Source organism: uncultured Sphingopyxis sp., from assembly GCF_900078365.1.
Taxonomy (GTDB): domain Bacteria; phylum Pseudomonadota; class Alphaproteobacteria; order Sphingomonadales; family Sphingomonadaceae; genus Sphingopyxis.
The window spans coordinates 2,333,534-2,557,885 of record NZ_LT598653.1 but is presented as its reverse complement, the minus strand read 5'-3'; the positions used below and the strand labels follow the sequence as shown (position 1 = coordinate 2,557,885).

General features: G+C 66.1%; 221 protein-coding genes, 1 tRNA gene and 1 other RNA gene (2 of these 223 only partly in view). 129 read left to right on the top strand and 94 right to left on the bottom strand.

Annotated features, from left to right (window positions below; all coding sequences use genetic code 11):
- Together QZL87_RS11820 and QZL87_RS11815 are read right to left on the bottom strand one after the other, a co-directional pair.
- A protein-coding gene (locus QZL87_RS11820) for an SDR family NAD(P)-dependent oxidoreductase (protein WP_295319584.1) crosses the window boundary here: on the bottom strand, window positions 1–57 show its 5' portion. It extends 831 nt beyond the left edge of the window; the window shows 57 of its 888 coding nt (coding positions 1–57); the start codon lies at window positions 55–57; its stop codon lies beyond the left edge, outside the window.
- Complete coding sequence (locus QZL87_RS11815) at window positions 54–1,349, bottom strand: MFS transporter (protein ID WP_295319582.1); 1,296 nt, start codon at window positions 1,347–1,349, stop codon at window positions 54–56. The genes QZL87_RS11820 and QZL87_RS11815 overlap by 4 nt, the downstream gene beginning before the upstream one ends.
- 107 nt (window positions 1,350–1,456) lie before the next feature.
- Between QZL87_RS11815 and QZL87_RS11810 the strand changes: the two genes are divergently transcribed.
- On the top strand, window positions 1,457–2,224 hold the full coding sequence (locus QZL87_RS11810) for an SDR family oxidoreductase (protein WP_295319580.1): 768 nt from the start codon (window positions 1,457–1,459) through the stop codon (window positions 2,222–2,224).
- Between the two features lie 93 nt (window positions 2,225–2,317).
- Here QZL87_RS11810 and QZL87_RS11805 read toward each other — a convergent pair whose 3' ends face one another.
- From QZL87_RS11805 to QZL87_RS11795, 3 genes are read right to left on the bottom strand one after another with little or no spacing between them, the layout of a single operon-like run.
- Entirely contained in the window at window positions 2,318–3,028 is a 711-nt protein-coding gene (locus tag QZL87_RS11805; RefSeq protein ID WP_295319578.1) for a glutathione S-transferase N-terminal domain-containing protein, read from the bottom strand.
- A complete protein-coding gene (locus QZL87_RS11800) occupies window positions 3,025–3,522 on the bottom strand; it encodes a nuclear transport factor 2 family protein (protein WP_295319576.1) in 498 nt (165 codons plus the stop codon). Before QZL87_RS11800 ends, QZL87_RS11805 begins: the two co-directional genes overlap by 4 nt.
- On the bottom strand, window positions 3,522–5,774 hold the full coding sequence (locus QZL87_RS11795) for a TonB-dependent receptor (protein ID WP_295319574.1): 2,253 nt from the start codon (window positions 5,772–5,774) through the stop codon (window positions 3,522–3,524). Before QZL87_RS11795 ends, QZL87_RS11800 begins: the two co-directional genes overlap by 1 nt.
- 123 nt (window positions 5,775–5,897) lie before the next feature.
- Between QZL87_RS11795 and QZL87_RS11790 the strand changes: the two genes are divergently transcribed.
- Complete coding sequence (locus tag QZL87_RS11790; protein ID WP_295319571.1) at window positions 5,898–6,404, top strand: DUF3237 domain-containing protein; 507 nt, start codon at window positions 5,898–5,900, stop codon at window positions 6,402–6,404.
- 1 nt (window position 6,405) lies between these two features.
- A complete protein-coding gene (locus QZL87_RS11785; RefSeq protein WP_295319569.1) occupies window positions 6,406–7,131 on the top strand; it encodes a glutathione binding-like protein in 726 nt (241 codons plus the stop codon).
- A gap of 217 nt (window positions 7,132–7,348) precedes the next feature.
- On the opposite strand, the gene QZL87_RS11780 is transcribed toward QZL87_RS11785, so the two are convergent.
- Window positions 7,349–8,053, bottom strand: coding sequence for a glutathione S-transferase N-terminal domain-containing protein (locus tag QZL87_RS11780; protein WP_295319566.1), 705 nt, complete (start codon window positions 8,051–8,053; stop codon window positions 7,349–7,351).
- Window positions 8,054–8,057: 4 nt separating this feature from the next.
- Window positions 8,058–9,221, bottom strand: coding sequence for a CoA transferase (locus tag QZL87_RS11775; RefSeq protein ID WP_295319564.1), 1,164 nt, complete (start codon window positions 9,219–9,221; stop codon window positions 8,058–8,060).
- A 121-nt stretch (window positions 9,222–9,342) separates the two neighbouring features.
- On the opposite strand from QZL87_RS11775, the gene QZL87_RS11770 reads away from it, so the two are divergent.
- Window positions 9,343–10,242: a hydroxymethylglutaryl-CoA lyase gene (locus QZL87_RS11770; protein WP_295319561.1), complete on the top strand. Its 900-nt coding sequence runs from the start codon at window positions 9,343–9,345 to the stop codon at window positions 10,240–10,242.
- Between the two features lie 124 nt (window positions 10,243–10,366).
- Here QZL87_RS11770 and QZL87_RS11765 read toward each other — a convergent pair whose 3' ends face one another.
- Window positions 10,367–11,278 carry a DMT family transporter gene (locus QZL87_RS11765; RefSeq protein ID WP_295319558.1) on the bottom strand — a complete coding sequence of 304 codons (912 nt, stop codon included), beginning with the start codon at window positions 11,276–11,278 and terminating at the stop codon, window positions 10,367–10,369.
- Window positions 11,279–11,513: 235 nt separating this feature from the next.
- On the opposite strand from QZL87_RS11765, the gene QZL87_RS11760 reads away from it, so the two are divergent.
- Entirely contained in the window at window positions 11,514–12,536 is a 1,023-nt protein-coding gene (locus QZL87_RS11760; protein ID WP_295319556.1) for an acyl-CoA dehydrogenase family protein, read from the top strand.
- A 39-nt stretch (window positions 12,537–12,575) separates the two neighbouring features.
- Here QZL87_RS11760 and QZL87_RS11755 read toward each other — a convergent pair whose 3' ends face one another.
- Both QZL87_RS11755 and QZL87_RS11750 read right to left on the bottom strand, forming a co-directional pair.
- Complete coding sequence (locus tag QZL87_RS11755; RefSeq protein WP_295319554.1) at window positions 12,576–13,706, bottom strand: acyl-CoA dehydrogenase family protein; 1,131 nt, start codon at window positions 13,704–13,706, stop codon at window positions 12,576–12,578.
- A gap of 49 nt (window positions 13,707–13,755) precedes the next feature.
- A complete protein-coding gene (locus QZL87_RS11750; RefSeq protein ID WP_295319552.1) occupies window positions 13,756–14,505 on the bottom strand; it encodes a helix-turn-helix transcriptional regulator in 750 nt (249 codons plus the stop codon).
- 138 nt (window positions 14,506–14,643) lie between these two features.
- Between QZL87_RS11750 and QZL87_RS11745 the strand changes: the two genes are divergently transcribed.
- Window positions 14,644–17,115 (top strand): TonB-dependent receptor, encoded by a 2,472-nt coding sequence (locus QZL87_RS11745; RefSeq protein WP_295319549.1) that lies wholly within the window; start codon window positions 14,644–14,646, stop codon window positions 17,113–17,115.
- Window positions 17,116–17,189: 74 nt separating this feature from the next.
- Complete coding sequence (locus tag QZL87_RS11740) at window positions 17,190–18,101, top strand: oxygenase MpaB family protein (RefSeq protein ID WP_295319547.1); 912 nt, start codon at window positions 17,190–17,192, stop codon at window positions 18,099–18,101.
- Window positions 18,102–18,186: 85 nt separating this feature from the next.
- Here the strand turns inward: QZL87_RS11740 and QZL87_RS11735 are convergent, their stop codons facing one another.
- Both QZL87_RS11735 and QZL87_RS11730 read right to left on the bottom strand, forming a co-directional pair.
- Entirely contained in the window at window positions 18,187–19,884 is a 1,698-nt protein-coding gene (locus tag QZL87_RS11735) for a D-aminoacylase (RefSeq protein ID WP_295319544.1), read from the bottom strand.
- 22 nt (window positions 19,885–19,906) lie between these two features.
- A complete protein-coding gene (locus tag QZL87_RS11730; RefSeq protein WP_295319543.1) occupies window positions 19,907–20,530 on the bottom strand; it encodes an XRE family transcriptional regulator in 624 nt (207 codons plus the stop codon).
- Between the two features lie 141 nt (window positions 20,531–20,671).
- Between QZL87_RS11730 and QZL87_RS11725 the strand changes: the two genes are divergently transcribed.
- The 8 genes from QZL87_RS11725 to QZL87_RS11690 all read left to right on the top strand — a co-directional run bounded on the left by QZL87_RS11725 (window position 20,672) and on the right by QZL87_RS11690 (window position 32,202).
- Window positions 20,672–22,651 carry a serine hydrolase domain-containing protein gene (locus QZL87_RS11725; protein WP_295319541.1) on the top strand — a complete coding sequence of 660 codons (1,980 nt, stop codon included), beginning with the start codon at window positions 20,672–20,674 and terminating at the stop codon, window positions 22,649–22,651.
- Window positions 22,651–23,658, top strand: coding sequence for a dipeptide epimerase (locus QZL87_RS11720; protein WP_295319540.1), 1,008 nt, complete (start codon window positions 22,651–22,653; stop codon window positions 23,656–23,658). The genes QZL87_RS11725 and QZL87_RS11720 overlap by 1 nt, the downstream gene beginning before the upstream one ends.
- Window positions 23,659–23,802: 144 nt before the next feature.
- Window positions 23,803–24,945 carry a membrane dipeptidase gene (locus tag QZL87_RS11715; protein WP_295319539.1) on the top strand — a complete coding sequence of 381 codons (1,143 nt, stop codon included), beginning with the start codon at window positions 23,803–23,805 and terminating at the stop codon, window positions 24,943–24,945.
- A gap of 4 nt (window positions 24,946–24,949) precedes the next feature.
- Window positions 24,950–27,136 (top strand): TonB-dependent receptor, encoded by a 2,187-nt coding sequence (locus QZL87_RS11710; RefSeq protein ID WP_295319536.1) that lies wholly within the window; start codon window positions 24,950–24,952, stop codon window positions 27,134–27,136.
- A 20-nt stretch (window positions 27,137–27,156) separates the two neighbouring features.
- Window positions 27,157–28,197, top strand: coding sequence for a DUF1611 domain-containing protein (locus tag QZL87_RS11705; RefSeq protein ID WP_295319534.1), 1,041 nt, complete (start codon window positions 27,157–27,159; stop codon window positions 28,195–28,197).
- A 134-nt stretch (window positions 28,198–28,331) separates the two neighbouring features.
- Window positions 28,332–29,456, top strand: coding sequence for a hypothetical protein (locus tag QZL87_RS11700; protein ID WP_295319531.1), 1,125 nt, complete (start codon window positions 28,332–28,334; stop codon window positions 29,454–29,456).
- The gene (locus tag QZL87_RS11695; protein ID WP_295319530.1) at window positions 29,453–31,024 is read left to right on the top strand and encodes a serine hydrolase; all 1,572 of its coding nucleotides are present in this window, start codon (window positions 29,453–29,455) and stop codon (window positions 31,022–31,024) included. Before QZL87_RS11700 ends, QZL87_RS11695 begins: the two co-directional genes overlap by 4 nt.
- Entirely contained in the window at window positions 31,021–32,202 is a 1,182-nt protein-coding gene (locus QZL87_RS11690) for a dipeptidase (RefSeq protein ID WP_295319528.1), read from the top strand. Before QZL87_RS11695 ends, QZL87_RS11690 begins: the two co-directional genes overlap by 4 nt.
- A 113-nt stretch (window positions 32,203–32,315) precedes the next feature.
- On the opposite strand, the gene QZL87_RS11685 is transcribed toward QZL87_RS11690, so the two are convergent.
- Together QZL87_RS11685 and QZL87_RS11680 are read right to left on the bottom strand one after the other, a co-directional pair.
- Window positions 32,316–33,653, bottom strand: coding sequence for a sigma-54 dependent transcriptional regulator (locus QZL87_RS11685; RefSeq protein WP_295319526.1), 1,338 nt, complete (start codon window positions 33,651–33,653; stop codon window positions 32,316–32,318).
- Complete coding sequence (locus QZL87_RS11680) at window positions 33,650–35,446, bottom strand: ATP-binding protein (RefSeq protein WP_295319524.1); 1,797 nt, start codon at window positions 35,444–35,446, stop codon at window positions 33,650–33,652. The genes QZL87_RS11685 and QZL87_RS11680 overlap by 4 nt, the downstream gene beginning before the upstream one ends.
- Window positions 35,447–35,665: 219 nt before the next feature.
- Between QZL87_RS11680 and QZL87_RS11675 the strand changes: the two genes are divergently transcribed.
- The 9 genes from QZL87_RS11675 (at window position 35,666) to QZL87_RS11635 (ending at window position 46,037) form a co-directional block, all read left to right on the top strand.
- Window positions 35,666–37,003: a dicarboxylate/amino acid:cation symporter gene (locus QZL87_RS11675; RefSeq protein WP_295319522.1), complete on the top strand. Its 1,338-nt coding sequence runs from the start codon at window positions 35,666–35,668 to the stop codon at window positions 37,001–37,003.
- A 32-nt stretch (window positions 37,004–37,035) separates the two neighbouring features.
- The gene (locus QZL87_RS11670) at window positions 37,036–40,152 is read left to right on the top strand and encodes a TonB-dependent receptor (protein WP_295319520.1); all 3,117 of its coding nucleotides are present in this window, start codon (window positions 37,036–37,038) and stop codon (window positions 40,150–40,152) included.
- Window positions 40,153–40,208: 56 nt separating this feature from the next.
- Complete coding sequence (locus QZL87_RS11665) at window positions 40,209–41,117, top strand: DUF4886 domain-containing protein (RefSeq protein WP_295319518.1); 909 nt, start codon at window positions 40,209–40,211, stop codon at window positions 41,115–41,117.
- A gap of 387 nt (window positions 41,118–41,504) precedes the next feature.
- Window positions 41,505–42,263 (top strand): SDR family oxidoreductase, encoded by a 759-nt coding sequence (locus QZL87_RS11660; RefSeq protein WP_295319516.1) that lies wholly within the window; start codon window positions 41,505–41,507, stop codon window positions 42,261–42,263.
- A gap of 33 nt (window positions 42,264–42,296) precedes the next feature.
- Window positions 42,297–42,722: a hypothetical protein gene (locus QZL87_RS11655; RefSeq protein ID WP_295319513.1), complete on the top strand. Its 426-nt coding sequence runs from the start codon at window positions 42,297–42,299 to the stop codon at window positions 42,720–42,722.
- Window positions 42,723–42,747: 25 nt separating this feature from the next.
- Window positions 42,748–43,206 (top strand): carboxymuconolactone decarboxylase family protein, encoded by a 459-nt coding sequence (locus QZL87_RS11650; protein WP_295319510.1) that lies wholly within the window; start codon window positions 42,748–42,750, stop codon window positions 43,204–43,206.
- 111 nt (window positions 43,207–43,317) lie between these two features.
- The gene (locus tag QZL87_RS11645; RefSeq protein WP_295319508.1) at window positions 43,318–43,902 is read left to right on the top strand and encodes a glutathione binding-like protein; all 585 of its coding nucleotides are present in this window, start codon (window positions 43,318–43,320) and stop codon (window positions 43,900–43,902) included.
- Window positions 43,903–43,981: 79 nt separating this feature from the next.
- Window positions 43,982–45,196: a bifunctional alpha/beta hydrolase/OsmC family protein gene (locus tag QZL87_RS11640; RefSeq protein WP_295319506.1), complete on the top strand. Its 1,215-nt coding sequence runs from the start codon at window positions 43,982–43,984 to the stop codon at window positions 45,194–45,196.
- A gap of 88 nt (window positions 45,197–45,284) precedes the next feature.
- The gene (locus tag QZL87_RS11635) at window positions 45,285–46,037 is read left to right on the top strand and encodes an NAD(P)H-binding protein (protein ID WP_295319504.1); all 753 of its coding nucleotides are present in this window, start codon (window positions 45,285–45,287) and stop codon (window positions 46,035–46,037) included.
- 6 nt (window positions 46,038–46,043) lie between these two features.
- Here the strand turns inward: QZL87_RS11635 and QZL87_RS11630 are convergent, their stop codons facing one another.
- The 4 genes from QZL87_RS11630 to QZL87_RS11615 form a co-directional block, all read right to left on the bottom strand.
- Window positions 46,044–46,466 (bottom strand): DUF1810 family protein, encoded by a 423-nt coding sequence (locus QZL87_RS11630; RefSeq protein WP_295319501.1) that lies wholly within the window; start codon window positions 46,464–46,466, stop codon window positions 46,044–46,046.
- 13 nt (window positions 46,467–46,479) lie between these two features.
- The gene (locus QZL87_RS11625) at window positions 46,480–46,764 is read right to left on the bottom strand and encodes a GNAT family N-acetyltransferase (RefSeq protein WP_295319499.1); all 285 of its coding nucleotides are present in this window, start codon (window positions 46,762–46,764) and stop codon (window positions 46,480–46,482) included.
- 101 nt (window positions 46,765–46,865) lie between these two features.
- Complete coding sequence (locus QZL87_RS11620) at window positions 46,866–47,528, bottom strand: NAD(P)H-dependent oxidoreductase (protein ID WP_295319497.1); 663 nt, start codon at window positions 47,526–47,528, stop codon at window positions 46,866–46,868.
- 13 nt (window positions 47,529–47,541) lie between these two features.
- Window positions 47,542–48,993, bottom strand: coding sequence for a PLP-dependent aminotransferase family protein (locus QZL87_RS11615; RefSeq protein ID WP_295319495.1), 1,452 nt, complete (start codon window positions 48,991–48,993; stop codon window positions 47,542–47,544).
- A 246-nt stretch (window positions 48,994–49,239) separates the two neighbouring features.
- On the opposite strand from QZL87_RS11615, the gene QZL87_RS11610 reads away from it, so the two are divergent.
- The 4 genes from QZL87_RS11610 (at window position 49,240) to QZL87_RS11595 (ending at window position 53,277) form a co-directional block, all read left to right on the top strand.
- Entirely contained in the window at window positions 49,240–49,893 is a 654-nt protein-coding gene (locus tag QZL87_RS11610; protein WP_295319493.1) for a CDGSH iron-sulfur domain-containing protein, read from the top strand.
- Between the two features lie 77 nt (window positions 49,894–49,970).
- Window positions 49,971–50,618: a response regulator transcription factor gene (locus QZL87_RS11605; protein ID WP_295319491.1), complete on the top strand. Its 648-nt coding sequence runs from the start codon at window positions 49,971–49,973 to the stop codon at window positions 50,616–50,618.
- A gap of 230 nt (window positions 50,619–50,848) precedes the next feature.
- On the top strand, window positions 50,849–51,244 hold the full coding sequence (locus QZL87_RS11600) for a response regulator (RefSeq protein WP_295319489.1): 396 nt from the start codon (window positions 50,849–50,851) through the stop codon (window positions 51,242–51,244).
- Window positions 51,241–53,277 (top strand): PAS domain-containing sensor histidine kinase, encoded by a 2,037-nt coding sequence (locus tag QZL87_RS11595; protein WP_295319487.1) that lies wholly within the window; start codon window positions 51,241–51,243, stop codon window positions 53,275–53,277. The genes QZL87_RS11600 and QZL87_RS11595 overlap by 4 nt, the downstream gene beginning before the upstream one ends.
- A gap of 43 nt (window positions 53,278–53,320) precedes the next feature.
- On the opposite strand, the gene QZL87_RS11590 is transcribed toward QZL87_RS11595, so the two are convergent.
- Window positions 53,321–54,379 carry an alpha/beta hydrolase gene (locus tag QZL87_RS11590; protein ID WP_295319485.1) on the bottom strand — a complete coding sequence of 353 codons (1,059 nt, stop codon included), beginning with the start codon at window positions 54,377–54,379 and terminating at the stop codon, window positions 53,321–53,323.
- A gap of 150 nt (window positions 54,380–54,529) precedes the next feature.
- On the opposite strand from QZL87_RS11590, the gene QZL87_RS11585 reads away from it, so the two are divergent.
- From QZL87_RS11585 to QZL87_RS11570, 4 genes are all read left to right on the top strand, one after another.
- Window positions 54,530–55,312: an alpha/beta hydrolase gene (locus QZL87_RS11585; RefSeq protein WP_295319483.1), complete on the top strand. Its 783-nt coding sequence runs from the start codon at window positions 54,530–54,532 to the stop codon at window positions 55,310–55,312.
- A gap of 85 nt (window positions 55,313–55,397) precedes the next feature.
- Window positions 55,398–55,916: a hypothetical protein gene (locus QZL87_RS11580; protein ID WP_295319481.1), complete on the top strand. Its 519-nt coding sequence runs from the start codon at window positions 55,398–55,400 to the stop codon at window positions 55,914–55,916.
- Window positions 55,916–56,398 (top strand): YetF domain-containing protein, encoded by a 483-nt coding sequence (locus tag QZL87_RS11575; protein WP_295319479.1) that lies wholly within the window; start codon window positions 55,916–55,918, stop codon window positions 56,396–56,398. The genes QZL87_RS11580 and QZL87_RS11575 overlap by 1 nt, the downstream gene beginning before the upstream one ends.
- Window positions 56,399–56,603: 205 nt before the next feature.
- Window positions 56,604–58,667, top strand: coding sequence for a transglycosylase domain-containing protein (locus tag QZL87_RS11570; RefSeq protein WP_295319477.1), 2,064 nt, complete (start codon window positions 56,604–56,606; stop codon window positions 58,665–58,667).
- 152 nt (window positions 58,668–58,819) lie between these two features.
- On the opposite strand, the gene QZL87_RS11565 is transcribed toward QZL87_RS11570, so the two are convergent.
- Genes QZL87_RS11565 through QZL87_RS11550 form a run of 4 tightly spaced genes read right to left on the bottom strand, consistent with a single transcriptional unit; the run spans window position 58,820 to window position 65,643 of the window.
- The gene (locus QZL87_RS11565) at window positions 58,820–59,920 is read right to left on the bottom strand and encodes a DNA alkylation repair protein (RefSeq protein WP_295319475.1); all 1,101 of its coding nucleotides are present in this window, start codon (window positions 59,918–59,920) and stop codon (window positions 58,820–58,822) included.
- 10 nt (window positions 59,921–59,930) lie between these two features.
- A complete protein-coding gene (locus QZL87_RS11560) occupies window positions 59,931–61,331 on the bottom strand; it encodes an efflux transporter outer membrane subunit (RefSeq protein ID WP_295319473.1) in 1,401 nt (466 codons plus the stop codon).
- Window positions 61,324–64,488, bottom strand: a complete 3,165-nt coding sequence (locus tag QZL87_RS11555; protein WP_295319472.1) for an efflux RND transporter permease subunit — start codon at window positions 64,486–64,488, stop codon at window positions 61,324–61,326. The genes QZL87_RS11560 and QZL87_RS11555 overlap by 8 nt, the downstream gene beginning before the upstream one ends.
- A gap of 6 nt (window positions 64,489–64,494) precedes the next feature.
- The gene (locus QZL87_RS11550) at window positions 64,495–65,643 is read right to left on the bottom strand and encodes an efflux RND transporter periplasmic adaptor subunit (RefSeq protein ID WP_295319470.1); all 1,149 of its coding nucleotides are present in this window, start codon (window positions 65,641–65,643) and stop codon (window positions 64,495–64,497) included.
- Window positions 65,644–65,674: 31 nt separating this feature from the next.
- Here QZL87_RS11550 and QZL87_RS11545 point away from each other — a divergent pair, with 31 nt between their 5' ends.
- The 7 genes from QZL87_RS11545 to rplA all read left to right on the top strand — a co-directional run bounded on the left by QZL87_RS11545 (window position 65,675) and on the right by rplA (window position 71,142).
- The gene (locus QZL87_RS11545) at window positions 65,675–66,391 is read left to right on the top strand and encodes a TetR/AcrR family transcriptional regulator (RefSeq protein WP_295319468.1); all 717 of its coding nucleotides are present in this window, start codon (window positions 65,675–65,677) and stop codon (window positions 66,389–66,391) included.
- A gap of 204 nt (window positions 66,392–66,595) precedes the next feature.
- A complete protein-coding gene (locus tag QZL87_RS11540; protein ID WP_362989343.1) occupies window positions 66,596–67,966 on the top strand; it encodes an MFS transporter in 1,371 nt (456 codons plus the stop codon).
- A 157-nt stretch (window positions 67,967–68,123) separates the two neighbouring features.
- Window positions 68,124–68,321: a preprotein translocase subunit SecE gene (gene secE, locus QZL87_RS11535; protein WP_295319466.1), complete on the top strand. Its 198-nt coding sequence runs from the start codon at window positions 68,124–68,126 to the stop codon at window positions 68,319–68,321.
- Window positions 68,322–68,355: 34 nt separating this feature from the next.
- Window positions 68,356–68,892 carry a transcription termination/antitermination protein NusG gene (gene nusG, locus QZL87_RS11530; protein WP_294028642.1) on the top strand — a complete coding sequence of 179 codons (537 nt, stop codon included), beginning with the start codon at window positions 68,356–68,358 and terminating at the stop codon, window positions 68,890–68,892.
- Window positions 68,893–68,925: 33 nt separating this feature from the next.
- Complete coding sequence (locus QZL87_RS11525; RefSeq protein ID WP_295319464.1) at window positions 68,926–69,852, top strand: acyl-CoA thioesterase II; 927 nt, start codon at window positions 68,926–68,928, stop codon at window positions 69,850–69,852.
- Between the two features lie 155 nt (window positions 69,853–70,007).
- Window positions 70,008–70,439: a 50S ribosomal protein L11 gene (rplK, locus tag QZL87_RS11520; protein ID WP_295319463.1), complete on the top strand. Its 432-nt coding sequence runs from the start codon at window positions 70,008–70,010 to the stop codon at window positions 70,437–70,439.
- A gap of 4 nt (window positions 70,440–70,443) precedes the next feature.
- Entirely contained in the window at window positions 70,444–71,142 is a 699-nt protein-coding gene (rplA, locus tag QZL87_RS11515; RefSeq protein ID WP_295319461.1) for a 50S ribosomal protein L1, read from the top strand.
- Between the two features lie 369 nt (window positions 71,143–71,511).
- Here rplA and QZL87_RS11510 read toward each other — a convergent pair whose 3' ends face one another.
- The 3 genes from QZL87_RS11510 to QZL87_RS11500 all read right to left on the bottom strand — a co-directional run bounded on the left by QZL87_RS11510 (window position 71,512) and on the right by QZL87_RS11500 (window position 73,377).
- Window positions 71,512–72,159 carry a heme exporter protein CcmB gene (locus QZL87_RS11510; RefSeq protein ID WP_295319459.1) on the bottom strand — a complete coding sequence of 216 codons (648 nt, stop codon included), beginning with the start codon at window positions 72,157–72,159 and terminating at the stop codon, window positions 71,512–71,514.
- 205 nt (window positions 72,160–72,364) lie between these two features.
- Entirely contained in the window at window positions 72,365–72,946 is a 582-nt protein-coding gene (gene ccmA, locus QZL87_RS11505; RefSeq protein WP_295326858.1) for a heme ABC exporter ATP-binding protein CcmA, read from the bottom strand.
- On the bottom strand, window positions 72,946–73,377 hold the full coding sequence (locus QZL87_RS11500; protein WP_295319457.1) for a metallopeptidase family protein: 432 nt from the start codon (window positions 73,375–73,377) through the stop codon (window positions 72,946–72,948). Before QZL87_RS11500 ends, ccmA begins: the two co-directional genes overlap by 1 nt.
- Window positions 73,378–73,407: 30 nt before the next feature.
- Between QZL87_RS11500 and QZL87_RS11495 the strand changes: the two genes are divergently transcribed.
- The 3 genes from QZL87_RS11495 (at window position 73,408) to QZL87_RS11485 (ending at window position 75,699) form a co-directional block, all read left to right on the top strand.
- The gene (locus QZL87_RS11495) at window positions 73,408–73,716 is read left to right on the top strand and encodes a 4a-hydroxytetrahydrobiopterin dehydratase (protein WP_295319456.1); all 309 of its coding nucleotides are present in this window, start codon (window positions 73,408–73,410) and stop codon (window positions 73,714–73,716) included.
- Window positions 73,717–73,809: 93 nt separating this feature from the next.
- Complete coding sequence (locus QZL87_RS11490) at window positions 73,810–74,154, top strand: GIY-YIG nuclease family protein (protein ID WP_295319455.1); 345 nt, start codon at window positions 73,810–73,812, stop codon at window positions 74,152–74,154.
- 144 nt (window positions 74,155–74,298) lie between these two features.
- On the top strand, window positions 74,299–75,699 hold the full coding sequence (locus QZL87_RS11485; RefSeq protein ID WP_295319452.1) for an amino acid permease: 1,401 nt from the start codon (window positions 74,299–74,301) through the stop codon (window positions 75,697–75,699).
- A 134-nt stretch (window positions 75,700–75,833) separates the two neighbouring features.
- Here QZL87_RS11485 and QZL87_RS11480 read toward each other — a convergent pair whose 3' ends face one another.
- From QZL87_RS11480 to QZL87_RS11470, 3 genes are all read right to left on the bottom strand, one after another.
- Window positions 75,834–76,166: a zf-TFIIB domain-containing protein gene (locus QZL87_RS11480; protein WP_295319450.1), complete on the bottom strand. Its 333-nt coding sequence runs from the start codon at window positions 76,164–76,166 to the stop codon at window positions 75,834–75,836.
- Window positions 76,167–76,272: 106 nt separating this feature from the next.
- A complete protein-coding gene (locus tag QZL87_RS11475) occupies window positions 76,273–76,593 on the bottom strand; it encodes a DUF2218 domain-containing protein (RefSeq protein WP_295319447.1) in 321 nt (106 codons plus the stop codon).
- Entirely contained in the window at window positions 76,593–77,159 is a 567-nt protein-coding gene (locus QZL87_RS11470; RefSeq protein ID WP_295326856.1) for a PadR family transcriptional regulator, read from the bottom strand. Before QZL87_RS11470 ends, QZL87_RS11475 begins: the two co-directional genes overlap by 1 nt.
- A gap of 474 nt (window positions 77,160–77,633) precedes the next feature.
- Between QZL87_RS11470 and rplJ the strand changes: the two genes are divergently transcribed.
- Entirely contained in the window at window positions 77,634–78,149 is a 516-nt protein-coding gene (gene rplJ, locus QZL87_RS11465; protein ID WP_295319444.1) for a 50S ribosomal protein L10, read from the top strand.
- Between the two features lie 56 nt (window positions 78,150–78,205).
- Window positions 78,206–78,583: a 50S ribosomal protein L7/L12 gene (gene rplL, locus QZL87_RS11460; protein ID WP_011541993.1), complete on the top strand. Its 378-nt coding sequence runs from the start codon at window positions 78,206–78,208 to the stop codon at window positions 78,581–78,583.
- Window positions 78,584–78,686: 103 nt separating this feature from the next.
- On the opposite strand, the gene QZL87_RS11455 is transcribed toward rplL, so the two are convergent.
- Complete coding sequence (locus QZL87_RS11455) at window positions 78,687–79,706, bottom strand: hypothetical protein (RefSeq protein ID WP_295319442.1); 1,020 nt, start codon at window positions 79,704–79,706, stop codon at window positions 78,687–78,689.
- Window positions 79,707–79,735: 29 nt separating this feature from the next.
- Window positions 79,736–79,921: a hypothetical protein gene (locus QZL87_RS11450; RefSeq protein ID WP_295319440.1), complete on the bottom strand. Its 186-nt coding sequence runs from the start codon at window positions 79,919–79,921 to the stop codon at window positions 79,736–79,738.
- Window positions 79,922–79,970: 49 nt separating this feature from the next.
- On the opposite strand from QZL87_RS11450, the gene QZL87_RS11445 reads away from it, so the two are divergent.
- Both QZL87_RS11445 and QZL87_RS11440 read left to right on the top strand, forming a co-directional pair.
- Window positions 79,971–80,999 carry a phosphoribosylglycinamide synthetase gene (locus tag QZL87_RS11445; RefSeq protein WP_295319438.1) on the top strand — a complete coding sequence of 343 codons (1,029 nt, stop codon included), beginning with the start codon at window positions 79,971–79,973 and terminating at the stop codon, window positions 80,997–80,999.
- On the top strand, window positions 80,996–81,856 hold the full coding sequence (locus QZL87_RS11440) for an NTP transferase domain-containing protein (RefSeq protein ID WP_295319435.1): 861 nt from the start codon (window positions 80,996–80,998) through the stop codon (window positions 81,854–81,856). Before QZL87_RS11445 ends, QZL87_RS11440 begins: the two co-directional genes overlap by 4 nt.
- On the opposite strand, the gene QZL87_RS11435 is transcribed toward QZL87_RS11440, so the two are convergent.
- Window positions 81,777–83,219, bottom strand: coding sequence for a carotenoid oxygenase family protein (locus tag QZL87_RS11435; RefSeq protein ID WP_295319432.1), 1,443 nt, complete (start codon window positions 83,217–83,219; stop codon window positions 81,777–81,779). The genes QZL87_RS11440 and QZL87_RS11435 overlap by 80 nt on opposite strands.
- Window positions 83,220–83,296: 77 nt before the next feature.
- Between QZL87_RS11435 and QZL87_RS11430 the strand changes: the two genes are divergently transcribed.
- Window positions 83,297–83,908 (top strand): TetR/AcrR family transcriptional regulator, encoded by a 612-nt coding sequence (locus QZL87_RS11430; protein WP_295319430.1) that lies wholly within the window; start codon window positions 83,297–83,299, stop codon window positions 83,906–83,908.
- Window positions 83,909–83,974: 66 nt separating this feature from the next.
- Complete coding sequence (locus QZL87_RS11425) at window positions 83,975–85,762, top strand: sensor domain-containing diguanylate cyclase (protein ID WP_295319428.1); 1,788 nt, start codon at window positions 83,975–83,977, stop codon at window positions 85,760–85,762.
- 200 nt (window positions 85,763–85,962) lie between these two features.
- Here the strand turns inward: QZL87_RS11425 and QZL87_RS11420 are convergent, their stop codons facing one another.
- The 4 genes from QZL87_RS11420 to QZL87_RS11405 all read right to left on the bottom strand — a co-directional run bounded on the left by QZL87_RS11420 (window position 85,963) and on the right by QZL87_RS11405 (window position 88,630).
- Window positions 85,963–86,769: a hypothetical protein gene (locus QZL87_RS11420; RefSeq protein ID WP_295319426.1), complete on the bottom strand. Its 807-nt coding sequence runs from the start codon at window positions 86,767–86,769 to the stop codon at window positions 85,963–85,965.
- Complete coding sequence (locus tag QZL87_RS11415; RefSeq protein WP_295319424.1) at window positions 86,759–86,983, bottom strand: helix-turn-helix transcriptional regulator; 225 nt, start codon at window positions 86,981–86,983, stop codon at window positions 86,759–86,761. Before QZL87_RS11415 ends, QZL87_RS11420 begins: the two co-directional genes overlap by 11 nt.
- Before the next feature lie 10 nt (window positions 86,984–86,993).
- Window positions 86,994–87,497: a DUF2975 domain-containing protein gene (locus QZL87_RS11410; RefSeq protein WP_295319422.1), complete on the bottom strand. Its 504-nt coding sequence runs from the start codon at window positions 87,495–87,497 to the stop codon at window positions 86,994–86,996.
- A gap of 287 nt (window positions 87,498–87,784) precedes the next feature.
- The gene (locus QZL87_RS11405; protein ID WP_295319420.1) at window positions 87,785–88,630 is read right to left on the bottom strand and encodes a hypothetical protein; all 846 of its coding nucleotides are present in this window, start codon (window positions 88,628–88,630) and stop codon (window positions 87,785–87,787) included.
- A gap of 610 nt (window positions 88,631–89,240) precedes the next feature.
- Between QZL87_RS11405 and QZL87_RS11400 the strand changes: the two genes are divergently transcribed.
- Window positions 89,241–89,423 (top strand): CsbD family protein, encoded by a 183-nt coding sequence (locus tag QZL87_RS11400; RefSeq protein WP_295319419.1) that lies wholly within the window; start codon window positions 89,241–89,243, stop codon window positions 89,421–89,423.
- Between the two features lie 95 nt (window positions 89,424–89,518).
- Here the strand turns inward: QZL87_RS11400 and QZL87_RS11395 are convergent, their stop codons facing one another.
- The 3 genes from QZL87_RS11395 to QZL87_RS11385 all read right to left on the bottom strand — a co-directional run bounded on the left by QZL87_RS11395 (window position 89,519) and on the right by QZL87_RS11385 (window position 91,513).
- A complete protein-coding gene (locus QZL87_RS11395) occupies window positions 89,519–90,268 on the bottom strand; it encodes a hypothetical protein (RefSeq protein WP_295319416.1) in 750 nt (249 codons plus the stop codon).
- Between the two features lie 132 nt (window positions 90,269–90,400).
- Window positions 90,401–90,952, bottom strand: coding sequence for a GNAT family N-acetyltransferase (locus QZL87_RS11390; RefSeq protein WP_295319414.1), 552 nt, complete (start codon window positions 90,950–90,952; stop codon window positions 90,401–90,403).
- 162 nt (window positions 90,953–91,114) lie between these two features.
- Window positions 91,115–91,513: a glycine zipper 2TM domain-containing protein gene (locus QZL87_RS11385; RefSeq protein ID WP_295319411.1), complete on the bottom strand. Its 399-nt coding sequence runs from the start codon at window positions 91,511–91,513 to the stop codon at window positions 91,115–91,117.
- Window positions 91,514–91,695: 182 nt separating this feature from the next.
- Here QZL87_RS11385 and QZL87_RS11380 point away from each other — a divergent pair, with 182 nt between their 5' ends.
- Together QZL87_RS11380 and rarD are read left to right on the top strand one after the other, a co-directional pair.
- Window positions 91,696–91,917, top strand: a complete 222-nt coding sequence (locus tag QZL87_RS11380; RefSeq protein WP_295319410.1) for a hypothetical protein — start codon at window positions 91,696–91,698, stop codon at window positions 91,915–91,917.
- A 20-nt stretch (window positions 91,918–91,937) separates the two neighbouring features.
- Entirely contained in the window at window positions 91,938–92,855 is a 918-nt protein-coding gene (rarD, locus tag QZL87_RS11375; protein WP_295319408.1) for an EamA family transporter RarD, read from the top strand.
- A gap of 229 nt (window positions 92,856–93,084) precedes the next feature.
- On the opposite strand, the gene pyrC is transcribed toward rarD, so the two are convergent.
- Window positions 93,085–94,107 carry a dihydroorotase gene (pyrC, locus tag QZL87_RS11370; RefSeq protein WP_295319405.1) on the bottom strand — a complete coding sequence of 341 codons (1,023 nt, stop codon included), beginning with the start codon at window positions 94,105–94,107 and terminating at the stop codon, window positions 93,085–93,087.
- 144 nt (window positions 94,108–94,251) lie between these two features.
- Here pyrC and QZL87_RS11365 point away from each other — a divergent pair, with 144 nt between their 5' ends.
- From QZL87_RS11365 to QZL87_RS11350, 4 genes are all read left to right on the top strand, one after another.
- On the top strand, window positions 94,252–94,977 hold the full coding sequence (locus QZL87_RS11365) for a folate-binding protein (protein ID WP_295319403.1): 726 nt from the start codon (window positions 94,252–94,254) through the stop codon (window positions 94,975–94,977).
- A 64-nt stretch (window positions 94,978–95,041) separates the two neighbouring features.
- Entirely contained in the window at window positions 95,042–95,632 is a 591-nt protein-coding gene (locus QZL87_RS11360) for a hypothetical protein (protein ID WP_295319402.1), read from the top strand.
- A gap of 256 nt (window positions 95,633–95,888) precedes the next feature.
- The gene (locus tag QZL87_RS11355; RefSeq protein ID WP_295319400.1) at window positions 95,889–96,425 is read left to right on the top strand and encodes a retropepsin-like aspartic protease; all 537 of its coding nucleotides are present in this window, start codon (window positions 95,889–95,891) and stop codon (window positions 96,423–96,425) included.
- A 273-nt stretch (window positions 96,426–96,698) separates the two neighbouring features.
- Complete coding sequence (locus QZL87_RS11350; protein WP_295319398.1) at window positions 96,699–97,379, top strand: MBL fold metallo-hydrolase; 681 nt, start codon at window positions 96,699–96,701, stop codon at window positions 97,377–97,379.
- A 146-nt stretch (window positions 97,380–97,525) separates the two neighbouring features.
- On the opposite strand, the gene QZL87_RS11345 is transcribed toward QZL87_RS11350, so the two are convergent.
- Window positions 97,526–97,963 carry an MAPEG family protein gene (locus QZL87_RS11345; protein ID WP_295319396.1) on the bottom strand — a complete coding sequence of 146 codons (438 nt, stop codon included), beginning with the start codon at window positions 97,961–97,963 and terminating at the stop codon, window positions 97,526–97,528.
- 325 nt (window positions 97,964–98,288) lie between these two features.
- Between QZL87_RS11345 and rpmF the strand changes: the two genes are divergently transcribed.
- The 9 genes from rpmF to QZL87_RS11300 all read left to right on the top strand — a co-directional run bounded on the left by rpmF (window position 98,289) and on the right by QZL87_RS11300 (window position 103,328).
- A complete protein-coding gene (gene rpmF, locus QZL87_RS11340) occupies window positions 98,289–98,468 on the top strand; it encodes a 50S ribosomal protein L32 (RefSeq protein WP_011541714.1) in 180 nt (59 codons plus the stop codon).
- 21 nt (window positions 98,469–98,489) lie between these two features.
- Window positions 98,490–99,524, top strand: coding sequence for a phosphate acyltransferase PlsX (gene plsX, locus QZL87_RS11335; protein WP_295319395.1), 1,035 nt, complete (start codon window positions 98,490–98,492; stop codon window positions 99,522–99,524).
- Window positions 99,521–100,486, top strand: a complete 966-nt coding sequence (locus tag QZL87_RS11330) for a beta-ketoacyl-ACP synthase III (protein ID WP_295319393.1) — start codon at window positions 99,521–99,523, stop codon at window positions 100,484–100,486. The genes plsX and QZL87_RS11330 overlap by 4 nt, the downstream gene beginning before the upstream one ends.
- A 264-nt stretch (window positions 100,487–100,750) precedes the next feature.
- Window positions 100,751–101,044, top strand: coding sequence for an integration host factor subunit alpha (locus QZL87_RS11325; protein ID WP_295319391.1), 294 nt, complete (start codon window positions 100,751–100,753; stop codon window positions 101,042–101,044).
- A gap of 29 nt (window positions 101,045–101,073) precedes the next feature.
- Complete coding sequence (locus QZL87_RS11320; RefSeq protein WP_295319389.1) at window positions 101,074–101,454, top strand: MerR family transcriptional regulator; 381 nt, start codon at window positions 101,074–101,076, stop codon at window positions 101,452–101,454.
- Between the two features lie 415 nt (window positions 101,455–101,869).
- The gene (locus tag QZL87_RS11315; protein WP_295319387.1) at window positions 101,870–102,511 is read left to right on the top strand and encodes a hypothetical protein; all 642 of its coding nucleotides are present in this window, start codon (window positions 101,870–101,872) and stop codon (window positions 102,509–102,511) included.
- The gene (locus QZL87_RS11310; protein WP_295319385.1) at window positions 102,501–102,803 is read left to right on the top strand and encodes a hypothetical protein; all 303 of its coding nucleotides are present in this window, start codon (window positions 102,501–102,503) and stop codon (window positions 102,801–102,803) included. The genes QZL87_RS11315 and QZL87_RS11310 overlap by 11 nt, the downstream gene beginning before the upstream one ends.
- Entirely contained in the window at window positions 102,775–103,026 is a 252-nt protein-coding gene (locus tag QZL87_RS11305) for a hypothetical protein (RefSeq protein WP_295319382.1), read from the top strand. The genes QZL87_RS11310 and QZL87_RS11305 overlap by 29 nt, the downstream gene beginning before the upstream one ends.
- Before the next feature lie 32 nt (window positions 103,027–103,058).
- Window positions 103,059–103,328 (top strand): hypothetical protein, encoded by a 270-nt coding sequence (locus tag QZL87_RS11300; RefSeq protein WP_295319380.1) that lies wholly within the window; start codon window positions 103,059–103,061, stop codon window positions 103,326–103,328.
- A 54-nt stretch (window positions 103,329–103,382) separates the two neighbouring features.
- On the opposite strand, the gene QZL87_RS11295 is transcribed toward QZL87_RS11300, so the two are convergent.
- The 3 genes from QZL87_RS11295 to QZL87_RS11285 form a co-directional block, all read right to left on the bottom strand.
- The gene (locus QZL87_RS11295) at window positions 103,383–103,934 is read right to left on the bottom strand and encodes a histidine phosphatase family protein (protein WP_295319379.1); all 552 of its coding nucleotides are present in this window, start codon (window positions 103,932–103,934) and stop codon (window positions 103,383–103,385) included.
- A 56-nt stretch (window positions 103,935–103,990) separates the two neighbouring features.
- On the bottom strand, window positions 103,991–106,741 hold the full coding sequence (locus tag QZL87_RS11290) for an ATP-dependent DNA helicase (RefSeq protein ID WP_295319377.1): 2,751 nt from the start codon (window positions 106,739–106,741) through the stop codon (window positions 103,991–103,993).
- A gap of 141 nt (window positions 106,742–106,882) precedes the next feature.
- Window positions 106,883–107,251 carry a PilZ domain-containing protein gene (locus QZL87_RS11285; protein WP_295319376.1) on the bottom strand — a complete coding sequence of 123 codons (369 nt, stop codon included), beginning with the start codon at window positions 107,249–107,251 and terminating at the stop codon, window positions 106,883–106,885.
- Between the two features lie 185 nt (window positions 107,252–107,436).
- Between QZL87_RS11285 and QZL87_RS11280 the strand changes: the two genes are divergently transcribed.
- Genes QZL87_RS11280 through QZL87_RS11270 form a run of 3 tightly spaced genes read left to right on the top strand, consistent with a single transcriptional unit; the run spans window position 107,437 to window position 110,014 of the window.
- The gene (locus QZL87_RS11280; protein WP_295319373.1) at window positions 107,437–109,038 is read left to right on the top strand and encodes a lysine--tRNA ligase; all 1,602 of its coding nucleotides are present in this window, start codon (window positions 107,437–107,439) and stop codon (window positions 109,036–109,038) included.
- A gap of 11 nt (window positions 109,039–109,049) precedes the next feature.
- Window positions 109,050–109,535 carry a DUF3291 domain-containing protein gene (locus QZL87_RS11275; protein ID WP_295319370.1) on the top strand — a complete coding sequence of 162 codons (486 nt, stop codon included), beginning with the start codon at window positions 109,050–109,052 and terminating at the stop codon, window positions 109,533–109,535.
- Window positions 109,532–110,014 carry an asparaginase domain-containing protein gene (locus QZL87_RS11270; RefSeq protein ID WP_295319367.1) on the top strand — a complete coding sequence of 161 codons (483 nt, stop codon included), beginning with the start codon at window positions 109,532–109,534 and terminating at the stop codon, window positions 110,012–110,014. The genes QZL87_RS11275 and QZL87_RS11270 overlap by 4 nt, the downstream gene beginning before the upstream one ends.
- Before the next feature lie 117 nt (window positions 110,015–110,131).
- Here the strand turns inward: QZL87_RS11270 and QZL87_RS11265 are convergent, their stop codons facing one another.
- Window positions 110,132–111,163 (bottom strand): fatty acid desaturase family protein, encoded by a 1,032-nt coding sequence (locus QZL87_RS11265; RefSeq protein WP_295319364.1) that lies wholly within the window; start codon window positions 111,161–111,163, stop codon window positions 110,132–110,134.
- Between the two features lie 470 nt (window positions 111,164–111,633).
- On the opposite strand from QZL87_RS11265, the gene QZL87_RS11260 reads away from it, so the two are divergent.
- Complete coding sequence (locus QZL87_RS11260; RefSeq protein WP_295319362.1) at window positions 111,634–114,273, top strand: EAL domain-containing protein; 2,640 nt, start codon at window positions 111,634–111,636, stop codon at window positions 114,271–114,273.
- Between the two features lie 22 nt (window positions 114,274–114,295).
- Here QZL87_RS11260 and QZL87_RS11255 read toward each other — a convergent pair whose 3' ends face one another.
- The 5 genes from QZL87_RS11255 to QZL87_RS11235 form a co-directional block, all read right to left on the bottom strand.
- A complete protein-coding gene (locus QZL87_RS11255) occupies window positions 114,296–115,534 on the bottom strand; it encodes a mechanosensitive ion channel domain-containing protein (RefSeq protein WP_295319361.1) in 1,239 nt (412 codons plus the stop codon).
- Between the two features lie 121 nt (window positions 115,535–115,655).
- Entirely contained in the window at window positions 115,656–116,927 is a 1,272-nt protein-coding gene (locus QZL87_RS11250) for an amidohydrolase family protein (protein WP_295319358.1), read from the bottom strand.
- A 399-nt stretch (window positions 116,928–117,326) separates the two neighbouring features.
- On the bottom strand, window positions 117,327–118,253 hold the full coding sequence (locus QZL87_RS11245) for an RcnB family protein (RefSeq protein ID WP_295319354.1): 927 nt from the start codon (window positions 118,251–118,253) through the stop codon (window positions 117,327–117,329).
- Window positions 118,254–118,385: 132 nt separating this feature from the next.
- Window positions 118,386–118,931: a (2Fe-2S)-binding protein gene (locus QZL87_RS11240; protein ID WP_295319352.1), complete on the bottom strand. Its 546-nt coding sequence runs from the start codon at window positions 118,929–118,931 to the stop codon at window positions 118,386–118,388.
- Window positions 118,932–119,078: 147 nt separating this feature from the next.
- Window positions 119,079–119,843 carry a class II aldolase/adducin family protein gene (locus QZL87_RS11235; RefSeq protein WP_295319349.1) on the bottom strand — a complete coding sequence of 255 codons (765 nt, stop codon included), beginning with the start codon at window positions 119,841–119,843 and terminating at the stop codon, window positions 119,079–119,081.
- A gap of 288 nt (window positions 119,844–120,131) precedes the next feature.
- Here QZL87_RS11235 and rpsU point away from each other — a divergent pair, with 288 nt between their 5' ends.
- Complete coding sequence (gene rpsU, locus QZL87_RS11230; protein WP_037510267.1) at window positions 120,132–120,338, top strand: 30S ribosomal protein S21; 207 nt, start codon at window positions 120,132–120,134, stop codon at window positions 120,336–120,338.
- A 454-nt stretch (window positions 120,339–120,792) separates the two neighbouring features.
- On the top strand, window positions 120,793–121,323 hold the full coding sequence (locus tag QZL87_RS11225) for an FKBP-type peptidyl-prolyl cis-trans isomerase (RefSeq protein ID WP_295319348.1): 531 nt from the start codon (window positions 120,793–120,795) through the stop codon (window positions 121,321–121,323).
- Between the two features lie 96 nt (window positions 121,324–121,419).
- On the opposite strand, the gene QZL87_RS11220 is transcribed toward QZL87_RS11225, so the two are convergent.
- From QZL87_RS11220 to pyrE, 5 genes are all read right to left on the bottom strand, one after another.
- Window positions 121,420–122,538, bottom strand: coding sequence for an AI-2E family transporter (locus QZL87_RS11220; RefSeq protein ID WP_295319346.1), 1,119 nt, complete (start codon window positions 122,536–122,538; stop codon window positions 121,420–121,422).
- An 18-nt stretch (window positions 122,539–122,556) separates the two neighbouring features.
- On the bottom strand, window positions 122,557–123,405 hold the full coding sequence (gene lepB, locus QZL87_RS11215) for a signal peptidase I (RefSeq protein ID WP_295319344.1): 849 nt from the start codon (window positions 123,403–123,405) through the stop codon (window positions 122,557–122,559).
- A 7-nt stretch (window positions 123,406–123,412) separates the two neighbouring features.
- Window positions 123,413–123,814: a holo-ACP synthase gene (gene acpS / locus QZL87_RS11210; RefSeq protein ID WP_295319342.1), complete on the bottom strand. Its 402-nt coding sequence runs from the start codon at window positions 123,812–123,814 to the stop codon at window positions 123,413–123,415.
- A 166-nt stretch (window positions 123,815–123,980) separates the two neighbouring features.
- Window positions 123,981–124,724, bottom strand: coding sequence for a pyridoxine 5'-phosphate synthase (locus tag QZL87_RS11205; RefSeq protein ID WP_295319338.1), 744 nt, complete (start codon window positions 124,722–124,724; stop codon window positions 123,981–123,983).
- On the bottom strand, window positions 124,721–125,308 hold the full coding sequence (gene pyrE / locus QZL87_RS11200; protein WP_295319335.1) for an orotate phosphoribosyltransferase: 588 nt from the start codon (window positions 125,306–125,308) through the stop codon (window positions 124,721–124,723). Before pyrE ends, QZL87_RS11205 begins: the two co-directional genes overlap by 4 nt.
- A 231-nt stretch (window positions 125,309–125,539) precedes the next feature.
- Here pyrE and coxB point away from each other — a divergent pair, with 231 nt between their 5' ends.
- The 20 genes from coxB to QZL87_RS11100 all read left to right on the top strand — a co-directional run bounded on the left by coxB (window position 125,540) and on the right by QZL87_RS11100 (window position 149,462).
- Entirely contained in the window at window positions 125,540–126,583 is a 1,044-nt protein-coding gene (coxB, locus tag QZL87_RS11195; RefSeq protein ID WP_295319332.1) for a cytochrome c oxidase subunit II, read from the top strand.
- 15 nt (window positions 126,584–126,598) lie between these two features.
- A complete protein-coding gene (gene ctaD, locus QZL87_RS11190; RefSeq protein ID WP_295319329.1) occupies window positions 126,599–128,272 on the top strand; it encodes a cytochrome c oxidase subunit I in 1,674 nt (557 codons plus the stop codon).
- A 58-nt stretch (window positions 128,273–128,330) separates the two neighbouring features.
- The gene (locus QZL87_RS11185) at window positions 128,331–129,242 is read left to right on the top strand and encodes a heme o synthase (RefSeq protein ID WP_295319327.1); all 912 of its coding nucleotides are present in this window, start codon (window positions 128,331–128,333) and stop codon (window positions 129,240–129,242) included.
- Window positions 129,239–129,388 (top strand): hypothetical protein, encoded by a 150-nt coding sequence (locus QZL87_RS11180; RefSeq protein WP_295319325.1) that lies wholly within the window; start codon window positions 129,239–129,241, stop codon window positions 129,386–129,388. The genes QZL87_RS11185 and QZL87_RS11180 overlap by 4 nt, the downstream gene beginning before the upstream one ends.
- Window positions 129,385–129,945: a cytochrome c oxidase assembly protein gene (locus QZL87_RS11175; RefSeq protein WP_295319323.1), complete on the top strand. Its 561-nt coding sequence runs from the start codon at window positions 129,385–129,387 to the stop codon at window positions 129,943–129,945. The genes QZL87_RS11180 and QZL87_RS11175 overlap by 4 nt, the downstream gene beginning before the upstream one ends.
- An 80-nt stretch (window positions 129,946–130,025) precedes the next feature.
- The gene (locus QZL87_RS11170) at window positions 130,026–130,901 is read left to right on the top strand and encodes a cytochrome c oxidase subunit 3 (protein WP_295319321.1); all 876 of its coding nucleotides are present in this window, start codon (window positions 130,026–130,028) and stop codon (window positions 130,899–130,901) included.
- A gap of 7 nt (window positions 130,902–130,908) precedes the next feature.
- Complete coding sequence (locus QZL87_RS11165) at window positions 130,909–131,298, top strand: DUF983 domain-containing protein (protein WP_295319320.1); 390 nt, start codon at window positions 130,909–130,911, stop codon at window positions 131,296–131,298.
- A complete protein-coding gene (locus tag QZL87_RS11160; RefSeq protein ID WP_295319317.1) occupies window positions 131,291–131,935 on the top strand; it encodes an SURF1 family protein in 645 nt (214 codons plus the stop codon). Before QZL87_RS11165 ends, QZL87_RS11160 begins: the two co-directional genes overlap by 8 nt.
- A gap of 27 nt (window positions 131,936–131,962) precedes the next feature.
- The gene (thrC, locus tag QZL87_RS11155) at window positions 131,963–133,360 is read left to right on the top strand and encodes a threonine synthase (RefSeq protein WP_295319314.1); all 1,398 of its coding nucleotides are present in this window, start codon (window positions 131,963–131,965) and stop codon (window positions 133,358–133,360) included.
- Between the two features lie 4 nt (window positions 133,361–133,364).
- Window positions 133,365–134,243, top strand: a complete 879-nt coding sequence (locus tag QZL87_RS11150) for a class I SAM-dependent methyltransferase (protein ID WP_295326853.1) — start codon at window positions 133,365–133,367, stop codon at window positions 134,241–134,243.
- A 176-nt stretch (window positions 134,244–134,419) separates the two neighbouring features.
- Window positions 134,420–137,446, top strand: a complete 3,027-nt coding sequence (locus QZL87_RS11145; protein WP_295319311.1) for a TonB-dependent receptor — start codon at window positions 134,420–134,422, stop codon at window positions 137,444–137,446.
- A gap of 103 nt (window positions 137,447–137,549) precedes the next feature.
- Window positions 137,550–139,088: a tryptophan halogenase family protein gene (locus QZL87_RS11140; RefSeq protein ID WP_295319308.1), complete on the top strand. Its 1,539-nt coding sequence runs from the start codon at window positions 137,550–137,552 to the stop codon at window positions 139,086–139,088.
- A gap of 12 nt (window positions 139,089–139,100) precedes the next feature.
- Window positions 139,101–139,820 carry a SapC family protein gene (locus QZL87_RS11135; protein WP_295319306.1) on the top strand — a complete coding sequence of 240 codons (720 nt, stop codon included), beginning with the start codon at window positions 139,101–139,103 and terminating at the stop codon, window positions 139,818–139,820.
- 34 nt (window positions 139,821–139,854) lie between these two features.
- Entirely contained in the window at window positions 139,855–140,844 is a 990-nt protein-coding gene (locus tag QZL87_RS11130) for a cupin-like domain-containing protein (protein WP_295326851.1), read from the top strand.
- Window positions 140,841–142,340 (top strand): tryptophan halogenase family protein, encoded by a 1,500-nt coding sequence (locus QZL87_RS11125; RefSeq protein WP_295319304.1) that lies wholly within the window; start codon window positions 140,841–140,843, stop codon window positions 142,338–142,340. The genes QZL87_RS11130 and QZL87_RS11125 overlap by 4 nt, the downstream gene beginning before the upstream one ends.
- On the top strand, window positions 142,337–143,281 hold the full coding sequence (locus tag QZL87_RS11120) for a glycoside hydrolase family 16 protein (protein WP_295319302.1): 945 nt from the start codon (window positions 142,337–142,339) through the stop codon (window positions 143,279–143,281). The genes QZL87_RS11125 and QZL87_RS11120 overlap by 4 nt, the downstream gene beginning before the upstream one ends.
- The gene (locus QZL87_RS11115; protein ID WP_295319300.1) at window positions 143,281–144,342 is read left to right on the top strand and encodes a LacI family DNA-binding transcriptional regulator; all 1,062 of its coding nucleotides are present in this window, start codon (window positions 143,281–143,283) and stop codon (window positions 144,340–144,342) included. Before QZL87_RS11120 ends, QZL87_RS11115 begins: the two co-directional genes overlap by 1 nt.
- Window positions 144,335–145,528 carry an MFS transporter gene (locus tag QZL87_RS11110; RefSeq protein ID WP_295319298.1) on the top strand — a complete coding sequence of 398 codons (1,194 nt, stop codon included), beginning with the start codon at window positions 144,335–144,337 and terminating at the stop codon, window positions 145,526–145,528. The genes QZL87_RS11115 and QZL87_RS11110 overlap by 8 nt, the downstream gene beginning before the upstream one ends.
- A gap of 101 nt (window positions 145,529–145,629) precedes the next feature.
- On the top strand, window positions 145,630–148,110 hold the full coding sequence (locus tag QZL87_RS11105) for a glycoside hydrolase family 3 protein (protein ID WP_295319296.1): 2,481 nt from the start codon (window positions 145,630–145,632) through the stop codon (window positions 148,108–148,110).
- 47 nt (window positions 148,111–148,157) lie between these two features.
- On the top strand, window positions 148,158–149,462 hold the full coding sequence (locus tag QZL87_RS11100) for a sugar MFS transporter (RefSeq protein ID WP_295319294.1): 1,305 nt from the start codon (window positions 148,158–148,160) through the stop codon (window positions 149,460–149,462).
- Between the two features lie 70 nt (window positions 149,463–149,532).
- Here the strand turns inward: QZL87_RS11100 and QZL87_RS11095 are convergent, their stop codons facing one another.
- Complete coding sequence (locus QZL87_RS11095; protein WP_295319292.1) at window positions 149,533–150,669, bottom strand: diguanylate cyclase; 1,137 nt, start codon at window positions 150,667–150,669, stop codon at window positions 149,533–149,535.
- A 135-nt stretch (window positions 150,670–150,804) separates the two neighbouring features.
- Window positions 150,805–152,934, bottom strand: coding sequence for a prolyl oligopeptidase family serine peptidase (locus QZL87_RS11090; protein WP_295319291.1), 2,130 nt, complete (start codon window positions 152,932–152,934; stop codon window positions 150,805–150,807).
- A gap of 294 nt (window positions 152,935–153,228) precedes the next feature.
- On the opposite strand from QZL87_RS11090, the gene QZL87_RS11085 reads away from it, so the two are divergent.
- The gene (locus tag QZL87_RS11085) at window positions 153,229–155,421 is read left to right on the top strand and encodes a TonB-dependent receptor (protein WP_295319289.1); all 2,193 of its coding nucleotides are present in this window, start codon (window positions 153,229–153,231) and stop codon (window positions 155,419–155,421) included.
- Window positions 155,422–155,681: 260 nt separating this feature from the next.
- Here QZL87_RS11085 and QZL87_RS11080 read toward each other — a convergent pair whose 3' ends face one another.
- From QZL87_RS11080 to QZL87_RS11070, 3 genes are read right to left on the bottom strand one after another with little or no spacing between them, the layout of a single operon-like run.
- The gene (locus QZL87_RS11080; protein WP_295319286.1) at window positions 155,682–156,695 is read right to left on the bottom strand and encodes a histone deacetylase family protein; all 1,014 of its coding nucleotides are present in this window, start codon (window positions 156,693–156,695) and stop codon (window positions 155,682–155,684) included.
- A complete protein-coding gene (locus tag QZL87_RS11075; protein WP_295319283.1) occupies window positions 156,692–157,270 on the bottom strand; it encodes an FMN-binding negative transcriptional regulator in 579 nt (192 codons plus the stop codon). Before QZL87_RS11075 ends, QZL87_RS11080 begins: the two co-directional genes overlap by 4 nt.
- Window positions 157,267–158,223 (bottom strand): alpha/beta hydrolase, encoded by a 957-nt coding sequence (locus tag QZL87_RS11070; protein WP_295319280.1) that lies wholly within the window; start codon window positions 158,221–158,223, stop codon window positions 157,267–157,269. Before QZL87_RS11070 ends, QZL87_RS11075 begins: the two co-directional genes overlap by 4 nt.
- A 176-nt stretch (window positions 158,224–158,399) precedes the next feature.
- On the opposite strand from QZL87_RS11070, the gene QZL87_RS11065 reads away from it, so the two are divergent.
- On the top strand, window positions 158,400–159,158 hold the full coding sequence (locus tag QZL87_RS11065; RefSeq protein WP_295319278.1) for a helix-turn-helix transcriptional regulator: 759 nt from the start codon (window positions 158,400–158,402) through the stop codon (window positions 159,156–159,158).
- A gap of 183 nt (window positions 159,159–159,341) precedes the next feature.
- On the opposite strand, the gene QZL87_RS11060 is transcribed toward QZL87_RS11065, so the two are convergent.
- A complete protein-coding gene (locus QZL87_RS11060) occupies window positions 159,342–159,755 on the bottom strand; it encodes a DUF2147 domain-containing protein (protein WP_295319276.1) in 414 nt (137 codons plus the stop codon).
- On the bottom strand, window positions 159,752–160,609 hold the full coding sequence (locus tag QZL87_RS11055; RefSeq protein WP_295319275.1) for a metal-dependent hydrolase: 858 nt from the start codon (window positions 160,607–160,609) through the stop codon (window positions 159,752–159,754). The genes QZL87_RS11060 and QZL87_RS11055 overlap by 4 nt, the downstream gene beginning before the upstream one ends.
- Window positions 160,610–160,769: 160 nt before the next feature.
- On the opposite strand from QZL87_RS11055, the gene QZL87_RS11050 reads away from it, so the two are divergent.
- Window positions 160,770–161,396: a TetR/AcrR family transcriptional regulator gene (locus QZL87_RS11050; protein WP_295319273.1), complete on the top strand. Its 627-nt coding sequence runs from the start codon at window positions 160,770–160,772 to the stop codon at window positions 161,394–161,396.
- Between the two features lie 11 nt (window positions 161,397–161,407).
- On the opposite strand, the gene QZL87_RS11045 is transcribed toward QZL87_RS11050, so the two are convergent.
- Both QZL87_RS11045 and QZL87_RS11040 read right to left on the bottom strand, forming a co-directional pair.
- Complete coding sequence (locus QZL87_RS11045; protein WP_295319272.1) at window positions 161,408–162,403, bottom strand: FecR domain-containing protein; 996 nt, start codon at window positions 162,401–162,403, stop codon at window positions 161,408–161,410.
- Window positions 162,400–162,912 carry an RNA polymerase sigma factor gene (locus tag QZL87_RS11040; RefSeq protein ID WP_295319269.1) on the bottom strand — a complete coding sequence of 171 codons (513 nt, stop codon included), beginning with the start codon at window positions 162,910–162,912 and terminating at the stop codon, window positions 162,400–162,402. The genes QZL87_RS11045 and QZL87_RS11040 overlap by 4 nt, the downstream gene beginning before the upstream one ends.
- Window positions 162,913–163,246: 334 nt before the next feature.
- Here QZL87_RS11040 and QZL87_RS11035 point away from each other — a divergent pair, with 334 nt between their 5' ends.
- Complete coding sequence (locus QZL87_RS11035; protein ID WP_295319267.1) at window positions 163,247–166,486, top strand: TonB-dependent receptor; 3,240 nt, start codon at window positions 163,247–163,249, stop codon at window positions 166,484–166,486.
- A gap of 60 nt (window positions 166,487–166,546) precedes the next feature.
- On the opposite strand, the gene QZL87_RS11030 is transcribed toward QZL87_RS11035, so the two are convergent.
- Entirely contained in the window at window positions 166,547–167,026 is a 480-nt protein-coding gene (locus QZL87_RS11030; RefSeq protein ID WP_295319266.1) for an Lrp/AsnC family transcriptional regulator, read from the bottom strand.
- 187 nt (window positions 167,027–167,213) lie between these two features.
- On the opposite strand from QZL87_RS11030, the gene phhA reads away from it, so the two are divergent.
- The 9 genes from phhA to QZL87_RS10985 all read left to right on the top strand — a co-directional run bounded on the left by phhA (window position 167,214) and on the right by QZL87_RS10985 (window position 175,685).
- A complete protein-coding gene (phhA, locus tag QZL87_RS11025; protein WP_295319264.1) occupies window positions 167,214–168,086 on the top strand; it encodes a phenylalanine 4-monooxygenase in 873 nt (290 codons plus the stop codon).
- Window positions 168,083–168,988 carry a tryptophan 2,3-dioxygenase family protein gene (locus QZL87_RS11020; RefSeq protein ID WP_295319262.1) on the top strand — a complete coding sequence of 302 codons (906 nt, stop codon included), beginning with the start codon at window positions 168,083–168,085 and terminating at the stop codon, window positions 168,986–168,988. Before phhA ends, QZL87_RS11020 begins: the two co-directional genes overlap by 4 nt.
- A complete protein-coding gene (gene kynB, locus QZL87_RS11015) occupies window positions 168,985–169,614 on the top strand; it encodes an arylformamidase (RefSeq protein WP_295319261.1) in 630 nt (209 codons plus the stop codon). The genes QZL87_RS11020 and kynB overlap by 4 nt, the downstream gene beginning before the upstream one ends.
- Complete coding sequence (gene kynU / locus QZL87_RS11010) at window positions 169,611–170,852, top strand: kynureninase (RefSeq protein WP_295319259.1); 1,242 nt, start codon at window positions 169,611–169,613, stop codon at window positions 170,850–170,852. The genes kynB and kynU overlap by 4 nt, the downstream gene beginning before the upstream one ends.
- A complete protein-coding gene (locus QZL87_RS11005; protein ID WP_295319256.1) occupies window positions 170,849–171,859 on the top strand; it encodes a carbon-nitrogen hydrolase family protein in 1,011 nt (336 codons plus the stop codon). Before kynU ends, QZL87_RS11005 begins: the two co-directional genes overlap by 4 nt.
- Window positions 171,859–172,992: a cupin domain-containing protein gene (locus QZL87_RS11000; protein WP_295319254.1), complete on the top strand. Its 1,134-nt coding sequence runs from the start codon at window positions 171,859–171,861 to the stop codon at window positions 172,990–172,992. The genes QZL87_RS11005 and QZL87_RS11000 overlap by 1 nt, the downstream gene beginning before the upstream one ends.
- Window positions 172,993–173,011: 19 nt before the next feature.
- Window positions 173,012–173,920 (top strand): fumarylacetoacetate hydrolase family protein, encoded by a 909-nt coding sequence (locus QZL87_RS10995; protein ID WP_295319252.1) that lies wholly within the window; start codon window positions 173,012–173,014, stop codon window positions 173,918–173,920.
- 110 nt (window positions 173,921–174,030) lie between these two features.
- A complete protein-coding gene (locus tag QZL87_RS10990; protein WP_295319250.1) occupies window positions 174,031–174,783 on the top strand; it encodes an Asp/Glu racemase in 753 nt (250 codons plus the stop codon).
- Window positions 174,784–175,061: 278 nt separating this feature from the next.
- Window positions 175,062–175,685, top strand: a complete 624-nt coding sequence (locus QZL87_RS10985) for a PilZ domain-containing protein (protein ID WP_295319247.1) — start codon at window positions 175,062–175,064, stop codon at window positions 175,683–175,685.
- Between the two features lie 102 nt (window positions 175,686–175,787).
- Here the strand turns inward: QZL87_RS10985 and QZL87_RS10980 are convergent, their stop codons facing one another.
- The 4 genes from QZL87_RS10980 to QZL87_RS10965 form a co-directional block, all read right to left on the bottom strand.
- The gene (locus QZL87_RS10980; RefSeq protein ID WP_295319244.1) at window positions 175,788–176,435 is read right to left on the bottom strand and encodes a heme-binding beta-barrel domain-containing protein; all 648 of its coding nucleotides are present in this window, start codon (window positions 176,433–176,435) and stop codon (window positions 175,788–175,790) included.
- A 20-nt stretch (window positions 176,436–176,455) separates the two neighbouring features.
- Window positions 176,456–177,307: an N-carbamoylputrescine amidase gene (gene aguB, locus QZL87_RS10975; protein ID WP_295319241.1), complete on the bottom strand. Its 852-nt coding sequence runs from the start codon at window positions 177,305–177,307 to the stop codon at window positions 176,456–176,458.
- 149 nt (window positions 177,308–177,456) lie between these two features.
- Window positions 177,457–178,440, bottom strand: a complete 984-nt coding sequence (locus QZL87_RS10970) for an agmatine deiminase family protein (protein WP_295319239.1) — start codon at window positions 178,438–178,440, stop codon at window positions 177,457–177,459.
- A 138-nt stretch (window positions 178,441–178,578) separates the two neighbouring features.
- A complete protein-coding gene (locus QZL87_RS10965) occupies window positions 178,579–180,261 on the bottom strand; it encodes a M28 family metallopeptidase (protein ID WP_295319237.1) in 1,683 nt (560 codons plus the stop codon).
- A gap of 150 nt (window positions 180,262–180,411) precedes the next feature.
- Between QZL87_RS10965 and QZL87_RS10960 the strand changes: the two genes are divergently transcribed.
- Window positions 180,412–182,373, top strand: a complete 1,962-nt coding sequence (locus QZL87_RS10960) for a S9 family peptidase (protein ID WP_295319235.1) — start codon at window positions 180,412–180,414, stop codon at window positions 182,371–182,373.
- Window positions 182,374–182,430: 57 nt separating this feature from the next.
- Here the strand turns inward: QZL87_RS10960 and rpsD are convergent, their stop codons facing one another.
- A complete protein-coding gene (gene rpsD / locus QZL87_RS10955; protein ID WP_037557879.1) occupies window positions 182,431–183,042 on the bottom strand; it encodes a 30S ribosomal protein S4 in 612 nt (203 codons plus the stop codon).
- Window positions 183,043–183,244: 202 nt separating this feature from the next.
- On the opposite strand from rpsD, the gene QZL87_RS10950 reads away from it, so the two are divergent.
- The gene (locus tag QZL87_RS10950) at window positions 183,245–183,574 is read left to right on the top strand and encodes a chorismate mutase (RefSeq protein ID WP_295319232.1); all 330 of its coding nucleotides are present in this window, start codon (window positions 183,245–183,247) and stop codon (window positions 183,572–183,574) included.
- 2 nt (window positions 183,575–183,576) lie between these two features.
- Here the strand turns inward: QZL87_RS10950 and QZL87_RS10945 are convergent, their stop codons facing one another.
- From QZL87_RS10945 to rpiB, 6 genes are all read right to left on the bottom strand, one after another.
- Window positions 183,577–183,801 carry a hypothetical protein gene (locus tag QZL87_RS10945; RefSeq protein WP_295319230.1) on the bottom strand — a complete coding sequence of 75 codons (225 nt, stop codon included), beginning with the start codon at window positions 183,799–183,801 and terminating at the stop codon, window positions 183,577–183,579.
- Between the two features lie 69 nt (window positions 183,802–183,870).
- Window positions 183,871–184,956, bottom strand: a complete 1,086-nt coding sequence (locus QZL87_RS10940; protein ID WP_295319227.1) for a TrmH family RNA methyltransferase — start codon at window positions 184,954–184,956, stop codon at window positions 183,871–183,873.
- An 83-nt stretch (window positions 184,957–185,039) separates the two neighbouring features.
- Window positions 185,040–185,510 carry a transcriptional regulator NrdR gene (gene nrdR, locus QZL87_RS10935; protein WP_295319225.1) on the bottom strand — a complete coding sequence of 157 codons (471 nt, stop codon included), beginning with the start codon at window positions 185,508–185,510 and terminating at the stop codon, window positions 185,040–185,042.
- A 4-nt stretch (window positions 185,511–185,514) separates the two neighbouring features.
- A complete protein-coding gene (locus QZL87_RS10930; protein ID WP_295319223.1) occupies window positions 185,515–185,733 on the bottom strand; it encodes a hypothetical protein in 219 nt (72 codons plus the stop codon).
- A gap of 4 nt (window positions 185,734–185,737) precedes the next feature.
- Window positions 185,738–187,045 carry a serine hydroxymethyltransferase gene (gene glyA / locus QZL87_RS10925; RefSeq protein ID WP_295319222.1) on the bottom strand — a complete coding sequence of 436 codons (1,308 nt, stop codon included), beginning with the start codon at window positions 187,043–187,045 and terminating at the stop codon, window positions 185,738–185,740.
- Window positions 187,042–187,494, bottom strand: a complete 453-nt coding sequence (gene rpiB / locus QZL87_RS10920; RefSeq protein WP_295319220.1) for a ribose 5-phosphate isomerase B — start codon at window positions 187,492–187,494, stop codon at window positions 187,042–187,044. Before rpiB ends, glyA begins: the two co-directional genes overlap by 4 nt.
- A 112-nt stretch (window positions 187,495–187,606) precedes the next feature.
- Between rpiB and QZL87_RS10915 the strand changes: the two genes are divergently transcribed.
- Entirely contained in the window at window positions 187,607–187,771 is a 165-nt protein-coding gene (locus tag QZL87_RS10915) for a hypothetical protein (RefSeq protein WP_295319218.1), read from the top strand.
- 148 nt (window positions 187,772–187,919) lie between these two features.
- Here QZL87_RS10915 and QZL87_RS10910 read toward each other — a convergent pair whose 3' ends face one another.
- Window positions 187,920–188,576 carry an alpha/beta hydrolase gene (locus QZL87_RS10910; RefSeq protein WP_011541103.1) on the bottom strand — a complete coding sequence of 219 codons (657 nt, stop codon included), beginning with the start codon at window positions 188,574–188,576 and terminating at the stop codon, window positions 187,920–187,922.
- Window positions 188,577–188,826: 250 nt separating this feature from the next.
- Here QZL87_RS10910 and QZL87_RS10905 point away from each other — a divergent pair, with 250 nt between their 5' ends.
- From QZL87_RS10905 to QZL87_RS10855, 11 genes are all read left to right on the top strand, one after another.
- Window positions 188,827–189,918 carry an aminotransferase class V-fold PLP-dependent enzyme gene (locus tag QZL87_RS10905; RefSeq protein ID WP_295319217.1) on the top strand — a complete coding sequence of 364 codons (1,092 nt, stop codon included), beginning with the start codon at window positions 188,827–188,829 and terminating at the stop codon, window positions 189,916–189,918.
- Window positions 189,915–190,253 carry a 2Fe-2S iron-sulfur cluster-binding protein gene (locus tag QZL87_RS10900; protein ID WP_295326848.1) on the top strand — a complete coding sequence of 113 codons (339 nt, stop codon included), beginning with the start codon at window positions 189,915–189,917 and terminating at the stop codon, window positions 190,251–190,253. Before QZL87_RS10905 ends, QZL87_RS10900 begins: the two co-directional genes overlap by 4 nt.
- Before the next feature lie 263 nt (window positions 190,254–190,516).
- An RNA gene (ffs, locus tag QZL87_RS10895) (signal recognition particle sRNA small type) lies at window positions 190,517–190,614 on the top strand.
- A gap of 196 nt (window positions 190,615–190,810) precedes the next feature.
- Window positions 190,811–192,475, top strand: coding sequence for a DNA polymerase III subunit gamma/tau (locus QZL87_RS10890; protein WP_295326846.1), 1,665 nt, complete (start codon window positions 190,811–190,813; stop codon window positions 192,473–192,475).
- Window positions 192,472–192,807: a YbaB/EbfC family nucleoid-associated protein gene (locus QZL87_RS10885; protein WP_058803723.1), complete on the top strand. Its 336-nt coding sequence runs from the start codon at window positions 192,472–192,474 to the stop codon at window positions 192,805–192,807. Before QZL87_RS10890 ends, QZL87_RS10885 begins: the two co-directional genes overlap by 4 nt.
- 211 nt (window positions 192,808–193,018) lie before the next feature.
- Complete coding sequence (gene lon, locus QZL87_RS10880; RefSeq protein ID WP_295319213.1) at window positions 193,019–195,415, top strand: endopeptidase La; 2,397 nt, start codon at window positions 193,019–193,021, stop codon at window positions 195,413–195,415.
- A 168-nt stretch (window positions 195,416–195,583) separates the two neighbouring features.
- On the top strand, window positions 195,584–195,856 hold the full coding sequence (locus QZL87_RS10875) for an HU family DNA-binding protein (protein ID WP_037510426.1): 273 nt from the start codon (window positions 195,584–195,586) through the stop codon (window positions 195,854–195,856).
- 183 nt (window positions 195,857–196,039) lie between these two features.
- A tRNA-Val gene (locus QZL87_RS10870) sits at window positions 196,040–196,114 on the top strand.
- Window positions 196,115–196,201: 87 nt separating this feature from the next.
- The gene (locus QZL87_RS10865; protein ID WP_295319210.1) at window positions 196,202–196,510 is read left to right on the top strand and encodes a hypothetical protein; all 309 of its coding nucleotides are present in this window, start codon (window positions 196,202–196,204) and stop codon (window positions 196,508–196,510) included.
- 117 nt (window positions 196,511–196,627) lie between these two features.
- Entirely contained in the window at window positions 196,628–197,293 is a 666-nt protein-coding gene (locus tag QZL87_RS10860; RefSeq protein ID WP_295319209.1) for a response regulator transcription factor, read from the top strand.
- Window positions 197,294–197,510: 217 nt separating this feature from the next.
- On the top strand, window positions 197,511–198,815 hold the full coding sequence (locus QZL87_RS10855; RefSeq protein ID WP_362989336.1) for a HAMP domain-containing sensor histidine kinase: 1,305 nt from the start codon (window positions 197,511–197,513) through the stop codon (window positions 198,813–198,815).
- 168 nt (window positions 198,816–198,983) lie between these two features.
- Here QZL87_RS10855 and QZL87_RS10850 read toward each other — a convergent pair whose 3' ends face one another.
- Together QZL87_RS10850 and QZL87_RS10845 are read right to left on the bottom strand one after the other, a co-directional pair.
- Window positions 198,984–199,679, bottom strand: coding sequence for a glutathione S-transferase N-terminal domain-containing protein (locus tag QZL87_RS10850; protein ID WP_295319203.1), 696 nt, complete (start codon window positions 199,677–199,679; stop codon window positions 198,984–198,986).
- Window positions 199,676–199,963, bottom strand: a complete 288-nt coding sequence (locus QZL87_RS10845) for a chorismate mutase (RefSeq protein WP_179495777.1) — start codon at window positions 199,961–199,963, stop codon at window positions 199,676–199,678. Before QZL87_RS10845 ends, QZL87_RS10850 begins: the two co-directional genes overlap by 4 nt.
- A gap of 104 nt (window positions 199,964–200,067) precedes the next feature.
- On the opposite strand from QZL87_RS10845, the gene QZL87_RS10840 reads away from it, so the two are divergent.
- The 3 genes from QZL87_RS10840 to QZL87_RS10830 all read left to right on the top strand — a co-directional run bounded on the left by QZL87_RS10840 (window position 200,068) and on the right by QZL87_RS10830 (window position 204,009).
- Window positions 200,068–201,081 carry a polyprenyl synthetase family protein gene (locus tag QZL87_RS10840; RefSeq protein ID WP_295319200.1) on the top strand — a complete coding sequence of 338 codons (1,014 nt, stop codon included), beginning with the start codon at window positions 200,068–200,070 and terminating at the stop codon, window positions 201,079–201,081.
- A 4-nt stretch (window positions 201,082–201,085) separates the two neighbouring features.
- Window positions 201,086–203,551, top strand: coding sequence for an ATP-dependent helicase HrpB (gene hrpB / locus QZL87_RS10835; protein WP_295319199.1), 2,466 nt, complete (start codon window positions 201,086–201,088; stop codon window positions 203,549–203,551).
- A gap of 179 nt (window positions 203,552–203,730) precedes the next feature.
- Window positions 203,731–204,009 carry an ETC complex I subunit gene (locus QZL87_RS10830; RefSeq protein WP_295319197.1) on the top strand — a complete coding sequence of 93 codons (279 nt, stop codon included), beginning with the start codon at window positions 203,731–203,733 and terminating at the stop codon, window positions 204,007–204,009.
- A 99-nt stretch (window positions 204,010–204,108) separates the two neighbouring features.
- On the opposite strand, the gene QZL87_RS10825 is transcribed toward QZL87_RS10830, so the two are convergent.
- On the bottom strand, window positions 204,109–204,324 hold the full coding sequence (locus tag QZL87_RS10825) for a DUF4170 domain-containing protein (protein WP_295319195.1): 216 nt from the start codon (window positions 204,322–204,324) through the stop codon (window positions 204,109–204,111).
- Here QZL87_RS10825 and QZL87_RS10820 point away from each other — a divergent pair.
- Entirely contained in the window at window positions 204,323–204,562 is a 240-nt protein-coding gene (locus QZL87_RS10820; protein WP_295319192.1) for a hypothetical protein, read from the top strand. The genes QZL87_RS10825 and QZL87_RS10820 overlap by 2 nt on opposite strands.
- Before the next feature lie 109 nt (window positions 204,563–204,671).
- Here QZL87_RS10820 and QZL87_RS10815 read toward each other — a convergent pair whose 3' ends face one another.
- Genes QZL87_RS10815 through QZL87_RS10800 form a run of 4 tightly spaced genes read right to left on the bottom strand, consistent with a single transcriptional unit; the run spans window position 204,672 to window position 206,405 of the window.
- Window positions 204,672–205,031 carry a hypothetical protein gene (locus QZL87_RS10815; RefSeq protein ID WP_295319190.1) on the bottom strand — a complete coding sequence of 120 codons (360 nt, stop codon included), beginning with the start codon at window positions 205,029–205,031 and terminating at the stop codon, window positions 204,672–204,674.
- The gene (locus QZL87_RS10810) at window positions 205,015–205,404 is read right to left on the bottom strand and encodes a hypothetical protein (protein WP_295319189.1); all 390 of its coding nucleotides are present in this window, start codon (window positions 205,402–205,404) and stop codon (window positions 205,015–205,017) included. Before QZL87_RS10810 ends, QZL87_RS10815 begins: the two co-directional genes overlap by 17 nt.
- On the bottom strand, window positions 205,388–205,852 hold the full coding sequence (locus QZL87_RS10805) for a phage holin family protein (protein ID WP_295319187.1): 465 nt from the start codon (window positions 205,850–205,852) through the stop codon (window positions 205,388–205,390). Before QZL87_RS10805 ends, QZL87_RS10810 begins: the two co-directional genes overlap by 17 nt.
- Before the next feature lie 7 nt (window positions 205,853–205,859).
- Window positions 205,860–206,405 (bottom strand): hypothetical protein, encoded by a 546-nt coding sequence (locus QZL87_RS10800; RefSeq protein WP_295319185.1) that lies wholly within the window; start codon window positions 206,403–206,405, stop codon window positions 205,860–205,862.
- Between the two features lie 203 nt (window positions 206,406–206,608).
- On the opposite strand from QZL87_RS10800, the gene eno reads away from it, so the two are divergent.
- From eno to QZL87_RS10765, 7 genes are all read left to right on the top strand, one after another.
- On the top strand, window positions 206,609–207,883 hold the full coding sequence (gene eno / locus QZL87_RS10795; protein ID WP_295319182.1) for a phosphopyruvate hydratase: 1,275 nt from the start codon (window positions 206,609–206,611) through the stop codon (window positions 207,881–207,883).
- Between the two features lie 69 nt (window positions 207,884–207,952).
- Window positions 207,953–208,279, top strand: coding sequence for a septum formation initiator family protein (locus QZL87_RS10790; protein WP_295319180.1), 327 nt, complete (start codon window positions 207,953–207,955; stop codon window positions 208,277–208,279).
- A gap of 344 nt (window positions 208,280–208,623) precedes the next feature.
- Window positions 208,624–209,616: a pyruvate dehydrogenase (acetyl-transferring) E1 component subunit alpha gene (gene pdhA, locus QZL87_RS10785; RefSeq protein WP_295326844.1), complete on the top strand. Its 993-nt coding sequence runs from the start codon at window positions 208,624–208,626 to the stop codon at window positions 209,614–209,616.
- A gap of 1 nt (window position 209,617) precedes the next feature.
- Window positions 209,618–211,024, top strand: a complete 1,407-nt coding sequence (locus QZL87_RS10780) for a pyruvate dehydrogenase complex E1 component subunit beta (RefSeq protein WP_295319179.1) — start codon at window positions 209,618–209,620, stop codon at window positions 211,022–211,024.
- A gap of 150 nt (window positions 211,025–211,174) precedes the next feature.
- Complete coding sequence (locus QZL87_RS10775) at window positions 211,175–211,804, top strand: hypothetical protein (RefSeq protein ID WP_295319176.1); 630 nt, start codon at window positions 211,175–211,177, stop codon at window positions 211,802–211,804.
- 83 nt (window positions 211,805–211,887) lie between these two features.
- A complete protein-coding gene (gene cysE, locus QZL87_RS10770) occupies window positions 211,888–212,604 on the top strand; it encodes a serine O-acetyltransferase (protein ID WP_295319174.1) in 717 nt (238 codons plus the stop codon).
- The gene (locus tag QZL87_RS10765) at window positions 212,604–212,954 is read left to right on the top strand and encodes a DUF2794 domain-containing protein (protein WP_295319172.1); all 351 of its coding nucleotides are present in this window, start codon (window positions 212,604–212,606) and stop codon (window positions 212,952–212,954) included. Before cysE ends, QZL87_RS10765 begins: the two co-directional genes overlap by 1 nt.
- Before the next feature lie 219 nt (window positions 212,955–213,173).
- Here QZL87_RS10765 and QZL87_RS10760 read toward each other — a convergent pair whose 3' ends face one another.
- The 6 genes from QZL87_RS10760 to QZL87_RS10735 all read right to left on the bottom strand — a co-directional run bounded on the left by QZL87_RS10760 (window position 213,174) and on the right by QZL87_RS10735 (window position 219,993).
- Window positions 213,174–214,688, bottom strand: coding sequence for a SulP family inorganic anion transporter (locus QZL87_RS10760; RefSeq protein WP_295319169.1), 1,515 nt, complete (start codon window positions 214,686–214,688; stop codon window positions 213,174–213,176).
- Between the two features lie 2 nt (window positions 214,689–214,690).
- The gene (locus tag QZL87_RS10755) at window positions 214,691–215,383 is read right to left on the bottom strand and encodes a carbonic anhydrase (RefSeq protein ID WP_295319167.1); all 693 of its coding nucleotides are present in this window, start codon (window positions 215,381–215,383) and stop codon (window positions 214,691–214,693) included.
- A gap of 82 nt (window positions 215,384–215,465) precedes the next feature.
- Window positions 215,466–216,785, bottom strand: coding sequence for an ATP-binding protein (locus tag QZL87_RS10750; RefSeq protein WP_295319165.1), 1,320 nt, complete (start codon window positions 216,783–216,785; stop codon window positions 215,466–215,468).
- Complete coding sequence (locus QZL87_RS10745; protein WP_295319162.1) at window positions 216,782–217,492, bottom strand: response regulator transcription factor; 711 nt, start codon at window positions 217,490–217,492, stop codon at window positions 216,782–216,784. The genes QZL87_RS10750 and QZL87_RS10745 overlap by 4 nt, the downstream gene beginning before the upstream one ends.
- Before the next feature lie 290 nt (window positions 217,493–217,782).
- Complete coding sequence (locus QZL87_RS10740; protein ID WP_295319160.1) at window positions 217,783–218,856, bottom strand: hypothetical protein; 1,074 nt, start codon at window positions 218,854–218,856, stop codon at window positions 217,783–217,785.
- Between the two features lie 234 nt (window positions 218,857–219,090).
- The gene (locus tag QZL87_RS10735; protein WP_295319158.1) at window positions 219,091–219,993 is read right to left on the bottom strand and encodes an SDR family oxidoreductase; all 903 of its coding nucleotides are present in this window, start codon (window positions 219,991–219,993) and stop codon (window positions 219,091–219,093) included.
- Window positions 219,994–220,197: 204 nt separating this feature from the next.
- Here QZL87_RS10735 and QZL87_RS10730 point away from each other — a divergent pair, with 204 nt between their 5' ends.
- Window positions 220,198–221,568, top strand: a complete 1,371-nt coding sequence (locus QZL87_RS10730) for a porin (protein WP_295319155.1) — start codon at window positions 220,198–220,200, stop codon at window positions 221,566–221,568.
- A 176-nt stretch (window positions 221,569–221,744) separates the two neighbouring features.
- Here the strand turns inward: QZL87_RS10730 and phoB are convergent, their stop codons facing one another.
- The 4 genes in view from phoB to pstA are tightly spaced (at most 25 nt apart) and all read right to left on the bottom strand, a layout consistent with a single transcriptional unit that may run on beyond the window.
- Entirely contained in the window at window positions 221,745–222,443 is a 699-nt protein-coding gene (gene phoB / locus QZL87_RS10725) for a phosphate regulon transcriptional regulator PhoB (RefSeq protein WP_295319152.1), read from the bottom strand.
- Window positions 222,443–223,162: a phosphate signaling complex protein PhoU gene (phoU, locus tag QZL87_RS10720; RefSeq protein ID WP_295319149.1), complete on the bottom strand. Its 720-nt coding sequence runs from the start codon at window positions 223,160–223,162 to the stop codon at window positions 222,443–222,445. Before phoU ends, phoB begins: the two co-directional genes overlap by 1 nt.
- Before the next feature lie 25 nt (window positions 223,163–223,187).
- Entirely contained in the window at window positions 223,188–223,970 is a 783-nt protein-coding gene (gene pstB / locus QZL87_RS10715; RefSeq protein WP_295319147.1) for a phosphate ABC transporter ATP-binding protein PstB, read from the bottom strand.
- Between the two features lie 2 nt (window positions 223,971–223,972).
- On the bottom strand, window positions 223,973–224,352 hold the 3' end of the coding sequence (gene pstA, locus QZL87_RS10710; RefSeq protein WP_295319129.1) for a phosphate ABC transporter permease PstA. Its footprint extends 877 nt past the window's final position; 380 of the gene's 1,257 nt are visible here — the last part of the coding sequence; its start codon lies beyond the right edge, outside the window — the gene reads right to left on this strand; the stop codon is at window positions 223,973–223,975.

Genomic DNA, 224,352 nt, shown 5'->3' with positions numbered 1-224,352 from the left:
GCCGAGCCCACTCGCGCCGCCGGTGATGAAGGCGGTCTTGCCCGCGACGTCGGTCATTCGGCGAAATCCTTTTCGAGGTGGCGGGTCATGCGATACTGCGCGATGCCGGCCGCGGCGGCGAACGGCATCAGCGCCATCAGCGCCCAGCGCAGGCTGTCGACGCCGTGCGCGCCCTTGAGCGCATCGCTGACGATCCCGGCGAACAGCGGGCCGAGCCCGAGACCGACAATGTTGAACATCAGCATCAGTACGGCGGCGGCGGTCGCACGGCTGCGCGGCGGGGTCAGGTTCTGCACCAGCGCCAGCGCAGGGGCGACATAGGCGGTGCAGGCCGCCATCGGGATCAGCATAAGCGCGAGCGAGGCCTGCCAGCTATCGACCAGAAGGGCGGCGATGAAGGTCGGAATCAGCACGGCGGTCGCAAGTGCCGGGATCGAGCCATAGGCGCGTGCCGAACGTTTGGCGCGGTGACTGACGAGCCAGCCGCCGCCGAGAATGCCGATACCGAAGGTAATGCCCGCCGCCGGGCCGAACCAGGTCGCCATCGCGTCGAGCGGCATCTTCTGCGTCCGCATCAGAAAGGCGGGGATCCAGTTGAGCATGCCATAGCTCACGAAAGCGGCGAGCCCGCTGCCGATCATCACCATGCGCAGCGACGGACGGCGCCAGAATAGCGCGAGGCTCTGCGCAAGGGGCAGGGCTTCGTCGGCGGGCTTGTGCGTGTCCATCGCGCCGCGTGCGGGTTCGCGGACGAGCCAGATCAAAAGCGGCGCGACGAGGATGCCGACGATCCCGATGACGACGAAGGCGTTTCGCCAGCCGATATGCGCCGCCGCCCACGCGCCGAAGGTCGCGCCGACGAAGACGCCGAACGGGCCGTTGCAGGTGAAGAGGCCGATCGCGAAAGGCCGCTGCGCAGGCGGATAATAATCGGCGAGCACCGAAAGCGACGGCGCCGTCCCGCCCGCTTCGCCCGCACCGACGCCGAAGCGCATCAACGCGAGTTGCCAGAAGTTCGAGACCATCCCGCACGCCGCGGTGAAGCCGCTCCATGCGATGCAGGCGATGCCGATCAGCTTCACCCGGTTCCAGCGGTCGGCGATCATCGCCACCGGCACGCCGGCGGCGGCATAGAAGAGCGCGAAGGCGAAGCCGGTGAGCAGCCCGAACTGCGTGTCGCTGAAATCCATCTCGGCGCGGATTGGCTCGACGAGCACCGACAAGAGCTGGCGGTCGACGAAATTGATCGTGCCGACGACGAACAGCATCGCGAGCGCGACGTTGCGGCGCAGCGCAAGGCCGCTTTCGGGCGCTACGGCGCCTGCATTGAAGGCGGTGGCCTCGGTCATAACTCTCCCCAAAACGCACGAGTCTTCTCGGTCGAAAAATACTTAGGTATTTAAGTTTATCTGTCAACGTGCTTTACGGTATCGACAGGACGGCTGGGAGAGCAGAGATGGATATCAAGGGCAAGACCGCGATCGTCACGGGCTCGGCGGGCGGCATCGGCCGCGCGACCGCGGTAATGCTGGCGGCGCGCGGCGCGGCGGAAATCGCGCTCGTCGACGTGAAGGAAGAAGCACTGGCCGAAACGGCGCGGCTGGTCGAGGCGGAGGGCGCGAAGGCGGCAACGCACAGTCTCGACCTGTCGGACATTCCCACGGTCGAGGCGTGGTTCCGCGCGCACGGCGACGTCGACATATTGCACAACAATGCCGGCGTCGTGTCGGGCCTGCCGCAATTTCCCGACGTCGACGCGGCGCGCATCCGCTGGATCATCGACGTCAACATCACCTCGCTCGTCGCCGCGACGCAGATCGCGGTGCAGAAGATGAAGGCGCGCGGGGGCGGGGTGATTATCAACACCGTCTCGACCGTCGCGCTCGGTACCGGCTTCTACGATGCGATGTATGCGACGACCAAAGCGGCGGTGATGATGTTCACGCGCTGCTGCGCGCCGCTGAAAGAGGAATGCAACGTTCGCGTCGCAGGGATGCTGCCGGGGCTGGTCGACACGCCGATCCTCGACACGACCGGCGCGGGCGGCAAGTCCGACTGGATGAAGACCGTGCTGGCGAACAATGAGGCGTGCGTGCCGGAGGATATTGCCGGGGGTGTGGTTATGCTGATCGAGGACGACGGCTTGGCAGGCGGCGACTGGGTCGCGGTACGGCGGCTGAACGGCAAGGTCGAATATCAGTGGGGGCATGCCGACAGCATCTAGCCACCCTCGTCATTCCCGCGAAAGCGGGAACCCAGCGAGCCGACGTTGCAACTGGGTTCCCGCTTTCGCGGGAATGACGAAATTTGAGAGGAGCTAGCGCGTCGGCGCTTCCAGCATATTCCTGCCGAACAAATTCGACCATTGCTCCTCGGTCAGCACCGGGCGCGCCCTCGACAGGTTGGCGGCGTTCTTGACGTCGGTCCCCGCGACCACCGCGGGGCGCTCGCCGATGCGCGCGAACCAGTCGGCGACCGCGGGATAATCGTCGAGCGTCAGCCCGATCGCGCGGACCGCGCGCGTCCACGGCCAGCAGGCAATGTCGGCGATCGAATATTCCTCGGCCAGATATTCGGCTTCGGTCAGCCGCCCATTGAGCACGTGGAGCAGCCGCAGCGTCTCGTTGCGATAGCGTTCGACCGGATAGGTCTGCCCCTCGGGCGCATAGCGGATGAAATGATGCGCCTGCCCCTGCATCGGGCCGAAGCTCGCCATCTGCCACATCAGCCATTGCTGCGCCTGGCTGCGGCGGCGCGGGTTTTCTGGAAGCAGCTGCCCGCTCTTTTCGGCGAGATAGAGCAGGATCGCGCCGCTTTCAAACACTGGCAGCGGCGCGCCGCCGCCGATCGGATCATGGTCGACGATCGCGGGAAGGCGGCCGTTCGGATTGATCCGCCGATATTCGGGAGTCAGATGGTCGCCCTCGAGCATGTTCATCGCGATGAGCCGATGCGCCAGCCCCACCTCCTCGAGCATGATCGACACCTTGTGGCCGTTGGGCGTGGGCGTGAAATAAACGTCGATCATGCGGGATTTCCTTCGGCGAAAATGGCGCGCGCGGCGGCGAAAGCGGCTTCGAACGCCTCTTTTCCGGCGGGATAAGCGACGACGGTCAAGGTCACGCCTGCGATCTTCCAACCGTCCTGCCGCACCAGCCGGTGCGTGTAGCGGCCGATCAGGTCGCCGAGGAGCGCGCGGTTCTCGACACCGACGACATGGACGGCGTCGACGATGCTCGTCACGGTCGCGCGGTCGCCGTTGATCGTCGCGATGATATTGTGGAGCTGGTGTGCGGTCGCGTCGAAACCTTCGAGCGTCCGGCAGCGGTTCGTCCATTCGTCGGCGGATATGGTTGCGACGAGCGAGCCGATCGCGCCATAGTCGATCGCGATCTCGTCGGTGAAGAGCGCGCGATAGGCACGCCAGTCGCGCGCATCGAGCGCGGTCGCATAGCAGGTCACGACCGCGGCGGCGGCTTCCCTGTCGAGGAAAGCCTGCGCCGCGGCCGATCCCTGGGACATCAGAACTTGATCCCGGCCTCGATCGAAATATTGCGCGTGGGCTCGAGGTAGAGGATCGCGCGCGGAACCGGCGTGATCGGCGCGGGCAGGTTGAACGCGCTGCCGATCGTCTTCTGGTTGGTCAGATTCTTGCCGACCAGCGCGAGATGCCAGCTGTCGTCCTGATCGGCGAGCTGGACACGCAGGTCGAGCTTCACATAGCCGTTCTGGACGCCGAAGATCGGGCTCTGGTTGTCCGAGTTGAAATATTTCGACCGGCCGGCGGCGACGCCCGTGATGTCGAGCTTCATGTCGTCCGACATGTCGAAGCGCGCGTGCGCGGTGACGCTGCCCGTCCATTTCGACGAATAGGCGACCGGGAAACCGGCAAGATTGTTCGTCGCGGGGGTGCAAGTCGCCGGCTGGGACGCGAGGCACGCCGCGCCCGGATAATCGTCATATTTGATATCCGAATAGGCGGCCGACGCGCTGATGTCGAAATTGTCGATCGGGAAGAGGCTGAGCGATCCTTCGATGCCCTTCGACGTCGCCGCGGCGGCGTTGCCGGTCAGGTAACTCGAGGTCGCGGGCTGATAGACCGAAACCTGCAGGTCCTCGAACTTGGTGTGATAGGCCGAGACGTTCGCGATCACCTTGCCGTCGAAGAGGGTCGACTTGACGCCCGCCTCGAAATTCTCCGACCGTTCGGGTTCGAAGGTGAAGGTGCTGTCGACGGTGCCGAGCGTGTTCGAGACGAAACCGCCCGATTTCGACCCGCGACCCCAGGTTGCATAGAGCATGACGCGCGGCGCGACGTCATATTGCACCGTGACCGACGGATCGACATTGCCTTCGCTGATCGAGCCCTCGGCGCTTGAAATCGGGCGTATGGCGAAGGGGCCATAGACCAGTCGCGCCGCGAAATCGCCGTCCTTCTTCGTATGGCTGTAACGCAGGCTGCCGATCACACGCAGGGCATCGGTGGCATTGAACGTGCCCTGTCCGAACACCGACCAGCTTTCGGCATCCTGATTGAAGACGCTGTCGATGCGGCCGAAGTAAGGTCCAACGAACACGCCCGGAATATTGAGGTTCGGGATGTTGAAGCCCTGATATTGCTCCAGCCTGTAATTCGACTTGTCGTAATAGGCGCCCGCGATGAACTCGAAGGTGCGGCCTGTCGGCGACAGGATACGGATTTCCTGCGAAAATTGGTCGAAGCGTTCGGGGAAGGCGTTGTAGACCGAATTGGCCGTGAAGGCGCCGCCGCTGTTCGGGATCGTCTGGTCGAAACCGTTGACGATCTTCGATTTGAACCAGCTGTAGCCGGTGACCGAGGTCAGCGTGAAATCGCCGAGCGCGAGGTTGCCGACGCCCGAGATCATCACCGATTTATTGTCATTGCCCTCGTCGCCGAGCTCCGAGCGTTCGAGATAGCGGTTGGTCTGCGGATCCTGGTCGCTGGTCAGCGGGCTCGACACGGTGATGCCACCGATGACCTCGCGGTTCCCATATTCGACCTTGGCGGTGTAATCGAAATTGGCCGATGGTTCCCACTTCAGCGTCAGGCGCAGCAGTTGCGACTTGATCTCGGGGTCGTCGTGATCCTTCGCACGGTTATAGATATAGCCGTCCTGGTTGACGATCTTGTACGCGAAGCGCGCGCCGAGCGTGTCGGAAATCGGCCCGGACAGATAGCCCGAGAAGTCGGTGCCCTTGTGGTCGAAATTATAGAGGCCGGTGATCGCGCCCTCGAAATCTTTCGTCGGCCCCGCCGACACGACGCTGACCGCGCCCGCCGCGGTGTTCTTGCCGAACAGGGCGCCCTGCGGGCCGCGCAGCACCTCGACGCGTTCGAGGTCGAAGAAGGGAGCCTGCGCCTGGCGGTTGCGGCCGGCATAGACGCCGTCGACATAGAGCGAGACCGACTGGTCGAAGGCGAAGTTCGCCGGCGGCGAGCCGAAGCCGCGGATATAGATGACGTCGTTGCCCGCCGTCGACTGGACGAAGACGTTCGGGGTGTAGTTCATCACCGCCTTGATGTCGCTCGTATTGAATTCGGCGAGCTTGGCGCCGCTGACGACCTCCATCGAGATCGGCACGTCCTGCAGGCTCTGCTCGCGCTTCTGCGCGGTGACGATGATTTCGTTGGCGCTGCTGTCGTCGGCCTCCGCCGGGGCGGCGGGCGCCGTCTGCGCGAACGCCGGAGCGGCAACCGCGAGCATCGCGATTCCCGCGACGCCGGACAGCAGAAACTGGTTACGAGCCTTCATATTCACCCTCCCATTGAGTGTTACGCCGCCGGTCCCGGAAAGCGTTCCGATCCGTCAATCTGATTGACCCTTAGTATACTAATTGTTTTATGCTTGTCCATAGGCAGGAAGAGGATTCGCATCATGAACGCAGAAAATTCGCTTGGGGCCCCGGCCGCGCTGGCGACCCGTCATCTATGCACCGTCGAGTTCGAGGTGGGAGGTGGCATCATCGGAATCGGCGCCTCGCCCTTCGGCGACCAGCGGCTCGGCTATATCAGCGGCGGCCGGTTTTTCGGTCCCCGGATCAACGGGATAGTCTTACCCGGCGGCGGCAACTGGTCGCGGAGCGGGCGCCTCGGCGACGATGCGTCGGTTGGCACCTTCGATGCCCGCGCGGTGTGGCAAACCGACGACGGCGACCTCATCTATCTGAGCTACACCGGGCGCAATATCATTCCCGACGATGTGCGCGCGACCTTCGCCGACCCGGCGGTGCCCGACGCTGATCCGTCGCGCTATTATCTGCGAATCGCGCCGGTGTTCGAAACCGCGAGCGCGAAATATGGCTGGCTCAACGGCGTGCTCGCGGTGGGCGTGGGCGAACGCACCGATTTCGGCGTGCGGCATGTAATTCACGAGGTGCTTTGAGATGATCGACCTGCATTATTCGGCGACCCCCAACGGGCAGAAGATCGCGATCATGCTCGAAGAAATCGGCGAGCCCTACCGTGTCATCCCCTATGACATCTTCAATGGCGACCAGTTGACCGCCGAATTCGGGCGCATCAATCCGAATCACAAGCTTCCCGCCATCGTCGACCGGGATCCGGTGGAAGGCGGCGAGCCCGTGACCATGTTCGAATCGGGCGCGATTCTGCAATATCTTGCCGAGAAGAGCGGGCGCTTTCTGCCCGTATCGGGTGCGGCGCGCGCGGCGACGCTGTCATGGCTGACCTGGCAGGTCGCGGGGCTCGGGCCGATGGGCGGGCAGGCGAGCCATTTTCTGCGCTACGCCCCGGCCGGGCAGGATTATGCCACCCAGCGTTATACGAAAGAGCTGACGCGCCTGCTCACCGTGCTCGAAAGGCGGCTGGAGAAGAGCGCCTATGTCGCGGGTGACGAATATTCCATCGCCGACATGGCGATCTGGCCCGGCCGCGCATCGGCCTTCGTGATGGGCATGGGGCTCGATGAATGGCCGGCGATGCACGCGTGGTTCGAACGCATCCGCGAACGCCCCGCCGTCGCGCGCGCGATGACGCGCGAGGAGCTGAAGGCGCCGGCGAAATATATCGGGCGGCATCAAAAGCTCGATGACAAGGAATGGTCGAACATGTTCGGCGACGCGAACCATGCGGCGGTGAGGGGGGATTGAGGGGGCCGATTTCGGCCGGAAGCGGACATAGCTGAAAAGCAAGCCCCTCCCCTTCAGGGGAGGGGTTGGGGTGGGGGCCATCAGCCTTGCGCTAGGCCGATGGCCCCCACCCGCTGCGACTAAGCCAGCAAGCTGGCAAGTCTCGCTGCCCTCCCCTGAAGGGGAGGGCCTGATTTGGATCAACGCCCGCTCTCCACCCTAAAGCAGGCAATCCGCCTCACCGTTTCATATGCTGCCGGTCGCCCCACAGGATCGCGCGATGTTCGTCGGTGAAGCCCGTGAGGCCGCCCTCGATCGTCTCGGCGCGCGCGACGCCGGCCTTCATCCCCTCGGCGACCGCGGGGCGTGCGAGCATCGCGGCGCCCCAACGGTCGACGTTCGGAAAACGCCCCGCCTTTTCGATCAACTGACGGCGCAGATAGGGCAGGGTCGCCATGTCGGCGATCGTATAGTCATCGCCCGCGAGCCATTCGGCTTCGCCGAGCCGCTTGTCGAGCACCATCATCAGCCGGTCGACCTCGCGGCTGTAGCGCGCGATCGCATATTCGTGCCGATCCTTGGCATAATGGGTGAAATGCGCTTCCTGCCCGAACATCGGGCCGACGCCCGACACCTGGAACATCAGCCATTGCCAGCAGATCGCGCGCTTTACCGGATCGGCGGGCAGGAAACGCCCGGTCTTTTCGGCGAGATAGAGCAGGATCGCGCCGGTTTCCCACAGCACGAAGCGTTCGCCACCCGGCCCTTCGTCGTCGATGATCACCGGCGTCTTGTTGTTCGGATTGAGCGCGAGGAATTCGGGGGTGAGCTGATCGCCCGCGAGGATGTCGATATATTCGAGCCGCCAGTCGAGTCCCATTTCGAGGAGCGCGATCGCGATCTTGCGCGCATTGGGGGTCGGGCCGCCGTAAAGTGTGATCATCGCGTCAAACCTCCCGCCCGAGCCAGCGTTTGAGCACCTCGGCGCGATCCTGCCCAACCGCCAGCGGGGCGGGGCGGCGCACACTGCCGGGGGTCGCCGACAGCTTCGGGAACACGCCCTGCATCGTGACTTCGCCGAACTCCTCGTCGGCGACCGTCACCAGCGCCTCGCGCGCGGCGAAATGCGGATCGGCGAGCATGTCCTCGGCGTCATAAACGCGGCCCGCGGGCACGCCCGCCTCGACCATCTTGGCTTCGAGTTCGTCGATCGTCAGCGTCACGGTCCATTCGCCGATCAGCGCGTCGAGTTCCTCCTGCCGCGCGCCGCGCGCGCGGTGCGTCGCATAGCGGTCGTCGCTCGCCAGTTCGGGGCGCCCCATCGCGGCGGCGAGCCTTGCGAAGACGCCGTCCTGATTGGCGCCGATCAGATATTCGCCGTCCTTGCACGGATAGACGTTCGACGGAGCGATGCCGGGCAGCGTCGATCCGGTGCGGCGGCGCTTGGTGCCGCTCGCCGAATAGTCCGACACGGTCGATTCCATCACCTGCAGCACCGCCTCGTAGAGCGCCGAATCGACGATCTGCCCTTCGCCGGTCTTGCTGCGATGATGCAGAGCGGCGAGCGCGCCCATGCAGCCGTAAGTCGCGGCGAGCGTGTCGCCGATCGACACGCCCATGCGCGCGGGTGGAAGGTCGGGATAGCCGACGATCCCGCGCCAGCCGCCCATCGCCTCGCCGATCCCGCCGAAACCGGCGCGCGCCGAATAGGGTCCGGTCTGGCCGTAGCCCGAGACGCGCACGACGATCAGTCCCGGGTTCGTCTTGCACAGTTCGGCGGGGTCGAGGTTCCATTTCTCGAGCGTGCCGGGACGGAAATTCTCGATCAATATGTCGGCCTTGGCGATCAGCTCGTGTGCGAGCGCCTGCCCCTCTTCGGACCGCAGATCGACCGCGACCGAATATTTGTTGCGCGCGATGACGCGCCACCAGCTCGGCTTTTCGCCCTGGCCCCAGTTGCGCATCTGGTCGCCGGTCACCGGCGGTTCGAGCTTGACGATCTCGGCACCCATGTCGCCAAGGAGCTGCCCGCAGAAGGGACCGGCGATGAGCTGCCCCATCTCGACCACCCTGATGCCTTCCAGCGCGCCCCCGCTGCCCGTCTCGCTCATATCATTCCTTTCGCGGCCGACTCTGGTAAGATGGCCTCTTTCGCCCATGGCCTTTGTATACTTAGAATGCTATGTAATTTTCAACCTGCTAAATGACTCGGGGCAATCGGGGAGCAAGATGTTGAAAAATCATGCCGTCGAACTGGTCGAGGTCGGGCCGCGCGACGGGCTGCAGAATGAGGCGGCGATCGTCGCGACCGCCGACAAGTTCGCGCTGATCCGCCGCGCGATCGATTATGGCGTGCGCCGGATCGAGGTGACGAGCTTCGTCAATCCGAAGAAAGTGCCGCAACTCGCCGACGCCGAGGAACTCGTCGCGATGTTGCCCGAGCGCGACGATGTGACCTGGATCGGCCTCGTCCTCAACCGCCGCGGCGCCGAGCGCGCGCTCGCGACCGGGCGCATCGACGAACTCGGCGCGGTGTGCGTGACGAGCGACAGTTTCGGCATCCGCAATCAGGGGCAAAGCTCGGACGAATCGCTCGCCGCCGCGATGGAAATCGTTGCGCTGGCGAAGGAAGCGGGGCGCAGCGGCCAGATCACCATCGCGACCGCCTTCGGCTGTCCGTTCGAGGGCCGGGTAGCGACCGATCGCGTCGTCGAGATGGCGAAGCGTGCCGCCGACGCGCACCCGCGCGAAATCGCGCTCGCCGACACGATCGGCGTGGGTGTTCCAGCGCAGGTCTCCGAAATGGTCGGCCGCGTGCGCGAGGCGGTCGGCGGCCTGCCGGTGCGCGTCCATTTCCACAACACGCGCGGCACCGGCATTGCCAATGTCTGGGCCGCGGTGGAGGCGGGCGCGGCGACGGTCGATGCGTCGCTCGGCGGGCTCGGCGGCTGTCCCTTCGCGCCCGGCGCGGCGGGCAATGTCGCGACCGAGGATGTCGTCTATATGCTCGAGAAGAGCGGTGTTCGGACGGGTGTGGGGCTACCGCAGGTGGTTGAGGCGGCGGAATGGCTGATGGGCGTGATGGGCCGCCCCTTGCCGGCGATGGTCAGCCGGGCGCCGGCGTTTCTGTAGACGCTGATCGCCCTAGCGGAAATATTTGCATCCTTATCTCGTCATCCCGGCGAAGGCCGGGATCTCGCCCTCTCGGCCTGACGCACCGGCGAGATCCCGGCCTTTGCTAGGATGACGGTTCAGCCTAAAAAGTCGCGAGCAGCGCCATCACCACGCCGCCGACGACGAGCAGCAGTCCGACGATCTCGTGCCAGCGCACCGGCTCGCGCAGATAGAAATGCGCGAAGCCGAGGGTGAAGACGACCTCGACCTGGCCGACGATCCGCACCAGCGCTGCGGGCGCCGCGGCAAAACCGATATACCAGCAGGCCGAACCGAGCGCCGACAGCAGCCCGACCAGGCTGGAATTGCGCCATGTCCGGAACACCGCGCGCAGCGTGTCGCGGTCGCGCAGCGCGACCCACAGCAGGTGCAATCCGGTCTGGATCGCCATCACGACGACGAGCGTGACGAGCGCCGAGCCGATCAGGTCGACGCCATCGAGCTCGGCCGTCGCGAGCTTCACCGCGATCGCCGCGAGCGCGAACATCGACCCCGCGCCGAGCCCGCATAGCGCCGCGGGTTGGCCGAGCGCGCGCCAGATCTCGCGCGCCGAAACCCCGCGTCCGGCGAGCGCGAGCAGCAGCACCCCCGCAACCCCCGCGACGATCCCGATCCATGCAAGCAGCGGCAACCGCTCGCCGAGGAAGAGCGCGGTGACGAGTGCCGCCTGCACCGCTTCGGTCTTGGAAAAAGCCGTTCCGACGACGAAGCCGCGATGCCCGAACGCCATGATGAGCAGGATCGTGCCCGCCATTTGCGTGATCGCCCCGGTGAGGGCGAACCCGGCAAAGGCGGCGCCCAGCGCCGGAACCGCATCGCCGCGTATCGTGAGCCAGATCGCCGCGAAGCCGAGCGCGAAGGGCACGCCATAGAGATAGCGCACCAGCCCCGCGCCGCTGATACTGAGTTCGGCGCGCAGCCGTTGCTGCAGCGCGGTGCGCCACGCCTGAAACAAGCCGCCGAACAGCGACGCGGGAAGCCAGATGGGGTTCATGCGCGTGCTCCGCGCCGCGCCATATTCTCGATTCGCCCCAGCTCCTGCATCGCTTTCCCATGCAATACTTTTATTACTAAGTATATGCGGCAATCACCGGCGAGCGTATCCATTCGGCGCGACCTGCCACACCAATCAGCTAGACCCGCGCCGCTCTGCGCTGCACAACCCGGCGCGGGAGAGCCAATGACACACACCGATCAACCGCCGCGCTGCGCGGCTCCGGCCTTCTGACATGGCCGCCCTCGACCTTCCGCTCGGCGAGGAGCAGCGCATGCTACAGGAAAGCGTCCAGCGTTTCCTCGCCGACCATGCGCGCCCCGGTTGGCGCGACCTGTCGGGCGCGCTTGGCCTTGCCGGGATCGCGCTGCCCGAAAATGCCGGCGGCTTCGGCGGCGGCGCGATCGACATCGCGCTCGTCATGGCCGAGCTTGGCCCGGCGCTCGCGGGCGCCGACTGGCTGTCGCATGTCGCGGCGAGCGCGCTCCTCGCGCGCGTCGCCCCCGAACATCCGGCGCTCGGCGATCTGGCGGCGGGCCGGCGCCGCATCGCGATTATCTGCGCCGCCTCGGCCGCCGCGATGCCGGCCGTCGATGGCGGGCTGGTTCGCGGCAGCGCGGCATTGGTCGCGGGTGCGGCGGAGGCCGACCTGCTGCTGATCGCAAGCGACGCTGCCCTGCTGCTCGTCGCTGCCGACGGCGACAAGGTCGAACAGCGGCACCGCATCATGCACGACGGCAGCGTGTCGGCCGATCTCGCCTTCATGCTCAAGCCGGGCGACGGGGCCCTGCTCGCGGACGGGGAGGAAGCGCGGGCGCTCGCCGACCATGCGAACGACCTGATCCTCGCGGCGCGCTGCGCCGAGGCGGTCGGCCTGATGCAGCGGATGATCGCCGACAGCGTCGATTACCTCGGCCAGCGCAGGCAGTTCGGCACGCCGATCGGCGGCTTCCAGTCATTGCGTCACCGCGCCGCCGACATGCAGCTCGCGGTGATGAAGGCGTCGGCGCTCACCGAGCTTGCGGTCGTCGCGGTCGATCAGGGCCGCCCCGATCGCGCGCAGGCGGTCAGCGCGGCATGTATCGAGGTCGGCGACGCCGTTCGCATCGTCGGCGAAAGCGCGGTGCAGATCCACGGCGCAATGGGGCTGACCGAAGAGCTGAGCCTCGGCGGCCATTTCAAGCGCGCGCTGGCGATCGCGGCGGCTTTTGGCCCGCGCGCGGGTCATCTGGCGCGTTTTGCCGAAACCGCAAATTAGAAAAAAGCTCGTCGCCCCCGCGAAGGCGGGGGCGACGGTTCATCCCAGCAGCGTGCGCGCGATCAGGTCGCGCTGGATCTCGTTCGACCCCGCATAGATGCTCGCCGCGCGGTCGTTGAGATAGCGCGGCACCGCGACCGCCAGCTCGGCGGGCGTCTGCCCGTCGGCGTCGGCCCATGCGGCTTGGCCCGCGGCCTCGCACGCAAGCGTGTCGATGCGCTGCGCGCTCTCGGTCCCCAATATCTTGAGCGCCGAGGCATAAAGCGCCGGACCGCCGCCGACGCCGCGCATCGCCTTCAGTTCGAGCGCCTGCAACGCCTTCAGCGTCACCGCCTCACGGTCGAGCTGCGCACGCAGCACCGGTTCGAGGTCGCGCCGGGCGCGCAGCCGTTCGAGGCGCCCGATCAGCCCCGGCGCATATTTGCCGCCGCGCTCGAAGGTCAGCAGATGCTTCGCGACCGACCAGCCCTCATTCTCGCCGCCGAGCCGGTTCGTCCGCGGCACGCGGACATCGTCGAAAAACACCTGGTTGAGTTCGTGATCGCCCGCGAGCGTGCGGATCGGCTCGACCGTGATGCCCGGCGTTTGCATGTCGAGCAGCAGGAAGCTGATCCCCGCCTGCGGCTTGCCTTCGTTCGAGGTGCGCACGAGGGCGAACATGCGGTTCGCGAAATGCGCGTGGGTGGTCCAGATTTTCGACCCATTGAGGACATAGTCGTCGCCATCGGGGGTTGCGCGGAGCTGGAGTGCGGCAAGGTCCGACCCCGCGCCGGGCTCCGAAAACCCCTGACACCAATAATCCTCGCCCGACAATATGCGCGGCAGATAATGGGCGCGCTGTTCGGCGCTGCCATAGTGCATGATCACCGGCGCGACCATCTTGAGCCCCATCGGCGCGAGGTTTGGCGCCCCCGCCAGCGCGCACTCGGCGGCAAAGATATAGCGTTCGATCTCGCTCCAGCCCGGGCCGCCGAACTCGGCGGGCCAGTCGGGCGCCGCCCAGCCGCGCGCGTGCAGGATGCGCTGCCAGGGCAGCGACACGGCGGGATCGATGAAGACGCTCGTCGCGCGCGCCGCCGCGAGGCGGAGGTTCTCCGGCAGATGCGCGGTCAGGAAGGCGCGAACCTCGTCGCGAAAGGCGATCAGCGCCGGATCGTTCAGCATGTCCATCGCTTCGGCTTAGGCTCTCGGCCGATCCCGGGCCAAGCTGGCATCTGCATCAGGCGGCGCGGGCACCGACGAAGCCGAGTCCCGCCGCGATCTGGATCGACTGCGCGCGCCCGGTCGCGCCGAGCTTCGCCGCGGCGTTGCGCAGATGGAAGCGCACCGTCGAGACCGACAGCGACAGGATGATCCCGATCTCGCCGTCGGTCTTGCCCGCCGCCGCCCAGCGCAGGCACTGCACCTCGCGCCGCGTCAGCGTCTGCGGCACGGCGGCGTTGCGCGGACGTCCGCGCGCTTCATTATGCGTCGCGACGAGCTGAACCGCGAGATTGTGCAAGTGTCCGGCCTGCCCGGCGAAGATCGCCTCGATCCCGACGGGCTCGCGCGAGCACCAGAAGACCGCGCCGACCAGCCCGCGCGGCAGATGCACCGGCGCGATGATCGCTTCGCCGAAATTGGGCGTATTGCGCGCCTGCGAGCAATCCACCGCGTCGAGCAGATGGGTGGGGCGCCAGGTGCCGAGGCGGCCGTCGCTGTAATAGAAGGGTTCGCCGACCAGCCGCGCCGCGGTCAGGAAAGCGATGTGCAGCGCCAGCTTGCGGTCGCGCCAATAGGCATAGTCGGGATCGACCCAGCGAAAGCTCGTTTCGGCATAGGGGCGACCTTCCTCGTCGCTCATCGGCTCGGGGTCGCCAAGGTCGGCCTGCGCCGCGACATAGGGCAGTCCGATCGCGTCGCCCGCCGCTTGCACGGCGGCGATCAGCCCCGGCATTTCGGTCCAGCATTCGGCCCTATCGTCGATCACGCTTTTGTCCCTCCGCTCCCTGACACAGGTGTCAGCTTGTCCCTCTCGCCGCAATTCTATGTTCTGGCACGGTCCGGTTTCGCGCGACGCTCGCACAAAGACGAGCTCGGCGACAAGCTGTTTGAGGGAGGATGAGTGATGAAGGCAATGCGTAATTTCCTGGCCGCGGGTACCGCGATCGGCCTCGTTGTCGCGGCACCGGCCTTTGCGGCCGAGGAAACCGCACCCGACAGCGTTGCCGCCGAGGGCGACATCATCGTCACCGCGCAGCGCCGCGCCGAATCGATGAACGACGTCGGCATGGCGATCCAGGCGGTCGATGCCGAAACGCTCGAGAATCTGCGCGTGACCGACATGCGCGACCTGACCGCGGTAGCGCCGAGCTTCACCGTTTCGCAAAGCTATCAGGGCGTGCCGACCTATACGCTGCGCGGGATCGGCTTCAACACGATCAACCTCTCGGCGACCTCGACCGTCGGCACTTATGTGGACGAGGTCGCCTATGCCTATCCGATCATGAACACCGGCCCCGTCATGGATCTCGAGCGCGTCGAGGTGCTCAAGGGGCCGCAGGGCACGCTCTATGGCCGCAACACCACGGCGGGCCTGATCAACTTCATCACCGCCAAGCCGACCGACAGCTTCGAGGGCGGCATCAAGGCCGATCTCGGCAACTACCAGACATATAATATCGGCGGTCACATCTCGGGCCCGCTCGGCGAAGGCGTCGCCGCGCGCATCGCCTTCCGCAGCGAGAATAGCGACAAGGGCTGGCAGGTCAGCAATTCGCGCCCCGACGAACGGCTCGGCGAGGTCGACAAGCTCGGCATCCGCGGCTCGCTCGCGATCGACCCCGGCCCCGGCACCAGCATCGACCTCTCGGTTACCTGGTGGCGGAACAAGTCGGACACCGTCGCGGGGCAGGGGATCGGCTTCACCCCCGCGACCAACCCGGTCACGGGCACCAGCAATTCGCGCTTCTTCAACGCGCCGGGCCTCGCCGACTATCTCGCCGCCAATTTCCCGACCAGGGCGAGTCAGGCCGACTGGGCGCCCGAAGCCGGCCGGTCGGCCGACATCGGGCGCGGCGCCGGTCTGCCGGGCGGCCTGGCGGAGAATAATCGCTTCTGGGGCCTAAAGGCGCGGCTCGATCAGGACATTGCCGAGACGGTAAAATTCGTCAGCCTGACCAGCTATAATGATTTCCAGCGCAAGGCGCTGTCGGACTGGAGCGGCGCGCCCTATGAAATCCTGCTGCAAAAGGCGGACGGCCGCATCAAGAGCTTTGCCCAGGAAATCCATTTCGAGGGCGAGGCCGGCGCGGTGAACTGGCTCGTCGGCGGTTATTACGGCCACGACAAGATCGTCGACAGCAACCGCACGCTGCTCGGCGGCAACGCCAACTCGCGCTTCATTCGCGCCGCGCCCTATCTCATCGTGCCCGGTATCAGCCTGCTCGACACGCCGTTCAACTCCGACGGCTACACCGACGCCGACATCGCCACGGCGTTCCGCACCTATGAAGACATCGGCACGATGAACACGAAGACGTGGAGCCTCTTCGGCAACGCCGATGCCGAACTGACGGAACAGCTGAAACTGACCGTCGGCCTGCGCTATACCGAGGACAAGCAGGACTATGTCGGCTGCTCGCGCGACTATAAGGGCAGCATGTTGCCCAACGTCAACGTCGTGAACCGCTTCCTCTTCTCGGCGGGCGGCACGCTGCCGATCCCGGCGCCGATCACCGAGGGGCAGTGCAATACCTACGACGACGTCACCAACAGCTTCGGCCCGGTCGTCTCGACGCTCGACGAGAATAATCTCGCCTGGCGCGTCGCGCTCGACTGGTCGCCGAACGACGACACGCTCGTTTATGCGTCGGTGTCGCGCGGCTACAAATCGGGCACGTCGCCGGTCAACGCGGCCAGCAAGGCGCGCCAGAACGCGCCGGTGGTGCAGGAAAAGCTGACCGCTTACGAACTGGGCGTAAAGGCGACGCTCGCCGACCGGCTGCTGCAGGCCAATTTCGCGGCCTTCTATTATGATTATAAAGACAAGCAGATCAGCACTTACTTCGCCGATCCGATCTACACCGCGCTGTCGCGCCTCGACAATGTGCCGAAGTCGAAGGCTTACGGGCTGGAGGGCGAACTGACGCTGCGTCCGGCCCAGGGCGTCACGATCGCGGCCAACGGTCTGTGGCTGAAGACGCGGGTGATCGACTATCTCGGCACCAATGCCGCCGGCCAGCCGGAGAATTTCGACGGCGCCGAATTCATCTACAGCCCGCGTTTCCAGGGCAGCGTCGTCGCCGCCTATGATACACCGGTCAGCGATACGCTCGATTTGAACGGCGCGCTCAGCCTGCGCTATCAGGGCAAGGCGAACACGATCTTCGAAGATGATCCGCTCTACAAGGTCGACGCCTATGCCGTTGTGAACGCCAGCCTGGGTCTGAAGTCGCAGGCCGGCTGGTCGGTGTCGCTCTGGGCGAAGAATCTCTTCGACAAATATTATTGGTCGGCGGTCGCCAGCAACGCCAATGTCGTCGTGCGCTTCGCCAATCAGCCGCGAACCTGGGGGCTCACTGTGGGTTATGACTTCTAAAACGCGATCGTCTCCCTTTTTCGCCGGGATGACGGCTGAATGGGAATGACCGCCTTTCAACGGAGGCATTTAACATGGTGCGTGCGCCGATGCAGACCGACTATCTGGGAACGGCGATCGATTTCGCCGCTCCCCCCGGCGAACCCGCGCTGCTGCCGCCGGACAGCGTCCAGTGGCGCGTCTACAAGAATCCGATCGCGCTCGGCATCGGCGGTATCGCCGCGGTGCTGCTCGAATTCGCCGAGCCGCGCATCCGGTCGGGGGTATGGGATCATTCGACCTACAAGGCCGACCCGATCGGCCGCTCGCGCCGCACCGGCCTCGTCGCGATGCTCGCCTGCTATGGCCCCGCGAGCGCGGCGAAAGAGGTGATCGGCAAGGTCAACCGCATGCATGGCAAGGTGAAGGGCGAAACGCCGGCGGGCGACAAATATCGCGCGATGGACCCGGTGCTGCTCGACTGGGTTGCGGCGACCGCGTCCTATGGTTTTCTCATGGCCTATGACCGGTTCGTCCGCCCCGTCAGCGACGCCGACAAGGATCGCTTCATGGCCGACGGCGATGCGATCGGGCGCGAATTCGGCGCGCGGCGCGCGCCGCCGACGGTGGCCGCCTTCATGGGCATGATGGCCGAGCTCGAACCGCGCTTCGAGCCGCATCCGATCATCTTCGAATTCCTCGATATTATCCAGTCGGGCCGCGCCGCGCCGGGTGTGCCGCGCTTCTTGCATCGCGCGATCGCGCGCGCGTCGGTATCGCTGCTCCCCGATCATATCCGCCGCAAGCTCGAACTCGGACCGCGCTATGATCTGACGCGGCTCGATCGCACCGCGCTGCGCATCGCCGGCCGGCTCGCCGACCGCCATGTCGATCGCGCGGCGCCGCATTGCCAGGCGAGCGTCCGGCTCGGCCTGCCGCATGATTTCCTGTTCAAATCATCCGCCGAACAGCGGCGGCTGCTCGCGGCGGTTCCGCTCGCCGCCTAGATCCAGACTGCTCGGACAAAACGCACGTCTCTCTCCCCCGTCATCCCGGCGAAGGCCGGGATGACGATTCAAGTGGGGTGATGCCCTAAGAGCAGCGGTTGAAACCCGCCCCGCGTACCGCGCGCCCCGGTGTCGCCCCGCTGTGCTCGCCGTTCCGCAGCACCGCGACGCCGTTGACGAACACGTCGCGCACGCCGACTGAATATTGGTGCGGCTTTTCGAAGGTGGCGCGGTCGCCGATCATCGCCGGATCGAAGACGACGACATCGGCATAATAGCCGGGCTTGAGCGCGCCACGATCCTTGATGCCCAAATTAGTCGCGGGCAGGGTGGTGAGCCGGTACACCGCCTGTTCGAGCGGGATCAATTTCTCGTCGCGGACATAGCGGCCGAGCAGCCGCGCGAAATTGCCATAGGTGCGCGGATGCGCGCCCGATTTCAGGAAGACGCCCTCGGGCGCCTGCGACGCCGCATCGGACCCGAAGCTCATCCACGGCAGCTGGATCTGCTTGCGCACATTATCCTCGGACATCAGGAAATAGACGGTGCCGACGCGCGAACCGTCCTCGACGACGAGGTCCATCGCGGTTTCCTCGGGCGACTTGCCGCGCATCGCCGCGACCTCGGCGAGTGTCTTGCCGGTGAGCGGCTTGAGCGCGTCATTCTTGAAGCCCGAGAGGATCATCTTGTCGGCGCCCGCGCCGAAATAGAGATTTTCCCAGTCGCTGCCGGGCTTTTTCATTTCCTCGGCAACGCGCGCGCGGATCGCGGGATCCTCCAGCCGCTCGATCCACTTCTCGAGCCCGCCCGCCTGCACCCAGGTCGGCATCGCGGCGTCGAGCCCGGTCGCCCCGGCGGTATAGGTGTACATGTCGGTCGTGATACGCAGCCCCGCGGCGCGCGCATCCTCGATCTTCTTCACGATCGTATCGAGCTTGCCCCAATTGCTGCGTCCCGCCATCTTGAGATGATAGATTTCGGCGGGCGCGCCCGAGCGGCGCGAAATCTCGATCAGCTCGTCGACCGCCTCCTCGATCCGGTCGCCTTCGGACCGCATATGGCTGATATACATGCCGCCGCATTTCGCGGCCTCGCTCGTCAGCGCGACGAGTTCGTCGGTTTCGGCATAGGAGCCGGGCGCATAGATGATCGAGCTGCCGACCCCCATCGCGCCTTCGTTCATCGCTTGCCGCACCAGCGCGCGCATCCGGCCCAATTGCTCGGGGTTCGGATCGACGTCGCCTTCGCCCAGCTCGTGGACGCGCACCGTCGCCGCGCCGACGAAGCTCGCGATATTGGTCGAAATGCCGCGCTTTTCGAGCCAGCCGAAATAGTCGCCGAGGCTCGTCCACTCGATCGGATATTTGATGTCGCCCTGCCGCTCGGTTTCCAGCCGCTTCATCGTCGCGTTCATCGGCCCCATCGACCAGCCTTCGCCCATCACCTCCAGCGTGACGCCCTGCCGGATGTCGCTCTGGCTTTTGGGGTCGGCGATCAGCGATTCGGTCGCCCAGCTCAGCATGTTGATGAAGCCCGGTGCGACCGCCATGCCCTTCGCCGCGATCTCCTTCGTCGCCGTGCCCTCGACCTTGCCGACCGCGACGATGCGGTCGTCCCTGATCGCGACGTCGCCGACGACGGGCGGCTGGCCTGACCCGTCGTAGAGGGTGCCGCCGCGAATGATCAGGTCATAGGCCGGCGTCTCTGCGGCGAGCGGCGCCGAAACCAGCATCGAGCTGCACAGCAGCAAAAGCGAGGGTGCGAAGCGCCGGGGCGATGCCATTTATCTCTCCATTTCCGGTGGGTTATCCGTGAAGGCTCATCAAGCTGTCCATCAGCCCGTCGTCGGCGCTCGAACAGACGCCCAGCACCAACGCCTCCTCAAAGCCGTCGGCGACGACATAGGCGTGGCCCATCGACGAATCGATATAGATGCCCTGGCCGACGTCGAGCGTGACGGGATCGTAAAATTCGCTGTGAACCTCGATCCGCCCTTCGAGGACGTAGATGAATTCCTCGCCCTGATGGTGGACGAGTTCGCCGAACTCGCGCGCGCTGTGCGCGCGGATGCGCGTCAGGATGGGGATCATTCGTTTCTGCCGCAAATCGGTGCAGAGATAATGATAGTCGTAATTGTCGGTCGTGACGCGCGCGGCGCGATCGATCGCGGCGATGCTGCGGCGTCCGGTAACGCGCGGCGCGGCATCCTCCTCATCCTCGGCGAACAGGTCCGACATGCGAATCTTCAGGCGCTGGCTGAGTTGCTGAAGCTTGTCGTAGCTGAGCGTCAGCCGGTCGTGCTCGACCTTCGACAATGTCGATACGGGAATCCCCGACTTCGCGCTCATTTCCTTGAGCGTCCAGCCGTTGCGCGCGCGAATGCCCTTCATCACCGCGCCGAGCGTCGGCGGGGTTGCGCGGTCCGCCATCAGTTTTTCCATTCCATGTTTGACAATTTTCTAATCAGGATCATTATGTCCCTATCGGGCTAACAGATGTTGGTCCCTTGGTAAGGGGTCGCGCGGCTTGCCGCAAGGTGTGACAGGCGCGCCAGATAAAAGGGGAGAGCGATGCGTTTTATCCGCAAGGCGATGATCGGGCTGGCGGCCTTTGCCGCGCTGCCGCTCGCGGCGCAGGGACCGGTGCCCGCGCCGGCCGTCAAAAAGACCCAAGCCGCGCTGCCGGCCGCCAAAACGGCCGCGGCGCCCGCGCCGCTCGACGCCCGTGACGTTGAGGCCTGGATGGACGGCTACCTGCCCTATGCGCTTGAACGCGGGCGCATTCCGGGCGCGGTCGTCGTCGTGGTGCGCGGCGGCGAGGTCGTGCTCGAAAAGGGCTATGGCTATTCCGACGTCGCCAAGCGCGCGCCCGTCCTTCCCGAGACGACGCTTTTCCGCCCCGGATCGGTATCGAAGCTTTTCACCTGGACCGCGGTGATGCAGCAGGTCGAGGCCGGCAAGATCGACCTCGACAAGGACGTCAACGCCTATCTCGATTTCAAGATTCCGCCCTATGAGGGCAAGCCGGTGACGATGCGCAACATCATGACGCACACTGCGGGCTTCGAGGAATCGGTGCGCCACCTGATCAGCAGCGATCCGAAGGCGGTGATGACGCTGAAGAAGTTGATGCCGCTCGCGCTGCCCGAACGCGTCTTCGCGCCCGACACGACCCCGGCCTATTCCAATTATGCGACCGCGCTCGCGGGCTATATTGTCGAGCGGGTCAGCGGCGAAAATTTCGACAATTATATCGAGAATCATATCTTCAAGCCGCTCGGCATGACGCATTCGTCGTTCCGCCAGCCGCTCCCCGCGCGCCTCGTGCCGCATATGTCGAAGGGGTATCCCGACATCACCGGGAAGGCCCAGCCGTTCGAAATGGTCATCCCCGCGCCCGCGGGCAGCCTGTCGTCGAGCGGCGCCGACATGGCGAAATTCATGATCGCGCATCTTAATGACGGCGCGGGGCTGATGAAGCCCGAAACCGCGAAGATGATGCACGATTTCAAGGCGCCCGGCGTCGGCCCGCTCAACAGCATGGCGCTCGGCTTTTATGAGCAATGGGTCAACGGCCACCGCGCGATCGCGCACGGCGGCGACACCGTCTGGTTCCACTCCTACCTTTGGCTGTTCCCCGATGCCGACACCGGCGTCTTCATCTCGATGAACAGCGCGGGCAAGGACGGCGCGGCGGGGGCGGTGCGCAGCGCGCTCTTCCACAAATTCGCCGATCGCTATCTGCCGGGTCCGGCCGAAAAGCCGGCGCAGGTCGATGCCAAGACCGCGCGCGAACACGCGCAGATGATGGCCGGCAATTACATCAGCAGCCGCGGTTCCTTCACCAATTTCATGAGCCTGTTCGGGCTGCTCGGCCAGGCGACGATCGGGCTGACCGAGGACGGCAAGATCAGCGTTCCGGCGCTCGACGGGCTCGGCGCCGGCGCGCGCGACTGGATCGAGGTCGAGCCCTTCGTGTGGCGCGACACCGGCACCGGCGAACGTCTTGCCGCCGAGGTCAAGGACGGCCGCGTCGTGCGCTGGAGCGTCGACCCGGGGTCGCCCTTCATGGTGTTCGAACCCGCGCCCGCCAGCGTCAACGCCGCCTGGCTCAACCCGGCGCTGGTCTTCGCTTTCGGCATCATCCTGCTCGCGGCGCTCGCCTGGCCGGTGCGCGCGCTGGTGCGCCGCAGCTTCAAGGCCGAGTTCGCGCTTACGGGCAAGTCGCTCCGCGCCTATCGCCTGAGCCGCGTCTTTGCCTGGCTCGCGATCGGTGCGCTCGCCGGGTGGATCGGGCTGATCGCGGCCTTTTCGGCCGACATCGGCAGCATCGGCGGCCCGCTCGACTGGCTCATCCATCTGCTGCGCATCCTGACCCCGCTCGCCGCCTTCGGCCTGCTCGCGACGGCTGGCTGGCACCTGTGGCTCAGCATCCAGGACAAGCGCCGCTGGACGATGAAGCTTGGCGCGGTGCTGCTGATCCTCGCCGCGCTCGTGCTCGTCTGGGTGACGCTTGTCTTCCACCTCTACGGCTTCGGGATGGTCTATTGATGGCGACGCAAAATACGCGGGGATTGACGCTCGACCTTCGGGTCGAGCGCTTTCCCTATCACCAGCCGTTCCGCATTTCGGGCCATGTCTTCTCCGAAACCGCGCTGCTCGTCGCCACCCTGTCGGACGGCACGCATGTCGGGCGCGGCGAGGGGGGCGGGGTCTATTATCTCGGCGACGACATCGACCATATGCTGGCCGAAGCGACGCGGGTACGCGAGGACATAGAGCGCGGCGCGACGCGCGAGGAACTGCAGCAGCTCCTCCCGCCCGGCGGCGCGCGCAACGCGCTCGATTGCGCCTATTGGGATCTCGAGGCGAAGCAGACGGGGCGGCCGGTCTGGGAGCTTGCCGGGCTCGATCGGCCCAAGGCGCTGCGCTCGACGCTGACGCTCGGCGCCGACAGCCCCGAAGCCATGGCAAGGGCGGCGCGGGCGATCGACCCGCAGGCGCCGGTCAAGGTCAAGCTGACCGGCGACCTCGACGAGGATATATTGCGCGTCGCGGCGATCCGGGCCGCGCGGCCCGACGCCTGGATCGGCGTCGATGCCAATCAGGGCTATGATCGTCGGACGCTCGCCGGCCTGCTGCCTATGCTCGTCGAGCATGGCGTCGCGCAGCTCGAACAGCCGCTGAAGCGCGGGTGCGAAGCCGACCTCGACGGACTCAAGCGGCCGCTGCCCTTCGTCGCCGACGAAAGCGCGCTGTCGCTCGCCGACACCGCGTCGCTCGTCGGCCGCTTCGATGTCGTGAACATCAAGCTCGATAAATGCGGCGGGCTGACCGAGGGCCTCGCGATCGCGCGGCAGGCGAAGACGCTCGGGCTCGACGTGATGGTCGGCAACATGATGGGCACCAGCCTGTCGATGGCGCCCTCCTTCCTCGTCGGGCAGCTCTGCGACATCGTCGACCTCGACGGGCCGACCTTCCTCGCGCGCGACCGCTCGCCCGGCGTCGAATATCGGGGCGGGATGATCCATTGCGCGGGAGAGGTCTGGGGCGGGTAGAGACTCGGTCCTCGGTCGTCCTTCCACGTCATCCCGGCCTTCGCCGGATGGCGAATAAACTTGAACGATATGTCCTAAATGGGTTGACAATTTTCTGATTAGGACAATAGTCGGCAAATAAGATTATCAAAGGTGGAGGATGGAATGACCGGGTCGTTCCGCATGACGCGCCGCGCGGCACTCGCGGGCGCGGTGGGGGCCGCTTTGTCGGCGCCGATGGTGGGCCGCGGGGCCTATGCCTTCGCGGCGGCGCCGGCGAAGACCTATTCGCGCCGCGCGGTCGACCTCGTCGCCTCGTCGCTCGTCATCGACATGCTCGCGCCGCTCAAGATCACCATGTCGCCCGACTATGTCGCGCACCGGTTGACCGACGCCGAAGCGGCCGCGTTCCGCGCGTCGGGCATCACCGGCTTTCACAACGCCTATGGCATCGGCGGCCCCGATGCGAAGCAGCAGGCGCTCGAATATCTCGCGGGATGGCAAGGCTTCGCCGGGCGCAACAGCCATGTCTTCACGCTCGTCGACGGCGCCGCCGATCTCGACCGCGCCAAGGCCGACAGGAAATGCGCCGTCATCATGGGCATCCAGAATGCCGAGCAGTTCGAGAGCGTCGAGGATGTCGCGCTGTTCCGCCGCCTCGGCCTTCGCTGCGCGCAGCTCACCTACAATACGCAGAACATGATCGGATCGGGCAGCACCGAACGGGTCGATGGCGGCGTCAGCGACTATGGCGCGGCGATCGTCGCCGAGATGGAAAAGCAGAAGATGCTCGTCGACGTCTCGCATTGCGGCGACAGGACGACTTTGGACGCGATCGAAATCGCCAAGGGGCCGATCGCGATCACCCACAGCAACGCCCGCGCGCTCGTCGATCATCCGCGCGTCAAGACCGACGAGGCGATTCTGGCGCTCGCGGCGAAGGGCGGGGTGATGGGCATCACCGGAGTGCGCATGTTCGTGCGCACGAGCGACCCGACCAACGTCGGGCATATGGCCGACCATATCGATCATGTCGCGAAGCTCGTCGGCATCGACCATGTCGGCATCGGCTCCGACGCCGACCTCAACGGCTATGACGACATGCCGCCGCAAGAATATGCGCTGCTCAAGCAGGGCTACAAGGGCAGCTATGCCTTTCGCGACAAGATCGACATCGACGGTTTCGACCATCCATTGAAGACCTTCGACCTCGTCGAGGAACTCATCCGCCGCAACTATTCGAACGATAACATCCGGGCCGTGCTCGGCGGCAATTTCCGCCGCCTGCTCGGCCAAGTCTGGGGGTAAGACGATGAACAAGGGACTTTTGGTAGCAGCAAGCATGGTCGCGGTCGTCGCCGCGATGCCGGCGTGCGCGCAGGAAGCGGCCGCGATCGAAGCCGCGGGCGAGATCGTCGTGACCGCGCAGAAGCGCGTCCAGAATGTGCAGGACGTGCCGATCTCGATTTCGGTCGTCGGAGCCGAGGAACTGCAGGAACAGGGCTCGGCCTCGCTCGTCGACTATGCGGGCTATGTCCCCGGCATGAACGTCAGCAACGGCGGCACCCCGGGCCAGACGACGATCACGCTGCGCGGCGTCGCGCCGCTCAATGCCAGCCAGACGGTCGGCATCTATCTCGATGACGCACCGGTCGGGTCGAGCGCGCTCTACAACCGCGCCGGGCAATTCACCATCGATCTGATGCCCTATGACCTCGAACGCATCGAGGTGCTCAAGGGGCCGCAGGGTACGCTCTACGGCGCGAGCTCGATCGGCGGCCTCGTCAAATATGTGACCGTCCAGCCCGACACGCGCGAATTCAAGGTGCGCGCGGGCGTCGAAGGCTTCACGATCAAGAATGCCGGCAGCCTCGGCTGGGGCGGGCAGGTATATGCCAACGCGCCGATCGTCACCGACACGCTCGCGATTTCGGGCAGCTTCGCGTGGCGCAAAACGCCGGGATGGGTCGACAGCGTCAACAATGCCGGAATCAAGGACCAGAACGACTATGAACAGCGCGGCGGCCGTGCCGCATTGCTGTGGCAGCCGACGCCCGAACTCAGCATCAAGCTCGCGGGCATCTGGCAGTCGCTCGATTCGGACGGCAACGGCCTCTATGCCGCCGACCTGACCGGCAACCGGCTCGGCAACGGCCATTCATACAACAATTATGTTCCCGAATCCTATGACGTCGATCTCGACTATTATTCGGCGACGATCGACTATGATTTCGGCGCCGCGACGCTGACCTCGGCGACGACCTACAGCGAGACGCAGAGCCGCCAGTTGCAGGATGCGAGCTATGCCTTCGGTGTGCTGTTCCCGTTCATCACCGATCCGCCGATCGCGCCCGGTATCACGCCCTTCCACCTCGATCTCGGGCTCAAGAAATGGACGCAGGAAGTGCGGCTCGCCTCGCCGAGTGGCGGTCGTTTCGAATGGATGATCGGCGGTTTCTTCACCGACGAGGAAACGAGCAATTCCCAACTCGTCCGCTCGTTCGACATGGACGGCAACGTCATCGACGGCCTCGATCCGCTCGCGATCGTCGGCCTGCCCGCGACTTACAAGGAATATGCCATCTTCGGCAACGCGACCTTCAAGCTGAGCGAGCAGTTCGAGGTCACCGGCGGCCTGCGGTGGGCGCGCAACGAACAGACCTTCACCCAGATCAGCGAGGGCGCGATCGTCCCCAGCGCGAACGATCCGGGTGAATCCGCCGAAAGCGTCTGGACCTTCTCGGTCAGCCCGCAATTCCACATCAACGAGGATGCGATGCTCTATGCGCGCGTCGCGACGGGTTATCGCCCCGGCGGCCCCAACGTCATCGTTCCCAATGTCCCGCCGAGCGTCGATGCCGACCGCATGACCAATTATGAGGTGGGACTGAAGGCCGATTTCGCCGACCGCATGGTATCGGTCGACGCCGCCTTCTTCTGGATGGACTGGACCGACATTCAGGTCACGCGCGCCTTTGGCGGCGTGTCGGGCGGCGCGAACGGCGGTAAAGCGACGAGCAAGGGTTTCGAGGGCAGCCTGGCGCTGCGCCCGGCGCCGGGCCTGACGATCAGCGCCACCGGCAGCTATACCGACGCGAGCCTCAGCGAAGATGTGCCGGAGATCAGCGGCGTGAAGGGCGACCGCCTGCCCGCGGTGCCGAAGTTCAGCGGCGCGCTGCGCGCCGATTATGAATTCGAGCTGGGCGGCGGCAACAAGGGCAGCTTCGGCGCCGGCATCCGCCACGCGAGCAACCGGCTGTCGCTGGTCGAGAGCGATCCGCTCGTCGCGCGTGCCAAGGCATACACTTCGGTCGATCTCAATGCGTCGGTGACCTTCGCCGACCACTGGACGCTGCGCGCCTATGCGCGCAACCTCCTCGACAACAAGGGCGAGATGGCGCGATCGACGCTTGCCGACGGACTCAACCAGCCGAGTTTCCTTGCGATCTCGCCGTTGCAGCCGCGCACGATCGGCGTCGCGCTCGACATGGCTTTCTGAGCGAACTGGAGTTGGACAAGATGAACGCGCCCACCGGCAGACTGGCCGAAAGCCTGACCCTGCCGCAACCCTATCTGCTGTTCCTCGGCGACACGACCGAGGCGGGCTATGCGAAGACCGCCTTCGGCCTTGCCGACTGGGCGGCCGACCGCTGCGTCGGCGAATATGGGATCGGCGCCTGCTCGGTCAGCGCCGGCCTCCCGCGGTTGTCGCCCGCCGAGGCGCGCGGCGCGGGGGCGCGGTCGCTGGTGATCGGCGTCGCGAACCAGGGCGGCGTCATCGGCGATGCCTGGGTTGCGGTGCTCATCGAGGCGATGGAGGCGGGGCTCGACATCGTCAGCGGGCTCCACACCCGGCTGACGAGCATCCCCGCGCTCGTCGAGGCGGCGCGGCGCACCGGCCGGCGGCTGATCGACGTCCGCACCCCACCGCCGTCGATCCCGATCGCCACCGGGCGCAAGCGCAGCGGCAAGAGATTGCTGACGGTCGGCACCGATTGCGCGCTCGGCAAGAAATATACCGCGCTCGCGCTGCACCGCGCTTTCGTCGCGCGCGGGATCGACGCCGATTTCCGTGCGACGGGCCAGACGGGGATCATGATCGCGGGCGGCGGCATGCCGATGGACGCGGTGGTTTCGGATTTCGAGGCGGGGGCGGCCGAGGTGCTAAGCCCCGATGCGCCCGCCGATCACTGGGACCTGGTCGAGGGACAGGGATCGATCTTCAACCCCGCCTATGCCGCGGTGTCGCTCGGCTTGCTCCACGGCAGCCAGCCCGACGTCTTCGTCGTCTGTCACGATCCGGCGCGCAAGGTGATCCTCGGCATGGAAAGCTTTGCGCTGCCCAGCATTGAGGAGGTGATCGACCTGACGATCCGCCTCGGCAGCCGCACCAATCCCGCGATCCGCTGCGGCGGGGTCAGCCTCAACACCTCGGCTTACGACGGCGACGCGGCCGAGGCGCTGATGGCGGCCGAGCGGCAGCGCCTCGGCCTGCCGGTGACCGACCCGATCCGCGGGGGCGAGTCGTTCGACGCGCTCGTGGACAACATCCTTTCATGATGGCCCGTTTTTGTGCCCCTGCGAAGGCAGGGGCCCATCTCCAACCTTGGCGAAATCCGGCGAGCGGCTGTTGAGGACGATGGTCCAGATGATGGGCCCCTGCATTCGCAGGGGCACAAGCGAGGAAGTAACCGATGCCGTCCAATTCCAACTGGTTCCAGCGCTTCCTGCTGCCCGGTTTCGCGCTGAAGGCCGTCATCATCGGCGGCGGCTATGCCACGGGGCGCGAACTCGCCGAATATTTCGTGCCGTCGGGCCCATGGGGCGGGCTTGCCGCGATGCTGCTCGCGACGTGCATCTGGAGCGTCGTCGCCGCGCTGACCTTCGCGCTCGCGCGCAAGCTCGGAGCCTATGATTATCGCGCCTTCTTCGAAGGGTTGCTCGGCCCCGCGTGGATCGCGTTCGAGGTCGCCTATCTGATCTTCGTTGTCCTGATCCTCGCGGTGTTCGGCGCCGCTGCCGGGGCCATCGGCGCGGCAACCTTCGGCTGGCCCGAACTCGCGGGATCGGTGCTGCTGGCGCTCAGCATTCTCGGTTTCACCGCCTTCGGTACCGCGCTCGTCGAGACCTTGTTCAAATATGCCTCGATGCTGATCTATGCGGTCTACGCGCTGTTCCTCGTCTTTGCGCTCGCCAGCTTCGGCGAAATGATCGGGAACGGCTTCGCGAATGCGCCGCCGCCTTCGGGGAACTGGGTGGCGGGCGGCGTCACCTATGCGAGCTACAATATCGTCGGGGCCGTGGTCATCCTGCCCGTCCTCCGTCACCTGACGAGCCAGCGCGACGCGGTCGTCGCGGGGCTGATCGCGGGACCGCTGACGATGCTGCCCGCGATCCTCTTTTTTGTCGCGATGATGGCTTTTTATCCCGCGATCGGCGGCGAGACGCTGCCGTCCGATTTCCTGCTTCGCCAGATGGCGGTGCCGGGCTTTCATGTGCTGTTCCAGCTGATGATCTTCGCCGCGCTGCTCGAAAGCGGGGTCGGTGCGATCCATGCGATCAACGAGCGCGTGTCGGGCGTTGTCGTGGCGCGCGGCCGGCCGCCGCTCGGCACCGGCGCGCGCGCGGCGATCGGCGGCGCGGTGCTCGTCGGCTGCATGTTCGTCGCGGCGCGCGTCGGCCTCGTCGACCTGATCGCCAGCGGATACCGCTTCCTTGCCTGGCTGTTCCTCGCGACCTTCCTGCTGCCGCTCGTCACTCTCGGCACCTGGCGCCTGCTGCGCCCATCCACCGCTCCCCATATGGAGGCTTTGCCATGAAACGCTTGCTCGCTTTATTGCTGATGCTGTCGGTCGCCATGCCGGCATGGGCCGAACCGCCCGCCGACATCGGCGAAAGCGTCGAGGCGCTCCGCAAGAAGATCGGCGCGCCCGGCGTCTCGATCGCGATCGTCGAGGATGGCAAGACGACGCTGTCGCGCGGCTGGGGAGTGCGCAAGCTCGGCGAGCGCGCGCCCGTCGATGCGCAGACGATCTTCCAGACCGGATCGACCGGCAAGGCGATGACCGCCGCGGCGCTCGCGGTGCTGGTCGATGAGGGCAGGATCGCGTGGGATGATCCCGTCATCGAGCATATGCCGTGGTTCCGCATGTACGACCCGTGGGTCACGCGCGAGATCACGATCCGCGACCTGCTCGTCCACCGCAGCGGGCTCGGGCTCGGGCAGGGCGACCTGATGTTCGTGCCGCGCACGCACCTCACGCGCAAGCAGACGGTCGAGCGCGTCGCTTACCTCAAGCCGAAGACGAGTTTCCGCTCGGCCTTTGCCTATGACAATATCCTCTATGCCGTCGCCGGCCAGCTGATCGAGGAGGTCACCGGCCAGACGTGGGAGGATTTCATCCGCGCGCGCGTCCTGCGCGCCGGCGGCATGAAGAATGCGACGAGCGACAGCGAAGACCGCTTCCGCATCGCGAACCGGTCATGGCCGCACGCGCGGCTGTCGGGCCCCTTGCGCGGCCTCGGCCCGCAACAGGCGCTCGACGAACGCGACGAACTCGGCCGCAACGGCGCGCCCGCGGGCGGGCTGGCGCTCAGCGCCGACGATATGGCGGCGTGGCTCAAGATCCAGCTCGCGCACGGCGCGCTCCCCGACGGCAAGCGCCTGTTCAGCGAGGAGCAGGCCGCCGAGATGTGGACGCCGGTCACCCCGGTGCCGATCACCCCGCTGCCCTATGCGCTCAAACCCGCGCAGCCGACGCAGCAGGCCTATGCGCTTGGATGGAATGTGCAGGATTATCGCGGCCACCGCATCATCCAGCATGGCGGCGGGGTCTTCGGGTCGATCACGCGCGTCGTGATGATCCCCGACAAAAATGTCGGCTTCGCGATCATGATGAACAGCGAGGACAGCGGGATGCTCCTCGGGCTCACCTACGATCTTCTCGACCATTATCTCGATCAGCCCGACTATGGCTGGATTCAGAAATGGGAGGACTGGTATCAGGCGCGGCTCGCGGGTGGGGTCGAGTTTCTGAAACAGGCGAAGGCGTCGCCGGCGCAGAGCGGTCCCTCGCTCGCGCCGGCGCGCTACGCCGGGCGCTATCGCGATCCCTGGTATGGCGATGTCGTCGTGGGGGCGGACGCGAAGGGGCTGACGATCGATTTCACCTCGACGCCGCGGATGGCGGGGCGGCTCGATCATTGGCAATATGACAGCTTCGTCACCAAATTCGACGACCCGGCGATCGAGCCCGCCTATGTCACCTTCGCGCTCGACGCCGACGGCAAGGTGACGGGCGTGACGATGAAGGCGGTGAGCCAGATCGCCGACTTCAGCTGGGATTATCACGATCTCGACCTGAAGCCCGTGGAGGACAAGAAGTGAAGCCTATCGCGATCTTGCTGGCCGCAACCGCGCTTTCGGCCTGTTCATCGGGCGGCGACCAGCCGAAGACGGCGCCCGAGGCGCCGCTGCACAGCCGGATGCTCGTGCTCGACACCCATCTCGACACGCCGCTCCACTTCGAGCGTGCGGGTTGGAGCTTCGCCGATCGTCACGCGCTCGCGGACGATATGGCACAGCTCGACATTCCGCGGATGAAGGACGGCAATCTCGATGGCGGCTTTTTCGCCATCTATACCGAGCAAGGCCCGCTGACCGCCAAGGGCTATGCCGATGCGCTCGCCTTCGCCCGCAAACGATCGGACCTGATCGACAGCACCATCGCCAAATATCCCGATGCCATCGCTCCCGCGCGGACCGCCGCCGACGCGCTGCGGCTGAACAAGGAAGGCAAGCTCATCGCCTTCAAGTCGATGGAGAACAGTTATCCGCTCGGTGAGGATCTGTCGCTGCTGCAGGAGTTCTACAACAAGGGCCTGCGCCTCGCCGGGCCGGTGCATTCCAAGGACAATCAGTTCGCCGACAGCGCGACGGGCGCGGGGCGCTGGAAGGGGCTGAGCCCGCTCGGCAAGCAATGGGTGGCGGAGATGAACCGCCTCGGCATCGTCATCGACGCGAGCCATTCGTCCGACGCGGCGTTCGACCAGATTCTCGCGCTCTCCAAATACCCGATCCTGCTGTCGCACTCGAGTCTGCGCTCGGCCTTCGACCATCCGCGCAACCTCGACGAGGGGCGGTTGAAGGCGCTCGCGGCGAAGGGCGGGGCGATGTGCATCTCGACCATCTTCATGTCGGAGATGAAGATGTCGCCCGCGCGCGCCGAATTGTTCGGCAAATATGAGCGGATCGGGTCGTTGTCCGCCGCCGAGCAGGCCGACCTCAATCGCCAGTGGCGCGAACTCGACAAGAGCGAGAAACTATGGGCGGCCGATTTCGACGATTATATGAAGATGGTGTTGCGCGCGATCGAAGTCGGCGGGGTGGACCACATCTGCTTCGGCGCCGACTGGGACGGCGGTGGCGGCCTGCCCGGCATCGAGGATATTTCGGCGCTGCCCAAGGTCACCGAACGGCTGAAGGCCGCGGGCTATTCGGACGCCGACATCGAGAAGATGTGGAGCGGCAACATCCTTCGCATCCTCGCGGCGCAGGGCCGATAGAGAAACCACATTTCGTCATCCCGGCGAAGGCCGGGATCTCGACCTTGCCTTCTGACGCACCGGCGAGATCCCGGCCTTCGCCGGGATGACGATTCCGTCAGGAATGATCGCGATCAGCCCCGGAACCGCCTGGGATCGATCCCAAGCTTCGCCATCTTGTCATAAAGCGTCTTTCGCGGCACCCCCAGCCGCGCCATCGTCTCGGCGATATTTCCGCGCGTCTGCGCCAGCGTGTCCTCAATGATCGTCGCCTCGAACCGGCGCACGCGCTCGGCGAGCGGCGCGTCGGCGGGCATCGCGGCGCGGCCGGGGTCCGACGGCAGGTCGAGCACGACGCTATAGGCGAAATTCTTGAGCTCGCGGACATTACCCGGCCAATCATGCTCGACCAGGTGGCGGCGCACCGCATCGTCGATCCGAAAGCCCGCCAGCCCCATCTTGGCCGCGGCTTCGTCGAGGAAGAAGGCGAAGGTTTGCGGAATATCCGACCGCCGTTCGCGCAGCGGCGGGATGCGCAGTTTCACGACGTGCAGCCTATAGTAGAGATCCTCGCGGAAATCGCCGCTACGCACCGCGTCCATCAAATCGGTCTTGGTCGCCGCGACGACGCGCAGGTCGACGGGCTCGGGCGCGCTGGCGCCCAGCGGCTGCACTTCGCGCTCCTCGATCACGCGCAGCAGCTTCGCCTGCACCGCGCCGTGCATCGTGTCGATCTCGTCGAGGAACAGGGTCCCGCGATGCGCGCTGCGGATGCGCCCCGCTTGTCCCAGCTTGCCCGTCGCGCGGTCGATCAGGTCGCTGCCGAACAGTTCGGCCTCGGCCAGTTCCTGGGGCAGCGCGGCGCAATTGACCGCGACGAGCGAGGCGGCGCTGCGACGGCTCTGGCGGTGGAGCATATGCGCGACAAGCTCCTTGCCCGTCCCCGTCTCGCCCTCGATCAGCACGTCGATGTCGGCCTGCGCCAGCTGCGCGATCGTCTCGCGCAGCCGCACCATCGCCGGGCTTTCGCCGATCAGCGGGCTGTCGATCGCCGCCGCCGCGGCAGTCAGCCGCCGGTTGTCGAGGATCAGCGCGCGGTGCGCGAGCGCGCGGCGGACGACGCCCACCAGATGGTCGGCGGCAAAGGGCTTGGCGAGGAAGTCGAAGGCGCCGTCGTGCAGCGCCCGCACCGCCATCGCGACGTCGGCATGGCCGGTGATCAGCACGACCGGAATCTCGGGATCGATCGCGTGGATCGCCGCGCGCAGTTCGAGCCCGTCCATCCCCGGCATCCGGATGTCGGTGACGACGACGCCCGGAAAATCGGCGGCGATCCGCGGCAGCACGCTGTGCGCATCGGCAAAGGCCTCGGCCGCCAGCCCCGCAAGGTCGAGCGTCTGGACATTCGCCTCGCGCAGCGCCGCATCGTCGTCGACGAAATAGATGGTCTGCTCGGCGGTGAAGAAGTTCATGCGCGCCTCAGCGTCAGGCGGAAGCCCGCGCCGCCGAGCGGCGAGGGGATGAGCGTCAGCGCGCCGCCGAAGCCGCTCATGATGTCGCTGGCGATCGCCAGCCCCAGCCCGAGCCCGTCGGGCCGCCCGGTGACGAAAGGCGTGAACAGCTGCGGCACGATGTCGGAGGGAACGCCGGGGCCATTGTCGCAAATGTCGATCAGTACCGGCCCGTCGCCGTGCGCGCGGAGCGTGACGCGCGCGCCGTCGGTATCGCGCACCGCTTCGGCGGCATTCTGCAGCAGGTTGATCAGCACCTGCTCCAGCCGCACGCGGTCGGCATGGACCGCCACCGCCGGCTCTTCGATGCCCACGTCGAGCGCGACGCCCTGCGCGCGCAGCCGGTCGCCGATCAGCAGCAGCGTCCCGTCGATCGCCGATTGCAGCGGCACCGGGCCGAGCGGCCTTGGCGCGCGGCGCGCGAAATTGCGAAGCTCGCCGGTGATCGCGCCGACGCGCGCGGTCAGCTCGACGATATGGTCCAGATTGCCGCGCGCCTTGCCCGCCTGTTCGCGGTCGAGATAGGCGCGGGCGTTTTCGGCGAAGCTGCGGATCGCGGCGACCGGCTGGTTGATCTCGTGCGCGACGCCCGCGGTGATCTGCCCGATCGAGCCGAGCCGGCTCGCCTGCGCCAGTTCCTCGCGCGCGGCGCGATAGCGGCGGTCGGTTTCGGCCTGCCGCTCCGATGCCAGCCGCAATTCGTCGTTCGCGTCGCGCAGGTCGCGCGTGCGCGCCGCGACCTCGCGCTCGAGCGCCTCGTGCGCGGCTTGCCGCATCGTCTGCCGCTCGACGAGGCGGAGCAGTGTCACGATCGCCGCGCCGACCAGAATGAGCAGGATCAGGAAGATCACGCGCGCGGTCGCGCCGGCGCTGGCGCGCGCGGGTCCGGCGGGCTGGAGCAGGCGGAGCGTGCTGCCGGGGAGCGACACGCGCTCGTCGGCCTGACGGAAGGGATCGCCGCCGATGCGAAGGTCCCCGCCCGCGCGGTCGACCGGCAGCGGCGCCAGCCGCGCCTCGCCATAGCTGCGCGTCGCGCGCAGCCGCCGCTGCGCTTCGGGCGAGAGCGGCGCGAACGAGCGGAAGCGCCAGCGCGGATCGCTGCTCATCACGACGATTCCGGCAGCGTCGGTTACCAGCGTCGTCGCGGAGGAATCGGCCCAGCGCGCCTCGAGCTTGTCGAATTCGACCTTGAGCACGATCACGCCGAGCCGGCTCCCATCCACGGTGACGCGGCGCGCGAGATAGAGGCCCGGGCGCCCGCTCACCGTCCCGAGCGCGAAGAGTTCGGCCTCGCCGCGCTGCATCGCGCCCTGGAAATAGGGCCGGAAGCGGTAGTTCTGGCCGACGAAGCTCGTCGGCGCGCGCCAGTTGCTCGCCGCGATCGTCGTGCCGCCCGCGTCAAGGACATAGATCACCGCCGCGTCGGTGCGCGCCGCGAGCTGCTCGAGTTCGCGGTCGAGCCGGCGCGAGGCGGCGTCGCTCCTGTCGGCGAGCGCCGCGCGCACGTCGGGAAATTCGGTGAGGACGCGCGGCAGCAGGCGGAATTTCTGCAATTCGCTTTCGAGCAGGCTCGCATGGGCGCGCGCATTCTGGCGCGCCTCCAGATCGGCCTGCGCGCTCGCGCGATCGGCCGCCCATCGCGCGAGGCTGAAGCCCGCGACGAGCAGGATCGCCAAGCCGATCGCGGCGGCGACGAGCAGGCGCCGGCGGCCCGCTGGGGGCTGGGGCGACGGCGAATCGGGCGGATCAGTCATGTGCGGATTATTGCACAAATATTTGCAAACCTATGCGGAAAATCGCACAAAATCGGCGCCGCCCTCAACGGGCTGATCCATGAAAATAATATATTACAAATGCTTATGTAAAATCCGTCCCTTGTTTGACCCCCGTTCCGCCGCACCCCTAGAATCGCGGAAAGGCCGCCCGACGGCCGCAAGGGAGCGCCGACGGCGCAAAGACATGGGGAGAGGCTGGTGGCAGCCACGATCGATCTGACCGCGACACGCACGCCGCAAGCCCGGCCGTGGTGGACGCATCTCTATGTCCAGGTGCTCGGCGCGATCCTCGCGGGCGTGCTGCTCGGCCATTATTGGCCGTCGGTCGCGACCGAGTTCAAGCCGCTCGGCGACGGTTTCATCAAGCTCGTCAAGATGATCATTGCGCCGGTGATCTTCCTGACCGTCGCGACGGGCATCGCCTCGATCGGCGGCGAGACCAGGGCGCTCGGCCGCGTGGTCGGCAAGACCTTCGCCTATTTCCTCTTCTTCTCGACGCTCGCGCTGATTGTCGGGCTGGTGGTCGCCAATGTGATCCAGCCCGGCGCGGGGATGAACATCGACCCCGCGACGCTCGACGCCGGGGCGGTCGCGCAATATGAGGCCAAGGCGCACGAAGCGACGCTTACCGCCTTCCTGCTCGAAATCATTCCGACGACTTTCGTCTCGGCGCTGACCGAGGGATCGATCCTGCAGGCGCTGTTCGCCGCGATCCTCTTCGGCCTCGCGCTGTCGCATGCGGGCGAGCCGGGGCAGCAGGTGCTCGGCCTGCTCGAAAAGGTTTCGGTCGTCTTCTTCGGGCTCGTCGGCATGCTGATGAAATTCGCGCCGGTCGGCGCGTTCGGCGCGATGGCCTTCACGATCGGCCGCTATGGCGTCGAATCGCTCGCCAATCTCGGCATGCTGATCGCGACCTTCTACCTGACCTCGCTCTTCTTCGTGATCGTCGTCCTCGGCGCGGTCGCGCGGCTGTGCGGCTTCTCGATCTTCAGCCTGATCGCCTATCTCAAGGCCGAACTGCTGCTCGTGCTCGGCACCTCCTCGTCGGAGGCCGCCTTGCCCAGCCTCATCCAGAAGCTCGAACAGGCCGGGTGCGCGAAACCGATCGTCGGCCTCGTCGTGCCGACCGGCTACAGCTTCAACCTCGACGGCACCAACATCTACATGACGCTCGCGGCGCTGTTCATCGCGCAGGCGGTCGGCGTCGATCTCAGCTTGGGCGACCAGATCGCGCTGCTGCTCGTCGCGATGGTCAGCTCGAAGGGCGCGGCGGGGGTCACCGGCGCGGGCTTCATCACGCTCGCCGCGACGCTGTCGATCGTGCCGTCGGTGCCCGTTGCAGGCCTTGCGCTGATCCTCGGCATCGACCGCTTCATGAGCGAATGCCGCGCGCTCACCAATTTCATCGGCAATGCGCTCGCGGCGATCGTCGTCGCGGGGTGGGAAAAGGCGCTCGACCGCGACGCGCTCCACCGTGCGCTGGGGGGCGAGCCCGCGCCGCTCGCCGCGCAGCCGATCGAAACCGACGCCGATTGACCGGACAAAGACAAGATATGGGGAGTGAGACAATGACTATGACCAAAGCCCGCTGGGCCCGCCACAGCAGCCGCACCGCACTCGTGCTCGCCGGCATCGGCGCTTTCGCCGCCCCGCTCGCCGCGCAGGAAGCGCCCGCCGAGGCCGCCGCCGCGGTGGCGCCGGGCGAAGAGGCGATCGTCGTCACCGGCAGCCGCATCGCGCGCGAAACCTATGACACGCCGGCACCGGTGATCGGCGTTTCGTCCGAGGATCTGCTCGAATCGGGCGACAGCGAACTCAGCGAGACGCTCGCCGACCTGCCGCAGCTGTCCTCGACGACCAACGACGCGACGGTCACGGGCAACACGCAGAATTCGGGCCTCAGCTCGATCGAACTGCGCAGCCTCGGCTCGAACCGCACGCTCGTCCTCGTCGACGGCCGCCGCACCGTGTCGAACAGCGGCATTTCCAACCTCGTCAGCCTGTCGACGATCCCCAGCGATTTCATCGACCGGGTCGAGGTCATCACCGGCGGCACTTCGTCGGTCTATGGTTCGGACGCGGTCGCGGGCGTCGTCAACATCATCACCAAGAAGAACGAACGCGGCCTGACGCTGCGCGCGCGCGCCGGCCTCACCGCAGAGGGCGACGGGCAGGAACTGACGCTCGGCGCGACTTACGGGACGCGCTTCGCCGACGGCCGCGGCTATTTCCTCGTCAGCGGTACCTATGACCGCGATTGGGGCATCCGTGCGGTCGACCGCGAATGGGCGGTGCGGCCGGTCTCCTACGGCTATGATTTCGAAAACGGCATCAACGAGTTCGAGGGTGTCTATATCAACGAGAACGGGGCTCCCGCGAGTGGATCGCGCCCCGCGTCGGAATTTCCGCCGTTGATGATGAGCGACCTCAGCGTGTTCATTCCGGGCGGGGTCTTTTCGGGAGGAAATTCGCGGCGTGACCGCTTCTATCGGGGCGGCGAGCTCGTCCCGCTCGGTCCCGACGTCCAGACCGGAGAGCCGATCGACGTCGGCACCACCGACGACGGCAACACCGGCTATTTCCTTCCCAATCGCGACGGCTACAACCAGCGCACCGGCCGCTCGCTGATCCTCGCGCGCAAACGCTATCTCGGCGCGGCCAAGCTCGAATATGAATTTTCCGACGCGGTCGAAGCCTTCGCCCAGTTGCAATATTCGCGGATTACCTCAGGCGAAACGCGCGAGGCGGTCGGTATCGGCTGGGATTCGACCTATCCGCTGACCGATCCCGTCACCGGCATCACGACCGAGATCGAATATGGCAAAATCCCTTGTCTCCGCACCGGCGGCTGCAATCCCTTTGTCCCCGCCGAACTGCGCGGCAACGAGACACCATCGACCGGCGCGGGCATCGCATGGGACCGCCGCTTCGACGAGGTCGGCGGCCAGATCACCGAGAACAAGCGCGAGACGATCCGCAGCTGGGCCGGCCTGCGCGGCAAGATTTCGGACAGCTGGAACTGGGAAGCGAGCTTCGGTTACGGCCAGTACAAGCAGGACCAGTGGCGACGGAACGAGATCAACGGCGTCCATCTGACGCAGGCGCTTAACGCCGAAATGGGTCCGAACGGACCGCAATGCGCCGACGCCGACGCGCGCGCCGCGGGCTGCGTCGCGATCGACCTGTTCGGCGAGGGGGCGATCACGCCCGACATGGCGGCCTGGATCCGCGCCGACCTGCATCAGGAACTGACGATCCGTCAATATACCGGACAGGCGTTCGTCACCGGCGAACTGTTCCAGCTTCCTGCCGGCCCGGTCGGGGCCGCCTTCGGCATCGATTACCGCAAGGACAGCCAGGAACTCACCGGCGATCTCCTGTCGCAGACCGGCGGGACGACGGGCAATGCCGTGCCCAATTTCGGCGGCTCGATCCGCGCGCTGGAGGGCTATGGCGAAGTCAGCGTGCCGCTGCTCCGCGATGCGCCGGGCGCCTATCTGCTCAGCGTCGATGCCTCGGCGCGCGTCGCCGATTATAATATCGACCGGGTCGGCACGGTGTTTAGCTGGCGCGGCGGCGTGCAATATGCGCCGATCCCCGACATCCGCTTCCGCGCCCAATTCGCCCGCGCCCAGCGCGCGCCCGACATCGCCGAGCTTTATTCGCCGCCGCGCGGCAATTTCGAGGCGGCGAACGACCTCTGCGATGGCGTGACCCCGACCACCGCGGGACGCCTCGCCGCCAATTGCCGCCTCGATCCGGGTATCCAGGCGCTGTTCGCGCAGCAGGCGGCCGACAATGTGACGCAGCGTTATACGCAGGCGGGCAACAACCTCTACAGCCCCAACGGCGGCAATCTCGACCTCAAGGAGGAAACCGCCGACACGCTGACGCTCGGCGCCGTACTCGCGCCGCGTTTCGTGCCGGGGCTGACGATCGCGGTCGATTATTACGACATCCGCATCAAGGACGCGATCGACGCCTATTCGAACCGCGACATCCAGCTGCAATGCTACGACACCGACGTGCCGCAGGCCGACAACCCCTTCTGCGCCGACATCACGCGCAACGCGAACAACGGCCAGATCGTCGAGCTGGTCCAGCGGCAGGTCAATCTCGCGCGCTTCGACACGCAGGGGATCGACGTCGCCTTCAACTATCGCTTCCGCCTCGACGACGCGCTCGGCATCCCCGGCCGCTTCGACCTGCGCTACGACGGCACGCATGTGCTGAAGCAGAAGGTGCAGTTTCAGGGCGTCGACGGGACCGTCACCAACGACCTTGCGGGCGACCTTGCCGAAGGCAGCTTCAAATATCGCGCGCGCGGTTCGCTGAGCTGGAAGCTCGACAATTTCCGCATCCGCTGGACGACGACCTATTATGGCAAGATCAACGACAGCAATTCGCTCGCCGACCAATATGCCGCCCTGCTCGAAACCAATCCGAACGCCGAGGTGCCGGTCTTCCTCAACATCGGCGACGTGTGGGAACATGACCTGTTCCTGTCGTTCGACGTCGACAGCGGCGGCAAGGAATTCCGCCTCTATGGCGGGGTGAACAACCTGTTCAATTCGGTCAGCCCCTTCCTGCCGAGCGGCACCGAGAGCGGGCGCTTGACCAACCAGAACGGCGTCTATGATATTGCCGGCCGCCGCTTCTATGTCGGCGCGACGGTGAAATTCTGATGCGAAACCAAATGCAAAGAGCTTCGGGGCTTCGATCCACTGGACCCCTGAAGGCCATGTCGGGAGCAGTGCTGCTGGCGCTGGCGGGGTGCGCGCCCGGCCAGGCGGTCGCCGGCACCGCCCCGCATGGTGAAGCCGTCGCATCGGCGGCCGAGCCCAAGGCGGCGCCGAAGACGATCCTCTTCATCGGCAACAGCTTCACGCAGGGCGCGCATTCGGCGGCGCGCAACTGGCGCGCGGGGTCGGTCACCGATCTTAACAAGGCGGGCTATGGCGGCGTCCCCGCGCTGTTCAAGCTGTTCACCGAGCAAATGGGGCTCGATTATCGCGTCAGCCTCGAGACGCAGGGCGGCAAGACGCTCGGCTTTCACTATGACGAGCGGCGCGCGCTGTTCGACCGGCCGTGGGACGTCGTCGTGCTGCAGGAACTCAGCACGCTCGACCGTGCCAGGCCCGGCGACGCCACGAATTATCTGCGCGACGTCGCGCGGCTGACCGCGCTGTTCAAGGCGCGCAATCCCGCGGTCGACATCCGCCTCGTCGCGACCTGGACGCGTGCCGACCAGACTTACAAGCCCAAGGGACATTGGTATGGCAAGCCGGTGACCGCGATGGCGGAGGACCTGCGCGCCGCCGCCGATCGCGCGCGCGTCGCCAATCCCGGCGTGACGGGCGTATTGCCGGTCGGACAGGCATGGAACCGCGCGATGGGGGAGGGCGTCGCCGACCCCGACCCCTATGACGGGATCGGCTACGGCCAGCTCGACCTCTGGGCCTATGACCATTATCACGCCAGCGTCGCGGGCTATTATCTTTCGGCGCTCGTCACCTTCGGCGCGGTCACCGGCATCGACCCGACGAAGCTCGGCCCCAAGGAAAAGGGCGCCGACGAGCTTGGCCTGTCGGACGCTCAGGCCGCCGCGCTGCAACGCGTCGCGCGCGACACGCTCGCCGCTGCGTCCTGATCCATCGGGAAAAATGGGAGCCGGACAGGTAGGATGCTCGCCTGCCAATTCGTTGGCCGCAGGGAGAAACCGGAAAAACCCCTGCGTTCATCATCCCTGTCGCGTCCGATTAACACGGCTCCACAAAGTCCGCAGTCCGATGCGGTCGAGACGGACCGCGCGGGGGAGGGGGAGGCTGCGCGATCCGTCTCGATGCGGCGATTAGAACAGCGCGTTCCCGCTCCGGTAAGGTCCGAATTCTGACCGCCTGATTGTACCAACGGCGCGCGCGGCCTCCCCATGGTACAGTGGCTTTCGCACCTCTCAGGTCTGCATGAGCGACGCTCGCCCGGTTATCCCCATGGCAACGGACGCAACCCGCGTCGTTGCAGGGAAAGGGCAGCAGCCATGAAGATCGTCGTGATCGGCGGAACCGGGCTCATCGGTTCAAAGGTCGTCAGCAAGCTCAATGCGAAGGGGCATCAGGCGGTCGCCGCCGCGCCCAACACCGGCGTCAACACGCTCACCGGCGAAGGGCTTGCCGAAGCCCTGACCGGCGCCGAGGTCGTCGTCGATCTCGCCAACTCGCCGACCTTCGACGAAGCGGCGATCGACTTCTTCACGACCGCGGGCCGGAATGTCGCGGCGGCCGAAAAGGCCGCGGGCGTCGGCCATCATATCGCGCTCTCGGTCGTCGGTACCGAAAAAATGGGGGTCAGCCCCTATTTCGTCGCCAAGCAGGCGCAGGAAAAGCTGATCCGCGACAGCGGCATTCCCTACACGATCATCCACGCGACCCAGTTCATGGAGTTCCTGCGCGGCATCGGCCAGGCGGCCGTCGTCGGCGACGAGGTCCGTCTATCGCATGCCTTTATCCAGCCGATGGCGGCCGAGGACGTCGCCGATGCGGTGACCGCGGTGGCGCTCGCCGCGCCCGCCAACCGGATCGTGGAGATCGGCGGTCCCGAGAAATTCCACCTCGACGAGATCGTCGGCAAGGTGCTCGCCTTCGACGGCGGTACGCGGCCGGTCGTCGTCGACCCCGAGGCGCGCTATTTCGGCCTCCGGCTCGAGGATGACACGCTGATCCCCGGACCCGGCGCCAAGCTCGGCGCGACGCGCTTCGACTGGTGGCTCGAAAACGTCCCGCCGCTGCCGAAGAAATAACTTCGCTCGCGATTTTTCAGGGGAGAGAGTGTCATGCTCAAGACCATCTGTATCTGGACCGCTATCATCCTCGGCATCGGCGCTGAAGCGAACGCGCTCTTCATGCTCCATTCGCCCGCCGACTGGTATCTCGCCGTCCCCGGCGTCACGACCACCGGGCCGTTCAACCAGCATTTCATCCGCGACATCGGGCTGATCTACCTCTTCGTCGGAACCGCGCTTCTCGTCGGAGTTTTTCGCCCGCAATATCGCATCCTCTTGTGGACGACCGCGGCGCTCTGGCTGTCGGGCCATGCGCTCTTCCACTTCTGGGAAGTCGCCGTCGGCATTTGCGGCCCGTCCGCGCTCGCGCGCGATTTTCCCGCGGTCACCTTGCCCGCGATCCTCATCGCGCTGCTGTCGATATGGGCGGCCGCCGACGCCCGGCAGACGCGCGCGGATACCGCCCCCGATCAATAACCCCCCAGCAAACAGGAGAAGACCGATGACCCCTCGCATGAATATCTTCCAGGCCGCCCCCGACGCGATGAAAGGCATGCTCGCCGTCGAGGCGGCGTTCGAAAACTCGGGCCTCGAACACGGCCTTGTCGAACTGGTGAAGCTGCGCGCGTCGCAGATCAACGGCTGCGCCTTCTGCATCCATATGCACGTCACCGACGCGGTGAAGCATGGGGAGAGCGATATGCGCATCCACCTGCTCGACGCTTGGCGCGAATCGCCGCTCTACACCGACCGCGAACGCGCCGCGCTGAACTGGACCGAAAAGCTGACCCGCATCGGCAAGACACACGCGCCGGACGCCGATTACGAGCTGCTCAAGGCGCATTTCGACGACAAGGAAATCGCTTATCTGACTGTCGCGATCGCCGCGATCAACTTCTGGAACACGGTGCAGATCAGCCTGCGCGCGGTCCATCCGGTCACACAGGCCGCCGCGGCCTGACGAGCCCACGGCCCCCGCGTGCCGGACACCTGACCCTGCCGTCCGGCACCACCCCGCCGCCGGGATATCGCCCTCCGCTATCCCGGCGGCCCCCTTTTCAGGAGAGGATCGATGAAGCTCTATTATTGCCCCTGGGCCTGCAGCCTCGCCGCCCATATCGTGCTCCACGAGGTCGGCGCACCGTTCGCGAATGAGAGCGTCGACATCCGCACCAAGATCACCGCGAGCGGCGCCGATTTCAACAGCGTCACGCGCAAGGGCTATGTCCCCGCGCTCCGCCTCGACGATGGCGAGATCGTTACGGAGAATATCGCGGTGCTCGACTATCTCGCGGATGTCTATCCGCAATTCGGGCTCGACGGCCCGCTCGGCCGCACCCGGCTGGTCGAGGCGCTCGCCTATATCTCGACCGAACTCCACAAGAGCTTCAAGCCCTTCTGGCACAATGGCACCGACGAGCAGAAGGCCGCCGCGAGCGCTTATATCACCGCGCGGATGCGTTATCTCGGCGACACGATCAAGGGCGACTATCTGTTCGGCGACCAGCCCACCGTCGCCGATTTCTACCTGTTCGTGAACACGCGCTGGGCCGAACGCTTCGGGGTCGAAATTCCGCCCGCGATCGCCGCGATCCATCAGCGGTTGAACGCGCGTCCGGCGGTACAGGCGACGCTCAGGGCCGAAGGCCTCGCCTGACGGCGCGCCGCCGCATCGCCTCCGCGCGATTTGTGCTAGGCACGACCGATCGACTGACCATGACCGGAGAGAGAGAGAGATGCCGACGCGCCCGTTCGATTTTCCCAACGTCGCCGGAGATCGCCTTTCGGGACGGCTCGAGCTGCCGGTCGGATCGACGCGGGCGTGGGCGCTGTTCGCGCATTGCTTCACCTGCGGCAAGGACAACAAGGCCGCGGTGCGGATTTCGCGCCGCCTGGCGGGCGCCGGCATCGGCGTGCTGCGGTTCGATTTCACCGGGCTGGGCGCGAGCGAGGGCGATTTCGGCTCGTCGGGTTTCAGCCATGATGTGAAGGATCTCGTCGCCGCGGCGGAGGCGATGACCGCCGCGGGCATGCCGCCGATGCTGCTCGTCGGCCATAGCCTCGGCGGCGCGGCGGTGCTCGCCGCGGCGGAGTCGCTGCCGGGCGTCCACGCCGTCGCGACGATCGCCGCGCCTTTCGACGTCGAACATGCGCTCGGCCAGTTCGAGCCCGACGCGCTCGCGAAAGTCGAGCGTGAAGGGCGTGGAACGGTGTCGATCGGCGGGCGTCCGTTCCTCGTCGGCCGCGAGCTCGTCGCCAATTTGCGCGAACAGGATCAGGGCGCGCGCGTTGCGCGCCTGAAGCGCCCGTTGCTGCTGCTCCATTCGCCGATCGATCAGGTCGTCGGCATCGAGAATGTCACGAACCTCTATCTCGCCGCGAAACATCCCAAGAGCTTCGTCTCGCTCGACGGCGCCGATCATCTGCTCAGCGACACGCGCGACGCCGATTTCGCGGCCGACATGATCGCCGCTTGGGCGCAGCGTTATCTTCCCGCGATGCCGCCGACCGCCGAAAGCCGCTTCGACGCCTGTGCCGAGGAAACGCGGCTCGGCAAGTTTCAGCTGGCGATGCGCGCGGGCAAGGCCGCCTTCATCGCCGACGAGCCCGAAAGCGCCGGCGGGCTCGGATCGGGCCCGACGCCCTATAATCTGCTCTCCGCCGGGCTCGCCGCCTGCACGACGATGACGCTGCGCCTCTTTGCCGATCGCAAGGGCTGGTCCGTCGACCGCATCCGCACCGGCGTGACCCACCGCAAGGAAAAGGATCAGGAGAGGCCCGATATCTTCAGCCGCCGGATCGAGATCGAAGGCGACCTCGACGAGGCGCAGCATGCCGAACTGCTCGCGGTCGCCGACCGTTGCCCCGTCCATCGCACGCTCGAGACCGGCTCGCGCTTCGAGCCGACCCAGGTGGGGTGGGAGACGAGCGAGGAAGTAATTTCTACTTAGTGCAGGGCGATTGTCGTGTCTCGGTCCTGCCGCGCTCCTCGCCAGCGGCGTAGACTCGGCGACGAAATCTGTCGCGGAGTGAAGATCCATGAAAATCACCATCATCGGAGGAACCGGCCTGATCGGCCGCCGTCTCGCCGCGCGGCTGCGCGATGCGGGACATGATGTCATAGCCGCGGCGCGCTCGACCGGCGTGAACACGATGAGCGGCGAAGGACTGGCCGAGGCGCTTGCAGGCGCGGAAGTGGTCGTCGATGCCTCCAACTCGGGTTATGGCGATGTCGCGGACATGCGGCGCTTCTTCGCCGCCTCGAGCGAAAATCTCCTCGCGGCCGCCCGCGCCGCATCGGTCGGCCATGTCGTCGCCTTGTCCGCGGTGGGTGCGGACAGGTTGAAGGGCGGATATTTCCAGGCCAAGCGCGGCCAGGAAGAGCGGATTGCGGGTGCGGCAGTGCCGTTCACGATCCTGCGCTCGACCCCCTTTTTCGAGTTCGTCTACAAGATCGTCGATGCCGGCGGCGACGGTGACCGGATGCGCCTTGCGCCCGTCACCATGCAGCCGGTCGCCGCGGACGATGTGGTCGATGCGCTGGCCGCTCTCGTGACCGAGGAACCGGCGAACGGCATCGTCGAGGTCGCCGGCCCCGATATTTTCGGCCTCGCCGATCTCGCGCTTCAGGTCCTGACCGCGCATGAGGATCCGCGCTGGATCACGATCGATCCCGACGCTCTCTACTTCGGCGCGCGTTTCGATGGCGAACCGCTCGTCTGCGACGATCGCCGGCGGCGGGCCCCGACGCGCTTCGAAGACTGGCTGCGCGACTGGATCGCCTTCGCCTGACAGACTCTAGCTGTAGCGGCTGACCCGCACGATCGTCTCCTCGTCGACCAGATTGTCGAACCAAGTGATCAGCACCGACCGCAGCAGCACTTCGTTCGAGGCCTCCGCGAACAGGGTGAGCGACGCGTGCAGCTTCGCCGCATCGACGTCGCCGAACACCTCGCGGGCGCTCGTCCGCACGAGGCGGAAGAGCGTTTCGACGCTTTCGCGGTATCGGTTGCCGAGGAGCGGATAGTCGAGATAGGCGACCGCCTCGTCGAGCGAGGAGAGAGCATAGACGCTGTCCTCGCCATCCTCGCGGCCAAGGCGCGGGAAGATGAAATCCATATAGGGCGTACACATCGCGCCGCGGCGCAGGATGTCGATCGCGTCGTCATAGGCTTCGGCCTGCGCCGCGACGAAGCGCGCGAGATTATATTCGTCGATCATGACCGTGCCCCGATCAACCGGCGACGACGTCGGCATATTCGGGGTGGCGGCCGAAGAAATTGACCATGAACTGACAGCGCAGCACCGCCCGGCGGCCGGTCTGCCGCATCAGGTGGACGGCGCCGTCGGCAAGCTGCGAGGCGATGCCCATGCCCCAGAATTCGGACGGCACCTCGGTGTGGATCATCACCAGCCGGCCTTCCTCGTCGACGCGGTAGAAGGCCGCCGCGGTCGATCCGTCGGGCAGGTCGAGCTCGAAACAACGCTTTTCGGCATTATCGACAACTTCGGCGTCCATGGCAGCTCACCTTTGCTTGAAATGGAAAGAGACAGGAACAGCCTAGGCCTACTGCGGCGCCGCGACAGACCCAAGGGCTGCCGATATGATTGTACCGTGGCTTATCCGGCCTGCGACAGCGCGGCGCGGGGCACGGCGCGGCCCCAGCTTCCGGCGAGCGCGGCGAGTTCCTCTTTCGCGCGCGCCAGCGCCGCCGCCCGTTCCTCCTCGCGCGCGAATTGCAGCGGCTGGGCATCGACGAAATGCGCTGCGTCGACGCCGATGAAGCCGAATGCCGCGCGAAGCGCGGGCGTCAGCGCATCCATCGCGGCAAAGGGGGTGCCCGGCCGCAGATCGACGCCGCGCGTGGTGACGAACAGCAGCTTCTTGTCGCCGAGCGTGCCGACATAGCGCCCGTCGTCGGTCGCGATATAGGTCAGGCCGCCGCGCACGATGGTATCGACGAACAGCTTGAACGAAGCGGGCATCGTCCAATTGTGCATCGGCATCGCAAAGACCAGCGCATCGGCGCTCAGCAGGCGGCGGCACAGCGCGTCCGATACGCTCAGCGCCGCGCGCATTTCGGGCGTGCGGTCCTCGGGCGGCGTATAGGTCGCGCGGGTGAAGATCTCGCTGATCGGCGGCAGCGGCGTCAGCGCCAGGTCGAGATAGTCGACCGACAGCGACGGGATATGCGCGCGAAGCCGGTCGACGAAAAAGCGCGACAGCGTCCGCGAACTCGAATTGACGCTTTTGGGGCTCGCATCGACATGCAGCAGCTTCATTTCCAGTTCTCCTTCAGGCCGCCCGCGCCGAAAGCGGCGCGGCTGTTCCTTCGTCGATCAGCGCCGCGAGCGCGTCGCACGCCTTGTCCAATATCTGCGGGCGCAGGTTGGTGACGCACAGGACCAGCCCCGGCTGGCCCTCTGCCGGATCGGCGTTCCAGATCGACAGCGGCGCCGGCGCGATGCCCAGTTCGGGCGCGTGCTTCGCCAGCGCGACATCGTCATGGCCGCGCGGCAGGTGCGCGATCACCGCCAGCCCGGCGAAAGCATCGACCCTTATATCGCGATCGAGCCGCGCGTGCAGCGCGTCGCGGCGCTCGCGGTACAGGCTCTTCATATGGCGCAGGTGGCGCAGGAAATGCCCGCCCGCAAGGAAGTCCGTCAGCGCGAGCTGCGTCGTTACGTTCGGCGCGGGGTTGAGATAGCCCGCGACCTCGCCGAAGCGCGCCGCGAGCGCCAGCGGCGCGACGACGAAGCCGAGGCCAAGTGCCGGGCTGAGCGTTTTGCTGAACGACCCGATGTGAATCACGCGCTCGGCGCCCGCGCCTGAGGCAAGGGCTGGTGCCGCCCGACCGTCGAGCTGCAGTTCGCCGAGATAGTCGTCCTCGACGATCCACGCCTCTTCGCGCGCCGCCCAGGCGAGCAGCGCCGCGCGGCGTTCGGGCGACAGGGTGACGCCGGTCGGCGCCTGCTGCCCGGGCGTGACGAGCGCGAGCGCGGCGTCGGGCGCGAGGCGCACCCCCATGTCGACGCGAAGGCCCTTGGCGTCGACCGGCACGGGCACCGGCGTCACGCCGCCGATCGTCAGCCCCATGCGCGCCACCGGATAGCATGGGTCCTCGACCCACGCGGCGCGGCCCTGCACGCCCAGCGCGAGCAGCGTCAGGCAGAGGCCGTTCTTGTATCCGCTGGTCAGGATAATCTGGTCGGGGTGGCAGGATATGCCGCGCGTGATCGCAAGCTGCGCCGCGATTCGCTCGCGCAGTTCGGGCTCGCCGCGCGGATCGGGCGGGCCGACGGGAGCCATCGCGTTCGTCCGCACCGCGCGGGTGCGCAGCCGCGCCCACAGCTTGGCGGGAAAGGCGTCCTGCGCCGGCACGCCCATCTGAAACGGCAGCGGGCGCAACGAAAAGCCGCGTTCGAGGTCCTGCAGCGGGCGCGGAATGTCGATCCGCTTCGCCTCGACGGGGCGCGGCGCGGCGCGTTCGGCGACCCGCGTCCCGGCGGCGCCCGCCGAAAAGACGAGAAATTCGTCGGCGAGCGCCTCATAGGCGGCCTTCACCGTGCCGCGTGCGACGCCGAGCTGCGCCGCGAGGTCCAGCCACGACGGCAAGCGCGTTCCGGGGCGCAGCCGGCCCTCGACGATCGCGGCGCGCAGCGTCCCGGTGATCTGCGCGGTAATCGGTGTCGAATGCGTCCGGTCGATCGCGAAGGCGACACGCCCGGGGTCCCATGGTGCAGTCATCTCGTCACCTCATGGTACTGTTAAACCTCTTCCGATGCCCCGGAGGCTACGCCCGCCGTGCCGCGTCTGTCGAGGCGGGGGCGACCTATACGAAGGTTCAGGGTGGCTTGCCTCGGCGTCTAGCCTCGGGGGGCGATCGGATCGCGATTTGGTACAGTCGCCTTGACCGCTCTCGCATCTGACGTCGCCCACGCCGCCGTCCGATAAGGACTCGCCGCCATCGCGGCCGCGAGGAGGGTTAGGACAATGGCTGTCACCGAAACAGGCGATCCCGTCGATCGCGCCGAAGGCAAGGACATCGCCGTGAAATTCGACGGCAGGCGCTGCATCCACGCGCGCTTCTGCGTCACCCGCGCGCCCGCCTCCTTCCTCGCCGACGTGGAGGGGCCGTGGATTCTCCCCGACGCGAGCGAAATCGAATATCTCTGTTCGGTGATCCGCGAATGCCCGTCGGGGGCGCTGACCTATGAGCGCCGCGACGGGCAAAGCGAACCGGTGCCGCCGGTCAATCTGATCAGCCTGCGCGAAAACGGCCCCTATGTGGTGCGCGCCGACATGTCGCTCGACGGCGAGAAGGCGGGTTTTCGCGCCACGCTCTGCCGCTGCGGCGCGTCGAAGCGCAAGCCGTTCTGCGACAAGTCGCATAAATATATCGGCTTCGAGGCGACCGGCGAGCCGCCCACCGACAAGGGCAAGAAACTCGCGGTGCGCGGCGGCCCGCTCGCGATCGAGCCCGAAGCCGACGGACCGCTCGAAGTGCGCGGCAATCTGGAAATCATCAGCGGGACGGGCCGCACCGTCGCGTGCGTCGACCATGCGCGCCTGTGCCGCTGCGGCGCGTCGAAGACCAAGCCCTTCTGCGACGAAAGCCATCGCCGGATCGGATTTCGCAGCTTATGATCGCGTCATCGGGCAACCTGCCGGCCGGACCGGAGCCGGGCCCAGGAACTCCGCAACGCCGCTACCCGGAGGGGGGAATGACGACAACCGCCGATTATGAAGCTCCGCTGGTCCTCATCGTCGACGACGACGAAGAGGTGCGGACCGCGATCAGCGAGCTGATGCTTTCGGTCGGGATCGAATCGACCTGCTACGGCTCGACGCGCGAGCTGCTCGAATCGCCGCTGCTCGAACGCGCCGGCTGCCTCGTCCTCGACGTGCGCATGCCGGGGTCGAGCGGGCTCGATCTCCAGCAGCAGCTGGCGGCGGCGGGCATCGCCAAGCCGATCGTTTTCCTGACCGGGCATGGCGATATTCCCATGTCGGTGCAGGCGATGAAGGCGGGCGCGGTCGACTTCCTGACCAAGCCGGTGCGCGACCAGACGCTGCTCGACGCGGTCGTCGCGGGCGTCGAGCGCGACGTCGCCGAGCGGGCGAATGCCAGGATCGTCCAGCAACAGGTCGAGCGTTACGCGACGCTGACGCCGCGCGAAACTCAGGTCATGCGCGAAGTCGCGCGCGGGCGGCTCAACAAGCAGATCGCCTACGACCTCGGGATTTCGGAAATCACGGTGAAGCTCCATCGCAGCAATGTGATGAAGAAGATGCAGGCCGCGACCGTGGGCGAGCTGATCCGCGCGTGGGAGAAATTGCCCGAACGATTGCGTGAGACCGAAGGGGCCTAGGACCGATCGCCATTCGATTGCTGGAGAGCCGAAAATGTTGGTTTTCCGGGACCCTGAGCGCAGCGTGCTTTTGGCACGTGAGCAGCGGAAGCGCGGAAGGCCGCCATTTGCAGGCCGCCAGGAGCCGAATGGCGATCGGTCCTAGACTTTGGTATGGTTACAAAGCCTTGCAAGCTGGGCAACAGTGGCGGGGTTGGCCGGTTGGGTCGTGAAGAAAAGGGCTGAATCGCTTGCCCAAAGCACCTCTTGTCGCGGTTGTGGATGATGACGAAGCCATTCGCGAAGCCTTGTGCGATCTGCTGATGGTCACCGGACTGGAATGCAGCGCTTTCGATAGCGCGCAAGCGTTTCTGAACGGCAATGGGCCGCCCGCGGTCGATTGCCTGATCACCGACGTGCGGATGCCGGGAATGAGCGGGCTCGATCTGCTCGAACGGATGCGCGCGGGCGGGTCTAAGCTGCCCGTCATCGTGCTTACCTCGGTTCTCGACCCGGGCGCGCGGACGCGGGCGTTCGACCTTGGCGCCCAGGCCTGGCTGACCAAGCCGGTCGCCGACGAGGCGCTCCTTGCGGAACTGCGATCGGCGATCGGCGAGGATGACTGGCCCGAAGAGCCGGGACGATGACTCCGGCCGCCGACGAGCCGCCGGTCGCGGCCCGGGCATCCGAACCCGAGATCGCGGATTTCGCATCCGAGAGCGTGATCATTTTCGACATCGAAGGCGCGGTCCACTATTGGAACCCGGCGTCGGAAGCCCTGTACGGCTGGCCCGCGCTGACCATGATCGGCCGTGGCATCGGTCATTTGTCGACGCGCAGCGAGAATGAGCGCGAGCATTGGCGCATGCTGCTGCAGGAAGGGACGTGGCAGGGCGTCGTCAGCCGCCGCACCCCGTCGGGCATCCACATCGCCGTCGACATCCGCCAATATGTCCGTTTCGCGCAGGATGGAACGCCGCGCGACGTCATCGAATATGGCCGCCAGTCGCTCAGCGACGGCGCCGTGCCGGGCGCCGACTGGCATATTCCCGACCGGCTGATGGCGGCGAGCTGGGAGATCGACGTTGCCGCCTCGCAGCCGCTGATCGCCGAAATCGCGCGGTTGCGCGGCGAGCCCGGCGCCGACGCGCGGCTCGATGCGCGATACCAGCAACTGGTCAAGGCGGCGCGGATCGTCAACGTCAACGAACGGACGATGCGCCTCGTCGGCGGAAATCGCGGGCGCGACCTGATGATCGGCCAGCCGGTCGCCGGCTTCTGGCCGCTCGAGAGCCGCGCGGCGCTCGGCGAGCTGATCGTCGATGCGATGACCGGCCAGACCGAGGATGCGACCTATCGGCGGCAACTGCCGTCGGACGGCATCTTGCGCGACCCTCTGGTGACGGTATGGCGGGCCGAAGCGCCCGGCCGGGTTTACGCGGCGGTCAATGGCGCGGTCGACGACGACCGTTCCTATGTCTATTTGCGCGCCAGCGAGGCGCGATACCGCAAGCTTGTCCACCATATGCCGATTGCGCTCTGGCAGGTCGACGCGAGCCATATGGGCCGGATCTACGCCGACATCCGCGCGACCGGCGTGACCGATTTCGCCGCTTATCTCGACGCGAATCCGGGCCTCGTCGAACTCGCCGCGACGACGGTGCGGGTCACCGACGTCAACCGCGCCGCGGTGGAGATGCTCGGCGGCGCCAGCGCGCTCGATCTGATGCGGCCGGTCGGCTATCTGTTCACGCTCAGCCGCGCCTCGCTCCACAATGTCATGGTCGGCCGTTTCAACGGGCAGACGAGCCATAGCGAGCTCACCAAGGTGGAGACCTTCGACGGCCGCGTGCTCGACGTCCGCATGTCGGTCACCTATCCAAAGATACTCGCCGAGCTCGACGTGACGATCTTCAGCTTCGAGGATGTGACCGAGCGGCTGAGCATCGAGGCCGAGCTGCGCCAGCTCCAGGCCGATTTCACCCATGCCGCGCGCATATCGACGCTGGGCGAACTGACGACGTCGATCGCGCACGAGATCAACCAGCCGCTCGCGGCGATCATCACCAACGCCGAAACGAGTCTGCGCTGGCTGTCGCGCGACGATCCGAACGTCGAAAAGGTGAAGGCGCTGACCACGCGCATCGCCGCGAGCGGGCGGCGCGCAAGCGACATCGTACAGCATATCCGCGGCATGGCGTCGAAGCGTCAGCCCGAACGGCTCGCGATCGACCTCAACGAGATCGTGCAGGAATCGCTGATCTTCATCCGCCACGAAATCGAATCGCAGTCGATCGGCATCACCGCCAATCTTGCCCGCGACCTTCCGCCGGGCATGGGGGATCGCATCCGGTTGCAGCAGGTGGTCGTGAACCTGATCATCAACAGCGTCCAGGCACTCGACACGCAAGGGTCGGGCAAGCGCGAGATATTCATCGACACGCACCGGACCGAAGGCGGCGCGCTCGCCTTCACGCTCCGCGACACCGGCCCGGGGATCCCGCCGCAAGATCTCGACCGGATCTTCGAGGGTTTTTTCACGACGAAGGAGGCGGGCATGGGCATCGGCCTCGTCATTTGCCAGTCGATCATCGCCGAACATGGCGGCTCGATTGCGGCGTCCAACCATCCCGGCGGCGGCGCGCAATTCCGCTTTGAAATTCCCGTCGAAACCGCCTGAGGGAGCGCGGGAAGCGGCGCATTGCCGCCTCCCGCGATGTGCTTCAGGCGGCAAAGACCTGCCGCAGATAGCCGATCGCCTGCGCCACCGCGCCGCGCGCCGCCGGGGTTTCGGCGATCGGGTTGAGCATCATGAAATCGTGGATCGTGCCATTGTAGCGGACCGTGGTGACCGGCACGCCGGCTGCCGCGAGCTGGCGGCCATAGGCTTCGCCCTCGTCGCGTAGCACGTCATTCTCGTCGACGATGAGCAGCGCGGGCGGCAGACCGGCGAGCTGTTCGGCCGAGGCGTTGACGGGCGAGGCGAATATCTCGCCGCGCCGCGCGGTGCCGGGCAGATATTGGTCCCAATACCAGGCCATCGCCTTCGCGGTCAGCCAGGGGCCGTCGGCGAACTGCTTGTAGGATGCGCTCGCCATCGAGGCGTCAGTGACGGGGTAGAAGAGCAGCTGCGCGACGAAGTCGGGGCCGCCGCGCTCCCGGGCCATCAGCGTGACCGCCGCGGTCATATTGCCGCCGACGCTGTCGCCTGCGACGGCGATGCGCGCGGGGTCCGCGCCAAAGACCTCCGCATGGTCGGCGACATGCCGCGCGACCGCATAGGCCTGCTCGATTGCGTTCGGATATTGGCTTTCGGGCGCGCGGTCATAATCGACGAAGATCAGCACCGCTCCGGCGCCCGCCGCCAGCTCGCGGACCAGCCGGTCGTGCGTCTGCTTGTCGCCGAGCACCCAGCCGCCGCCGTGGATATAGACGATCGCCGGCAGCGTTCCCGCTGCGTCGGCGGGCCGCACGACGCGGATATCGGTCTTGCCAGCGGGGCCGACGGGCAGCGTGCGGTCCTCGCTGAGGGTGCCGGGAAGCGCGACCTGAACCGATTGCTGGACGGCGGAGAGGACGCCGCGCGCGTCGGCCGGCGATAGCGTATAGATCGGCGGCCCGTCGGGCAGGCCTTCGACAAAGGCCCTGGTCGCGGGCTCGAGCGGGGAGGGGGATGCGATGGTCTTCATCATGTCGATCCTTTCGATCTGGACGGGAAGGATGCCCGCCGCGCCCTCGGCTGTGCCCGCGCCGCCCCGCTTCCAGCTATCGTGCCGAAGCATGTTCGCGGCTGGCGAAGCCGCGGTGCCGGCCTGTCCTTTGGTATGGAGCCGGCGGCGCCCGCGCGTGGCGGAGGCCATACTTTGATCCGATAGGCGGCGCCGGCGCTGCGGCGCATGGCGGGACCCGTCAATCGCAAGAAGGATGATCCCATGTATCGCTCCATTCGTTCCGCGGCGCTCGCCGCGCTGCTCTTCTCGGGCGCATCCGCCGCGCAGGCGGCCGGCGACACCGCCAAGCCGACCGTCGTGCTCGTTCACGGCGCCTTTGCCGACTCCTCGGGCTGGAACGGCGTGATCGAACGCCTCGAAAGCGACGGCTATCCGGTCATCGCGGCGGCGAATCCGTTGCGCAGCGTCGCGGGGGACGCCGAAAGCGTCGCGTCGGTGGTCCGCTCGATCCCCGGCCGCGTGATCCTCGTCGGTCACAGCTATGGCGGCATCGTCATTACCGAGGCGGCGAAGGGCAACGCCAATGTGCAGGCGCTCGTCTATGTCGCCGGTTTCCTGCCCGACACGGGCGAATCGGCGCTGACGCTTTCGGTCAAATTCCCCGGCAGCACGCTCGGCGACGCGCTCGCGCCGGTCGGCCTGCCCGACGGCGGAACCGACCTCTATATCCAGCCGGGCAAGTTCCACGATCAATTCGCAGCCGACGTGCCCGAAGACCAGGCGACGCTGATGGCCGCGACGCAGCGGCCGGTGACGCAGGATGCGCTCAGCCAGCCGGCGCGCGCCGCGACGTGGAAGAGCCTGCCGACCTATGTCATCTATGGCGCCGAGGACCGGAACATTCCCGCCGCGACGATGCGGTTCATGGCCGATCGCGCGCACGCCCGCAAAACCGTCGCGATCGCGAACGGGTCGCACGCGCTGATGGTTTCGCACCCCGGCGAGGTCGCCGAACTGATCGAAAGCGCCGCGACGGAACGCTGAGCCGGCGGAACGAACCGCGACGTCAGGCGTCCAACATAGGCTCCGGCCGCTTACTCGGGGCGTCGCGGCGAGGCAGGAGGATCGGATGCAGGCGCTCGAAGGACTGGAGGATGCGGGGCCGTCGCGCCAACGCCTTTGGGACCGGCACGCCAGTCCGATCTCGATCCTCCTCCTCGGCAGCCTGCTTCTCGCCGCCGTCCTCGGTTTCACCGGCGGCCAGCCGAGCCCGCCGCGCACCGCCGACTTCGGCGATGCCCGGCTGACCGTGAAGACGCCCGCGATCATCCGCAACGGTGAATTTTTCGAGACCGACGTGACGCTGACCGCCGACGCGCCGCTCGACGATGCGGTGATCGCGGTGACGCCGTCGCTGTGGCACGACATGACGGTCAACACGATGATCCCGGCGCCCGCCGAGGAGAGCTTCGCGGACGGCTATTTCCGTTTCTCCTACGGCCCGCTCGAGGCCGGGGAGCGGCTCCACGTCAAGATCGACGGCCAGATCAACCCGCCGCTGTTCGCGGGCACGCGCGGCGAGATCGCGCTGTTCGACGGCGGCCGGCGCGTCGGTTCAATGCCGCTCAGCATCAAGGTGCTTCCCTGATGGATATCGTCCTGCGCGCCACGGTGATGTTCTTCATCCTGTTCCTGCTCATCCGCCTGCTCGGCAAGCGCGAACTCGGCCAGATGACGCCGTTCGAATTCGTCGTGCTCGTCGTGCTCGGCGACCTGATCCAGCAGGGCGTGACGCACAACGACTTCAGCCTGACCGGCGCGACGCTCGCTATCTGCACCTTCGCCTTCTGGGCGCTGGTGCTCAGCTGGACCGCCTATCTGGTCCCGCGCGCGAAGGATCTGCTCGAAGGAACGCCGCGGGTGGTCGTGCGCGACGGCGAAATCGTGAAGGAGAATCTGCATCGCGACCGGCTGACGCGCGACGAGATATTGTCCGAAATGCGGCTCGCCGGGATCGGGCGGATATCCGACGTCGCCTGGGCTATCCTCGAGCCGCAGGGCAAGATGAGCTTCATCAAGAAGGACGAGGGCGACGCCCGCCAGCAGGACCGCGACGATCCGGCCGACTAGACCCATTGCGCGAAATCCGAAGCTTCCGCATCCCCGAGCGAAGACGAGGGGCTCGTTCGAGCGGAGGGAGAACCGCGTAACCCCTCTGCCTCGACTTCGCTCGGCATAGCCCCTCGTCTTCGCTCGGGGATGCGGATCAGATTAAGCCGCGCCCGCCCCTATCCATTTGCTTATGCTGTATTGGGGCTGTAATACGGCCCCGAGCATGACCTGGTTTCGCAAACCCGACGGCCCCGACCCCACCCTCGCGATGATGCCGCCGGATGGGCGCTTCGCCGACATGGCGCCGCCCCCGCCGCCGCCCGTTCCCGAAACGCGGCGGCGCAAATGGATGCGCCGCGCCTCGCGCGGCTTCGCGATCTTCTGCGTCACCTTCCTCCTGCTCGTCGGCTGGCTCGCGCTCACCGCACCGCTGTCGAAATCGCTCGAGCCGATCGCGCCGCCGCAGATCACCTTGCTCGCCTCCGACGGCACGCCGATCGCGCGCACCGGCGCGATCGTCGACGCGCCGGTCGAGGCGAAGAAGCTGCCCAAACATGTCACCGGCGCCTTTCTCGCGATCGAGGACCGCCGTTTCTACAGCCATTGGGGCATCGACCCGCGCAGCATCGCGCGCGCGGTGTGGAGCAACCTCACCGGTGGCCGCACGCAGGGCGGCAGCACGATCACCCAGCAGCTCGCCAAATTCACCTTCCTCACGCCCAAGCGCACGCTCGGCCGCAAGGCGCGCGAGGCGCTGATCGCCTTCTGGCTCGAAGCCTGGCTGACCAAGGACGAGATTCTCGAACGCTATCTTTCGAACGCCTATTTCGGCGACAACACCTATGGCCTGCGCGCCGCCTCGCTCCATTATTTCTACCGCCATCCCGAAAAGCTGACCCCCGCGCAGGCAGCGATGCTCGCGGGGCTGGTGCAGGCGCCCTCGCGCCTCGCGCCGACGCGCAATCCCGATCTTGCCGAAAAGCGCATGAAGCTCGTCGTGAACGCGATGGTCGACACCGGCTATATGACCGCGGCCGAGGCGAAGGCGATCCGCACCCCGCGCATCGACGTGCGCACGCGCAATACGCTGCCGACCGGCACCTATTTCGCCGACTGGGCGCTGCCCGAGGCGCGCAAGTTGAGCGACGTCGGCTATTCGCGCCAGACGATCACGACGACGCTCGACGCGCGGCTGCAATCGATCGCGCGCCGTGTGACGGGCCGCGCCGGGCTCGGCCAGGCGCAGGTCGCGCTCGTCGCGATGCGCCCGAATGGCGAGGTCGTCGCGATGATCGGCGGCAAGGATTATGCCGCTTCGCCCTTCAACCGCGCGACGCAGGCGCGGCGCCAGCCGGGTTCGACCTTCAAGCTCTTCGTCTATCTCGCGGCGCTCGATGCCGGCTGGGAACCCGGCGACCGGATCGCGAACAGCGCGATCGAGACCGGCTCCTACCGCCCCAAAAATTCGGGCGGCGCCTATTCGAAGGACATCAGCCTCGAAGACGCCTTCGCCGCGTCGAGCAACGTCGCCGCGGTGCGCCTGCTCGGCGAAGTCGGCGACGACAAGGTGATCGCAATGGCGCGCGACCTCGGCGTCACCGCGCCGCTGGCGGACGGCGACCCCAGCCTCGCGCTCGGCACGTCGAGCATGACCCTGCTCGAACTCACCGCCGCCTATGCCGCGGTCGCGGCGAACCTCTATCCGGTCGAACCGCACGCGTTCAAGGAGGCCGAAAAGGGCTGGTTCGAAAATCTCTTCTGGGGACCGTCGCGTTTCGGGTCACGCGTGCATGAAGATATGGAAAAAATGCTGCGCGCCGCGGTCAATCGCGGCACCGGCCGCGCCGCGCGGCTGCCGCAGGCCAATTATGGCAAGACCGGCACGACGCAGGACAATAGGGATGCCTTGTTCGTCGGCTATGCGAACGACCTCGTCGTCGGCGTGTGGATCGGCAACGACGACAACACGCCGCTTCGCGGCATATCGGGCGGCGGCCTGCCCGCGCGCATCTGGCGCGATTTCATGACCGAGGCGACGGGCCGCAAGGCGCCGCCGCGACCCCGGCGCGCCGACCCCGCGGGCCCGGTCGAACCGCTCGACATTCCCGACATAAGCGACATTCCGGTCGGCGAGAGCACGCGCGTCGGGATCGAGGGCGGCGACGCGGTGATCTCGACCGAAATCAATGGCAGCCGCATCGACCTCCGGCTGCCGATTCGGGACCGGGCGCCTGAACCCGTCGAGGTGGAGCCGCCGCCCGCGGTGACGACGCCGCCGGCGAATTAGAAGACGGCTATAAAGGCATAAGCACTCTTATTTGCCGCCGTCATCCCGGCGAAGGCCGGGATCCCGCCGGTGCGTCAGGTGGCGAGGGCGAGATCCCGGCCTTCGCCGGGATGACGATTTAGGCAGGAATGAACGGACGCCAAGAAGCCCCGTCAACCGGGCAACAGATCGAACGCAGCGGTCGCCATCGTCCGGCCGTTGACGATCAACTCGACCTCATGCCGTCCCGGATGATGGCGCCGCGTGCTGAAGTCGCGGATCGTCTGGCTGATCGCGATCGGCGCGGTTTCGCCTCCGGCAAGTTCGAACGTCTTCAGCTTGAACACCTTGGGCGCGGTCTTGCCTCCCGCGCGGGCGTAATGGACGCGGTAATCGACGACCAGTCGTTGATTGTGGGCCGAATCCGACAGGATTTCGGCGCTGATAGCAATCCGATCGCCCAGCCGTACCGTCGCGGGAGCGATAGCGAAATCGCGCACGCGCACCGCTGCGCCATGCCCGACACCGATCAGCGCGAGCGCGCCGGGATCGCCCTGCTTGATCAGCGTGCGCAGCGCGTGACGGACGATCCATGCGGTGCGCGCGTCGTCCTGCGGCCAGGCGGCGAGGCGGGCCAGCAACCAGTCGGGCCGATCCTTGGCGATGTCGTTCAGGTGATTGGCGACCGATTTGCGGACATAAAGGCTCGGATCGGCCTTCAGCGCCTCGAGGATCGGCGCTGCCAAGGTCGGGTCGGCCTTGAGCGCCGGCACGCGCGCCGCCCAGGGCAGGCGCGGCCGCATGCCCTCGCTTGCGAGGCGGCGCACATGCTCGTCGCCGCTGCCGGTCCAGCGGGTCATCACGGCAAGCGCGCGGGGCGTATCCGCCGCCAGAAAGGGGCGGATCGCGAATTCGGCCGACCCGAAGCGCGTCAGATCGGCGAGCGCCTTCATCGACGCGTCGAAGTGCCCGAGGCCGTGGCGCGCCACATATTCGGTCACTGCGATCGCCTGAAAGCCGTGCGTCAATCGCGGCGCCATCGCCCGCAGGACTTCGAGGCGGTCCGCATAATCGCCGGGCAGCGCGGGTTGAAGCGCGTCGGCGATATGTCGAACGCGTTCCATGATCGACAGCGCCTCAAGCCCATCCGACGCCGCCCGCAGAAAGGCCGCCCGGTCGAAGCGCGCCGCTGCCGCCGATCCCGCATCGGCGATCGTCTCCAGCGCCCGCGGCCCCAATATGTCCTTCAGCAGGGCGGGGGCCTCGGCGCTCACGATGCCGCTCTTACCGGCGTTCGACCAGCCCGCCGCCGAGCGCGACGTAGAGCGTGACCAGATTGTCGACCTGCGCGCGGCGGAGTTCGATCAGCGTCTGTTCGGACGCGAACAGATTGCGTTCGGCGTCGAGCACTTCGAGATAGGTCGAAACGCCTTCGCGATACCGCTTGCGCGCAAGGTCGGCGATCTGCCGTGTCGCGAGCGTGCCGCGTTCCTGCGCCTCGACCTGTTCGGCGAGATAGCGGCGGCCTGCGAGCGCGTCGGCGACTTCGCGGAACGCGCCCTGCACCGTGCGCTCATAGGTGGCGACCGCGATATTCTCGCGCGCCTCGGCGACGGTCAGATTGCCCTTGTTGCGGCCGAAATCGAAGATCGGCAGGCTGATCGACGGACCGAAGCTCCAGCCGAAACCGTCGTCGCTGAACAGGTCGTCGAGCGAGCCCGAGGCGAAACCGAGATTGCCGGTCAGCGAAATCGACGGAAAGAAGGCGGCGCGCGCGGCGCCGACATTGGCGCGCGCGGCGCGCAGCCGTTCCTCGGCCGCGACGATGTCGGGACGCGCGACGAGCAGGTCCGACGGCAGGCCCGCGGTCAGCGCCGGCGACTGCGCCTGCGCGACGAGCGGCAGCGGCGCGGGCAGGGGACCCGCGACCGGGCCGCCGGTGAGCACGGCGAGGAAATTGTCGGCCTGCGCCTTGCCGAGCTTCAGGCTCGCGAGCTGCGTCTCGGCCTGCGTCAGCAGCGTTTCCGACTGGCGATAGTCGAGCGCCGAGGTGACGCCCGCGTCGAGCCGGCGTTTCGCGATGCGCAGCCCTTCCTTGCGGCTCGTCACCGTGGCTTCGGCGAGCTCGATTTGCTCCTCGGCGCCGCGCGAGGCGAAATAGGTCGAAGCGACGTCGCGCACGAGCGCGAGGCGGAAGGCGCGTTCGGCCGCCTCGGTCGCGAGATACTGGCTGCGCGCGGCTTCGGACAGATTCTTGACCCGCCCCCAGAAATCGAGCTCGAACGAGGTCACGCCGACGCCGACCGAATAGCGGTTGGTCGTGTCGGTCCCGGCGCCCGTCAGCGAGGGGCCGCGCGTCCGTGTCGCCTCGGCGCTCGCGCCCACCGTCGGCAGGCGGTCGGCGGCCTGGATGCGATAGAGGCCGCGCGCTTCCTCGATCTGCGCCACCGCCACCGCAAGGTCGCGATTGCGCAGGATCGCCTGTTCGATCAGCACTTCGAGCTGCGGATCGGCGAAGAAGTCGCGCCAAGCGACGTCGGTCGCGCGCTGGCCGAGCGTCACGTCGCCCGCGAACTCCGCCGGAAAGTCGGCGGCGGTGGACAGCGGCGGGCGCTCGTGCTTCGGCGCCATGTTGACGCAGCCGGCGAGCGTCGTCGCCGCGGCGAGCGCGATCAGGTTACGCATGGCCGGGCTCCTCATGATGGCCTTTTTCGGCGGGGGCGGGGGGCCGCTTGCGGCTCAGCCATTTGCGCACCGACAGATAGAAGAGCGGGATGAAGAAGATGCCGAGCAAGGTCGCGGCGATCATCCCGCCCATCACGCCCGATCCGACCGCGATGCGGCTCGCGGCGCCCGCACCGCTCGCGATGACGAGCGGCACCATGCCGAGGATGAAGGCGAGGCTGGTCATGATGATCGGGCGCAGCCGCAGCTTTACCGCTTCCATCACCGCGTCGAGCGTCGACTTGCCTTCGGCTTCCTGCTCGATCGCGAATTCGACGATCAGGATCGCATTCTTCGCGGCGAGCCCGATGATCGTGATCAGGCCGACGTTGAAATAAATGTCGGCAGACAATCCACGCAGCATCGAGAAGAGCACCGCGCCGAGCACGCCCAGCGGCACCACCAGCAGCACCGCGACCGGCACCGACCAGCTTTCGTAAAGCGCCGCGAGCAGCAGGAAGACGACGACGAGCGACAGGCCGAGCAGCATCCCGATCTGCCCCGCCGACTGCTTCTCCTCGTAGGATATGCCCGTCCACTCGAAGGCGAAGCCGGCCGGAAGCTGCGACGCGAGCCGCTCCATCTCGGCCATCGCCTCGCCGGTCGACTGGCCCGGCGCGGGTTCGCCCGAGATCGTCATCGCGGGATAGCCGTTGTAGCGCTGGAGCTGCGGCGCCTCGGCCGACCATTCGGCCTTGCTGAAGGATCCGAAGGGCACCATGTCGCCGTTCGCGCTGCGCACGCGCAGGTCGAGCACGTCCTGCGGCGTCATCCGGCTCGCGGCGTCGGCCTGCAGCAGCACGCGCAGTACGCGGCCTTCGCGGGTGAAGTCGTTGGCGTAGGCGCTGCCGAAGCTGATAGCGAGCGTCGCATTGACCTCGCCGATCGACAGGCCGAGCGCACGCGCCTGAATGCGGTCGATGTCGAGCTTCAGCACCGGCGCATCCTCCTGCCCCTCGGGGCGGACGTTGGCGAGCAGCTTGCTCTGCATCGCGCCGCCGAGCATCTGGTTGCGCGCGGCGATCAGCGCGTCGCGCCCGTTGCCGCCGCGATCCTGCAGCTTGAAGGTGAAGCCGCTCGAGGTGCCGAGTTCGGGTATCGACGGCGGGCTCAGCGAGAAGACGAAGGCCTCCTTGATCCCCATGAAGGTCCCCATCGCCTTGCCGGCGATCGCGTCGGCGCTGTCGCCTTCGCCCTTGCGCTCGTCCCAGGGTTTGAGCGGCGTGAACATGATCGCGTTCGCCTGGCCCTGGCCGAAGAAGCTGAAGCCGTTGACCGACACGATATTGGCGACCTGCGGCTGTTCGGCGAAGAAGGCCTTGACCTGCTTCGTCGCTTCGTTCGTCCGCTGCGTCGTCGCGCCCGGCGGCGCCTGGATGACGGTGATCAGATAGCCCTGATCCTCCTGCGGCAGGAAGGATCCCGGCAGGCGGAAAAAGAGCAAGGCGGTCACCGCGACCATCGCCACGAACACGCCGAGCCAGCGCAGCGGCGCCGCCAGCATCTTGCCGACGCCGCCCTGATAGCGGCCGGTCGTGCGGGCGAACCAGTCGTTGAAGCGGCCGAAGAAGCGGTCGAAGAACGCCCCGATCCGCCCCTTGCGCTCGCTATTGTCGTGCGGCTTCAAAAGCGTCGCGCACAGCGCGGGGGTCAGCGTCAGCGCGAGGAGCGCCGAAAAGGCGATCGAGATCGCGAGCGTCATCGAGAATTGGCGATAGATGCCGCCGGTCGAGCCGGGGAAGAAGGCCATCGGGATGAACACCGCGATCAGCACCAATGTGATGCCGATGATCGCCGAGGTGATCTGGCTCATCGCCTTCACCGTCGCCTCATAGGGCGGCAGATGTTCCTCGTTCATGATGCGCTCGACATTTTCGATCACGACGATCGCGTCGTCGACGAGGATGCCGATCGCGAGCACCATGCCGAACAGCGTCAGCACGTTGATCGAAAAGCCGAACATCCAGAGCCCCAGGCACGCACCCGCGAGCGCGATCGGCACCACCACGGTCGGGATGACCGTCGCGCGCCAGTTCTGGAGGAACAGGAACATGACGAGGAAGACGAGCAGCATCGCCTCGCCCAGCGTCTTCACCACCTCCTCGATCGACAGGCTGATGAAGGGCGTCGTGTCGTAAGGAATCGACCAGGTGATGTCTGGCGGAAAGCCCTTGGACAGTTCGTCCATCCGCGCGCGGATGCCCTCGGCGGTCGACAGCGCGTTGGCGCCGGGGGTCAGCTGGACCGCGAGCCCCGCCATCGGCTTGCCGTTGAGTTCGGACGAGAAGAGATAGCTCGCCGCGCCCAGCTCGACGCGCCCGACGTCGCCCAGCGTCACCGCCGACCCGTCGGGGTTGGCGCGCAGGATGATGCTCTCGAACTGCTCGGGCTTGGTGAAGCGGCCCTGCGTCGTGATCACCGCGTTGATCTGCGCGCCCTTGGCGATCGGCTGGTCGCCGAGCTGGCCGCCCGGGGTCTGGCTGTTCTGTTCCTGCACCGCGCCCAGGGCTTCGGCGGCGGAAAGATTATAGGAGGCGAGCTTCTGCGGATCGAGCCAGATGCGCATCGCATATTCGGGCGCGAAGGCCTGGACATTGCCGACGCCGTTTACGCGGCGCAGCTCGTCGAGCACGCGCGTGTTGGCGAAATTATTGACCTCCATCGGGTCGGTGTTGCCGCTCTTGGACGTGATCGCGACGATCAGCAGGAAGCCCGAATTGGCCTCGGTTACCGAAATGCCCTGGCGGCGCACATCCTCGGGCAGCCGCTGCTCGACCCGGCGCAGGCGGTTCTGGACCTCCATTTGCGCATTGTCGATGTCGGTTCCGGCCTCGAAGGTCAGGGTGATCGACGCGGTGCCGTTCGATTCGCTGGTCGAGGCCATGTAGAGGAAACCCTCGACCCCGTTCAGCTCCTGCTCGATGACCTGCGTGACATTCTGCTCGAGCGTGCTGGCGTCGGCGCCCGGATAGGTGACGCCGATCGTCAGCGACGGCGGTGCGACCGATGGATATTGCTCGACGGGAAGCCCGCGCAGCGCGATGATCCCGGCCAGCAGGATGCCGATGGCGATGACCCAGGAAAAGATGGGCCGGTCGATGAAGAAGCGCGGGGTCATGGCGGATCAGCGCTTCGTGGGTGCCGACTTGCCCTTGGCGGGCGCGACCCGCACCGGCGCGCCCGGCTGGACCTTTTGCAGCCCGTCGACGATCACCCGGTCGCCGGGTTTCAGCCCGTCGAGGATCGCCCACTGGCCCGCGACCATCGTGCCCAGCTTGACCGGGCGCGGCGTCGCGACATTCTTGGCGTCGAGCACCATCACGCTCGCCGCATCGTCCGCCAGCTTGACCGCGCGCTGCGGAATCAGCACGCCGTCGGCGCGGTTGCCGGCAAAGATGCGCGCGCGGACGAACTGGCCGGGCAGCAGCGCCGAATTGGGATTCGGGAATTCGGCGCGCAGCGCCGCGGTGCCCGTCGCTTCGTCGATCGACAGGTCGAGGAAGTCGAGGTGGCCGGTGACCGGATAGGCGCTGCCGTCCTCGAGGATCAGCTGCACCTCGACGCGCTCGAGCTGCGGCGCGCTGACCTTGCCCGATCCCATTTCGCGGCGGCTCGCGAGCAGGTCCGAACTCGACTGGCCGAAATTGACATAGACGCGGTCGATCTGCTCGATCGTGGTCAGCAGCGTGCCTTGCGACGCGCTGACCAGCGCCCCTTCGGTGACCTCGGCGCGGCGCGCGCGGCCCGAAATCGGCGCGGTGACCGACGCATAGCCCAGGTTGAGGCGCGCCGATTGCAGATTGGCCTGCGCCGCCGCGACATCGGCCTCGGCGGTGCGCTGCGCCGCGACCGCGGCGTCATATTCCTGCTTGCCGATCGCCTGGTCGGCGAGCAGCGGCTGGTAACGGCCGACGACCTGGCGCGCGTTGGCGGCGGTCGCCTGCGCGCGGGCGAGTTGCGCGCGCGCCGCGTTGGCGGCCGCGATCAGCTCGCGCGGATCGATTCGGAACAGCGGCGTTCCGGCGCGCACATAGCTGCCCTCGTCGAACAATCGCCGTTCGACGATGCCGTTGACGCGCGCGCGCACCTCCGACGTGCGATAGGCCTGCACCCGGCCGGGCAGTTCGATGACGTTCGGCACGGCCTGCGTGCGGACGGTCACGATATTGACCTCGGGCGGCGGCGGCGCGGGGGGCGCTTCGGACGAACAGGCGGCCAGCAGCAAGGCCAGCGCAGCGCCGGCGGCGCAGCTGAGAGGGCGAACGCGACTCATATGAACCCCTGAAAAATCGCAGTTGTGCAGGATGGTTATATACGCAAAAGCTTGCGCTGATGCGCCGTGTAATTTAAATTACAAAAAAGGGCAAGGGGGAAAGGAAACGCAATTGGGCATGTCGGAATCGATTGTATCTCAAACGGATAGGCTATCGCCGCGCGAGCGGCGGCAAAGCGCCATTCTCGACGCCGCCGAGTCGCTGTTCCTCGAACAAGGCTATGAACGCACCAGCCTGGCCGAAATCGTCAAACGCTCGGGCGGCTCGCTCGCGACGCTCTATGAACTGTTCGGCAACAAGCAGGGGCTGCTTCGTGCGATCGCGACCCGCTGGTGCGACGAAGCCATGCTCCGGTCGCTCGACGACGATGCGACCCGCGACTTGTCGAGCGTCGAAATCCTGAAAAATTATGCGCATCGCCAGAAAGAATTGATGGAATCGGCGCATGCTGTCGCGCTGATGCGGATGCTGGTTTCCGAAAGTCTGCGCGACCATGAATTCGCGATGCAGATTTATCTCGACCTTCATGTGCCCGCGCTGGAGGAATTGATCGACCTGTTCGCCGAATGGGCGGCGACGGGCAAGGCCGAGATCGACCGCCCCGACGCCGCTGCGCGCCTGTTCTTCGACATTGTTGTCGGCGATTCCATGCTGAACATGCTGATGGGGATCGAGGTCGAATGGCTGGACAGCGAACAGATCGACTGGCGCCTCCAGCCGTTCCTTTCGCATTTCAAGATTCGATAGAATCTAACTGTTATAGCGAGAAGCGGATGAATCCCTACCCTCGTCATTCCCGCGAAAGCGGGAACCCAGCGAGAGATAAGCCGACGCAAGCTCTGGGTTCCCGCTTTCGCGGGAATGACGAAGTAGGAGGATGCGGAATATCGCCTGCCGATCTTTCGTACGCCGGGCCTTTTCGCCAGCCGCACCCTGTTGACACAATTGTAAATAACTGAAACCCTGCACCTTCCTTTTCGGGAGTGTCGCATTCTGGCTAGCACCGCCCTGCCATCCGCCGCCCCGGCGGGCGAAGCCTCCGCCCTGCGTCCGCGCACCGTCGCCGCCTATGCCGCGACCGCGGGGCCGACGGTCATGCTCGGCCTGCCGTTCAGCGTCTATCTGCCGCCCTATATCGCGGAGGGCGGGGCGGTTTCGGTCGCGCTGGTCGGGCTGCTCTTCTCGCTCACGACGATCTGGGACGGCGTCGTCGATCCGCTTATCGGCACGATGGTCGACCGCGTCCGCACCGGGCTCGGCGCGCACCGGCGCTGGATGCTGCTCGCGCTGCTTCCCCTGTCGCTGCTCCTGCTCGCATTGGTGACGGTCGGCGACCGGATGCCCTTCGCGGCGCTCTTCCTGATGATGGTGCTCTTTTATTCGAGCTACAGCCTCTACGAGGTGGCGCAACTGTCATGGGGGGCGGCGCTCGTCCGCACGCCCGCCGACAGCGCGCTCCTCTATGGCATGCGCGATTGGTTCGCGAAGATCGCGCTGATCCTCGCTTTCGCGGCACCCGCCGCGGCGCAGCTGTTGATCCCGGGGCTCAGCCTGCAAGGGCGGATCGTCGCCTATGCCAGCCTCTTCCTCCTGCTGGTGCCGGTCGCGCTCGTCGCGATCCGCCGCGTGCCTCCGCGCACGGTGGTGGCCGAATCCGGCTTTGGCTGGCGGCACGAAATCCGCGCCTCGCTGTCCTTTCGGCCATTGATGCTGTTGCTCGGGGTGCAGTTCCTCAACAGCTTCGCCTTCGGTTCGCTGACCGCGCTTTTCGTCTTCTTCGCCGCTGCGGTGCTCGACCTCGATGCGCAGAGCGCGGTCCTGCTGTTCGCGAGTTTCGTCGGCGGGGCGCTTGCGTCGCCGATCTGGACCTTCCTCGCGCGCCGCTTCGGCAAGCCGCCGATGATGATGGCGATGGGGCTGCTGATCGGCGGCCTGCTCGTCGCAACGCTGGCGCAGCAGCCGCGCGGGCTGGCGCAGGCGGCCGGCTTCTCGCTGATGCTCGGCACCGGCTTCGTCGGGATGCTTTTCACCTATTCGATGCTCGCCGACCTGATTCCGCGCGACAGCGAGCGATGCGGGCGGAACCGGTCGGCCTTCCTCTTCGCGCTCTTGAACCTGATGGCGAAATTCGGCGTCGCCGCCGCGATCGCGGTCAGCTATGCGGCGCTCGACCTCGCCGGCTTCGATCCACAGAACGGCAAGGCGGCGGCGCGCGAGTTGCATCTGATCTTCGCGCTCCAGCCGACGGCCGCCTGGATGGTCATGATCGGCCTGCTGCTCTGGATGCAGCGCGAACTTGCAATCGCCGCGCCGCGCAAGTAAAGGCCGCTTCATTCGGACAGATGCGCCGTTCTTTCCCGCCTTTCGCCGACATGCTCGGGGAGGGTGGGCGGACACTTGCCCAAAGCGCGCTTGACGCGTGGGCGGCGGCAACCCATCTGGCCCGGATCATTGACGCTATTTGGACAGGACGATCGACATGGCGAAGACCAGCCCCGGGCAGTTCATCAATCAGGTGAAGGTGGAAGCCCAGAAGATCGTTTGGCCGACCAGCCGCGAAACGGTGCAGACGACGATCATGGTGCTCATCATGACGACGATCCTTTCGCTCTTCTTCCTCGGCGTCGACACGGTTTTCAACGCGATCGTCAGCTGGCTGACGTCGCTCGCGCGCTAACGCCCGCGATCACAGGGACAGGATACGGATAGACATGGCGCGCTGGTACATCATTCACGCCTATTCGGGTTTCGAGAACAAGGTTCGCGATTCGGTGCTTGCGGAGGCCGAGCGCATGGGCCTCACCGACTTCGTCGAAGCGGTCGAGGTGCCGGTCGAAACCGTCACCGAGGTGAAGCGCGGCAAGAAGGTTCAGGCCGAACGCAAATTCTTCCCCGGCTATGTCCTCGCCAAGCTGACGATGACCGACGACGTCTATCACCTCGTCAAGAACACGCCGAAGGTCACGGGCTTTCTCGGCTCGTCGGGCAAGCCGCAGGCGATCAGCGAGGCCGAAGCTGCGCGCATCCTCAACAGCAAGGAAGAGGCCGCGGCGCGTCCGAAGACCGAAATCCGCGTCGATTATGAAATCGGCGATCAGGTCAAGGTCCTCGACGGTCCCTTCGCCAGCTTCAACGGGCTGGTCGAGGAGCTCGATTTCGAAAAGGCGCGCGTCAAGGTGTCGGTGTCGATCTTCGGCCGCGCCACCCCGGTCGAACTCGACTTCGAACAGGTCGAACGCTTCAAATAACGGCGCCGTGCGCCCCAGCCGATGGAACAGCGCATGAGCCTCACGCCCGAAGAGATGCAGGCGCGCCTCGATCTCGCGCGCGAAATCAACGCGAGCACGCCCGCCGACAAGGTCGTCGGCGCGGTGGCGCGGCTGTTCGATCTCGACGCGGTGCCGGGGCTCGACGACGAATTCACCTTTCCCGCGCGTCCGACGACCTCGCGCGACCGGATTTTCGGCGGGCAGGTGATCGCGCAGGCGATGACCGCCGCCGCGCGCACGGTCGATCCCGACAAGCAGGTGCATTCGCTCCACGCCTATTTCCTGCGCGGCGGCGACGAAACCAAGCCGCTGCACTTCCGCCTCCACCGCGACTTCGACGGCCGCAGCTTCTCGAACCGCCGCGTCGTCGTGCGCCAGGACGGCAAAGTCATCTTCAACCTGACCGCCTCGTTCCAGCGGCCGGCGGAGGGGCTGTCGCACCAGGTTCCGATGCCCGATCTGCTGCCGCCCGAAGAGTGCTGGGACTTCACCGGTTTCATCGCCGCCGACCCGCATATCTCGGACCGCCAGCTCGCGCATATGGCGCGCAGCCGCCCGTTCGAGGTGCGCAGCTTCCGCCCGCCGGCTTCGGATCGGGCGACGCAGCATTATCAGTGGTTCCGCGTCGCATCGCCGATCGGCGACGATCCCTTGCTCCACCGCGGGTTCCTCGCCTTCGCTTCCGACATGGGGCTGCTCTCTTCGGCGATGCTGCCGCACGGCGTCAGCTTCTGGACCCCGGGCATGGTGTCGACCAGCCTCGACCATGCGATGTGGTTTCACGGGGACGTGCGCGTCGACGACTGGTTCGTCTTCGTGATGGACAGCCCGTGGACGGGCGGCGACCGGGGCCTCTGCCGCGGTTCGATCTATCGCCGCGACGGCACGCTGATGGCAACGGTCGCGCAGGAAGGCCTGATCCGCTACCGCCCCCAATAGGGCTTGTTTTTCGCGGCCTTTGCGCCTATCCGCGCCGCTTCGCGTCAGATACGGGCGTGATTCCGCGCGGGAGGAAGGGGTGATGCCCATCTGTTCGACCGCTTATTTTGAGCTCCGGGTCTCGGTTCGGGGCGACAGAAAGAAAGGAAGCCATCATGGCTAAGAAAATCAGCGGCTATATCAAGCTGCAGGTGCCCGCCGGCACCGCCAACCCGTCGCCGCCGCTCGGGCCGGCGCTCGGTCAGCGCGGCGTCAACATCATGGAATTCTGCAAGGCGTTCAACGCCAAGACCCAGGGCCTGGACAAGGGCACGCCGACCCCGACCATCATCACCGTCTATGCGGACAAGAGCTTCTCGTTCGTCACCAAGACGCCCCCGGCGACCTATCTGATCAAGAAGGCCGCGAACCTGAAGTCGGGTTCGAAGGAGCCCGGCAAGATCAGCGGCGGCAAGATCGCGCGCTCGAAGCTCGCCGAAATCGCCGAGATCAAGATGAAGGATCTCAACGCCAACGACATCGAACAGGCGACGAAGATCATCGAAGGCAGCGCCCGCTCGATGGGCCTCGAAGTGACGGAGGGCTGAACCCATGGCTAAGCTGACCAAGAAGCAGAAGGCCCTCGAGGGCAAGGTCGACGCGCTGAAGCTGCACGGCGTTGACGAAGCGATCAAGCTGGTGCGCGAGCTGGCGACCGCCAAGTTCGACGAAACGCTGGAAATCGCGATGAACCTCGGCGTCGATCCGCGCCACGCCGATCAGATGGTCCGCGGCGTCGTCACGCTGCCCGCCGGCACCGGCAAGGACGTCAAGGTCGCGGTCTTCGCGCGCGGTGACAATGCCGAAAAGGCGCTGGCCGCCGGCGCCGACAAGGTCGGTGCCGAAGACCTGATGGAAGACATGCTCGCGGGCAATCTCGACTATGGCCGCGTCATCGCGACGCCGGACATGATGGGCATCGTCGGCCGCCTCGGCAAGACGCTGGGTCCGAAGGGCCTGATGCCGAACCCGAAGCTGGGCACCGTGACGCCGAACGTCGCCGAAGCCGTGAAGGCCGCCAAGGGCGGTCAGATCGAATTCCGCGTCGAAAAGGTCGGCATCATCCACGCCGGCCTCGGCAAGCTGTCGTTCGGCGAGGAAAAGCTGCGCCAGAACTTCGACGCCTTCGTCGACGCGATCGTCAAGGCGAAGCCCGCCGGCGCCAAGGGCAAGTACGTCCGCAAGGTCGCGCTGTCCTCGTCGATGGGCCCGGGCGTGAAGATCGACACGGCCGAACTCGCCGGCGCCTGATCGGCACCGCAACGATTTAGCGAAGGGCCGGGGGAAACCCCGGCCCTTTTCTCTTGACCGTCGCCCCCGCGCAGGCGGGGCCGCCAGCGGTTTACGCAACAGCCAAGGACAAGGCCTCCAGCGGCCCCCGCCTGCGCGGGGGCGACGATTATTTCTCACACAAAGACACGAAGAGGGCCGCTTGGGCCGATAGGCCCATTTCTCCTTCGATCATGCGACTATCGCAAGGTTGGAAAAAAAAGCCACTTCGCGGCGAGCACCACCTCTTTGTGTCTTTGTGTGAAACAAAAAAGCACTGTGTCCGAGGAAAAGGCAGGTCATGGATGCCGAAACAGGTTCAGCATGACGGGAACAGGAGCCCGACCCTGCTTATTCGCGCAGCCCCTTGAGCGCCGCCCCCGCCGCGAAGGGCCCGATCACCGTCAGTAGCAAACTCGACGCCGCGAGCAGTTTCACCGCCCCGCGCCCCGACGGATCGAGCATCCCCGCGCCGAAGATCAGCAGCGGCACCGCCAGCGGCAGCACGAGCAAGCCGCCGATTGCGCTGCCGCCCTTGTGGTTCGCGGTCAGCGCGGCGCTCAGCACCGCGAGCGAGGCGAGCGCCGGAACCGCGATGGCGATGCCCGTCGCGAGCGTCTCGACGCGCGCTGCATCCTGCGCGAGCAGCGCCGATGCGGGAAGGAGCGCGATCAGCAAAGGCAGCCCGAAACCAACGGAATGCGCGCCGATCTTCACCGCCGCGATCACCTCGTCGGCGAACCCGCGCACCGCCAGTTGATCGAGAATCCCGGCATCCTTGTCCGGCCGAACCAGCCGGTCGATCGGGAGCAGGGCGGCAAGCAAAGCCGCGACCCACAGCATCCCGCCGCCCGCGCGGCGCAACAGCGGCGCATCGGGCCCGACGGCGAACGGAAACGCCGTCGCCACGAGCAGGAAAAACAGCACCGGCAGCCAAAGCGCCCCGCTGCCCCACGCGCGGCGCAGATCGCGCCAGAAGAGAGCGAGAAGGGCGGTCATGACTTTCTTCCGGTCCCGCTACAAAAGCCGTATGCTCCCGCGGAGGCGGGAGCCCATCTCCGGCCGGTGCCATCTGGAACCGGCGGGAGATGGGTCAGTATCGGGTTGGACATGCCCCGCATGTCCAAGGATCGTCCGGGGGACGATCCGACCCGATGCTCCTCCGCGGGGACACGGTCCGGATTTTGGGGGCAACAGTCCAATTTCACGCCAACGCCCCCATATTCAACTCCGCCAGATCGGGCACTCCCAGCGCGAAATGCGACGCCAGCATCACCGCCCCGCCATTCGCCCGATGCCGCCCAATCGCCGCGACCAGCCGCGCCTGCGCTGCCTCGTCCATCCCGTTCGCGGGCTCGTCGAGCAGCCAGATCGGCGCGCCGCTCGCAATCACCCGCACCATCGCGGCGCGCTTGCGCTGCCCGGTCGACAGCATCGCCACCGGCACCTCGGCGAGCGGCGCCAGCGCCATCGCGTCCATCGCGCGGTCGACCGCATGGCCGTCGACCGTATCGACCCGCGCCCAGAAATCGAGCGCGCGGCGCAAGGGAAGCTCTGCGTCGAGCGCCGCCGCCTCGTCGATCAGCGCGACGCGCTCGCGCCGTTCGACCATGCCCGCCGCGGGGCGCAGCAGGCCCGCCGCCAGCCGGATCAGGCTCGACTTGCCCGCGCCGTTCGGCCCGCGCAGCCACAGCGCGTCGCCGCGCTTCAGCGCCAGCGACAGCCCTTCGAACAGCAACCGGTCGCCGCGGATGCACGCCACATCGTCGAGCTGCAAAAGCTCCATCACGCCATATCTTCCAGCGCGTGCATGTCGTCGTCGGAAAAGCCGAAATGATGCCCGAACTCGTGGATCAGTACATGGCGCACCAGCCATTCGAGCTTTTCGCCGGTTTCGATCCACTCGACGAGGATGGGGATGCGATAGAGCGTCACCCGGTCGGGCATCCCGCCGCTTTCGCCGACGCTGCGCTCGGTCAGCGGGCGGCCTTCGTAAAGACCGGTAAGGTCATAAGGATGCTCGATGTCGAGCGAAGCGAGCATCTCATCATCGGCGAACTCCTCGACCGAAATCACGACCCCCTCGATATGCGGCCTGAACACATCGGGCATGGTTTCGAGCGCTGCCTCGGCCATCGCGAACAGTGCGTCGGCGTCGGGGGCGGTTCCGGTCCATGCGCCGGGCAGGTCGGGGGGTAGGGCAGGCTTGTCGCTCATCGCGCCCTTCCTTATGGCGAGCGCACGGCATTGACCAGCGGGAGAAAAGACATGGTCCGGAAACTCGACGACGCGCAGCGCGACGCGCTCCTCGCCCGCTTTCCCGAATGGACGCACGAGCCGACGCGCGACGCGATCACGCGCCGGTTCACATTCGACGATTTCGCGCAGGCCTTCGGCTTCATGGCGAGCGTCGCGATCGTCGCCGAAAAGATGGACCATCACCCCGAATGGTCGAACGTCTACAACCGCGTCGACATCCTGCTGACGACGCACGACGCCGATGGATTGTCGGAACGCGACGCCAAACTGGCCGAAGCGATCGAGCGGCTGGCCTGAGGCCGTCAACGGCGGGTTTCCGACCCGAAGCTATCGTTCTTTCATCGTCACCCCGGGCTTGACCCGGGGCCTGCCTTGTCTTTTTGTGCCGCGATGGAACGCTATCCCTGCGTCTACATTCTCGCGCGTTCGTCGCATGGGACGCTCTACACTGGCGTCACCTCTAACCTCGTACAGCGCATCCACCAACATCGTGAAGGGACGTTTGACGGCTATACGAAGGACTATGGCATCAAGCGCCTCGTCTGGTTCGAGCGCCACGAGACAATGGATACGGCCATCCTGCGTGAAAAGCGCATCAAGCGGTGGCTTCGTGCATGGAAATATGAACTGATCATCGCCATGAACCCGACATGGCGCGATCTGGCCGAAGATTTCGGATTCGAGCCATTGCCATTGGCAAGAAGGAAGGCGGGTCCCGGGTCAAGCCCGGGATGACGGAACTGAAGACGTCCGCTCCCCGCTCCATCCCCGCTATCCGCCTCCAACCGGCTCCCAACCCCATCGCGCATCTTGCGCTCACCCTCCACAGCCTTACAAGCGGCCGAAACATATCCAGCGCCCCAGGGGAGAGCTCACCGCATGACCGACAGCCTGTTTCGCCGCAAACCGATCGTTCCGGAACGGCGGGAGGGGGAGCAGGCGCTGGCGCGGACGCTTGGCTGGCCGCATCTGATCGCGCTTGGCGTCGGCGCGATCGTCGGCACGGGCATTTTGACGCTGATCGGCGTTGGTGCCGACAAGGCGGGGCCCGCGGTCATCCTCTCCTTCGCCATCGCGGGCCTGATCTGCGCCTGCGCCGCGCTCGCCTATGCCGAAATGGCGACGATGATCCCCGCCTCGGGCAGCGCCTATACCTACTCCTACGTCGTCATCGGCGAATTGCTCGCCTGGATCGTCGGGTGGAGCCTGATCCTCGAATATTCGCTCGTGGTGAGCGCGGTCGCGGTCGGCTGGTCGGGCTATGCCGCGCCGCTGCTCCAGGCATGGGCGGGCTTTCCGATGGCGCTGATGCAGGGCCCCGAACTCGGCGGCATCGTCAACCTGCCCGCGATCGCGATCATCGCCGTCGTGGCGGGGCTGCTGCTCGTCGGCACGCGCGAGAGCGCGACGCTCAACGCGCTGCTCGTGCTGGTCAAGATCGCCGCGCTGATCGTCTTCGTCGCGGTCGCCTTGCCCGCGTTCAATGCCGCCAATCTCGAACCGTTCAGCCCCTATGGCTTCGCCAAGCATATGACCCCCGACGGCGTCGAGCGCGGGGTGATGGCGGCGGCGGCGATCATCTTTTTCGCCTTCTACGGCTTCGATGCGATCGCGACCGCGGCCGAGGAAGCGAAGAATCCCGACCGCGACCTCAAGATCGGCATCGTCGGCTCGATGGTCGCCTGCGTCGCCATCTATGTCGCCGTCGCGGTCGCCGCGGTGGGCGCGGTCGCCTACACGCGCTTCGCCAACAGCCCCGAACCGCTCGCGCTGATCCTGCGCGAACTCGGCAGTCCGCTCGCCGCGCAATATCTCGCGGTCTCGGCGGTCATCGCGCTGCCGACGGTGATCCTCGCCTTCTTCTATGGACAGAGCCGCATCTTCTTCACCATGGCGCGCGACGGGCTGCTGCCCGCGGGCCTCGCCAAGCTGTCGGCGCGCGGCACGCCGGTGCGCATCACCATCTTCACCGCGATCGTCGTCGCGGTGCTCGCGGGCTTCATCCCCTTGGGCGAACTCGCCGCGCTCGCCAATGCCGGGACGCTCGCCGCCTTCACCGCGGTGTCGCTGTGCATGCTGATCATGCGCCGCCGCGCCCCCGACGCCCCGCGCACCTTCCGCGCGCCGCTGCCGTGGGTGGTCGGCGGCATCGCCGTGCTCGGCTGCATCTATCTCTTCTTCAGCCTGCCGGTGCAGACGCAACTCTGGTTCGTCGCGTGGAATATCGGCGGGCTGGGCGTCTATTTCCTCTACGCCCGCCGCAACGCGGTCGTGGGCTGATTCCCGGCCAGACAGGCCGGAACGTCCGCTTTTTCCAGTCATCCCGGCGAAGGCCGGGATCTCACCGGTGCGTCAGGTGGCGACGATGAGATCCCGGCCTTCGCCGGGATGACGATCCGAAAAAATGATCCGCCCTAATCGAACAATTCGCTCAGGAAGCTCTTGTATTTCTTCTTGTGCGGCTTGCCGTAATAGCGATCGTCGCGGCCATGATAGCGGTCGTCATGATCGCGAGACCGGGGCTCCGGCGGCGGGGGCGCCGACGCGCGCGGCGCGGGGGCAGGGGCGCTTGCGGCTTCGCTGCGCTCGATGATCTTGTCGAGTTCGCCGCGATCGAGCCACACGCCGCGGCATTGCGGGCAATAATCGATCTCGATCCCCTGACGTTCCGACATCGTCAAATTCACGCGGCAGGTCGGGCAAAGCAGGCCTTGGGGCTCGGACACGGATATTCCTTTCGTCGTCATGGCCGCCGGGGAGGGGGCGGTGCCCGTTCAACGTGCCACCGCCGCCCCGCGTTCCGCAAGCCGAAAGGCCCGCGCCGGCCGCGACGGCGGCGGCGCGGGCCGGGTTTCAGGCCGGCGCCCAGTCGAACGCCAGCGGGGCTTCGCGAAAGGCGAAGCGGTCGAGGTGGCGCGCGACGACTTCCTTCATCGCTTCGGCATGCGCGGCGCTGCTTGCGTCGATCCGGACCGACAGCGCGTCGGCTCCGGCATCGAAGGTGACTAGCGCGTCGCCTTCCCATGCCGCGCCGCGCGCATCCTTGGGAAAACTCACGGTGCCATGCTCGGGGGTGAAGGTCACCGCGAGATTATGCTGCCAATGCTTGCACAATTGCTGCAGATATCTGCTCGCATGGGCGGTCGGGACGTTCGCCGTCGCGCTGATACCCATCACAGCCGCTCGATCTTCTGCGCCGCCTCGTCGATCAGCGCGACGATGTCGTGCAGCGTTGCCTCATCGAGGTCGCGCTCGCCGAGCCGGTTCATCAGCACCGCCTTCAGATTGCCCATCGCGCGGCGGACCGAGGCGCTGTCGGTGCGCTGGCGCTCTTCGCCGATTTCGGCCAGGCGCGCAATCAGGCGTTCGGCACTCTCTCGGTTCGCGTCCAGCTCGGCCGTGCCGGCTTCGGTGATTGCGAACAATTTCTTCGCGCCCTCGCTGTCGGCCGCCTCGATCAGCCCCATATCGTCGAGCATCGTCAGCGTCGGATAGATGACGCCGGGGCTCGGTGCATAGGCACCGCCGGTCAGCTCCTCGATCCGGCGGATCAGGTCGTATCCGTGGCGCGGTTCGTCGGCGATCAGCTTGAGCAGGACGAGCCGCAGCTCACCGCTGTCGAACATCCGCCGCCGCCGCCCGCGGCCGTCGTCATCGTCGCGAAAGCGCCCGCCGAAGCCGCGGCCGCCGCCGAAACCATGTCCGAATCCGCGTCCACCGTGCCGCATCGCCTGACGCATCGCGCGGTGCATGGCATGATGCGTGCCGCACCCATGCCGGTCCATTCCCCCTCGGTTCATTCCATGTCGCATCCAAAAACTCCTTCATGCGATTCGATGCGTCTAAGATATATCTTGAAACAGGCTTTGCAAGAGGCGGCAGCCACACCACGCGGCACCTTCGCCAACTTCCGCCAATATCCTTGACTTCGCGGCCGAACCCGCTAAGAGCGCCCCCGTGTTGCCACGGGTCCGCCCGCGGCAATTCCGTCCGAGACAGTTGGTGAAGGGAATATGCCCTTCTTAATTTCCAGCCGAGACGGGGACAGTCTTTTATCGGTCGCCCGCCTGCGATGCAGGCGCCAGCGGCTTGACCGACCCCATCGGACATCGTTGCGCAAAGGACAGGCGGGATTCGTCCCGCAGGCCTTTGCGTGTGTTAGCGGCCCGGCCGTTCGCTTCGGCGTGCGCTCGGGCATGAGTGGAGAAACAGGCATGGATCGTGCTGAAAAGGCCGAAGCCGTATCCTCGCTGAACGCTACGCTGTCGAATGCCGCCTCGGTTGTGATTATTCGCAACCTCGGCCTCACTGTCGCCCAGTCGACGGTGCTTCGCCAGCAGATGCGCGACGCGGGTGCGAGCTATAAGGTCGCGAAGAACCGCCTGGCTAAGATCGCGCTCGATGGCACCTCCTACACCGGTATCAGCGACCTGCTGACCGGCCCCACGGCCATCGCTGCCTCGACCGATCCGGTCGCGGCCGCGAAGATCGCGGTGGAATTTGCCAAGACCAACGACAAGCTTGAAATCGTCGGTGGCGGCATGGGGGATGTGGTCCTCGACGTGGAAGGCGTGAAGGCGCTTGCATCGCTGCCGTCGCTCGACGAACTGCGCGGCAAGCTTGTCGGTCTGCTCCAGGCTCCGGCCACCAAGGTTGCCCAGATTGCGGCGGCCCCGGCTGGTCAGCTGGCGCGGGTCTTTGGTGCCTATGGCGCCAAGGAAGCGGCATAAATTTATACCTACCCTGACAATTCACCGGGCTTTCCCGGTTCTGATGGAGAATGAAAATGGCTGATCTCGCAAAGATCGTTGAAGACCTGTCGGCGCTGACCGTTCTGGAAGCTGCCGAGCTTTCGAAGCTGCTCGAAGAAAAGTGGGGCGTTTCGGCCGCCGCTGCCGTTGCGGTTGCCGCTCCGGGTGGCGCGGGCGCCGCTGCTCCCGCCGCTGAAGAAAAGGACGAGTTCGACGTCATCCTGACCGGCGACGGCGGTAACAAGATCAACGTGATCAAGGAAGTCCGCGCGATCACCGGCCTGGGCCTGGGCGAAGCCAAGGCGCTCGTCGAAGGCGCGCCGAAGGCCGTCAAGGAAGGCGCCAGCAAGGCGGAAGCCGAAGAGCTGAAGAAGAAGCTCGAAGCTGCCGGCGCGACCGTCGAACTGAAGTAATTCGGTTCGCGGGTTCCGGCCGGTTCGCCGGCCGCGTCCCAGCGAAAAGAAAGGGCGGTGCCGCGAGGCGCCGCCCTTTTGCATTTTGGCGTAGGTTCGCCCGTCAGTTGCGGGCAAGCCCCGGGCGAAGGCCGGGGCGACCGCGGCCGGGTTCGGGACGGCGGACGTCCTGCTCCCCTCGCGTAGTGGGAGCGACCGGGCGCTGCGCGATTTCCCATGCGCTGACGGGCTTGCGCGTCATATCCTTCTGCTGTGCCAATGTTTCGTCATAAGCGGCGCGCTCCTGACGATCGAGGAAGCGCGCACGCTTGAGGCGCTTGCTGAGCGTCGCAAAGGGATTGTCGGGCGTCGGGCCCGCGAGCGCCATCGCTTCATGGCGCCCCATGCTGCCGCTCGGCGCCGCTGCGAAGGCGGGCGTGGTGCGCGGCGCATCGACCTGTTCGCGCGGCGCATAGGCCGGCGTAACCCACGATTGCTCGGCGGGCTGCGCTTCGGCCGCCGCTGTCGGCTCATGCTCAAAGACCTGCGCATCTTCGGCAAGCGCGCGCGCGCCGCGACGGCGGCGAGCAAAGACGAAACCGGCGCCGCCGACGACGAGCAGCGCGGCTGCGCCGCCCGCGAGTTCCCAAGGGAAATCGCTGCCGCCGGTGGTCGCCGTTTCGATGGGCGGCGGCGATGCTGCCTCGACGGCTGGTTCGGGGGCGGCGGTCATCGGCGCGGCGACGGGTGCGACATCTTCAGTCGGAGCCGTAGCGGCGGCGGGCGCATCCGCGACCGGTTCCGGCGCAGCTGCCGGGGCGGCCGCCGTTCGGGTACTCCGCGCGGCGCGTTCGTTCCTGGCCGGGGCCGGCGCGGCCCGCTCGGCCGTTTTCGGTGCGGGAGTCGTTTCCGCCGGTTCGATCTCCAGCGGCACGCGGATCACCGGTTTCGGCGCCGGCGGCTGCGTGGTGGTGGGCTGCGCGGTTTCGGGCGCGGTCACCGGCGCCGGCGTGCTCGGCTCCGGCACTGTCGGCGGGGTTTGGGGCGTGGGCGCCGCGACCGGCGGCGTCATCGTGATCGTCGGCGCTTCCTGTGCGAACGCGCCGGGAGTGGACAGAACCAGAAACGCGGCAATCGCGCTCATGGCGGGGCGGGAGAGGGCGATATTCTTTGTCATAGTGACGAAGGAACGAGCCATGCGCGGAAAGTGCTGCCCGAAATGCGGCGCTTCCACGGTGAGCCGTGCGTGCCGAACGGCGCGGCGAGGTTTCGGAGCGATAAATCATGCTCGGCAAAGCATGAAGCGATCGGTGCGGACTGCGGAAAGTGACAGTGAATTTGCGTTTTGATGTCAGCCACGTCACCGATACGTCATTGGCGCGCAACCTTGGCGTGATGAACGCCGGGCATGAAAACAACCGATCTCGTCCCCACCCGGCTACCCGATCATCTGCGCGAAACGCAGCGCCTGCTTTTCATCGCCAAACATGCGCGCTGGACGGGCGGCCTGCATCCCGATGACGGCAACCATGCGCCCTATCACCGGGAAATGCGCGAAACGCTCGAGGGGCTTGGCATGGCGCTGTCGATCGCCGACAGCTATGCCGCGCTCTTTGATCGGCCCGCAGCCGACTTCGTCTTTCCGCTTCTCAACCGCGGCGGCTTCTTCAATTCCGAAATGCTGCTTCCCCTGCTGTGCAACCGGCACGGCTTGCCCTATCTGGGCGCCTCGCCCATCGTGCGCGGTCTGTCGGACGACAAGCATCTGACCAAGTTGGAGGCCTCGGCGCGTGGCGTGCCCACCGCGCCCTGGGCCTTGTTCCGTCGCGGCGCGCCCGTCGATGCCTTGCGCTGCCCTCCTGCGCGGCGCTGGGTCATCAAGCCCAATAACAGTTCGGCATCCTGGGGCGTGCGCGATGCTCATGATCGCGCTGAACTCGCCCGCTCGATCGCGGAGATCCACGCGCTCGACCATGACGCGATCGTCGAGCCCTTTATCGACGGTAGCGATATCGAAGTGCCCGTTATCACGCTCGATGGCGCGCCCGCGATGCTGCCGATGATGATCTTCGAACAGGCCGACCCGGCGCAGCTGCGCACCTATCAGGAAAAGCGCGATCTGGTCGGCCACGTCGGATATGCGGTCAAGCGGTTCGATGATCCGCTCCTCGCCGGCCGGATCGCCGATTATACGGCGCGGATGGCGGACGTCTTTCATCCGTTCGATTATGGCCGCTTCGAATTCCGCGTCGACCATGCGACCGGCGATGTCCGGCTGCTCGAGGTCAATCTCAACTGCAATTTGTGGTCGGAAAAGCTGTTTTCGCGTTCCGCTCGGGTCGCCGGCTTCACGCATGCCGAGTTAATCGAGACGATCGTTGCCGAAAGCATGATCCGCCAGATCGCCCCCGCGGCGGCGCGGCGCGACGCGGCGTGAGCGGGGCGATCCTGATCCTTGCCGGGCGCAGGTCCGGCGCGGTGGATGCGCTCGCGCAGGCCCATGGCGTGGCGGACAAATGCCTCGTCCCGGTCGCGGGACGGCCGATGATAGCGCATGTGCTGGAAAGCGCAGCCGCCAGCGCGGCCACGCATATATTCGCCTCGACGCATCACGCCGATTTGCTGGGCGCTCTGGAAGATCCGGCCGCCCAATCGTTGGGTGACCGCCTGACCATCGTGCCGGCTGCCGGCAATCTGGCGGATTCGGTCCTCGCGGTTGCTGGCGTCGCGGAGTTCCCGCTTCTCGTCACGACGGCCGACAATTGCCTGCTGACGCCGGCGACGATCGCCGAGATCGAAGCCGAGGCGCTGCGGCTCGGGGTCGATGCGGGCGTCGCGCTGGCGCGGCGCGAGGATGTGCTCGCGGCTCACCCGGAGGGACAGCGGCGCTTTTACGGGTTTTCGGACGTCGCTGTGTCGAACTGCAACGCCTATTGGATCGGCCATCCGGGTGCCTTGAAAGCGGCCGAAGCGTTTCGCGGCGGAGGGCAGTTCGTCAAGAAGCCGCTGCGGGTGATGCGGGCGTTTGGCCTGATCAACCTCTTGCGCTTCCGCTTTGGGCTGGGACCGATCCACCATGTTTTCAGCCGCATCTCGCGTCATCTGAAGGTCGAGATCGCCCCGTTGCTGATCAGCGACGGAGCCACGGCGATCGACGTCGACAATATACGGTCGCTGCGGGTGACCGAGGCGCTGATGGCGCGTCCCGATTTGGTCAATCCGCGACCCAATTGCCGTGAAACCCCGGAGGAATGCGGTGCGGCAGGTGAACGACGGCTTGCGGCGGCCCCGTAAAATCGTCGGCATTCAGAATGACGAGGTCGGTGGTCTCGTCATTCATGTCCACGACCAGTCCGATCAGCCAGCCGTCGTCTTCGGCGCCTTCGGCGCTCCGCGGCACGAAAACGAATTCGCCGGGATGGCGGCCGGGACCGAAGTCGTGGACCGCTGTCGAGCCCTTGTCGAGGTCGTGCTTGAACAGCCGCGTTTCGGCGAGCGCCCATTCGGCCGACTCTCCGTCGGGGATCGCGACGCTGTAGGCGTAGCGATAGGGCCGGGTCGTCAGCCGCTCGTCATAGCGCGGAAATTCCTGCGCATGATCGTGGACGATCGCGCGCGTCGTCGTGCCCGCGGCGGGGTCGATCGTCCAGCGTTCCATGCGCGATTTCCGGCTGTCGGGGCCGCGCTTCGATTCGGCGAACATCGTCTCGTGCGCGACGACATCGACGACGACCTTGCCGTCAGCGGTCTCGAACGCGTTGGCGGGGTGAAAGACGTAGCAGGGCTCGACCGGGACCCAGATGACGCTGTCGCCGCGCCCGTTCCTGGGAAGGAGGCCGACCCGTGCGGGATGCGCCTCGTTCCAGGCATAGGGGAAGCGATAGCCCGCGAGCAGCATCTTCATCGAGAAGGTTACGGGAAGGTCGAAGACGAGCACGTAATTCTCGGTGATCGCGCAATCGTGGATCGACGGGCCGTCGCTCACCGCGACCGCTTCCTCGCGGATGACATGCGCCTGTCTGTCGAGCACGACGTGCCAGACTTTGTTCGGCTCGTCGCCGCGATAGGTGATCGCGTGCATTTCGCCGGTGAAGGGGTCGTGGTGCGGGTGCGCCGTATAGGCGCCGGCCAGCGTGCCGTCGAACGGGTTGTGCGCGATCGTGTCCAGCTCATAACCTAGCTCGACGGGCTTTCCGCCCGCTTCGACAATAGCGAAGGTGCGGCCTGCGAGGCCGACGACATTGGTGTTGGGCGCATCGTTGCGGCCTTCGCGCGGGCCGGGGGGGAGTTCCTCGCCGAGCATCTCGCACGCTTCGGCGCCGCGCACCCAGCGGTTGCGATACCAGTCGGCCTTGCCGTCTTCGATGCGGATGCCGTGGACCATGCCCGCGCCGGTGAACCAGTGGTAGCTGGCAGGGTCGGGCGCGAGGGCGGGATTGGGGCCGTTGCGGAGGTAGCGACCCTTTAGCTGCGCCGGAATCTCGCCGTCGACCTGCAACTCTTCGAGCGTGAACTCCTGCGTCATCGGTTTGTGGATGCCGGTGAGGAAGGGGTGGGCGTCGGTGGGGCGGGGGAGGCGCTTGCGGTTGAAGTCGGCGACCTTGCCGATGCCTTTGACGACCGCGCTGCGGATCAGGGTTTCGACGTTGCTTGCCATGGACATGCTCCTTACGGAAGTTGGCGAAGGTGCCGCGGAGGGTTGCGCGGGCGACTCGGGATGTTTACAGTGGCAACATGATGGCAGGCAAAGATAACAGTGTCAACATAAAAGGCGGCGCGGCGGCGAAGGCGACGCGTGGCTATCATCATGGCGACCTGCGCGCGGCGGTGATCGCCGCGGGGCTCGAGCGGCTGGCCGAAGGGGACGGCGCCGAACTCGGCCTGCGCGCGCTGGCGCGCGACGTCGGGGTCAGCGCGACGGCGCTCTACCGCCATTTCCCCGACAAGGAGGCGCTGCTCGACGCGCTCGCCGACGAGGGGCTGCGGCGGCTGGGGGCGCTACAGGCGCAGGCTTGGCTGAAGGCGGGCGGCGGCGTCGCGGGCTTCAAGGCCACGGGCACCGCCTATGTCCGCTTCGCCCACGACGAACCCGCGCTGTTCCGCCTGAGCTTCACGCGCCAGATGGCGGGCCGCAAGGAAGGCGGCGACGGCGGCGAAGTCGCCTATAATCTGCTGCGCGCGGGGGTCGGCGAGGCGCTGCCCGGCGTGGCGGATGTCGACACCGCGGCGCTGCACGCCTGGTCGCTGGTCCACGGCCTCGCGATGTTGATCCTCGACCGGCGCATCGATTGGGACGAGGCGAAGGTCGCCGAAGTCGTCGGCCTGACCTTCGGCGGCGTCGGCTGATCGAGGCAAAGCCCGGCCGCGCGATATATTAGCGGTTTATTTTCCGCTTTTCGGCTAACTGGCCGCATGACCCGGTCGCTGTCCCCCAGAGTCGAAGCGGTCTTCTGGTTCCTGTTGACCGCAACGGGATATTTCCTGCTGGCGAGCCTGTCGCTGCACGCGACCAAGGGGGCCGACAATATCGCCGCGGTCTGGCCCCCGAGCGGCTATTTCCTTGCATTGCTGCTGTTGATGCCGGCCCATGCGCGGCCGCGCGTTTCGGCCTTCGCGGGCATGGCCCTCGCCAGTCTCGCGGCGAACCTGTGGGGCGGCGTGCCGCCCTTGTCCTGCCTCGCCTATACACTCGCGAACGGGTGCGAGGGCGCCATCGCGCTATGGCTGATCCGCCGTCAGACGAACGAGCTGTCGTTCATGGTCCCGCGCGCGGTCGCCGGCTTCTGCGTCGCGGCGCTGGGGGCGAGCGTGGCGAGCGCCGCGCTCGCGGGGACCCTGGCCGGGGCAGGCGCCGATTTCTATCTGTCGTGGCTGACGACGGTGCTGCTGGGGATGCTGATCGTCACGCCGCCGATCGTGATGCTCGTGCGGATGGTCGGCACGAAGGCGCTAGGCAACGCGCCCCCGGCGATGAGGGCCGAGGCGACCGCGATCCTGACCGCCGCCGGTCTGGTCACCATCGCCGCCTTTACCCAGGCGGAATTTCCCGCGACCTTCCTGCCGTGCATCGCGGTCGTCGCGGCGGCCTATCGCCTCGGTCCCTTCGGCGCTGCTGCGGGGATGCTGATCGTGACGATCATCACTTCGCTGCTTACCGGGCAGGGCCATGGCCCGATCGCCGCGATCGAGGCGGCGCCCAAGGTCAAGGTGCTGTTCCTGCAATTCTACCTGCTGTCGCTCCTGTTCACGACCTTGCCGCTCGCGGCGCTGCTGATCGTGCGCCAGCGGCTGGCGAAGCGGCTCGAGCAGAGCAACCGCTGGCTGCTGCAGGCCGAGGCGGCGGCGCTCGTCGGCCATTGGCGCGTCGATCTGGTCGGCTGGACGATCCACTGGTCGGACCAGGCCTATCGCATCCACGGGCTGGTTCCTGGCACGCCCGTCGACGTGAATTACAGCGTCAAGCAATATGTCGCCGAGGACGGCGCCGCGGTCCGCAAGATATTGGAGGTGGCGGTGCGGACCGGCGAACCCTTCGCTTTTCAGGGGCGCATCCATCGCGCCGACGGCGAGATTCGTCATGTAAAGTCGCACGGGTCGATCGAGATGGGCCGCGGCGGGCGGGCGATCGCCATTTTCGGTACCGTGCAGGACGTTACCGAGACGGTCGAGAATGCGCGGATACTGGAAGCCGCGCGCAGCGCCGCCGAGCGCGTCGCCAACACCGACATGCTCACCGGCCTGCCCAACCGGCGGCATACGCTGGCCTATCTCGAAAAGGCGCTGGCGGGCGCACGCGACCATGGCGCGCCGCTGGCGGTCGCGATCTTCGACATCGATCATTTCAAGCGGATCAACGACGCCCACGGCCATGCGATGGGGGACCGCGTCATCCACCGCGTCGGCCAGCGCGCCAAGGCGGCGCTGCGCGAGGAGGATATGCTCGGCCGCATCGGCGGCGAGGAGTTCGTGTGCATCCTCCAGCGGTCGAGCGCGCAGGCCGCCGAGATCGTCGCCGAACGCGTGCGCAAGGCGGTCGAAACCGGCACCGCGGCCGAAGAGGGGCTGCCGCCGGCGACAGTCAGCATCGGCGTCGCGGTGTTCGACGGCGAGATCGACATCGAGGAATTGCTGCACCGCGCCGATCAGGCGCTTTACGCGGCGAAGCGCGAGGGGCGGAACCGGCTGCGGATGGCGGCTTGAGGGGGATTCGGGTTTGGTGAGTGTCGGCTTTGGGGTGGGAAGCGGACGTTGATCCAAATCAGGCCCTCCCCTTCAGGGGAGGGCAGCGAGACTTGCCAGCTTGCTGGCTTAGTCGCAGCGGGTGGGGGCCATCGGCCTTGCGCAAGGCTGATGGCCCCCACCCCAACCCCTCCCCTGAAGGGGAGGGGCTTGTTTTTCAGCTATGTCTGTTTGCGGCCGAAATCGGCCTTCGCCTTCGTCAGGTCACGCGGCCCCGCCCGGCTCGGGCCGCAGGTCGCAGCCCTTGATCGTGGCGCGTGGCGGGCGGCGACGGCGTTGCTGCCCGCCATGGTCAGCGCGAGCAGGCCGACGACGAGCGCGTCGAGGAGGAGCAGCGGCCAGTCGAGGATCGCCGGGGCGAAGATCGCGCCGAAGCTGAGCGCATAATGGAGGATCATCAGCGGCAGCACCCCGGCGAGGAGCAATAGCACGGTGCGCCAGAAGCGGCCGGCCATGATCCGCACCGAACGGATCGGGCCGATCGCGGCGTTGCCGAGCGGCCAGGCGGCGATCCACGCCGTGAAATAGATGCCGGCGACGGTGCCGAGCAGCATCAGCGCATAGCCCGCCCATTGCGCGGCCGGGCCCGAGAGGCCGATCAGGCCGGTCAGCGAGGGGCCGAAGAGCGCCCACCATTGCTGCACGCCATTGAGTGCGAACAGGACGAGCCACAGCCCGATCGCGGGCCATGCGATGCGCGCGGCGCGGCGCGCGTCGAAATCGAACAGGACATAGCGCGTGAACCAGTAGCCGGGCAGCAGCAGCGCGAGCGTCTTCGCAAAACCGAATTGCAGGCGCAGCGGGTCGGCTTCGGCGGCTTTGGCGCCCGCGAGGCCGTCGTACATGCCGGCCTGCCATTCGACGACATGCTGCGCGAGTTCGACCAGCACGGGGACGAGGAAGAGCAGCGGGCAGGCGAAGGCGAAGGCCCAGGCGCTGCGATAGATGGTCTTTATATCAGTCTTCATCGGCCGGTCCCTCCGGGTCGAAGGCGATCAGGTCGCCGGGCTGGCATTCGAGCGCGCGGCAGATCGCGTCGAGCGTCGAGAAGCGGATCGCCTTCGCCTTGCCGGTCTTGAGCACCGACAGGTTGGCAACGGTGATGTCGACGCGCTCGCTGAGTTCGGTCAGCGTCATCCGCCGCCGCCACAGCATGTCGTCGAGCTGGATGCGGATCGGCATATCGGGGCCCCTAGATCGTCTGCTCAAGCTCTTCGCGCATCGCCGCGCCCTGTTCGAAGATGCGCGCGAGAATGAAGAGGAGGAGAACGGCGAGCCAGGCGGTCAGGCTGGGTTGCCAGCCGAACACCTCGCCGCTGACGCGCGACATTTCGAACGACAGCCAGCCGTAGGCGGCGTCGATGACCTGCGTCGCGAGCAGCCACCAGCCGATCGTGCGCAGGCGCCGGGCATTGCCGATGGTGAAGGCCGCGCCCGCCTTTGTCGCGTCGATCATCGCGATCAGCCGGGTGAAGATCGCATGCGCGGCGATGGCGATCGGTATGCAGAGCAGCAGGGTGATGCGGAACAGGTCGAGCATATAGCCGCCGTCGATCGCCGGTTTGGCGCCGGCGATCGCGTCGAGGACCAGATCGGGGCGCAGGCTGATCGCGACGAGCGCGATCATGAACAGCGCGAGGAACACCCAGTTCAGGATGTTCAATCCCATGAGCAGCCGGCGGCTCCATCGCAGCATCGCAAATCCCCTTTTCGATTATCGATACATCTAATATCGATAATCGATAAGCAAGATATTGCAAGGCGATAATAAGACGTCGGGTTGGGGCGGGAAACGCTGCCTTTCTATCTCGTCATCCCGGCGAAGGCCGGGATCTCGCCGGTGCGTGAAATCGCGAGGGTGAGATCCCGGCCTTCGCCGGGATGACGATAAAGGGGGCATGTTTTACAGCGCCGCGACCCGGGGCATGGAAAAGGGCGCGGAAGCCGTGCTCCCGCGCCCTCGACCGAAAATGCCGAAGCGGCTTAGTTGGCCGGCTGTTCGACCGTCGCGTCCGCGGCGGCGGCGGCATCGGCCTGCGGCGCGGGCTCGCCCGTCACCTGCGCGACGGCAGCGGCGAACTGGTCGGCGGTATAGGCCGCGGCGAGGCCGGCGGGCGACATCAGGAAGGCGCTGCGCGGCAGGCTGACGTCGTCGCCGCCGGGGGTCGTCACGACGACCGCGTCGGCGCTGGCCGACTTGACCTTGCCGAGCACGGCGGTGCCCTTGAGGCTGCGGACTTCGGTGCCGGCGACGAGCGCGGCGGCGACCGCGGCGTCATCGGCGGCGGCGGCGGTGTTGACCTGCTGCATCGCGGCGGCGAACTGCTCGGCGGTGAAGCTGGTCGCGAGACCGGCCTGGCCGATGAAGAAGGCATTGCGCGGCAGCTTCACGTCGCCGGTCGGGGTGGTGAGGACCACGCCGTCGGCGGCGACGAGCTTGACCTTGCCGAGGATCGCTTCGCCGTTGACGCCGCGCACGTCGGCGCCGGGCTGGAGCGCGGCGGTCAGCTTGGCTTCGTTGCCGGCCGCGGCCTGATCGACCGCGGCGACGACCTGCGCCTTGGTGGCGCCGATCGTCGGGCCCTTTTCGAGCTGGCCGAACGAATTGGCGGGAAGAGTGACCTGCTTGCCTTCGCCGAGATCGACGACGACGTTCGCGCCCTGCGCGCTCGAGACGGTGCCGAGCACGGCGCCTTCGGAATCGAAAACCTGGGTGCCGACCGAAAGGTCGATCGTCGCCGCGGCGGCATCTTGCGCCATGGCGGGGGCGGCCACGACGGCGGCCATGCCGAGAGAGAAGGTTGCAACAAAGCCTGCGAGTTTCCGCATTGCTTGGGGTCTCCTTGAGGAATGGGATTGAAAACGGATGTCGCTTGAACGCGTATAAGGGCGCAAGGGCCACGCCAAGGCTGACGAACCGTGCATGGGATAGGATGAGGCGAGCCTTTTATCGCCGACCCGGTTGCGGGTGGAAGCGAATCCTGTGCCATTCCGGGGCTGGGCAGGAGCGGTTTGGGATGGGCCGCGGTGGTGATGGAGAGCGAAGCGGCGGGGACGGGCCGCTGCGGTATTTCCGGCGCGAGCGGGAGTGCGAGTCCGGTCCGGGGACGAAGGGCTGGGAATGGCCGCAAACAGACATAGCTGAAAAACAAGCCCCTCCCCTTCAGGGGAGGGGTTGGGGTGGGGGCCATCAACCTTGCGCTAGGCCGATGGCCCCCACCCGCTGCGACTAAGCCAGCAAGCTGGCAAGTCTCGCTGCCCTCCCCTGAAGGGGAGGGCCTGATTTGGATCAACGTCCGCTAACCACCCCAAAGCGGACTTTGGCCGGCGGCCTTTGCTCTTGAACGGCTTGCCTCAAGCGGCGGAACGTCGGCATCGGCGTGCCGTTGGCCGGGGGAGGGGCGCGTTACGCGCCTCTGTAAAGCCAAGGAGATACGCCATGGGTGAATTTACCGAAAAAGCCAAAGGCCTCGCCAACGAAGCCGCCGGCAATGCGAAGCAGGCGGCCGGCAAGGCGACCGATAACGAGCGGCTGCGCGCCGAAGGCGAGGCGCAGGAGCGCAAGGGCGAAGCCCAGAATCTGAAGGGCAAGGTGCAGGGCGGGCTCGGCGACAAGATCTGACCGCCGGACCGCACGGCTTGCTCGTCACGCAAGCCCGCGAAAAGGCCCCGGGGATATTTTCCCCCGGGGCTTTTTTCATGCCCGCGGGGCGGGGCTTATTTGCCGCCCGAGGCGACGAGATCGACGTCGGTCATCCCGCCGTCGCGGCGCATCATCAGCACATAGGCGAGATCGCCCTTGGTGCCGCCGAGCAGATGCTCGTTGCCGTTGACGCGGTGGTCGCTGGTATAGCCGGCACGGATCGCCATCGTGTGATAATAGTCGAGCACCGCCTGCATCGAGGCGGCGGTCTGGAAATTGACGACGCGGATATTGCATTTGCCGCCCGCGATCCCGGCCGCCTCGCGCAGCGTTGCGCGCGGATAGACTTTGAACGCGGCGGGCAGGCGGTTCGCCCAGGCGTTGCTGTAGGTGAGCTTGGCGTCGCAGGCGCCCTTTTGCTGTTCGCGCGCGAGGGCGCCGATGGTGACGGGGCGCGCCTTTGCCTCGCAGCCGTCGCAGCCGGCCTCCATGGGCAAGGCTCTCGGTGCGGTCAGCAGCTTGCCGGCCTTGAGCGCCGCGGCGGCTTCGGCGGCCGTCGCGGCCTTGCCGCTCCGGACACCGGGGACGCCGCCGTCGATCGGCCGGTTGCCGGGGCCGACGGCGTTGCGGTTCGCCTGGCCGGCGAGCGCGGGATCGACCATGATCTTGTCTTCGAGCGAGCCCTTGATCGCCGGGTCGGCGTTGGTCAGCCCGTCGTCGAGCGGAGCGAGATCGGCCTTGGCGTCGGGGTTGTCGCGGCAGCCGCCGAGCGGCGCCGCCGCGACCAGCAAACCGGCAATCAGCCATTTTCCGCGCAAGATCATCGCTAACACTCCCTTAATCTTTTCCCCGAATGCCCGATCCTGGTTAAAAAGGGGCAAAGAAAATGCGTTAATCGCGAGGGGTTTGTTGGGCGAAAACTGTCTCGGAGCGAGACGCTTTTGCGCATTTGGCGCTCAGGGACGGAAGGTTTTGCGCTTGTTGCGCCACGCGTCGGCGCTTTGCGTCCAGGCATCGACGGGGGCATCCTCGAACGGCGCGGGGAGGCGGGCCGGGCCGCTGTTCGTCGCGCCGAGGCGTTTCGCCAGCGCCTGCGAGCGCGTGTTGGCGGGGTCGATGCAGTGCGTCAGCTCGGGCCATTTCAGGAATTCGACCGCGAAATCGCAGGCGGCGACCGCGCCTTCGAAGGCATAGCCCTTGCCGGCGAACCTGGCGCTGACGCCATAGCCGACCTCGGGCGCGGGCCAGCCATCGGGCTCCCATGGGCCGAGGCGGCCGACCCATTCACCGGTCGCGCGCTCGATCACCGAGAACATCGAAAAGCCGCGGATATGCCAAGCACCCGCGAGCGTACACCATTGCCGCCACGCCGCCGAGCGCGGGCACGCGCCGCCGATGAAGCGCATCGTCTCCTCCTCGGCGCACATCGCGGCGAAGGCGTCGAAATCCTCGGTCGCGGGCGGCCGCAGGATCAGGCGCTCGGTGACGAGCAGGGGTCCGTTGAGCATGGCAATCCTCTCTTCCGCGGAGCGTCGGGGTGACGCTTCTGCGGCAAGAGGCGGCGCGCGGCAAGCGCGCATACGCTTGAGGACGCCGGCGTTAGCCGGCGCCCTCGCCATCAGCGTGCGCGGACTGGAGGGGTCTCGAACCCGCGCGCGAGACGGTTTCCGTTAGCGGCAGCGATATTTGTCGCGGTCGATCTCGCGGCCGAGCAGCGCGCCGCCCGCGGCGCCGAGCACCGTGCCGAGCAGCTTGTCGCCGCTGCCCGCGATTTCGTGGCCGGCGAGGCCGCCCACCGCGCCGCCGATCAGCAGGCCGGTGGTGCCATTGTCCTTCTTGCAGCGATAACGGCCATCGTTGCCGCGCCAGATGCGCGTGTCGCGTCCGATGCGCTCGTCACGCGAATAATGGCGGCGGTCCTTGCGCTTGCGATAGAAGTCCGACGCCTGTTCGAATTCATGATAGCCCGGCGCCTTGGCGGGGGTCGTCACGCCGGCGTGGAGCGGGGTGGTGCCAAGGACGCTGGCGGCGACGAACGCGCCCATCAGGCCTTTGGTGAGGATACGCATATTAAAGTCCTTTCCTGGTTCCGCGACTCCGTCCCTTGGACAGGACCGGGCGCTTCGAGAAGAAAACGAGCCTGCTCCCGATCGCGTTGCATGAACCCAAGGCAACAAGACGAACCGAGTGCATCCATCGACGAACCGAAAGGGTCTTGCCGCATCGCGGGCGGCGTGCGAGAACCGGCGTCATGCTCAACATCGGATCGCTCATCATCGGCGTCATCGCCCTGGTTCTGGCCGTTTTCGCGTTCATTCCGCTGCTTGGCTGGGCGAATTGGGTGATCATCCCCTTCGCCGTCATCGGGCTCGCGCTCGGCGCGATGTCGGACAGGACGAGCGGGCGCAACCTCAATATCGTCGTCATCGTCATCGGCGTCATCCGCCTGATGCTCGGCGGCGGCATCATTTGACCCCTTAGAAGTTCGAAGCCATGGCACAGACACCGGCCCCCGCGGGGAGCCATCAGGGCGGGCTGCCCTATGCGATCGCGGCCTATGGCATCTGGGGCTTCGTTCCGCTCTTCTTCAAGCTGATCGCGAGCGTGCCGCCGGTCGAGGTGTTGGCGCAGCGGATCATCTGGTCGCTGCCGCTCTGTTTCCTGATCATGGTCTTCCGGCGGCAGATCGGTGAATATATGGCGGCGCTGAAGGACTGGCGGACGCTGCGGCTGCTGCTTGCGAGTTCGCTGCTGATCGCGGTCAACTGGCTCGTCTATATCTATGCGATCTTCACCGACCATGTGCTCGCGGCGAGCCTCGGCTATTATCTCAATCCGCTCGTCAATGTGATGCTGGGGATGATCTTTCTCGGCGAGCGATTGTCGAAGCTGCAATTGCTGGCGGTGGCGATCGCGGGCGTCGGGGTCGCGATCCTGCTCGCGGGCGCGCTCGACACGCTGTGGATCAGCCTGACGCTCGCTTTTTCGTTCGGCATCTATGGCCTGATCCGCAAGGTGGTGCCGGTGGGGTCGCTTCCGGGGCTTTCGGTCGAGACGACGCTGCTGCTCCTGCCGTCGCTCGGCGTCGCCGCCTGGTATCTGTGGGCGGGCGACGGGCGCGGGTTCGGATCGGACATGTCGATCAGCCTGCTGCTGATGGCCGGCGGCGTCGTGACCGCGGTGCCGCTGCTGCTCTTTGCGACGGCGGCGCGGCGGATGAGCTATGCGGCGCTCGGCTTCGTCCAGTATCTCGCGCCGACGCTCCAGTTCCTGCTCAGCCTGTTCGTCTTCGCCGAGCCGCTCAAGCCCGCGCAGCTCGCCTGCTTCCTCAACGCCGAGGGCGGCATCGATGCGCGCAGCTTCGCCATGCTGCGCAAGATGCGCGCCGAGCGGATGATCGAGGTGGCTTGATCACCGTCGCCCCCGCGCAGGCGGGGGCTGTCGGCGGTTTCAAGCGATCGGACAGACTGAAACGTCCTTTCATCCTTCCCCGTCATCCCGGCGAAGGCCGGGATCTCGCCTTCTCGGAATGACGCACCGGCGGGATCCCGGCCTTCGCCGGGATGACGATATAATTATAAAAGATCACGCTTTCTCCGACGATGCGTAAACCGATAGCGACCCCCACCGGGGCGGCGATTCAGACCAGCCGCCAGCCCAGCGTTTCGCCGGCGTGGAAGGGGACGACGTCGCCGATGCGGTCGGGGACGAGCGTCTCGGCGCGTTCGAGCGTGACGGTGCCTTCATTGAGCGGCAGGCCATAGAAGCGCGGGCCGTGTTCGCTGGCGAAGCCTTCGAAATGGGCCAGCGCGCCATCCTCGTCGAAGGCCTGGATATAGGATTCGAGCGCATAGGGGGCGTTGAAGATGCCCGCGCAGCCGCAGGAGGCTTCCTTGGTATGGACGGCGTGCGGGGCGCTGTCGGTGCCGAGGAAATATTTGGGCGAGCCCGAGGTCGCGGCTGCCCGCACCGCGAGCCGGTGATGCTCGCGCTTCGCCACCGGCAGGCAATAGGCGTGCGGGCGGATGCCGCCGACGAGCATCGCGTTGCGGTTGATATGAAGGTGCTGCGGGGTGATCGTCGCGGCGACGTTGGCGGGGGCGTCGGCGACGAACTGCGCGGCCTCCGCCGTCGTTATATGCTCGAAGACGATCTTGAGCGCGGGCAGCGCGCGGACGAGCGGTGCGAGCGTGCGTTCGATGAACACCGCCTCGCGGTCGAATACGTCGACGTGCGTGTCGGTGACCTCGCCATGGATCAGGAGCGGCATGCCGATCTCCTGCATCTTTTCCAGCACGGCCATGATGTTCGCGACGTCGGTGACTCCGTGCGCGCTGCCGGTGGTCGCGTGCGCGGGATAGAGTTTGGCGGCGGTGAAGACGCCCTCGGCATGGCCGCGCGCCATTTCGTCGGCGCTGCTGTGGTCGGTGAGATAGGCGACGATCAGCGGCATGAAATCGAGCCCGGCGGGCACGGCGGCATTGATGCGGTCGCGATAGGCGCGGCCTTCCGCGGCGGTGGTCACCGGGGGCGAGAGGTTCGGCATGACGATCGCGCGCGCGAACTGGCGCGCGGTATATGGCGCGACATGTTCGAGCATCGCGCCGTCGCGCAGATGGACGTGCCAGTCGTCGGGGCGGCGGATCGTCAGGCGGTCGGTCATTAAAGTCTCCCCCCTCCCGCTTGCGGGAGGGGCCGGGGGTGGGCGAGTCCATCGCGCGCTTAGCGGATGTTGCTGCCCACCCCAACCCCTCCCGCAAGCGGGAGGGGCTTTAAGTCGTCGGCTCGCGGCCCTATGTCCCGATCCATGCCCAATACCACCCTCAACGACCGTGCCCTCGTCCGTCTGTCAGGGGAGGATGTCCGTGGTTTCCTGCAAGGGCTCGTCACCAACGACACGTCGGGGAATTTGCCGGTGTGGGCGGCGCTGCTCACCGCGCAGGGCAAGGCGCTGTTCGACTTCCTGATCTGGGCGGACGAAGCGGACGTGCTGATCGACTGCGAGCGCGAGGCGGCGGATGATCTCGTCAAGCGGCTGACGCTCTATCGCCTGCGCCGCGCGATCACGATCGCATTGGAGCCCGAGTTGGCGGTGCATTGGGCGCCCGCGGGGGACCTTGGCGTCGTCGATCCGCGGCTGGCCGGGCTCGGCCAGCGCTGGCTGGCGCCGGCGGATGAAGGCGAGGGCGCCGACGCTGCATGGCGCGCGCACCGGCTGGCGCTGGGCGTCGCCGAGGGCCGCGCCGAATTCGGCGACGGAGCGACGCTGTGGCTCGAATGCAATGCCGCCGAACTGAACGGGGTCAGCTTCACCAAGGGCTGTTACGTCGGGCAGGAAAATACCGCGCGGATGAACTGGCGGCAGAAGGTCAACCGGCGGATCGTCGTCGTGCCGATCGCCGAGGCCGATGAAAAGCGGCAAATGATCGCCTATCCCGAACTCGGCTGGTCGGTCGAGCATCGGCGGGTGGAGGATATCGACCCAGCGGCAGCGCCCGCATGGATGCGCGAGGGGCTCGCCGCCGGTTCATGACAGGTGCAGCCCTTTGTTGCTAGAAGATGGTCATTCTTGCATGACGAAACAGAAGGATATGCCGATGCGCGCCCTGCTGATCTCGTCGGCGCTCGCCGCCGCTTTCGCTCTGTCCGCCGCCGCCGGGGCGGCGCCGACCTCGCTCTTGCCCGTCCATCCGGAAGCGCGCGCGCCCGCCTCGGCGCTGGCACCGCTGGCGAAGGAGTCGGTCTGGACGCCGCGCTTCGAGGCGGCCGCCAGCGAACTCGCCGAGGCCCTGCGCTCGCGCGATGAGGCGCGGTGGGGGCCGTTGCTTGGCGGGAAGTGGCTCGCCGCCGCCGATCGCGAGCGCGTGAGGCGCCTGCTCGAGGACCGCGACAGCCCGTTCCGGCCTGCGCTCTTCTCGAAGGAGTTCCCGCATCGCGCCATTTTCGGCTGGAGCGCACCCGCGTCGATGAGCGCCGACGAGCGCGCGGCGATCGAGGCTGGGCAGGAGGCCGAGGCGCTGGTCTGTTGGTCGGCGCAGGCCGATCCGGCATGGCCCCGGACCGCCGTCGAGGCCGACAACCGGCCAGGACGCCCCTATGCCTGTACGCGGATCGCGTACAGCATCCGCGGCGGCGCGCCGGTGTGGCGTGCCTTCATCGAGCAATCCCAGGCGCGACCGAATGAATGAAGCATGTGTGTCCCCGCGAAGGCGGGGACCCATCTCCTGCCGGTTTGAATGGACGCCGACCGGAGATGGGCTCCCGCCTTCGCGGGAGCAAGCGGCTCGTTTGGGGCAAAGAGGACCAAGCTTCAGGCACATCCCGATTGGTGTTCCGACTTCGGCCAAGAGGCCGATTTATGACAGGATGGCGTCAGGACTCCGCTTAACCAATCCCCAACCCATATCTGCGACAAGCGCGCCCATGATCGGGCGGTTTCTTGGCTTGGCGGTCGCCATCACGGCGGTGTCGGTCGGCGTGGCGAGCGTCGCCGGCCGCTCGACGGGCGATGGCGACGGTGCGCGGGCGACGGCGGAGACGCCGGGCGGCGGCAATTGGACGACGCAGCGGAGCAGGCGTGGCGGTTGGTCGTCGGCTTCCGCTCCGGCAGCGGCGGGCGGCGAAGTGCGCCTCGGCCGGTCGGGCGACTCGCATTTCTATGCCGACACCGAAGTCGACGGCACCCATATCCGCATGATGGTCGACAGCGGCGCGTCGATCGTCGCGCTGACGCGCCGCGATGCCGAGGCGATCGGGATGGACGTCGACAGCCTGCCGATCGGCGGTATGGCGCGCACCGCGGGCGGCGACGTGCCGATGCGCACGGTGACGCTGGACAGCATCGTGGTCGAGGGGATCGAGGTGCGGCAGGTGCCGGCGGCGGTGGTCGATGCCGACATGGGCGTCTCGCTGCTGGGGCAGAGTTTTCTGGCGAAGCTCGATGCGGTGAGTGTCGAAGGCGATATGATGACGCTGCGTTGAGGGGGAGCGTTCGGCTTTGGAGTGGAGAGCTGCCGTTGCGATCCATCAAGCCCCTCCCCTTCAGGGGAGGGGTTGGGGTGGGGGCTATCGGCCTTGCGCAAGGCCGATAACCCCCACCCCACTGCGACTAGGCAGCAAGCTGCCAAGTCTGCGTTGCCCCTCCCCTGAAGGGGAGGGGCTTAACAAGGAGACGGGTCCGCTCCCGGCCGAAAGCCGCCCTGTCATCCAGCCGCGCCCTTGCCATTGCCGCCGCTTTTCCCCACATCGAGCGCCATGAATGATCCCAATCCTCCCGCCAATCCCCCGATGCGCGCGGCGATCGTGCCGGTCACCGCCTTTCAGCAGAATTGCACCTTGCTGTGGTGTACCGCGACCAACAAGGCGGCGTTCGTCGATCCCGGCGGCGACCTGCCCAAGCTGAAGGAAGCGGTGCGGCAGACGGGGGTGGAGGTCGAGAAGATCCTCGTCACTCACGGCCATATGGATCATTGCGGGCAGGCCGGGATGCTCGCCAAGGAACTAGGCGTGCCGATCGAGGGGCCGCACGAGGACGACCTCTTCTGGATCGAGCGTTTCGCCGAGGATGGCGCGCGCTTCGGCATGGTCGGCGAGCCGTTCGAGCCCGACCGCTGGCTGGTCGATGGCGACAGGGTGACGGTCGGCGATCTCGCGATCGACGTCATCCACTGTCCGGGGCACACGCCGGGGCACGTCGTCTTTCACCATGCGCCGTCGAAGCTCGCGATCGTCGGCGACGTGATCTTTCAGGGATCGATCGGACGCACCGATTTTCCGCGCGGCAATCACCAGCAATTGCTCGATTCGATCACGCGGAAATTGTGGCCGCTTGGCGGCGATACGACCTTTCTGCCCGGGCACGGCGCGCACAGCAATTTCGCGCACGAACGGCGGACCAACCCGTTCGTGAGCGATATGGCTTTGGGGACGACATAAGCACCCCTCCCGCAAGCGGGAGGGGCAGCGAGACTTGCGAGCTTGCTCGCTAGTCGCAGCGGGGTGGGCCAATGCTAGGTCGCTGCCCACCCGTGGTCAGAGGCACGTGACTCTGACCACCCCCTCCCGCAAGCGGGAGGGGAGAGTCAGCGCGGCGTTGCCGCGACCGTTTCGATCGCGGTCGTCGTCACGCCGGTCGGGGTCAGATAGACGATCGCGAGCGCACCGAGCGCGAGGCCGAGCTGGGTGAGCATGGTGACGATCGTGCCGACCATGCGGCCCCACAACATCCCGTCCATGCCGAGTGCGTGCAGGATGCGCGCGACGAGATAGAGCGCGCCGACGCCCCACAGCCACATCGACGAGCCGAGGCCCAATTCGACGAGCGCGAGCAGGATCAGTACGAAGGCGGTGTTTTCGACGAAATTGCTGTGCGCGCGCATCCGCCGGGTGAGGAGATCGTTGCCGCCGTCGCCGATGAAGACCTTTTCCTTCGTCCGCACGCGGCCGACGCGGAGCGCGAGCCACAGGTTGAGCAGCGCCGCTCCGGCGGCGATCGTCAGGCTGATCGGCAAGATGATCATTTGTTCCCCCTCTTGCACCGGCTGGTCCGGCGACAGGGATGGTGTGGCATTGCGCGGGGAGCAGGGCAAGCCTGCGCCGGAGAATGACGTCGCAGCCATTCCCGCGCAATGGGCTTGCCTTTGCGGGCAAAAACGCTATAGCCGCGCCCGATCCGGCACCCGACACCATCTGGCGTTGAGGCACCTTCCGGCGGAAGATTTTTCCTGCGTCATCCAGGCGGGAATGGGCTTCGGCGCGGCGGGCGGGCCAGTCTTTTCCGGCAACGGGAACGACAAATCCGGGTAGCCGATTCGTGATACAACATTTGAGAATGCAGGAAAAATCATGGCCGTTCCCAAGCGAAAAACCTCGCCCTCGAAGCGCGGCATGCGTCGCAGCCACGACAGCCTGAAGGTCGAAGCCTTTCAGGAATGCCCGAATTGCGGCGAGCTGAAGCGCCCGCACAACCTCTGCAACGCCTGCGGCCATTATAACGGCCGCGAAGTGGTGTCGGTCGGCGCGTAACCTTAGCGGGAGGGCGTCGGAATGGTACTGACACCGCGAATCGCAATCGATGCGATGGGCGGTGACGTCGGCGTGCGCATGATGCTCGCCGGCGCCGCGATGGCGCGCCACAAGCACGACGGCCTCCGCTTCATCCTCGTCGGCGACGAGGAGCGGATCAAGGCGGCGCTCGACAATCACCCGAACCTGCGCGCGGCGTCGGAGATCCTCCACACCGACGGCGTGGTGTCGGGCGAGGACAAGCCGAGCCAGGCGCTGCGCAAGGCGAAGAGCACCTCGATGGGGCTCGCGATCGACGCGGTGAAGCGTGGCGACGCCGGCGGCGCCGTGTCGGCGGGCAACACCGGTGCTTTAATGGCAATGGCGAAGCTCGCGCTGCGCACGATGCCGGGGATCGACCGGCCGGCGCTCGCGGCGCTGCTGCCGACGCTCGGCGACAATGACGTCGTGATGCTCGACCTCGGCGCCAATACCGATTGCGACGCCAATAATCTGATCCAGTTCGCGGTCATGGGCGCGGCCTATGCGCGCACCGCGATGGGGCTGGAAAAACCGCGCGTCGCCTTGCTCAACATCGGCACCGAGGAGCTGAAGGGTACCGGTGAGATTCGCGACGCCGCGGCGCGGCTGCGCGAGGCGCACGGGCTGCCGATGCAGTTCACCGGCTTTATCGAGGGCGACAAATTGTCGCGCGGCGAGGTCGATGTCGTCGTGCATGACGGCTTTTCGGGCAATATCGCATTGAAGACGATCGAGGGAACGGCGCGTTTCGTCACCGACCTGCTCCGCCGCGCCTTTACCAGCTCGACGCGCTCGAAGATCGGCTTCCTGATCTCGCGCCCCGCAACCGAGCTGCTGCGCCACCATCTCGACCCCAATAATCACAATGGCGCGGTGTTCCTCGGCCTCAACGGCGTGGTGCTCAAGAGCCATGGCAGCGCCGATGCCAAGGGGGTCGCGAACTGCGTCCACCTCTGCGCCGAGCTGATCGAAAAGGATATTACGCGTCAGGTGACCGAGGATCTCGCGAATTTCCGCAGCGGCGACGCGGCATGACGCTGCGCGCTGTCCTGACCGGCACTGGATCGGCGCTGCCGCGCACGCGCGTGTCGAACGACGAGCTCGCCAGCCGCGTCGATACGAGCGACGAATGGATCGTCGAGCGCACCGGCATCCGCTTTCGCCATATCGCCGAGCCCGACGAGACGACCGCGACGCTCGGGGCCGATGCGGCGCGGCAGGCGCTCGCCGCCGCGGGGCTCGAACCCGCCGACATCGGGCTGATCATCGTCGCGACCGCGACCCCCGACAATACGTTTCCGGCGAGCGCCACGAAAGTGCAGGCGCTGCTGGGCGCGCCCGATTGCATCGCCTTCGACGTCGCCGCGGTCTGCTCGGGCTTTCTCTATGCCGTGTCGGTCGCCGATTCGATGCTGCGCACCGGGGCGGCGAAACATGCGCTGGTGATCGGCAGCGAGACGTTCAGCCGCATCCTCGACTGGGAGGACCGCACGACCTGCGTGCTGTTCGGCGACGGCGCGGGCGCGGTGGTGTTGTCGGCCGAAGAGGTCGCCGACGACCGCGGCATCCTCGCGACGCGGCTCCATGCCGAGGGCAAATATTCGGACATGCTCTATGTCGACGGCGGGCCTTCGACGACGGGGACGGTCGGCCATGTCCGGATGCAGGGGCGTGAAGTGTTCCGCCATGCCGTCACCAACCTGGCATCGGTATTGGCCGAGGTGATGGAAGAGATCGGGCTGTCGGCCGAAGAGATCGACTGGGTCGTGCCGCACCAGGCGAACAAGCGGATCATCGACGCGACCGCGAAAAAGCTGGGCCTGCCCGCCGAGCGCGTCGTGTTGACGGTCGACCAGCATGCCAACACCTCGGCCGCGTCGGTGCCGCTCGCGCTCGACCTCGCGGTGCGTGACGGGCGGATCAAGCGCGGCGATCTGGTGGTGCTCGAAGCGATGGGCGGCGGCTTCACCTGGGGCGCGGCGGTGCTGCGGGTATAGTTTGCGCGCGTTGCGGCACCGGCCCGCTCCCCCTCCCGGCCTTACACAGGCTACTATCGTCGGGGAGGCCGGGAGGGGGAGCGGGCCGGTGCCGCCTCTATCGCGCGTCTGAACCTTCGTTCCGGCGCGTCAACTTCTCCTTCCATCCGTTTCAGTTTGGCGGATTAATTCGGATTTGTTACATATGCGTAACGGGACTCGTGACGGTGGGGGCTGTCCGGGAACCGGCCGCGCATTTTCGCTTCAGAGGGGGAAGGGATCAACATGACCGCAGGGACGCTCACGCGAGCCGACATCGCCAGCCGCATCAACCAGCAGATCGGACTGTCGCGCAATGAATCGGCGGCGATCGTCGAATCGATTCTGGATCATATGTCCGACGCGCTTGCGGTCGGGCAGAATGTGAAGATTTCGGGCTTCGGCACCTTCGTGCTGCGCGACAAGGCGCAGCGGATCGGCCGCAATCCCAAGACGGGGGTCGAAGTGCCGATCCTGCCGCGGCGCGTGATGACCTTTCGCGCCAGCCAGTCGATGCGAGCGCGCGTTGCCGGAAAATAGGTTTCGCCCGATCGATGCCGAGGCCCGGCATGGCGGGTGATGACGGCAAGGCGGCGGGCGCCATGCTGGCGATCGGCGAACTGGCGGTGCGGATCGGGGTGCCGACGCATGTGCTCAGATATTGGGAAACGCGTTTCCCGCAATTGAAGCCGCTCCAGCGCTCGGGCCGCCGCCGCTATTACCGCGCCGAGGATGTCGCGCTCGCCGAGCGCATCCACCATTTGCTGCATGTGCAGGGATTCACGGTCGAGGGCGCGCGTAAGGCGCTGTCAGAGCCGGGCGCCGTGCCCGCGCCGCGCGCCGCGTCGATGCACGAGACGCTTGAGGCTGCGGCACCGGCGCGAGGGGCTGGCATTCCAGTTGAAGCGCTCGTCGCGCTGCGCCAGCGGCTGGCCGCGGCGCTAGGTTGAAGCGAAGGCGATTCTGCCCAGCGATGCCGGCTTGGGGGCGAGTGTTTCCGATCCTCCGGTGCCGGGACGGATCGGTAGCTTCCGACAAAGAAAGAAGCTCGATGAGGTACGGGATTTACGGAAAGAGCCCTGCCAGACGACAGGGCCCTCCCATCCTCTGCGATCGTGACCAAAGGAAGCCCCGTCGGCTTTCCGGGTCGCCAAGGAAAGCCTCTGTCATACGAGGCTAGGCCAATTCGGGGATATGTCGAATCAATTCGGTCCATTCCGCGGAAAAAGCAGATTTGACGCGTGTTGCCCGGCGCGCGCGCCTTGAAAAGCAGGCGGGCCGCCCCATTTACGATATATCGCCGGCCTTGTTCTGCATACCGGTGACTGAGAGACCATCGCGCTCCCGCAAAATGGGAGGCTGACGGTGGATCTTAACCAACTTCTCTATCATCACCAGATGGCGCTCATGGCGGTGAGCCAAGCCCGGCGCGACGGCCATTTGCTGCCCAGCTTCGATCTGCCGCGCTATTATGCGAAGCGGATCAACGAATATCGCGAACGGCGCGGCCTGGCGAGCGGGTTTGCCGCGGTCGCCGAACAGGCGCACGGCGGTCCGAAGGCCGACCCGCCGGTTTCGGAGCCGGCGAGCGACTACCCGGTTTTTGTTGGCGACACGCTGATTGCCGAACTGCTCGTCAACGAGGCGCTGGCGATGACCGAGGAGGAAAGGGCGACCTTCGGCTTGGAAGATGTCGTTGGCCGGCTTGTCGCGGTCCAGGAGGATATTTGGGTTATCGGACGCGACATCTATCGCGCGCTCGGCCTCGACGAGGACAAGCTGGCCGCGCTTGCGGCCAAGTTGTCCGCCTTGCCCGATTTGCATCCAGCCGATGCGGTGCATCTCCAGCCGTTTCGGTCGCTATCGGATGCGGGCATCGTCCATACATATGTGGAACAGTTCCGGGTCGGGCCATTCCGATATTCGAACATCGACGACGCGCGCGCCGCGCTCCGGCGTCAAGGTTCCGGGAGCGGGGCCGAAGGAGAGCAAGCCAATGACGCCTGAGCAGGATAAGCCGCGCACCGCTTTGGCGAGTGCGCGTACAAACCCGTTTCGGCGAAATCGCAAGGTCACACCCCTTGCGCCGGAGGATGCGCAGCGGCAAGGCGCGATCAGCGCGCTGGCGTTCCAGCTGCTCGGCGGGCGCGACGCGGCGCTCGACTTTCTCAACACCGAAGACACCATTCTGAGCGGGCGTCCCATCGCGGTCGCGACGCGAAGCGACGCCGGCTATGCCAGCGTCGAGCGCGAGCTTCGCGCACGATCCCTTGTCCGGGATGCGCCGCATGGAGGATGATCGAGAAGGTGTCAGTCACATCGTCCGCTGCTGGTTCGAGTGGGAGATCGACGGCCTTGCGCGAAAGGTCATTCTCGTCGTCGAAACCGATCTTCCCATGCAGCCCGACGAAAACGGCTATGAAGTCATCGCTCTCGATGAGCTTCGCGCCGCTGCCATCGCCCGGTCGCGAGCGTCCCCTGGCGCTATCGACCGGATCCGCATCGTTCCGGTTCGCTACTAGCTGGCCCGCGCAAGAGGATCGGACGTCATGATATGGCCGACTATGAGATTATCGCCGTCCGCGTAGGTACCGGTAATGGCCGGACGCATCATATCGCCGCGGTGAAGGTGGGCGAGAGCCTGTTCCTCGCCGATCAGATCGTCGACTGGATCAATGCCGGAACCCACCGTTTCTGGGTGTGGTTCCAGAATGAAGAGATCAATGTGATCGCGAAGGCGCAAGGCTCTTCGCGGCGCTATTATTTGACCATAACAGACGGAAGCTTCCCGCCCGTCGCTCTGCTATCGCTGCCCCGGTTCTGATCGGGAGGCCGGCTTGGCTCGATTGCCGATATTCCGGCACGATACTGGCCGCGCTCAATCGTCGTCCATCGCGGGGGCGAGGGCGGGGTCGAGGTCGCGGGGGCGGATGAAGTCGGCGAAGCGCGCCATGCCGGTGTCGAGATCGTGCCAGTCGGCGATGTCGAGGTCGAGCCGCGCGAGCGCCGAGGTCGGCAGCTTTTCCTCCACCTTGGCGCGCAGCTCGTCGCCCGCCGATTCGGGAACGAGCATCAGGATCAGATCCTCGAGGCCGGGGTTGTGGCCCGAGATCAGCAGGTGCCGCGCATCGCAGCCGGTGTCGCGGATCACGTCGATCAGCGTCGCGGCGGAGGCGAGATAGATGCGGCGGTCCCAATGCGGTTCGAGTGCGTCGAGGCCGGCGGCGGGCTGGAAGATGTCGAGCGTTTCGGTGACGCGGACCGCGGGCGAGGCGATGATGCGGTCGACCGGCAGTTTGCGCCGTTTCAGCCATTGGCCGATCAGTTCGGCGCCGCGCGCGCCGCGCTTGTTGATCGGACGGTCGAAATCGCGTTCGACGGCCACGTCCCAACCCGATTTGGCGTGGCGCAGGATGGTCAAAGTCTTCAAAATATCTCCCCGCGTCCCCGCGCTTATGCCCTTATCCGGGGCCTTGTGCCGCAAACTTATGACGGTGAAAAGGCGGGAAAGGCGCTTTTCCTTCTTTCCACATTCGCCGCGGCGACATGATTGACCGCTTCGTCGAGCGGCAGGCGGCGGATCGGGGTGCCTTCGGGAAAGGCGCTAAGCAGCCGCGAGGGAAAGCTGGGCGAGAGCATCACAAACTGGCCGAAATCGTCGGCGCGGCGGATCAGGCGGCCGAACGCCTGTCCGATGCGCGCGCGGATCACCATGTCGTCATAGGCGCTGCCGCCCTGCGCCGCGCGCCGCGCCGCGTGGAGGATGGTGGGGCGCGGCCATGGCACGCCCTCCATCACGACGAGCCGGAGCGAATCGCCAGGCACGTCGACGCCGTCGCGCAGCGCATCGGTGCCGAGCAGCGAGGCGTGCGGGTCGGCGCGAAAGATGTCGACGAGCGTGCCGGTGTCGAGCGGATCGACATGCTGCGCGAAGAGCGGCAGTCCCGCGCGCGCGAGCCGGTCGGCGATGCGCGAATGGACGATGCGCAGCCGCCGGATCGCGCTGAACAGCCCGAGTGCGCCGCCCCCCGACGCCTCGATGAGCCGGCTGTAGGCGCCGGCGAGCGCGGGCAGATCGCCGCGCGCGATGTCGGTGACGATCAGCACCTCGGACTGGCGCGCATAATCGAAGGGGCTCGGCACCGCGAAATGCTGGACGCCGCCGTCCATGTGGCGCGCGCCGGTGCGGATGTCGGCGTCGGTCCAGCCGCCGGTTCCTTTGGCGCCGCTGCCATGGCCGCCGCCGCGCAAGGTCGCCGAGGTGACGAGCACGCCTTGGGCCGGGCGGTAGACGACCTCGGCGATCGGGCGCGCGGGGTCGAGCCAGTGGCGGTGGAGGCCGCAATCATATTCGCGCCCGTCGTAGCGGTCGACCGCGAGCCAGTCGACGAAATCGGGGTCGGCGGGGCCGCCGACGCGCCCGAGCAGCGACAGCCAGCCGCCCAATGTGTCGATGCGCGTGCCGAGGCTGTGGCGCGCGCCATCGACCCTCGCGCGCGCTTGTCCGTCGAGCCAGTCGGGCGGGTCCTCGATCAACGCCTCGAGCCTTTTGCCGAGCGCCATCAGCGGGCGGAGCAGCGCCTCGATCGCGTCGCTCGCGCTCGCGGCGGCGGTGACGAGTTCGGGGTCGGGATCGGCGAGCTCGGTTTCGAGGCCGTAACCGCTGTCGGCGGTGCGGCTGTCGATGCCGCGCGCATAGACCATGGCGTGCACCGCGACGAGCAGCCGCTCGATCGCACCCCATGGCTCGTTTTCGGACAGGCGGCCGAGCCAGCCATCGCCGGGGAGTTCGGCGGCGGCGTGGATCGCCGCCTGAATCGCCTTGTCGCCGGCCTCGTCATAGCTCGCGACATCGGCGAGGCGCGCGGCGAGCCCGCGCCGCCGCCCGCGCGACTTGCCCTCGGGGCCGAGCACCCAGCGGCGGATTTCGACCGCTTCCTGTCCGGTGAGCGCGGCGGCGAACATGCTGTCGGCGGCGTCCCAGAGATGATGGCCCTCGTCGAAGATCAGGCGGGTGGCGGGAGCGCCGCCGTCGCGCGGGCGCGCCGCCTGCACCATCGTCAGCGCATGATTGGCGATGACGATGTCGGCCTGCGTCGCGGCGCGCGCCGAATGTTCGATGAAGCATTTGCGGAAATGCGGGCAGCCCGCATAGATGCACTCGCCGCGCCGGTCGGTGAGCGCGGTGGTGCCGTTGCGGCGGAACAGCGCGGGGAGCCAGCCGGGAAGGTCGCCGCCGATCATGTCGCCGTCGCGCGTATAGGCCGCCCAGCGCGCGACGAGCTGCGCGAGGATTGCGGCGCGCCCCGAAAAACCGCCTTGCAATGCGTCCTCGAGGTTGAGCAGGCAGAGGTAGTTTTCGCGGCCCTTGCGCACGACGACTTTTTCGCGGTGCGTCGCGGCGTCGGGGTAGAGCCGCTCGGTCTCGCGCGATAGCTGGCGTTGCAGCGCCTTGGTGAAGGTCGAGATGCAGACGCTGCCCGCCGACTGGTCGATCCATTGTTTGGCGGGGGCGAGATAGCCCAAGGTCTTGCCGATGCCGGTGCCGGCTTCGGCGACGAGCATCTGCGGCGCGTCCTTGCGCTCGCGCGGGGCGAAGATTGCGGCGGTCGCGCGGGCGTAATCTTGTTGTCCGGGGCGGCGCTCGGCGCCGTCGCCGGTGAGCCGGTCGAGCCGCGCGGCGACGTCAGCTTCGTCGATCGTCACTTGGCGCGGCGCGCCTCGCGGCGATTGCTCCTCCCACTCGGGGAGGCGCGCGAAGAGCCAGCGTTCGCTCGCGTCGGGGCGGGCGAGGCGCGGCTGGACGAGCGGCGCCCAAGGCCAGCGCTGGCGCGCCAGTGCTTCGACGCCGTGCCACGCGCCTTCGCGTTCGGGCCAGTCGGGATCGGTGAGGCTGGCGAGCATCGCGGCCGCCGCTTTAGGCAGGAAGGCGGCGATGTCTTCCTCGGCCTTGGGCGGCGTCAGCCCGACGGCGGCGGCGATTCCCGCCGGGGTCGGCACCGCGAAGCGCGCGGGATAGAGAAAGGCGAAGAGCTCGAGCAGGTCGAGCCCCGAGAGTTCGGGATAGCCGAGCCGGTCGCCGGTCAGCGGCGCGCCGATGAGCAGATGCGGGGTTGCCGCGACCGCCGCGATCGCCTCGCCGCGCCCGACACGCTGCACGCGGCCGTGCGTGTCGGCGATCCAGATGCCGATATGGCTCGCATGGATCGCGGGGAGGGTAAGCGGGTCGAGCGCCATCGTCCCACGCTAGGGACAAAAGAGGAACGCGGCAAGCATGGCGCACAATTTCGTCATTCCCGCGAAAGCGGGAACCCAGTGGCAACGGTTACTCGCTGGGTTCCCGCTTTCGCGGGAATGACGAGCTATTGGGAGGTCGCGTCAACTCAATCCGCGCCGTCCGAATACCGCCGGGCGGTTGCGGTGGAATATCTGCGCGGGTTCGATCATCGCCGCGCTCCGTGCGCTCTGGAGCGCCTTGTGGAGCGCGCCATGCGTCAGTTCATAGGGAAAGCGCACGCCCATGCGGTCATATTCGGACCACATGACGACGGCGTAGGTGACTTCGCCGCCATAATGGATTTCGCAGCGCGAGCGCGCCGGCATGCTCGCCCCGTCGACGCGCGCGCCGCCTTCCGACAGGTCAGTGATCCGGCCGTCGACCAAGCTGAGGATGCCGTTGACGGTGACGTCGATCGACACCGGGGTGCGCTTGTGGCCGCGGGCAGTAGGAGTGCGGAAGTTCGTCATGTCGCGAGGCTAGGCCCGGCATGGTAAATTTTCCGGTAACGGTGATCAGAAGACGTCGCCCCCGCGAAGGCGGGGGCCGCTGCCGGTTTACGCAGCGATGCCGGAAAAGGCCTCCAGCGGCCCCCGCCTGCGCGGGGGCGACGGGCGTGCTTTTCTTCCGCCCGCCTTGCCGCTATGGGCGCGGCATGACTGACTTGCACCTTCATCCTTCGCTGCGCGAGCCCGCGCAAACGTCCAAGGCCTGGCCGTTCGAGGAAGCGCGCAAGCTGGTCAAACGCTATCCGGGGGGCAAGCCAGCGGGTGCCCCCGTGCTGTTCGAGACCGGCTATGGTCCGTCGGGGTTGCCGCATATCGGCACCTTCAACGAAGTGCTGCGCACGACGATGGTCCGCCGCGCCTATGAGGCGCTGACCGGCGGCGCCGCGACGCGGCTCGTCGCGTTCAGCGACGACATGGACGGGCTGCGCAAGGTTCCCGACAATGTGCCGCAGCAGGATATGCTACGCGAATATCTGGGCAAGCCGCTCACCGCGATCCCCGATCCGTTCGGCAAGTATGAGAGTTTCGCGCATCATAACAATGCGATGCTGCGCGAGTTTCTCGACCGTTTCGGCTTCGAATATGAATTCGTCAGCTCGACCGAGCGATATAAGGCAGGCGCTTTCGACGCGGCGCTGAAGAATGTGCTGCGCCACAATCAGGACATTCTCGACATCATGCTGCCGACGCTGCGCGCCGAGCGCGCCGCGACCTATTCGCCGATCCTGCCGGTCAGCCCGAAGTCGGGAATCGTGCTGCAGGTACCGGTGACGGTGGTCGATGCCGATGCCGGTCTCGTGTCGTTCGAGGACGAGGGCGAGACGATCACGCATTCGATCCTCGGCGGCGGCGCCAAGCTGCAGTGGAAGGTCGACTGGGCGATGCGCTGGGTCGCGCTCGGCGTCGATTACGAGATGTACGGCAAGGATCTGACCGACAGCGGCGTCCAGTCGGGCAAGATCGCCAAGGCGCTCGGCGGACGCAAGCCCGAGGGGCTGATCTATGAAATGTTCCTCGACGAAAAGGGCGAGAAGATTTCGAAGTCGAAGGGCAACGGCCTCTCGATCGAGGAATGGCTGAGCTATGGCAGCGAGGAAAGCCTCGCCTTCTTTGCGTTCCGCGAGCCCAAGGCGGCGAAGCAGCTCCATATCGGCGTCGTGCCCAAGGCGGTCGATGAATATCTGCAGATGCGCGGCAATTATCCGGCGCAGGAACCCGACAAGAAGCTCGGCAATCCGGTGCATCATGTTCATGTCGCGCGGGGGCAGGATGTGCCGGCAACCGAACTGCCGGTGACCTTCGGGCTGCTGCTCAACCTCGTCGGGGTGATGGGCGCCGATGCGTCGAAGGAGCAGATCTGGCGCTACCTCGGCCAATATGTCGCGGGCGCCGATGCGACGAGCTATCCCGAACTCGACCGGCTGATCGACAATGCGATGGCGTATAACCGCGATTTCGTCGCGCCGACGCTGAACCGCCGCAAGCCCGCGGGCGGCGAGGGGGCGGCCTTGCGCGAACTCGACGCCAAGCTCGCAGCGCTGCCCGCCGATGCTTCCGCCGACGATATTCAGAACATCGTGTACGAGATCGGCAAGAACGAGGCCTATGGCTTTGAAAATCTGCGCGATTGGTTCAAGGCGCTCTATGAGACCCTGCTCGGATCGAGCGCGGGGCCGCGCATGGGCAGCTTCATCGCGCTGTTCGGCATCGACAACACGCGGCGGCTGATCGCCGAGGCCTTGGCGTAAGGAAGGCGGGCATGGCAAGTTTTGAACTCGCGCAAATCAATATTGCGCGCTTCCGCCTGCCCGCCGATCATGTCGCGAACCGCGATTTCATGGACGCGCTCGATGGCGTGAACGCGATCGCCGAGGCGAGCGATGGTTTCGTGTGGCGACTGGCCGGTGACGGCAACAACGCGACCGACGTGCCCGTCACCGATGACCCGCACGTCATCGCGAACATGTCGGTGTGGCGCGATCTCGATGCGCTTGCCGCCTTCGTCTATCGCCAGCCCGAACATCTTTCGATCATGAAGCGGCGCAAGGAATGGTTCGACCATATAGGCATCTATCAGGTGCTTTGGTGGGTGCCCGCCGGGCATCGACCGACGGTGGCCGAAGGGATGGCGCGGCTCGCGTTGCTCGAAGCGCACGGGCCGGCCGCCGAAGCCTTCACCTTCAAGCGGCCCTTCGCCGTCCCCGATGGCACGCCGGCGCTGCCGGTGCAGGACGAATGCGCATGATCGACATTTTCACGACCGGCGGGACGATCGACAAGGTCTATTTCGACGCATTGAGCGAGTTCCAGATCGGGCCCGCGGCGATCCCCGACATGCTGCGCGAGAATAATGTCCATGTCGCGCACCGCGTCACGCAGCTGATGCGCAAGGACAGCCTCGAATTGGATGACGCCGACCGGGAGAAAATCCGCGCCGCGGTCGCGGCGAGCGATGCGTCGCGCATCCTTGTCACCCATGGCACCGACACGATGGTCGTAACCGGCCGCGTGCTCGCGGGGATCGAAGGCAAGACGATCGTGCTGACCGGCGCGATGCAGCCCGCGTCGGTGCGCGCGAGCGATGCCGAGTTCAACGTCGGATTTGCGCTCGCGGCGGTGCAGACGCTGCCGCCCGGGGTTTATGTGGCGATGAACGGGATGATCTTTGATCCGGCGAAGACGGTGAAGGACCGGGCGGGAGCGCGGTTCGTCGAGCAGGATTGATAGTATACTCATCGTCATCCCGGCGAAGGCCGGGATCTCGACGGTGTGTCAGGCCGAAACGATGAGATCCCGGCCTTCGCCGGGATGACGAGTTATGAATAACCGTCGTGGCGGGTTTCAGCCGGCGGCGGTGACCTGCCGCAGCACGGCGGTGTAATTCGGTGCGATCGTCATCGCTTCATGCTTACCCGCGCGGCCGAGCGCGGCGTGGACCTCTGGCAGGCGATAGCAGGGCACGCCCATGAACAGGTGATGCTCGGCGTGATAATTCACCCAATATGGAGCGACCGTCGCGCGCGCGAGCCAGCCCGCGTGCGTGGTGCGCGCGTGGGTGAACGGGTCCTCGCTGCCGGTCGTCGTGCAGGCATGTTCGGCGATGTTGCGGATGCGCAGGTAAAGCTGAAAGGTCGTCGCGAGTCCCGCAAGCCAGAGCAGGTACGGCGTCCAGCCATAGAGCGCGAGCGAGGCCGCGAGCAGCACCGCCTGGACGATCAGGAAACGGCCGACCGCGCGCGTCACCGCCATCGCGCCCGCGACGTCGATCGTCGGTGACGTCATGCCATCGTCGGATTGCTTGTTGAAGGGCGTGCCGGCCTTGGTGCTCGCGCCGCCCTTCTGCGCCGCCTCGCCGTGTAGCATCGCCTTGAGGCCGGCGAAGGCGAAACCGAACTGCGCCATGCGCTGTTTGAAGAAGGTTTGCCCGGTCAGATCGCGCAGCATCTTGCGGCGCAGGCTGGCGCGTGTGGTGGGAAAGGGCTTCGACAGCGAGAGGTCGGGATCCTCGGGCTGCTGGGTGAATTTATGATGCTGGAGATGATAGGTGCGATAGGCGATCAGGTCCGAACCGACCGCCGCACCGGTCAGCCATTGGCCGAGGAAATTGTTGAACTTGCGGTTCGGGTGCAGCGCGCCATGCGCCGCGTCGTGCATCAGGATCGCGAGGCCGAGCTGACGCCCGCCGACGAAGACCACCGCGAGCAGCCAGGCGGCGGGGTTCTGCGACCAGGCGGCGAGACCGACAAGCGCGACGCTGACGATCCACGCATGCGCGACCAGCCAGATGCCGCGCCACGACGAGGCGCGCGTGATCGCCGACCATTGGGCGCGGTCGAAAAAGCGGTCGGGCGGGAAGAGACGGACGGCAGGCATGCCGCACCATAACAAGTTGCGAACCGAAACGTAACCCCTTCCGTTTTGGTGGTCATGGCTTTTGACCGCGATAGCGGTACGGCTGGTTTCGGCCGGTAGCGGACGTTCTTCTCCCCTCCCGCTTGCGGGAGGGGAGTATCAGGTTGATCAGCCCCCGGGCTGATCAAGGATGTGCCGGGGGCACATCCGACCTGATACTGGGTGGGCGGCGACGTTGCGATTGCCCACCCCGCTGCAACTAGCGAACAAGTTCGCAAGTTTCGCTGCCCCTCCCGCCCGCGGGAGGGGAAACCAGCTCAACTCCTAAACGTCGTCAATCCACTCCAAAGCCCACATCCTCCGGCGAGTTGCATCGGTGACCGTCTCCGTTTTGGCACAGTATCGGCGGAAATCGGTGCGCTGCGGTAAGGATTTGGTAACCCCCTGCGGCCAGTGAAACCGCCATCACATAAAGCGGGAAAATCAGGGCATTGGGGGTAAGGCGCAGCATCATCGGGCCGGGGGCGGGCGATCTGGCGACGGGCGAATCGCTGTTCGATTCGCCCGAGTTCGTCGCCGGCGTCATGCGCGTCGCGAAGCTGTGGCATCATGTGCTGATCGGCCGCGTTCTCGCTTTCCTGAGCTTCGCCTTCCTGCCGGGCGCCGCCGGCTTCCTCGATCATCTCTCGCACTGGCTGGTGATGGCGGCGGGGCTGCCGTGCGACGTCGCGCTGATGGTGATCGGCCAGGCGATGCGCCGGCCGCGGCCGATCGCGCAGCAGCGCGTGCGGACGATGGCGATGCTGTGCATGGCGCTGATCGCGCTCGGTTCCTTGCTCAACGCCGCGGCGATGTTCGCCGCGATCGCGGTTCCCGACGGGGGACGCTATTTCGACGCCTTCACCGCGATCCATGTCGGGTCGCTGCTGGTCGCGGCGTCGGCGGCGGCGATCGTGCGGCCGGCCTTTTTCACCTTTGCCGGAGCGACGGTGCTCGGCGGGGCGATCGGCGTCGCGTCGTGGCCGTTCGGCGTCGCCGGTTTCATCTTCCTGGGCCTGCTCACCGCGATGATGCGCGAGGACGTCCGCCATCAACGGCGTGCGACGCGCGCGGCGCGCCTCGCGATCGGCGACCAGCAGCGCGCGCTGGGTCTGGTGCGCGATTTCGAGCGCGCGGGGCGCGGCTGGTTCTGGGAAACCGATCGCGACGGACGGCTCGTCTATATTTCGCCGACCGTCGCGGCGCGTCTCGACCGGCCGCTCACCCATCTGCTCGGCCACCCCTTTACCGACATCATCCGCAAGCGCGTCGGCAAGGACGAAAGCGAGGAACGCACGCTGGGGTTCAGCCTGTCGTCGCGCACGCCGTTCAAGGAATTGACGGTGCAGGCAGCGGTGCCGGGCGAGGAGCGCTGGTGGTCGATTTCGGGCCAGCCGATCAGCAACGAATTCGGCAATTTTCAGGGATTCCGCGGCAGCGGCACCGACCTGACCGACCAGAAGAGGTCGGAGCGCGAGATCAACCAGCTCGCGCGCTACGACACGCTGACCGGTCTTGCCAACCGGCGCCACATCACCGACCTGCTCGAGCGCGCGCTGAAGAGCCACAGCGGCCAGCCGCAGCCGTGCGCGCTGCTGTTGATGGACCTCGACCGCTTCAAGGCGGTGAACGACACGCTGGGCCATCCGGTCGGCGACCAGCTGCTCCAGCAGGTCGCAGGAAGGCTGACCCAGATCGTCGGCGACAAGGGGCAGGTCGGGCGGCTCGGCGGCGACGAGTTCCAGATCGTCGTGCCGCAGCTGAGTCAGCCCGAAAAGCTCGCGGGGATCGCCAATGCGATCATCCTCAGCCTCGCCAAGCCCTTCGCGATCGAGGGCGAGCAGGTGCGCATCGGATCGTCGATCGGGATCGCGGTTTCGGACGGGCAGGGGGTGAGCGCCTCCGCGCTCGTCCGCAACGCCGACCTCGCTCTTTACGCCGCGAAGGATGCGGGGCGCGGCGTCTATCGCTTCTATGCCGACGCGATGCACAACCAGGCGAGCGAGCGCAAGGCGATCGAGGACGCGCTGCGCGACGCGCTGGCGAAGGACGAGCTGCAATTGCTCTATCAGCCGATCGTCGATGTCGCGAGCGAGCGCATTTCGGGGTTCGAGGCGCTGATCCGCTGGCATCATGCGAGCGCGGGGACGATCAGCCCGTCGAAATTCATCCCCGTCGCCGAGGAATCGAACCTGATCGTCCCGATCGGCGAATGGATCATCCGCTCGGCCTGCGCCGCGATCGCAAAGCTCGGCCCGGGCTACCGCGTCGCGGTCAATGTCTCGCCGCGCCAGTTCGCCAATGAAAAGCTGCCGGCGACGATCGTCAACGCGGTGTCGGCGGCGGGCATCCGGCCCGAGCAGCTCGAGCTCGAGATCACCGAGGGGGTCTTCCTCGACGAAAGCGCCGAGAATCTCGCGATGTTCCAGAAGCTGAAGCGCACCGGCGTGCGGCTGGCGCTCGACGATTTCGGCACCGGCTATTCGGCGCTCGGCTATCTCAAGAAGGCGCCGTTCGACAAGATCAAGATCGACCAGAGCTTCGTCCTCGGCGCGGCCGACAGGACCAGCATGAACGCGGCGATCATCTCTTCGATCGTGGGCCTCGCGTCCGCGCTTGATATGGAGACGACCGCCGAGGGGGTCGAGACGCACGACGATCTCGCGCTGGTCCGCAGCCTCGGGTGCAGCCATGTCCAGGGCTATATCTATGGACGCCCGATGGACCTCGGCGAAGTGCTCGCGCTGCTCCGCGAGGGCGGCGGACGCGTCGAGGCCAAGGGTTTCAAGAGCGCGCGCGAGCCGCGGCTGACGGTCTTCCGCACGATCCAGATCGACAGCGGCGGCTATCGCTACGAGGCGATCGTCCGCAATATGTCGTCGCGCGGCGCGCTGATCGAGGGGCTGTGGAATGTTCCGGCCGGAACGCCGATGACGCTTGAATTCGGGGCCGGGCAGCCGGTCGACGCCGAGGCGCGCTGGTCGGCGGGCAATCGCGTCGGCGTCCAGTTTGCCGAGGCGGTCGAGATCGAGGCGCTGATCGGGACGAAAGCCGCCGCGCCGGCGCGCGGACGCGTCCGGCGGGCGGCTTGACGCTCGCCGCGCGGCGTCGCGCTCAGGCCGCGAGACCGCGCCGCAGATCGAGGCCGCTCGGCTCCTGGAAAGCGCGGAGGCCGAATTCGGGCAGGATCGCCAGCAGGTGGTCGAAGATGTCCGACTGGATATCCTCATAGGCGTTCCACGCGGTCGTGTTGGTGAAGCAATAGATTTCGATGGGCAGCCCCTGCGGGGTCGGCGCGAGCTGGCGGACGATCATCGACATGCCCTTGGCGATATGCGAATTGGCGCGGAGATATGCGACGATATAGGCGCGCAGCGTGCCGATGTTGGTGACGCGGCGGATGTTGACGGGGTCGCGCCCGGCCCGTTCCGCCGCGGCGTTCCATTCGCCAAGTTCGGCCTGCTTGTGCCCGAGATAATCGTCGAGCAGCTGGAAGCGGTGCAGCGCCTGCTTTTCGTCGGGGGTCAGAAAGCGGATATCGTTCTGGTCGATGAAAAGCGAGCGTTTGATCCGCCGTCCACCCGATTCGGACATGCCGCGCCAGTTCTTGAAGCTTTCCGAAATCAGCCGGTGGGTTGGGATGGTGGTGATCGTCTTGTCCCAATTCTGCACCTTGACCGTGTGGAGCGCGATGTCGATCACGTCGCCGTCGGCGTTGAGCGCGGGCATTTCGATCCAGTCGCCGACGCGCAGCATGTCGTTCGAAGTGAGCTGGACCGACGCGACGAGCGACAGGATCGTGTCCTTGAACACCAGCAGCAGCACTGCCGCCATCGCGCCGATGCCCGACAGCAGGAGAACCGGCGACTGATCCATCAGTGCGGCGATGATCAGGACGGCCGCGCCGCCGTAGAGAATGATCTTCAGGAGCTGGACATAGCCCTTGATCGGGCGGCTGGCGGCATCGGGGCGCCGGTCGTATATCTCGTTGCCGAGACTGAGCGCGCGGCTGATCGCCATCGCGACGAACAGGATGATCGACGCGGCGGCGACGTTGCTGATCACGGTGACGGCGGCGGGCGGCAGGTTCGGGACTGCCCCGATCCCCTTCGATACGATGAGTGCTGGCACGATATTGGCAAGCCGCGCCGCGACGGGCAGCGGGGTGAGCCCTTCGTGCGGCAGCCACCGGGTGAAGATGCGCAGCACGATATGCTTGACGATGAAATTGGCGAGCCACGCGAGGGATGCGAGGATGCCGAAGGCGATCAGCGTTTCGGCCCAGGGCGGCAGGTCGGCGAGGAAAGGGATGGAATCGGCGGTCGAGAGGCTTTGTATCGTGAATTGGCGCATAGCGTCATGCCCGCAAGGCGGCGGGTCAATCTCCTTTGGCTGTGAGTGAAGACCCAAGGGTGAACCACGCGCCCGGCCGTGTCAAATAACCCGGAACCGACGGGCGCGCGGCGCCCGATGGTCACTCCGCAATCCGGCCGCGCGCCATCACCCAATCGACCTTTTCGAGCGCGGTGACGTCGTCCAGCGGATCGCCGCTCACCGCGATCATGTCGGCCGACAGGCCCGGCGCGATGCGGCCGATCTCGCTTTCCATCGACAGCAGTTTCGCGGCGACCGTCGTGGCGCTCGCCAAGGCTTCGCGGGGCGTGAGGCCATATTTGACGAGCAGCGCGAACTCCTGCCCGTTGCGGCCATGCTCGAATACGCCCGCGTCGGTGCCGAAGGCGATCGGCACGCCGAGCGCCTTGGCGCGCGTCACCGCCTTGCCGACGTCGCCGAGCGTCATGCGCACCTTGTTTTCGACCGCCGGGGTGTAGACACCCTTGCCGAGCCGCTCGCGGATCCCTTCGAACGCCATGAGCGTCGGGACGAGATAGGTGCCCTTGGCCTTCATCACCTTCAGCGTCGCGTCGTCGGCGAAGGTGCCATGCTCGATGCTGTCGATCCCCGCCGCGGCGGAGGCGGTGATGCCGCCCGCGCCATGCGCGTGCGCCATCACCTTGAGCCCGAGCGAATGGGCGGTGTCGGCGATGCTCTGGAGCTCGGCGCTGGTGAAATGGCCCTCTAGCCCGCGCGCCTGCTGCGACAGGACGCCGCCGGTCGCGGTGATCTTGATGACGTCGGCGCCGGCGCGCGACGCCTTGCGCACCTTTTCGGCGCATTCGAGCGCGCCGGTGCAGGTATAGCCCGTGTCGAGCACATCGTGGACATCCTCGCGGAAGCCGGTGACGTCGCCGTGGCCGCCGATGATCGACAGCGCCGGGCCTGCGGCGACGATGCGCGGCCCCTCGATGAAGCCGTTCGCGGTGCCGCGGCGCAGCGCATAGGCGGTATATTGCGCCGACCCCGCCTCGCGCACCGTGGTGAAGCCGGCGCGCAAGGTGATCGCGGCGTTTTTCGCGCCGACGACGACGCCCCATTCGTCGGGATTGACGGCTTCGCTGCGATAATCGCCGCCCGGATCGCCGGTCAAATGGACGTGGAGGTCGACGAGGCCGGGAAGCAAGGTCTTGTCGCCGAGGTCGACGATTTCGGCGCCCGCAGGCGCCTCGGCGCGGCCGGGCGTGATCGCGGTGATGCGATCGTCGGTGACCACGACGGTCGAGGGGCCCTGAGCGGGTTTGCTGGCGTCGGTGATGACGCGGGCGGCATAGATGATGGTGGTTTTTGCGTGCGCCGTGCTTCCGAGCAGCGCCAGCGTCGCTGCCGCGACCAATCCCAATTTACGCATGAAATCTCCCCTGTCTGATCGCGCTACCGTGGCGGAGCGGGCGAGGGAGGGCAAGGGGGGAGTGAGGAATGTCGGTTTTGGGGTGGGGAAGCGGACGCCCCTCTTTAACCGTCGCCCCCGCGAAGGCGGGGGCCGCTAGCGGGCTTACTCAGAGGCGCTGCGTATACCGACAGCGGCCCCCGCCTTCGCGGGGGCGACGGCTAGTTTCGGCCGGTCTCAGACATTCGTCATCCCGGACTTGATCCGGGATCCATTCCTTCAGCGCTGGCGTGAATGGACCCCGGATCAAGTCCGGGGTGACGATGAAAGATAGGTCCGCTTCCGGTCGAAAGCAGGGTCCCAAAAAAAGGGGGCCGGCGAGCCGACCCCTCAGTTTGTCATCTGATAACCGAAAGGAAATTACCAGAAGAAGTCGTAGATCACGTCGACCACTTCGCCCGAATAGGTATCGACCAGAAGCGCGTCGTCATAATAGCGGATCCAGCGATAGCCCCCATAGGCGGGCGGCAGGCGGTAATAGCCCGGATCGTTGATCCAGTAACGCTGGCCGTAGAAGAGCGAACCCAAGGTGAAGCCGATGCTGAACCGCGTGTAGCCATAGCCGCGATAGGGGTTGTAATAGCGGGGCAGGCGGTAGTGGCTGCGGTGGCGGTCGCGATAGCTGCGCCAGTCGTAGCGGCGGTCGCTGCGCCAGTCGCGGCTCCAGCGGTTATGGTTGCGATCCCAGCGGTCGTGGCGGCCGTCGCGATAGCGCCGGTCGACATAGCCGTTGCGGTTGCGGTCGTAGCGGCGGTCGACGCGATTATTGTCGTTCCGGTCCCAACGGCGGTCGAGGTTGCCGTTGCGGTTGCGATCGTAGCGGCGATCGACTTGGCCGTTGCGGTTGCGGTCCCACTGACGGTCGACCCGGCCGTCGCGATTGCGATCCCACCGGCGATCGGTGCGGCCGTCGCGGTTGCGGTCGTAGCTGCCGCCGCGCTGCCGCTCGGCCTGCCGTTGTTGCCACTGCTGGCGCTGGGCCTGGCGCTGCTGATCGTTGCCGCGCTGTCGCCACTGCTGGCGCTGCGCCTGCCGATCATTGCCGCGCTGACGCATTTCGCTGCGCTGCTGGCGCTGGACCTGCCGTTGCTCGCTGCGCTGGCGCTGCGGACGGGCTTCGCCGCCGCGATTGCCGCCGCGCCGCGCCTCGGGGCCGCGTGAGCCCCGGTCGCCACGGTCGCCGCGCTGCGCGATCTGGATCCTTTCGCCGGGCGCCTGCGCGGCGGCCGGGACAATGGGGGTCAGGATCGTCGCCGCGATCAGCAACCCTCCGAACATCTTCTTCATCTCGCCATTCTCCAACTCATGTCCCGTTGCTGGAGACGCCAGCCGGGATGATGAAGCGATTCTTACCATTGGCAAGATGATCGATGGCTGACCACGCCGTTGCCTCCGGTTCACATAGATGAACGGGTGCGTTCAGCTGCCGCGTGGCGGGCGCAGCGCGGGGACAGCGCGCGCGGCGTCTTCGGGGCGGATGCCGGGGGGCGGGGCGGCGGCGATGCGCTCCTCCCCGCGCATCACGCGGCCGGCGAGGCGGATCGCGGTGCGGATGCGCGGATAGGTGCCGCAGCGGCAGATTCCCGTCATCGCGGCGTCGATCTCGGCATCGCTGGGGTTGCTGTTCGCGCGCAGCAGCGCGGCGGCCGACATGATCATCCCCGACTGGCAGAAACCGCATTGCGGCACCTGTTCGGCGACCCACGCCTGCTGCACCGGATGACTGCGGTCGCGCGACAGCCCCTCGATCGTGGTGACGAAGCGGCCTTCGCACTCGGCGATGGTGACGAGGCAGCTGCGAATCGCCTCGCCGTCGATGTCGACGGTGCAGGCGCCGCAGTCGCCGGTGCCGCAGCCATATTTGGTCCCGGTCAGGTTCGACGCGTCGCGCAGCGCCCACAAGAGGGGCGTTTCGGGGTCCATGCGATATTCGACCGGGCGGTCGTTGACCGAGAATCGCGTCATGCAGGGATCAATAGCCGATCGTTCGGGTTGAGACTGCCATATTCTTCAAGGCTTCGTCATTGCGAGGAGCCGAAGGCGACGCGGCAATCCAGGGCCCGCGTAAACCGCTCTGGATTGCTTCGCTTCGCTCGCAATGACGGAAAAATATTAGTCACGCCAGCTCGTGTCGATCTTGTCGACCTTGCGCACCATCGCGTCGAACTCGGCCTTGCCCGCCTGCCCGGGGATCGAGGCCATGAACAGGTCGCGCTGGTGGACCGCGATCACCTCGTCGGGAACGACGATCGGCTTGCCCATGCTCATCGTCGCGAGCTGAATCTCGCACGCGCGCTGGAGCGCCCAATATTTGATGAAGGCCTCGGTCAGCGTCTTGCCCATCACGACGGGGCCGTGATTCTTCAGCATCAGGATGCGCTTGTCGCCGAGATTCTGGACGAGGCGCTCGCCTTCCTCCTCGCGCACCGTCACGCCCTCGAAATCATGGTAGGCGAGTTGGCCGGCGAAGTTGCAGGCATAGAAATTGACCGGCTGGAGCCCGCCTTCGAGCGCGCAGACCGCGGTCGTCGCGGTGGTGTGAGTGTGGATGATCGCGTGCGCGTCGGGCAGGACGCGGTGGAACAGGCTGTGCTGGACGAAGCCCGCCTTGTTGACGTGCCAGGGATTGTCCTCGTCGACCTTGTTGCCGTCGATGTCGATCTTGATCAGGCTCGACGCGGTGACCTCGCTGAAGTGCATGCCATAGGGGTTGATGAGGTAGCTGCCTTCCTCGTCGGGCACCTTCACCGTGATATGGTTGAAGATCATCTCGTCCCAGCCCATCATCGCGAAGATGCGATAGCAGGCGGCAAGCTCCTGCCGCGCCGTCCATTCGGCTTCGCTATATTTGCTGTTGCGCTTGAGCTGGGTCGCCATTTGCCTGTCCCTTGTCGTGATTGGTTTCGTCCTGCTACCTATGCCACAAGCCACCGGCCGGGCACAATCCCGGCGAGGGCGGGGCGGTCCGGTTGTGCGATCGGGGCGCGGCCGGCGCGGTTCGCCGCCTTTGGGCTTGCATTTCGGCGCGAATCCCTCTAGTTGGCGCAACATCGGAACGTCGCGCTTTCGCGGCGCTCTTTTTATTGCCCGAATATCGGCGGTTTACGGCGGACCGGACGCACCGGTGACCCGAACCGTTCTGACGAACAGGAGACGACACGGCATATGCAGATCATCGTTCGCGACAATAATGTCGACCAGGCCCTTCGCGCGCTCAAGAAGAAGCTGCAGCGTGAGGGCGTGTATCGCGAAATGAAGCTGCGCCGTCATTACGAGAAGCCCAGCGAAAAGCGTGCCCGCGAGCACGCCGCCGCCGTCCGCCGCGCCCGCAAGATGGAGCGCAAGCGGATGGAGCGCGACGGTATCAAGTAAGACCGTCTCCCGTTCGGGATCCTGATCGAAAAAAGGGCGCCGCGGCAACGTGGCGCCCTTTTTCGTTGGATTCGGGATGGCGGGTTTCGACTGGAAGCGGACCTATGTTTCATCGTCACCCCGGACTTGATCCGGGGTCCATTCACGCAGCGTGGAAGGAATGGATCCCGGATCAAGTCCGGGATGACGAGGGGCTGGAACCGACCGGTTGCGGCCTCTTACATCGTCATCCCCGCGAAAGCGGGGACCCAGAGCGCGCGTAGGCTGATCCCACGCTGGGTTCCCGCTTTCGCGGGAATGACGAAGGTAGAGAATGGCAGCTCTCCACTCCAAAGCCGACACCAGCGGATAACCGCGGTGCGCGCATATTGCCTCTGGACCGCCCAGCGCCGCACCGCCTATAGGCCTCGCCAGCATTTTCGCCCCGGCCGGGGCAGCGGAAGGATTAGCCAAGATGAGCGTAACGACGGTTCCATTGCGCCCGGTGAGCAAGGGCGGGCTGTGGCTGATGTGGCTGGGCGTGCTCGCGCTCATCGGCGCGGCGGCCGCCTTCGCTTGGCACATGACCCCGCGCATCGGGTTCGAGGTCGTCAAGGAAGGGACCGGGCCGAGCCCGACCAAGGCCGATGTCGTGCTGGTCAAATATGAAGGCAAGCTCGACGACGGCACGGTGTTCGATTCCAACGAACAGGCGCCGATGCAGGTCGCGCAGGTCGTCCCCGGCTTTTCCGAAGCGCTGACGCGCATGAAGAAGGGCGGCGAATACAAGATCAGCATTCCGCCGCAGCTCGGCTATGGCGACCGCGCGGTCGGGCCGATCCCCGCGAACAGCACGCTGCACTTCGACGTGACGCTGCTCGACTTCCGTTCGGAGGCCGAGGTTCGCGCGATGCAGCAGCAGATGCAGCAGATGCAGCAGCAACAGATGATGCAGGGTGCTCCGGGCGGTCCGGCGGGCCCGCCGCCCGGTGCGCCGCAGCCGTAACGAATATCCGTCGCCCCCGCGAAGGCGGGGGCCGCTGGCCGCCTTGCGCCATGCCGATAGCGGCCCCCGCCTTCGCGGGGGCGACGTTTTTTTGGCTTAGATGCCCGCCGCTGTTTTCGTTTCGGCCGCGCCCGCGTTGCGCTCGGCTTCGCGTTCGAGCGCGACCTTGATCATCGCGACGATCGGGTCGGCGAGGAACAGGCCCATCAGCCCGAGCAGCGCGCCGAAGAGGATCTGCGCGCCGAGGACGAGCGCGGGGGCGAGGTCGACGGTCTTCTTCGCGACCATCGGGACGATCAGATAGCCGTCGACCGTCTGGACGACGAAATAGATGACGATCGCCCAGAGGCCGGTGTCGGTCCCCGCCGAAAAACCGACGAGGACGAGCAGCACGCCCGAGACGATCGCGCCGATATTGGGAATGAAGGCGAGCAGGCCGGTGAGCAGCCCCATCAGCGCCGCCATCGGGATGCCGACGGCGAGGCAGGCGAGCCAGGTGCCGATCCCTTCGACGAGCATACCGAGCAGGCGGCCCGCCATCAGGCGCCGCAGCGTGAAGCCCATGCGCGCGGTGGTGATGTAGAAATTCTCGCGCGCCTTCATCGGCAGCATCCACGCGACGCCGCGTTCGTAGAGCCGCGGCTCGATCGCGATGAAGATGCCGAGCACGATGATCATCACGAGGCTGGTGAGCCCGCCGAGCACCGTGCCGACCGCGGCGGTGACGCGGCCGACGGTGCCCGCGATATTGTCGGTGATCGTCTTGGTATCGAGCTGGAAATTGCCCATGCCATGCTCGCTCGCCCACGCCGCGATGCGTTCGACCTGCGCCATCACGACGGTCTGCAGCGTCGCGGCCTGATCGGCGATCTGCGAGCCCGCGAACAGGATCGTCCAGCCGAGGAAGGCGAGCAGCGAGACGCAGACGATGAGGAGGCGCCAGGCGCGCGCGATCGGCAGGATGCGGCCGAGGAGGCGCGTGCCGCCATCGAGCATCGACGCCATCACGATGCCGGCGAAGATCAGCAGGATCGGCTGGATCAGCACGATGCACACGCCGATCAGCAGCGCGAGGCCGAGCCATACGCCCGCCTTCAAAAGCTCGGTGCGAACGAGCTGGCTGCGGATTTCGGTGGGGCCGGGGGCTTCGGCGTGCATGGCGGCTTTGGCGGCGGCGTCGGAACGCGTAGCAGTCGTCTTCCTTGTCGCCGCCATGTCCTGTTCCCCGTTGCTCTAATTGCCCTGACGTTCAGGCCGCAGATCGGTTCCCGCGCGGCCCGATCTGAGCGCGCCGAACCAGCTCAGCGGATTATACCATTCGGCGGTTCCGTCGGTCGAAAAGCTGATGATCTCGGCGCGCCCGGCGATCGCGTCGAAGGGGACCGGGCCGCCGAGCCCCTTCTGGACGGTGTCGACGCGGCTGTCGGCACTGCCGTCGCGGTTGTCGCCCATCAGGAACAGATGGTTCGCGGGCACGGTGACGGGACCGTAATCGTCGGTGGCATAGCCGGGGCCCATGTCGATCGTGTCGAAACTCGCGCCGCCGGGCAGAGTTTCGCGGACGATCGGCAGTTCGAGCACGGGCTTGCCGCCCGCGTCGCGGTTCACGAAACGGTACAGGCTGCTGTCGGGGCCGGGCAGGTTGGGATCGACGGGGATCGACAGCATCGGCTGAACCTCGCGCTTCACCGGCTTGCCGTTGATGCTGAGTTCGCCGTTGCGGAGCGCGATCGTGTCGCCGGGGAGGCCGATCACGCGCTTGATATAGTCGATGCGCGTCACCGGATGTTCGAGCACGACGATGTCGCCGCGCTGCGGCAGCTTGCCGAAGATCCGGCCCGCGACCTTGGGGGCGAGGTGGAAGCTGACCGACGAATAGGACCAGCCATAGGGATATTTGCTGACGATCAGCCGGTCGCCATTGCGCAGTATCGGCATCATCGAATCGGACGGGATATAAAAGGGCTTGGCGACGCAGCTGTGAATGCCGAGCACGAGCAGCAATATCACCACGACATCGCGGATCAGCTTGCCCCAGCCGCCGTCATCCTTTGTCGTGCTTTTCGCGCCGCGCTTCGCCATTGGTCGTTCAGTCCTTGATTGCTTCGATGATGACGAAGGCCTGCGCCCAGGGATGGTCGTCGGTCAGCGTCAGGTGGATGTGCGCGCTGTATCCCGACGGGATCATCTGCGCGAGTCGTTCGGCGGCGCCGCCGGTGAGCGCGAGCGTCGGGGCGCCCGAGGGGGCGTTGACGACGCCGATGTCCTTCATGAACACGCCGCGCTTGAAGCCCGTGCCGACGGCTTTCGAGAAGGCCTCCTTGGCGGCGAAACGCTTGGCGTAGGTGCCCGCGCGGGTGAAGGGGCGGCGCGCGGCCTTGGCGCGCTCGACGTCGGTGAAGACGCGCTGTTCGAAGCGGGCGCCGAAGCGGTCGAGCGATGCCTGGATGCGCTCGATATTGCAGAGGTCGGAGCCGAGGCCGATGATCAACTGAAATCCTCCCTGTCGCGAAGCGATGGGGAGGGGGACCGTTCGCGAAGCGAATGGTGGAGGGGCCGTGACCGTGGTGCCAAACGCCCCTCCGTCAGCGCTTCGCGCTGCCACCTCCCCATGGCCTGCGGCCACAGGGAGGATTTCATGGGAAGCACCTTCATGCTCACCCTCGCGCCTCGTCCATCAGATCGCGCATCCGCCGCACAGCATCTTCGAGGCCGGTGAAGATCGCCTCGCCGATCAGATAATGGCCGATGTTGAGCTCGGCGAGCTGCGGGATCGCGGCGACGGGGACGACATTGTCATAGGTGAGGCCGTGGCCCGCGTGCGGTTCGATGCCATTCTTCCACGCGAGCGCGGCGGCGTCGGCGAGGCGGCGGAGTTCCTTGGCGCGTTCCTCGCCCTCGACATGCGCATAGCGGCCGGTGTGGAATTCGACCACGGGCGCGCGAAGGCGCATCGCCGCCTCGATCTGGCGCGGGTCGGGTTCGATGAACAGGCTGACGCGGATGCCTGCGTCGTTCAGCCGGGAAACGATGGGCGCGAGGTGATTGTGCTGCCCCGCGGCGTCGAGCCCGCCCTCGGTCGTGCGCTCCTCGCGCTTTTCGGGGACAATGCACGCGGCGTGCGGTTTGTGGCGCAGCGCGATCGCGAGCATTTCGTCGGTCGCCGCCATTTCGAGATTGAGCGGCAGGTCGGTCGCGGCCTGGATGCGCGCGAGATCGTCGTCGCGGATATGGCGCCGGTCCTCGCGCAGATGCGCGGTGATGCCGTCGCCGCCGACCGCCGCGACGATCTCGGCCGCGCGCACCGGGTCGGGATGCTCGCCCCCGCGCGCGTTGCGGATCGTCGCGACATGGTCGATGTTGACGCCGAGCCGCAGGCGCGAGGGGGAGGGGCCGGTCAAGCCGCCTTGCTCCGGCTGCCGGGCTTCACCGCCTCGGTGCCCGCGAGTTCGGGGGGCAGTTCGTCGGCGGCATAGGTCGGGAAATTGATCGCGACGAGCGGATAGAAGGGCACGCCGAGCTCGACGCTGCCCGCCGAGCGGTCGACCAGCGCGGCTTCGGCGATCACCTCGCCGCCCGCGGCGCGCACCGCCTCCATCGCCTCGCGCGACGACAGGCCGGTGGTGACGACATCCTCGACCATCAGCACCTTCGCGCCGGGATCGATGGCGAAGCCGCGGCGCAGTTCGAAGGTGCCGGTCGGACGCTCGACGAAGATCGCGGGCTTGCCGAGCGCGCGGCCCATTTCATGGCCGATGATGACGCCGCCCATCGCGGGCGAGACGACGATGTCGATCGCCTGGCGCAGGTCGCGCGGCAGCTTCGCCGCGAGCGCGGCGGCGAGGCGTCCGGCACGCTCGGTATCCATCAGCACGCGCGCGCATTGCAGATAATATTCGCTGTGGCGGCCCGAGGAGAGAAGGAAATGGCCCTGGAGCAAGGCGTCGGCGGCACGGAATTCGGCCAGGATTTCATCGTCGGTCATGGAGGATTATTCTTTTGTCCTGTGTGCCGCCCTTGGCGGGCGAGCGGGTTTGCGCGGCGAAGATTTGCCAGCCGCAAAATAGTGTTAGAGATGCTTGAGGCAAGCGGCAAGCGGGTCTATAGCGCCCGCGAGATTCAGCCTGTCCGATGGCTGCGCGGGTGTATGTCCGGCAGCGGGGAAGGGCAGGCTGGACCATCATAAATACAACAGGCAACGGGCGGCACTATCCTTATGAAGAGCTTGAAATCCCTTGTAATTGCGGCGGCTTTGTCGTTCGGCGCGATGGGCGCCGGCCATGCGCAGGCACCGGCTGCGGTTCCGGCCGAAGCACCCGCGGCAACGGCTCCGGCGAATCCGGCTCCGGCCGCCACCGATGCGGCGGCTCCGACCGCGGCGCCGGCCGGCGATGCGGCCTATGTCCCGATGAAGCCGACCCCCGGCGTCGGCCAGCCGGTCGATGCGGGCATCGATTTCCAGCCGCAGGTCAGCCCGATCGGCGAGCAGGCCTATTTCTTCAACCATGTCATCCTGCTGCCGGTGATCACGTTCATCACGCTGCTTGTCCTCGGCCTTCTGCTCTGGGTGATGTATCGCTATCGCGCCAGGGCGAACCCGGTGCCGTCGAAGACGACGCACAACACTTTCATCGAGATCATCTGGACCGCGATTCCGGTGCTGATCCTCGCGGTGATCGCGGTGCCGTCGATCCGCCTGCTCGCGGCGCAATATGAACCGCCGAAGAAGGACGCGCTGACGATCAAGGTCACCGGCTATCAATGGTATTGGGGCTATGCCTATCCCGACCAGGGCATCGGCGAATATGTCTCGAAGATGCTGCCCGAGGACAAGGCCAAAGCCGCCGGCGAGCCCTATCACCTCGCCGTCGACAACCGCATGGTCGTTCCCGTCGGCCGCCAGGTGAAGCTGATCATCACCGGCGCCGACGTGATCCACAGCTTCGCGGTTCCCGCCTTTTGGACCAAGATGGACGCGGTCCCTGGCCGCGCCAACGAAACGACCTTCACCGCGAACAAGGTCGGCGTTTATTACGGCCAGTGTTCGGAACTGTGCGGCGTCGATCACGGCTATATGCCGATCGCCGTTGAAGTGCTGCCGGTCGACAAGTGGGAAGCGTGGGTCCGTTCGAAGGGCGGCAACCCTGCCGGTCCGGAGGCCGCGTCCGCCGCCGCGCCGGCGCCTGCCGCCCCCGCCCAAGCCGCACCCGAAATTGCGCCCGCAGCGGCTCCCGCCGCCGCGCCGGCCGCCAAGAATTAACAAGGGGTCCGACAGATGACCGATATTGCAGCGACTGCACCCGCGCACGGCCACGCCGATCACGCGCATGATGACCACGACCACGACACGCCGGGCTTTTTCGTCCGCTGGTTCATGTCGACGAACCACAAGGACATCGGCACCCTCTATCTGATCTTCGCGATCGTCGCCGGCATCGTCGGCGGTGTGCTTTCGGGCATGATGCGTCTCGAACTCGCGCATCCCGGCGTCCAGTATCTGACCGGCTGGGCGCAATTCTTCGACGCCTCGGCGGGCGAGGTGCAGGGCAAGCATTTCTGGAACGTGATGATCACTGCGCACGGCCTGATCATGGTGTTCTTCATGGTCATGCCCGCGATGATCGGCGGCTTCGGCAACTGGTTCGTGCCGCTGATGATCGGCGCGCCCGACATGGCCTTTCCGCGGATGAACAACGTCTCCTTCTGGCTGACCTTCGTCGCCTTCTTCATGCTCGTCGGGTCGATGTTCGTTCCCGGCGGCAGCGGGCTTGGCGCCGGCACCGGCTGGACGGTCTATGCGCCGCTGTCGACCAGCGGCTCGGCCGGACCCTCGGTCGATATGGTGATCTTCTCGCTCCACCTCGCGGGCGCGGCGTCGATCCTCGGGGCGATCAACTTCATCACCACCATCTTCAACATGCGCGCGCCGGGCATGACGCTGCACAAGATGCCGCTGTTCGTGTGGTCGGTGCTCGTCACCGCCTTCCTGCTGCTGCTCGCGCTGCCGGTGCTCGCCGCGGCGATCACCATGCTGCTGACCGACCGCAACTTCGGCACCACCTTCTATGATGCGGCGGGCGGCGGCGATCCCGTCCTCTATCAGCATCTCTTCTGGTTCTTCGGCCACCCCGAAGTGTACATCATGATCCTGCCGGGCTTCGGCATCGTCAGCCAGATCATCTCGACCTTCAGCCGCAAGCCGGTGTTCGGCTATCTCGGCATGGCGTACGCCATGGTCGCGATCGCCGTCGTGTCTTTCATTGTGTGGGCGCACCACATGTTCACCGTCGGCATGAGCGTGAACCTGAAGATGTATTTCACCGCGGCGACGATGGTCATCGCGGTCCCGACAGGCATCAAGATCTTCAGCTGGATCGCGACGATGTGGGGCGGTTCGATGAGCTTCAAGACCCCGATGGTCTGGTCGCTTGGCTTCATCTTCATGTTCACCGTCGGCGGCGTGACTGGCGTCGTGCTCGCCAACGGCGGCGTCGACACCAACCTGCACGACACCTATTATGTCGTCGCGCACTTCCACTATGTGCTGTCGCTGGGCGCGGTCTTCTCGCTCTTCGCTGGCTTCTATTACTGGTTCCCGAAGATGTCGGGCCGGATGTACAGCGAGTTCCTGGGCCAGCTGCACTTCTGGATCTTCTTCATCGGCGTGAACGTCCTGTTCTTCCCCCAGCACTTCCTGGGCCAGCAGGGCATGCCGCGCCGCTATCCCGACTATGCGGAAGCCTATGCCTTCTGGCACCTGATCTCGTCCTATGGCTATGTGATCATGGGCGTCGGCGTGCTGATCTTCTTCGCGAACATCCTGTGGTCGCTGGCCGCGGGCAAGAAGGCCGCGGACAATCCGTGGGGCGAAGGCGCGACGACGCTCGAATGGACGCTGTCGAGCCCGCCGCCGTTCCACCAGTTCAACGAACTGCCGCGTATCGCCTGATTTGTGCTGCCCCCTGCCGCGACGGCAGGGGGCGCATGATTTTCGGGCTGGAGTAAACATGGCGCAGAGCCTGACCCATGGCGAAACGGCGCTCCCCGCCGACTGGCGCGACCTGTTCGCGCTGACCAAGCCGCGCGTCATGTCGCTGGTGGTGTTCACCGCGCTGTGCGGGCTGCTCGCGGCGCCGGGCGAGGTGCATCCGGTGCTCGCCTTTTCGTCGATCCTCGCGATCGCACTGGGCGCGGGCGCGTCGGGCGCGCTCAACCAATGGTATGAGGCGGGGCTCGACGCGAAGATGAAGCGCACCGCCGGGCGGCCGCTTCCCGCGGGACGTCTCGGCCGCCAGACCGCATTGCAGTTCGGCGTCGGGCTTGCGGCCTTTTCGCTGTTCCTGATGCTGTTCGCGTCGAACTGGCAGGCGACCTTGCTGCTCGCCGCCTCGATCCTCTTCTACGTCTTTGTCTATACGATGTGGCTGAAGCCGCGGACGCCGCAGAATATCGTCATCGGCGGCGCGGCGGGCGCCTTTCCGCCGCTGATCGGCTGGGTCGCCGCGACGGGATCGGTCGCGCCGCTGCCGGTGCTGCTCTTCCTGCTCATCTTCCTGTGGACCCCGCCGCATTTCTGGGCGCTCGCGCTGTTCGTGCGGTCGGACTATGCCGCCGCGGGCATTCCGATGATGCCGGTCGTCGCGGGCGAGCAATCGACACGGCGCCAGATCCTTTTCTATGCGATCATCATGGCGATCGGCGCGATCGCGCCGTGGCCGCTCGGCTACACCGGCGCGCTTTACGGCTGGACCGCGGTGATCCTCTCGGCCGTCTTCGTGCTGCTGTCGATCCAGGTCGGTACGCGCCGCACGGGCGAGGGCGACAGGATGCAGCCCGAAAAGCGGCTGTTCGCTTATTCGATCGCCTATCTCTTCATTCTTTTCGGCGCCGTCGTCGCCGATCACTGGTGGCCGCTATGACCGACGAACCGACCCAAGAGCCCTTCGATGAGGCCGAATACCGCCGCCGCCAGCGCAGCCGCGCCAATATGATGGCGTGGATGCTCGGCGCGCTCGCGATCCTGTTTTTCTTCATCACCATCGCCAAGATGCAGATTTTCGCATGATCGGCCGCCTGTCCCCCAACGCGAAGACCGCCAGCCTCGCCGCGCTGCTCGCGCTCGCGATGGTGGGCCTCGGCTTCGCGGCGGTGCCGCTCTACAATCTCTTCTGCCGCGTGACCGGTTTCGGCGGCACGACGCAGCGCTACGACCCCGTCGCCGCGGCGGCGGAGCCGGAAATCCTTTCGGACACGATCTCGGTGCGCTTCGACGCCAATGTCTCGCCGAACCTGCCGTGGAAATTCTATCCCGAGCATCCGACCGACACCGTCAGCATCGGCGCGCGCGACATGGCGATCTTCATCGCCGAGAATAATTCGGCCGAGCCCGTCGTCGGGACCGCGAGCTTCAACGTCACGCCCGATCAGGCCGGCAAATATTTCACCAAGATCCAATGCTTCTGCTTCACCCAGCAACGGCTGGAACCGGGGCAGCAGATGCGCATGCCGGTGCTGTTCTTCGTCGATCCCAAGATCAAGGACGACCCCGACGCGCGCGACGTGCAGGAAATCACCCTCAGCTACACCTTCCATCCTGTAGACGGGGATAAAAAGGCGAGCTAAGGCCGCGAGCAAGAGTCTAACAAGGCCGGCGGATGATGGGGAATCGTCATGCCGGGGCTGCAAAAAACGGGAAACACGCCATGTCCGGTGCCAAACATCATGACTATCACCTCGTAAATCCCAGCGTCTGGCCGCTGATCGGCTCGGTCGCTGCGCTCGTGATGTTCTTCGGGCTCGTCATGGCGATGCACACCGACCATTTCGGCGGCATCGGCAAATGGGTCCTCGGCCTCGGCTTCATGGGCGTGATCGCGACCTTCTTCAGCTGGTGGTCGGACGTCATCAACGAAGCGCATGCCGGCGACCACACCCCGGTCGTCCAGCTCCACCTGCGCTATGGCATGATCCTGTTCATCGCGTCGGAAGTGATGTTCTTCGTCGGCTGGTTCTGGGCCTGGTTCGACTTCTCGCTCTTCCCCGTGCCGATCGAATATGCCGAGGGCGCGGTGACGTCGCTCTTCGGCCAGGACGGCGCCGACGCGATAACCATGTGGCCGCCGAAGGGCATCGAAGTCATCGACGCCTTCTCGCTGCCCTTGCTCAACACGCTGATCCTGCTCTGCTCGGGCACGACGATCACCTGGGCGCACCATTCGCTGATTCACGGCGACCGCGAAGGCCTGAAGAAGGGCCTGTGGCTGACGATCATCCTCGGCGTCGTCTTCTCGACGATCCAGGCTTATGAATATGCCCACGCGCCCTTCGGCTTCGGGCAGAGCAACTATAGCTCGGCCTTCTACATGGCGACGGGTTTTCACGGCTTCCACGTCCTCGTCGGCACGATCTTCCTGATCGTCTGCCTCGTGCGCGCCTATAAGGGCCATTTCACGCCGCAGCAGCATTTCGGCTTCGAGGCCGCGGCCTGGTACTGGCACTTCGTCGACGTCGTGTGGCTGTTCCTCTTCATCATCGTCTATGTCTGGGGCGGCTGGGGCGCGCCGGTCGCCGCGCACTAAATTGTCCATGGACAATCAACCGCAAAAGGGGCAGCCGCCGATCGCGCGCGCTGCCCTTTTTGGCCTCTGCCCGCAGTGCGGGGCGCAGACGCTGTTCGAGGGGCCGGTGAAGTTCGCCCCGCGCTGCCGCGTCTGCGGGCTCGATTTCGGCAGCTATAATGTCGGCGACGGGCCGGCGGCGTTTCTGACGCTGATCATCGGCGCGCTGCTGGTCGTGATTGCGCTGACGCTCGATGCCATGGTCAGGCCGCCGATCTGGGTTCATGTGCTGTTGTGGGTGCCGCTGACCGCCGTCGCGGTCGTCTATGGCCTGCGCGTCGGCAAGGGCGCGCTGCTCGCGAGTGAACATCAGCGGCAGGCCGCCGAGGGGCGGCGGGTGGACAAGGGTGATGACTGACGCGGTCGAACAGCCAGCGCGGCGCTGGCCGCTGATCCCGACCCTGCTCGTGCTCGCAGCGGTGGCGGTGATGATCGGGCTCGGTGTCTGGCAGCTCCAGCGCAAGAGCGAGAAGGAAGCCCTGATCGCGCTTTACCAGCGCAATATGGCGATGTCGTCGCTGGTGGCCTATCCCGAACTGCCGCCGGTTCCCGACGCGATGCTCTATCGCAAGAGCAGTGTCGTGTGCCTCGATCCGGTGCGCTGGGACCCGCGCAGCGGGACGGACCGCAAGGGTCGGTCGGGCATCCGTATGATCGCCGATTGCCGAACGGGCGCCGAAGGGCCCGGCGTGCTCGTCGACGTCGGCATCGGCGACGATTTCGCGCCGCCGAAATGGAAAGGCGGAATCGTGCAGGGAACGATCGTTCCCGGTCCCGAGCAGCCGACGGTGATGGAGCGCGCGACGGGCAAGGCGGTGCCCGCGCGCGCGATGCTCGTCGCCGATGCGCCGGTCGCGAATTTGCGCGCGAGCGGGGTGCCCTCGGCCGACGATACGCCGAACAATCATCTCGCCTACGCGGTACAATGGTTCCTGTTCGCCGCCGCAGCACTCGTCATCTATATATTGGCCGTCCGTCGCCGCTTGCGGCCTTGAGCCCATAACGCTAGGCGCTGGGCCGCCATGGAATATATCAGCACCCGCGGCTCCGCGCCGACCCTCGACTTTCGTGCCGCGACGCTCGCTGGCCTTGCCAGCGATGGCGGGCTCTATGTTCCGGCCAAATGGCCGCAACTGAGCCGCGACGAAATTCGCGCGCTCGCCGGGCTCGACTATGTCGAGACGGCGGTGCGGGTGATGGCGCCGTTCGTCGCGGGCGCGCTGAGCGAAGATGAACTGCGCGGACTTTGCAAGGCCGCTTATGGTCGGTTCAGCCACGACGCGGTGACGCCGCTCGTTCAGCTCGACCACCGCCACTGGCTGCTCGAACTGTTCCATGGGCCGACGCTGGCGTTCAAGGACGTCGCGCTGCAATTGCTGGGCCAGTTGTTCGAGAAATTCCTCGCGGGCGGCGATACCGACATCACGATCGTCGGCGCAACCTCGGGCGACACGGGATCGGCGGCGATCGAGGCGGTCGCCGGGCGCGAGCATATCCGCATCTTCATGCTCCACCCCGAAGGCCGCGTCAGCGACGTCCAGCGCCGCCAGATGACGACGGTGCTTGCGCCCAACGTCCACAATATCGCCATCGACGGCAGCTTCGACGATGCGCAGGCGATGGTGAAGCGGCTGTTCGGCGACGAAGAGGCGCGGAGCCAGGTCACGCTGTCGGCGGTGAACAGCATCAACTGGGCGCGGCTGATGGCGCAGATCGTCTATTATTTCTACGCCGCGATCCGGCTCGGCGGGCCCGACCGCCCGGTGGCGTTCAGCGTGCCGACGGGCAATTTCGGCGACGTGTTCGCGGGCTATGTCGCGGCGCAGATGGGTTTGCCGATCGCAAAGCTCGTCGTCGCGACCAACGTCAACGACATTCTCCACCGCGCGCTCACCAGCGGCGATTACAGCGCGGGCGCGGTGACGCCGACCGCGACGCCGAGCATGGACATTCAGGTCAGCAGCAATTTCGAGCGGCTGCTCTTCGACCTCGCGGGGCGCGACGGCGCCGCGATCACCGCGATGATGGGCGAGTTCGATGCGAACCGCGCGATGACGATCCCCGCCGACATGCTCGCGGGCGCGCGCGACCTGTTTTCGAGCGCGAGCATCGATGGCGACACGATGGCGCTTGCGCTGCGCTGGGCGCAGGAGCGCGGCGGGCAGGTGATCGACCCGCACAGCGCGGTCGGGCTCGCCGCGGCGCGCCAGCTCGAGATCGATGCCGACATTCCAGTCGTCACGCTGGCGACGGCGCATCCCGCGAAATTCCGCGAGGCGGTCGAGCGCGCGACCGGCGTGCGCCCGCCGCTGCCCGCGCGGCTCGGCAATCTGTTCGAGCGCGAGGAACGCTATACGAAGCTTCCCGGCGACTATGACGCGGTGAAGGCGTTCATTCTGGCGGAAGCCGCGCGTGGCTGATCTGCTGCCCCTCGTCACGCTCGTCGGCGAGGCGTGGGACGATTATGGGCTGGTCGACAGCGGGAACGGGCGCAAGCTCGAACGCTATGGCCGCTATCGCTTCATCCGCCCCGAGCCGCAGGCGATGTGGGCGCCCGCGCTGCCGACCAGCGAATGGGACAAGGCCGACGGCGAGTTCATTCCGGCTTCGGACGACGATGGCGGAGGGCGCTGGTATTACAACAAGCCGGTCCCCGCCGAAGGCTGGCCGCTCGCGTGGCGCGAGGCGCGTTTCACCGCGCAATGCACGCCCTTTCGCCATCTCGGCTTCTTTCCCGACATGGCGCCGGTGTGGGACTGGCTGCGCGGCCAGGTTGCGGACAAGACCGACCCCGCCTTCCTCAACCTCTTCGGCTATACCGGCGTCGGCAGCCAGGCGCTCGCCGCCGCGGGCGCGTCGGTGACGCATGTCGATGCGTCGAAGAAGTCGGTGGGGCAGGCGCGCGAGAACGCCGCGCTCGCCGGCATGGCCGACAAGCCGGTGCGCTGGATCGTCGACGATGCGGGGAAATTCACCGCGCGCGAAGTGCGGCGCGAGCGGCGTTACGATGCGATCCTGCTCGACCCGCCGAAGTTCGGACGCGGCCCGGGCGGCGAGCGGTGGCAGATCGAGGAGGGGCTCGCGCCGCTGCTCGCCGACTGTCGCCGCCTGCTCGACGCCGACAGCCGCGCGCTGTTCCTGACCGTCTATGCCGTGCGCATGTCGGCGCTAGCGATCGGCGAGTTGCTCGCGCAGCTTTTCGCCGACCTGCCGGGCAAGGTCGAGTGCGGCGAACTCGCGGTGCGCGAGGAAGCGCGGGGGCTGTTGCTGCCGACCGCGATTTTCGCACGCTGGAGCCGCTGAGACTTTCCGCCCGCCATCATCCGCTGCATACGTTTGCTGCACAAAATAGCGCAGCATTGTGACCCAAAAGCCACGCTCGATGCGTTGACAATGAGAACGTTCCCATTTAGATAACGTTCACATAACGGGAATGCCGCCACCAAAAGAGAGAGAGCGGCTGAGTGGGAGGAAGTGGGATGCGGGCGTCTCAAAAGCATTGGCTTGCCAAATTTCTGGCCGGGACTTCGGCGCTGTCGATGATGGGCATCGCGCAGGTCGCGGTCGCGCAGGATGCGCCGGCCGACAGCGAGGCCGGCGGCGACGAGATCGTCGTCACCGGCATCCGCGCCTCGCTCGCCGCATCGGCCGACATCAAGCGTCAGGCGCAGGGCGTCGTCGACGCGATTTCGGCCGAGGACATCGGCAAATTCCCCGACACCAACCTCGCCGAATCGCTCCAGCGCATCACCGGCGTGTCGATCGACCGCCAGAATGGCGAGGGCCAGTTGGTCACCGTTCGCGGCTTCGGCCCCGAATTCAACCTGGTCACGGTCAACGGCCGCCAGGTGCCGACCGCGAACATCGGGGGCGGGGACGGTGCGCCGTCGTCGCGTTCGTTCGACTTCGCCAACCTCGCGTCCGAAGGCGTCGCGTCGGTCGAGGTCTACAAGAGCGGTCGCGCGACGATCGAGTCGGGCGGCATCGGCTCGACGATCAATATCCGCACCCCGCGTCCGCTCGACAATCCGGGCATGCGCGGCAGCCTGTCGGCCAAGGCCGTCTATGATTCGTCGCGCAACAATGGCGATCCGATCACGCCCGAAGTGTCGGGCATCTTCAGCACGACCTTTGCCGACGACACGATCGGGATCATGGTCGCGGGGTCGTATCAGAAGCGCAAGTCGAGCACCAACCGGGCGAACGTCGGCTGGCGCGACGCCTATCCCGGTGCCGTTACGGCTGAAAATAACTGGGGTGAACTCGAGGAAAATCCGAATAGCCCACGCTATGACAATATCATCAATCGCCCGGGCGAGGGCGATGTCTATCAGGTGCCGCAGAATGCGTCCTACGACCTCAACGACATCAATCGCGAGCGCATCAACGGGCAGGCGGTGCTGCAGTTCCGGCCGACCGACGAACTGACCGCGACGGTCGATTATATCTATTCGCGCAACACGGTCGAAACGCGGAACAGCAATGTCGGCGTGTGGTTCAACCATGAAAACACGTCGAGCGCGTGGACCGACGGGCCGGTCGCCGGGCCGATTTTCTATAGCGAGGAATTTGCCGCGCCGAACGGGACGCCGGGGCCCGATGCCCTCTATGGCGGCAAGGATTTGTCGTACAGCGGCGCGCTGACCGAGAACCGGGCCGAGAACAAGTCGCTCGGATTCAATCTCGAATGGAAGGGCGCGGACGGCGTGACCTTCGAGCTCGACGCGCATCATTCGACCGCGGAGGTCAATCCGGTCAATCGCTTCGGGTCGAGCGTATCGCTGGGTAACGCTATATTCGGCGTCCAGAACCAGACGGTCAATTTCGAGAATGACCTGCCGGTCATCTCCTATGGCATGTATCCCGGCATCGATCCGCTCGATGCGTCGCTGATCACGCCGACGGGCAACGCCTTTCGCAACGCCTTTTTCCGCAACCGGATCAACCAGGTGCAGTTGCGCGGCCAATATGACCACGACGATGGCTTCCTCGACAGCATCGATTTCGGCGTGTCCTATGTCGACAGCAAGGTGCGCTCGGCGTTCGGTACCGTCCAGAACGACGACACCTGGGGCGGGGCGGGCCCCGCGTCGGATATTCCCGACGATATTTTCAAACTGGTCACCTTGCCCGACAAGTTCCCGGGTCTTGCCCAGCCGGGGATGATCGAGAGCTTCTATACCTTCGATTTCGAGCGGCTGGCCGATCTGAACGAACAGAATTATCAGGTTTGCAGCAACCCCGCGACGGGCGCAGCCCAGCCGGGCACCTGCCTGGCGGTGTTCAACACCGACCGGCGGATCACCGAAAAGACGCTGGCGCCTTATTTGCAGGTGGCGACCGTTTTCGACCTGTTCGAGAATCCGGCGCACCTCACCGCGGGCGTCCGGTACGAGACGACCGATATTTCGTCGGCGGCGCTGGTGCCGGTGCCCGTCACCACCCGCTGGATCGGCGACAATGAGCTCAACGTCATCTTTTCGGGCGAGAGCGACTTCACGCGGTTCAAGGGTTCCTATGACAATTGGCTGCCCGCGATCGATTTCGACATCTCGCCGATGCAGGACGTCAAGCTGCGCGCGTCGTACAGCCACACGATCACGCGCCCCGACTATGCCAGCATGCAGGGCGGGCGGACGATCGACGTGCTGTTCCGCGTCGGCGGCGGCACGGGCGCGCAGGGCAATCCGGGGCTGGTCCCCTATAAATCCAAGAATATCGACCTGTCGGCGGAGTGGTATTACGGCCGCGATTCCTATCTGTCGGTGGGCTATTTCCACAAGGATGTGAAGAATTTCATTTCCTCGACGCGGATCGACTCAAACGCTTTCGGCCTGACCACGCCGGTCGGCGGGCCGCGCTGGAACGCCGCCATCGCGGCGATCGGAGCGGATGCGACCATCGCCCAGATTCGGCAGCATATCTTCGAATTCTTCCCCGAAACGACGACCATCACCGGGGGAGGGAATGGCGAGCCCTATACCGGTATCATCAACGCCGCGCCGGGCGATCCGCTCGTCAATTTCGAGATTGGAACGCCGATCAACAGCGATCAGACCGCATCGCTCAATGGATGGGAATTCGCGCTTCAGCACAGCTTCTGGGACACCGGCTTCGGCGTCATCCTGAACTATACGATTGTCAATGGCGATGCGACATATGACAATAGCCTGCCGTCGTCGGAGGCGCAGTTCGCGCTGACCGGCCTCAGCGACAGCGCCAACGCCGTTGCCTATTATGACAAGAACGGCATCCAGGCGCGCGTCGCGTGGAACTGGCGCGACGAATTTCTGACGGGAACGGGCCCCAACCCCTTCTATATCGAGGAATATTGGCAGATCGACGCGAGTGCGAGTTACGAGTTCATCCCGGGGCTCACGGGTTTCGTCGAGGCGATCAACCTGACGGGCGAGGGGCGCCGCGGGCATCTTCGCAGCAAGAACAACGTCAACTTCGTCGAGCCGGGCTTCGCGCGCTATGCGGCGGGGGTCAGGTTCAGCTTCTAGGTGGCGGGCCATTTCCGCCGGGTCGCAGGCAAGAGGGTCGCGCCTTTCAGGGCGCGGCTCTTTTGCGTGACGGCGATGGAAGCTTGGCTTAGAGTCGACGGCAATGAATGAAGCGATCGAGAGGGTTGTCATCGTGGGCGGCGGCACCGCCGGCTGGCTGACGGCAGCACGCCTCGCCAGCTCGTCGCGGGCGAGGGCGGGCAAGCTCTCGGTGACGCTGATCGAGGCGCCCGATATTCCGACGATCGGGGTCGGCGAGGGTACCTGGCCGACGATGCGCGCGACCCTCGCGGCGATCGGCATCGGCGAGGGCGAATTCCTCGCCGCGTGCGATGCGTCGTTCAAGCAAGGCTCGCGCTTCGACGGCTGGGTCACCGGCGCGGCGGACGACCGCTATCTGCACCCCTTCACTTCGCCGCCCGCGGCGCCGGCGGCCGAACTGCTCGCGGCGTGGCGGTCGGGCGCGCCCGATCTGCCCTTCGCGGCGGCGATGACGCCGCAGGCGCAGGTCTGCGACCTCGATCTTGCGCCCCGGCAGCGCGCGATGCCCGATTATCAGGGCGCGGCGAACTATGCCTATCACCTCGATGCCGGGAAATTCGCGGCGCTGCTCGCGCGCCACGCGGTGCAGCGGCTGGGCGTGCGGCATGTTGCGGATCATGTCACCGGCGTTGACCGCGACGGCGCGGGTGGGATCGCGTCGGTCGCGACGCGAGGGAACGGCGCGATCGCGGGCGACCTCTTCGTCGACTGCACCGGCCATGCGTCGCTGCTGATCGGCGGGCATCTGGGCGTCGAGTGGGTCGATCGCGGCGATACATTGTTCAACGACCGCGCGCTCGCGGCGCAGGTGCCGGTGCCGCCGGGCAGCCCGATCGCGTCGCAGACGGTGTCGACCGCGCACGAAGCGGGCTGGATCTGGGACATCGGCCTGCCCGATCGCCGCGGCATCGGCTGCGTCTATGCGAGCCGCTTCATGGATGACGACGCGGCGGAGGCGGTGCTGCGCGCCTATATCGCGCGCGTGCTGCCGGGTGCGCCCGAGGTGCCGGCGCGGCGGCTGAGCTTTCCGACCGGGCACCGCGCCCGCTTCTGGGAAGGCAATTGCATCGCGATCGGCCTGTCGGCGGGTTTCATCGAGCCGCTCGAAGCCTCGGCGATCGTGATGATCGAATTGTCGCTCAATGCGCTGATCGACAATTTCCCCGCGCGCCGCGCGGCGCTGCCGATCCATGCCGCGCGGTTCAACGAGCTGTTCCGCTATCGCTGGGACCGCATCGTCGAGTTTCTGAAGCTCCATTATGTGCTCAGCCGCCGCGACGAGCCCTATTGGCGGGCGCAGCGCGAGGCGGCGCATGTCCCGCCAGGGCTGACCGGGATGCTGGCGCTGTGGCGCGACCAGCCGCCGTCGGCGTGGGACTTCCCGCGCGTCGACGAGATATTCTCCGCCGAGAGCCACCAATATATCCTCTATGGCATGGGCTTTTCCGTTCCCGCCGACCTGCCGACGACCGGCGGGCGTGCGGAAGGCTTGCTTGCCGACACTCGCCAGCGCGCGCGGTCGCTCGCCGCGGCGCTGCCCGCCAACCGCGATTATCTGGACGCGCTGCGATCCGGCACCCCCGCCGCCGCGGCGCTTTAAGAAAGCTATTCGATGACCCGCCACGCCGTCCTCGACAACAAGACCCACCGCGATTTGCGCGTGCGCACCGACGCGGGGGCGGAGCTGGGCGACGACATCATGGCGACGCTGACCGTGCCGAGCGAATTCCGGCGCGTGCAGGCGCATTTCCCGATCCTGTTCCGCCGCGAGACCGGGCGTGAAGATTTCACCGCGCTGGCGATGTTCGGATTTCAGAACGGTGAGAATCTGTTCCTCGAAGGGGCACGCTGGGACGCGCGCTATCGCCCGCTGTCGCTTGCGATCGGGCCGTTCCTGATCGGGCGTCCGGCGGGCGGCGAGGGGCCGGGGCAGGTTCATATCGATCTGGACCATCCGCGGATCGCCGGCGCGAGCGACGGTGTGCGGCTGTTCGACGGCGAAGGGAAAGCAACCCCCTATCTCGACGAGATCGCCGAGCGGCTCGGCGACCTCGACGAAGGCTATCGCGAGAGCAAGGCCTTCTACGATGCGCTGCTCGCCTATGACCTGCTCGAACCCTTCAGTCTCGAGGTCACGCTCGACGATGGGTCGGTCCACTCGCTCGTCGGTTTCCATATTATCGACGAAGCGAAGCTGCGCGCGCTCGACGCCGAGGCGCTCGGCGCGCTGCACGCCGCCGGGCATCTGATGCCGATGTTCATGGCGCTCGCGTCGCTGTCGCAACTGTCGGCGCTCGTCGCGCGCAAGAACCACAGGCTCGGCGGTGGCTGAGCAGACCGGCGCCCTATACGACCGCCTCGCGCGGGTGCCCGAGCGCCTATGGGAAAAGGGGGCGGGGCTCGACGCGTTGCTGGAAGGCGCGCGCGAGCCCTTTGTCCTGCGCGGCCTCGTCGCCGACTGGCCGCTCGTCGCAGCGGGCAAAAGGTCGGCGCGCGAAGCGCGGCGCTATCTGCTCGACCATGCGCGCGATCGCCCGTTCAAGGTATCGATCGGCCCGCCGGGGCACGACGGGCGGCTGTTCTACGACGACGAGATGGAAATGAATTTCCGGGTCGGGACGGGCAAGCTCGCCGACATCTTCGCGGGCATCGATACCGCCGAGGAGCGCGGCGAGGCGCGCACCGTCTATCTGGCGTCGATCGACATTCCGTCGCATTTCGACGGGCTCGACGAAGCCAATCCGATCGCGCTTGGCGACCGCGATCCCTTGAGAAGCATCTGGATCGGCACGCAGACCAAGATCGCGGCGCACAACGACTTTCCCGACAATCTGGCGTGCTGCGCCGCCGGGCGCCGCCGCTTCACGCTGTTTCCGCCGGGCGCGTTCCGCAACCTCTATCTGGGGCCGATCGACAATACGCCCGCGGGGCGCGTCGTCAGCATGGTCGATTTCGACGCGCCCGACCTTGCCGCGCACCCGCGCTTCGTCGATGCGATGGCCGAGGCGCTGACGGTGGAACTCGAACCCGGCGACGCGATCTTCATCCCGTCGATGTGGTGGCACCATGTCGAGGGGCTCGCCGACTTCAACATCCTCGTCAATTACTGGTGGCGCCGCACCCCCGCCTGGCTCGGCCAGCCGCAGGCGGCGCTCAACCATGCGATCCTCGCGATCCGCGACTTGCCAGCCGAAGACAAGGCGATCTGGCGCGAACAGTTCGACCATTATGTCTTCGACAATGACGCAAGCGTCACTGACCATATTCCCGAAACCGCGCGCAGCATCCTCGCCCCGCTCACGTCCGAGACGGCGGGGCGGCTGCGCGCCTTCTTGCTGAGGGCCTTGAGTAAATGAGCAACAAAAAAGCGGTACAGCGGGTCGTGATCGCCGGTGGAGGGACCGCAGGCTGGATGATGGCGGCGGCGATCGCGCGCACGATGGGGCACACGGTCGATTTGACGCTCGTCGAATCCGAGCAGATCGGCACGATCGGCGTGGGGGAATCGACGATCCCGCCGCTCGTCAATTTCAACCGCATCCTCGGCATCCCCGAGACCGAATTCATGCGCGCGGCGCAGGCGACCTTCAAGCTCGGCATCCTCTTCGACAATTGGAAGCACGACGGCGACAGCTATTTCCACAGCTTCGGCCTGTCGGGCAAAGATCACTGGTCGGCGGGTTTCCAGCATTTCTGGCTCAACGCGCGCGAGCGCGGGCACGAGCAGCCCTATGCCGATTATTGCCTCGAACTGGTCGCCGGGATGCAGGGCAAGTTCGCGCATCTGCCCGAAGAGCGGATGAACTATGCCTATCATGTCGATGCGACGCTCTATGGCCGCTATCTGCGCAAACTGGCCGAGGCCGACGGATGCAAGCGCGTCGAGGGCAAGATCGCGCGCGTCGAACTCGACGGGGAGAGCGGGGACATCGCGGCGCTGCATCTCGACGGCGAGCGGCGGGTCGAGGGCGACATGTTCGTCGACTGTACGGGTTTTCGCGGCCTGCTCATCGACGGTGCGCTCCATGCGGGGTTCGAGGATTGGGGGCACTGGCTGCCCAATGACAGCGCGATCGCGGTGCAGTCGAAGCATCTTCGCAAGCCGCCGCCCTATACGCAGGCGATCGCGCACGACGCGGGCTGGCAATGGCGCATCCCGCTGCAGCATCGCATGGGCGCGGGCATCGTCTATTCGAGCGGCTATCTGTCGCGCGATGCGGCCTATGACCGGCTGATGAGCAGCGTCGGCGAGCCGCTGATCGAGCCCTTCGACATCAAGTTCCGCGGCGGCGTGCGGCGCAAGCAATGGTTCCGCAACTGCGTCGCGGTTGGCCTCGCGGGCGGCTTCGTCGAGCCGCTCGAGGCGACGACCGTGCATCTGATCCAGCGCGCCATTCTGCGCTTCATCCGGCTGATGCCCAACGGGCGCGTCAGCGAGCGCGACGCGATGGAGTTCAACGAGCAGCAGCGGCTGGACATCGAACAGATCCGCGATTTCGTGATCCTGCACTATAAGGCGACGAACCGCCGCGACAGCGCCTTCTGGCGCCATGTCGCGGCCATGCCGATCCCCGATTCGCTGCAGCAGAAGATCGAGCTGTTCCGCGAGACGGGCCGCGTGTTCCGCAAGAATGAGGAGCTGTTCGCCGAGAACAGCTGGGTGCAGGTGATGATGGGACAGGGGATCGAGCCGCAGACCTATCACCCCATCGCCGCCAAGCTGCGCGACGACGAGGTCGAGCGGCTGTTCCAGACGCTGCGCGACAATATCGCGCAGACGGTCGCGACGCTGCCCGAGCATCATGCCTATGTCGAACGCTATTGCGGCGCGGAGGAGCCGACGGCCGCATGATGCGCGCCGCGGCGATCCTGATGCTGGCCGCCGCGCCGGCTGCTGCCGCCGCGCAGGAGGGGGCGGGCGCCGGCTGGCGGCTCGTCTGGTCGGACGAGTTCGACGGGGCGGCGATCGACCGCGGCAAATGGGATTTCGACGTCGATTGCTGGGGCGGCGGCAATGAGGAACGCCAATGCTATACCGACCGGCCCGTCAATGCGGCGGTTCGGGACGGCAGGCTGGTCATCACCGCGCGCAAGGAGGCGATGACCGGGCCTGCTTTCCCGCTGTCGCAGCGCGGCGACCCCGAAAAGGCGAAGGCGCTTGCGACGAAGGCGTTCACCTCGGCGCGGCTCGTCACGCGCGGCAAGGCGGCGTGGACCTTTGGCAAGATCGAGGTGCGCGCCAAGCTGCCGCAGGGGCAGGGGACATGGCCCGCGATCTGGATGCTGCCCGAGACCAACCATTATGGCGGCTGGGCGGCGTCGGGCGAGATCGATATATTGGAGGCGGTGAACCTCGGCGTGCGATGCGACGGCTGCGCGGGCGGGGTCGAGAACCGCATCCTCGGCACACTGCATTTCGGAGGGCCATGGCCGGAGAACCGGTACAAGGGCGACGAGACTGTGCTCCCGGCGCCGCTCGACGCTTTCCATGTCTTCGGCATCGTCTGGGAAAAGGGCAAGATCGTCTGGACGGTCGACGGCAAGCCCTATGCGACGCGCGTCGCGAGCGAATGGACGACGAGCGGATCGAGCGATCCGGCGGCGCCGTTCGACCGGCCTTTTCACCTGATCCTGAACCTCGCGGTCGGCGGCGGGCTCGCCGAGGGGCGCGGGATCAAGGGAGTCGATGAAAGCGGATATCCGAAAAATATGGAAATAGATTGGGTTCGCGTCTGGCAATGTAGCGACGATGCCGGTAGCGATTGCGGCAGCACGGGGGATCAAGACGAATAATGGGGCGTCGGCGGCAGTCGGTCACGATCAAGCATGTTGCAGCCGACGCGGGCGTGTCGCTGCAGACGGTGAGCCGCGTCATCAACAACGAGCCGAACGTGCGCCCCGAAATGAAGGAACGCGTCCAGGCGTCGATCGACAAATTGGGCTATGTCCCGTCGATCGCGGCGCAGCGGATGAGCGGGTCGCGATCCTATCTGATCCTCGCGATCAACGACCGCGAGCGCACGATCGCCGACTGGCAGGGGCGGCAGGGCGTCGACTGGGTCGACCAGATGCTGCTCGGCGGGATGCTCAAATGCGCCGAATATGGCTATCGCATGATCTTCGAACTGGTCGATACGCACAACGACCATGTCGAGCGCGAACTGCGCGCGGCGATCGCCGCGCTCCAGCCCGACGGGGTGATCCTGACCCCGCCGCATTCGGACAATCCGCTGATCGTCGGGCTGCTCGACCAGCAGAAAATCCCGTTCGCGCGCATCGGGTCTCGGCGCGGCGACGCGGGGATCGCGCTGACGATGGACGACGAAGGATCGGCGCGGCGCGCGACGCGCCATTTGATCGATCTCGGCCACAAGCGCATCGGCTTCATCGCGGGGGCGCCCGAATATAGCCTGAGCCGCTGGCGTATCGACGGCTGGCAGGGTGAAATGACGGCCGAAAGCCTGCCGACCGACGGGCTGCTTGCCGAGGGCGATTTCACCTATGCGTCGGGCGCCGCCGCCGCGCGGCAGTTGCTGGGTGGTGCGAACCCGCCGACCGCGATCATCGCGAGCAGCGACCAGATGGCGCTGGCGACGCTGGAGGTCGCCCGCGAAAGGGGCCTGGACGTGCCCGGCGCGCTTTCGATCGTCAGCTTCGACAACACGCCGGTGGTGCGTTTCACCCAGCCGCCGCTGACCGCGGTCGATCAGCCGGTCGCCGAAACCGCGGCGCGCGCGGTCGAACTGATCATCGCGGCGCAGCGCGGCGCGCCGCGCCCGACCGAGCCGACGCGCGTGCAGGGTGGACTGGCCCCGCGCGGATCGACCGCCGCGCCGGCGGCCGCCCATGGCTGACAGCACCGCGGCGCAGCGTCAGTCTCTCCCCTTCCTGCTTCTCTATGCGCTCGCCTGGGCGGGCGGGGCGATCGCCTATGTTCCGTTCCTGACGATCTGGCTGCCCGGCCGGATGACCGAGCTGGCCGGCGCGGCCGACGTCCAGACCCTCGGCTATACCACCTTCTTCGGGGCGATCGCGGCGAGCGCCGGCGGCATCCTTTTCGGCTGGCTCAGCGACCGGACGCGCAATCGGCGCGGCTGGGTGTTCGCCGGGCTGCTGTTCAGCATTTCGCTGCTGCTCCTCGTCCCGCACGCGCGGGATATCTGGACGCTGGTCGGAATCATCATCGCCTGGCAACTCGCGCTCAACATGATGCTCGGGCCGCTTTCCGCCTGGGCGGGCGATTGCGTCCCCGATACGCAAAAGGGGCTGCTCGGCGGGCTGCTCGCCTTCTCGCCCGCGCTCGGTGCCTGGTCGGGGGCGCTCGTGACCTGGCCGGGTCTCGTCTCGGGCGACAGCCGCCTGGTGGTCATCGCGCTCCTTGTGGCGAGTGCGGTGTTGCCGGTCCTGCTCCTCGGTCGCCCGCGCCCCTTTCCCGAACTCACCGCCCCTCCCGAGCGGGCCGAAGACAGCTGCCCGGTCCGGCCGAGCGGCCCGGCGGTGCGGATGTGGCTCGCCCGCCTCCTGGTCCAGATCGCCGAGGCGGCGCTTTTCGCCTATCTCTATTTCTGGTTCCGGTCGATCGACCCCGATATGCACGATAATGAAAAGGCGCGCATTTTCGGGGTCGCGCTGACGCTTGCGATCCCGATCGCGCTGGCGAGCGGCCGCTGGGCCGACCGCAACGACCGGCCCTTCCTGCCGCTCGTCGCCAGCGCGGCGGTGTCGGCGGCGGGAATGATCGGCATGGCGTTCGCGACCGAACTCGACATGGCGAAGGCGAGCTATCTCGTCTTCGGCGTCGCGACGACGGTGTTCCTGTCGCTCCATTCCAGCCAGACCTTGCGCATCCTGCCGCGTTCGGACCGGCGCGGGCGCGATCTCGGCATCTTCAACCTGACCAATACCGTGCCGTCGCTGATCATGCCCTGGCTGACCATTTCGCTCGTCCCCGGTTTCGGATTCGACGCGCTTTTCCTGCTGCTTGCCGGGCTGACCGCGATCGCGGTGCTCCTGCTCGCGACGATGCCGCGTCCACGCTGACGCACCCTCCCGAACAAGCCCAACAGAGTGCTTGATTTCATTCGGCCCCTATGCGACATCGAATCTTGATAACGTTCACATTATGAGGGATGGGAGAGACGATGCGCCGACAGGCAATGGTGATCGCGACCGCGCTGCTTCTGGCGGGAACCGCAATGGCAGCGACGCAGGACGCCGGCGGCGGCGCGACCGTCCATCCCGAACTCTGGCCCGCGGCGAAGAGCCCCGCCGCCATCACCGACGCCGCGACCGAAGCGCGCATCGACGCGCTGCTGAAGAAAATGACGATCGAGCAGAAGGTCGGCCAGCTGATCCAGGGCGACATCAGCACGATCACGCCGAAAGATCTCGAAACCTATCCCCTCGGATCGATCCTGGCGGGCGGCAACAGCGGCCCCAATGGCAATGAACGATCGAGCGCCGCCGACTGGGCGAAGCTCGTCGGCGAGTTTCGTGCCGTCTCCATGCGCCCGCAGGCCAATGGCGTCGCGATCCCGATCATTTTCGGGGTCGATGCCGTCCATGGGCACAATAATATCCCGGGCGCGACGCTCTTCCCGCACAATATCGGGCTCGGCGCCGCGCACGATCCCGAATTGATCCAGCGCATCGGCGCGGTCACCGCGGCCGAGATCGCGGGCAGCGGCATCGAATGGACCTTCGCGCCGACGCTCGCGGTGCCGCAGGATCTGCGCTGGGGCCGCAGCTATGAAGGCTATGCCGCCGATCCCCAGCTCGTCGCCGAATATGCGAAAGCGATGGTGCTGGGGCTGCAGGGCAAGCTCGCCCCGGGCAAGACCGTCGATGCAAGCCATGTCGCCGCGACCGCCAAGCATTTCCTCGCCGACGGCGGGACGTTCGAGGGCAAGGATCAGGGCGACGCCAAGGTGGACGAGAAGACCCTGATCGCGAAGCACGCCATGGGGTATCCCGCCGCGATCGACGCCGGCGCGCTGACCGTGATGGCGAGCTTCTCGAGCTGGCAGGGCGTCAAGCACCACGGCAACAAGGGACTGCTGACCGACGCGCTCAAGGGGAAGATGGGCTTCGAGGGCTTCGTCGTCGGCGACTGGAACGGCCATGGGCAGGTCGCGGGGTGCAGCGTCACCGACTGCGCGCAGTCGATCAACGCCGGGCTCGACATGTTCATGGCGCCCGACAGCTGGAAGGGTCTTTACGAAACGACGCTGAAACAGGCGAAGGACGGCACGATCCCTGCCGCGCGCCTCGACGATGCGGTGCGCCGCATCCTGCGCGTGAAATACAAGCTGGGGCTGTTTCCCGAAGGCCATGTCGACCGCAGCGCCGTGCAGGCGGTCGGCACGCCCGAGCATCTGGCGGTGGCGCGCGAGGCGGTCGCCAAGTCGCTCGTGCTGCTCAAGAACAATGGCAATGTCCTGCCGATCAGGCCCGGCGCGCGCGTTCTCGTCGCGGGGCCCGGCGCCGACAATATGGCGATGCAGTCGGGCGGCTGGACGATCAGCTGGCAAGGCACCGATGTCGTGCGGTCGGACTTCCCGAACGGGCAGACGATCTGGGAGGCGCTGAACAAGGCGGTCGGCGATGCGGGCGGCCAGGCGACGCTGTCGGAAAGCGGCGCGTTTACCGAAAAGCCCGACGTCGCGATCGTCGTGTTCGGCGAGGCGCCTTATGCCGAGTTCCAGGGCGACGTCGCGACGCTCGATTATCAGCCGACCGAAGCGACCGATCTCGCGACGCTCAAGAAGCTGAAGGCGGCAGGGATTCCCGTCGTCGCGCTCTTCCTGTCGGGGCGGCCGATGTTCACCAATCCCGAAATCAACGCCGCCGACGCCTTCGTCGCGGGCTGGCTGCCGGGCTCGCAGGGCGCCGGTGTCGCCGATGTGCTCGTCGCGGGCAGGGACGGCAAGACGGTGCGCGGTTTCACCGGCACGCTGCCTTTCGCCTGGCCGTCCGATGCGCGCTCGCCGGTCGAAAAGCCGCAGTTCGCGGCCGGTTACGGGCTGCAATATGGCGACGCCACGACAGTGCCGGAGCTTTCGGAAGAGCTCGGCGTCGATATTTCGGCGGCGCTGAATGTCGAGAATTTCTTCGCGGGCGGCCGCGCCCGCGCGCCGTGGGTGCTCTCGATCACCGATGCGGGCGGCAAGCGCCCGGTCGAATCGGCGCCGATCGCGAGCCCCGGCGGCATGATCGCGGCGCGCTCGGTCGACGTGCGCGCGCAGGAGGATGGTAAGTCCTTCACCTGGACCGGCCCCGCGACGCTCGAATTGACCGGACCCTATGCCGACCTGTCGCGCCAGTTGAACAACAGCTTCGCGCTGCGTGTCGACTGGCGGATCGATGCGGCCGGCGGTGCGCCGGTCAGCCTCGCGCTCGGCGGCAAGGCGTTCGACATTTCGGCCGCGGTCAAGGCGGCCGCCGAAGGGCAGGTTTCGACGATCAAGGTGCCGCTGCGCTGCTTCGCCGATGCCGGCGCCAATCTCAAACAGGTCGACAATGCGGTGACGGTCCGCGCCGACAAGGGTTTCGCCGCGACGCTGCTGCATACGAATGTCGAGGCCGTCGGCGAGAATCTGGCTTGCCCGCCCGCCGCAAAATGACAAGACCGGGCGCAGGTTAGCCTGCAAAAAAGGTTGGGGAGAGAGACATGGCATTAGCGCCGAACGTCGCGACGAGTGTGGACCCGAACGCGGCTGAACAGCCGGGCACGGGCGGTGGCAGCACCCGCATAGTGCTGATACTCGCCTTCGCGGTGTTTTTCCTGCTCGGCGGGGTGACCAACATCAACGACCTCCTGGTCGGCAAGTTCAAGCCGATGTTCCACCTGACGCACGCGCAGGCGAACCTCGTGCAGATGGCGTTTTTCATCGCCTATGGCGCCTTTTCGATCCCCGCCGGGATCGTCATGTCGAAGCTCGGCTATATCCGCACCTTCGTGCTCGGCTTCATCATTGTGGCCGCCGCCGCTTTCCTGTTCATCCCGGCGTCGGCCGCGGCATCCTATCCCGGATTTCTCGCGGCGCTCTTTTGCATCGGTGCGGGGATCACGGTTCTGCAGGTCGCGATGAATCCGGTGATCACGACGCTGGGTCCCGTCGAAACCTCGCACAGCCGGCTGACCTTCGCGCAGGCGTTCAATTCGATCGGCGTGTTCCTGATGGTCTATGGCGGCGCGACCTTCCTGCTTGGCGACGCGCAGCCGATCGACGCCGAAACCGCGAGCGAAGCGCAGATTCAGGCCTATCGCGTCGCCGAGGGGGCGTCGATCGGCACCGCCTATATGTGGCTCGGCGTGCTGATGCTGGCGATCGCGGCGGTGTTCTGGATGTACCGGTCGACGCTCGACCACGCCAGGACCGACGATGTGAAGCTCGAGGGCACCTGGGGCCTTCTGACCCACAATCGCCGCGTCCAGTTCGGCGCGCTGTGCATCTTCGTCTATGTCGGCGCCGAAGTGGCGATCGGCTCGAACCTGATGGCCTATCTCGCCGAACCCAGCGTGATGGGGCTGGGGCTCCAGGCGGCGGGCAAGCTGGTCGCGATGTACTGGCTGGGCGCGCTGGTGGGCCGCTTGCTCGGCGGCTTCATCCTGCGCCTCGCCAAGCCGGGACGCGTGCTGACGACCTTTGCGGCCGGCGCGATTTCGCTGATCATCCTGTCGGCGGTGACGACGGGGACGCTGTCGGGCTGGGCGCTGATTCTGGTCGGCTTCTGCAATTCGCTGATGTTCCCGACGATCTTCAGCCTCGCGACCGAGGGGCTCGGCGAACGGACGCCGCAGGGATCGGGCATCATGTGTACCGCGATCATCGGCGGGGCGATCGTCCCCTTTCTGTTCGGAACGGTGGCCGACCTCAGCGGCGACATCCGCATTGCGCTGGCGGTACCGCTGATATGCTACGCGATCATCGCGAGTTTCGGGCTGTGGGCGGCGGCGCGTCCGGCGGCATAACAGTGCCGCGGACGGCCGGCTCTGGCGCCGGCCGCCCGCGGGCTCCCGCCCCCTCGCGGGAAAGTGAAACCTAGGCTGGGTCGGCGATGCGGATGCAGTTCCGGCCCGCGGCCTTGGCCTTGTAGAGCGCCTCGTCGGCAGCCTTGAGCGCCGCGCGCGGGTCGCCATGGCCGAAGACGTCGGCGACCCCGCCCGAGAAGGTGATCTGGCCGAAGGGCTCGTCGGTCTTGCGGTTGATCAGGCGCCGGTCGGCGAGCGCCTCGCGCGCGTCGTCGAGCTTGGCGGCCGCCTCGCTCGGGGTCAGGCCCCGGAACAGCATGACGAATTCCTCGCCGCCGTGGCGCGCGACATGGCAATGATCGTTCGAAATCCGCGCCAGCGTGTCGGCGATCGCCTTGATCACGCGGTCGCCCGCTTCGTGGCCGTGGATGTCGTTGACCTTCTTGAACTCGTCGATGTCGCAAAAGGCGACGCTCAGCGGTTCGAGGGCGGCGCGCGCTTCCTTGTGATGGCGGTCGAGCAGCACCTCGAAGGCGCGGCGGTTGGGCAGGCCGGTCAGATAGTCGAGTTCGGCGTCGCGCTTGGCGCGCTCGAGGCTCCTGCGCAGCGCTTTCGCCTCATCCTCGCTCTTGCGCATGTCGTCCTCGGCCTTGCGCGTGCGGTCGAGCATCACCTTGGCGAGGTCGGCGAGGCTGGAGACGATGCGGCCGGTCTTCTCGAGCTGTTCGAGGTCGGTGACATGCTGTTCGAGTTCGGTCCCATAGTCGCTGGTGACGCTCCGGGCTTCCTTGGTGTTGGCTTGAAAGGCCTCGATATTGGTTTCGAGCCGCGTCATCAGCCGGTCGAGTTCGACGCGGTCGGGCTGCCCCGCTTCCTGATCGTCGAGTTCGTTGAGCCATTTCTGGGTGATGCCTTCGGCGCTCTGCGCCTGCGCGACGATCTGGCGCGCGAGCCGCGGGTTGCGCCCCGAAAAGGCGCCGTGCGCAAGCAGCAGGTTCGTCGGCGACACGTCGAGATCATTGTCGACGAGGAAGGAGGTGATCGAAGCGGCGAGCTCGTAACGCGCCTCGCGCGCCAGAAGGCGCGGGCCGCCGGGGTCGGGCGGCGCGGAGCCGTCGTCGGGGGCGCCGCCGCGTGCGTGGCGAAACCCCAGCCAACCCAGGAGCCGCCCTACCGGCTCGTTCGATGCTGTCGCTTTGGTGGTCATGCGAGCTTTAACGAGCGCGCGGGGCCGGATTTAAGCGCGACCTTGCTCCGTTTCGGCGGGAATTTGCGGCGGCAAGAGACGCCGGAGTCGGCCGGCGCCGCGATCCGCTCGTCAAATCAGGGATTTAGTCCGCACTTACGCGACGCAGCGCATGGCGAAGGCCCAGAAGAGCGCCTTTTCCTTATATTCGCTCGCAAGGTCGGCGCTGCCCTGATGGCCGCTGTCCATGTCGGTCATCAGCATCGCGGGATTGCCGCTCGTCGACTTGCGGCGCACCTCGGCGACCAGCTTCGCCGGTTCCCAATAGGAGACGCGGTCGTCCTTCAGCCCCGCGGTGCAGAGCAGCGGCGGATAGGGGGCGGCGCGGACATTCTCATAGGGCGAGATCGAGGCGATATAGTCATAGGCCCTGGGGTCGGCGAGCGGGTCGCCCCAGTCGGGACGGAACAGCGGGACGAGCGGGTGCGCGGCGTCGCTCATCGTGTTGAGCATGTCGACGAAGGGCACTTTCGCGATCACGCCGCCCCACAGCGTCGGCGCGATATTCATGCTCGCGCCCACCAGCAGCCCGCCGGCCGAAAGACCATAGGCGACGATCCTGCCCTTCGCCGTATAGTTTTCGGCCGCGAGATATTCGGCGCAGGCGACGAAATCGGTGAAGCTGTTGCGCTTGGTGAATTTGCGGCCGCCGAGGAACCATTGGCGGCCTTTCTCCGACCCGCCGCGGACATGCGCGATCGCATAGCGCCAGCCGCGATCGACGAGCGCGAGCGCGGGGATCGAAAATTCGGGATCGCTCGGGACGCCATAGGCGCCATAGCCATATTGGAGGAGCGGCGCCTTGCCGTCCTTTGCCGCATCGCGATGCGAGAGCAGGGTGATCGGCACCATCTCGCCGTCGGGGGCGGGAGCGAACAGGCGTTCGACCCGATAATCGTCGGGGTCGAAATTCGCGACCTTCTGCTCCTGGATGACCGTCTGTTCGCCGCTTGCGAGATCGACGCGGATCCAGCGGCGCGGCGATTTGGGCGATTGGTGCGCGATCATCACCGACGCGGCATCATAGCTCTGTTCGGGCGGCAGTTCGATCGCATAGGCGGGATCGTCGAACGCGATCGCCTGTTCCGACCCGTCGGCGCGGAAGATGACGAGGCGGTGCAGCCCCTCCACCCGTTCGAGCCGGACGAGCGCGCGCTCGAAGGGCAGGGTCGACAGGATCGGCGTGCCGGCGCGGTGCGGAACCAGCGCCCCGAGGGTGCGGAAATCCTCGGGATCGAGTCGCAGCAGCTGCATGTCGAAGGCGTCGCCCAGATCGGTCAGCGCGACGAGGTCGCCGTCCCATTCGTCGATCTCGTAGCGCACCCCGGTCCTGCGCGGCCAGACAGCGACGGGCGCGGCGCTTTCGTCGCGCGCGGGCACGAGGCGAACCTCGGCGGTCTCGGGCCCCGCGAGCGTCAGCGCGACGAAGCCATCGGCTGCGGTGCGCTTGACCGACATGAAGATCGCCGGGTCCTTCTCCTCATAGACGAGGTCGGTGGTCTTGCCGTCGACCGAGGTGCGATAGAGCCGCGTCGGCCGGTTGCGCGCGTCGCGCCAGATCCAGAACAGCCAGCGCGACGAGGGTGAGAAGACGAGCCCGCCATAACCATAGGCGTCCTTGTCCACGATCGTGCGGATCGCGCCGCTGGCGTTGTCGCGGATGCAGATGCGGTGGCGGTCGTTGCCGATGACATCCTCGGCCCAGGCGAACCAGCGGTGGTCGGGGCTCGGCTGGTGGCCGGTGCTGCGGAAATAGGGTTGACCTTCGGCGCGCGCGCTTTCGTCGACGAGCAGTTCGGCCTTTCCGCCTTCGCGCTGGCGCGTATAGCGCGCGTGGGTGGCGCCCGGAGGGATCGCCGACGCATAGGTCCAGCCGTCCTTTTCGAGCGCGGGCGCCGCGGCGGCATCCGAACCGCGCGCCAGCATCGCGCGCACCAGTTCGGCTTGCTCGGCTTCGGTCGGCTTCAGCACCGCATCGGCATAGGCGTTTTCGCCGGCGAGCATCTTCGCGACGGCGGGGGGCAGGTTGGTGCGGTTGCGCTCGCCGCTCGCCGGGATGAACTTCATCCAGCTATAGGCGTCGTCGCGCGTGCGGCCCAATTGTTCGATGACATGCGGGATGCGCGGCGAGCGCGGCGGGGTGATCGCGGGCCAGCGTCCGGCGGGCTCCTTGGCCCGGAGGGCGCGGTTTCCGAGCAGGAAGGCCGCCATGGCGGCGCCGCTCATAAACGCTCTTCGACCCATATTTGCGATGCTGTGCATGCGACCCTCTTTTCGACCCACGGCGATGTTTCGTCCAGTCTATGGCGGCCGGGATGGCTTACTGCGCCGATCAGGCCGCCCGCTCCATCGATCGGGCAATTTGACCGCAAGTCCCCACGAAACCGCGCTTTCCCGCGGGCACGCGCTGGCCCGATCCGGCTCGATAATGGCCCGACCATCGCCGTCACGCCAATTTCGCGTGATAGCTTGAGCATCGGATTTTCCTACCAATAGGCAATATCAAAAAGGGAGGCAGAAATGGGCTTTGCATCGATCAGGCGGGTCGCCGCGTGCGGCATCTCGGTCCTGGCGCTGGGCTATGCGACGGGGGCGCTGGCGCAGGAGGTCGACGATAGCGAGATCGTCGTCACCGCCGCCAAGCGCGAACAGTCGGTGCGCGACGTCAGCGGATCGGTGAGCGCGGTCAGCGAGGCGACGCTGCAGAAACTCAACGCGCAGAGCCTCTCCGACTATATCACGCGCGTCCCGGGCGTCATATTCAACGACTATCAGCCGGGCGTGTCCGAGGTCGTGATCCGCGGCGTCGCATCCTCGACCTATCACGAAGCCAATCAGGCGACGACGGGCTATTATCTCAACGAAGTGCCGCTGATCGAGCCCGGCTTCCCGCTCGTCATCCCCGATGTCGACAGCTTCGACGTCAGCCGCGTCGAGGTGCTGCGCGGGCCGCAGGGCACTTTGTTCGGCTCCTCCTCACTCGGCGGCGCGATCAACTATGTGGTGAACGAGGCCGATCCCGCCCGGTTCGACGTCGGGTTCGAGGGCAATCTCGCGACGACCAAGCGCGCGGGCGAAGCGAGCTATGCGGCGAAGGCGATGGTCAACCTGCCGATCGTCACCGACAAGCTCGCCGTCCGCCTCGTCGCGCTGCAGCGTTACGACGCCGGCTATCTCGACAACACGCTGCTCGGCGAGGACGGCAGCAACGACCTCCGCGTGCGGGGCCTGCGCGGCTCGATCGTCTTCACCCCGACCGAGACGACGCGCATCTCGGCGCTCAGCATGTATCAGGAATATGATCTCGACGATCAGACCTATGTGATCTTCGGTCCGCCCAAGACCTTCGAGCGCGCGACCAACGTCGCCGAATATCAGGACACGAGCTTCATGATGCACAGCCTGCGGATCGAGCAGGATCTGGGCTTTGCGACTCTCACGGCCGTCGGCAGCTATACCGAGAAGAAGGCCGATCTGGCGTTCGACAATTCGATCTTCAACGGTAATGATCCGCGCACCGACACGCCCGAACTCGCGAGCAGCGACGGCAAGTCGAAGACCGAATATGGCGAACTGCGGCTCGCCTCGCCCGACGGCGGGCGGTTCCGCTGGCTGCTCGGCGCCAATTATACCCGGCTGCGTTCGAACAACACCGACGGCACCTTTATCGAGGGTATCGCCGACTATATCGACGCGAATCCCGGCGAGTTCGGCGGCCGGCCGGGCAGCGAGCTCGCCCCCGGCGACCTCGCGACGCGGACGATCAGCAGCAACCGGGTGACCGAAAAGGCGATCTTCGGCGAAGCATCGTTCGACATCATCGACACGCTGACGCTGACCGTCGGCGGCCGCCTGTTCGAATATCGCTCGCGCCCGCGCCTGCAATATCTGCCCAACGCCAATCTCGTCGATCCGTTCGATTTCGCACCGGCGGCGAACAAGGATTCGGATTTCATTCCCAAGGTTTCGCTGACGTACAAGCCGTCGAACGACTTCATGGTCTATGCGCTCTATTCGGAAGGTTTCCGCATCGGCGGCGTCAACGTCTATTCGGCCGCGGTGCCCGGCCTGCCGCTGACCTTCGAAAGCGACACGACGAAAAACTTCGAGATCGGGACGCGCTTCGACCTGATCGACCGCACGCTGAGCGTCGACGTCACCGCCTATCATATCGACTGGGGCAATGTGCAGGCGCGCCTGTTCACCCCGGTCGACTTCGACGCCTATACGGTGAACGGCGGCGGCGCCGACATCGACGGGGTCGAGATCAGCCTGAACCTGCGTCCGACGCGCAACCTCAGCTTCTCGTCGAACATCGCCTATAATGACGCGCGGCTGTCGACCTTGCTCCCCGACAGCTTCGCGCCGGGCGGCGGCTATGCGAAGGGAACGCGGCTGCCGGGCGCGTCCGAATGGACGCTCTCGAATTCGCTCGACCTGAGCTTCGCCGACGCACCGCTGAAACCGCGCTTCGGCATCGCGCACCGCTATCTGTCGAGCGCGCCGGTCGATTTCGCGGGGACGCTGGAAAAGGGCGATTTCCACCTCGTCGATCTCAATGCGTCGATCACGGTGAACGATCGGATCGAGCTCGGCCTGTTCGCGAAGAATCTGTTCAACCAATATGGCATATTGAACGCGCCCTTTGCGTTCGCCGGCTCGGTCGCCCGGCCGCGCACGATCGGGGCGACGGTGCGGTTCAGCCTGGATTGAGGAAACAGAAAGGGCGTCCCGCCGGACAGGCGGGACGGTCTTTTCGAGAGTGAACGGTTTTGGCCGGGGGCGGACGTTGAGAGAAGAAAGCCCCTCCCCTTCAGGGGAGGGGTTGGGGTGGGGGCCATCGGCCTTGCGCGAGGTCGATGGCCCCCACCCCACTGCGACTAGGCAGCAAGCTGCCAAGTCTTCGTTGCCCCTCCCCTGAAGGGGAGGGGCTTGATGGATCGCAACGTCCGCTCACCACCCCAAAGCTGACGTTATTCCTCGAACCCCGAAAGAAAGGCCGCGACGTTCCTGCCGAGGTCGCCGACGGCATAGCCGCCCTCCATCACGATCAGCGTCGGAACACCGAGCGCGGCGATGCGCCCCGCCAGCTCGACATAATCCGCGCGTTCGAGCGCGAAGCTCGAGATCGGGTCACTGCTGTGCGTATCGGCCCCGAACGAGAGGATAAGGCATTTCGCGCCCCAATCCGCAATCGCGGCCAGCGCGGTGTCGAGCGCGGGCGCATAGCTTCGCCCGTCGGTGCCGCGCGGCAGGGGGAGGTTGAGCGTTGCCCCTTCGCCCGCGCCTTCGCCGCGCTCGTCGGCATGGCCCCAGTAAAAGGGATAGTCGGTGCGCGGGTCGGCGTGGATCGAGCAAAAGAAGATGTCGGGATCGGCGTAGAAGATGTCCTGCGTTCCGTTGCCGTGGTGATAGTCGATGTCGAGGATCGCGACCGGGCCGAGGCCACGGTCCTGCGCCGCGCGCGCCGCGATGGCGGCGTTGTTGAGGTAGCAATAGCCGCCCATATAGTCGCGCCCCGCATGGTGTCCCGGCGGGCGGCAGAGCGCGAAGGCGTGGGTTTCGCCGCTCGTCGCCAGATGATCGAGCGCGGTCAGCGCCCCCTGCGCCGACCAATAGGCCGACTGCCACGTTCCCGCCGCGATCGGCGTCCCGGCATCATAGCTATAGGCGCCGAGATCGGCATCGATGCGCCCGAAACTCAACGGCCGCCGCCGCCTGATCGGAAAAGTGTAGCCGATCGCATCGCCCTGGCGGCCCGCGGCGATCCAGTCGCGATGCGCGCGTTGGAGGAAGGCGAGATAGTCGGCGTCATGCACGGCGAGCAGCGGCGCCGTGCCAAAGTCGCGCACCGGGCGCCAATCGGTAAAGGCCTCGACGATCGAACGCGGGCGCTCGACATTCTCGGCATAGGGCGCCCAGTCGCCATTATGCAGCTCGCGCGCTGGCGCGTGGGCCATCTGGCGGTCGTCGAAGAAGAGCTTCACCTTTTTGCCTGTCCTTCCATCCACGCCGCGAGCGTCCGGTCGCTGTGCCCCGCGACGATCTCGGCAAAGCCGGCCGCGCTTTCGTCCTGCCCGAGCTTGAAGCTGTGCTCGGCCGAACGGACATGCGCGCGAAAGGCGATGATCTGACCGAGCATTTTTTCATAGCGCGGCCCGAGGCGCGCTGTCGACCAGGCGCCGTCTTCCATCTTCGTGACCAGCCGCTCGATGGCGTCTTTCGTTTCGCCCTCGACGAACTCGACTTCGACGCGGAAGCGCAGCACGGCATAGTTCCAGGTCGGCGCCCAGTCGGGCTTCGACAGCAAGGCCGTCGGGACATAGGCTTCGGGCCCGGTGAACAGGATCAGCCCGCGTGGGTCGGCGCGGAAATCGGCGACGAGCGGGTTGCGCCGCGCGCAATGGCCGAACAGCGCCGTCACTGCGCCATTCGCGTCGGTTTCGGCGATCAGCGGCAGCGGGCTCGCGTGGAAATCGCGCGAGACGATCCACGCGAGCGGATAGTCGGCGATGAGCCGGGAGATGTCGGCGGCGTCGCGCGGGTCGTAGAGCGAGGTCATGCCTTCAGCGTATCACGGATCCACGCCGCCTGCTCGTCGAGCGCGCGGTTCGCGAGCGGCGCGATCGACATGGCTTCGAGAAAGCTGTGCGTCGCGCCCTGATAGGTGACCGCGCGCGTCGGGACGCCCGCGGCTTCGAGCTTGCGCGCGAAGTCGTGGTTGCAGTCGGCGAGAATGTCGCACTCGGCGATGGCGAGGAAGACGGGGGGCAGGCCGGCGAGGTCGGCGCGCAGCGGCGCGACGAGCGGATCGGCAAGCTGTTCGGGCCCGTCGATATAAGCGGCCCAGAAGGCATCCATCTCGTCGGCCTCGAGCGAATAGTCGCCCGCGCCGAAGCGGGCATAGCTCGGCGTGCGTTCGGGGGCGAAGGCGCCATAGTTGAGCAGCATCGCGGCGGGCAGCGGGCGCCCGCGCCGGCGTTGCAGCAGGCAGGTGGCGACCGAGAGGTTGCCGCCCGCCGAATCCCCGCCGATCAGCACCCGGTCGGCATCGAGGTTCAACGCGTCCGCCTGCGCCGCGATCCAGTCGAGCGCGGCGGCGCATTCCTCGAGCGCGACGGGGAATTTGCTTTCGGGCGACAGGCTGTAATCGATGCCGATCACCGCGATCCCGGCGCGCGCGGCATATTCGCGCATCAGCCGGTCGTGCGTGTCGATGCTGAACAGCATCCAGCCGCCGCCGTGGATATAGAGCATCACGGGCAGCTTCTCGTCCGCGACCGGGCGGTGGAGGCGCAGGCGGACGCCGCCAATGTCCATTTCGCGGGTATCCGCCATTATCGGGCCACCCTCGCGCCACGGCCGGCGCACGCGTTCGGCGACCGCGCGGCGCACCGCCATGTCCGCGCCGGCGGGGGCGGCATGTTCGACATAGGCGGCGTTGATCGCATCGACGAAGCGGCGAATGTCGGGGTCGGCCATGTCGTCCTGCACGGCGCTCAAGCCCTTTGACATATTTGATAATCCTTTGCGGAAACGATCCTTGATCGCCTGATAGCCGCTACACCGTCCCATCTATCGCCCGAACGGGCCAATCACCGCAGCGGACAGGCCAGCGAAGCTGTCATCGCTGGTCAGCGAAGCCGATGGCCTATATTCATTACTTGTCCAAGACTCGTAAGGATCGGGCCATGAAGCATAGTGTCGATGTTCTGACGAACGACCGTCCGGTGATGGCGCTGCAGGATGAATATCCTGCGGGCTTCGTCGATCCGATGCACAGCCACGACCATATCCAGATTCTCTACGCCTCGTCGGGGGTGATGTCGGTGCGCACGCCCGAAACGAGCTTCGTCATCCCGCCGCAGCGCGCGGTGTGGCTTCCCGCGGGGACGCGGCACGAGGTCGCATGCCGCGGCCCGGTGTCTCTGCGCACGCTCTACCTCCCCTGCGCGGGCCACGAGCATGAGCAGCAATGCCGCGTGTTCGAGGTGTCGAACCTCGTCAAATCTCTGATCCTCGAGGTCGTCGATTTTCCCGCGCTTTACGACGTCGACGGGCGCGAGGGACGGATCATCGCGCTCTTGCTCGACGAGATCGGGCGGATGCCCAACGCGCCCTATCAGGTGTCGATGCCGTCGAACCCGCGTCTCCTGCGCGTCTGCAACGCGATCATCGCCGACCCGTCGGACCCGCGCGACATCGACGATTGGGCGGCGCTCGCGGCGATGGGACGGCGCACCTTCACGCGCAGCTTCAAGCAGGAAACGGGGATGGGGCTTGCCGTCTGGCGGCAGCAGGTGCGATTGATGGAGGCGCTGTCGCTACTCGCCGCGGGCGCGTCGATCACGCAGGTCACCTATGACGTCGGCTACGACAGCCCCAGCGGTTTCGCCGCGATGTTCCGCCGCGCCTTCGGCGTCCCGCCGAGCCAGTATCTGAAGCATTAAGCGGGCGGGGGCGTGTGGGACACCTCCAGATCGCAAGCGTTTATGACTGAAGCATTTGAAAAGTTCGTGTGTCCCCGCGGAGGCGGGGACCCATCTCCTGCCGGTTCAAAATTGCACCGGCCGGAGATGGGCTCCCGCCTTCGCGGGAGCACACGGCTTATTCAGTTAAAGATAAATCATGCTCTAACCAGCGCGGGTCCATATTTTGGTCCGGCAGAAAAAGGCGATGCAGCCCTTGAGTTCGAGCTTGCCGTCCGGAAGCAGCTTGAGCCGGCCCTTTGCCGCGCCGTCGCCCGTTTCGGGGTCGTAAACGGGGCCGCCCTTCCACTCGGTCGGGCCGCCGGTGAAGCCATTGAGGACGACAAGCCCCTTGAGCTTGCGGTGGCGCAGCTTGGGATCCGAATTGCGCACGTCGCGGAGGTCGGGGTTGGCGCGCAGGCGTTTGGCATCGACGACCTTGCCGCACAGCGCCTTGCCGCAGCGGTAGATTTCGACGCGCCCGCCCTCGCTGCCCGTCGCCCAGATGCCGGTGATGCCGGCCGCGGCGGCGGGCGTCGCGAAGGCCGCGGTGGCGAGCAGAAGCAGCGCGCGCTTCATGCCGCAAGCTCCTTGGCCTTGCCGCTTTCGAGCAGGCGTAACGCTTCTTCGAGCAGCGGGCGGTCGTCGAGCTCCCACGGATGGAAGCCCGGCTTCATATAGGTGAAAACGCCGCGCAGCAGCGCGCGCATCAGCCCGTCGCGGCCATAGAGCCATGCCAAAAGGCCTTTCCACGTCGCCCAGTCGTTGCGGCCGTCCTGCGCGAGCAGGTCGGCGGTGTTGCGGAAGATAACATAGTGGAAGCGCATCGTCGTCACGCACATCACCGTGCTGCGCTTCAGCCAGCGGCGCAGCGGGGTCATGCCGCGCGCGGCGTGGAGATAGGTGTCGAAGGCCACGGCCTTGTGCTCGATCTCCTCGATCGCGTGCCAGCGCCACAGCTGCCGCGCCTCCTCGGCCGCGCCGCCGAGATGGGCGGGGTTGGCGAGCGCGTCGTGGGCGAGCGTCGCGGTGAAATGTTCGAGCGCGCAGGTCGCGGCGAGCTGCTGGATCGGCGAGCGGCGCTTGACCCAGGCGATCGTCCGGCGCGCGCGATCCTCGGCCGATGCGATGTCGAAGCCGGCATCCTCGGCCTGGCGGTTGAACACGACATGTTCGCGGCTGTGCATCGATTCCTGATAGAGGAAATCGTCGATCTGGCCGCGCAGCGGCTGCGGCGTGCCCTCGCGATAATGGCGCACCGACGTCATGAAGAATTTCTCGCCGACCGGGAAGGTCGAGGACAGCGCGTTGAAAAAGGCGGTGCGGCCGGGATCGCCGCTGTGCCACCAGCGCGGCGGCGGCGTCTCGCGCCCGAATTTGAGATCGCGCTTTTCGATTCTGATGTCGTCGGGGGTGCGGAGGAGAGTGGGCATCGTGCAACCTTTCTGCCATCAAAGTTACATTAACATCAATGTATATATCATGAGATTGGAAGCACCGCAAGGTGGACGATGATGGTGACAATCGGCCGCTTTCGGCTAAGGCTTTTGGGCGAAGGCCGTCGCGGGGCGCGGGGCCGCAAGGAAATGGTTCATGTACAAGCAAGCGCGGCCGCACCAGAAACGGCGCAAGCGTTCGGGCGCCGAGGTTCGCGAGGAAGGGCTGGCGGCCGCGCGCGGGCTGCTTCTCGATCGCGGGCCCGCCGCGGTGACGCTCGCCAATGTGGGGCAGGCGATCGGCATGTCGCACGCGAATGTGCTCCACCATTTCGGATCGGCGGCGGGGCTGCAATCGGCGCTGATGGAATCGATGGTGCGCGACCTGACCGACGCGCTCGGCAATGTCGTCGACCTCATGAAGACCGACGCCGCGGCGCCGCGCGCGGTGGCCGACCGCGTGTTCGATGCCTTCGACAAGGGCGGCGCGGGACCGCTCGCGGCGTGGATCATCCTGTCGGGCGATGTCGAACATCTCGAACCCGTGCGCGCCGCGGTGCGCGCACTGGTCGAGGCGATCGTCGGCCAGTCGACCGACGAAGCCGCGCCCGACCGGGTGCGCGCGGCGGTGCTGATGATGGCGGTGACCGCGTTCGGCGATGCCGTCATCGGCCCGCATGTTCGCGATATGCTCGACCAGCCCGACGACGCGATGCGCGACCTGATCGCGCGCATCCTGCCGCTGTTCCTGATTCCGACCGGAATTCCGCCGGCTGCGCCTTGAATGGGGAGGCGCTATTCACCGCCGGACAGGAGAATCTGGTCGTCTGTCGCCGATATGCGGCGCGCGATGCCGTTCAATTCCATTGCCTTCACAAACCCGTCGACATCGCCCGCTTGGAACACGCCGACGACCTGCCTTTCGGGGATTTCACCGTCCTTGAAGACGAGTTTCCGCGGCGAATAGCGGTTCATTTCGGCGACCGCTTCGGACAGGGGATCGCGCATGAAGATCAGGCGCCCCTCGGTCCAGCTCGTCTCCTTCGCGACGTCGACCCGGCTGAGCGTCCAATTATGGTCGGCGCCGATCACGAGCTGGCCGCCGGGCGCCATGTCGGTGCCGCTGCCCGATCCCGATCCGGTCTCCTCGACCCGCACTTTCCCTTCGGCCAGCGTGACGACCATGTTGCCATGCTCGAAGCTGACTTCGAAGGCGGTGCCGATCGCGCGCACGCTCTTGCCGCCGGCATTCACCGTGAAGGGGCGCGACGGATCGTGCGCGACACGAAAGAAGGCGCGCCCGGCGATCAGGTCGACGCGGCGCTCACGCGGGGTTTCGCGCAGCCGCATTTCGGTTTCGGCATCGAGCGTCACGACCGAGCCTTCGGGAAGGGTGACGGTCGTCGTCTGGCCGACGCCGGTGCGGAACTGCTGCGTCTGTGTCGAGCCGAAGCCCGGGAAGGCATTGAAATAGACGGACCAGCCGAGCGTGAAAACCAGCAGCAGCGACGCCGCAAGCGCCAGATGCCGGCGCCAGCCGGGGCGCCGGCTTTCGCGTTCGCCGTCCAAATCGGCCGGCGACAGCATTTCGGGCTCCTGCGGGATCGTTCCGGCGATCAGCCACGCCCGCTCGACCAGCCGATAGGCGTCGCGATGGGCGTCGGATTGATCGAGCCAGTCGAGGAAGCGCAGCTCGTCGTCGACGGTCATGTCGCCCGACCGTTCGAGGTTGAACCATTGCGTCGCCTCTGCGCGAAGCGCCGCGCGGGTGAAGGCGTCGTTGCCGCTCACAGGTCGGGCTCCATCTCTTCGACGATGCGGACGAGGGCGCGGTGCATCAGTTCCTTGACCGCCTCCTTGGAAATGCCCATCCGCTGGGCGATGGCCTGATAGGTCAGATTTTCGAACCGATGATATTGAAAGGCCTCGCGCGCGCGGGGTGGCAGATTCTGGATCGCCTCGAGCACGCGGCGATACTCCTGTTGCCCGATCACGATGCGTTCGGGCGATCGCTGCTCGGCGATTTCGATGCCCTCTTCCAGCTCTTCGTGCAGCATGGTCGCGCGCGCCTTTTGCCGGCGGTGGCGGCTGATCAGCGCGTTGCGCGCCGCGGCGAACAAATAGCGTTCGACATTGTCGATCGGCTGGCTGAGCTCTGCCGATTGCAGGCGCAGGAAAACTTCCTGCACCAGATCGTCGACATCGGCATCGTCGACGCGGCGCCGGAAATAGCGGCGCAAGCCGGGACCATAGGTCGCCATCCACGCAGCCAGATCCCGGTCCTGTTGCGGGACGGCCATCGTCAATAATAGCCCTGATAAAACAGGCATTGCGAGATGCTCCCAACCCTACGCGTCATCCCGGCATCATTCCCAAAACGGTCATTGCGCCTCCATTTTCATGCTGGAGTTAACAGGGTAGACGCAGGAAATTCGCAAGAGGGGGGATGAAAAACGCTCCCGCCGGCGAATTTTCCTAACGAGCCGTTCACCGGGGTAGATATTAACATCGTTGAAAATTTTATTCGACCAATCCCCCCATGTCCGGAAATGGGGCGTCTATCCAAATGGCGCCGGATCGAGCGCCGGAACGGCGGGACGGGAATCCCGCAGCACAGGGCGAGGGAGAGGGGACATGCGGGTTCGTGCATGCAATTTGCGCAAATTTCTGTTGAGTGGTGCGGCGGTCGGCTGCCTGCTGTTGTCGGGCAACACGGCGCTGGCGCGCGAACATGTCACGAATTACCGCATTCCGGCGCAATCGCTCGACCGCGCGCTGCGCGACTTCGGCGTGCAAAGCGGCGTAACGCTTCTGGTCGATGCGGCGATTGTCAACGGCAAGCGCACCGCGGGGCACAGCAAGCGATCCGACCCCGAAACGGCGCTGCGCGCGCTGCTGCTCGGCACCGGCCTCAGCTATCGCCGCGACGGCGATGTCTTTGTGGTGACGCGGGAGGGAAACGTAACCCCGCTCGCCGCCGGCGGTGAGATCGAAGACCCCACGGAGATCGTCGTCACCGCGCAGAAGCGCGAGGAAAAGATCAGCGACGTGCCGATCGCGATCAGCGCCTTCACGCCCAAGGCGCTCGACGACCGCAAGGTCGAGAGCGGCGCCGAGCTGGTGCGCGCCGTGCCGAACATCAATTTCTCGAAGGGCAATTTCAGCAGCTATGACTTCACGATCCGCGGTATCGGAACGAAGGCGATTTCCGCCTCCAGCGATCCCGCGGTCGCGGTCAGCTTCAACAACACGCCGCTGATCCGCAACCGCCTGTTCGAAGCCGAGTTCTTCGACCTCGAGCGCGTCGAGGTTCTGCGCGGGCCGCAAGGGACGCTCTATGGCCGCAACGCGACCGGCGGCGTGGTCAATGTCATTCCGGCGATGCCGAGCGACGAGTTCGAGGGAATGGCGAAGGGCGAGGTCGGAAACTTCGCGACGCGCCGGCTGAGCGGAATGATCAACGTTCCGCTGACCGACACGCTGGCGGTCCGCGCCGCGGGCGCGATGACCAAGCGCGACGGCTTCGATTACAACACATTCACCCAGAAGCGCGTCAATGACCGCGACCTGTGGTCGACGCGCGTGTCGGCGCAGTGGGAACCGACCGACGATCTGAAGGCCAGCTTCATCTGGCAGCATTTCGAGGAGGACGACCAGCGTTCGCGCACCGGCAAGCAATTATGCACGCGCGACGACGGACCCGCGATGCTGGGCACGACGGTCGTCCCGGATTATCTGCGCGCCAAGCTGAGCCAGGGATGCAAGCCGGGATCGCTTTACAGCGACGCGGCGTTCGGCGCGCCGAATGCGTCGAGCTTTGCCTTTGTCTATACGGCAAAGCTGATCGGAATCGGCAATCTTCCCGACCCGGTGCTGGGGGTCGTTAACGTACCGCTGATCGACTCGGATCGCGATCCCTATGCCGGCATCCAGCAATCGCGCGACCTGCGCGAGATCGCGACCAGCTACGATCCCGTGTTCCGGGCAAAGAACGATGTATTCCAGCTCAACGTCGAGGCGGGGGTGGGCGACCTGAAGCTGATCTCGCAGACCGCCTATTCACGCGACCGCTATTATTCGTCGCAGGATTATAATCGTTTCGTTTCGGTCCCGATCTTCAATGATTCGGCCGACCCGCGCCTGATCGATGGTTTGGGGCGGCCGAACAATATCCCGGGTCCGACGCCGGGCGGCGTCTATACCGATCCGCAACTCGGTCCGTCGGACCGGATGCTGGCGGTCGATGTCAGCCAGTCGCGCAACACGCAATGGACGCAGGAATTGCGGCTGCAGTCGGACTTTTCAGGCCCGTTCAATTTCAGCGTCGGCGCCAATGCGCTGAACTTCAAGTCGCAGGATGATTATTACGTCTTCAGCAATTTGTTCAGCGCACTGGCCGAATATTTCTATAACCGTGAAGATGCGCCGGGGGAAATCGGCACGGGGACGCGCAATTGCGATCCGGGCAATGAGTTTCGCGAGTGCATTTATGTCGATCCGAACCCCATCGACCAGATCGACGGGCAAGGGCATAATTATTTCCGCAGCAAGAATGTCGTACAAACCCGGTCGTGGGCGCTGTTCGGCGAGGCCTATTGGAACGTATCGGACGACGTGAAGATCACCGCTGGCGCGCGCTATACCAACGACAAGAAGACCTCGACGCCGATTCCCAGCCAGCTTTTGCTCGGTGCGCAGAACTTCGGAAACGAGAGCGGCCCGTCGAGCGGCGGACGCGTCAGCATCGGTTATCCGGCGCTGCCGCCGATCGACCAGCAGTGGGACGCCTTCACCGGGCGGCTGGTGGTCGACTGGAAACCCGAAACCTCCTTCTCCGACGACACATTGGTCTATGCGTCCTTCTCGCATGGGTACAAGGGCGGCGGTTCGAACCCGCCGCGCGTCGATATCGACCCCAAGGTGATCCAGTATCAGCCGCTCGCCGAGACGTTCAAACCCGAATATGTCAACGCGTTCGAAATCGGCACGAAGAACAGCTTCGCCGGCGGCAGGATGACGCTCAACGCCACCGCCTTTTTCTATGACTATACCGATTATCAGGTGTCGCAGATCGTCGACCGCATCTCGCTCAACGAAAATTTCGACGCACAGAGCTGGGGACTGGAACTCGAGGCGGCGTGGCGGCCGTCGCGCAATTTCCGGGTCGACTCCAACTTCGGCTATCTGCGGACGCGGATTGGCAAGGGCGCGCAATCGATCGACGTGATGAACCGGACGCAGGGGAATGAGGACTGGGTGGTCGTGCGCCCGCAACTGGGAGTGCCCTCCAACTGCATCGCGCCGAGGGACAAGGTCGAGGCGATCCTCAATTCCTTCTTTGCCGGACCTGGCGGGCTCGGGGACCTCATGCTCTCAGCCCTATGTGCGGGATCGGCGCGATATGGCAGTTTCAATCCGAACGTCGAGACCAATCTTCGTTACGATCAGTTTCTGGGGTTCACTTACGATCCGCTCACCGATGCGCCCAACGGCGGCCGCGGCTTCTATGCCGATCTTGAGGGGAATGAGCTGCCCAATTCACCGCGCTTCACCTTCAATATCGGCGCGCAATATACGTTTTTTATCGACGACTGGAACTTGACCTTCCGCGGCGATTATTACCGTCAGGCGAAAAGCTATGCGCGCGTTTACAACACCGAATATGACCGGCTGCGCGCGTGGGACAATGCCAATTTGGCGGTGACGCTGGAACGGCCGGAATCGCAATTCGCGATGCAGCTCTATGTCAAGAATCTGTTCAACGACACGCCGATAACCAACACCTTCACGAACAGCGACGACACCGGATTGAGCGCGAATATCTTCACGCTCGACCCGCGCATCATCGGCTTCAGTGTGACCAAGCGTTTCTGATCGGCACGACGCAAGGTCCTCCCTCGGGCGCGTTTTCGGACGCGCAAGCGGTTTTGACCATCAATTGGCGCGATCGCGGGCCTCGGTCGTGCGCGCCCATTCGGCTAGATCGCCGTGGCGCTTGATCGTCTTGAGGCACACCACCGTCTTCAATCGCTGGACGCCGGGCAGCTTCGACAGATTGTGGCGGAGCAATTCGTCGAGATGGTCGGCCGAGCGCGCGAAGATCTTGAGCAGATAGTCGCTTTCGCCCGCGGTCGTGTGGCATTCGACGACGGCGGGATGCGCGAGAACCGCGGCCTCGAACTCGATATGCGCGTCGAAGCGGATCTGCACCTCGACGAAACTCTGCACCGCGAGGCCGATCGCGATCGGGTCGAGGCGCGCGGTATAGCCTTCGATCACGCCGCGGTCCTCAAGGTTTTTCACGCGCGACCAGCAGGGCGATTTGGAGAGGCCGACCTGTTCGCCGAGGTCGGCGTAGGATTGGCGGCCGTCGCGTTCGAGCGCGGCGACGATCTTCCAGTCGAGCTTGTCCATGCGTTCCGTCCTTGAATCGGCTTCTGCCAAAAATGAGGTTGGTCATGTAGTCTGGAGGGACATTATCCTGCAAATAATGAATATCACAGAACGAATGTTGATTTTCGGTCGCGTGCTGCCTGGAAATCCGCACAATGTTTGCGCGCGCGCGGGCTAGTCTGGCAACCCGAAGTTTTGGAGAGGACCGATGGCCGCGACGCATATTTTCGACGCACCGCCCGAAGGTGTCGCGGCCGATTGGACGATGCCGCAAGATTGGACCGCGTTCACGGCCGAACAGCATGAAATCTGGCAAAGCCTGTTCGACCGGCAGTCGGCCGCGCTCGATGGCTATGCGTGCCGGTCGTTCCTGGGCGGGCTCGACATCCTTCGCAGGCTGAAACCCGGCGTTCCCGATTTCGCCGAACTCAACGCGCTGCTCAAACCCGTGTCGGGATGGGAAGTCGTCGCGGTGCCCGGCTGGATTCCGAACCGGCCCTTTTTCGAGCATCTTGCGAACCGGCGCTTTCCCGCCGCCAATTTTCTCCGCCCGCCCGAGCAGATCGCCTACAGCGAAGAGCCCGATATGTTTCACGACATATTCGGCCATGTGCCGATGCTGGCCGATCCCGCCTTTTCGGATTTTCTCGTCGCTTATGGTCAGGCGGGGCTGCGCGCCGAAAAGCTGGGCGCGTCGGATTTTCTCGGGCGGCTGTGGCTTTATACGGTCGAGTTCGGACTGGTCGTCGAGGAGGGCGAGCTTCGCGCTTTCGGCGGCGGTTTGATGTCGAGCCTTGCCGAGACGGTGTCGGCGCTGACCGCGCCCGAACCGCGCCGCATCTGGCTCGACATCGAGCGGGTGATGCGGACCAAATATCATTTCGATCGGCTCCAGCAGACCTATTTCGTGGTTGCCGGGTTCGGGGATTTGCTGCGCGCGACCGAGGAAACCGACTTTGCCAGCATCTACCGCAGAATTGCGGACCAGCCGGCGCTCGATCCGGGGGATGGCTGGCCCGGCGATCTGGCTTATGAAGGGCGCCTGCCGGCCGTTCCGGCGGGCGGAGAGAGACGCTCATGATCAGGCAGACACGCGACGGCGGCACCGACATTTTCGAGACCGAGATCGACGGCGAGACGATCCAATGGGACAATGGCCTGACCTATGCGCGCCATATCCAGACGCAGCAGCTTCTGTCGGCGCAGGTGCCAGTGTCGGACAAGCCCGACGAGATGCTGTTCATCATCATGCACCAGACGATGGAGCTGTGGCTCAAGCTGGTGCTGCACGAGGGGCGGATCGTCTATGACGCGATCAAGAGCGACCGGCTCGAAATCGCGGGCAAGGGCCTCGACCGGATCGCGACGATCCAGCGGCACATGATCCACAGCTGGGAAGTGCTCGCGACGCTGACACCGCATGATTTCCTGACCTTCCGCGGTTTTCTGCGCCGCGCCTCGGGATTTCAGTCGCAGCAATATCGCGAGCTCGAATATCTGCTCGGCAACAAGCGCGGCGATATGATGATCGTCCACAAGGACGATGCGGCGGCGACCGCGCGGTTGCGCGCGGCGTTCGAGGCGCCGTCGCTCTATGACGAACTGCTGCGCCTGCTCGCGCGGCGCGGGTTCGCCATTCCCGCCGACCATCTCGAGCGCGACTGGACGCAGCCCTATGAAGCATCCGAGGCGGTCGAAAAGGCGTGGCTCGCGATCTACACCGACGTCGAGCGGCATTGGGATCTCTACACGCTCGCCGAGAAGATCACCGCGCTCGAATATTATTTCCAGGAATGGCGCTTCAAGCACATGAAGACCGTCGCGCGCGTCATCGGCCACAAGCCGGGCACCGGCGGCTCGTCGGGGGTCAATTATCTCGTCAAGGCGCTGAATCTCAGCTTCTTTCCCGAACTCTGGTCGATGCGCACCGAGATGGTCGCGCCGCGCGAGGGGGGCGATTATGCCGCGGGGACGCCGGTATGAGCCGGATCTGGGACATTTCGCAGCCGCTGCACGCCGCGGTGCCGGTGTGGCCGGGCGAGCCTGCCTTCGCGCTGCACAGCCATGCGGTGATCGGCGACGGCTGCCCGGTCAATGTCGGCGGCATGTTCACGCCGCTGCACGCGGGGACGCACGGCGACGCGCCGCTGCACTATGCCAATGACGGTGCGTCGTCGGCCGATTGCGAGCTTGATGCCTATATCGGGCCGTGCGTGCTGCTCGACGTGCGCCATGCGCGCGGGCGGGTCGAGATTGCGGATGTCGACTGGGACGCGATCGAGGGTACGACACGCGTCTTGCTGCGGACCTATGAGCAATTCCCGCACGAGCAATGGGACAGCGATTTCACCGCGATCGCCAGCGAGGTGATCGCGCGGCTCGGGGCGATGGGCGTGCGGCTGATCGGCACCGACGCCGCCTCGCTCGACCCCGAACAATCGAAGACGCTCGACGCGCATCAGGCGGTCAAAGCCGCAGACATGCGGATATTGGAAGGGCTGGTGCTCGATGACGTGCCGCCCGGGCGGTACGAACTCGTCGCATTGCCGCTCCGCATTGTCGGCGCCGACGCCAGCCCGGTGCGCGCGATCCTGAGGGAGCTTGCATGACCGAAACGATCTTCGCTGCCGATGTGGCGGCGCTCGATGCCGCCGATCCGCTTGCGCCTTTTCGCGAGCGTTTCCAGTTGCGCGAGGGGCTGATCTACCTCGACGGCAATTCGCTCGGCGCGCTGCCGAAGATGACTGGCGACCGGCTCGCCGAAGTCATCGACACTGAGTGGGGCGAGGGGCTGATCACCTCGTGGCTTGGCGCCGAGTGGTCGACCGCGCCACGGCGGATCGGCGACAAGATCGGGCGGCTGCTCGGTGCGAAGCCGGGTGAGATCGTCGCGGCCGATTCGACGTCGGTCAATATTTTCAAGGCGCTGACCGCCGCTCTTTCGTTGCGGCATGAACGGCCGGTGATCCTGTCGGAGGCGAGCAACTTCCCGACCGACGTCTATATGATGCAAGGCATCGAGGCGTTTTCGGGCGGGCGCGTCAAGGCGGTGACCGTCGCGCCCGACGCTGTCCTCGATGCGCTGAACGACGATGTCGCGGTGCTGCTGCTGACACAGGTGCATTACAAGTCGGGCCGCGTCCGCGACATGGCGGCGATCACCCGCGCCGCGCACGATGCCGGCGCGCTCGTCGTCTGGGACCTCAGCCACAGCGCCGGCGCGATTCCGGTCGACCTCAACGGCGCGAACGCCGATTTCGCGATCGGCTGCGGATATAAATTCCTCAATGGCGGCCCCGGCGCGCCGGCCTATCTGTTCGCGGCATCGCGGCACCATGCGGCGACGCCGGTGCTGTCGGGCTGGTTCGGCCATGCGCGGCCCTTCGCCTTCGAGGAGGATTATGATCCCGCCGCCGGGATCGAGCGTTTCCAGTGCGGCACGCCGCCGATGCTGGGCCTGTCGGCGCTCGAGGTCGGCGTCGACCTGATGCTCGAAGCCGACATGGCCGAAATCCGCCGCAAGTCGCTCGCGCTCGGTGACCTGTTTATCGAGCATATGCAGCCGCTCTGCGACACCTATGGCTTCAAGCTCGCGAGCGTGCGCGATCATGCGGAGCGCGGCAGCCAGGTCGCCTATGCGCACCCGCAGGGTTATCAGATCGTGCAGGCGCTCAAGGAGTTCGACGTGATCGCCGATTTCCGCGCGCCCGATATCCTGCGCTTCGGGCTGACGCCGCTCTATCTAAGCTATCGCGACATCCTCGAGACGGTCGAGCGGCTCGAAACAGTCTGCGCGACGCGCGCGTGGGACAAGCCGCAATATCATCGGCGGGCGGCGGTGACATGAGCGACGCGTCGGCACCCTTCCTGCCCAAATCGCGCGTCGCCGCGGTGCAGGCTGCGCCCGTCTTCCTCGACGCCGCGGCGACGGTCGACAAGGCCTGCGCGCTGATCGCCGAGGCCGCGGGCAATGGTGCGAAGCTGGTCGCCTTTCCCGAGGTGTTCGTCGCCGCCTATCCCTATTGGAACTGGCTGATGACGCCGATCGAGGGGGCCGAATGGCACGAGCGGCTGTATCGCGCCTCGATCCTCGTCGAAGGGCCCGAGGTCGCCGCGCTGTGCGACGCCGCGCGCGACCATGGCTGCACGGTCGTGATCGGGATCAACGAGCGCGACCCGGTGAGCGTCGGCACGCTCTATAACACCAACCTGATCATCGGCGCCGACGGCCGCCTGCTCGGGCGCCACCGCAAGCTGGTGCCGACCTGGGCCGAGAAGCTGACATGGGCAGGCGGCGACGGCAGTTCGATCCGCGTCTATGACACGCCCGTGGGGCCGCTCGGCACGCTCGCGTGCGGCGAGAACACCAACACGCTCGCGCGCTTCGCTTTGCTGTCGCAGGGCGAGCTTGTCCACGTCGCCAATTATATCGCGCTGCCCGTCGCCCCCGCCTCCTACAATATGGCCGAGGCGATCCGCATCCGCGCGACCGCGCACAGCTTCGAAGGCAAGGTCTTCACCATCGTCGCCTGCTCGACGGTAAGCAAGGAGATTATTGTGGCGATGAGTGCCGATCGACCGCAGAACCACGACTTGCTGTCGCGCCCGAACAGCGCCTGGTCGGGCATCATCGATCCGCACGGGCACCTCATCGGCGAGCCGCTGATCGATGTCGAGGGCATCGTCTATGCCGACATCGACCTTGGCGAGTGCATCCGGCCGAAGCTGATGCACGACATCATCGGCGGTTATAACCGCTTCGACATCTTCAACCTGACGATCGACCGGACTCCCCGCGCGTCGGCCCTGTTCGTGGACGAACTGCCGCCCGCGACTGACGAGGAGGAGCCGTGATGACTGGCAGTCCCGCCACCATCGACCCGCGCGACGATGTGCTCGGACGGTCGCGCGTCACCGACACGCCCGAACTCACCGCCTTTTACGAGGAACTTGCCGCGCGCAATGCGGGCGCCTTCTGGAAGCGCGCCAACGCGATCGAGCCGTGGGAGCCGGAGACGCGCTACCGTCCGACGCTCTGGCGCTATGACGAGATGCGCGCGATGTGCCTGCGTGCGCTCGATCTGGTGAAGCCCGAGGAAGCGGGGCGCCGCGTTGTCACCCTGCTCAACGACAGCGACGCGGGGCGCGAGAATGTCGCGGTATGCGGCTGGCTGTTCAGCGGGATGCAGGCGATGCGCCCCGGCGAGATCACCCCCGCGCACAAGCACACCGCCTCGGCGCATCGCTTCATCATGGAGGGAAGGGGGGCCTACACTGTCGTCGACGGGCATCACATCACGCTCGGCGCCAATGACTATGTGCTGACCCCGAACGGCGCGTGGCACGACCATGGCGTCGTCGCCGAGGGCGAAGTGTCGATCTGGCAGGACGGGCTCGACATCCCGCTGATGAACAGCCTCGAGACCAATTTCTACGCGGTTTACGACCAGCCGGCGCAGACCGCCGCCTTTCCTGTCGACGACCTGCCGCTGAGCTATGGCGGCGCGGCGCTGCGGCCCGAAGGCGTGCCCGCGTGGGAGCAGCCCTATTCGCCGGTGATGGTCTATCGGTGGGAGACGGTGCGCGACGCGCTGTGGAATCTCGCGAAAGTGTCCGACGGCACGCCATTCGACGGCCATATGATGCGCTATGCGAACCCGCTGACCGGCGGCTGGGCGCTTCAGACGATGGGCGCGCATATGCAGATGCTGAAACCCGGCTTTCGCGGGAAAGCGCACCGCCACACCGGCAATGTCGTCTATAATGTCGCGGGCGGGCGCGGCTATTCGGTCATTGGCGGCGAACGCTTCGACTGGCGGACGCACGACATTTTCTGCGTGCCCGCGTGGATGTGGCACGAGCATGTCAACCTCGACGCGTCCGAGGAAGCCTTCCTCTTCTCGTTCAACGACTTCCCCGTGATGGAGGCGCTCGGCGTCCGGATCGAGGAACCCTATTCCGAAAATGGCGGCCATCAGCCCGCCTGACTTGCAGACAGGACAGAATATGCGCTTTGTGACGTATCGCACGGTCGAGACCGAACCGCGGCTTGGCCTTCTCCACGACGGGCTCGTGATCGACGTCGAATATTTCGGCGACGCGATCGGGCAGGATCTGCCGTCGACGATGCTCGATTTCATCGACCTGGGTCCGATCGGTCTGCGTTTCCTTCGCGAAGCGATCGACAGCGCGACGACCGCCGACCTGATCGGCACTTCGCTGCCCGAAGGCAATGTCTCCTTGCTCGCGCCGATCCCGCGGCCGCGCAAGAATATCTTCGGTATCGGTCTCAACTATACCGAGCATGTTGCTGAATCGGCGCGCAGTCTCGACACGTCGAAGGAATTGCCGCAGCAGCCGGTGATCTTCTCGAAGCCGCCGACCGCGGTGGCCGCGTGGAACGACCCGATCGGCCACAATGCAAAGGTGACGCAGCAGCTCGATTGGGAAACCGAGCTCGCGGTGGTGATCGGCAGCACCGCCCGCAGGGTGACGGAGGCCGACGCGCTGAACCATGTCTTCGGCTATACGGTGATCAACGACGTGTCGGCGCGCGACTGTCGCCGCGCCGGGCAGTGGATCGTGTCGAAGGGGCAGGACGGGTTCGCGCCGATGGGACCGTGCATCGTCACCCGCGACGAGATCGGCGATCCGCACGATCTGAACATCCTGACCCACGTCAATGGCGTGGAAAAGCAGAATAGCAACACACGCTTCATGCTGTTCAATATCAATCAGTTGATCGCCGATATTTCGAGCGTGATGACGCTGGAACCCGGCGACATCATCGCGACGGGGACGCCGGCGGGGGTTGGGGCGGGGCGCGATCCGCAGGAGTTCATGTGGCCCGGCGATGTCGTCGAATGCACCATCGAGGGCATCGGCACGCTCCGCAACCCGATCGTCGCGGCGTGACCTTTCGTCATCCCGGCGCAGGCCGGGATCTCGCCCTCGCGTAACGATGCACCGGCGAGATCCCGGCCTGCGCCGGGATGACGGTTCCTGTATAATCAAGGGGTATCGACATGACCCGACCCATCCGCATCGGGCAGATCGTGCCCAGTTCGAACGTCACCATGGAAACCGAAATCCCGGCGCTGCTCCGCGCACGCGAGGGCGTAGCGTCCGAACGCTTCACCTTCCATTCGTCGCGGATGCGGATGAAGAAGGTGACCAGGGAAGAACTCGCCGCGATGGACGCGGACTCGGACCGCTGCGCGCTCGAACTGTCCGACGCCGCGGTCGACGTGCTCGGCTATGCCTGCCTCGTCGCGATCATGAGCATGGGCGAGGGCTATCACCGCGTCTCGGAAGCGCGCCTCCACCAGCGCACGATCGAGAACGGTCATGCCGCACCGGTGGTCACCAGCGCGGGGGCGCTGATCGAGGGGCTCAAGACGCTGCGCGCGACGCGGATCGCGCTCGTCGCGCCCTATATGAAGCCGCTGACCGAGATGGTCGTCGGTTATATCGCGAAGGAGGGCGTCGAGGTTGCCGACTGGCTGGCGCTCGAAATCCCCGACAATCTGGAGGTCGCGGCGCAGGATCCGGCGAAGCTGCTCGATCATTACAAACGGCTCGACCTGACCGGCATCGACGCGCTGGTGCTGTCGGCGTGCGTGCAGATGCCGTCGCTGCCATCGGTGCAGCGGATTGAGGATGCGACGGGGCTGCCGGTCGTTTCCGCCGCCATCTGCACCGCGCATCAGATGCTCGTGCGCCTCGGGCTGCCGACCGCGATTCCGGACGGCGGCGCCCTGCTGTCGGGGCGCTATTGAAGGCGCGTCTGGACGGGCGGGCGCGTTTTTTGCAGGCTATGCGTCCCGGGGCTTAATCCCCGCCGTCCCGCACCGTAAATTATGTAAAATACGAAGTATTGGCTGGCGGCGCGCGACCCGTTCGCGCGCCGGGGTTTGATCGGTGGCGTTAACTATGATCCGCAATATCATTGAATTTTCACATAAATCCTAGTAAGAAATTTCGTGATTTTGCGTATTTCGCAGCATTGGCAGAGGCTTGGGCTTCGATCTGACGCTGCTTCGATAAGGTGAATAAGATGAACCAACGTCGCTTCTCGGATCCGGTAGAGGAGCAGGACATCGCCGCCAGCACCGATCGTCGCGAAGGCGATCGCTATCGCACGGTCTGGCGGATCGCCAAGGTGATGCGCAACGGCGACGCGGGCCTGTGGCGCGTCCGCAATATCTCCGATCGCGGCATGATGCTCGCCGCCGACGTTCCGATCGCCGTCGGCGAAAAGCTGGAGATCGCGCTTTCCGATACGGTCGTGATCCGCGGCGAGGTCGTCTGGTCCGATGCGGGCCGATGCGGCGTTTCCTTCGACCAGGAGGTCGACGTTGCCGACGTGCTCAAGCAGCTGGCGGCCGAGCAGCGCGCCACCGGCTATCGCCAGCCGCGCCTGCCGGTGCATAGCAAGGCCGAGGCGGTGACCGACGAAGGCGCGGCAACGCCCGTCGAACTGGTCGATCTGTCGCAGAACGGCGCCGGCTTCGTCCACGACGGCCATTTCGAAGTCGGTAAGGAATTCGACCTCATACTCGCGGGCGGCGTCAAGCGCCGCGCCATCGTGCGCTGGTCGCGCGGCGGGCGCGGCGGCCTGTGGCTGACCCAGCCGCTCGACCGTGCCGACCTCGAAAGCATCCGCCGCTTCGAAAGCTAGGGTGGGATTATTCTTGATTAAATGGTCATCCCGGCGAAGGCCGGGATCTCGCCCTCGCAACCGACGCACCGGCGAGATCCCGGCCTTCGCCGGGATGACGATTCAGGTGGCTGCGCCCTTCACGATCTTCGCCCAGGGGTTGAGGTCGGGTTCGGCGACCTTGACCAGCCTGTTGCGGTCGCGGTGCAGGAAGGGCTCGCTCTGGCCCTTCACCATCAACGTCGTGTCAGACACATAGCTCCACGACCCGTCGTCGTGGAAATCGACGGTCAGCTGATAGGCGTCGGTACGGAAAGCGAGCTCGAGGAAAGTCGTCGAGCAGATGCCATATTCGGTTTGCCCGCGCTCCGCCCTGACGACGAGCCGTTTCGCATCGGGTACGGCATGGCCCGCGGCGATCGCGATCTGCCCGCGCGGGATCGCCAGCGTCTGAAGGATCAGCCCGGTCGCGGCTTCGTAGAGCCAGTAACCGACCTGGTCGTGGAAGGCGATGTCCTCCTCGGGCGTGTTGATGTGGACATGATAGCGCAGGCCATAGAAAAGCTGCGGTCCGTTCGCCTGCGGGTCGATTGGCTGCATCTCGATCCGCTCATAATATTGGCGCGTTTCGGGGCCGTCGGCCTTGGGATTGATATCGACCCCGCGCTGGCCTTCCCAAATTCCGGCGAGCCGCCGCAGCGGGCCGAGATTGGCGAGCGTCTCGGGATCGACGTCCTCGGGCTCGGTGAAGATGTCTTCGGGTATTTCCATGTTTTGCCCCAATTTTCTTGTCAGATATCTTCGACGAGTCGCCCGTAAAGCTGCGGCCGGCGGTCACGGAAAAAGCCCATGCCGGCACGGTGTTTCGCCGCGCGGTCGAGGTCGATCGTCTCGACGAGCACGCCGATTTCGCTTGCACCGAAGGCCTGCGTCATGTCGCCCCATTCGTCGGTGATGAAGCTGTGGCCGTAGAAATTGGCGTCGCCTTCGGGCCCGATGCGGTTCGCGGCGATTACCGGCATGCAGTTCGACACGGCATGGCCCTGCATCGCGCGGCGCCACATGCGGCTGGTGTCGAGGTCGGCGTCATAGGGCTCCGATCCGATCGCGGTCGGATAGAAAAGCAGTTCGGCGCCCATCAGCGCCATCGCGCGCGCGCATTCGGGATACCATTGGTCCCAGCAAACGCCGACGCCGATGCGGGTGCCGAAGACGTCCCACACCTTGAAGCCGGTGTTGCCGGGGCGGAAATAATATTTTTCCTCATAACCCGGGCCGTCGGGAATATGGCTCTTGCGATAGGCGCCCATGATCGCCCCGTCGGGGCCGATCATCGCGAGCGTGTTGTAATAATGCGGCCCGTCCTTCTCGAAAAAGCTCGTCGGGATCGCGACTTTCAGCTGGGCGGCGAGCGCCTGCATCCGGGCGACGCTCGGATGCTCGGTCGTCGGGCGCGCGTTCGCGAACAGTTCTTCCTCCTCGACCTGGCAGAAATAGGGGCCTTCGAAGAGTTCGGGCGGCAGGATGACCTGCGCGCCCTGCGCCGCCGCTTCCTCGACCAGCGCCGAGACGGCTTCGATGTTCGGTTCGACGGGGCCGGGCAGCGGAAGCTGCAGCGCGGCGACGGTGATGGTGCGGGTCATGGGGCGGATATAGGGGAGGGATCGGACGATGCCAGAATAAAGTCGATCGGGGAAAGCCGTCGCCCCCGCGAAGGGGGGGCGTTGCCGGCCTTGCCGTCCGTTGCTGCGTCAACCTCCAGCGGCCCCCGCCTTCGCGGGGGCGACGATGGCTAGCTGGGAAGCTGCTGGCTCGAGCAGTGGAAGCTGCCGCCGCCGACGATGATCCCGCGCGCGGGCACGCCAACCACGCGGCGGTCGGGGAAGAGCGCGGCGAGCGTGTCGACCGCGGCGCGATCGTTCGCCACGTCATAGGTTGGCACGACGACGACGCTGTTGCCGATATAGAAGTTCATATAGCTCGCCGCCGCGATCTCGCCGCCGATCTCGACGCGGCCGGGCGAGGGCAGATCGACGATCTCAACCCCGCCAAACGCTGCGGTGCGCGCGCGCGCGTCGGCATAGATGGCGGCGTTGGGGTCGTCCCCGCCCGCCACGACGGGCAGCGCGAGCCGCCCTTCGCCGACGAAGCGCGCGAGATTGTCCACATGGCCGTCGGTATGGTCGCCGACGAGTCCCTTGCCGAGCCACAACAGCCGTTCGATCCCGAGCGACTGGTGCAGCCGCACCGCGATGTCCTCGCGGGTCAGCGTCGGATTGCGGTTGCTGTTGAGCAGGCACTCCTCGGTCGTGACGCAAAGGCCGGTGCCGTCGACGTCGATGCCGCCGCCTTCGAGCACCCAGTCCTGATCGTCGACCGGCAAGCCGCTTTCGCGTGCCAGCGCGGCGCCGACTTCCTGGTCGCCCGGCATGACGAATTTCTCGCCCCACCAGTTGAACCGGAAGTTGCGTGCCCGGCGCGCCGCGCCCGTTCCCGCGATGATCGGCCCGGTATCGCGCAGCCAGATGTCGCCGAGCGGCTGGACGAGGATCTTCACGCCCGGATCGACGAGCGCGGCGGCGATGTCCGCCTGCCGCGCATCGTTGACCACCAGCCGCACCTCTTCGCCGCGGCCGCCGTCGTGGACGGCATTGGCAAAGGCGGCGACGTCGCGCCGGCCTTTGTCGATCGCCCCCGCCCACTCCTCGGCGAGGTGGGGGAAGCCGATCCACACAGCGTCGTGCGGCGCCCATTCGGCTGGCATACGGAGGGTCATCTTGCTCAAATCCTCTTTCGTCATTGCGACCCTGGCGAAAGCCGGGGGAAGCAATCCAGGGCGGTTTACGCCGCTCTGGATTGCCGCGTCCCCCGGATCAAGTCCGGGGTCCTCGCAATGACGAAGGTGCGACTATCGTTATTTGCCGGCGCGCGACTTGTCGCGGGCGGCGCGGAATTCGTCGCCCTCGACCCAGTTCGGCCACGCGTCGGTCATCGCCAGCATCCGGCCCGCGGCATAATAGAGGCGCAGGTCCGACATCATGCCGTCCCAGTTGGTGATCGCCTCATATTCGTCGCCCGGCGCGTGATAGCGGTTCTTTTCATAGTCTGCGGCGGCCTTCTTGCCGGCCTCGGCCCCGCCTTCGACCAGTTCGTCGCCGCTGCCGAAGTTGAACATCGGCACGCCGAGCTTGGCGAAGCTGAAATGGTCCGAACGGTAATAGAAACCCTTTTCGGGGGTCGGTTCGGCCTTGACCGTGCGGCCCGACATCTTGGCGAGCTTTTCGACATAGGCGTCGAGTTCGGACTTGCCGCCGCCGACGACGACGATGTCCTTCGTCGGGCCGATGGCGTTCAGTGCATCCATGTTGACGCCGCCGACGGTCTGCGCGAGCGGGAAGATCGGGTTTTCGGCATAATATTTCGAGCCGAGCAGGCCCGATTCCTCGGCGGTCACCGCGAGGAAGACGATGCTGCGATCGGGCGCGCCCGCCTTTTGGAAGGCCTGTGCCAGCGTCACGAGGCCGGCGATGCCGCTCGCATTGTCGACCGCGCCGTTGCAGATGTCGTCGCCATCGACCGGCGTGCAGCGGCCGAGGTGATCCCAGTGGCCGGTGTAGAGGACATATTCGTCGGGACGCTTGGCGCCCGGCAGCACGCCGATGACGTTGCGCGACATCTTCTTCGAAATCTGGTTATCGAAACTGAAGTTCGCCTTCACGCCGGTGAGCGCGACGGGCTTGAAACCCTTCTTCTTGGCGGCCTCGCGCAGCGCGTCGAAATCCTGCCCGGCGCTCGCGAACAATTCCTTCGCCTTGGGAAGCTGGATCCAGCCGTTGGCGACGGTCTGGTCGGCGCCGCCATTCTTGCTTTCGGCCAGATATTGCGTGCCGGTGTTGCTCGATTCGACGACGTTCCAGCCATAGGCGGCGGGTTCGGTGTCGTGGACGATCAGCACCGCCGCGGCGCCCTGTCGCGCCGCTTCCTCATATTTGTAGCTCCAGCGGCCGTAATAAGTCATCGCGCGGCCGTTGAATTCGCCCTTGGCTTCCTTGGTCTGCCAGTCGGGATCGTTGACGAGGACGACGACCGTCTTCCCCTTCACGTCGAGCCCGGCATAGTCGTTCCAGCCCTTTTCGGGGGCGTTGATGCCATAGCCGACGAAGACGACATCGCTGTCCTTGACCTCGGTCTTGGGCTGCACGCGATAGCTGAACGCGACATAATCCTTCGCATATTGCGCGGTGACCGGCGTCTTGCCGCCGGTGAAGCTCAGCGGGGTTGCGTTCTTCGCGGTGATCTCGACCAGCGGCACGTCCTGCGTCCACTTGCCGTTGTTCCCGGGCTTCAGCCCCGCTTCCTCATATTTCTTGATGATATAGGCGACGGTCTTTTCCTCGCCCGCGGTGCCGGGCGCGCGGCCCTCATAAGCGTCGGACGACAATTCCTTGGTCACTTCCTGAAGCGTCGCGAGCGACAGTTCGGGGATTTCGACGTCGGGAATCGCGGCGGCGGACGTGGCCGTCTTGTCCGACGCGTTGCACGCGGCAACGGTCAGGAGAACCGCAAGGGCTGCGGTCGATCGGGGGAAACGAAGCATGGAAATTCCTCAGGCTTTGGTATTCGACCGCGGACTTGTGCCAGTCCGGTGCCGGGCGCGCAAGCATCGCTTGCGCCGCTATCGGTGCTTGGAAAAGCGGACGCCGGGTTCTAGGGAGGCAAAAGGGGACTGGATAACAGGGGGATAGAGATGCGGGGGCGCTGGCTATATTTGCTGGGTTTAGGGATCGTCGCGGGGGCGGCGCAGGCGCAAGAGGCCGACATCGCGCGCCGCTTCGGCACGCTCGACGGCGTGACGCAAGTCAGCCTGTCGCCCGATGGGCAACGGCTCGCCTTTCTGGCACCTAACAAGGGGCTCGCGAACGATCTGTTCGTGGTCGATATTGCCGACGGGGCCTCCCCCCGCCGCATCTTGCGCGCGAGCGGCGATCCCGAAATCCTGCGATGGTGCAGATGGGCGACCGACGCGCGTCTCATCTGTCAGATCGGCGGCCGGGAAAAGGTGGGCGAATTCATCTATGGCTTTTCGTCCTTGCTGGGTGTCGATGCGGCGGGTGGCAACGTCAAGTCGCTGAGCACGCGGCGAGGCGATAACGCGCTGGGAATCGATTTTCGCGGAGGCAGTGTCATCGACTGGCAGCCCGGACCGCCCGACAGCGTGTTGATGATGCGCAGCCATGTTCCCGAGGCGAACCGCCGCACCGCTTCGCTGATCACCAAGGACGAACAGGGGATGGGAGTCGACCTGGTGAATGTCGTCGCAGGATCGGTGAAGGTCGTGGAGAAACCGAGGCGCGACACCATCGAATATATTACCGACGGCAAAGGCAAGGTGCGCATCATGGGCACTCAGCCGATGGAAGGACGGACCGACAACCTCAGCCGCATCGTGCGCTATTTCTACAAGCCCGCGGATGGCGGTGACTGGCAGCAACTGTCGTCGCTCGACACGCTGTCGCGTGAAGGATTCGAGCCATGGACGGTCGATGCCGCCACCAATCGTGCGATCGGTTTCGGCAAGATCGACGGCCGTCTCGCCGTCATGGCGGTGAAGCTCGACGGGACGGGGAAGGGCGAAACGCTCTATCGCCATCCCGAAGTCGATGTCGACGGGCTGGTTCGCGTCGGCCGCGACCAGCGCGTCGTGGGTGCGACCTATGCCACCGACCGCCGCCAGATGGTGACGACCGACACCAAGGTCGCGGCGATGGCCGACTCGCTGTCGCGCGCGCTCGGTGGACGCCAGGTCTATTTCATCGATGCGTCGGCCGATGAATCGCAATGGCTGTTATGGGCCGGATCGGACATCGATCCGGGGCGTTATTATCGCTACACGCCCGCGGCGAAACAACTCCGCCCGCTGCTTGAAGACCGGCCCCTGCTGTCGGGACTGACGCTCTCGCCGGTCAAGGCCATACGCTATCCGGCGTCCGATGGCACAATGGTCCCCGGTTACCTGACTCTCCCGCCGGGGCGCAGCGATGCCAGGGGCTTGCCGGCGATCGTGATGCCGCATGGCGGGCCCTCGTCGCGCGACGAATGGGGGTTCGACTGGCTCGCGCAATATTTCGCCCAGACGGGTTTTGCGGTCGTCCAGCCCAATTACCGCGGCTCGTCGGGCTATGGCGATCAATGGTATCAGAACAATGGTTTCCAGTCGTGGAAGGTCGCGATCGGCGACGTGAACGATGCCGGCCGCTGGATATTGGCGCAAGGGGCCGATCCCGCCAAACTATCGATCGTCGGCTGGTCGTACGGTGGCTATGCGGCGTTGCAGTCGGGAGTCGTTGCACCCGGCCTGTTTCGCGCGATAGTGGCGATCGCGCCGGTGACCGATCTCGGCAGGCTGAAGACCGAAAGCACGCGTTATACCAACGGCGCGATCGTCCGCGATTTCATCGGTTCGGGGCCGCACATCCGTGAAGGATCGCCCGCGCAAAATGCCGACCGTATCACAGCGCCGGTGCTGATGTTCCATGGCACACTGGACCAGAATGTCGACATCGATCAGGCACGGATCATGCGCGGGGCGCTGCTTTCTGCGGGGAAAAAGGCCGAACTGGTCGAATATCCCGGGCTCGCGCACGGTCTGGGCGACAGCGACACGCGCACTGCGATGCTTGCGCAGATTACGAAATTCCTGCCGCACTAAACGAAAAGGGGCGGCCCGTTCCCGGACCGCCCCCTGCAATTCGCAATCGCAACCCGATCAGCGCGAATAGAATTCGACGACCAGGTTCGGTTCCATCTTCACCGGATAGGGCACTTCGTCGAGCGTCGGGACGCGGACGAAGGTCGCCTTGGTGCCGTCGATGGCGAGATATTCGGGCAGGTCGCGCTCGGGCAGGCTCTGCGCTTCGGCGACCAGCGCCATTTCCTGCGCCTTCTTGCCGAGGGTGACTTCGTCGCCCGGCTTCACGAGGCGGCTCGCGATGTTGCACTTCACGCCATTTACATAGACGTGGCCGTGGCTGACGAGCTGGCGCGCCGAGAAGATGGTCGGCGTGAACTTCGAACGATAGACGACGGCGTCGAGGCGGCGTTCGAGCAGGCCGATCAGGTTCTGGCCGGTGTCGCCCTTCATGCGCGAGGCTTCGAAATAATTCTTCTTGAACTGCTTTTCGGTGATGTCGCCGTAATAGCCCTTCAGCTTCTGCTTCGCGCGGAGCTGGATGCCGAAGTCCGACATCTTGCCCTTGCGGCGCTGGCCGTGCTGGCCGGGGCCATATTCGCGGCGGTTGACCGGGCTCTTCGGGCGACCCCAGATGTTTTCACCCATCCGGCGGTCGAGTTTATACTTGGCGCTCTGGCGCTTCGACATTGTCGTCTCCAATTTGCTCTTGTGCCGAAGGATTTCGGCTCGTTCCCGGGTCGCACCATATGGAAGGCTTCCATATGCGACCGCCGCTTCACCGGGGTGCGGGGTCCATTGCGAAGGCGCGCGGTTAGACGGGGAGGGCGGCAAAGTCAAGCGGCAAGCCCGCCGCTCGACAGCGGCGAAAAAGCCGCTAAAGGCAACGCGCATGACGTCCGCCAAACTTCCCGAACCCAAACGTCCCGAACAGTGCGAAACCATGACCGAAGTCCGTGCCGGCGTCGACGAGGTCGACCGCCAGCTGGTCGCGCTGCTCGTCCGCCGCTTCGGCTATATGGACGCCGCCGCGCGGATCAAGACCGACCGCCGCACGGTTCGCGACGACGCGCGCAAGGCCCAGGTGCTCGACAATGTCGCGCGCGCGGCCGAAGCCGCCGGGCTGGAGCCCGCGCGGCTGCGGGCGGTGTGGAACGAACTGGTCGAACAGTCGATCGCCTATGAGGCAATCCAGTGGGATTGCCTGCGCGCCAACGGCTGATTTCAGTTGGCGGCGCCGGCGGACGGTGCGTCGCTTGCAGCTTGTTCCGCTTCCGCCTTGGGTTTCGCGGGCTCGGTGACAGTCCGGCAAACCCGCTTCGGCACGGTGCTGCCGGTAACTTCGATCTTTTCACAAATCTTTTTGGTTTTTACCGGTTTCGCCGGAGCGGCATCGGTCGCGCTGGTGGAGGTCGCCGCCAAGGCAAGGGAAAGTAATGCGGAAATCATAAGGTTATTCGCTCTCCCAAAAGGAGCGGGCCTTCTAGGGGCGTGATGCGCCTTTGTCGAGATCGATACTCAACGTGATCTTGGCGTCCGGCCAAGCGCCGTAATAATGCCGTGCATCATGCGGATGTCATTATACGACCAGCCCGTCTTGGTCAGTGCGGTGCGCAAGGTCCGCAGTGTCATTTCACGCCGTTCGGGCGGAAAGAAATAACCGCTCTTGTCGAGGTCGCGGACCAGGTGCTGGGTGAATTCTTCGAGCACGCCATGTTCCGCCGGGGGATCCAGCGGCACTTCGGGCGGGCTCGCCAGCGCGACGCCCTTGGACCATTCATAGGCTAGCAGGATCACCGCCTGCGCAAGGTTCAGTGAAGCAAATTCGGGGTTGATCGGAACGGTGACAATCTTGTGCGCCAGCGTCACGTCGTCGGTTTCGAGCCCTGAGCGTTCGGGCCCGAAGACATAGGCCGCGCGCCCCGCGCTGGCGTGGACCTCGCGCGCCGCGGCTTCGGGAGTGAGCACGGGCTTGGTCACGCCCCGCTTGCGCACGGTGGTGGCATAGATGGCCGTGCAATCGGCGACCGCGTCAGCGAGCGTATCGAAAACCCGGGCCTCGGCCAGCACATCGTCCGCGCCCGACGCCGCCGGGCCCGCATCGGGGTTCGGCCAGCCATCGCGCGGGGCGACGAGACGCAGTTCGGTGAGACCGAAATTGAGCATCGCGCGCGCCGCCTTGCCGATGTTCTCACCAAGCTGCGGACGAACGAGGACGATGACGGGGGGCGGTGCGGCCCGCGTTTCGGCGCTCTCCTCTTCCCGTATCCCCGAGCGAAGACGAGGGGCTCCGCCGAGCGAAGTCGAGGCGCGGGCTCGGCGCTCGGCCGGCGGAACGGACGCACGTTTCAACCGGTCCCAGTCCCTCGCTATCAGGGCTTCCTTTTTGGTGCGCGACCAATTTTTGATCTTGAGCTCGGCCGCCTTGGCTTCTTCGCGGGTGTCGAACGCTTCGGCCCAGACGAGTTCGATGGACCGGCGCGTCGATGTATAGCCACCCAGAACGCCTTCTTGATGTTGATAGACGCGCTTGTCCAGATCGTCGGTATGGCCGGTGTAATAGCTGCGGTCGGCGCAGTGCAGAAGATAAACCCAAAAAGTCATATGTCGCTTGCCCGCGCGTTTCTCGCTTCGCTCGAAATGGCCCCTCGTCTTCGCTCGGGGATACGGCTTCTAATTTGCCTTGCTCACGACCCGTTCTTGTGCGCCGCCTCGGTGATCGTCGAGGCGAACTCCTCGAAATCCTTGGCTTCGGTGAAGTCGCGATAGACGCTGGCGAAGCGGATATAGGCGACATTGTCGAAACCCTTGAGCGCCTCCATCACCATCGCGCCGATCTGTGCGGCATGCACTTCGCTCTCGCCCGAGGTTTCGAGCTGGCGCTGGATGCCCGACACCAGCCGTTCGATGCGCGCGCCGTCGATCGGGCGCTTGCGGCACGCGATCTGGACGCTGCGCATCAATTTCTCGCGGTCGAAGGGCTCGCGCGTCCCGCCGGTCTTGAGCACCGCGACCTCGCGCAGCTGAATGCGCTCGAAGGTCGTGAAGCGCGCGCCGCAATCCTCGCACTGGCGGCGGCGGCGGATCGCCGCGCCGTCCTCGGTCGGACGGCTGTCCTTCACCTGGCTGTCTTCATGTCCGCAATAGGGGCAGCGCATAGGCTTAGCGTTTCACCCGCGTATAAAGTGCAATGGCAGCGCCCGTGAACAGACCGACCGGCCAGGTGACGACGGGGAGCACCGCGCCCGCGATCGCACCGACGACCCCGCCGGTCAGCACGGGGCGCGTCGAGGGATGGTCGATCCCCTGCTTTCCCATCGCCTTGACCTCTTCGATCGTCAGTTCGACCAGCGTCGGCTCCTCGGGGTGCTGGCGCGCCATCGCCTTATCCCTGATAGATGGGGAAGCGTTCGCACAGCGCGCGGACGCGGCCGCGGACCTCCGCCTCGACATCGGCGTCGCCATGCTCGCCCTTGTCGCGCAGCGCCTCGAGCACGTCGGCGACCATGTCGCCGATTTCTTCGAACTCGGCGATGCCGAAGCCGCGCGTCGTGCCCGCAGGCGATCCGACGCGGATGCCGCTGGTCTTGACCGGCGGCAGCGGGTCGAAGGGAATGCCGTTCTTGTTGCAGGTGATCGCGCTGCGCTCGAGCGCCTCGTCGGCGTCGCGGCCGGTGATGCCGAGCGGGCGCAGGTCGATCAGCGCGAGGTGCGTGTCGGTGCCGCCCGCGACGACGTCGGCGCCGCGCGCCTTCAGCCGGTTCGCGAGCGCCTGCGCATTGGCGATCGTCGCCTTCGCATAGGTTTTGAATTCGGGGCGCAGCGCCTCGCCGAACGCGACCGCTTTGGCGGCGATGACGTGCATCAGCGGGCCACCCTGCAGCCCGGGGAAGACCGCCGAGTTGATGCGCTTGGCGATCGCTTCGTCATTGGTGAGGATCATGCCGCCGCGCGGGCCGCGCAGCGTCTTGTGCGTCGTCGTCGTGACGACATGCGCATGTTCCATCGGCGAGGGGTGCGCGCCGCCCGCAACGAGACCGGCGAAATGCGCCATGTCGACCATCAACAGCGCGCCGACATCGTCGGCGATGGCGCGGAAGCGCGCGAAGTCGAGCGTGCGCGGATAGGCCGAGCCGCCCGCGATGATCAGCGAGGGGCGATGTTCCTTCGCCAGCGCCTCGACCTGGTCGAAATCGACGAGATGGTCGTCGGGGCGCACGCCATATTGCACGGCATTATACCATTTGCCTGACATGGCGGGCGGCGCGCCATGGGTCAGGTGGCCGCCGGCGTCGAGGCTCATGCCCATGATCGTCGCGCCGGGCTTGGTCAGCGCGAGCATCACCGCGCCGTTCGCCTGCGCGCCCGAATGCGGCTGGACGTTGACGAAGCCGGCGTCGAACAGCTGCTTCGCACGGTCGATCGCGAGGGTTTCGACCTCGTCCGACGGCGCGCAGCCCTGATAATAGCGACGGCCCGGATAGCCTTCGGCATATTTGTTGGTGAAGACCGACCCCTGCGCTTCGAGCACCGCTTTCGAAACGATATTCTCCGACGCGATCAGTTCGATCTGATATTGCTCGCGTTCGAGTTCATGTTTCATTGCCGCAGCAACCGCGGGGTCGACGGTGCCGACGCCGTCGGTGAAATAGCCGGCCGATTTGATGGGCTTGTCGAGCGTGTCTGTGGTCATCGGCTGGTCTCCAGTTGGGGCGGATTGGACAATTTGTCGACGCGGCGCGCGTGGCGGTCGCCGGCGAAATCGGTGGAAAGGAAGGCGTCGAGGCAGGCTTTCGCCATGTCGATGCCGGTCAGGCGCGCGCCCATCGCCATGACGTTCGCGTCATTATGCTCGCGCGCGAGTTTCGCCGACAGCGGCTCGGACACGAGCGCGCAGCGTGCGGCGGGGTTGCGGTTGACCGAAATCGAAATGCCGATCCCCGAACCGCAGAGCGCGACCCCGCGTTCCGCGCGGCCATCGGCGATCGCGGCGCCAAGCCGGTAGCCATAGTCGGGATAATCGACGCTTTCGGGGCCATTGGTGCCCAGGTCCTCGACCTCATGTCCTTTTTCGCGCAGCCAGTCGGCAAGCAGGGCTTTGAGTTCGTAAGCGGCGTGGTCGGAGGCGATGGCGATGCGCATGATGCGGCTCCCGCGGGGCATAAGGGAATCGATGAGCGCCCTTTAGGGGAAGGCGCGGGACTTTGCCATAAGCGAGGTGGCAAATTTGTGACGGCGCCGGTAAGGCCGCGCCATGTCCGACGCGATTATGTCCATCCTGATGCTGACCGGCGTGCTGCTGACCGGCGGCGCGATCCTCGTCTTTCGAGGGGGCGACCGCCGCCGCGCGCTGCTGATGCTGATCGCCGCGCTGGTGATGTTCGCCAATGTCGCCGTGTGGCTGGTGCCGGTGAAATAGAAGAAAATTCCTCCCTGCCGCGAAGCGGTGGGGAGGGGGACCGCCGCAAAGCGGCGGTGGAGGGGCTGAAACGTCGCGTCATAAGCCCCTCCGTCAGCGCTTCGCGCTGCCACCTCCCCATGGCTTCGCCACAGGGAGGAGCTTGTTATCAGCGGATCGGCGAATCGGGGGCGAGCCGCATATCGAGGTAATTATCGAGCGACTTCATCAGCTGATCGAGCTCATGCTCGAAGAAATGGTTCGCGCGCGGGATCTCGTCGTGATGGATCGTGATGCCCTTTTGCGTGCGCAGCTTGTCGACCAGCTTCTGCACCGCGCTCGGCGGCACGATCTCGTCCTGCCCGCCCGCGACGATGATGCCCGACGAGGGGCAGGGGGCGAGGAAGCTGAAGTCGTACATGTTCGCCGGCGGCGCGACCGACAGGAAGCCGCGGATTTCGGGGCGGCGCATCAAAAGCTGCATGCCGATCCACGCGCCGAAGCTGAAACCCGCGACCCAGGTGGTCTGCGCCTCGGGGTGGATCGACTGGACCCAGTCGAGCGCCGAAGCGGCGTCGGAGAGTTCGCCGATGCCATTGTCGAACGTGCCCTGGCTGCGGCCGACGCCGCGGAAGTTGAAGCGCAGCACCGCGAAGCCGCGCGCGACGAAGCTCTTGTACATCGCCTGCGTGATGCGGTCGTTCATCGTGCCGCCGCCCTGCGGGTGCGGGTGGAGGATCAGCGCGACCGGTGCGCGCGGGCGCGGCGGGGGCGAGAAGCGGCCTTCGATGCGGCCCTCGGGGCCGGGGAAAATGACGTCGGGCATGGGCGCACCTTCTATATGTCTTGGGCTTGCCAGTGATTCGCCGAGGGGCGGGGTGGCGGAGCGGGATTGGCGCCTATATAGAAAATAGGTCTCAACATGCAACTTTTGCGAATCGTTCTCAATAAGAGTTGGGAGGCGTCCATTTTCGCCGTTCGCATCTAGCGAAGTCGAGATGCCTATCGGTTGTACGCGCCTTAAAGGTGTCTCGACTTCGCTCGACACGAACGGGATTAGAGGGCAGATGCGCCCCATGATTTACCTCGATTACCAAGCCACGACGCCGCTCGCTCCGGAAGCGCGCGAGGCGATGTTGCGCTGGCTCGAAGGGCCCGGGGAGGAGGATGGTTTCGCCAACCCGTCGAGCACGCACAAGGCGGGCCGGGCTGCCGCCGCGGCGGTCGAAGTGGCGCGCGATCAGGTCGCGGCGCTGCTGCCCCCGGGCGGGCGGGTCTTCTTCACCTCGGGCGCGACCGAGGCACTCAACTGGGCGCTGCTGCGCGGCGCCGAGGCGATGCCGGGCGGCGTCGCGGGGCTCAGCATCGAACATGCCGCGTCGCTCCAGTGCCTCGAGCGGCTGAATGCCGCGATCCTGCCGGTCGATGGCGAGGGGCTGGCCTTGCCGCCCGGCGACGCACTGATCCCCGAGAACGGCATTGTCGCGACGATGCTGGTGAACAACGAGGTGGGGACGATCCAGCCCGTCGTCGACTTCGCCGCTGCCGCCCATGCCAGGAACAGCCTGCTGCTCTGCGACGCGGTGCAGGGCTATGGCCGCGTCGCGATTCCCGACGGGCCCGACCTCATTACGATCTCCGCACACAAGATTCACGGGCCGAAGGGCATCGGTGCGCTGTGGGTCAGGGACGGCGTCGACCTGCCGCCGCTGATGTTCGGCGGCGCGCAGGAGCAGGGGATGCGCTCGGGCACCGTTTCGCCGGCGCTGTGCGCGGGTTTCGGCGCCGCCGCCGCGCTCGCCGCCGAACGCTTCGACAAGGACGCCGAGCATGTCGAACGGCTCTGGTCGCTTGCGCGCGACCTGCTCCCCGAATGGACGCTCAACGGCGCCGAAAGCCCACGCTACCATGGCAATCTCAACGTCCGGCGCGAGGGCGTGAACGGCCTGCGCCTGATGTCCGACGCGCGCGACGTCGCCTTTTCGCTCGGCAGTGCGTGCGGCAGCGGGTCGGGCAAGGTCAGCCATGTGCTGCGCGCGATGGGCGTCAGCGAAGCCGACGCGCGCGCCTCGATCCGCCTCGGCTGGGGGCGCTATACGAGCGAGCAGGAGTTGCGCGATGGCCTCTCCGCCATCAGGGCCGCCGCGCGCCTGCAGGGCGTGAACTGATGCGCGTCACCTTCATCCACGCCGACGGCAAGGGGCGCACCGAGGCCGAAGCCGAGCCGGGCTCGATCCTGCTCGACGTCGCGCAGGCGCATCTGATGCCGCTCGAAGGGACGTGCGAGGGCCAGATGGCCTGCTCGACCTGCCATGTCATCGTGGCGAAAGAGGATTTCGACCGCCTGCCGCCCGCGAGCGAGATGGAAGAGGATATGCTCGACCTCGCCGCCGGAGTGCGCCGCACCAGCCGCCTGTCGTGCCAGATCGTCCTGACCGACGATCTCGACGGGCTGACCGTCCATATCCCGGCCGAAAGCCGCAATATGCAGGGGCCGCGGTGACGGTTTTTGGCCGGGGGCGGACGTTGAGAGAAGAAAGCCCCTGCCCTTCAGGGGAGGGGTTGGGGTGGGGGCCATCGGCCTTGCGCGAGGTCGATGGCCCCCACCCCACTGCGACTAGGCAGCAAGCTGCCAAGTCTTCGTTGCCCCTCCCCTGAAGGGGAGGGGCTTGATGGAACCTAACGTCAGCTCCCCACCCCAAACCTGACATAGTACGGCTTAATGCGACCGATCTTGCAATTCTCCGCCGCCGCCGCCATATGCGCGGCGGGAGTCGGGCGGACGCAGTCTTCGCCAACCCGGTCAGGTCCGGAAGGAAGCAGCCGCAACGAATTCGCTGCGGGTCGTTCCGGCTCCCACCTCCAGACTATCGTCAGACTTCATCATCACCCCGGACTTGATCCGGGGTCCCGCTTTTCACCGTCGCTGAGCGGGACCCCGGATCAAGTCCGGGGTGACGCGGTTTGATCTACCCTTATTCCCCTTCGACAAGCGCTCCGGCCGCCCCTAAGACAGACCCCATGAGCGATTCCGCCGACGACGAAACTCCGATGCTGGGAATGGACCTGCCCGAGACGGCGCCGCAGCCGTCGTCGGGCCCCTACCGCGTCCTTGCCCGCAAATATCGCCCGCAGACCTTTGCCGAACTGATCGGGCAGGACGCGATGGTGCGCACGCTCGGCAACGCGATCGCGCGCGACCGGCTGGCGCATGCCTTTCTGATGACCGGGGTGCGCGGGGTCGGCAAGACGTCGACCGCGCGCCTGATCGCGAAGGCCTTGAACTGCATCGGCCCCGACGGGCAGGGTGGGCCGACCATCGACCCGTGTGGCGTGTGCGAGCCGTGCCGCGCGATCACCGAAGGGCGCCATATCGACGTGATCGAGATGGACGCCGCGTCGAACACCGGCGTCGACGATGTGCGCGAGATCATCGAGGCAGTGCGCTACGCCGCGGTCTCGGCGCGCTACAAGATCTATATCATCGACGAAGTGCATATGTTGTCGCGCAACGCGTTCAACGCGCTGCTGAAAACACTCGAAGAACCGCCGCCGCACGTCAAATTCCTGTTCGCGACGACCGAGGTCAACAAGGTGCCGGTGACGGTGCTGTCGCGCTGTCAGCGGTTCGACCTCCGCCGCATCACGCCCGACATGCTGTTCGCGCATTTCAGCGCGATTTTGCAGAAGGAGGGCGTCGAGGCCGAGGCGCCGGCGATCTGGCTGATCGCCAATGCCGCCGAGGGTTCGGTGCGCGATGGCCTGTCGATCCTCGATCAGGCGATCGCGCACGCCGACCTCGACGGTGGCGGCAAGATCGGCGCCGATCAGGTGCGCATCATGCTCGGCCTGTCGGACCGCACCTCGATCGCGCAGTTGATGGCGGCGATCCTCGACGGCGATGCGGGCGGGGCAATCGACCTCGCGCGCGGGCAATATGCGCTCGGGATCGAGCCTGTCGCGATGGTGCGCGGGCTGATGGACCTGACGCACGCGATCACGCTCGCCAAAGTGTCGCGCCACGACGATCCCGCGCTTGCTGCATCGGACCGCGAACGCATCGGCGATTGGGCGCAAAAGCTTGGTTTCGCGCCGCTCAACCGCCTCTGGCAGTTGCTACTCAAGGGGCATGAAGAGGTGCTCCGCGCGAATAATCCGCTCGAGCATCTCGAAATGCTGCTGCTGCGCGTGATCTACGCCGCGTCGCTGCCCGATCCGGGCGAGCTTGCGAAGCTGCTCGAAAAGGGTGGCGTCCCGGCGACGCCGATGGTCGCGCCGGCCGCACCCGCGGGGCAAGGCGATACCGTCGCGGCGGCGCCCATCGATGCGCCCGCAGCCGAAGCCCCGGCTTCGGCGCTGACCATCGCGCAGATCCACCAGCTTCTCGAAGGCACGGGAAATCATCAGCTTGCCTTGCAAGTCTACGATCATCTCGAGATTCTCGAACTTGAACCGGGCTTGATCGTCCATGCGCCTGCGCCCGCGCTCGACGGTGATTTCGCGCGTAAGCTCGGCGAGGCGCTGCTCAAGGAGACGGGAAGCCGCTGGCAGGTTCGCGTCGGTGAAGGCGATGCGCGCCCGAGTCTCGGGCAGATGAAGGCGGCGAAGCTCGCCGACAATGACGCGCGGATTCGCGAACTGCCCGTTGTGAAGGCCGCTCTGGCCGCTTTCCCCGATGCGAGGCTTGTCGAAGGCGACGACAATCGCCATAGGTCGCACCCATGAAATCGATCGAAGAAATGATGAAGGCGGCGCAGGAAGCGGCCGCGACCGTGCAGGCGCAGATGCAGGAGGCGCAGGCGAAGCTCGACAGCGTCGAGGTCGAAGGTGTCTCGGGCGGAGGCCTCGTCAAGATCACCGCGACCGCAAAGGGGCGGATCAAGGCGATCCACATCGACGACAGCCTGATCGTGCCCGCCGACAAGCAGATGCTTGAGGATTTGCTCGCCGCCGCGTTCAACGACGCGCGCGAAAAGGCCGACGCCGCGAGCAACGAGGAAATGGGCAAGATGACGAGCGGCCTGCCGCTGCCGCCGGGGTTCAAGCTGCCGTTTTGACCAACCGTCGCCCCCGCGAAGGCGGGGCCGCCGTCGTTTTACGCTGCGGCGCAGTATCGGGCCGCTAGCGGCCCCCGCCTTCGCGGGGGCGATGTTATTCTTCCTGTTCAGCACTGCGTCATTGAACCGCTGGCAAGTTACGCCATATTAGCGACGAACCACCTATAAGAAGGGCGGTGCGCCCGGTCGCGGGGCCCGTCCAGGAGCCGTAATGACGCAATCTTATCCCCTTCTTCCGCTGCGTGACATCGTCGTTTTCCCGCACATGATCGTGCCGCTGTTCGTCGGCCGCGACCGTTCGGTCGCCGCGCTCGAAGCGGCGATGGAATCCGACAAGGAAATCTTCCTCGTCGCCCAGCTCGATCCCGGCGAGGACGACCCGCAGCGCGACGACCTTTACGACACCGGCGTGATCGCCACCGTGTTGCAGCTTCTGAAGCTTCCCGACGGCACCGTCCGTGTGCTCGTCGAGGGCAAGGAGCGTGCGAAGCTGCTCGGCCTCGCAGACGAGGACAAGGCGGTGATGGCGAGCGTCAAGCCGATCGCCGACACCGCCGACGACAGTGTCGATACCGCCGCGCTGATGCGTTCGGTCGTCGATCAGTTCGAAAATTACGCCAAGCTCAACAAGAAGATGCCCGCCGAAACCGCGGTCCAGCTGTCGCAGATCGACGACGCCTCGCGCCTCGCCGATTCGGTTGCGGGGAATCTCAACATCAAGGTTTCCGACAAGCAGGCCTTGCTCGTCGAGGATGCGCCGTCGAAGCGGCTCGAAATGGTCTTCGCCTTCATGGAGGGCGAGCTGGGTGTGTTGCAGGTCGAAAAGAAGATTCGCGGCCGCGTGAAGCGCCAGATGGAAAAGAGCCAGCGCGAATATTATCTCAACGAGCAGTTGAAGGCGATCCAGCGCGAACTCGGCAACGACAATGGCGAGGGCGGCGACGACCTCGCCGAGCTCCAGCTCAAGATCGACAGCCTCAAAATGTCGAAGGAAGCCAAGGCGAAGGCGCAGGCCGAGCTCAAGAAGCTGCGCGCGATGGCGCCGATGTCGGCCGAAGCGACGGTCGTGCGCAACTATCTCGACACGCTGATCGGCCTGCCGTGGGGCAAGAAGTCGAAGCTCAAGAAGGATATCGCCAAGGCGCAGGCGATCCTCGACGACGACCATTATGCGCTCGAAAAGGTCAAGGACCGGATCGTCGAATATCTGGCGGTGCAGGCGCGCACCAACAAGCTGAAGGGCCCGATCCTCTGTCTCGTCGGCCCCCCGGGCGTCGGCAAGACCTCGCTCGGCCGCTCGATCGCGAAGGCGACGGGCCGCGAATTCGTGCGCCAGTCGCTGGGCGGCGTGCGCGACGAAGCCGAAATCCGCGGCCACCGCCGCACCTACATCGGCTCGCTGCCGGGCAAGATCGTGACCAACCTCAAAAAGGCGGGCACGATGAACCCGCTGTTCCTGCTCGACGAGATCGACAAGCTCGGCCAGGATTTCCGCGGGGATCCGGCGTCGGCGCTGCTCGAGGTGCTCGACCCCGAACAGAATGCGAAGTTCCAGGACCATTATCTGGAAATCGACGTCGATCTTTCGGACATCATGTTCGTGACGACGGCCAACTCGCTGAACCTGCCGCAGCCGCTGCTCGACCGCATGGAGATCATCCGGCTCGAAGGCTATACCGAGGACGAGAAGGTCGAGATCGCGAAGCGCCACCTGGTCGCCAAGCAGGTCGAGGCGCACGGGCTGAAGCCGCATGAATTCGAGCTGACCGAGGACGGTCTGCGCGACCTCATCCGCTATTACACCCGCGAGGCGGGCGTGCGCACGCTCGAACGCGAGATCGCCAAGCTTGCGCGCAAGGCGCTGCGTCGCATTCTCGAAGGCAAGACGGAAAGCGTGACGATCACGCCCGAAAACCTCTCCGACTTCTCGGGCGTGCGGAAGTACAAGCATGGCATCAGCGATCTCGAGGATCAGATCGGCGCCGTCACCGGGCTCGCATGGACCGAGGTCGGCGGCGAATTGCTGACGATCGAGGCGGTCACCGCGTCGGGCAAGGGTCAGGTGCGCACGACTGGTAAGCTCGGCGAGGTGATGACCGAGTCGGTGCAGGCGGCGCTTTCCTTCGTGAAGGCGCGCGCGCCGAGCTATGGCATCAAACCCAGCCTGTTCGCGCGCAAGGACATTCACATCCACTTGCCCGAAGGCGCGGTACCGAAGGATGGCCCGTCGGCGGGCGTCGGCATGGTCACCGCGATGATCTCGACCCTCACCGGCATCGCGGTGCGCAAGGATGTCGCGATGACCGGCGAGGTCACGCTGCGCGGCCGTGTGCTCGCGATCGGCGGGCTCAAGGAAAAGCTGCTCGCCGCGCTTCGCGGCGGCATCAAGACGGTGCTGATCCCCGAGGAGAATGAAAAGGACCTTGTTGAAATCCCGGCAAATATCACGAGCGGGCTGAAAATCATCCCGGTCAGTCACGTCGATCAGGTGCTGGCGGAAGCGCTGGTGTCGCCGGTCGTGCCGATCGAATGGACCGAGGCCGACGAGCTGGCCGCGTCGCCGCCGGTGCCGCCGGGAAGCGACCCCGAAACGGCGATTCGGCACTGACGCGTCGCTGCGCGAGGGCATTTCGTCCCGAATTCGTCGCAAAATCGGCGTTTTGGGACGTTTTTCGCCCTTTTTTGCTTTGACAAGACAGGGGCAAACATCGTTAGTGGCGCGCCATGGCTTCGGGCCATGAGAATCATTCAACCATAATGCAGGGGTTCCTTAGGCATGAACAAACAAGACCTGATCGCCGCCGTCGCCGATTCGAGCGGCCTGACCAAGGGTGATGCCAGCAAGGCCGTGGAAGCCGTCTTCGACGCGATCACGGGTTCGCTGAAGAAGGGCGGCGAAGTCCGTCTCGTCGGTTTCGGCACCTTCGCGGTCAGCAAGCGCAAGGCATCGACCGGTCGCAACCCGCGCACCGGCGAAACGATGACCATCGCGGCGTCGAACCAGCCGAAGTTCAAGGCCGGCAAGGCCCTCAAGGACGCCGTCAACTAAGTTGGCCCGCGCCTTTTGGTGAAAACATCTCGGGCCGTGGCGCAAGCTGCGGCCCGATTTGCATGAATATCGGCCAGACGGACTCAGTGGGCGAAATTTCGGGCAAATGGGCGTTGCATTACCCGCGCCAGCGGCTATGGACATCCGGCTTTCGGACGCCGGACCATCGGTTCGCACCGGGACGGGCGCGTAGCTCAGCGGTAGAGCACACCCTTCACACGGGTGGGGTCACAGGTTCAATCCCTGTCGCGCCCACCATGGCCTCTCTGACCATGGTGGAACCCATATCCGGGCTGACTCGCCCATTCATCGCCTATTCAATGCTTTCGCGTTAGAGAAACGGCCATGACCCGCACCCTGACCCTTTCGCTGATTTCCGCGCTGCTCCTGTCGGCAGGCGCGCCCGCGGCCGCGCGCGGCAATCGCGACCAGGACAATCTGCGCCAGGCGGCGGCACAGGGCCAGGTGGTTCCGCTGGGCAAGCTGGTCGCCGATATTCGTTCGCGGCCGCCCTATAACGACATGACCTATCTTGGCGGACCGCAGTTCGACGCGGGGCGGATGCTCTACAAGCTGAAGTTCATGGACGGCAGCCAGGTCGTCGTCGTCTATGTCGATGCCCGAACCGGCCGGATCGTCGGCCGCAAACCCTGACAATTCCAAAGGACCGTTCGTTTCGCCGCAACGAGATTTTGCGATGAACGTTCGGACTTGATACACAGTCGAAACATGCGGCCGCCCTGTTCGGTTTCGCAAAGGAAAGGCGCCTGAATGCGGATTTTGATTGTCGAGGACGAACCCACGCTGGGCCCGCAGCTCAAGGCGACGCTGGAAGGGGCGGGCTATGCCGTCGATCTCGCGACCGATGGCGAGGACGGGCATTTTCTGGGCTCGACCGAAACCTATGACGCGGCGATCCTCGATCTCGGGCTGCCCGAAATCGACGGGCTGACCGTGCTCGACCGCTGGCGCCGCGAAAAGCGCAATTTCCCGGTGCTCGTGCTGACCGCGCGCGACAGCTGGTCGGACAAGGTCGCCGGGCTCGATGCCGGCGCCGACGACTATCTTGCCAAGCCCTTTCAGACCGAGGAGCTGATCGCGCGGCTGCGCGCGCTGATCCGCCGCGCGTCGGGCAATGCGTCGAGCGAGCTGATCGCGGGCGACGTCCGCCTCGACACGCGCTCGGGCCGCGTCACGCTTGCCGGCGAGCCGGTGAAGCTGACCGCGCAGGAATATAAGCTGCTGTCCTACCTCCTCCATCACAAGGGCAAGGTCGTGTCGCGCACCGAGCTGATCGAGCATATCTACGATCAGGATTTCGACCGCGATTCGAACACGATCGAAGTGTTCGTCACGCGCATCCGCAAAAAACTGGGCGCCGACATCATCACGACGATCCGCGGGCTCGGCTACCAGCTCGACGATCCGCAGGGTTGAAAATGAGCGGGCTCCGTTCTCTTGCCGTCATCCCGGCGAAACCTGTCCTGAGCGTCTGCAAGGCAGGCGGAGGGGCCGGGGCCTCGCCCTATCGTCATGACGCACCGGCGAGATCCCGGCCTTCGCCGGGATGACGGAGGATGAAAAGGCGGAGGGTTTGGACCCCGCTTTGCGTCCCGCCCTGACCAGCCGCATGACCGGCTCGCTGGCGCGACGCATGATCGCGATCGCGGCCTTGTGGATTTCGGTGCTGCTGATCGGCGGCGGCTTCGCGCTCGATCAGGTGCTGAAGAACGCGATCACGCGCAATTTCGATTCAGGCCTCGAATATGTGCTGATCGCGATGATCCGCTCGTCGGAAATCGGCCCCGACGGCGAAGTGCGGCTGATCGAGCCGCTCGGCGACCAGCGTTTCCTCGAGCCCTATAGCGGCCTTTACTGGCAGATCAGCGGCGGCGGGCAGGAACCCTATCGCTCGCGCTCGCTGTGGGAGCGCACGTTGACGGCGCCGACGCCGCATATCGACAACCAGATCCACACCTATGACAGCGTCCAATTCCCCGACGAGGAATTGCGCGTGCTCGAACGCAACGTCATCCTGCCGGGGAGTGGGACCAATTGGCGGTACCAGATCGCACAGTCGCGCGAGGCGCTCGATGCGCAGGTCAGCGCGGTGCGGCAGACGCTGGTCCCCAGCCTCGCGCTGCTCGGGCTCGGCCTGATCATCCTCGCGGCGCTTCAGACCTTCTATGGCCTGTGGCCGCTGCGCCATATCCGGCGCGCGATCGCGGCGATGCGCGGCGGGCAGAACCGCCGCGTCACCGCGCCGCTGCCGCTGGAAGTGCAGCCGATGGTCGACGAACTCAACGCGCTGCTCGCGCATAACGAGAAACAGGCGGAGGAAGCGCGGCTTCATGCCGGAAATCTTGCCCATGCGCTGAAAACGCCGCTCACCGTGCTCGTCAACAGCGCGACCAGTTCGGATAGCGAACTGGCCGAGACGGTGCGGCGCGAGGCGGCGACGATGCAGCGGCAGGTCGATCATCATCTCGCCCGCGCCCGCGCCGTCGGACGCCGCGGCGCGGCGCAGGCGCGCGCGCGGGTATGGGACAGCGTCGGCAGCGTGTCGCGCGCGGTCGCCGCGCTCTACCCCGATGTGCGGCTCGACGCGGCGGGCGACAAGGAGATTATCGTGCGCGTCGAGCGGCAGGACCTCGACGAGCTCATCGGCAATCTGCTCGAAAACGCGGCCAAATATGGCGGCGGCAGCGTCTTCGTCACGATCGGGCGCGAAGGCGATATGGCCGAGATATTGATCGAGGACGACGGCGCTGGCATCTCGCCCGCCGACCGCGACCGCGTGGTCGACCGCGGCGTGCGGCTCGACAGCGGCAAGCCGGGGACCGGGCTGGGCCTGGCGATCGTGCGCGACGTCGCGGAGATCTACGGCGGCGGCATCGCGCTCGAAGAGAGTGAGGATCTGGGCGGGCTGCTGGTGCGGCTCAGGCTGCCGGCGGGCTAGAATCAGGCCGGCTTTGGGGTGAAGGGCGGAGGTTATCTACCTTCGTCATTCCCGCGAAGGCGGGAACCCAGAGCGTGCGTCGGCTGACCCCACACTGGGTTCCCGCTTTCGCGGGAATGACGAGTTATGAGATACCAAGCGTGGCCTTCCGGCCGAAACCCGCCTCGCTCACGCCGCCGTGACTTCCAGCCCGCGCTGCACGCCCGGCCGCGCCAGCCCCGCATCCAGCCAGCGCTGGACACGCGCAAAGCGATCGAACCCGACAATCTCGCGCGCTTCGTAGAATCCGATCAGATTGCGCACCCAGCCGAACAGCGAAATATCGGCGATGCTGTAGTCGTCGCCCATGACCCACGCCCGCCCGTCGAGCCGCGCGTCGAGCACGCCGAGCAGCCGTGCGGATTCGGCCGCGTAGCGGTCACGCGGGCGCTTGTCCTCATAGTCCTTGCCGGCGAATTTGTTGAAAAAGCCGAGCTGGCCGAACATCGGACCGACGCCGCCCATCTGCCACATCACCCACTGGATCGTCTCGTAGCGTTCCGCCGGATCGGCCGAGAGGAACTGGCCGCTTTTGTCGGCGAGATAGATCAGGATCGCTCCCGATTCGAACAGCGCGAGCGGTTTGCCGCCCGGCCCGTCGGGGTCGTAGATCGCCGGAATCTTGCCGTTGGGGTTGAGCGCGAGGAAGGCCGGATCATGGCTTTCGTTCGCCATGATGTCGATCCGGTGCGGCTCGTAAGGAAGGCCTGTTTCCTCCAGCATGATACCCGCCTTCACGCCGTTTGGCGTCGGCGCGGAGAAAAGCTGGATACGGTCCGGATGCTGCGCGGGCCAGCGCGCGAAGATCGGATGGTCGAGGGTCATGCGCTCTGCTCCCGCTTCGCCTGCTGATGGTGGCGGATCACTTCGTCGATGATGAAGCGCAGGAATTTCTCGGTGAAATCGGGGTCGAGGTCGGCGTCGCGGGCGAGGGCGCGGAGCCGTTCGATCTGACGCTCCTCGCGGCCGGGATCGGCGGGGGGCAGGCCTTCGCGCGCCTTGAGTTCGCCGACCGCCTTCGTCACCTTGAACCGCTCGGCGAGCATATAGACGAGCGCCGCATCGATATTGTCGATGCTCTGGCGGTAACGGCTTAGCTGATCGTCCATGCGCGGCTCCTCTGATGCCCGGCACGCTTGGCACCGGGCGGGGCTGTCATGCAAGCCGAAAGTCGTTGCAAAATCGCGACCGCGCGGCCAAGGGTCGCCGCGTCATGACTGCCGAAATTCATCAGCTGCATGGGCAGAGGCCGCCCTCGCTCGACCCGATGATGGCGCTCGTCGCCGCCGACATGAACGAGGTCAATGCGGTCATTCTCGACCGCATGCAATCCGAAGTGCCGTTGATCCCCGAACTCGCCGGCCATTTGATCGCGGGCGGCGGCAAGCGGATGCGGCCGATGCTGACCCTGGCGTGCGGCAAGCTGCTCGATTATCCGGGCCACCGTCACTGCAAATTGGCCGCAGCGGTCGAGTTCATCCACACCGCGACGCTGCTCCACGACGATGTCGTCGACAAGTCGGACCTGCGCCGCGGGCGCAAGACCGCGAACATCATCTGGGGCAACAGCGCCTCGGTGCTCGTCGGCGATTTCCTGTTCAGCCGCGCGTTCGAGGTGATGGTCGAGGACGGATCGCTGAAGGTCCTGAAGATTCTCAGCCGCGCCTCGGCGGTGATCGCCGAGGGCGAGGTCAACCAGCTTTCGGCGCAGCGGCGGATCGAGACGAGCGAGGACCAGTATCTCGCGATCATCAACGCCAAGACCGCCGAACTGTTCGCCGCCGCGTGCAAGATCGCTGCGGTCGTCGCCGAACGCGACGAAGCGACCGAAGCGGCCCTCGACGCCTATGGCCGCAACCTTGGCATCGCGTTCCAGCTCGTCGATGACGCGATCGACTATGTCTCGGACGAAGCGACGATGGGCAAGGGCGTCGGCGACGATTTCCGCGATGGCAAGGTCACGCTGCCCGTCATCCTCGCCTATGCGCGCGGCAGCGCCGAGGAGCGCGAATTCTGGAAGCAGGCGATCACCGGCCACAAGATTTCGGACGAGGACCTCGCCTACGCCACGTCGCTGCTCCACAGCCACGATGCGATCGCCGACACGCTGGCGCGCGCGCGCCATTATGGTCAGCGCGCGGTCGATGCGATCGGCGGCTTCCGCGCCAGCCAGGCGAAATCGGCGCTGACCGAAGCGGTCGCCTTCGCGGTCGCGCGCGCCTATTGAGGCAATGAGGCCGCCGCTGCCGATCGATGCGGTGCTGCCCGACATCATGGCGGCGCTGCTGCTGAAACCCAATGCGGTCGTCGTTGCGCCGCCGGGGGCGGGCAAGACGACGCGCGTCGCGCCCGCGATCCTCGATCAGCCTTGGTGCAAGGGGGCGGTGTGGCTGCTGTCGCCGCGCCGGCTCGCGGCGCGCGGTGCGGCCGAGCGGATTGCCGAGGAAATGGGCGAGGCGGCCGGCGGCAAGGTCGGCTATGCGACGCGGCTCGACAGCAAGCAGTCGGCGGCGACGCGGCTGCTCGTGATGACGCCCGGCCTGTTCCGCAACCGCATCCTCGCCGATCCAGAGCTTCAGGGCGTGTCGGCGGTGCTGTTCGACGAGGTCCATGAACGCAGCCTCGACGGCGATTTCGCGCTGGCATTGGCAATCGACGCGCAGCAGGGGCTGCGCGACGATCTCCGCCTCGTCGCCATGTCCGCGACGCTCGACGGTGTGCGCTTCGGCGCCTTGCTCGGCGATGCGCCGGTGGTGAAGAGCGAGGGCAAGATCTGGCCGCTCGAGCTGCGCCATATCGGCCGCCGCGCCGAGGACCGGCTCGAGGCGTCGGTGCTCGGCGCGGTGCGGCAGGCGCTGACCGATGAGCCCGAGGGGGATATGCTCACCTTCCTCCCCGGCGCCGCCGACATCGAGCGCGCCGCGGCGGCGGTCGAGGAGGCGCGGCTGCCGCTCGCGGTTCACCGCCTGCACGGCCAGATCGACCCGGCGCTCCAGCGCAAGGCGCTCGTCCACGACCCCGAAGGACGGCGCAAGCTCATCCTCGCGACGAGCATCGCCGAAACCAGCCTGACGATCGACGGCGTGCGCATCGTCATCGACGCCGGCCTGTCGCGCCGCCCGCGCTTCGACAAGGCGGCGGGGATTGCGCGGCTCGTCACCGAGCGCGCGAGCCAGGCGTCGGCGACGCAGCGCGCGGGCCGTGCGGCGCGGCAGGGGCCTGGCGTCGCCTATCGCCTGTGGGAAGCCGCGGCGACCGCCGGGATGCCGCCCTTCGATCCGCCCGAGATTCACGAGAACGACCTGATGCCCGTCGTGCTCGACTGCGCGAGCTGGGGCATAGTCGATCCGCGCCAATTGGGCTGGCTCGACCCGCCGTCGCCCGCCGCGATTTCGGAAGCGAAGACGCGGCTCATCGCGATCGGCGCGCTGACCGGCGATGGCCGCATCACCGCGCACGGCAAGGCGCTCGCCGCGATCCCGCTGCCGGTGCCGCTGGCGCATATGCTGCTCGACGCGGCGCGCGCGGGCGAGGCCGAGCTGGCGGGACGGCTCGCTGTGCTGCTCACCGAGCCCGGGCTCGGCGGACGCGGCGTCGATGTCGAGGCGCGGCTCGGACGCTGGCGCGGGCAGCGTAATGAACGCAGCGAAGGCGCATGGCGGCTGGCGCGGCGGCTCGCGGGCCTGGGCGAAAAGCTCGCGGCGGGGGCGGGCGACGCATCGCCACGCTCGATCGGCGGCTGGATCGCGACCGCCTGGCCCGACCGCGTCGCGCGGCGGCGCGCGGGACAGCGCGGCGAATATCTGAGCGTCGGCGGGCGCGCCTATCGCATCGACCCGGTCGATCCGCTCGCCGGCAGCGAATGGCTCGCGATCGCCGACGCGCAGGGCCATGCCGCCGGTGTGCGCATCCTCGCAGCCGCGCTGGTCGAAATGACCGAGGTCGAGGCACTGTTCGCCGACCGCATCGCGCAGCATATGGCGAGCAGCTACGACAGCGCGAACGACCGCGTCGATCACCGCCGCGAACGGCGCCTCGGCGCGATCGCGCTGGCGAGCGGGCAGGCGCCGCGCAGCGAAAAGGCCGAGGACGATGTCGCGGTGCGCATGGCCGCGGTCCGCGACAAGGGGCTGGGACTCATCGGCTGGGGTCCGGTCGCGCAGGCGCTGCGCCAGCGCGCGTCCTTCGCGGGGCTCGACGCGCTGTCGACCAGCGCGCTCGCCGACGGCCTCGAAATCTGGCTCGAGCCCTTGTTGCCGGCCTGCCGCGGCCTGCGCGACATAGGCGACCGCAAGCTGGCCGATGCGCTCATGGGACTGCTCGACTGGCCGGCGCGCCAATTGCTCGAAAAGCACGCACCCGCCGACTATGCGACCCCCGCGGGCAGCCGCCATCCGATCGATTACGCCGCCGAGGGCGGGCCGACGGTCAGCGTGCGGGTGCAGGAGATGTTCGGCCTCGCTCGCCACCCGGTGGTTGGCGACCCGCCGGTGCCGCTGATCCTCGCGCTGACCTCGCCCGCGCACCGGCCGATCCAGACGACGCGCGACATCGCCTCCTTCTGGAGCGGGAGCTGGCACGAGGTCGCGCGCGAAATGCGCGGGCGCTATCCCAAGCACAACTGGCCCGACGATCCGGCGACCGCGCGTCCGACCTTGCTCACCAAGGCAGCGCAGGCGCGGCGCGATGCGCAATAGCAAGCGTCGCCCCCGCGAAGGGCGTTTCAGAGTCACGTGCCTCTGAACGCGGCCGTTGTCGGCCTTGCGCTATCTCTCCAGCGGCCCCCGCCTTCGCGGGGGCGACGGCTTTCCTCTTTTCGTTGCTCCAGCTTGGCGCTAAGGCGGCGGCACAGGCTCCCAGTTACAGGACGACCCCGATGAAAGCGCGTATCTTCCAGAAGCCCAAAAATGCCATGCAGTCGGGCCGTGCGGGGACCGGGCGCTGGATGCTCGAATATGCGCCAGCCGAAGCGCGCAAGGCCGATCCGCTGATGGGCTGGGCGGGCAGCGGCGACACGCGGCGTCAGCTGCGTCTGGGCTTCGCAAGCCGCGAAGAGGCGGTCGCTTATGCGGAGAAGAACGGGATCGAGGTCGAGATTACGCCGACGCCGGTGCGGACGCTGAAGATACAGGCCTACGCCGATAATTTCCGCTAAATCTTAATCGACGTCATTGCGAGGAGCCGAAGGCGACGCGGCAATCCAGAGTAGGCGTAAGCCGCCCTGGATTGCTTCGCTACGCTCGCAATGACGAGGCTATTCCACGTCCGGTTGCAGCAATTTGTGCAGATGGACGACGACATATTTCATCTCGGCGTCGTCCACCGTGCGCTGCGCGGCGCTGCGCCATGCCTTTTCGGCCGATTTATAGTCGGGATAGAGGCCGACGACGTCGAGGTTGGTGAGGTCGACGAAGTCGAGGCCCTGCGGATCGCTGACGCGTCCGCCGAACACGAGATGCAATTTGCTCATGGCTGCTTTCCTTGCGGGTCAGGGGCAGAACCTGGCAATTGCACGTTCGAGGCGTCGAAATGGCGAAGATATCGCCTTCGCGTGGCCGCCGCAGCCAGTGGTTCTGGCTGCAAGGCTGCGCGGAGGCGAGATCGAAGCCATTTCGACGTCCCTTCGGGATTTGATCGATTTTGTCCATGGCGGCGTCGGCAAGGCTTGGAATATTTTCATATACCTGCGCCCCGCCTTCTTGCCCTGAACAAAATCGCTTCAAACCTCGAATGTGCAATTGCCAGGTTCTGCCCCTAGGCTGGGAGGGGAGAATGGCGGGCCCCCTACCAGTGCTTTGCCCTAACGGCAAGGGCGGCTCATTCTTCGTCCTTGCGGACGCCCTTGGGGAGGAGCGAGCCGAACAACGCGCCGATGGCGACCGCGCCTGCGACCAGCGTCAGCGGCTGCTTTTCGGCAAGGTCCTTCAGCTTGCTGTTCGCGCGCTTCGCCTGCGCCTTGCCCTTTTCGAGGGCCTCGCCCGCGGCTTCGCGCGCGACACCGGCCTGCTCGCTCGCCTTCGCGGCGAACTCTTCGGTCGCGGCGCGGGCGCGGCCATAGCCGCCCTGGATGCGCGCCTTCGCCGCCTCGGCGGTCAGGCGCGCGTTTTCGGCGGTTTTCTCCGCAAGTTCACTCGCTTTGGCACGCGTTTCGCGGGCGGTTTCACCGAACGGCTTCATCGTCTTCCTCCAATTCTTCGATTTCGTCCTCGTCCGCCGGTTCGTCGGCGACACGAAAATGACCGGCGACGTCGGCCGCCAGCTCCTGAATCCTGCGCGTCAGCTTCGGCGCATGTTCCTTGATCGGTTCGCGGAGCAGCCACAGGACGCCCGCCGTGGCGGCGATCGCGATCGGCCAGCGATTGTCGCGAAATTCCTGCCGCATGATGTGCGCGGCGTCGTCGACCTTTTCGCCGATCCGGTATTTGCCGCGATCGACGAGCGCCGACGGCTTGAACGCCGCCTTGGCGACGTCGAGCCGCCGGTGGAGTTCGCCGCGCTGGAGCATCGAACGCCGCGCCGCGGCGATCAGGCGGTTACGCATCCGCGGCATCGTCGATCCTTTCGCTGGTCAGGTCGCGGCGGAGCGCGGTGCGGATGTCGTTATAGCTGCGCTGCGCGCGCCAGCCGGCGAGGCCGGCGACGACGAGCAGCGCGGCGACGACGATCAGCGTCGCGATGAACGGCCCGACATGCGGCGCGAGCGCCAGGATCGCGCCAAAGGCGAGCGCGAGCATCGCGATGCCGAGGGCCGAGGCGGCCACCGTGCCCCACGCCGCGGTCCAGGTCGCGCCGTGAAGCGCGAGTTCACTGCGCGCTTCGAGCAGGGCAAGCTCCGCCTTGGCCGTCGCCGACAGATTGTCGAGAACATCGCCGACAATCTGTTCGAGCGGAACGGGGGGCGGGGCGAGCGGGCGCCCGTCGGGCGCATAGCCGTGGCTTACGCCGTCGAAGCTGCGCGCGCCGGGCGCCGGCGGGTCGTTCGGATCTGCGGATGCCAAGGTCCGGTCAATCGTTGGAGTTGCCCTTGAGCATGCGCGCGAGCACGAAGCCGATCACCGTGGCGGCGCCCACCGCGATCGCCGGGTTCTTCTTGACCATTTCGCGCGTCGAGGCGGCAAGCTCGTCGAGATCCTTCTTGTCGAGCGTCGTCGCAAGCCCGGCGACGGTCGAAGCGGCCGACCGGGCATAGTCGCCATATTGCTTGCCGAATTTGGTGTCGACGGTGCCGGCGCTGTCTTCGAGCAGCTTGGCGAGGCTGCCGACGGCTTCGGCCGCTTTGCCCTTGCCCTTGTTCGCGGCGTCGCGGGCTTTCGTGGATGCCTGCTTCTTCAGCGTCGCCGCCTCTTCCTTCAGCGATGCCGCCTTTTTCGAAGCTTCGGATTTGATGGTGTCGCGCGTCGCGGCGATCTGGTCGCGGATCGGATGCTCCTTGGCGGCCTTCACGGTAGCGGGCTTGCGGGCGGGCGCGGCCTTGGTCGCTGCCGCCTTCGCGGGGGCCTTGGGACGGGGAGCTGCGGCTTTCTTCGTCGCGGGAGTAGCGGCTTTTGCCATCGATTTGTCCTCTTCTGTCGTGTCGGGCGCCGCGCGAGCGGGCATCCTCTTTTGGTCCTGTCAGAATATATAGCAAGGCGCGCCCAATGGTTCCATCCCCGCGCAAAATTCCTATGCAGCGGTTGCACTGACGTCACCCTCCCGATAACAGGCGGGCGCTCTCTCAACCTGCTCCGTTCGGGGCGCCCAGCAGGACAGTTTCCATGACCGCCATCATCGACATCCACGGCCGCGAAATCCTCGACAGCCGCGGCAATCCCACCGTCGAAGTCGATGTGCTGCTGGAGGACGGCAGCTTCGGCCGCGCCGCGGTGCCCTCGGGCGCTTCGACCGGTGCGCACGAGGCGGTCGAACTGCGCGACGGCGACAAGGCGCGCTATCTCGGCAAGGGCGTGACCAAGGCGGTCGCGGCGGTCAACGGCGACATCGCCGAGGCGCTGATCGGCCTCGATGCCGAGGATCAGCGCGAGCTCGACATGGCGATGATCGACCTCGACGGCACGCCGAACAAGAGCCGCCTCGGCGCCAACGCGATCCTCGGCGTCAGCCTTGCCGCCGCGAAAGCCGCTGCCGACGCGCGCGGCCTGCCGCTCTATCGCTATGTCGGCGGCGTTTCGGCGCGCACCTTGCCCGTGCCGATGATGAACATCATCAACGGGGGCGAGCATGCCGACAATCCGATCGACGTGCAGGAATTCATGATCATGCCGGTGGGCGCCGGCAGCATCGCGGAGGCTGTTCGGTGGGGCAGCGAAATCTTCCACACGCTGAAGAAGGGCCTGTCGGCCAAGGGGCTTGCGACCGCGGTCGGCGATGAAGGCGGCTTCGCGCCGAACCTCGCCTCGACGCGCGCCGCATTGGACTTCATCGCCGCCTCGGTCGATCAGGCCGGCTTCAAGCTCGGCAGCGACGTCGTGCTTGCGCTCGACTGCGCCGCGACCGAATTCTTCAAGAATGGCAAATATGAGATCAGCGGCGAAGGGCTTTCGCTGAGCCCCGAGCAGATGGCCGACTATCTCGCCGCGCTGGTGAACGACTATCCGATCAAGTCGATCGAGGACGGGATGAGCGAAGACGACTTCACCGGCTGGAAGGCGCTCACCGACCTTGTTGGCGACAAGTGCCAGCTCGTCGGCGACGACCTGTTCGTCACCAACCCGGCACGGCTGGAACAGGGGATCAGGGACGGTCTCGCCAACTCGCTGCTCGTCAAGGTCAACCAGATCGGCACCTTGTCGGAAACGCTCGACGCCGTCGATATGGCGCACCGCGCGCGCTACACCGCGGTCATGTCGCACCGTTCGGGCGAGACTGAGGATTCGACCATCGCCGACCTCGCGGTCGCGACCAACTGCGGTCAGATCAAGACCGGCAGCCTCGCGCGCTCCGACCGGCTCGCCAAATATAACCAGCTCATCCGCATCGAGGAGGAACTGGGCGACATGGCGCGCTATCCGGGCGCGACGATTTTCGGCTGATCGCAAAGCTGCGGATAACGGCGCGCTGACGGCTTGACGCCACGAATCAACTCTGATTCAAGGGCGGCGATGACGCAGCGCCACAAATTCCGCAAATCGATGAGCCGGGCCGCCGGTCCGGCGATCGCGGTGATCGTCGTGCTGGCGATGATCGGCTATATCATCTTCGGTCCGACCGGGCTCTATGCCTGGGGCGAATATGGTCAGTCGGTCGAGAAGAAGCGCGTCATTTTGAGCGAGCTCAGCAAGAAGCAGAAAGAGCTTCAGAACCGCGTCAACCTGCTCGACCGCGGCCGCGTCGACCCCGATCTGGCCGAGGAATATGTGCGCGAAAAGCTCGGCGCCTATCACCCCGACGAATATATCATTCCGATGGAACCCGACACGAAGCCGTAAGCTCGGGTGCCGATCGGCAACTTCTTTGCTTCGTCATTCCCGCGAAAGCGGGAACCTAGTGCGATTTTACGCCGACATTTGTTTGCGTATCAAAGGTTGTGTGGCTGGGTTCCCGCTTTCGCGGGAATGACGAGTCTGGGAGTATTGAGGGCTTTTCCTGCATACGTAAGTCGGCCTCGCCCCCTGCCATGGTGGGCGTTGCCAAGTGCGGCGCGGCTCTCCTATATGACGCCTTGCCGTAACGGCTAAATGCAAAGGAACCCGTCTTGGCTAAAGCTCCCGCGCGCAAGTCTGCCGCGCCAACAAAGACTGCATCCACCCCAGCCCCCGCGACCAACCGCGAGATGCCGCGCGATCCCGTCCCCTATGATGCGACGCCGGAAGAACTCGAGAAATTCTACCGCGACATGCTGCTCATCCGCCGCTTCGAGGAAAAGGCGGGGCAGCTTTACGGCCTTGGCCTGATCGGCGGCTTCTGCCACCTCTATATCGGCCAGGAAGCCGTGGCGGTCGGCCTGCAGTCGGCGCTCGACGGCGACAAGGACAGCGTCATCACCGGCTACCGCGACCATGGTCATATGCTCGCTTACGGCATCGACCCCAAGGTCATCATGGCCGAGCTCACGGGACGCCAGGCCGGCATCTCGAAGGGCAAGGGCGGTTCGATGCACATGTTCAGCGTCGAACATAAATTCTATGGCGGCCACGGCATCGTCGGCGCGCAGGTGTCGCTCGGCACCGGGCTTGCCTTCGCGCACAAATATCGCGGCGACGGCGGCGTGGCGATGGCCTATTTCGGCGACGGCGCCGCGAACCAGGGCCAGGTCTATGAAAGCTTCAACATGGCCGAGCTGTGGAAGCTGCCGATCATCTTCGTGATCGAGAACAACCAATATGCGATGGGCACGTCGGTCAACCGCGCGTCGGCCGAGGACCAGCTCTATCGCCGCGGCGAAAGCTTCCGCATTCCGGGCATGCAGGTCGACGGCATGGACGTGCTCGCGGTGCGCGGCGCGGCCGAGGCGGCGCTCGAATGGGTGCGCGCGGGCAAGGGCCCGGTGCTGATGGAACTCAAGACCTATCGCTATCGCGGCCACTCGATGTCCGACCCCGCCAAATATCGCAGCCGCGAGGAAGTGCAGGCGGTGCGCGACAAGAGCGACGCGATCGAGCATCTCAAGAAGCTGATGACCGACGCCGGCATCGGCGAGGACAAGATCAAGGACATCGACAAGGAAATCCGCCAGGTCGTTGCGGAATCGGCCGACTTTGCAGAAAGCGCGCCCGAACCCGAACTGTCCGAACTTTATACCGACGTGCTGGTGGAGCAATATTGAGATGACCGTCGAATTGAAGATGCCGGCGCTGTCGCCGACGATGGAAGAAGGCACGCTCGCCAAGTGGCTCGTCAAGGAAGGCGACACGGTGAAGTCGGGCGACATTCTCGCCGAGATCGAGACCGACAAGGCGACGATGGAGTTCGAGGCGGTCGACGAAGGCACGATGGGCCAGATCCTGGTTGCCGAAGGCACGGACAATGTGAAGGTCGGCACCGTGATCGCGACGATCATCGGCGAGGGTGAAGAGGCAGCAGCTCCGGCACCCGCACCGGCCAAAGACGTCGCCCCAGCGGAAGCTGGGGCCGCTATCGAAGCCGCTTCCACGCAAGCGGTCCCGGCTTCCGCTGGGACGACGGAGAGGGTCGAAAAACCCGCCGCGGCCGAACGCGCCTCCGACCCCGCCATCCCCGAAGGCACCGCGATGGTGAAGCTCACCGTCCGCGAAGCATTGCGCGACGCGATGGCCGAGGAAATGCGCAAGGACGACCGCGTCTTCGTGATGGGCGAGGAAGTCGCCGAATATCAGGGCGCGTACAAGGTCACGCAGGGCCTGCTCCAGGAATTCGGCGCGCAGCGCGTCGTCGACACTCCGATCACCGAATATGGTTTCGCCGGCCTAGGCGCCGGCGCCGCGATGGGCGGCCTCAAGCCGATCATCGAGTTCATGACCTTCAACTTCGCGATGCAGGCGATCGACCACATCATCAACTCGGCGGCGAAGACCAACTATATGTCGGGCGGCCAGATGCGCTGTCCGATCGTGTTCCGCGGTCCGAACGGCGCCGCGGCGCGCGTCGGCGCGCAGCACAGCCAGAATTACGGCCCATGGTACGCGAGCGTCCCCGGCCTGATCGTGATCGCGCCCTATGACGCCGCCGACGCCAAGGGGCTGATGAAGGCGGCGATTCGTACCGAGGACCCGGTCGTCTTCCTCGAAAACGAGCTGCTCTACGGCCGCAGCTTCGAGGTGCCCGAGATCGAGGATTTCGTCCTGCCGATCGGCAAGGCGCGGATCATGCGCCAGGGCAGCGACGTCACCGTCGTCAGCTATTCGATCGGCGTCGGGCTCGCGCTCGAAGCCGCCGACCAGCTCGCGGCCGAGGGCATCGACGCCGAAGTCATCGACCTGCGCACGCTGCGTCCGCTCGACACCGCGACGGTGCTCGCCAGCCTCAAGAAGACGAACCATCTCGTCGTCGTCGAGGAAGGCTGGCCGGTCTGCTCGATCGCCAGCGAACTCGCGATGGTCGCAATGGAGCATGGCTTCGACGACCTCGACGCGCCCGTCATGCGCGTGTGCAACGAGGATGTGCCGCTGCCCTATGCGAACAATCTCGAAAAGGCCGCGCTCGTCGATACGCCGCGCGTCGTGAAGGCGGTGAAGGCGGTCCTCAATCGCGCCTGAGGCTTCGCGCCTGCGTTAATTCCGTTCGTGCTGAGCCTGTCGAAGCACCGTTCTTCCTTCTGCGTCGTCAAAAGAAAGAACGGCCCTTCGACAGGCTCAGGGCGAACGGTTTTCTATTTGTGCGCTTCGTTCTAACGCTATTCCCGCACCATGAGCGAAACCGAAACTTCCTATCCCGACATGCGCGATCCGCGCGTGATGGTTGCGGTGCCCCGCGAGAAGCGCCCCGCCATGGCGGCGCTGTGGGGACTCGCCGCACGGCTGACCAAGCTGCTCGCCGACGCGCGCGAGCCGCTGATCGGCCAGATCAAGCTCGCCTGGTGGCGCGACATGGCGGCGATGATCGCGAGCGATCCCGCGGCGCTGCCGAAGGGCGAGCCCCTGCTTGCCGAGCTTCAGGCAAGCTGGGCGAGGCAAGGCGGCCTCGACGCGCTCGTCGATGCGGCGGAGGCGATGCTGCTCGCCGAGAGCGATACCGAGCGGCGCGCCGCGTCCGAAAGCTTCGGCGGGCACCTCTTCGCGCTGTCGGGCGGCGCGGAGGCGGGCGGTAGGCGCTGGGGCCTCATCTGGGGCGCTGGCGTCGTCGAAGCTGAACCCGAAGCGCGGGTGCTACTGGCCGATGCCGGAAATTCCGCAACGCCGGCGCGCCGCGATTTCGGCGGAAGTCGCGCGCTGCTGATGCTCGATCGCTGGGCTGCGGTGATCGCGAGCCATGAAGGCGACCGCCGGCTACGTTCCGAAGGCCTGCTTCTCCTGCGCATCGGCCTTTTCGGCCGCTGACGACGAAAAACGCGCCGGGGGTGGAAATGCCGCTCCCGAGCCTCTATCTTCACCGCAACAAACGGGGTCGCAGGGGACATTTTATGTTCAACGGGCTGGTCGCCTATCTCGATTCGATCAAGGCGCGCGACCCAGCGCCGCGGTCGCGCTGGGAAATATTGCTCTATCCGGGGCTGCTCGCGGTCGGCATGCACCGCGTCGCGCACTGGCTGTTCGAGGCGCGGCTGTTCTTCCTCGCACGCTTCGTCAATCACCTGTCGCGCTTCCTGACCGCGATCGACATTCATCCGGGCGCGACGATCGGCGAGCATCTGTTCATCGATCACGGCTTCGGCGTCGTGATCGGCGAGACCGCCGAGATCGGCGACAATGTCTCCATCTATCAGGGCGTGACGCTCGGCGGTACCGATCCCGCGAACGGCATCGGCGGCAAGCGCCACCCGACGCTCGCCGACGACGTGATCGTCGGTTCGGGGGCGCAGATTCTGGGGCCGGTCACGGTCCACGCGCGCGCGCGCGTCGGCGCGAACGCCGTGGTGACCAAGGATGTGCCCGAGGGCGCGGTGATGGTCGGCATTCCGGCGCGCTCGACTCTGCTCGACGCGACCGAATATGCGCGCGAATTCGTGCCCTATGGCACGCCGTGCAGCGAGACCTTCGACCCCGCGACGCAAAAGGTCGAATTGCTGCAATGCCAGCTCGAGCAGTTGCAGAAGCAGTTGAAGGCGCTGCTCGAAGAACGCGAACTCGCGGCCGAAGATGAAGCGCCGCGGCGCAAGGGGAGCCGGAAAAGCGCCTGATGGGCACCGTCACACCCCTGCCGTTCGGAAATAATAGAGCGGTATCGCAGCAAACCGGCTTCGAGCGCCCGGAACTCATGCGTATCCTGGACCTTTACGGCCGCATGGTCGCAGCGGGGCATTGGCGCGACTATGCGATGGATTTCCACCGCGACGCCGCGATCTTCTCGGCCTTTCGCCGCGCTGCTGAGCGGCCCGAATATCGCATCGAAAAACGCCCCGCCTTGCGGAGCCGGCAGGGCATGTGGGCCCTTGTCTCCGAAGCCGGGGCGATTTTGAAGCGCGGGGACGAGCTGTCGAATGTGCTCGCCCCCGTCGAACGCAAGCTGATGAAGCTGGTCGGGGACTAGGTTAGGCTGAAAGACCGTTGTCCTTATCTCGTCATCCCGGCGAAGGCCGGGATCTCGCCTTATCGTATGACGCACCGGCGAGATCCCGGCCTTCGCCGGGATGACGGTTAAATTGGGAATGCCGCTGTCGCAGCGTGCGCCGTCGAACGGCGAGTGCGGATCAGGCGTCTCTCTGTCCGCCTGACCCGCACCCGTTCCTCCGCCCGTGGGGGAGATCGATCAGGCTGCCGCGAGGCGCCGCAGCCTTTTGTCGTCACCCAGCAGCACGGTCGGGCTGCCGTGCGCCTTGCGGCGCTCGACCCAGTCGCGCAGCAATTCGGCGCAGCTATGGTCGAGCCCCGAAAGCTGGCCGCAGTCGATCGTCACCGCCTTGTCGCGCGGGATCGCGCCCAGCGTGTCTTCGAGCTTGGGGAGCTGGACGAAGGTCGCCGCACCCGACAGGCGGAGGCGCGTCCCTTCCGCATCGTCCGAATGATCCACCTCGAGCCGCAGGCGGCGCACATGGGGAATGAGTTCGACGAGCGAGAAGAGGATGCCGACGATCACGCCGGTCAGGAGGTCGACCGCGACCACGAGCACAAGCGTCGTCGCCCAGATGAGCACGGGCAGCACGCCGTGATGCTTGAGCAATTCGCGCGCATGGTCGAGCTTGACCAGCCGCCAGCCGGTGACGACGAGCACCGCGCCGAGTGTCGCCATCGGCATCGCGCGCATCACCGACGGCAGCAGCGCGACGAAGGCGAGGATCCAGACGCCGTGCAGGATCGTCGAACGCCGCGACACGGCGCCGGCCTGGACGTTCGCCGAGCTGCGGACGATCACGCCGGTCATCGGCAAGGCGCCGGCGCCGCCGCACAGCATGTTGCCGACGCCCTGCGCGCGCAGCTCCTTGTTGAAATCGCTGCGCGGACCGTCGTGCATCTTGTCGACCGCCGCCGCCGACAGCAAAGTCTCGGCGCTGGCGATGAAGGCGACCGCGATGGCGGCGGCGATGATTTCGGGCGTCAGCCAGCTCGCGAAGGCCGTCGGCGGCGTGATCGCGGCGAGGATCGAGTCGGGCACCTCGACGCGTGCGACATTCATACCCAGCACGAGCGAAACCACCGTACCCGCGACGACGCCCAGCAGCGCGCCGGGGACGAGACGCATCGAGGCCGGGCGCCATTTTTCCCACGCGACCATGACGCCGATCGTGATGCCGGCGATCAGCAGCGCGAGTTCGGCGCCGGCGGGGCTGCTCGTGTTGAGGCCGAGCAGGCGCCCGGGCATCGCGGCGATATTTTCCAGCCCGCTCGCGAGCGGCTTGGCGTCGAACAGGACGTGGAACTGGCCGATGACGATCAGCACGCCGATGCCCGCGAGCATGCCGTGCACGACCGCCGGCGAAATTGCGCGGAACCAGCCGCCGAGTTTCATCGCACCGGCGATCAGCTGGACCGCGCCCGCGATGAGCAGGATCGGGCCGAGCGCCCCGGCGCCCTGCGTGCGGACGAGTTCGAAGACGATCACCGCGAGGCCCGCGGCGGGGCCGCTGACCTGGAGCGGCGAACCGGCGATCGCGCCGACGACGATTCCGCCGATGATGCCTGTCATCAGGCCTTTTTCGGGCGGGAGTCCCGATGCGATGGCGATGCCCATGCACAGCGGCATCGCGACGAGAAACACGACGATCGACGCCGCGAAATCGCGCGAGAAGCCGCTGGCGGAGCTGGCGGGGAGAGCCTGGCTTGCCATGATCAGGCGGCCTTCGCCGGGTCCGCGTTCATCGCGAGACGCTGGCCGGCGGCGAGCGCGACGGGCAGGGGGGCGTCGGCACGAATGGGGATGAAACGCCCGGTCGCGCCGTCGAGGCCCATCACGACGCCCTGATGAATGTCGACGAACCAGCCGTGCAGCGAAATCTCGCCGCGCGCGATACCCGCGGCGACCGACGGATGGGTGCGCAGGTGCGCGAGCTGGACGACGATATTCTCGAGGCTCGCGGCGCGGACGAGACCGGCGTCGTCGAGATCCGAATAGCCCGAACGCACGACATGTTCGGCGGCGTGGCTGTGGCGCAGCCAGGCGGCGACGTTGGGCATGCCTTCCATCATGTGCGGGTTCATCAGCGCCTTCATCGCGCCGCAGTCCGAATGGCCGCACACGATGATGTCGCGCACGCCGAGCGCGGCGACGGCATATTCGACCGTCGACGACACGCCGCCGTTCTGCGTCGCAAAGGGCGGGACGATGTTGCCGGCGTTGCGGCAGACGAACATGTCGCCGGGTTCGGCCTGCATGATATGTTCGGGCACAATGCGGCTGTCCGCGCAGGAGATCATCAGCGCCTTCGGGCTCTGCCCGTCGGCGACGAGTTTTGCGAACAGGTCGTTGCGGCTCGGGAAGACGCGCTTTTCGAAATCGAACACGCGCCCGATCAGATCGTTCATGAAACCACTCCTTGCTGGTTGGTTTCACGCACATGGCGATCGAATTTTGCTGCGGTGCAGCGTTAATGTAACGAAATGTTTCTCACATGGCGGGCAGACGCAGACGTGCGGCGAGGCCGCCGAGATGGCTCTGTCCGAGTTCGAGCGAGCCGCCGTGCATCCGCGCAATCCGTTCGACAATCGACAGGCCGAGCCCGAAGCCGCCGGTGTCGCGCGCGCGGGCGCTGTCGAGCCGCGCGAACGGCTGGACGGCCTGTTCGCGCAGATGTTCGGGAATGCCCGGGCCGTCGTCCGCGACCTCGATTTCGATCTTCCGGTCGCCGCTGCGCAGCCGCACCTCGATCTCGTCCCCGAAGCGCAGCGCATTGCCGAGCAGGTTGAGCAATGCGCGCTTGATCGCGATGCCATGTACCGACAGCGCGAGATGATCGGGCCCGATATAGCGGACGCGATGCCCCCGGTCGCTCGCTTCGTCCGCCGCCGTTGCGGCCATGACCGCGATGTCGGTCAATGCGGCGGGTTCGGCCGGATTGTCGATGTCGCCCGACAGATAGGCGAGCAGCGAATCGATCATCCGCTCCATCTCGCCGATATCCTGCTCCATCGCCGCGCTGGCCGACGGATCGCTGATGCTTTCGGCGCGCAGCCGCAGCCGCGCCAGCGGCGTGCGAAAATCATGCCCGACGGCGGCGAGCGCCTGGGTGCGATCGGCGATCATTGCCGTGATGCGGTGCTGCATGTCGTTGAAAGCGTCGATGACCTTGCGCACTTCTGCCGGACCGCGCAGCGGAACATCGACGAAATCGCGCTTGCCGAGCGTCTCGGCGGCGCGCGTCAGGTCGCGCATCGGGCGGAGCGTATGGCGGATGAGCAGGCTGGCGAGCAGCACGAGCGCGGCTGCCGGAACCAGCGTCTGAAGGGTGCGGAACAGCGTCAGGTCGAGCTTGCGGACATGATCGCGCGCGCTGAAGCTGACCCAGCTCCCGTCGTTCAGGCGGATCGAACCCGAAATCGTGCTGTGGAGTCCGGGCGACTGGAGATAGAGGCGCAGGTCGCGCTCCTGTATCTCGGGCTCCCAGTCGAGAATCTGCCGTGTGATCTGGTTGAGCTTGGGCGACACCGGTGGCGGATTGACCAGCCGTTCCTGCCAGACGAGATGATAGCGGGTGGTCGTGAGTTCGGACGCCACCGTGTCGCGCTGCGACCGCGGTGCCTCCTCGATCAGCTTGCCCGACAGGACGAGATGTTCGGCGAGCCGCCGCGCCTTGTCGCCGTTGATCGAAAACTGGCTCGCGCGTTCATAGAGGAAGATGCTCGCGGCGCTTTCGAGCAGCACCGCGGCGAACAGGATCGCGACGATCTGTCCGAACAGGCCGAAGCCGCGCTTTTCGAACAGGCTCAAAGCCGCTCCGCCGGGACATTGAGCATATAGCCGATGCCGCGAACGGTGACGATCGGCGCCGGCTTGCCGGGACTCGACAATTTGCGCCGCAGGCGGCTGATCAGCACGTCGATGCTGCGATCCGAACTGTCGCCGAGGCGGGTGCGCGACAATTCGATCAGCCGCTCGCGCGCGATGACGCGCTGGGCATTGTCGCACAGGCTGACGAGCAGGTCGAATTCGGCGCCGGTCAGCTCGACCGCGGCGCCATCGGGCGAGGTGAGCTGGCGCCGGGGCAGGTCGGCGGTCCAGCCGTCGAAGCGGATCAGGCCGCGCTCGCGGTCCGCCGCCGGGCGCTCGACCGCGTGGCGCCGCAGCACGGCGCGCACGCGCGCGACCAGTTCGCGGACGCCGAAGGGCTTCGCGAGATAATCGTCGGCGCCGAGCTCGAGGCCGATGATCCGGTCGGTTTCGGTTCCCTTCGCGGACAGGAAGATGATCGGAACGTCGCTCGTCCGCCGGACTTCGCGGCAGATGTCGATCCCCGACGTGCCGGGCAGCATGATGTCGAGCAGCAGCAGGTCGGCGGGCGCCGCCCGCAGCGCGTCCCACATCTGCGGCGCGGTGCCGGCGGTGCGGACGATATAGCCATGTTCCTGGAGCGCACGCGCGGTCAGGGTTCGGATCGGAGGATCATCCTCCACCATCAAGATATTCGGCGGTGTCATCGCTTCACCTGGGAGAGAGGCTTCATGTTCCTTGACCCGGACCCGCCCGTCCGTGCCGCGTTGCGAAAGTGCAGCGACGCCTTGCCGTTCGGGCGAGGCGAAAGTGCGGTCCACAGGATTCACGGCCCTGCGGATCCGCGCTTCTCATACCGCGCCTCGCCGTTCAGGCAAGGGGACGAATCATTTCCCGGTGACCGCCAACCGAACGGCGGCGGCGAAAATGGGACCCCGGCCATTCGGCCGGAGCCCCCGAAAACCGACTTGGACCGGTATGTTTTTCTGGAGATTTCCTATCCGTGCGCCGCGGCGCCGGCGGTGCGGACGGTAGCCGGCAGCTGGTTCGCCAGATCGTCGGGCAGCACGCCGACGACCACGGCGCGCGCATTCTGCCAGAAGGCCGAAAGCAGCAGCAGCGCCGATCCGATGACGAAAGCGGTCAGCGCGACGTTGAGCTCGACCGCGCCGAAGGTGCGGAACAGCTGCGTCATCGCGAAGAGCACATAGGCGAGCGCCGAGACGAGCAGCGCACGGCGGTCGATCGCGAGCGCGATGAGGCCGAAGACGATATAGACGCCGATCACCAGCACCGCGGCGCCGCTGCCGATGTCGCTGCCGTCGGTAACGCCGAGCAGGTGGAACACCGGATGCGCGATCATCGGCGCGGCGAGCAGGTGGAGCCAGAAAGCGACATCGCTGCGCCGCGTCTGGCGCACCCGGTCGCTGCGGTCCCACCACATGGCGAGCGCGAAGACGCCGATCCCGGCGATGAGCACCAGCACCATCGGCAGCGTGCCGTCGGGGCTGGGCATTCCGGTAATCGCGAGCACGAGCGCGACCGCGGTCGCCGCGAGCGCGGCGGTGCCGGCGGCGACGGTGATCGGCACCATGAAGCGTTTCCAGTGCGCCCAGGTCGCGGCGGCGGTGATCAAAGCCATCGCGCCGACCAGGATCGCGCCGACGGTTTCGCTGGGGCTGCTGCCGAAAATATCCTCGCCATGGCGGACGAGAAAGCCGACCATCGTCGCGAAGACGCCGCCCGAAAAGGCGAGGACGAGGACGATGCTAGGCAGCGCCATCCGGCGCAGCCTCGTGAAATATTCGGCGAGGAACCACGCCGACGCGGCGACGAAGGCGCCGCCGAGCGCGGTGTGGATCGACGCACCGATCCAGCCGACCGCGACGAGCAGGATGACCGCCGCGATGCTGACGAAAATGTCGTTGAAGCCGGTGATGAGGCGGAATGATTCCTCGTCGGCACCGGGAGCGGCGCGCATCGACGCGATATGCGACCGGAAAGCCGTTGCGGCCTCCGGCGTCAATACCTTTGCATCGACCGCGGCTTGCAGGTCGCTTTCACTATACATCGGGGTCGTCCTTCTGTCCGAGCCCCTTGCCCCGCGGCCCTTATCGCATTGGCGTGTTGCTGTGTCAATACAGTGAGGCGCTTGCTAAATCCTCCCCGTGGCCGAAGGCCATGGGGAGGGGGACCGCGCCCGAAGGGCGTGGTGGAGGGGCCGCGACGGTAGCGTCATCGCCCCTCCGTCAGCGCTTCGCGCTGCCACCTCCCCATCGCTCCGCGACAGGGAGGATATTTAGCTTCAGCCCAGCGCCATCAATGCCTTCATGACATTCATCGACTGCTCGCTGCCCGATTGCGGGACGGTCTCGCCGTTGCGGTCGATGATCTTCTCCCACGCCGCGGCGACGCCTTCGGGGGTGCGCTCGCCTTCGGGCAGCGCGACCCCCGGCGTCATCGTGACATAGGCGGCATGGAACGCGCCCGCGCCCGCGCCGACGATCATGTTGGTCGGCGCGTCCTCGCTCACCAGATAGAGCGCGGCCGGGACGACATTCTCAGGGGTGAATTTCTCGAACAGTTCGGCCGGGAAGATGTCTTCGGTCATCCGCGTGCCCGCGACAGGCGCGATCGTGTTGCAGCGGATATTATATTTCGCGCCTTCGAGGTGGAGCGTCTTGGTCAGCCCCGCAAGCCCAAGCTTCGCCGCGCCATAGTTGGCCTGGCCGAAATTGCCGTAGAGCCCGGTCGACGAGGCGGTCATCAGGATGCGGCCATAGGCCTGTTCGCGCATGATGTCCCACGCGGCCTTGGTGACGTTCGCACTGCCGAGCAGGTGGACCTTCACGACCAGGTCGAAATCGGCGGGATCCATCTTCGCGAAGCTCTTGTCGCGCAGGATGCCGGCGTTGTTGATCAGGACGTGGACGCCGCCCCATTCTTCCTTGGCCTTGGCGACCATCTCGACCATCTGTTCATATTCGGTGACGCTGCCGCCGTTCGACATGGCGGTGCCGCCCGCGGCGCGGATTTCCTCGACGACCTGCAGCGCCGCGTCCGAATGGCCGGTGCCGTCGCGCGATCCGCCGAGGTCGTTGACCACCACTTTCGCGCCGCGGCGTGCGAGTTCGAGCGCATAGGCACGGCCGAGGCCGCCGCCGGCGCCGGTGACAATGGCAACGCGGCCGTCAAATTTGATCGTCATGATGGTCTCCCGGAAAAGTCTGAACAGTTGTCAATGAAAACGCGACCGTCCTTAGCCGTTCATCGCGGGCAGGCAAGGGGGATGACGGCGCCGGAAAAAAGGGCGATTGTCTCCAAAGCGTCATTCTGATGACGCATTTCTGAAACAATCGAGCAATATTGCGCCATCGAACCGCCGCCACCCTTTCGCAATGGAGCTTCGATCTTGCGCCACGTCCTCACTGCCGCCTTTCTGGCGACGACGATGCTCAGTTTGCCGACATCGGCCAGAGCGCAGGCGATGAGCGCCGAGGAAGCGGCCGCCTTGCGCGCCGAACTCGCCGCGCTGAAAGCGCAGGTCCAGACGCTGGAAGCGCGGCTCGATGCGGCGACCGCGCCGCCGACGCCCGCTCCGCTTTCGGCGCCCCCGCCGTCATCGGTGATCGCCGAGCCGGCGACCCCCAAGCCGGAGACCGAGTTCAACTGGAAGGGGGCGCCGGAGATGAAGACCGCGGACGGCTGGTCCTTCAAGCCGCGCGGGCGCATTCAGCTCGACCTGTCCAGCATCGACACGCCCGCGGGCGTGACCGGCATCCGCGGCGGCACCGCAACCGAGTTCCGCCGCGTCTATCTGGGGGTCGACGGAAAGATTCCGGGCGGTTTCTCGTATCGGCTGGAAGCGGACATCGCGAACGGCGAGATCGAACTCACCGATGTCTACCTGACCTATGGCACCGGGCCGCTGTCGGTCACGGTGGGGCACGTCAAGCCGTTCGCGTCGCTGGACGATCTGACGAGCGACCTGTTCACCAGCTTCACCGAGCGCGCGGCGTTCACGCAGGCGTTCGGTTTCGAACGCCGCGTCGGACTGTCGGCGCAATACAAGGGCAAGGCGCTGTTGCTGCAGGGCGGTGTGTTCGGCGACAATGCCCACGATCTCAACGACGCGAACCACAGCCTGAGCGTCGACGGGCGCGTCGTGCTCATGCCAAGGCTCGGCGGCACCCAGCTTCACCTCGCCGCGTCGGGCCATTACCGCGATCCCAACGATCCCGCCGCGACGAACCGCTACCGCGCGCGGCCTTTCGACCACGCCACCGACGTCCGGCTCGTCGATACGGGGCTGATCGATATAAAGAGCGAAAGGGGGTTCGGTCTCGAAGCCGCCGTCCTGACCGGCCCCTTCCATGCGGCCGCCGAAGGTTTCTGGCAGACGGTCAAGCGCACCGGCGCCCCCGATCCGACCTTCTTCGGGGGCTATGCCGAGTTCGGGATGACGCTGACCCGCGGCGACGCGCGCGGATACGATGACGGTGAGTTCGACCGGCTGAAGCCGTCAAGACCGATCACCGCGGGCGGCATCGGCGCGATCGAACTCAATGCACGCTATGATTATCTCGACCTCAACGATGGCGGTATCGTCGGCGGGCGGCAGCAGGCGGCGTTGATCGGCCTCGTTTGGGCGCCGATCGACTATATCCGGATCACCGCCAATTACGGCAAGCTATGGCTCGACGACGCGCGTATCGCGACGGCCAGCGGCGACCGCGATTACACGGCGGATACCTTCGGACTGCGGACGCAGATCGATTTCTGACGCGAATGACGGCTTTGGGGGTGGGTTGCTGTCATTCCCCACATTCGTCATTCCCGCGAAAGCGGGAACCCAGAGCGTGCGTCGGCTGACCCCACACTGGGTTCCCGCTTTCGCGGGAATGACGAAGTTATGAGATACTCAACGTCCGCTTCCGGCCGAAACCGGACTCCGGAACCTCAGACGCTCTTCCCCGCATCGAGCGCATAGCCCGCCGAACGCACCGTGCGGATGATGTCGCTCGTCCCCGGCAGGTTGATCGCCTTGCGCAGCCGCCGGATATGGACGTCGACGGTCCTGAGTTCGATGTCGCTGTCCTGGCCCCAGACGCTGTCGAGCAACTGCCCGCGCGAGAAGACGCGGCCCGGATGCTCCATGAAATGCCTGAGCAGGCGGAATTCGGTCGGCCCCATTGCGACGATTTGCCCCGCACGCACTACCTTGTGCGCGACCGAATCGAGCTCGATGTCGGCATAGGTCAGCATCTCGCCGGCGAGCGCGGGGCGCAGGCGGCGGAGCACCGCCTGGACGCGAGCGACCAACTCGCGCGGGCTGAACGGCTTGGTGACATAATCGTCGGCGCCGGTCTCGAGCCCGCGAATGCGGTCCTCTTCCTCGCCGCGCGCGGTGAGCATGATGATCGGAACATTGGCCGACTTCGGGTTCCGGCGCAGGCGCCGGCAGACCTCGATCCCCGGCAGGCTCTCGATCATCCAGTCCAAGAGGACGATGTCGGGTACGCGTTCCTCGACGAGGACGAGCGCCTGTTCGCCGTCGGGGGTCTGGCGGACCGAGAAACCTTCGCGCGCGAAATGCCAGACGATGAGCTCGGCGATCGCCTCGTCATCCTCGATCAGCAGCAGGTCGGGCTGCGGCATCAGCCTTGCTCCTGCTCCGCGGCGCCATCTTCGGGCTGCTCGCCGCGCTCGCGTTCTTCCATCCGCTCGCCGGTGACGACATAATAGACCATCTCGGCGATATTCGTCGCATGGTCACCCATGCGTTCGAGATTCTTGGCGACGAACAGTAAATGCGCGCTTTCCGAAATATATTTCGGATTTTCCATCATGAAGGTGACGAGCGTGCGGAAGATGCTGTTGTAGAAATCGTCGACATTCTTGTCGCGCACCGTCACCCGCACCGCGAGTTCGGCGTCGCGCGCCGCGAAGCTGTCGAGCGCGTCGTGGATCAGCTCGACGACGATCGACGACATCGAGGTGAGGAGCGGGATCGCCTCGATCGACCGCGTCTGGTCCATCAGCGCGACGCGCTTGGCGATATTCTTCGCATAGTCGCCGATCCGCTCGACGACCGACACGATCTTCAACGCCGCGATCATTTCGCGCAAATCGTCGGCCATCGGGGCGCGGAGCGCGATCGTCTGGACCGCGAGCTGCTCGACTTCAGCCTCGAGCGCGTCGATCTTCTTGTCGTCGCGCACGACCTGCGCGGCGAGGTCGAGGTCACCTTTGCTGAGCGCGGTCATCGCCTGGAGCAGCGCCTGTTCGGCGCGGCCGCCCATTTCGCTGATCAGCCCGCGCAGGCGATTGAGGTCCTCGTCGAAGGCTTTGACCGTATGATCATTCGTTAGTGCCATCGTTTTCGTCCTGTTGCGCTACGGATCAACCGTAACGGCCGGTGATATAATCCTTGGTGCGTTCCTGCCGCGGGTTGGTGAAGATGTCGGTGGTCTTGCCGTATTCGACCAAGGTCCCGAGGTGGAAAAAGGCGGTGCGCTGCGACACGCGGGCCGCCTGCTGCATATTGTGCGTGACGATCACGATCGCATATTTGCCGCGCAGTTCGTGGATCAGTTCCTCGATCTTCGCGGTCGCGATCGGGTCGAGCGCCGAGCACGGCTCGTCCAGCAGCAGCACTTCGGGTTTGATGGCCACGCCGCGCGCGATGCACAGGCGCTGCTGCTGCCCGCCCGACAACGCGGTGCCGCTCTCGCCGAGCCGGTCCTTGACCTCGTCCCACAGCCCGGCGCGGGTCAGCGCGCGTTCGACGATGACGTCGAGATCGGCCTTCGACGGCGCGAGGCCGTGGATGCGCGGGCCGTAACCGACATTGTCGTAGATCGACTTGGGAAAGGGGTTGGGCTTCTGAAACACCATGCCGACGCGTGCGCGCAGTTGCACCACGTCCATCGAGGGCGCGTAAATGTCTTCGCCGTCGAGCTTGATCTGCCCAGTGACGCGCGCGCTTGCGACCGTGTCGTTCATGCGATTGAGCGAACGCAGGAACGTCGACTTGCCGCAGCCCGACGGGCCGATGAAGGCGGTGACGAGGTCGGTGCCGACGTCGATCGACACATCGTTGATCGCCTGTTTCTCGCCGTAAAAGACGTTGACGCCCTGCGCGCGCATCTTGGGGTCGGCGATAGTGAGATCGTCTTGGGTCATATTCACCAGCGTTTTTCGAATTTGTTGCGAAGATAGATCGCAAAGGCGTTCATCGACAGCAGCACGATGAGCAGCACGATGATCGCGGCGGAGGTTTTCTCGACAAAGCCCCGGTCGACCTCGTCCGACCAGAGGAAGATCTGCATCGGCAGCACGGTCGACGGCGAGCAAATGCCGCCCGGGACGTCGCCGATAAAGGCGCGCATGCCGACGAGGAGCAGCGGCGCCGTCTCGCCCAGCGCGCGCGCCATGCCGATGATCGTGCCGGTGAGGATGCCGGGGAGGGCAAGCGGCAGGACGTGATGGAACACGACCTGCACCGGGCTCGCGCCGACGCCGAGCGCGGCGTCGCGGATCGACGGCGGCACCGACTTGATCGCGT

Coding starts and splice junctions, on each gene's coding strand:
- QZL87_RS11815 (WP_295319582.1), bottom strand. CDS start 1,349: ATGACCGAGGCCACCGCCTTCAATGCAGGCGCCGTAGCGCCCGAAAGC.
- QZL87_RS11810 (WP_295319580.1), top strand. CDS start 1,457: ATGGATATCAAGGGCAAGACCGCGATCGTCACGGGCTCGGCGGGCGGC.
- QZL87_RS11805 (WP_295319578.1), bottom strand. CDS start 3,028: ATGATCGACGTTTATTTCACGCCCACGCCCAACGGCCACAAGGTGTCG.
- QZL87_RS11800 (WP_295319576.1), bottom strand. CDS start 3,522: ATGTCCCAGGGATCGGCCGCGGCGCAGGCTTTCCTCGACAGGGAAGCC.
- QZL87_RS11795 (WP_295319574.1), bottom strand. CDS start 5,774: ATGAAGGCTCGTAACCAGTTTCTGCTGTCCGGCGTCGCGGGAATCGCG.
- QZL87_RS11790 (WP_295319571.1), top strand. CDS start 5,898: ATGAACGCAGAAAATTCGCTTGGGGCCCCGGCCGCGCTGGCGACCCGT.
- QZL87_RS11785 (WP_295319569.1), top strand. CDS start 6,406: ATGATCGACCTGCATTATTCGGCGACCCCCAACGGGCAGAAGATCGCG.
- QZL87_RS11780 (WP_295319566.1), bottom strand. CDS start 8,053: ATGATCACACTTTACGGCGGCCCGACCCCCAATGCGCGCAAGATCGCG.
- QZL87_RS11775 (WP_295319564.1), bottom strand. CDS start 9,221: ATGAGCGAGACGGGCAGCGGGGGCGCGCTGGAAGGCATCAGGGTGGTC.
- QZL87_RS11765 (WP_295319558.1), bottom strand. CDS start 11,278: ATGAACCCCATCTGGCTTCCCGCGTCGCTGTTCGGCGGCTTGTTTCAG.
- QZL87_RS11760 (WP_295319556.1), top strand. CDS start 11,514: ATGGCCGCCCTCGACCTTCCGCTCGGCGAGGAGCAGCGCATGCTACAG.
- QZL87_RS11755 (WP_295319554.1), bottom strand. CDS start 13,706: ATGGACATGCTGAACGATCCGGCGCTGATCGCCTTTCGCGACGAGGTT.
- QZL87_RS11745 (WP_295319549.1), top strand. CDS start 14,644: ATGAAGGCAATGCGTAATTTCCTGGCCGCGGGTACCGCGATCGGCCTC.
- QZL87_RS11740 (WP_295319547.1), top strand. CDS start 17,190: ATGGTGCGTGCGCCGATGCAGACCGACTATCTGGGAACGGCGATCGAT.
- QZL87_RS11735 (WP_295319544.1), bottom strand. CDS start 19,884: ATGGCATCGCCCCGGCGCTTCGCACCCTCGCTTTTGCTGCTGTGCAGC.
- QZL87_RS11730 (WP_295319543.1), bottom strand. CDS start 20,530: ATGGCGGACCGCGCAACCCCGCCGACGCTCGGCGCGGTGATGAAGGGC.
- QZL87_RS11725 (WP_295319541.1), top strand. CDS start 20,672: ATGCGTTTTATCCGCAAGGCGATGATCGGGCTGGCGGCCTTTGCCGCG.
- QZL87_RS11720 (WP_295319540.1), top strand. CDS start 22,651: ATGGCGACGCAAAATACGCGGGGATTGACGCTCGACCTTCGGGTCGAG.
- QZL87_RS11715 (WP_295319539.1), top strand. CDS start 23,803: ATGACCGGGTCGTTCCGCATGACGCGCCGCGCGGCACTCGCGGGCGCG.
- QZL87_RS11710 (WP_295319536.1), top strand. CDS start 24,950: ATGAACAAGGGACTTTTGGTAGCAGCAAGCATGGTCGCGGTCGTCGCC.
- QZL87_RS11705 (WP_295319534.1), top strand. CDS start 27,157: ATGAACGCGCCCACCGGCAGACTGGCCGAAAGCCTGACCCTGCCGCAA.
- QZL87_RS11700 (WP_295319531.1), top strand. CDS start 28,332: ATGCCGTCCAATTCCAACTGGTTCCAGCGCTTCCTGCTGCCCGGTTTC.
- QZL87_RS11695 (WP_295319530.1), top strand. CDS start 29,453: ATGAAACGCTTGCTCGCTTTATTGCTGATGCTGTCGGTCGCCATGCCG.
- QZL87_RS11685 (WP_295319526.1), bottom strand. CDS start 33,653: ATGAACTTCTTCACCGCCGAGCAGACCATCTATTTCGTCGACGACGAT.
- QZL87_RS11680 (WP_295319524.1), bottom strand. CDS start 35,446: ATGACTGATCCGCCCGATTCGCCGTCGCCCCAGCCCCCAGCGGGCCGC.
- QZL87_RS11670 (WP_295319520.1), top strand. CDS start 37,036: ATGACTATGACCAAAGCCCGCTGGGCCCGCCACAGCAGCCGCACCGCA.
- QZL87_RS11665 (WP_295319518.1), top strand. CDS start 40,209: ATGTCGGGAGCAGTGCTGCTGGCGCTGGCGGGGTGCGCGCCCGGCCAG.
- QZL87_RS11660 (WP_295319516.1), top strand. CDS start 41,505: ATGAAGATCGTCGTGATCGGCGGAACCGGGCTCATCGGTTCAAAGGTC.
- QZL87_RS11655 (WP_295319513.1), top strand. CDS start 42,297: ATGCTCAAGACCATCTGTATCTGGACCGCTATCATCCTCGGCATCGGC.
- QZL87_RS11650 (WP_295319510.1), top strand. CDS start 42,748: ATGACCCCTCGCATGAATATCTTCCAGGCCGCCCCCGACGCGATGAAA.
- QZL87_RS11645 (WP_295319508.1), top strand. CDS start 43,318: ATGAAGCTCTATTATTGCCCCTGGGCCTGCAGCCTCGCCGCCCATATC.
- QZL87_RS11640 (WP_295319506.1), top strand. CDS start 43,982: ATGCCGACGCGCCCGTTCGATTTTCCCAACGTCGCCGGAGATCGCCTT.
- QZL87_RS11635 (WP_295319504.1), top strand. CDS start 45,285: ATGAAAATCACCATCATCGGAGGAACCGGCCTGATCGGCCGCCGTCTC.
- QZL87_RS11630 (WP_295319501.1), bottom strand. CDS start 46,466: ATGATCGACGAATATAATCTCGCGCGCTTCGTCGCGGCGCAGGCCGAA.
- QZL87_RS11625 (WP_295319499.1), bottom strand. CDS start 46,764: ATGGACGCCGAAGTTGTCGATAATGCCGAAAAGCGTTGTTTCGAGCTC.
- QZL87_RS11620 (WP_295319497.1), bottom strand. CDS start 47,528: ATGAAGCTGCTGCATGTCGATGCGAGCCCCAAAAGCGTCAATTCGAGT.
- QZL87_RS11615 (WP_295319495.1), bottom strand. CDS start 48,993: ATGACTGCACCATGGGACCCCGGGCGTGTCGCCTTCGCGATCGACCGG.
- QZL87_RS11610 (WP_295319493.1), top strand. CDS start 49,240: ATGGCTGTCACCGAAACAGGCGATCCCGTCGATCGCGCCGAAGGCAAG.
- QZL87_RS11605 (WP_295319491.1), top strand. CDS start 49,971: ATGACGACAACCGCCGATTATGAAGCTCCGCTGGTCCTCATCGTCGAC.
- QZL87_RS11595 (WP_295319487.1), top strand. CDS start 51,241: ATGACTCCGGCCGCCGACGAGCCGCCGGTCGCGGCCCGGGCATCCGAA.
- QZL87_RS11590 (WP_295319485.1), bottom strand. CDS start 54,379: ATGCTTCGGCACGATAGCTGGAAGCGGGGCGGCGCGGGCACAGCCGAG.
- QZL87_RS11585 (WP_295319483.1), top strand. CDS start 54,530: ATGTATCGCTCCATTCGTTCCGCGGCGCTCGCCGCGCTGCTCTTCTCG.
- QZL87_RS11580 (WP_295319481.1), top strand. CDS start 55,398: ATGCAGGCGCTCGAAGGACTGGAGGATGCGGGGCCGTCGCGCCAACGC.
- QZL87_RS11575 (WP_295319479.1), top strand. CDS start 55,916: ATGGATATCGTCCTGCGCGCCACGGTGATGTTCTTCATCCTGTTCCTG.
- QZL87_RS11570 (WP_295319477.1), top strand. CDS start 56,604: ATGACCTGGTTTCGCAAACCCGACGGCCCCGACCCCACCCTCGCGATG.
- QZL87_RS11560 (WP_295319473.1), bottom strand. CDS start 61,331: ATGCGTAACCTGATCGCGCTCGCCGCGGCGACGACGCTCGCCGGCTGC.
- QZL87_RS11555 (WP_295319472.1), bottom strand. CDS start 64,488: ATGACCCCGCGCTTCTTCATCGACCGGCCCATCTTTTCCTGGGTCATC.
- QZL87_RS11550 (WP_295319470.1), bottom strand. CDS start 65,643: ATGAGTCGCGTTCGCCCTCTCAGCTGCGCCGCCGGCGCTGCGCTGGCC.
- QZL87_RS11545 (WP_295319468.1), top strand. CDS start 65,675: ATGGTTATATACGCAAAAGCTTGCGCTGATGCGCCGTGTAATTTAAAT.
- secE (WP_295319466.1), top strand. CDS start 68,124: ATGGCGAAGACCAGCCCCGGGCAGTTCATCAATCAGGTGAAGGTGGAA.
- nusG (WP_294028642.1), top strand. CDS start 68,356: ATGGCGCGCTGGTACATCATTCACGCCTATTCGGGTTTCGAGAACAAG.
- QZL87_RS11525 (WP_295319464.1), top strand. CDS start 68,926: ATGAGCCTCACGCCCGAAGAGATGCAGGCGCGCCTCGATCTCGCGCGC.
- rplK (WP_295319463.1), top strand. CDS start 70,008: ATGGCTAAGAAAATCAGCGGCTATATCAAGCTGCAGGTGCCCGCCGGC.
- rplA (WP_295319461.1), top strand. CDS start 70,444: ATGGCTAAGCTGACCAAGAAGCAGAAGGCCCTCGAGGGCAAGGTCGAC.
- QZL87_RS11510 (WP_295319459.1), bottom strand. CDS start 72,159: ATGACCGCCCTTCTCGCTCTCTTCTGGCGCGATCTGCGCCGCGCGTGG.
- ccmA (WP_295326858.1), bottom strand. CDS start 72,946: ATGGAGCTTTTGCAGCTCGACGATGTGGCGTGCATCCGCGGCGACCGG.
- QZL87_RS11500 (WP_295319457.1), bottom strand. CDS start 73,377: ATGAGCGACAAGCCTGCCCTACCCCCCGACCTGCCCGGCGCATGGACC.
- QZL87_RS11490 (WP_295319455.1), top strand. CDS start 73,810: ATGGAACGCTATCCCTGCGTCTACATTCTCGCGCGTTCGTCGCATGGG.
- QZL87_RS11485 (WP_295319452.1), top strand. CDS start 74,299: ATGACCGACAGCCTGTTTCGCCGCAAACCGATCGTTCCGGAACGGCGG.
- QZL87_RS11480 (WP_295319450.1), bottom strand. CDS start 76,166: ATGACGACGAAAGGAATATCCGTGTCCGAGCCCCAAGGCCTGCTTTGC.
- QZL87_RS11475 (WP_295319447.1), bottom strand. CDS start 76,593: ATGGGTATCAGCGCGACGGCGAACGTCCCGACCGCCCATGCGAGCAGA.
- QZL87_RS11470 (WP_295326856.1), bottom strand. CDS start 77,159: ATGCGTCAGGCGATGCGGCACGGTGGACGCGGATTCGGACATGGTTTC.
- rplJ (WP_295319444.1), top strand. CDS start 77,634: ATGGATCGTGCTGAAAAGGCCGAAGCCGTATCCTCGCTGAACGCTACG.
- rplL (WP_011541993.1), top strand. CDS start 78,206: ATGGCTGATCTCGCAAAGATCGTTGAAGACCTGTCGGCGCTGACCGTT.
- QZL87_RS11455 (WP_295319442.1), bottom strand. CDS start 79,706: ATGAGCGCGATTGCCGCGTTTCTGGTTCTGTCCACTCCCGGCGCGTTC.
- QZL87_RS11445 (WP_295319438.1), top strand. CDS start 79,971: ATGAAAACAACCGATCTCGTCCCCACCCGGCTACCCGATCATCTGCGC.
- QZL87_RS11435 (WP_295319432.1), bottom strand. CDS start 83,219: ATGGCAAGCAACGTCGAAACCCTGATCCGCAGCGCGGTCGTCAAAGGC.
- QZL87_RS11430 (WP_295319430.1), top strand. CDS start 83,297: ATGATGGCAGGCAAAGATAACAGTGTCAACATAAAAGGCGGCGCGGCG.
- QZL87_RS11425 (WP_295319428.1), top strand. CDS start 83,975: ATGACCCGGTCGCTGTCCCCCAGAGTCGAAGCGGTCTTCTGGTTCCTG.
- QZL87_RS11420 (WP_295319426.1), bottom strand. CDS start 86,769: ATGAAGACTGATATAAAGACCATCTATCGCAGCGCCTGGGCCTTCGCC.
- QZL87_RS11415 (WP_295319424.1), bottom strand. CDS start 86,983: ATGCCGATCCGCATCCAGCTCGACGACATGCTGTGGCGGCGGCGGATG.
- QZL87_RS11410 (WP_295319422.1), bottom strand. CDS start 87,497: ATGCTGCGATGGAGCCGCCGGCTGCTCATGGGATTGAACATCCTGAAC.
- QZL87_RS11405 (WP_295319420.1), bottom strand. CDS start 88,630: ATGCGGAAACTCGCAGGCTTTGTTGCAACCTTCTCTCTCGGCATGGCC.
- QZL87_RS11400 (WP_295319419.1), top strand. CDS start 89,241: ATGGGTGAATTTACCGAAAAAGCCAAAGGCCTCGCCAACGAAGCCGCC.
- QZL87_RS11395 (WP_295319416.1), bottom strand. CDS start 90,268: ATGATCTTGCGCGGAAAATGGCTGATTGCCGGTTTGCTGGTCGCGGCG.
- QZL87_RS11390 (WP_295319414.1), bottom strand. CDS start 90,952: ATGCTCAACGGACCCCTGCTCGTCACCGAGCGCCTGATCCTGCGGCCG.
- QZL87_RS11385 (WP_295319411.1), bottom strand. CDS start 91,513: ATGCGTATCCTCACCAAAGGCCTGATGGGCGCGTTCGTCGCCGCCAGC.
- QZL87_RS11380 (WP_295319410.1), top strand. CDS start 91,696: ATGCTCAACATCGGATCGCTCATCATCGGCGTCATCGCCCTGGTTCTG.
- rarD (WP_295319408.1), top strand. CDS start 91,938: ATGGCACAGACACCGGCCCCCGCGGGGAGCCATCAGGGCGGGCTGCCC.
- pyrC (WP_295319405.1), bottom strand. CDS start 94,107: ATGACCGACCGCCTGACGATCCGCCGCCCCGACGACTGGCACGTCCAT.
- QZL87_RS11365 (WP_295319403.1), top strand. CDS start 94,252: ATGCCCAATACCACCCTCAACGACCGTGCCCTCGTCCGTCTGTCAGGG.
- QZL87_RS11360 (WP_295319402.1), top strand. CDS start 95,042: ATGCGCGCCCTGCTGATCTCGTCGGCGCTCGCCGCCGCTTTCGCTCTG.
- QZL87_RS11350 (WP_295319398.1), top strand. CDS start 96,699: ATGAATGATCCCAATCCTCCCGCCAATCCCCCGATGCGCGCGGCGATC.
- QZL87_RS11345 (WP_295319396.1), bottom strand. CDS start 97,963: ATGATCATCTTGCCGATCAGCCTGACGATCGCCGCCGGAGCGGCGCTG.
- rpmF (WP_011541714.1), top strand. CDS start 98,289: ATGGCCGTTCCCAAGCGAAAAACCTCGCCCTCGAAGCGCGGCATGCGT.
- plsX (WP_295319395.1), top strand. CDS start 98,490: ATGGTACTGACACCGCGAATCGCAATCGATGCGATGGGCGGTGACGTC.
- QZL87_RS11330 (WP_295319393.1), top strand. CDS start 99,521: ATGACGCTGCGCGCTGTCCTGACCGGCACTGGATCGGCGCTGCCGCGC.
- QZL87_RS11325 (WP_295319391.1), top strand. CDS start 100,751: ATGACCGCAGGGACGCTCACGCGAGCCGACATCGCCAGCCGCATCAAC.
- QZL87_RS11320 (WP_295319389.1), top strand. CDS start 101,074: ATGGCGGGTGATGACGGCAAGGCGGCGGGCGCCATGCTGGCGATCGGC.
- QZL87_RS11310 (WP_295319385.1), top strand. CDS start 102,501: ATGACGCCTGAGCAGGATAAGCCGCGCACCGCTTTGGCGAGTGCGCGT.
- QZL87_RS11300 (WP_295319380.1), top strand. CDS start 103,059: ATGGCCGACTATGAGATTATCGCCGTCCGCGTAGGTACCGGTAATGGC.
- QZL87_RS11290 (WP_295319377.1), bottom strand. CDS start 106,741: ATGGCGCTCGACCCGCTTACCCTCCCCGCGATCCATGCGAGCCATATC.
- QZL87_RS11285 (WP_295319376.1), bottom strand. CDS start 107,251: ATGACGAACTTCCGCACTCCTACTGCCCGCGGCCACAAGCGCACCCCG.
- QZL87_RS11280 (WP_295319373.1), top strand. CDS start 107,437: ATGACTGACTTGCACCTTCATCCTTCGCTGCGCGAGCCCGCGCAAACG.
- QZL87_RS11275 (WP_295319370.1), top strand. CDS start 109,050: ATGGCAAGTTTTGAACTCGCGCAAATCAATATTGCGCGCTTCCGCCTG.
- QZL87_RS11270 (WP_295319367.1), top strand. CDS start 109,532: ATGATCGACATTTTCACGACCGGCGGGACGATCGACAAGGTCTATTTC.
- QZL87_RS11265 (WP_295319364.1), bottom strand. CDS start 111,163: ATGCCTGCCGTCCGTCTCTTCCCGCCCGACCGCTTTTTCGACCGCGCC.
- QZL87_RS11255 (WP_295319361.1), bottom strand. CDS start 115,534: ATGCGCCAATTCACGATACAAAGCCTCTCGACCGCCGATTCCATCCCT.
- QZL87_RS11250 (WP_295319358.1), bottom strand. CDS start 116,927: ATGCGTAAATTGGGATTGGTCGCGGCAGCGACGCTGGCGCTGCTCGGA.
- QZL87_RS11245 (WP_295319354.1), bottom strand. CDS start 118,253: ATGAAGAAGATGTTCGGAGGGTTGCTGATCGCGGCGACGATCCTGACC.
- QZL87_RS11240 (WP_295319352.1), bottom strand. CDS start 118,931: ATGACGCGATTCTCGGTCAACGACCGCCCGGTCGAATATCGCATGGAC.
- QZL87_RS11235 (WP_295319349.1), bottom strand. CDS start 119,843: ATGGCGACCCAGCTCAAGCGCAACAGCAAATATAGCGAAGCCGAATGG.
- rpsU (WP_037510267.1), top strand. CDS start 120,132: ATGCAGATCATCGTTCGCGACAATAATGTCGACCAGGCCCTTCGCGCG.
- QZL87_RS11225 (WP_295319348.1), top strand. CDS start 120,793: ATGAGCGTAACGACGGTTCCATTGCGCCCGGTGAGCAAGGGCGGGCTG.
- QZL87_RS11220 (WP_295319346.1), bottom strand. CDS start 122,538: ATGGCGGCGACAAGGAAGACGACTGCTACGCGTTCCGACGCCGCCGCC.
- lepB (WP_295319344.1), bottom strand. CDS start 123,405: ATGGCGAAGCGCGGCGCGAAAAGCACGACAAAGGATGACGGCGGCTGG.
- pyrE (WP_295319335.1), bottom strand. CDS start 125,308: ATGACCGACGATGAAATCCTGGCCGAATTCCGTGCCGCCGACGCCTTG.
- coxB (WP_295319332.1), top strand. CDS start 125,540: ATGAAGAGCTTGAAATCCCTTGTAATTGCGGCGGCTTTGTCGTTCGGC.
- ctaD (WP_295319329.1), top strand. CDS start 126,599: ATGACCGATATTGCAGCGACTGCACCCGCGCACGGCCACGCCGATCAC.
- QZL87_RS11185 (WP_295319327.1), top strand. CDS start 128,331: ATGGCGCAGAGCCTGACCCATGGCGAAACGGCGCTCCCCGCCGACTGG.
- QZL87_RS11180 (WP_295319325.1), top strand. CDS start 129,239: ATGACCGACGAACCGACCCAAGAGCCCTTCGATGAGGCCGAATACCGC.
- QZL87_RS11175 (WP_295319323.1), top strand. CDS start 129,385: ATGATCGGCCGCCTGTCCCCCAACGCGAAGACCGCCAGCCTCGCCGCG.
- QZL87_RS11170 (WP_295319321.1), top strand. CDS start 130,026: ATGTCCGGTGCCAAACATCATGACTATCACCTCGTAAATCCCAGCGTC.
- QZL87_RS11165 (WP_295319320.1), top strand. CDS start 130,909: ATGGACAATCAACCGCAAAAGGGGCAGCCGCCGATCGCGCGCGCTGCC.
- QZL87_RS11160 (WP_295319317.1), top strand. CDS start 131,291: ATGACTGACGCGGTCGAACAGCCAGCGCGGCGCTGGCCGCTGATCCCG.
- thrC (WP_295319314.1), top strand. CDS start 131,963: ATGGAATATATCAGCACCCGCGGCTCCGCGCCGACCCTCGACTTTCGT.
- QZL87_RS11145 (WP_295319311.1), top strand. CDS start 134,420: ATGCGGGCGTCTCAAAAGCATTGGCTTGCCAAATTTCTGGCCGGGACT.
- QZL87_RS11140 (WP_295319308.1), top strand. CDS start 137,550: ATGAATGAAGCGATCGAGAGGGTTGTCATCGTGGGCGGCGGCACCGCC.
- QZL87_RS11135 (WP_295319306.1), top strand. CDS start 139,101: ATGACCCGCCACGCCGTCCTCGACAACAAGACCCACCGCGATTTGCGC.
- QZL87_RS11125 (WP_295319304.1), top strand. CDS start 140,841: ATGAGCAACAAAAAAGCGGTACAGCGGGTCGTGATCGCCGGTGGAGGG.
- QZL87_RS11120 (WP_295319302.1), top strand. CDS start 142,337: ATGATGCGCGCCGCGGCGATCCTGATGCTGGCCGCCGCGCCGGCTGCT.
- QZL87_RS11115 (WP_295319300.1), top strand. CDS start 143,281: ATGGGGCGTCGGCGGCAGTCGGTCACGATCAAGCATGTTGCAGCCGAC.
- QZL87_RS11110 (WP_295319298.1), top strand. CDS start 144,335: ATGGCTGACAGCACCGCGGCGCAGCGTCAGTCTCTCCCCTTCCTGCTT.
- QZL87_RS11105 (WP_295319296.1), top strand. CDS start 145,630: ATGCGCCGACAGGCAATGGTGATCGCGACCGCGCTGCTTCTGGCGGGA.
- QZL87_RS11100 (WP_295319294.1), top strand. CDS start 148,158: ATGGCATTAGCGCCGAACGTCGCGACGAGTGTGGACCCGAACGCGGCT.
- QZL87_RS11095 (WP_295319292.1), bottom strand. CDS start 150,669: ATGACCACCAAAGCGACAGCATCGAACGAGCCGGTAGGGCGGCTCCTG.
- QZL87_RS11090 (WP_295319291.1), bottom strand. CDS start 152,934: ATGAGCGGCGCCGCCATGGCGGCCTTCCTGCTCGGAAACCGCGCCCTC.
- QZL87_RS11085 (WP_295319289.1), top strand. CDS start 153,229: ATGGGCTTTGCATCGATCAGGCGGGTCGCCGCGTGCGGCATCTCGGTC.
- QZL87_RS11075 (WP_295319283.1), bottom strand. CDS start 157,270: ATGACCTCGCTCTACGACCCGCGCGACGCCGCCGACATCTCCCGGCTC.
- QZL87_RS11070 (WP_295319280.1), bottom strand. CDS start 158,223: ATGTCAAAGGGCTTGAGCGCCGTGCAGGACGACATGGCCGACCCCGAC.
- QZL87_RS11065 (WP_295319278.1), top strand. CDS start 158,400: ATGAAGCATAGTGTCGATGTTCTGACGAACGACCGTCCGGTGATGGCG.
- QZL87_RS11060 (WP_295319276.1), bottom strand. CDS start 159,755: ATGAAGCGCGCGCTGCTTCTGCTCGCCACCGCGGCCTTCGCGACGCCC.
- QZL87_RS11055 (WP_295319275.1), bottom strand. CDS start 160,609: ATGCCCACTCTCCTCCGCACCCCCGACGACATCAGAATCGAAAAGCGC.
- QZL87_RS11050 (WP_295319273.1), top strand. CDS start 160,770: ATGTACAAGCAAGCGCGGCCGCACCAGAAACGGCGCAAGCGTTCGGGC.
- QZL87_RS11040 (WP_295319269.1), bottom strand. CDS start 162,912: ATGGCCGTCCCGCAACAGGACCGGGATCTGGCTGCGTGGATGGCGACC.
- QZL87_RS11035 (WP_295319267.1), top strand. CDS start 163,247: ATGCGGGTTCGTGCATGCAATTTGCGCAAATTTCTGTTGAGTGGTGCG.
- QZL87_RS11030 (WP_295319266.1), bottom strand. CDS start 167,026: ATGGACAAGCTCGACTGGAAGATCGTCGCCGCGCTCGAACGCGACGGC.
- phhA (WP_295319264.1), top strand. CDS start 167,214: ATGGCCGCGACGCATATTTTCGACGCACCGCCCGAAGGTGTCGCGGCC.
- QZL87_RS11020 (WP_295319262.1), top strand. CDS start 168,083: ATGATCAGGCAGACACGCGACGGCGGCACCGACATTTTCGAGACCGAG.
- kynB (WP_295319261.1), top strand. CDS start 168,985: ATGAGCCGGATCTGGGACATTTCGCAGCCGCTGCACGCCGCGGTGCCG.
- kynU (WP_295319259.1), top strand. CDS start 169,611: ATGACCGAAACGATCTTCGCTGCCGATGTGGCGGCGCTCGATGCCGCC.
- QZL87_RS11005 (WP_295319256.1), top strand. CDS start 170,849: ATGAGCGACGCGTCGGCACCCTTCCTGCCCAAATCGCGCGTCGCCGCG.
- QZL87_RS11000 (WP_295319254.1), top strand. CDS start 171,859: ATGACTGGCAGTCCCGCCACCATCGACCCGCGCGACGATGTGCTCGGA.
- QZL87_RS10995 (WP_295319252.1), top strand. CDS start 173,012: ATGCGCTTTGTGACGTATCGCACGGTCGAGACCGAACCGCGGCTTGGC.
- QZL87_RS10990 (WP_295319250.1), top strand. CDS start 174,031: ATGACCCGACCCATCCGCATCGGGCAGATCGTGCCCAGTTCGAACGTC.
- QZL87_RS10985 (WP_295319247.1), top strand. CDS start 175,062: ATGAACCAACGTCGCTTCTCGGATCCGGTAGAGGAGCAGGACATCGCC.
- QZL87_RS10980 (WP_295319244.1), bottom strand. CDS start 176,435: ATGGAAATACCCGAAGACATCTTCACCGAGCCCGAGGACGTCGATCCC.
- aguB (WP_295319241.1), bottom strand. CDS start 177,307: ATGACCCGCACCATCACCGTCGCCGCGCTGCAGCTTCCGCTGCCCGGC.
- QZL87_RS10970 (WP_295319239.1), bottom strand. CDS start 178,440: ATGACCCTCCGTATGCCAGCCGAATGGGCGCCGCACGACGCTGTGTGG.
- QZL87_RS10965 (WP_295319237.1), bottom strand. CDS start 180,261: ATGCTTCGTTTCCCCCGATCGACCGCAGCCCTTGCGGTTCTCCTGACC.
- QZL87_RS10960 (WP_295319235.1), top strand. CDS start 180,412: ATGCGGGGGCGCTGGCTATATTTGCTGGGTTTAGGGATCGTCGCGGGG.
- rpsD (WP_037557879.1), bottom strand. CDS start 183,042: ATGTCGAAGCGCCAGAGCGCCAAGTATAAACTCGACCGCCGGATGGGT.
- QZL87_RS10950 (WP_295319232.1), top strand. CDS start 183,245: ATGACGTCCGCCAAACTTCCCGAACCCAAACGTCCCGAACAGTGCGAA.
- QZL87_RS10945 (WP_295319230.1), bottom strand. CDS start 183,801: ATGATTTCCGCATTACTTTCCCTTGCCTTGGCGGCGACCTCCACCAGC.
- QZL87_RS10940 (WP_295319227.1), bottom strand. CDS start 184,956: ATGACTTTTTGGGTTTATCTTCTGCACTGCGCCGACCGCAGCTATTAC.
- nrdR (WP_295319225.1), bottom strand. CDS start 185,510: ATGCGCTGCCCCTATTGCGGACATGAAGACAGCCAGGTGAAGGACAGC.
- QZL87_RS10930 (WP_295319223.1), bottom strand. CDS start 185,733: ATGGCGCGCCAGCACCCCGAGGAGCCGACGCTGGTCGAACTGACGATC.
- glyA (WP_295319222.1), bottom strand. CDS start 187,045: ATGACCACAGACACGCTCGACAAGCCCATCAAATCGGCCGGCTATTTC.
- rpiB (WP_295319220.1), bottom strand. CDS start 187,494: ATGCGCATCGCCATCGCCTCCGACCACGCCGCTTACGAACTCAAAGCC.
- QZL87_RS10915 (WP_295319218.1), top strand. CDS start 187,607: ATGTCCGACGCGATTATGTCCATCCTGATGCTGACCGGCGTGCTGCTG.
- QZL87_RS10910 (WP_011541103.1), bottom strand. CDS start 188,576: ATGCCCGACGTCATTTTCCCCGGCCCCGAGGGCCGCATCGAAGGCCGC.
- QZL87_RS10905 (WP_295319217.1), top strand. CDS start 188,827: ATGATTTACCTCGATTACCAAGCCACGACGCCGCTCGCTCCGGAAGCG.
- QZL87_RS10890 (WP_295326846.1), top strand. CDS start 190,811: ATGGACCTGCCCGAGACGGCGCCGCAGCCGTCGTCGGGCCCCTACCGC.
- QZL87_RS10885 (WP_058803723.1), top strand. CDS start 192,472: ATGAAATCGATCGAAGAAATGATGAAGGCGGCGCAGGAAGCGGCCGCG.
- lon (WP_295319213.1), top strand. CDS start 193,019: ATGACGCAATCTTATCCCCTTCTTCCGCTGCGTGACATCGTCGTTTTC.
- QZL87_RS10875 (WP_037510426.1), top strand. CDS start 195,584: ATGAACAAACAAGACCTGATCGCCGCCGTCGCCGATTCGAGCGGCCTG.
- QZL87_RS10865 (WP_295319210.1), top strand. CDS start 196,202: ATGACCCGCACCCTGACCCTTTCGCTGATTTCCGCGCTGCTCCTGTCG.
- QZL87_RS10860 (WP_295319209.1), top strand. CDS start 196,628: ATGCGGATTTTGATTGTCGAGGACGAACCCACGCTGGGCCCGCAGCTC.
- QZL87_RS10855 (WP_362989336.1), top strand. CDS start 197,511: ATGATCGCGATCGCGGCCTTGTGGATTTCGGTGCTGCTGATCGGCGGC.
- QZL87_RS10850 (WP_295319203.1), bottom strand. CDS start 199,679: ATGACCCTCGACCATCCGATCTTCGCGCGCTGGCCCGCGCAGCATCCG.
- QZL87_RS10845 (WP_179495777.1), bottom strand. CDS start 199,963: ATGGACGATCAGCTAAGCCGTTACCGCCAGAGCATCGACAATATCGAT.
- QZL87_RS10840 (WP_295319200.1), top strand. CDS start 200,068: ATGACTGCCGAAATTCATCAGCTGCATGGGCAGAGGCCGCCCTCGCTC.
- hrpB (WP_295319199.1), top strand. CDS start 201,086: ATGAGGCCGCCGCTGCCGATCGATGCGGTGCTGCCCGACATCATGGCG.
- QZL87_RS10830 (WP_295319197.1), top strand. CDS start 203,731: ATGAAAGCGCGTATCTTCCAGAAGCCCAAAAATGCCATGCAGTCGGGC.
- QZL87_RS10820 (WP_295319192.1), top strand. CDS start 204,323: ATGGCTGCTTTCCTTGCGGGTCAGGGGCAGAACCTGGCAATTGCACGT.
- QZL87_RS10825 (WP_295319195.1), bottom strand. CDS start 204,324: ATGAGCAAATTGCATCTCGTGTTCGGCGGACGCGTCAGCGATCCGCAG.
- QZL87_RS10815 (WP_295319190.1), bottom strand. CDS start 205,031: ATGAAGCCGTTCGGTGAAACCGCCCGCGAAACGCGTGCCAAAGCGAGT.
- QZL87_RS10810 (WP_295319189.1), bottom strand. CDS start 205,404: ATGCCGCGGATGCGTAACCGCCTGATCGCCGCGGCGCGGCGTTCGATG.
- QZL87_RS10800 (WP_295319185.1), bottom strand. CDS start 206,405: ATGGCAAAAGCCGCTACTCCCGCGACGAAGAAAGCCGCAGCTCCCCGT.
- eno (WP_295319182.1), top strand. CDS start 206,609: ATGACCGCCATCATCGACATCCACGGCCGCGAAATCCTCGACAGCCGC.
- QZL87_RS10790 (WP_295319180.1), top strand. CDS start 207,953: ATGACGCAGCGCCACAAATTCCGCAAATCGATGAGCCGGGCCGCCGGT.
- pdhA (WP_295326844.1), top strand. CDS start 208,624: ATGCCGCGCGATCCCGTCCCCTATGATGCGACGCCGGAAGAACTCGAG.
- QZL87_RS10780 (WP_295319179.1), top strand. CDS start 209,618: ATGACCGTCGAATTGAAGATGCCGGCGCTGTCGCCGACGATGGAAGAA.
- QZL87_RS10775 (WP_295319176.1), top strand. CDS start 211,175: ATGAGCGAAACCGAAACTTCCTATCCCGACATGCGCGATCCGCGCGTG.
- cysE (WP_295319174.1), top strand. CDS start 211,888: ATGTTCAACGGGCTGGTCGCCTATCTCGATTCGATCAAGGCGCGCGAC.
- QZL87_RS10765 (WP_295319172.1), top strand. CDS start 212,604: ATGGGCACCGTCACACCCCTGCCGTTCGGAAATAATAGAGCGGTATCG.
- QZL87_RS10760 (WP_295319169.1), bottom strand. CDS start 214,688: ATGGCAAGCCAGGCTCTCCCCGCCAGCTCCGCCAGCGGCTTCTCGCGC.
- QZL87_RS10755 (WP_295319167.1), bottom strand. CDS start 215,383: ATGAACGATCTGATCGGGCGCGTGTTCGATTTCGAAAAGCGCGTCTTC.
- QZL87_RS10745 (WP_295319162.1), bottom strand. CDS start 217,492: ATGACACCGCCGAATATCTTGATGGTGGAGGATGATCCTCCGATCCGA.
- QZL87_RS10740 (WP_295319160.1), bottom strand. CDS start 218,856: ATGTATAGTGAAAGCGACCTGCAAGCCGCGGTCGATGCAAAGGTATTG.
- QZL87_RS10735 (WP_295319158.1), bottom strand. CDS start 219,993: ATGACGATCAAATTTGACGGCCGCGTTGCCATTGTCACCGGCGCCGGC.
- phoB (WP_295319152.1), bottom strand. CDS start 222,443: ATGCCGCAGCCCGACCTGCTGCTGATCGAGGATGACGAGGCGATCGCC.
- phoU (WP_295319149.1), bottom strand. CDS start 223,162: ATGGCACTAACGAATGATCATACGGTCAAAGCCTTCGACGAGGACCTC.
- pstB (WP_295319147.1), bottom strand. CDS start 223,970: ATGACCCAAGACGATCTCACTATCGCCGACCCCAAGATGCGCGCGCAG.